Annotated in this window: 250 protein-coding genes, 5 riboswitches and 1 other annotated feature (2 of these 256 only partly in view); of the genes, 178 read left to right on the top strand and 72 right to left on the bottom strand. The window is 35.4% G+C overall.

The features are described from left to right. Nucleotides 1-2,589, bottom strand: partial view of a magnesium-translocating P-type ATPase gene (mgtA, locus tag AC3EMB_RS20310; protein ID WP_488517250.1) — the 5' portion only. 117 nt of this gene lie to the left of the window's left edge; 2,589 of the gene's 2,706 nt are visible here — the first part of the coding sequence; the start codon lies at nucleotides 2,587-2,589; the stop codon falls past the left edge of the window. 331 nt (nucleotides 2,590-2,920) lie between these two features. Further along, a riboswitch (M-box (ykoK) riboswitch) is annotated at nucleotides 2,921-3,088 on the bottom strand. A 168-nt stretch (nucleotides 3,089-3,256) separates the two neighbouring features. Here mgtA and AC3EMB_RS20305 point away from each other — a divergent pair. Continuing rightward, nucleotides 3,257-3,796 (top strand): hypothetical protein, encoded by a 540-nt coding sequence (locus AC3EMB_RS20305; protein WP_340782725.1) that lies wholly within the window; start codon nucleotides 3,257-3,259, stop codon nucleotides 3,794-3,796. A gap of 34 nt (nucleotides 3,797-3,830) precedes the next feature. Here AC3EMB_RS20305 and AC3EMB_RS20300 read toward each other — a convergent pair whose 3' ends face one another. Beyond that, nucleotides 3,831-4,082, bottom strand: coding sequence for a DUF3932 family protein (locus tag AC3EMB_RS20300; RefSeq protein ID WP_000665709.1), 252 nt, complete (start codon nucleotides 4,080-4,082; stop codon nucleotides 3,831-3,833). Nucleotides 4,083-4,271: 189 nt separating this feature from the next. On the opposite strand from AC3EMB_RS20300, the gene rnz reads away from it, so the two are divergent. From rnz to sdaAA, 4 genes are all read left to right on the top strand, one after another. After that, nucleotides 4,272-5,195 carry a ribonuclease Z gene (rnz, locus tag AC3EMB_RS20295; RefSeq protein ID WP_000397454.1) on the top strand — a complete coding sequence of 308 codons (924 nt, stop codon included), beginning with the start codon at nucleotides 4,272-4,274 and terminating at the stop codon, nucleotides 5,193-5,195. A 485-nt stretch (nucleotides 5,196-5,680) separates the two neighbouring features. Then, nucleotides 5,681-5,818: a hypothetical protein gene (locus AC3EMB_RS20290; RefSeq protein WP_000943432.1), complete on the top strand. Its 138-nt coding sequence runs from the start codon at nucleotides 5,681-5,683 to the stop codon at nucleotides 5,816-5,818. A gap of 47 nt (nucleotides 5,819-5,865) precedes the next feature. After that, complete coding sequence (gene sdaAB / locus AC3EMB_RS20285; protein WP_000877449.1) at nucleotides 5,866-6,525, top strand: L-serine ammonia-lyase, iron-sulfur-dependent subunit beta; 660 nt, start codon at nucleotides 5,866-5,868, stop codon at nucleotides 6,523-6,525. Nucleotides 6,526-6,543: 18 nt separating this feature from the next. Next, complete coding sequence (gene sdaAA / locus AC3EMB_RS20280) at nucleotides 6,544-7,422, top strand: L-serine ammonia-lyase, iron-sulfur-dependent, subunit alpha (RefSeq protein WP_000489461.1); 879 nt, start codon at nucleotides 6,544-6,546, stop codon at nucleotides 7,420-7,422. Between the two features lie 46 nt (nucleotides 7,423-7,468). Here sdaAA and proI read toward each other — a convergent pair whose 3' ends face one another. Further along, nucleotides 7,469-8,308 carry a pyrroline-5-carboxylate reductase ProI gene (proI, locus tag AC3EMB_RS20275; protein ID WP_000027242.1) on the bottom strand — a complete coding sequence of 280 codons (840 nt, stop codon included), beginning with the start codon at nucleotides 8,306-8,308 and terminating at the stop codon, nucleotides 7,469-7,471. Between the two features lie 165 nt (nucleotides 8,309-8,473). Between proI and AC3EMB_RS20270 the strand changes: the two genes are divergently transcribed. Then, on the top strand, nucleotides 8,474-9,427 hold the full coding sequence (locus AC3EMB_RS20270) for an MBL fold metallo-hydrolase (protein WP_000125135.1): 954 nt from the start codon (nucleotides 8,474-8,476) through the stop codon (nucleotides 9,425-9,427). A 9-nt stretch (nucleotides 9,428-9,436) separates the two neighbouring features. Beyond that, complete coding sequence (locus tag AC3EMB_RS20265; protein WP_000147789.1) at nucleotides 9,437-10,231, top strand: SDR family NAD(P)-dependent oxidoreductase; 795 nt, start codon at nucleotides 9,437-9,439, stop codon at nucleotides 10,229-10,231. A 29-nt stretch (nucleotides 10,232-10,260) separates the two neighbouring features. Here the strand turns inward: AC3EMB_RS20265 and AC3EMB_RS20260 are convergent, their stop codons facing one another. Then, a complete protein-coding gene (locus AC3EMB_RS20260; RefSeq protein ID WP_001003222.1) occupies nucleotides 10,261-10,449 on the bottom strand; it encodes a YqzH family protein in 189 nt (62 codons plus the stop codon). 224 nt (nucleotides 10,450-10,673) lie between these two features. Between AC3EMB_RS20260 and argC the strand changes: the two genes are divergently transcribed. From argC to AC3EMB_RS20225, 7 genes are all read left to right on the top strand, one after another. Beyond that, entirely contained in the window at nucleotides 10,674-11,711 is a 1,038-nt protein-coding gene (gene argC, locus AC3EMB_RS20255; protein ID WP_071729704.1) for an N-acetyl-gamma-glutamyl-phosphate reductase, read from the top strand. A 10-nt stretch (nucleotides 11,712-11,721) separates the two neighbouring features. Beyond that, on the top strand, nucleotides 11,722-12,945 hold the full coding sequence (argJ, locus tag AC3EMB_RS20250; protein WP_488517249.1) for a bifunctional glutamate N-acetyltransferase/amino-acid acetyltransferase ArgJ: 1,224 nt from the start codon (nucleotides 11,722-11,724) through the stop codon (nucleotides 12,943-12,945). An 11-nt stretch (nucleotides 12,946-12,956) separates the two neighbouring features. Beyond that, a complete protein-coding gene (gene argB / locus AC3EMB_RS20245; protein WP_001286792.1) occupies nucleotides 12,957-13,724 on the top strand; it encodes an acetylglutamate kinase in 768 nt (255 codons plus the stop codon). Continuing rightward, entirely contained in the window at nucleotides 13,721-14,881 is a 1,161-nt protein-coding gene (gene argD / locus AC3EMB_RS20240; RefSeq protein WP_488517248.1) for an acetylornithine transaminase, read from the top strand. The genes argB and argD overlap by 4 nt, the downstream gene beginning before the upstream one ends. A gap of 12 nt (nucleotides 14,882-14,893) precedes the next feature. Further along, a complete protein-coding gene (gene argF, locus AC3EMB_RS20235; RefSeq protein WP_488517247.1) occupies nucleotides 14,894-15,844 on the top strand; it encodes an ornithine carbamoyltransferase in 951 nt (316 codons plus the stop codon). Nucleotides 15,845-15,982: 138 nt separating this feature from the next. Then, a complete protein-coding gene (locus AC3EMB_RS20230; protein WP_002005691.1) occupies nucleotides 15,983-16,543 on the top strand; it encodes a DUF2062 domain-containing protein in 561 nt (186 codons plus the stop codon). Between the two features lie 57 nt (nucleotides 16,544-16,600). Then, entirely contained in the window at nucleotides 16,601-16,816 is a 216-nt protein-coding gene (locus tag AC3EMB_RS20225; protein ID WP_000291956.1) for a hypothetical protein, read from the top strand. Between the two features lie 24 nt (nucleotides 16,817-16,840). Here the strand turns inward: AC3EMB_RS20225 and AC3EMB_RS20220 are convergent, their stop codons facing one another. Further along, a complete protein-coding gene (locus tag AC3EMB_RS20220) occupies nucleotides 16,841-17,287 on the bottom strand; it encodes a MarR family winged helix-turn-helix transcriptional regulator (RefSeq protein ID WP_000445819.1) in 447 nt (148 codons plus the stop codon). A gap of 72 nt (nucleotides 17,288-17,359) precedes the next feature. Then, entirely contained in the window at nucleotides 17,360-18,139 is a 780-nt protein-coding gene (locus tag AC3EMB_RS20215) for a GDSL-type esterase/lipase family protein (protein ID WP_488517246.1), read from the bottom strand. Nucleotides 18,140-18,504: 365 nt separating this feature from the next. Here AC3EMB_RS20215 and cpdB point away from each other — a divergent pair, with 365 nt between their 5' ends. Then, nucleotides 18,505-20,847, top strand: a complete 2,343-nt coding sequence (gene cpdB, locus AC3EMB_RS20210; RefSeq protein WP_488517245.1) for a bifunctional 2',3'-cyclic-nucleotide 2'-phosphodiesterase/3'-nucleotidase — start codon at nucleotides 18,505-18,507, stop codon at nucleotides 20,845-20,847. Nucleotides 20,848-20,894: 47 nt separating this feature from the next. Here cpdB and nhaC read toward each other — a convergent pair whose 3' ends face one another. Further along, on the bottom strand, nucleotides 20,895-22,268 hold the full coding sequence (gene nhaC / locus AC3EMB_RS20205) for a Na+/H+ antiporter NhaC (RefSeq protein WP_488517244.1): 1,374 nt from the start codon (nucleotides 22,266-22,268) through the stop codon (nucleotides 20,895-20,897). A 278-nt stretch (nucleotides 22,269-22,546) separates the two neighbouring features. Then, nucleotides 22,547-22,767, bottom strand: a binding site (T-box leader). A 142-nt stretch (nucleotides 22,768-22,909) separates the two neighbouring features. On the opposite strand from nhaC, the gene AC3EMB_RS20200 reads away from it, so the two are divergent. From AC3EMB_RS20200 to AC3EMB_RS20165, 8 genes are all read left to right on the top strand, one after another. Further along, nucleotides 22,910-23,266: a hypothetical protein gene (locus tag AC3EMB_RS20200; protein WP_000726902.1), complete on the top strand. Its 357-nt coding sequence runs from the start codon at nucleotides 22,910-22,912 to the stop codon at nucleotides 23,264-23,266. Between the two features lie 77 nt (nucleotides 23,267-23,343). Continuing rightward, nucleotides 23,344-24,777, top strand: coding sequence for an adenosylmethionine--8-amino-7-oxononanoate transaminase (gene bioA / locus AC3EMB_RS20195; protein WP_140155617.1), 1,434 nt, complete (start codon nucleotides 23,344-23,346; stop codon nucleotides 24,775-24,777). Further along, nucleotides 24,777-25,505, top strand: a complete 729-nt coding sequence (bioD, locus tag AC3EMB_RS20190) for a dethiobiotin synthase (protein ID WP_488517243.1) — start codon at nucleotides 24,777-24,779, stop codon at nucleotides 25,503-25,505. The genes bioA and bioD overlap by 1 nt, the downstream gene beginning before the upstream one ends. Further along, on the top strand, nucleotides 25,471-26,658 hold the full coding sequence (bioF, locus tag AC3EMB_RS20185) for an 8-amino-7-oxononanoate synthase (RefSeq protein WP_098127026.1): 1,188 nt from the start codon (nucleotides 25,471-25,473) through the stop codon (nucleotides 26,656-26,658). Before bioD ends, bioF begins: the two co-directional genes overlap by 35 nt. Continuing rightward, on the top strand, nucleotides 26,655-27,395 hold the full coding sequence (locus AC3EMB_RS20180) for an alpha/beta fold hydrolase (protein WP_263039216.1): 741 nt from the start codon (nucleotides 26,655-26,657) through the stop codon (nucleotides 27,393-27,395). The genes bioF and AC3EMB_RS20180 overlap by 4 nt, the downstream gene beginning before the upstream one ends. After that, the gene (gene bioC / locus AC3EMB_RS20175; RefSeq protein ID WP_000608911.1) at nucleotides 27,361-28,170 is read left to right on the top strand and encodes a malonyl-ACP O-methyltransferase BioC; all 810 of its coding nucleotides are present in this window, start codon (nucleotides 27,361-27,363) and stop codon (nucleotides 28,168-28,170) included. Before AC3EMB_RS20180 ends, bioC begins: the two co-directional genes overlap by 35 nt. A gap of 1 nt (nucleotide 28,171) precedes the next feature. Further along, nucleotides 28,172-29,170 (top strand): biotin synthase, encoded by a 999-nt coding sequence (bioB, locus tag AC3EMB_RS20170; protein WP_000815858.1) that lies wholly within the window; start codon nucleotides 28,172-28,174, stop codon nucleotides 29,168-29,170. A 182-nt stretch (nucleotides 29,171-29,352) separates the two neighbouring features. Beyond that, on the top strand, nucleotides 29,353-29,673 hold the full coding sequence (locus AC3EMB_RS20165; RefSeq protein WP_000280032.1) for a hypothetical protein: 321 nt from the start codon (nucleotides 29,353-29,355) through the stop codon (nucleotides 29,671-29,673). A gap of 22 nt (nucleotides 29,674-29,695) precedes the next feature. On the opposite strand, the gene ribH is transcribed toward AC3EMB_RS20165, so the two are convergent. The 5 genes from ribH to AC3EMB_RS20140 all read right to left on the bottom strand — a co-directional run bounded on the left by ribH (nucleotide 29,696) and on the right by AC3EMB_RS20140 (nucleotide 33,966). Further along, a complete protein-coding gene (ribH, locus tag AC3EMB_RS20160) occupies nucleotides 29,696-30,157 on the bottom strand; it encodes a 6,7-dimethyl-8-ribityllumazine synthase (protein ID WP_000230895.1) in 462 nt (153 codons plus the stop codon). An 18-nt stretch (nucleotides 30,158-30,175) separates the two neighbouring features. Beyond that, the gene (gene ribBA / locus AC3EMB_RS20155) at nucleotides 30,176-31,369 is read right to left on the bottom strand and encodes a bifunctional 3,4-dihydroxy-2-butanone 4-phosphate synthase/GTP cyclohydrolase II (RefSeq protein WP_098640422.1); all 1,194 of its coding nucleotides are present in this window, start codon (nucleotides 31,367-31,369) and stop codon (nucleotides 30,176-30,178) included. Nucleotides 31,370-31,381: 12 nt separating this feature from the next. Beyond that, nucleotides 31,382-32,026, bottom strand: coding sequence for a riboflavin synthase subunit alpha (gene ribE, locus AC3EMB_RS20150; RefSeq protein ID WP_000493908.1), 645 nt, complete (start codon nucleotides 32,024-32,026; stop codon nucleotides 31,382-31,384). Beyond that, nucleotides 32,008-33,120, bottom strand: a complete 1,113-nt coding sequence (gene ribD / locus AC3EMB_RS20145; RefSeq protein WP_488517242.1) for a bifunctional diaminohydroxyphosphoribosylaminopyrimidine deaminase/5-amino-6-(5-phosphoribosylamino)uracil reductase RibD — start codon at nucleotides 33,118-33,120, stop codon at nucleotides 32,008-32,010. The genes ribE and ribD overlap by 19 nt, the downstream gene beginning before the upstream one ends. Before the next feature lie 305 nt (nucleotides 33,121-33,425). After that, nucleotides 33,426-33,569: riboswitch (FMN riboswitch) on the bottom strand. A gap of 190 nt (nucleotides 33,570-33,759) precedes the next feature. After that, the gene (locus AC3EMB_RS20140; protein WP_001151582.1) at nucleotides 33,760-33,966 is read right to left on the bottom strand and encodes a CDGSH iron-sulfur domain-containing protein; all 207 of its coding nucleotides are present in this window, start codon (nucleotides 33,964-33,966) and stop codon (nucleotides 33,760-33,762) included. A gap of 288 nt (nucleotides 33,967-34,254) precedes the next feature. Between AC3EMB_RS20140 and AC3EMB_RS20135 the strand changes: the two genes are divergently transcribed. Continuing rightward, entirely contained in the window at nucleotides 34,255-34,500 is a 246-nt protein-coding gene (locus AC3EMB_RS20135) for a DUF2552 family protein (RefSeq protein WP_000360796.1), read from the top strand. Nucleotides 34,501-34,510: 10 nt separating this feature from the next. Here the strand turns inward: AC3EMB_RS20135 and AC3EMB_RS20130 are convergent, their stop codons facing one another. Then, nucleotides 34,511-35,434 (bottom strand): alpha/beta hydrolase, encoded by a 924-nt coding sequence (locus AC3EMB_RS20130; RefSeq protein WP_000819230.1) that lies wholly within the window; start codon nucleotides 35,432-35,434, stop codon nucleotides 34,511-34,513. Nucleotides 35,435-35,515: 81 nt separating this feature from the next. On the opposite strand from AC3EMB_RS20130, the gene AC3EMB_RS20125 reads away from it, so the two are divergent. Continuing rightward, entirely contained in the window at nucleotides 35,516-35,998 is a 483-nt protein-coding gene (locus AC3EMB_RS20125) for a GNAT family N-acetyltransferase (protein ID WP_000902437.1), read from the top strand. Between the two features lie 99 nt (nucleotides 35,999-36,097). After that, a complete protein-coding gene (locus AC3EMB_RS20120) occupies nucleotides 36,098-36,961 on the top strand; it encodes a LacI family DNA-binding transcriptional regulator (protein ID WP_000201347.1) in 864 nt (287 codons plus the stop codon). Between the two features lie 24 nt (nucleotides 36,962-36,985). Here the strand turns inward: AC3EMB_RS20120 and AC3EMB_RS20115 are convergent, their stop codons facing one another. Beyond that, the gene (locus tag AC3EMB_RS20115) at nucleotides 36,986-38,305 is read right to left on the bottom strand and encodes a Na+/H+ antiporter family protein (protein WP_000994810.1); all 1,320 of its coding nucleotides are present in this window, start codon (nucleotides 38,303-38,305) and stop codon (nucleotides 36,986-36,988) included. A 131-nt stretch (nucleotides 38,306-38,436) separates the two neighbouring features. Continuing rightward, nucleotides 38,437-39,435, bottom strand: coding sequence for an alpha/beta fold hydrolase (locus AC3EMB_RS20110; RefSeq protein WP_053563703.1), 999 nt, complete (start codon nucleotides 39,433-39,435; stop codon nucleotides 38,437-38,439). Nucleotides 39,436-39,556: 121 nt separating this feature from the next. Here AC3EMB_RS20110 and AC3EMB_RS20105 point away from each other — a divergent pair, with 121 nt between their 5' ends. Beyond that, nucleotides 39,557-40,033, top strand: coding sequence for a ribbon-helix-helix domain-containing protein (locus AC3EMB_RS20105; RefSeq protein ID WP_000151933.1), 477 nt, complete (start codon nucleotides 39,557-39,559; stop codon nucleotides 40,031-40,033). A 125-nt stretch (nucleotides 40,034-40,158) separates the two neighbouring features. On the opposite strand, the gene AC3EMB_RS20100 is transcribed toward AC3EMB_RS20105, so the two are convergent. Further along, nucleotides 40,159-41,748 carry a bifunctional metallophosphatase/5'-nucleotidase gene (locus AC3EMB_RS20100; RefSeq protein WP_000265555.1) on the bottom strand — a complete coding sequence of 530 codons (1,590 nt, stop codon included), beginning with the start codon at nucleotides 41,746-41,748 and terminating at the stop codon, nucleotides 40,159-40,161. Between the two features lie 201 nt (nucleotides 41,749-41,949). Between AC3EMB_RS20100 and AC3EMB_RS20095 the strand changes: the two genes are divergently transcribed. The 3 genes from AC3EMB_RS20095 (at nucleotide 41,950) to AC3EMB_RS20085 (ending at nucleotide 43,760) form a co-directional block, all read left to right on the top strand. After that, on the top strand, nucleotides 41,950-42,213 hold the full coding sequence (locus tag AC3EMB_RS20095) for a YqkE family protein (protein WP_000727561.1): 264 nt from the start codon (nucleotides 41,950-41,952) through the stop codon (nucleotides 42,211-42,213). A gap of 67 nt (nucleotides 42,214-42,280) precedes the next feature. Further along, nucleotides 42,281-42,805 (top strand): GrpB family protein, encoded by a 525-nt coding sequence (locus tag AC3EMB_RS20090; protein WP_001227176.1) that lies wholly within the window; start codon nucleotides 42,281-42,283, stop codon nucleotides 42,803-42,805. Between the two features lie 127 nt (nucleotides 42,806-42,932). Continuing rightward, on the top strand, nucleotides 42,933-43,760 hold the full coding sequence (locus tag AC3EMB_RS20085; protein WP_488517241.1) for an aldo/keto reductase: 828 nt from the start codon (nucleotides 42,933-42,935) through the stop codon (nucleotides 43,758-43,760). Nucleotides 43,761-43,817: 57 nt separating this feature from the next. On the opposite strand, the gene AC3EMB_RS20080 is transcribed toward AC3EMB_RS20085, so the two are convergent. After that, a complete protein-coding gene (locus AC3EMB_RS20080; protein ID WP_488517240.1) occupies nucleotides 43,818-44,732 on the bottom strand; it encodes an aldo/keto reductase in 915 nt (304 codons plus the stop codon). A gap of 92 nt (nucleotides 44,733-44,824) precedes the next feature. After that, complete coding sequence (mciZ, locus tag AC3EMB_RS20075; protein ID WP_000870292.1) at nucleotides 44,825-44,959, bottom strand: Z-ring formation inhibitor MciZ; 135 nt, start codon at nucleotides 44,957-44,959, stop codon at nucleotides 44,825-44,827. Between the two features lie 74 nt (nucleotides 44,960-45,033). Between mciZ and AC3EMB_RS20070 the strand changes: the two genes are divergently transcribed. Further along, nucleotides 45,034-45,573: an NUDIX domain-containing protein gene (locus AC3EMB_RS20070; RefSeq protein WP_016080378.1), complete on the top strand. Its 540-nt coding sequence runs from the start codon at nucleotides 45,034-45,036 to the stop codon at nucleotides 45,571-45,573. A 24-nt stretch (nucleotides 45,574-45,597) separates the two neighbouring features. Here AC3EMB_RS20070 and AC3EMB_RS20065 read toward each other — a convergent pair whose 3' ends face one another. After that, nucleotides 45,598-46,149, bottom strand: coding sequence for a GNAT family N-acetyltransferase (locus AC3EMB_RS20065; protein WP_000803479.1), 552 nt, complete (start codon nucleotides 46,147-46,149; stop codon nucleotides 45,598-45,600). A gap of 155 nt (nucleotides 46,150-46,304) precedes the next feature. Here AC3EMB_RS20065 and spoIIM point away from each other — a divergent pair, with 155 nt between their 5' ends. The 9 genes from spoIIM (at nucleotide 46,305) to corA (ending at nucleotide 54,313) form a co-directional block, all read left to right on the top strand. After that, nucleotides 46,305-46,922, top strand: a complete 618-nt coding sequence (gene spoIIM, locus AC3EMB_RS20060) for a stage II sporulation protein M (protein ID WP_013142149.1) — start codon at nucleotides 46,305-46,307, stop codon at nucleotides 46,920-46,922. A 107-nt stretch (nucleotides 46,923-47,029) separates the two neighbouring features. Beyond that, nucleotides 47,030-47,485 (top strand): ferric iron uptake transcriptional regulator, encoded by a 456-nt coding sequence (gene fur, locus AC3EMB_RS20055; protein WP_000392657.1) that lies wholly within the window; start codon nucleotides 47,030-47,032, stop codon nucleotides 47,483-47,485. A 103-nt stretch (nucleotides 47,486-47,588) separates the two neighbouring features. Next, entirely contained in the window at nucleotides 47,589-47,819 is a 231-nt protein-coding gene (locus AC3EMB_RS20050) for a YqzK family protein (protein WP_001250432.1), read from the top strand. A 6-nt stretch (nucleotides 47,820-47,825) separates the two neighbouring features. Next, nucleotides 47,826-48,716, top strand: coding sequence for a site-specific tyrosine recombinase XerD (xerD, locus tag AC3EMB_RS20045; RefSeq protein WP_000390088.1), 891 nt, complete (start codon nucleotides 47,826-47,828; stop codon nucleotides 48,714-48,716). A 144-nt stretch (nucleotides 48,717-48,860) separates the two neighbouring features. Then, a complete protein-coding gene (locus AC3EMB_RS20040) occupies nucleotides 48,861-49,604 on the top strand; it encodes a FixH family protein (protein ID WP_140155618.1) in 744 nt (247 codons plus the stop codon). Between the two features lie 354 nt (nucleotides 49,605-49,958). Next, nucleotides 49,959-51,143 (top strand): phosphopentomutase, encoded by a 1,185-nt coding sequence (gene deoB, locus AC3EMB_RS20035; protein ID WP_016080381.1) that lies wholly within the window; start codon nucleotides 49,959-49,961, stop codon nucleotides 51,141-51,143. Between the two features lie 12 nt (nucleotides 51,144-51,155). Next, entirely contained in the window at nucleotides 51,156-51,977 is an 822-nt protein-coding gene (locus tag AC3EMB_RS20030; RefSeq protein ID WP_001078446.1) for a purine-nucleoside phosphorylase, read from the top strand. Between the two features lie 7 nt (nucleotides 51,978-51,984). Continuing rightward, entirely contained in the window at nucleotides 51,985-53,289 is a 1,305-nt protein-coding gene (locus AC3EMB_RS20025; RefSeq protein ID WP_001243080.1) for a pyrimidine-nucleoside phosphorylase, read from the top strand. A 61-nt stretch (nucleotides 53,290-53,350) separates the two neighbouring features. Then, a complete protein-coding gene (gene corA, locus AC3EMB_RS20020; protein ID WP_002026281.1) occupies nucleotides 53,351-54,313 on the top strand; it encodes a magnesium/cobalt transporter CorA in 963 nt (320 codons plus the stop codon). Nucleotides 54,314-54,344: 31 nt separating this feature from the next. Here corA and AC3EMB_RS20015 read toward each other — a convergent pair whose 3' ends face one another. Both AC3EMB_RS20015 and AC3EMB_RS20010 read right to left on the bottom strand, forming a co-directional pair. Next, nucleotides 54,345-55,634, bottom strand: coding sequence for an NCS2 family permease (locus tag AC3EMB_RS20015; protein WP_000676248.1), 1,290 nt, complete (start codon nucleotides 55,632-55,634; stop codon nucleotides 54,345-54,347). Nucleotides 55,635-55,768: 134 nt separating this feature from the next. Next, on the bottom strand, nucleotides 55,769-56,440 hold the full coding sequence (locus AC3EMB_RS20010; RefSeq protein WP_001161449.1) for an SIMPL domain-containing protein: 672 nt from the start codon (nucleotides 56,438-56,440) through the stop codon (nucleotides 55,769-55,771). A 159-nt stretch (nucleotides 56,441-56,599) separates the two neighbouring features. On the opposite strand from AC3EMB_RS20010, the gene AC3EMB_RS20005 reads away from it, so the two are divergent. Continuing rightward, a complete protein-coding gene (locus AC3EMB_RS20005) occupies nucleotides 56,600-57,019 on the top strand; it encodes a MarR family winged helix-turn-helix transcriptional regulator (RefSeq protein ID WP_001003307.1) in 420 nt (139 codons plus the stop codon). 99 nt (nucleotides 57,020-57,118) lie between these two features. After that, nucleotides 57,119-57,664 carry a hypothetical protein gene (locus AC3EMB_RS20000; RefSeq protein ID WP_000873787.1) on the top strand — a complete coding sequence of 182 codons (546 nt, stop codon included), beginning with the start codon at nucleotides 57,119-57,121 and terminating at the stop codon, nucleotides 57,662-57,664. Between the two features lie 17 nt (nucleotides 57,665-57,681). On the opposite strand, the gene AC3EMB_RS19995 is transcribed toward AC3EMB_RS20000, so the two are convergent. Genes AC3EMB_RS19995 through AC3EMB_RS19980 form a run of 4 tightly spaced genes read right to left on the bottom strand, consistent with a single transcriptional unit; the run spans nucleotide 57,682 to nucleotide 61,103 of the window. Further along, a complete protein-coding gene (locus AC3EMB_RS19995) occupies nucleotides 57,682-58,767 on the bottom strand; it encodes an ABC-2 transporter permease (RefSeq protein ID WP_488517239.1) in 1,086 nt (361 codons plus the stop codon). Between the two features lie 12 nt (nucleotides 58,768-58,779). Then, complete coding sequence (locus AC3EMB_RS19990) at nucleotides 58,780-59,847, bottom strand: ABC transporter permease (RefSeq protein WP_488517238.1); 1,068 nt, start codon at nucleotides 59,845-59,847, stop codon at nucleotides 58,780-58,782. Further along, nucleotides 59,837-60,718: an ABC transporter ATP-binding protein gene (locus AC3EMB_RS19985; RefSeq protein ID WP_069604576.1), complete on the bottom strand. Its 882-nt coding sequence runs from the start codon at nucleotides 60,716-60,718 to the stop codon at nucleotides 59,837-59,839. The genes AC3EMB_RS19990 and AC3EMB_RS19985 overlap by 11 nt, the downstream gene beginning before the upstream one ends. Beyond that, complete coding sequence (locus AC3EMB_RS19980) at nucleotides 60,684-61,103, bottom strand: GntR family transcriptional regulator (RefSeq protein WP_000548027.1); 420 nt, start codon at nucleotides 61,101-61,103, stop codon at nucleotides 60,684-60,686. Before AC3EMB_RS19980 ends, AC3EMB_RS19985 begins: the two co-directional genes overlap by 35 nt. Before the next feature lie 166 nt (nucleotides 61,104-61,269). On the opposite strand from AC3EMB_RS19980, the gene dacF reads away from it, so the two are divergent. The 14 genes from dacF to AC3EMB_RS19910 all read left to right on the top strand — a co-directional run bounded on the left by dacF (nucleotide 61,270) and on the right by AC3EMB_RS19910 (nucleotide 71,889). Further along, nucleotides 61,270-62,460: a serine-type D-Ala-D-Ala carboxypeptidase DacF gene (dacF, locus tag AC3EMB_RS19975; RefSeq protein WP_000831997.1), complete on the top strand. Its 1,191-nt coding sequence runs from the start codon at nucleotides 61,270-61,272 to the stop codon at nucleotides 62,458-62,460. 169 nt (nucleotides 62,461-62,629) lie between these two features. Then, nucleotides 62,630-62,980: an anti-sigma F factor antagonist gene (gene spoIIAA, locus AC3EMB_RS19970; RefSeq protein ID WP_000059135.1), complete on the top strand. Its 351-nt coding sequence runs from the start codon at nucleotides 62,630-62,632 to the stop codon at nucleotides 62,978-62,980. Further along, nucleotides 62,981-63,421, top strand: coding sequence for an anti-sigma F factor (gene spoIIAB, locus AC3EMB_RS19965; RefSeq protein WP_001243398.1), 441 nt, complete (start codon nucleotides 62,981-62,983; stop codon nucleotides 63,419-63,421). A gap of 12 nt (nucleotides 63,422-63,433) precedes the next feature. Then, nucleotides 63,434-64,192 (top strand): RNA polymerase sporulation sigma factor SigF, encoded by a 759-nt coding sequence (sigF, locus tag AC3EMB_RS19960; protein ID WP_000350729.1) that lies wholly within the window; start codon nucleotides 63,434-63,436, stop codon nucleotides 64,190-64,192. Between the two features lie 135 nt (nucleotides 64,193-64,327). Beyond that, nucleotides 64,328-65,854: a sodium-dependent transporter gene (locus AC3EMB_RS19955; RefSeq protein WP_029443184.1), complete on the top strand. Its 1,527-nt coding sequence runs from the start codon at nucleotides 64,328-64,330 to the stop codon at nucleotides 65,852-65,854. Continuing rightward, nucleotides 65,854-65,952: a methionine/alanine import family NSS transporter small subunit gene (locus tag AC3EMB_RS19950; RefSeq protein WP_000016826.1), complete on the top strand. Its 99-nt coding sequence runs from the start codon at nucleotides 65,854-65,856 to the stop codon at nucleotides 65,950-65,952. Before AC3EMB_RS19955 ends, AC3EMB_RS19950 begins: the two co-directional genes overlap by 1 nt. A 115-nt stretch (nucleotides 65,953-66,067) precedes the next feature. After that, on the top strand, nucleotides 66,068-66,688 hold the full coding sequence (locus tag AC3EMB_RS19945) for a stage V sporulation protein AA (protein WP_053563708.1): 621 nt from the start codon (nucleotides 66,068-66,070) through the stop codon (nucleotides 66,686-66,688). Beyond that, nucleotides 66,681-67,097 carry a stage V sporulation protein SpoVAB gene (gene spoVAB / locus AC3EMB_RS19940; RefSeq protein ID WP_000572941.1) on the top strand — a complete coding sequence of 139 codons (417 nt, stop codon included), beginning with the start codon at nucleotides 66,681-66,683 and terminating at the stop codon, nucleotides 67,095-67,097. Before AC3EMB_RS19945 ends, spoVAB begins: the two co-directional genes overlap by 8 nt. Nucleotides 67,098-67,111: 14 nt before the next feature. Next, on the top strand, nucleotides 67,112-67,570 hold the full coding sequence (gene spoVAC / locus AC3EMB_RS19935; RefSeq protein WP_000203808.1) for a stage V sporulation protein AC: 459 nt from the start codon (nucleotides 67,112-67,114) through the stop codon (nucleotides 67,568-67,570). Nucleotides 67,571-67,583: 13 nt separating this feature from the next. Next, a complete protein-coding gene (gene spoVAD / locus AC3EMB_RS19930) occupies nucleotides 67,584-68,600 on the top strand; it encodes a stage V sporulation protein AD (RefSeq protein WP_098852206.1) in 1,017 nt (338 codons plus the stop codon). Between the two features lie 3 nt (nucleotides 68,601-68,603). Continuing rightward, on the top strand, nucleotides 68,604-68,954 hold the full coding sequence (gene spoVAE, locus AC3EMB_RS19925; protein WP_488517237.1) for a stage V sporulation protein AE: 351 nt from the start codon (nucleotides 68,604-68,606) through the stop codon (nucleotides 68,952-68,954). 5 nt (nucleotides 68,955-68,959) lie between these two features. After that, entirely contained in the window at nucleotides 68,960-69,529 is a 570-nt protein-coding gene (spoVAEA, locus tag AC3EMB_RS19920) for a stage V sporulation protein SpoVABEA (protein WP_001254416.1), read from the top strand. Beyond that, nucleotides 69,516-70,988: a spore germination protein SpoVAF gene (spoVAF, locus tag AC3EMB_RS19915; RefSeq protein WP_000165595.1), complete on the top strand. Its 1,473-nt coding sequence runs from the start codon at nucleotides 69,516-69,518 to the stop codon at nucleotides 70,986-70,988. The genes spoVAEA and spoVAF overlap by 14 nt, the downstream gene beginning before the upstream one ends. 97 nt (nucleotides 70,989-71,085) lie before the next feature. Beyond that, the gene (locus tag AC3EMB_RS19910) at nucleotides 71,086-71,889 is read left to right on the top strand and encodes a Cof-type HAD-IIB family hydrolase (RefSeq protein ID WP_003271593.1); all 804 of its coding nucleotides are present in this window, start codon (nucleotides 71,086-71,088) and stop codon (nucleotides 71,887-71,889) included. A gap of 31 nt (nucleotides 71,890-71,920) precedes the next feature. On the opposite strand, the gene AC3EMB_RS19905 is transcribed toward AC3EMB_RS19910, so the two are convergent. Further along, a complete protein-coding gene (locus tag AC3EMB_RS19905; protein WP_000850513.1) occupies nucleotides 71,921-72,787 on the bottom strand; it encodes a DUF1002 domain-containing protein in 867 nt (288 codons plus the stop codon). Nucleotides 72,788-72,974: 187 nt separating this feature from the next. On the opposite strand from AC3EMB_RS19905, the gene AC3EMB_RS19900 reads away from it, so the two are divergent. Further along, nucleotides 72,975-73,412 carry a peptidylprolyl isomerase gene (locus AC3EMB_RS19900; RefSeq protein ID WP_000853790.1) on the top strand — a complete coding sequence of 146 codons (438 nt, stop codon included), beginning with the start codon at nucleotides 72,975-72,977 and terminating at the stop codon, nucleotides 73,410-73,412. Between the two features lie 458 nt (nucleotides 73,413-73,870). After that, nucleotides 73,871-74,239 (top strand): GNAT family N-acetyltransferase RibT, encoded by a 369-nt coding sequence (ribT, locus tag AC3EMB_RS19895; RefSeq protein WP_025118450.1) that lies wholly within the window; start codon nucleotides 73,871-73,873, stop codon nucleotides 74,237-74,239. 20 nt (nucleotides 74,240-74,259) lie between these two features. Here ribT and AC3EMB_RS19890 read toward each other — a convergent pair whose 3' ends face one another. Both AC3EMB_RS19890 and AC3EMB_RS19885 read right to left on the bottom strand, forming a co-directional pair. Beyond that, entirely contained in the window at nucleotides 74,260-74,778 is a 519-nt protein-coding gene (locus AC3EMB_RS19890) for a DUF309 domain-containing protein (RefSeq protein WP_098250775.1), read from the bottom strand. A 99-nt stretch (nucleotides 74,779-74,877) separates the two neighbouring features. Beyond that, a complete protein-coding gene (locus AC3EMB_RS19885; protein WP_000510194.1) occupies nucleotides 74,878-74,973 on the bottom strand; it encodes a YjcZ family sporulation protein in 96 nt (31 codons plus the stop codon). A gap of 169 nt (nucleotides 74,974-75,142) precedes the next feature. On the opposite strand from AC3EMB_RS19885, the gene AC3EMB_RS19880 reads away from it, so the two are divergent. The 6 genes from AC3EMB_RS19880 to AC3EMB_RS19855 all read left to right on the top strand — a co-directional run bounded on the left by AC3EMB_RS19880 (nucleotide 75,143) and on the right by AC3EMB_RS19855 (nucleotide 80,407). Then, on the top strand, nucleotides 75,143-75,886 hold the full coding sequence (locus AC3EMB_RS19880; RefSeq protein ID WP_001199751.1) for a segregation/condensation protein A: 744 nt from the start codon (nucleotides 75,143-75,145) through the stop codon (nucleotides 75,884-75,886). A 158-nt stretch (nucleotides 75,887-76,044) separates the two neighbouring features. After that, a complete protein-coding gene (gene scpB / locus AC3EMB_RS19875; RefSeq protein ID WP_000375171.1) occupies nucleotides 76,045-76,617 on the top strand; it encodes a segregation/condensation protein ScpB in 573 nt (190 codons plus the stop codon). Nucleotides 76,618-76,696: 79 nt separating this feature from the next. Then, complete coding sequence (locus tag AC3EMB_RS19870; protein ID WP_168410241.1) at nucleotides 76,697-77,599, top strand: ComEC/Rec2 family competence protein; 903 nt, start codon at nucleotides 76,697-76,699, stop codon at nucleotides 77,597-77,599. 211 nt (nucleotides 77,600-77,810) lie between these two features. Then, a complete protein-coding gene (nagA, locus tag AC3EMB_RS19865; RefSeq protein WP_001987227.1) occupies nucleotides 77,811-78,953 on the top strand; it encodes an N-acetylglucosamine-6-phosphate deacetylase in 1,143 nt (380 codons plus the stop codon). Between the two features lie 4 nt (nucleotides 78,954-78,957). Next, entirely contained in the window at nucleotides 78,958-79,746 is a 789-nt protein-coding gene (nagB, locus tag AC3EMB_RS19860) for a glucosamine-6-phosphate deaminase (protein ID WP_001024208.1), read from the top strand. After that, complete coding sequence (locus AC3EMB_RS19855) at nucleotides 79,676-80,407, top strand: GntR family transcriptional regulator (RefSeq protein WP_014894892.1); 732 nt, start codon at nucleotides 79,676-79,678, stop codon at nucleotides 80,405-80,407. The genes nagB and AC3EMB_RS19855 overlap by 71 nt, the downstream gene beginning before the upstream one ends. Nucleotides 80,408-80,480: 73 nt before the next feature. On the opposite strand, the gene AC3EMB_RS19850 is transcribed toward AC3EMB_RS19855, so the two are convergent. After that, nucleotides 80,481-81,287, bottom strand: a complete 807-nt coding sequence (locus AC3EMB_RS19850; protein ID WP_000594249.1) for a Cof-type HAD-IIB family hydrolase — start codon at nucleotides 81,285-81,287, stop codon at nucleotides 80,481-80,483. Between the two features lie 165 nt (nucleotides 81,288-81,452). Between AC3EMB_RS19850 and glcT the strand changes: the two genes are divergently transcribed. From glcT to ptsP, 4 genes are all read left to right on the top strand, one after another. Then, nucleotides 81,453-82,301 (top strand): glucose PTS transporter transcription antiterminator GlcT, encoded by an 849-nt coding sequence (glcT, locus tag AC3EMB_RS19845; RefSeq protein ID WP_001067322.1) that lies wholly within the window; start codon nucleotides 81,453-81,455, stop codon nucleotides 82,299-82,301. Nucleotides 82,302-82,640: 339 nt separating this feature from the next. Continuing rightward, nucleotides 82,641-84,704 (top strand): PTS glucose transporter subunit IIABC, encoded by a 2,064-nt coding sequence (gene ptsG / locus AC3EMB_RS19840; RefSeq protein WP_061659903.1) that lies wholly within the window; start codon nucleotides 82,641-82,643, stop codon nucleotides 84,702-84,704. A gap of 135 nt (nucleotides 84,705-84,839) precedes the next feature. Continuing rightward, nucleotides 84,840-85,103: a phosphocarrier protein HPr gene (ptsH, locus tag AC3EMB_RS19835; RefSeq protein WP_000411080.1), complete on the top strand. Its 264-nt coding sequence runs from the start codon at nucleotides 84,840-84,842 to the stop codon at nucleotides 85,101-85,103. Then, nucleotides 85,103-86,815 (top strand): phosphoenolpyruvate--protein phosphotransferase, encoded by a 1,713-nt coding sequence (gene ptsP / locus AC3EMB_RS19830; RefSeq protein ID WP_000174216.1) that lies wholly within the window; start codon nucleotides 85,103-85,105, stop codon nucleotides 86,813-86,815. Before ptsH ends, ptsP begins: the two co-directional genes overlap by 1 nt. 96 nt (nucleotides 86,816-86,911) lie before the next feature. Here ptsP and AC3EMB_RS19825 read toward each other — a convergent pair whose 3' ends face one another. The 3 genes from AC3EMB_RS19825 to AC3EMB_RS19815 all read right to left on the bottom strand — a co-directional run bounded on the left by AC3EMB_RS19825 (nucleotide 86,912) and on the right by AC3EMB_RS19815 (nucleotide 88,542). Further along, nucleotides 86,912-87,277, bottom strand: a complete 366-nt coding sequence (locus AC3EMB_RS19825) for a DUF3915 domain-containing protein (RefSeq protein ID WP_023522951.1) — start codon at nucleotides 87,275-87,277, stop codon at nucleotides 86,912-86,914. Nucleotides 87,278-87,472: 195 nt separating this feature from the next. Further along, nucleotides 87,473-87,691, bottom strand: coding sequence for a hypothetical protein (locus AC3EMB_RS19820; protein WP_000100485.1), 219 nt, complete (start codon nucleotides 87,689-87,691; stop codon nucleotides 87,473-87,475). A gap of 233 nt (nucleotides 87,692-87,924) precedes the next feature. Then, nucleotides 87,925-88,542 carry a nitroreductase family protein gene (locus AC3EMB_RS19815; RefSeq protein ID WP_000180387.1) on the bottom strand — a complete coding sequence of 206 codons (618 nt, stop codon included), beginning with the start codon at nucleotides 88,540-88,542 and terminating at the stop codon, nucleotides 87,925-87,927. 327 nt (nucleotides 88,543-88,869) lie between these two features. Here AC3EMB_RS19815 and AC3EMB_RS19810 point away from each other — a divergent pair, with 327 nt between their 5' ends. The 4 genes from AC3EMB_RS19810 to AC3EMB_RS19795 all read left to right on the top strand — a co-directional run bounded on the left by AC3EMB_RS19810 (nucleotide 88,870) and on the right by AC3EMB_RS19795 (nucleotide 92,610). After that, on the top strand, nucleotides 88,870-90,162 hold the full coding sequence (locus tag AC3EMB_RS19810) for a GGDEF domain-containing protein (protein WP_001023187.1): 1,293 nt from the start codon (nucleotides 88,870-88,872) through the stop codon (nucleotides 90,160-90,162). 90 nt (nucleotides 90,163-90,252) lie between these two features. After that, complete coding sequence (locus tag AC3EMB_RS19805; protein ID WP_000592904.1) at nucleotides 90,253-91,389, top strand: serine hydrolase; 1,137 nt, start codon at nucleotides 90,253-90,255, stop codon at nucleotides 91,387-91,389. 4 nt (nucleotides 91,390-91,393) lie between these two features. After that, the gene (locus AC3EMB_RS19800; protein ID WP_488517236.1) at nucleotides 91,394-92,272 is read left to right on the top strand and encodes an NAD(P)-dependent oxidoreductase; all 879 of its coding nucleotides are present in this window, start codon (nucleotides 91,394-91,396) and stop codon (nucleotides 92,270-92,272) included. 5 nt (nucleotides 92,273-92,277) lie between these two features. Then, nucleotides 92,278-92,610: a DUF3909 family protein gene (locus tag AC3EMB_RS19795; RefSeq protein ID WP_488517235.1), complete on the top strand. Its 333-nt coding sequence runs from the start codon at nucleotides 92,278-92,280 to the stop codon at nucleotides 92,608-92,610. Between the two features lie 35 nt (nucleotides 92,611-92,645). Here the strand turns inward: AC3EMB_RS19795 and AC3EMB_RS19790 are convergent, their stop codons facing one another. From AC3EMB_RS19790 to AC3EMB_RS19765, 6 genes are all read right to left on the bottom strand, one after another. Further along, complete coding sequence (locus AC3EMB_RS19790) at nucleotides 92,646-92,921, bottom strand: hypothetical protein (protein WP_000054659.1); 276 nt, start codon at nucleotides 92,919-92,921, stop codon at nucleotides 92,646-92,648. A 288-nt stretch (nucleotides 92,922-93,209) separates the two neighbouring features. Beyond that, on the bottom strand, nucleotides 93,210-93,722 hold the full coding sequence (locus tag AC3EMB_RS19785; protein WP_000057317.1) for a 1,2-dihydroxy-3-keto-5-methylthiopentene dioxygenase: 513 nt from the start codon (nucleotides 93,720-93,722) through the stop codon (nucleotides 93,210-93,212). Further along, nucleotides 93,700-94,338, bottom strand: a complete 639-nt coding sequence (locus AC3EMB_RS19780) for a methylthioribulose 1-phosphate dehydratase (protein ID WP_000811341.1) — start codon at nucleotides 94,336-94,338, stop codon at nucleotides 93,700-93,702. Before AC3EMB_RS19780 ends, AC3EMB_RS19785 begins: the two co-directional genes overlap by 23 nt. Beyond that, the gene (gene mtnX, locus AC3EMB_RS19775; protein ID WP_000027488.1) at nucleotides 94,335-94,994 is read right to left on the bottom strand and encodes a 2-hydroxy-3-keto-5-methylthiopentenyl-1-phosphate phosphatase; all 660 of its coding nucleotides are present in this window, start codon (nucleotides 94,992-94,994) and stop codon (nucleotides 94,335-94,337) included. Before mtnX ends, AC3EMB_RS19780 begins: the two co-directional genes overlap by 4 nt. Next, nucleotides 94,991-96,235, bottom strand: a complete 1,245-nt coding sequence (gene mtnW, locus AC3EMB_RS19770) for a 2,3-diketo-5-methylthiopentyl-1-phosphate enolase (RefSeq protein ID WP_000014203.1) — start codon at nucleotides 96,233-96,235, stop codon at nucleotides 94,991-94,993. The genes mtnX and mtnW overlap by 4 nt, the downstream gene beginning before the upstream one ends. 64 nt (nucleotides 96,236-96,299) lie before the next feature. After that, a riboswitch (SAM riboswitch) is annotated at nucleotides 96,300-96,405 on the bottom strand. Between the two features lie 64 nt (nucleotides 96,406-96,469). Next, the gene (locus AC3EMB_RS19765) at nucleotides 96,470-97,648 is read right to left on the bottom strand and encodes an aminotransferase class I/II-fold pyridoxal phosphate-dependent enzyme (RefSeq protein WP_488517234.1); all 1,179 of its coding nucleotides are present in this window, start codon (nucleotides 97,646-97,648) and stop codon (nucleotides 96,470-96,472) included. A gap of 14 nt (nucleotides 97,649-97,662) precedes the next feature. On the opposite strand from AC3EMB_RS19765, the gene AC3EMB_RS19760 reads away from it, so the two are divergent. The 4 genes from AC3EMB_RS19760 to AC3EMB_RS19745 all read left to right on the top strand — a co-directional run bounded on the left by AC3EMB_RS19760 (nucleotide 97,663) and on the right by AC3EMB_RS19745 (nucleotide 101,298). Further along, complete coding sequence (locus AC3EMB_RS19760; RefSeq protein ID WP_488517783.1) at nucleotides 97,663-98,526, top strand: carbon-nitrogen family hydrolase; 864 nt, start codon at nucleotides 97,663-97,665, stop codon at nucleotides 98,524-98,526. Between the two features lie 71 nt (nucleotides 98,527-98,597). After that, nucleotides 98,598-98,739, top strand: a riboswitch (SAM riboswitch). A gap of 90 nt (nucleotides 98,740-98,829) precedes the next feature. Next, the gene (gene mtnK, locus AC3EMB_RS19755; protein ID WP_000542674.1) at nucleotides 98,830-100,011 is read left to right on the top strand and encodes an S-methyl-5-thioribose kinase; all 1,182 of its coding nucleotides are present in this window, start codon (nucleotides 98,830-98,832) and stop codon (nucleotides 100,009-100,011) included. Then, on the top strand, nucleotides 100,008-101,069 hold the full coding sequence (gene mtnA, locus AC3EMB_RS19750; protein WP_161520090.1) for an S-methyl-5-thioribose-1-phosphate isomerase: 1,062 nt from the start codon (nucleotides 100,008-100,010) through the stop codon (nucleotides 101,067-101,069). Before mtnK ends, mtnA begins: the two co-directional genes overlap by 4 nt. A 67-nt stretch (nucleotides 101,070-101,136) precedes the next feature. After that, entirely contained in the window at nucleotides 101,137-101,298 is a 162-nt protein-coding gene (locus tag AC3EMB_RS19745) for a YvrJ family protein (protein ID WP_000393338.1), read from the top strand. 30 nt (nucleotides 101,299-101,328) lie between these two features. Here AC3EMB_RS19745 and AC3EMB_RS19740 read toward each other — a convergent pair whose 3' ends face one another. After that, nucleotides 101,329-102,105, bottom strand: a complete 777-nt coding sequence (locus AC3EMB_RS19740) for a 3-hydroxybutyrate dehydrogenase (RefSeq protein ID WP_488517233.1) — start codon at nucleotides 102,103-102,105, stop codon at nucleotides 101,329-101,331. A gap of 196 nt (nucleotides 102,106-102,301) precedes the next feature. On the opposite strand from AC3EMB_RS19740, the gene AC3EMB_RS19735 reads away from it, so the two are divergent. From AC3EMB_RS19735 to AC3EMB_RS19720, 4 genes are read left to right on the top strand one after another with little or no spacing between them, the layout of a single operon-like run. Next, nucleotides 102,302-102,634, top strand: a complete 333-nt coding sequence (locus tag AC3EMB_RS19735) for a PadR family transcriptional regulator (protein WP_000107977.1) — start codon at nucleotides 102,302-102,304, stop codon at nucleotides 102,632-102,634. After that, a complete protein-coding gene (locus AC3EMB_RS19730) occupies nucleotides 102,634-103,401 on the top strand; it encodes a DUF1129 domain-containing protein (RefSeq protein ID WP_168410254.1) in 768 nt (255 codons plus the stop codon). Before AC3EMB_RS19735 ends, AC3EMB_RS19730 begins: the two co-directional genes overlap by 1 nt. A 13-nt stretch (nucleotides 103,402-103,414) precedes the next feature. Further along, complete coding sequence (locus AC3EMB_RS19725; protein WP_197242708.1) at nucleotides 103,415-104,176, top strand: DUF1129 domain-containing protein; 762 nt, start codon at nucleotides 103,415-103,417, stop codon at nucleotides 104,174-104,176. 56 nt (nucleotides 104,177-104,232) lie between these two features. Beyond that, a complete protein-coding gene (locus tag AC3EMB_RS19720) occupies nucleotides 104,233-104,532 on the top strand; it encodes a DNA-binding protein (protein WP_144465503.1) in 300 nt (99 codons plus the stop codon). A 15-nt stretch (nucleotides 104,533-104,547) separates the two neighbouring features. Here AC3EMB_RS19720 and AC3EMB_RS19715 read toward each other — a convergent pair whose 3' ends face one another. Next, nucleotides 104,548-105,165 (bottom strand): ImmA/IrrE family metallo-endopeptidase, encoded by a 618-nt coding sequence (locus AC3EMB_RS19715; RefSeq protein ID WP_000371605.1) that lies wholly within the window; start codon nucleotides 105,163-105,165, stop codon nucleotides 104,548-104,550. 175 nt (nucleotides 105,166-105,340) lie between these two features. On the opposite strand from AC3EMB_RS19715, the gene AC3EMB_RS19710 reads away from it, so the two are divergent. From AC3EMB_RS19710 to AC3EMB_RS19700, 3 genes are all read left to right on the top strand, one after another. Further along, complete coding sequence (locus AC3EMB_RS19710) at nucleotides 105,341-105,634, top strand: DUF3928 family protein (RefSeq protein ID WP_000288330.1); 294 nt, start codon at nucleotides 105,341-105,343, stop codon at nucleotides 105,632-105,634. A 108-nt stretch (nucleotides 105,635-105,742) separates the two neighbouring features. Further along, nucleotides 105,743-106,192, top strand: a complete 450-nt coding sequence (locus AC3EMB_RS19705) for an NUDIX hydrolase (RefSeq protein ID WP_002005651.1) — start codon at nucleotides 105,743-105,745, stop codon at nucleotides 106,190-106,192. Nucleotides 106,193-106,331: 139 nt separating this feature from the next. Next, the gene (locus AC3EMB_RS19700; protein WP_000552075.1) at nucleotides 106,332-107,507 is read left to right on the top strand and encodes an acetyl-CoA C-acetyltransferase; all 1,176 of its coding nucleotides are present in this window, start codon (nucleotides 106,332-106,334) and stop codon (nucleotides 107,505-107,507) included. A gap of 29 nt (nucleotides 107,508-107,536) precedes the next feature. On the opposite strand, the gene AC3EMB_RS19695 is transcribed toward AC3EMB_RS19700, so the two are convergent. Further along, nucleotides 107,537-108,262, bottom strand: coding sequence for an AAA family ATPase (locus AC3EMB_RS19695; RefSeq protein ID WP_000568001.1), 726 nt, complete (start codon nucleotides 108,260-108,262; stop codon nucleotides 107,537-107,539). A 216-nt stretch (nucleotides 108,263-108,478) separates the two neighbouring features. On the opposite strand from AC3EMB_RS19695, the gene AC3EMB_RS19690 reads away from it, so the two are divergent. Together AC3EMB_RS19690 and AC3EMB_RS19685 are read left to right on the top strand one after the other, a co-directional pair. After that, nucleotides 108,479-109,207: a DUF4184 family protein gene (locus AC3EMB_RS19690; RefSeq protein ID WP_001116896.1), complete on the top strand. Its 729-nt coding sequence runs from the start codon at nucleotides 108,479-108,481 to the stop codon at nucleotides 109,205-109,207. Nucleotides 109,208-109,244: 37 nt separating this feature from the next. Next, nucleotides 109,245-110,009, top strand: a complete 765-nt coding sequence (locus AC3EMB_RS19685) for a hypothetical protein (protein ID WP_000973900.1) — start codon at nucleotides 109,245-109,247, stop codon at nucleotides 110,007-110,009. Nucleotides 110,010-110,053: 44 nt separating this feature from the next. Here the strand turns inward: AC3EMB_RS19685 and AC3EMB_RS19680 are convergent, their stop codons facing one another. After that, nucleotides 110,054-110,485, bottom strand: a complete 432-nt coding sequence (locus AC3EMB_RS19680) for a DUF3997 domain-containing protein (RefSeq protein WP_000758789.1) — start codon at nucleotides 110,483-110,485, stop codon at nucleotides 110,054-110,056. 131 nt (nucleotides 110,486-110,616) lie between these two features. Here AC3EMB_RS19680 and AC3EMB_RS19675 point away from each other — a divergent pair, with 131 nt between their 5' ends. From AC3EMB_RS19675 to AC3EMB_RS19665, 3 genes are all read left to right on the top strand, one after another. Then, nucleotides 110,617-111,072, top strand: coding sequence for an RDD family protein (locus tag AC3EMB_RS19675; protein WP_000769080.1), 456 nt, complete (start codon nucleotides 110,617-110,619; stop codon nucleotides 111,070-111,072). 215 nt (nucleotides 111,073-111,287) lie between these two features. Next, entirely contained in the window at nucleotides 111,288-111,377 is a 90-nt protein-coding gene (locus AC3EMB_RS19670) for a hypothetical protein (protein ID WP_000145638.1), read from the top strand. A 71-nt stretch (nucleotides 111,378-111,448) separates the two neighbouring features. Next, nucleotides 111,449-111,958 carry an SDR family NAD(P)-dependent oxidoreductase gene (locus AC3EMB_RS19665; RefSeq protein ID WP_000218413.1) on the top strand — a complete coding sequence of 170 codons (510 nt, stop codon included), beginning with the start codon at nucleotides 111,449-111,451 and terminating at the stop codon, nucleotides 111,956-111,958. Nucleotides 111,959-112,022: 64 nt separating this feature from the next. On the opposite strand, the gene AC3EMB_RS19660 is transcribed toward AC3EMB_RS19665, so the two are convergent. Next, on the bottom strand, nucleotides 112,023-113,123 hold the full coding sequence (locus AC3EMB_RS19660) for an ABC transporter ATP-binding protein (RefSeq protein WP_000818934.1): 1,101 nt from the start codon (nucleotides 113,121-113,123) through the stop codon (nucleotides 112,023-112,025). Nucleotides 113,124-113,384: 261 nt separating this feature from the next. On the opposite strand from AC3EMB_RS19660, the gene malL reads away from it, so the two are divergent. After that, complete coding sequence (gene malL / locus AC3EMB_RS19655; protein WP_050844464.1) at nucleotides 113,385-115,061, top strand: oligo-1,6-glucosidase; 1,677 nt, start codon at nucleotides 113,385-113,387, stop codon at nucleotides 115,059-115,061. Between the two features lie 40 nt (nucleotides 115,062-115,101). On the opposite strand, the gene AC3EMB_RS19650 is transcribed toward malL, so the two are convergent. Further along, a complete protein-coding gene (locus AC3EMB_RS19650; protein ID WP_000471774.1) occupies nucleotides 115,102-116,862 on the bottom strand; it encodes an alpha-glycosidase in 1,761 nt (586 codons plus the stop codon). 324 nt (nucleotides 116,863-117,186) lie between these two features. On the opposite strand from AC3EMB_RS19650, the gene AC3EMB_RS19645 reads away from it, so the two are divergent. The 4 genes from AC3EMB_RS19645 (at nucleotide 117,187) to malR (ending at nucleotide 121,959) form a co-directional block, all read left to right on the top strand. Further along, nucleotides 117,187-118,446, top strand: coding sequence for an extracellular solute-binding protein (locus tag AC3EMB_RS19645; protein ID WP_000709931.1), 1,260 nt, complete (start codon nucleotides 117,187-117,189; stop codon nucleotides 118,444-118,446). Between the two features lie 76 nt (nucleotides 118,447-118,522). Next, nucleotides 118,523-119,824, top strand: a complete 1,302-nt coding sequence (malC, locus tag AC3EMB_RS19640) for a maltosaccharide ABC transporter permease MalC (protein WP_001194982.1) — start codon at nucleotides 118,523-118,525, stop codon at nucleotides 119,822-119,824. Next, nucleotides 119,825-120,667, top strand: a complete 843-nt coding sequence (gene malD / locus AC3EMB_RS19635; protein ID WP_001022603.1) for a maltosaccharide ABC transporter permease MalD — start codon at nucleotides 119,825-119,827, stop codon at nucleotides 120,665-120,667. A gap of 269 nt (nucleotides 120,668-120,936) precedes the next feature. Further along, on the top strand, nucleotides 120,937-121,959 hold the full coding sequence (malR, locus tag AC3EMB_RS19630; protein ID WP_000219053.1) for a maltose operon transcriptional repressor MalR: 1,023 nt from the start codon (nucleotides 120,937-120,939) through the stop codon (nucleotides 121,957-121,959). A 13-nt stretch (nucleotides 121,960-121,972) separates the two neighbouring features. Here malR and AC3EMB_RS19625 read toward each other — a convergent pair whose 3' ends face one another. Both AC3EMB_RS19625 and AC3EMB_RS19620 read right to left on the bottom strand, forming a co-directional pair. Then, a complete protein-coding gene (locus AC3EMB_RS19625; RefSeq protein ID WP_053563723.1) occupies nucleotides 121,973-123,136 on the bottom strand; it encodes an aminotransferase A in 1,164 nt (387 codons plus the stop codon). Between the two features lie 122 nt (nucleotides 123,137-123,258). Next, on the bottom strand, nucleotides 123,259-123,459 hold the full coding sequence (locus AC3EMB_RS19620; RefSeq protein ID WP_000929276.1) for a hypothetical protein: 201 nt from the start codon (nucleotides 123,457-123,459) through the stop codon (nucleotides 123,259-123,261). A gap of 310 nt (nucleotides 123,460-123,769) precedes the next feature. Between AC3EMB_RS19620 and kinB the strand changes: the two genes are divergently transcribed. Further along, complete coding sequence (kinB, locus tag AC3EMB_RS19615) at nucleotides 123,770-125,044, top strand: sporulation sensor histidine kinase KinB (protein WP_000420372.1); 1,275 nt, start codon at nucleotides 123,770-123,772, stop codon at nucleotides 125,042-125,044. A gap of 38 nt (nucleotides 125,045-125,082) precedes the next feature. On the opposite strand, the gene AC3EMB_RS19610 is transcribed toward kinB, so the two are convergent. After that, nucleotides 125,083-125,832 carry a DUF3967 domain-containing protein gene (locus tag AC3EMB_RS19610; protein ID WP_000388467.1) on the bottom strand — a complete coding sequence of 250 codons (750 nt, stop codon included), beginning with the start codon at nucleotides 125,830-125,832 and terminating at the stop codon, nucleotides 125,083-125,085. Between the two features lie 226 nt (nucleotides 125,833-126,058). Here AC3EMB_RS19610 and nucA point away from each other — a divergent pair, with 226 nt between their 5' ends. After that, nucleotides 126,059-126,493 carry a DNA-entry nuclease gene (nucA, locus tag AC3EMB_RS19605; protein WP_000811494.1) on the top strand — a complete coding sequence of 145 codons (435 nt, stop codon included), beginning with the start codon at nucleotides 126,059-126,061 and terminating at the stop codon, nucleotides 126,491-126,493. A 36-nt stretch (nucleotides 126,494-126,529) separates the two neighbouring features. Then, entirely contained in the window at nucleotides 126,530-126,919 is a 390-nt protein-coding gene (locus AC3EMB_RS19600; RefSeq protein ID WP_000424024.1) for a competence protein ComJ, read from the top strand. Nucleotides 126,920-126,957: 38 nt separating this feature from the next. On the opposite strand, the gene metE is transcribed toward AC3EMB_RS19600, so the two are convergent. From metE to AC3EMB_RS19585, 3 genes are all read right to left on the bottom strand, one after another. Then, nucleotides 126,958-129,246 (bottom strand): 5-methyltetrahydropteroyltriglutamate--homocysteine S-methyltransferase, encoded by a 2,289-nt coding sequence (gene metE, locus AC3EMB_RS19595; RefSeq protein ID WP_406653338.1) that lies wholly within the window; start codon nucleotides 129,244-129,246, stop codon nucleotides 126,958-126,960. A 128-nt stretch (nucleotides 129,247-129,374) separates the two neighbouring features. Next, a riboswitch (cobalamin riboswitch) is annotated at nucleotides 129,375-129,562 on the bottom strand. A gap of 195 nt (nucleotides 129,563-129,757) precedes the next feature. Then, a complete protein-coding gene (locus tag AC3EMB_RS19590) occupies nucleotides 129,758-130,315 on the bottom strand; it encodes a PadR family transcriptional regulator (RefSeq protein WP_000062063.1) in 558 nt (185 codons plus the stop codon). An 89-nt stretch (nucleotides 130,316-130,404) separates the two neighbouring features. Then, complete coding sequence (locus tag AC3EMB_RS19585) at nucleotides 130,405-131,946, bottom strand: MDR family MFS transporter (protein ID WP_053563725.1); 1,542 nt, start codon at nucleotides 131,944-131,946, stop codon at nucleotides 130,405-130,407. Between the two features lie 411 nt (nucleotides 131,947-132,357). Between AC3EMB_RS19585 and AC3EMB_RS19580 the strand changes: the two genes are divergently transcribed. Next, nucleotides 132,358-132,858 (top strand): hypothetical protein, encoded by a 501-nt coding sequence (locus AC3EMB_RS19580; protein WP_488517232.1) that lies wholly within the window; start codon nucleotides 132,358-132,360, stop codon nucleotides 132,856-132,858. A 31-nt stretch (nucleotides 132,859-132,889) separates the two neighbouring features. On the opposite strand, the gene AC3EMB_RS19575 is transcribed toward AC3EMB_RS19580, so the two are convergent. Then, the gene (locus AC3EMB_RS19575) at nucleotides 132,890-133,123 is read right to left on the bottom strand and encodes an SPP1 phage holin family protein (protein ID WP_000939446.1); all 234 of its coding nucleotides are present in this window, start codon (nucleotides 133,121-133,123) and stop codon (nucleotides 132,890-132,892) included. Between the two features lie 163 nt (nucleotides 133,124-133,286). Between AC3EMB_RS19575 and AC3EMB_RS19570 the strand changes: the two genes are divergently transcribed. Together AC3EMB_RS19570 and AC3EMB_RS19565 are read left to right on the top strand one after the other, a co-directional pair. Further along, nucleotides 133,287-133,940, top strand: a complete 654-nt coding sequence (locus tag AC3EMB_RS19570) for a diguanylate cyclase domain-containing protein (protein WP_090977159.1) — start codon at nucleotides 133,287-133,289, stop codon at nucleotides 133,938-133,940. Between the two features lie 613 nt (nucleotides 133,941-134,553). Continuing rightward, a complete protein-coding gene (locus AC3EMB_RS19565) occupies nucleotides 134,554-135,216 on the top strand; it encodes a YkyA family protein (RefSeq protein ID WP_000922469.1) in 663 nt (220 codons plus the stop codon). Between the two features lie 31 nt (nucleotides 135,217-135,247). On the opposite strand, the gene AC3EMB_RS19560 is transcribed toward AC3EMB_RS19565, so the two are convergent. Then, nucleotides 135,248-135,706, bottom strand: a complete 459-nt coding sequence (locus tag AC3EMB_RS19560; RefSeq protein ID WP_000804864.1) for a YkyB family protein — start codon at nucleotides 135,704-135,706, stop codon at nucleotides 135,248-135,250. Between the two features lie 140 nt (nucleotides 135,707-135,846). Here AC3EMB_RS19560 and ppx point away from each other — a divergent pair, with 140 nt between their 5' ends. Further along, nucleotides 135,847-137,421 (top strand): exopolyphosphatase, encoded by a 1,575-nt coding sequence (ppx, locus tag AC3EMB_RS19555; protein WP_140155653.1) that lies wholly within the window; start codon nucleotides 135,847-135,849, stop codon nucleotides 137,419-137,421. 108 nt (nucleotides 137,422-137,529) lie between these two features. Continuing rightward, entirely contained in the window at nucleotides 137,530-139,638 is a 2,109-nt protein-coding gene (locus AC3EMB_RS19550; RefSeq protein ID WP_168410522.1) for a polyphosphate kinase, read from the top strand. Nucleotides 139,639-139,798: 160 nt separating this feature from the next. On the opposite strand, the gene AC3EMB_RS19545 is transcribed toward AC3EMB_RS19550, so the two are convergent. Continuing rightward, on the bottom strand, nucleotides 139,799-140,035 hold the full coding sequence (locus AC3EMB_RS19545; RefSeq protein WP_000283738.1) for a hypothetical protein: 237 nt from the start codon (nucleotides 140,033-140,035) through the stop codon (nucleotides 139,799-139,801). Between the two features lie 97 nt (nucleotides 140,036-140,132). Then, on the bottom strand, nucleotides 140,133-140,990 hold the full coding sequence (locus tag AC3EMB_RS19540; protein ID WP_488517231.1) for a metallophosphoesterase: 858 nt from the start codon (nucleotides 140,988-140,990) through the stop codon (nucleotides 140,133-140,135). A 231-nt stretch (nucleotides 140,991-141,221) separates the two neighbouring features. Here AC3EMB_RS19540 and fadH point away from each other — a divergent pair, with 231 nt between their 5' ends. From fadH to AC3EMB_RS19525, 3 genes are all read left to right on the top strand, one after another. After that, the gene (gene fadH / locus AC3EMB_RS19535; RefSeq protein WP_000660913.1) at nucleotides 141,222-141,986 is read left to right on the top strand and encodes a 2,4-dienoyl-CoA reductase; all 765 of its coding nucleotides are present in this window, start codon (nucleotides 141,222-141,224) and stop codon (nucleotides 141,984-141,986) included. A 253-nt stretch (nucleotides 141,987-142,239) separates the two neighbouring features. Continuing rightward, nucleotides 142,240-143,457 carry an EAL domain-containing protein gene (locus AC3EMB_RS19530; protein WP_098678449.1) on the top strand — a complete coding sequence of 406 codons (1,218 nt, stop codon included), beginning with the start codon at nucleotides 142,240-142,242 and terminating at the stop codon, nucleotides 143,455-143,457. 182 nt (nucleotides 143,458-143,639) lie between these two features. Beyond that, the gene (locus AC3EMB_RS19525; RefSeq protein WP_488517230.1) at nucleotides 143,640-144,122 is read left to right on the top strand and encodes a DUF3993 domain-containing protein; all 483 of its coding nucleotides are present in this window, start codon (nucleotides 143,640-143,642) and stop codon (nucleotides 144,120-144,122) included. Between the two features lie 77 nt (nucleotides 144,123-144,199). Here AC3EMB_RS19525 and AC3EMB_RS19520 read toward each other — a convergent pair whose 3' ends face one another. After that, on the bottom strand, nucleotides 144,200-144,436 hold the full coding sequence (locus AC3EMB_RS19520; protein WP_000717873.1) for a glutaredoxin family protein: 237 nt from the start codon (nucleotides 144,434-144,436) through the stop codon (nucleotides 144,200-144,202). A 232-nt stretch (nucleotides 144,437-144,668) separates the two neighbouring features. On the opposite strand from AC3EMB_RS19520, the gene AC3EMB_RS19515 reads away from it, so the two are divergent. The 10 genes from AC3EMB_RS19515 (at nucleotide 144,669) to AC3EMB_RS19470 (ending at nucleotide 151,704) form a co-directional block, all read left to right on the top strand. Next, complete coding sequence (locus tag AC3EMB_RS19515) at nucleotides 144,669-144,905, top strand: YkuJ family protein (protein WP_000055151.1); 237 nt, start codon at nucleotides 144,669-144,671, stop codon at nucleotides 144,903-144,905. Nucleotides 144,906-145,146: 241 nt separating this feature from the next. Further along, nucleotides 145,147-145,296 carry a hypothetical protein gene (locus AC3EMB_RS19510; RefSeq protein ID WP_000440540.1) on the top strand — a complete coding sequence of 50 codons (150 nt, stop codon included), beginning with the start codon at nucleotides 145,147-145,149 and terminating at the stop codon, nucleotides 145,294-145,296. 74 nt (nucleotides 145,297-145,370) lie between these two features. After that, complete coding sequence (locus AC3EMB_RS19505; protein WP_000348490.1) at nucleotides 145,371-145,889, top strand: ribonuclease H-like YkuK family protein; 519 nt, start codon at nucleotides 145,371-145,373, stop codon at nucleotides 145,887-145,889. A 123-nt stretch (nucleotides 145,890-146,012) separates the two neighbouring features. Next, entirely contained in the window at nucleotides 146,013-146,204 is a 192-nt protein-coding gene (gene abbA / locus AC3EMB_RS19500) for an antirepressor AbbA (protein WP_001188692.1), read from the top strand. 168 nt (nucleotides 146,205-146,372) lie between these two features. Beyond that, nucleotides 146,373-146,816, top strand: coding sequence for a cyclic-di-AMP-binding protein CbpB (cbpB, locus tag AC3EMB_RS19495; RefSeq protein ID WP_000623573.1), 444 nt, complete (start codon nucleotides 146,373-146,375; stop codon nucleotides 146,814-146,816). A 153-nt stretch (nucleotides 146,817-146,969) separates the two neighbouring features. Next, on the top strand, nucleotides 146,970-147,854 hold the full coding sequence (gene ccpC, locus AC3EMB_RS19490; protein ID WP_002094125.1) for a transcriptional regulator CcpC: 885 nt from the start codon (nucleotides 146,970-146,972) through the stop codon (nucleotides 147,852-147,854). 71 nt (nucleotides 147,855-147,925) lie between these two features. Continuing rightward, nucleotides 147,926-148,648, top strand: coding sequence for a 2,3,4,5-tetrahydropyridine-2,6-dicarboxylate N-acetyltransferase (gene dapD / locus AC3EMB_RS19485; protein ID WP_000783241.1), 723 nt, complete (start codon nucleotides 147,926-147,928; stop codon nucleotides 148,646-148,648). 63 nt (nucleotides 148,649-148,711) lie between these two features. After that, nucleotides 148,712-149,842 (top strand): N-acetyldiaminopimelate deacetylase, encoded by a 1,131-nt coding sequence (locus tag AC3EMB_RS19480; RefSeq protein ID WP_000218677.1) that lies wholly within the window; start codon nucleotides 148,712-148,714, stop codon nucleotides 149,840-149,842. A gap of 247 nt (nucleotides 149,843-150,089) precedes the next feature. After that, nucleotides 150,090-150,956, top strand: a complete 867-nt coding sequence (locus AC3EMB_RS19475) for a cytochrome C oxidase assembly protein (RefSeq protein ID WP_088020440.1) — start codon at nucleotides 150,090-150,092, stop codon at nucleotides 150,954-150,956. Nucleotides 150,957-151,038: 82 nt separating this feature from the next. After that, nucleotides 151,039-151,704 (top strand): potassium channel family protein, encoded by a 666-nt coding sequence (locus tag AC3EMB_RS19470; protein ID WP_000504032.1) that lies wholly within the window; start codon nucleotides 151,039-151,041, stop codon nucleotides 151,702-151,704. A gap of 43 nt (nucleotides 151,705-151,747) precedes the next feature. On the opposite strand, the gene rnjA is transcribed toward AC3EMB_RS19470, so the two are convergent. Continuing rightward, nucleotides 151,748-153,415 (bottom strand): ribonuclease J1, encoded by a 1,668-nt coding sequence (gene rnjA, locus AC3EMB_RS19465; RefSeq protein WP_000670375.1) that lies wholly within the window; start codon nucleotides 153,413-153,415, stop codon nucleotides 151,748-151,750. 4 nt (nucleotides 153,416-153,419) lie between these two features. Next, nucleotides 153,420-153,632 (bottom strand): DNA-dependent RNA polymerase subunit epsilon, encoded by a 213-nt coding sequence (locus tag AC3EMB_RS19460; protein ID WP_000576435.1) that lies wholly within the window; start codon nucleotides 153,630-153,632, stop codon nucleotides 153,420-153,422. A gap of 547 nt (nucleotides 153,633-154,179) precedes the next feature. Here AC3EMB_RS19460 and AC3EMB_RS19455 point away from each other — a divergent pair. Continuing rightward, nucleotides 154,180-154,953 carry a Cof-type HAD-IIB family hydrolase gene (locus tag AC3EMB_RS19455; protein WP_078400474.1) on the top strand — a complete coding sequence of 258 codons (774 nt, stop codon included), beginning with the start codon at nucleotides 154,180-154,182 and terminating at the stop codon, nucleotides 154,951-154,953. A 60-nt stretch (nucleotides 154,954-155,013) separates the two neighbouring features. Here AC3EMB_RS19455 and def read toward each other — a convergent pair whose 3' ends face one another. Next, complete coding sequence (gene def, locus AC3EMB_RS19450; protein WP_078400473.1) at nucleotides 155,014-155,568, bottom strand: peptide deformylase; 555 nt, start codon at nucleotides 155,566-155,568, stop codon at nucleotides 155,014-155,016. A 168-nt stretch (nucleotides 155,569-155,736) separates the two neighbouring features. Beyond that, nucleotides 155,737-155,883 carry a YjcZ family sporulation protein gene (locus AC3EMB_RS19445; RefSeq protein WP_000274562.1) on the bottom strand — a complete coding sequence of 49 codons (147 nt, stop codon included), beginning with the start codon at nucleotides 155,881-155,883 and terminating at the stop codon, nucleotides 155,737-155,739. Between the two features lie 514 nt (nucleotides 155,884-156,397). Here AC3EMB_RS19445 and pdhA point away from each other — a divergent pair. The 5 genes from pdhA to AC3EMB_RS19420 all read left to right on the top strand — a co-directional run bounded on the left by pdhA (nucleotide 156,398) and on the right by AC3EMB_RS19420 (nucleotide 161,755). Beyond that, nucleotides 156,398-157,513: a pyruvate dehydrogenase E1 component subunit alpha gene (pdhA, locus tag AC3EMB_RS19440; protein ID WP_000536895.1), complete on the top strand. Its 1,116-nt coding sequence runs from the start codon at nucleotides 156,398-156,400 to the stop codon at nucleotides 157,511-157,513. A 3-nt stretch (nucleotides 157,514-157,516) separates the two neighbouring features. Then, on the top strand, nucleotides 157,517-158,494 hold the full coding sequence (pdhB, locus tag AC3EMB_RS19435) for a pyruvate dehydrogenase complex E1 component subunit beta (RefSeq protein WP_000068163.1): 978 nt from the start codon (nucleotides 157,517-157,519) through the stop codon (nucleotides 158,492-158,494). Between the two features lie 93 nt (nucleotides 158,495-158,587). Continuing rightward, nucleotides 158,588-159,877, top strand: a complete 1,290-nt coding sequence (gene pdhC, locus AC3EMB_RS19430; protein ID WP_000863420.1) for a pyruvate dehydrogenase complex dihydrolipoyllysine-residue acetyltransferase — start codon at nucleotides 158,588-158,590, stop codon at nucleotides 159,875-159,877. Between the two features lie 5 nt (nucleotides 159,878-159,882). Then, a complete protein-coding gene (gene lpdA / locus AC3EMB_RS19425) occupies nucleotides 159,883-161,295 on the top strand; it encodes a dihydrolipoyl dehydrogenase (RefSeq protein ID WP_000260104.1) in 1,413 nt (470 codons plus the stop codon). A 232-nt stretch (nucleotides 161,296-161,527) separates the two neighbouring features. After that, nucleotides 161,528-161,755, top strand: a complete 228-nt coding sequence (locus AC3EMB_RS19420; RefSeq protein ID WP_000697470.1) for a hypothetical protein — start codon at nucleotides 161,528-161,530, stop codon at nucleotides 161,753-161,755. 1 nt (nucleotide 161,756) lies between these two features. On the opposite strand, the gene AC3EMB_RS19415 is transcribed toward AC3EMB_RS19420, so the two are convergent. Continuing rightward, nucleotides 161,757-162,149 (bottom strand): DUF1885 family protein, encoded by a 393-nt coding sequence (locus AC3EMB_RS19415; RefSeq protein WP_001163297.1) that lies wholly within the window; start codon nucleotides 162,147-162,149, stop codon nucleotides 161,757-161,759. Between the two features lie 130 nt (nucleotides 162,150-162,279). Here AC3EMB_RS19415 and AC3EMB_RS19410 point away from each other — a divergent pair, with 130 nt between their 5' ends. The 4 genes from AC3EMB_RS19410 (at nucleotide 162,280) to AC3EMB_RS19395 (ending at nucleotide 163,261) form a co-directional block, all read left to right on the top strand. After that, complete coding sequence (locus AC3EMB_RS19410) at nucleotides 162,280-162,576, top strand: DUF3055 domain-containing protein (protein ID WP_000462038.1); 297 nt, start codon at nucleotides 162,280-162,282, stop codon at nucleotides 162,574-162,576. A 195-nt stretch (nucleotides 162,577-162,771) separates the two neighbouring features. Continuing rightward, nucleotides 162,772-162,900, top strand: coding sequence for a GapA-binding peptide SR1P (locus AC3EMB_RS19405; RefSeq protein ID WP_000536778.1), 129 nt, complete (start codon nucleotides 162,772-162,774; stop codon nucleotides 162,898-162,900). Nucleotides 162,901-162,959: 59 nt separating this feature from the next. Then, nucleotides 162,960-163,088 carry a GapA-binding peptide SR1P gene (locus AC3EMB_RS19400; protein ID WP_000536803.1) on the top strand — a complete coding sequence of 43 codons (129 nt, stop codon included), beginning with the start codon at nucleotides 162,960-162,962 and terminating at the stop codon, nucleotides 163,086-163,088. A gap of 44 nt (nucleotides 163,089-163,132) precedes the next feature. Beyond that, entirely contained in the window at nucleotides 163,133-163,261 is a 129-nt protein-coding gene (locus AC3EMB_RS19395) for a GapA-binding peptide SR1P (protein ID WP_000536796.1), read from the top strand. A gap of 36 nt (nucleotides 163,262-163,297) precedes the next feature. On the opposite strand, the gene AC3EMB_RS19390 is transcribed toward AC3EMB_RS19395, so the two are convergent. Beyond that, the gene (locus AC3EMB_RS19390; protein ID WP_000635337.1) at nucleotides 163,298-164,128 is read right to left on the bottom strand and encodes a protein-glutamine gamma-glutamyltransferase; all 831 of its coding nucleotides are present in this window, start codon (nucleotides 164,126-164,128) and stop codon (nucleotides 163,298-163,300) included. Nucleotides 164,129-164,203: 75 nt separating this feature from the next. Further along, nucleotides 164,204-165,676, bottom strand: a complete 1,473-nt coding sequence (gene speA / locus AC3EMB_RS19385; protein ID WP_423117136.1) for an arginine decarboxylase — start codon at nucleotides 165,674-165,676, stop codon at nucleotides 164,204-164,206. Nucleotides 165,677-166,040: 364 nt separating this feature from the next. Between speA and AC3EMB_RS19380 the strand changes: the two genes are divergently transcribed. Then, nucleotides 166,041-166,310, top strand: a complete 270-nt coding sequence (locus tag AC3EMB_RS19380; protein ID WP_000456546.1) for a UPF0223 family protein — start codon at nucleotides 166,041-166,043, stop codon at nucleotides 166,308-166,310. A gap of 81 nt (nucleotides 166,311-166,391) precedes the next feature. Here the strand turns inward: AC3EMB_RS19380 and AC3EMB_RS19375 are convergent, their stop codons facing one another. Further along, nucleotides 166,392-167,018, bottom strand: coding sequence for a YktB family protein (locus tag AC3EMB_RS19375; protein WP_000155318.1), 627 nt, complete (start codon nucleotides 167,016-167,018; stop codon nucleotides 166,392-166,394). Nucleotides 167,019-167,224: 206 nt separating this feature from the next. Here AC3EMB_RS19375 and AC3EMB_RS19370 point away from each other — a divergent pair, with 206 nt between their 5' ends. Continuing rightward, nucleotides 167,225-167,413 (top strand): hypothetical protein, encoded by a 189-nt coding sequence (locus AC3EMB_RS19370; RefSeq protein WP_001250164.1) that lies wholly within the window; start codon nucleotides 167,225-167,227, stop codon nucleotides 167,411-167,413. An 88-nt stretch (nucleotides 167,414-167,501) separates the two neighbouring features. Next, a complete protein-coding gene (locus AC3EMB_RS19365; RefSeq protein ID WP_053563733.1) occupies nucleotides 167,502-168,305 on the top strand; it encodes an inositol monophosphatase family protein in 804 nt (267 codons plus the stop codon). Between the two features lie 32 nt (nucleotides 168,306-168,337). Here AC3EMB_RS19365 and AC3EMB_RS19360 read toward each other — a convergent pair whose 3' ends face one another. Beyond that, entirely contained in the window at nucleotides 168,338-168,517 is a 180-nt protein-coding gene (locus AC3EMB_RS19360) for a DUF5325 family protein (protein WP_000400123.1), read from the bottom strand. Between the two features lie 140 nt (nucleotides 168,518-168,657). On the opposite strand from AC3EMB_RS19360, the gene typA reads away from it, so the two are divergent. From typA to AC3EMB_RS19345, 3 genes are all read left to right on the top strand, one after another. Further along, entirely contained in the window at nucleotides 168,658-170,502 is a 1,845-nt protein-coding gene (gene typA, locus AC3EMB_RS19355; RefSeq protein WP_000914752.1) for a translational GTPase TypA, read from the top strand. A 156-nt stretch (nucleotides 170,503-170,658) separates the two neighbouring features. Next, a complete protein-coding gene (locus AC3EMB_RS19350; protein ID WP_000893662.1) occupies nucleotides 170,659-170,961 on the top strand; it encodes a YlaH-like family protein in 303 nt (100 codons plus the stop codon). A 14-nt stretch (nucleotides 170,962-170,975) separates the two neighbouring features. Further along, nucleotides 170,976-171,251 (top strand): hypothetical protein, encoded by a 276-nt coding sequence (locus AC3EMB_RS19345; protein WP_053563734.1) that lies wholly within the window; start codon nucleotides 170,976-170,978, stop codon nucleotides 171,249-171,251. A gap of 35 nt (nucleotides 171,252-171,286) precedes the next feature. On the opposite strand, the gene AC3EMB_RS19340 is transcribed toward AC3EMB_RS19345, so the two are convergent. Further along, nucleotides 171,287-171,487, bottom strand: coding sequence for a YlaI family protein (locus AC3EMB_RS19340; RefSeq protein WP_001995040.1), 201 nt, complete (start codon nucleotides 171,485-171,487; stop codon nucleotides 171,287-171,289). Nucleotides 171,488-171,632: 145 nt separating this feature from the next. Between AC3EMB_RS19340 and AC3EMB_RS19335 the strand changes: the two genes are divergently transcribed. Together AC3EMB_RS19335 and AC3EMB_RS19330 are read left to right on the top strand one after the other, a co-directional pair. Next, a complete protein-coding gene (locus AC3EMB_RS19335; RefSeq protein ID WP_000024600.1) occupies nucleotides 171,633-172,088 on the top strand; it encodes a pyridoxamine 5'-phosphate oxidase family protein in 456 nt (151 codons plus the stop codon). A 246-nt stretch (nucleotides 172,089-172,334) separates the two neighbouring features. Further along, nucleotides 172,335-173,663, top strand: coding sequence for a PhoH family protein (locus tag AC3EMB_RS19330; RefSeq protein ID WP_000358083.1), 1,329 nt, complete (start codon nucleotides 172,335-172,337; stop codon nucleotides 173,661-173,663). 31 nt (nucleotides 173,664-173,694) lie between these two features. Here the strand turns inward: AC3EMB_RS19330 and AC3EMB_RS19325 are convergent, their stop codons facing one another. Beyond that, nucleotides 173,695-174,192 carry a molybdopterin-binding protein gene (locus AC3EMB_RS19325; protein ID WP_454484129.1) on the bottom strand — a complete coding sequence of 166 codons (498 nt, stop codon included), beginning with the start codon at nucleotides 174,190-174,192 and terminating at the stop codon, nucleotides 173,695-173,697. A gap of 155 nt (nucleotides 174,193-174,347) precedes the next feature. Between AC3EMB_RS19325 and AC3EMB_RS19320 the strand changes: the two genes are divergently transcribed. The 3 genes from AC3EMB_RS19320 (at nucleotide 174,348) to pyc (ending at nucleotide 179,719) form a co-directional block, all read left to right on the top strand. Next, nucleotides 174,348-174,635 (top strand): Fpa/YlaN family protein, encoded by a 288-nt coding sequence (locus AC3EMB_RS19320; protein ID WP_000135694.1) that lies wholly within the window; start codon nucleotides 174,348-174,350, stop codon nucleotides 174,633-174,635. A 125-nt stretch (nucleotides 174,636-174,760) separates the two neighbouring features. Beyond that, nucleotides 174,761-175,939 (top strand): FtsW/RodA/SpoVE family cell cycle protein, encoded by a 1,179-nt coding sequence (locus AC3EMB_RS19315; RefSeq protein WP_053563736.1) that lies wholly within the window; start codon nucleotides 174,761-174,763, stop codon nucleotides 175,937-175,939. A 333-nt stretch (nucleotides 175,940-176,272) separates the two neighbouring features. After that, entirely contained in the window at nucleotides 176,273-179,719 is a 3,447-nt protein-coding gene (gene pyc, locus AC3EMB_RS19310; RefSeq protein ID WP_000164055.1) for a pyruvate carboxylase, read from the top strand. An 85-nt stretch (nucleotides 179,720-179,804) separates the two neighbouring features. Here pyc and ctaA read toward each other — a convergent pair whose 3' ends face one another. Beyond that, complete coding sequence (gene ctaA, locus AC3EMB_RS19305) at nucleotides 179,805-180,740, bottom strand: heme A synthase (RefSeq protein WP_001188740.1); 936 nt, start codon at nucleotides 180,738-180,740, stop codon at nucleotides 179,805-179,807. Nucleotides 180,741-181,237: 497 nt separating this feature from the next. Here ctaA and ctaB point away from each other — a divergent pair, with 497 nt between their 5' ends. From ctaB to AC3EMB_RS19270, 7 genes are all read left to right on the top strand, one after another. Beyond that, entirely contained in the window at nucleotides 181,238-182,161 is a 924-nt protein-coding gene (ctaB, locus tag AC3EMB_RS19300) for a protoheme IX farnesyltransferase (RefSeq protein ID WP_001015053.1), read from the top strand. A 93-nt stretch (nucleotides 182,162-182,254) separates the two neighbouring features. Beyond that, nucleotides 182,255-183,304, top strand: a complete 1,050-nt coding sequence (coxB, locus tag AC3EMB_RS19295; protein WP_000745273.1) for a cytochrome c oxidase subunit II — start codon at nucleotides 182,255-182,257, stop codon at nucleotides 183,302-183,304. Between the two features lie 60 nt (nucleotides 183,305-183,364). Next, on the top strand, nucleotides 183,365-185,200 hold the full coding sequence (gene ctaD / locus AC3EMB_RS19290; protein WP_170924972.1) for a cytochrome c oxidase subunit I: 1,836 nt from the start codon (nucleotides 183,365-183,367) through the stop codon (nucleotides 185,198-185,200). Then, on the top strand, nucleotides 185,200-185,823 hold the full coding sequence (ctaE, locus tag AC3EMB_RS19285) for a cytochrome c oxidase subunit III (RefSeq protein ID WP_000557861.1): 624 nt from the start codon (nucleotides 185,200-185,202) through the stop codon (nucleotides 185,821-185,823). The genes ctaD and ctaE overlap by 1 nt, the downstream gene beginning before the upstream one ends. A gap of 3 nt (nucleotides 185,824-185,826) precedes the next feature. After that, the gene (gene ctaF, locus AC3EMB_RS19280) at nucleotides 185,827-186,159 is read left to right on the top strand and encodes a cytochrome c oxidase subunit IVB (RefSeq protein WP_000985703.1); all 333 of its coding nucleotides are present in this window, start codon (nucleotides 185,827-185,829) and stop codon (nucleotides 186,157-186,159) included. An 80-nt stretch (nucleotides 186,160-186,239) separates the two neighbouring features. Beyond that, on the top strand, nucleotides 186,240-187,145 hold the full coding sequence (ctaG, locus tag AC3EMB_RS19275; RefSeq protein WP_016080459.1) for a cytochrome c oxidase assembly factor CtaG: 906 nt from the start codon (nucleotides 186,240-186,242) through the stop codon (nucleotides 187,143-187,145). 234 nt (nucleotides 187,146-187,379) lie between these two features. Continuing rightward, on the top strand, nucleotides 187,380-188,378 hold the full coding sequence (locus AC3EMB_RS19270; protein ID WP_065229293.1) for a formamidase: 999 nt from the start codon (nucleotides 187,380-187,382) through the stop codon (nucleotides 188,376-188,378). A gap of 46 nt (nucleotides 188,379-188,424) precedes the next feature. On the opposite strand, the gene AC3EMB_RS19265 is transcribed toward AC3EMB_RS19270, so the two are convergent. Continuing rightward, nucleotides 188,425-188,790: a YugN family protein gene (locus tag AC3EMB_RS19265; protein ID WP_001160948.1), complete on the bottom strand. Its 366-nt coding sequence runs from the start codon at nucleotides 188,788-188,790 to the stop codon at nucleotides 188,425-188,427. 204 nt (nucleotides 188,791-188,994) lie between these two features. On the opposite strand from AC3EMB_RS19265, the gene AC3EMB_RS19260 reads away from it, so the two are divergent. The 6 genes from AC3EMB_RS19260 (at nucleotide 188,995) to AC3EMB_RS19235 (ending at nucleotide 192,520) form a co-directional block, all read left to right on the top strand. Further along, nucleotides 188,995-190,029: a CAP domain-containing protein gene (locus AC3EMB_RS19260; RefSeq protein ID WP_000735387.1), complete on the top strand. Its 1,035-nt coding sequence runs from the start codon at nucleotides 188,995-188,997 to the stop codon at nucleotides 190,027-190,029. A 186-nt stretch (nucleotides 190,030-190,215) separates the two neighbouring features. Beyond that, nucleotides 190,216-190,653, top strand: coding sequence for a YlbD family protein (locus tag AC3EMB_RS19255; protein ID WP_488517229.1), 438 nt, complete (start codon nucleotides 190,216-190,218; stop codon nucleotides 190,651-190,653). Between the two features lie 12 nt (nucleotides 190,654-190,665). Next, complete coding sequence (locus AC3EMB_RS19250) at nucleotides 190,666-190,911, top strand: YlbE-like family protein (protein ID WP_001200990.1); 246 nt, start codon at nucleotides 190,666-190,668, stop codon at nucleotides 190,909-190,911. A gap of 76 nt (nucleotides 190,912-190,987) precedes the next feature. Beyond that, nucleotides 190,988-191,560: a histidine phosphatase family protein gene (locus AC3EMB_RS19245; protein ID WP_053563739.1), complete on the top strand. Its 573-nt coding sequence runs from the start codon at nucleotides 190,988-190,990 to the stop codon at nucleotides 191,558-191,560. A gap of 114 nt (nucleotides 191,561-191,674) precedes the next feature. Further along, on the top strand, nucleotides 191,675-192,127 hold the full coding sequence (locus AC3EMB_RS19240; protein ID WP_000634366.1) for a YlbF/YmcA family competence regulator: 453 nt from the start codon (nucleotides 191,675-191,677) through the stop codon (nucleotides 192,125-192,127). A 126-nt stretch (nucleotides 192,128-192,253) separates the two neighbouring features. Continuing rightward, the gene (locus tag AC3EMB_RS19235; RefSeq protein ID WP_002082261.1) at nucleotides 192,254-192,520 is read left to right on the top strand and encodes a YlbG family protein; all 267 of its coding nucleotides are present in this window, start codon (nucleotides 192,254-192,256) and stop codon (nucleotides 192,518-192,520) included. Between the two features lie 54 nt (nucleotides 192,521-192,574). Here the strand turns inward: AC3EMB_RS19235 and AC3EMB_RS19230 are convergent, their stop codons facing one another. Beyond that, on the bottom strand, nucleotides 192,575-192,964 hold the full coding sequence (locus AC3EMB_RS19230) for a DUF7147 family protein (protein ID WP_000616017.1): 390 nt from the start codon (nucleotides 192,962-192,964) through the stop codon (nucleotides 192,575-192,577). Between the two features lie 498 nt (nucleotides 192,965-193,462). Here AC3EMB_RS19230 and rsmD point away from each other — a divergent pair, with 498 nt between their 5' ends. Both rsmD and coaD read left to right on the top strand, forming a co-directional pair. Beyond that, nucleotides 193,463-194,029 carry a 16S rRNA (guanine(966)-N(2))-methyltransferase RsmD gene (gene rsmD / locus AC3EMB_RS19225; protein ID WP_001266976.1) on the top strand — a complete coding sequence of 189 codons (567 nt, stop codon included), beginning with the start codon at nucleotides 193,463-193,465 and terminating at the stop codon, nucleotides 194,027-194,029. Further along, nucleotides 194,026-194,517 carry a pantetheine-phosphate adenylyltransferase gene (coaD, locus tag AC3EMB_RS19220; RefSeq protein ID WP_000200601.1) on the top strand — a complete coding sequence of 164 codons (492 nt, stop codon included), beginning with the start codon at nucleotides 194,026-194,028 and terminating at the stop codon, nucleotides 194,515-194,517. Before rsmD ends, coaD begins: the two co-directional genes overlap by 4 nt. On the opposite strand, the gene ylbJ is transcribed toward coaD, so the two are convergent. Next, a complete protein-coding gene (gene ylbJ, locus AC3EMB_RS19215; protein WP_000273089.1) occupies nucleotides 194,509-195,738 on the bottom strand; it encodes a sporulation integral membrane protein YlbJ in 1,230 nt (409 codons plus the stop codon). The genes coaD and ylbJ overlap by 9 nt on opposite strands. A gap of 113 nt (nucleotides 195,739-195,851) precedes the next feature. On the opposite strand from ylbJ, the gene AC3EMB_RS19210 reads away from it, so the two are divergent. Continuing rightward, nucleotides 195,852-196,643 (top strand): patatin-like phospholipase family protein, encoded by a 792-nt coding sequence (locus AC3EMB_RS19210; protein ID WP_000662590.1) that lies wholly within the window; start codon nucleotides 195,852-195,854, stop codon nucleotides 196,641-196,643. Next, a complete protein-coding gene (locus tag AC3EMB_RS19205; protein ID WP_053563741.1) occupies nucleotides 196,636-197,673 on the top strand; it encodes a SepM family pheromone-processing serine protease in 1,038 nt (345 codons plus the stop codon). Before AC3EMB_RS19210 ends, AC3EMB_RS19205 begins: the two co-directional genes overlap by 8 nt. Nucleotides 197,674-197,683: 10 nt before the next feature. Here AC3EMB_RS19205 and AC3EMB_RS19200 read toward each other — a convergent pair whose 3' ends face one another. Beyond that, on the bottom strand, nucleotides 197,684-198,865 hold the full coding sequence (locus tag AC3EMB_RS19200) for a nucleotidyltransferase (protein ID WP_069356137.1): 1,182 nt from the start codon (nucleotides 198,863-198,865) through the stop codon (nucleotides 197,684-197,686). 213 nt (nucleotides 198,866-199,078) lie between these two features. Here AC3EMB_RS19200 and AC3EMB_RS19195 point away from each other — a divergent pair, with 213 nt between their 5' ends. The 3 genes from AC3EMB_RS19195 to AC3EMB_RS19185 all read left to right on the top strand — a co-directional run bounded on the left by AC3EMB_RS19195 (nucleotide 199,079) and on the right by AC3EMB_RS19185 (nucleotide 200,449). Further along, on the top strand, nucleotides 199,079-199,579 hold the full coding sequence (locus AC3EMB_RS19195) for a YceD family protein (protein ID WP_000872146.1): 501 nt from the start codon (nucleotides 199,079-199,081) through the stop codon (nucleotides 199,577-199,579). 61 nt (nucleotides 199,580-199,640) lie between these two features. Then, nucleotides 199,641-199,814 carry a 50S ribosomal protein L32 gene (gene rpmF, locus AC3EMB_RS19190; RefSeq protein WP_001984764.1) on the top strand — a complete coding sequence of 58 codons (174 nt, stop codon included), beginning with the start codon at nucleotides 199,641-199,643 and terminating at the stop codon, nucleotides 199,812-199,814. A 128-nt stretch (nucleotides 199,815-199,942) separates the two neighbouring features. Continuing rightward, nucleotides 199,943-200,449, top strand: a complete 507-nt coding sequence (locus AC3EMB_RS19185; protein WP_000246469.1) for an RsfA family transcriptional regulator — start codon at nucleotides 199,943-199,945, stop codon at nucleotides 200,447-200,449. Nucleotides 200,450-200,484: 35 nt separating this feature from the next. On the opposite strand, the gene AC3EMB_RS19180 is transcribed toward AC3EMB_RS19185, so the two are convergent. After that, on the bottom strand, nucleotides 200,485-200,958 hold the full coding sequence (locus tag AC3EMB_RS19180; protein WP_000506690.1) for an N-acetyltransferase: 474 nt from the start codon (nucleotides 200,956-200,958) through the stop codon (nucleotides 200,485-200,487). Nucleotides 200,959-201,253: 295 nt separating this feature from the next. On the opposite strand from AC3EMB_RS19180, the gene panE reads away from it, so the two are divergent. The 23 genes from panE to AC3EMB_RS19065 all read left to right on the top strand — a co-directional run. After that, nucleotides 201,254-202,138 (top strand): 2-dehydropantoate 2-reductase, encoded by an 885-nt coding sequence (panE, locus tag AC3EMB_RS19175; protein WP_488517782.1) that lies wholly within the window; start codon nucleotides 201,254-201,256, stop codon nucleotides 202,136-202,138. A 79-nt stretch (nucleotides 202,139-202,217) separates the two neighbouring features. Then, nucleotides 202,218-203,834: a bacillithiol biosynthesis cysteine-adding enzyme BshC gene (bshC, locus tag AC3EMB_RS19170; RefSeq protein WP_377901214.1), complete on the top strand. Its 1,617-nt coding sequence runs from the start codon at nucleotides 202,218-202,220 to the stop codon at nucleotides 203,832-203,834. Between the two features lie 368 nt (nucleotides 203,835-204,202). Next, the gene (rsmH, locus tag AC3EMB_RS19165; protein WP_000472508.1) at nucleotides 204,203-205,135 is read left to right on the top strand and encodes a 16S rRNA (cytosine(1402)-N(4))-methyltransferase RsmH; all 933 of its coding nucleotides are present in this window, start codon (nucleotides 204,203-204,205) and stop codon (nucleotides 205,133-205,135) included. Between the two features lie 15 nt (nucleotides 205,136-205,150). Further along, the gene (ftsL, locus tag AC3EMB_RS19160; protein ID WP_000182804.1) at nucleotides 205,151-205,513 is read left to right on the top strand and encodes a cell division protein FtsL; all 363 of its coding nucleotides are present in this window, start codon (nucleotides 205,151-205,153) and stop codon (nucleotides 205,511-205,513) included. A 21-nt stretch (nucleotides 205,514-205,534) separates the two neighbouring features. Next, nucleotides 205,535-207,682, top strand: coding sequence for a penicillin-binding protein (locus AC3EMB_RS19155; RefSeq protein ID WP_488517228.1), 2,148 nt, complete (start codon nucleotides 205,535-205,537; stop codon nucleotides 207,680-207,682). Between the two features lie 81 nt (nucleotides 207,683-207,763). Beyond that, the gene (locus AC3EMB_RS19150; protein ID WP_001266235.1) at nucleotides 207,764-209,680 is read left to right on the top strand and encodes a stage V sporulation protein D; all 1,917 of its coding nucleotides are present in this window, start codon (nucleotides 207,764-207,766) and stop codon (nucleotides 209,678-209,680) included. A 185-nt stretch (nucleotides 209,681-209,865) separates the two neighbouring features. Next, complete coding sequence (gene murE / locus AC3EMB_RS19145) at nucleotides 209,866-211,341, top strand: UDP-N-acetylmuramoyl-L-alanyl-D-glutamate--2,6-diaminopimelate ligase (protein ID WP_000766289.1); 1,476 nt, start codon at nucleotides 209,866-209,868, stop codon at nucleotides 211,339-211,341. Between the two features lie 22 nt (nucleotides 211,342-211,363). Next, nucleotides 211,364-212,338, top strand: a complete 975-nt coding sequence (mraY, locus tag AC3EMB_RS19140) for a phospho-N-acetylmuramoyl-pentapeptide-transferase (protein WP_000893060.1) — start codon at nucleotides 211,364-211,366, stop codon at nucleotides 212,336-212,338. Next, nucleotides 212,339-213,691: a UDP-N-acetylmuramoyl-L-alanine--D-glutamate ligase gene (gene murD / locus AC3EMB_RS19135; protein ID WP_000860103.1), complete on the top strand. Its 1,353-nt coding sequence runs from the start codon at nucleotides 212,339-212,341 to the stop codon at nucleotides 213,689-213,691. Nucleotides 213,692-213,781: 90 nt separating this feature from the next. Next, nucleotides 213,782-214,873: a stage V sporulation protein E gene (spoVE, locus tag AC3EMB_RS19130; RefSeq protein ID WP_000753524.1), complete on the top strand. Its 1,092-nt coding sequence runs from the start codon at nucleotides 213,782-213,784 to the stop codon at nucleotides 214,871-214,873. Between the two features lie 103 nt (nucleotides 214,874-214,976). Next, nucleotides 214,977-216,071 (top strand): undecaprenyldiphospho-muramoylpentapeptide beta-N-acetylglucosaminyltransferase, encoded by a 1,095-nt coding sequence (murG, locus tag AC3EMB_RS19125; RefSeq protein WP_024927913.1) that lies wholly within the window; start codon nucleotides 214,977-214,979, stop codon nucleotides 216,069-216,071. A 213-nt stretch (nucleotides 216,072-216,284) separates the two neighbouring features. Then, nucleotides 216,285-217,190, top strand: coding sequence for a UDP-N-acetylmuramate dehydrogenase (murB, locus tag AC3EMB_RS19120; RefSeq protein ID WP_000437027.1), 906 nt, complete (start codon nucleotides 216,285-216,287; stop codon nucleotides 217,188-217,190). A 98-nt stretch (nucleotides 217,191-217,288) separates the two neighbouring features. Further along, on the top strand, nucleotides 217,289-218,059 hold the full coding sequence (gene divIB, locus AC3EMB_RS19115) for a cell division protein DivIB (protein WP_001065789.1): 771 nt from the start codon (nucleotides 217,289-217,291) through the stop codon (nucleotides 218,057-218,059). A gap of 399 nt (nucleotides 218,060-218,458) precedes the next feature. Next, entirely contained in the window at nucleotides 218,459-219,766 is a 1,308-nt protein-coding gene (ftsA, locus tag AC3EMB_RS19110; protein ID WP_001087557.1) for a cell division protein FtsA, read from the top strand. Nucleotides 219,767-219,805: 39 nt separating this feature from the next. Then, nucleotides 219,806-220,960, top strand: coding sequence for a cell division protein FtsZ (ftsZ, locus tag AC3EMB_RS19105; RefSeq protein ID WP_000888984.1), 1,155 nt, complete (start codon nucleotides 219,806-219,808; stop codon nucleotides 220,958-220,960). A 260-nt stretch (nucleotides 220,961-221,220) separates the two neighbouring features. Next, entirely contained in the window at nucleotides 221,221-222,138 is a 918-nt protein-coding gene (gene spoIIGA / locus AC3EMB_RS19100) for a sigma-E processing peptidase SpoIIGA (protein WP_000261975.1), read from the top strand. A 19-nt stretch (nucleotides 222,139-222,157) separates the two neighbouring features. Next, entirely contained in the window at nucleotides 222,158-222,877 is a 720-nt protein-coding gene (gene sigE / locus AC3EMB_RS19095) for an RNA polymerase sporulation sigma factor SigE (RefSeq protein WP_488517227.1), read from the top strand. Nucleotides 222,878-223,034: 157 nt separating this feature from the next. Further along, nucleotides 223,035-223,814, top strand: coding sequence for an RNA polymerase sporulation sigma factor SigG (gene sigG, locus AC3EMB_RS19090; protein WP_000197755.1), 780 nt, complete (start codon nucleotides 223,035-223,037; stop codon nucleotides 223,812-223,814). 183 nt (nucleotides 223,815-223,997) lie between these two features. After that, on the top strand, nucleotides 223,998-224,279 hold the full coding sequence (locus AC3EMB_RS19085; RefSeq protein WP_000236749.1) for a YlmC/YmxH family sporulation protein: 282 nt from the start codon (nucleotides 223,998-224,000) through the stop codon (nucleotides 224,277-224,279). A 120-nt stretch (nucleotides 224,280-224,399) separates the two neighbouring features. Next, nucleotides 224,400-225,218, top strand: coding sequence for a peptidoglycan editing factor PgeF (pgeF, locus tag AC3EMB_RS19080; protein WP_001209012.1), 819 nt, complete (start codon nucleotides 224,400-224,402; stop codon nucleotides 225,216-225,218). Continuing rightward, complete coding sequence (locus AC3EMB_RS19075; RefSeq protein WP_000218011.1) at nucleotides 225,215-225,889, top strand: YggS family pyridoxal phosphate-dependent enzyme; 675 nt, start codon at nucleotides 225,215-225,217, stop codon at nucleotides 225,887-225,889. Before pgeF ends, AC3EMB_RS19075 begins: the two co-directional genes overlap by 4 nt. Nucleotides 225,890-225,908: 19 nt before the next feature. Then, complete coding sequence (locus tag AC3EMB_RS19070; RefSeq protein WP_000119129.1) at nucleotides 225,909-226,379, top strand: cell division protein SepF; 471 nt, start codon at nucleotides 225,909-225,911, stop codon at nucleotides 226,377-226,379. A 6-nt stretch (nucleotides 226,380-226,385) separates the two neighbouring features. Continuing rightward, nucleotides 226,386-226,443 carry the 5' portion of a YggT family protein gene (locus AC3EMB_RS19065; RefSeq protein WP_000214324.1) on the top strand. It continues 206 nt past the right edge of the window, so only the first 58 of its 264 coding nucleotides appear in the window; the start codon lies at nucleotides 226,386-226,388; its stop codon lies off the right edge, out of view.

Raw genomic sequence — 226,443 nt, 5'->3', positions numbered from 1 at the left:
ACCAACGGCTGCACCAAGTGGTGAGAATGGAATATAAATCCCGATTGCCATAATAAGAGCGGTTAATAAAACGACTGGTGTTGATGCAGCGCTTTGAATAAATGGAATCTTCTGTGTTCGTATCATGTGAACAATTAAAGTTTGTGTTAACAATCCAACCACAAACCAACCGGACTGGAATAATGATTGCTCGCTCGGTGTATTTGCGCCAAATACATTCCACATGACTACGTATGTGATAATATCAAATATGGAACTAATTGGGCCGATACAAATAATGAAGTTTCGTAAGTTTGCAGTATCCCATTTTCGTGGTTTTTCTAGAAACTCTTTATCCATTTTGTCCCATGGAATAGAAAGTTGTGAAATATCATAAAGTAAGTTTTGAATTAAAAGATGAATGGCAAGCATCGGTAAAAAAGGAATGAAAGCACTTGCTACTAACACGCTAAACACATTACCGAAGTTAGAGCTAGCTGTCATCTTAATATATTTTAAAATATTTCCGAATGTAGTACGTCCTTCTAAAATTCCGGCTTCTAATATAGTTAAACTTTTTTCGAGTAGAATAATATCAGAAGCTTCTTTCGCAATATCAGTAGCAGTATCAACAGATATTCCGACATCAGCTTCACGTAATGCTACAGCATCGTTAATGCCATCTCCCATGTAACCTACAGTGTGTCCGTTTCCTTGTAATGCGTGTATAATGCGAGATTTTTGCATTGGATTAAGCTTCGCAAATACAGTCGTTTCTTCAGCAAGTTTTGCTAATGCTTTATCTGGTAAAGAATCAATCTCGTAACCGAGGATTGGTTCGCCGATATCTAATCCAACTTCTTTACAAACTTTTCGTGTAACAATTTCGTTATCGCCAGTTAAAATTTTTACTTGTACACCATGCTTTTGTAATGCTTGAATTGCAGCTGCTGCAGATGGTTTCGGTGGATCTAAAAAGCCGATATATCCAGCGAGAATCATATCAGTTTCGTCTTTTACTGCGTACTCTTTATCATTTATGTTTCTATCTTTTTTATAAGCCACAGCAATAACCCGCATACCTTCACTATTCAATGTCTCGCTTAGTTTTTTGACATTTGAGCGTATTTCCTCAGTGAGTGTAACGATTTTTTTATCCACTTCAGTGTAGTTGCAAATTGATAAAATTTCTTCTACGGCACCTTTACAAACCATTGTATGTTTACCTGAAATATCTTTTACGATGACTGACATACGCCGGCGGGCGAAATCAAATGGAATTTCATCTAGCTTTTGAAAAGCTGATGGGTCAAATGTATTGTTTTCCTCTGTATGCTTAATAACAGCTTTATCTATTAAGTTTTTCAATCCAGTTTGATAGAAACTATTTAAATAGGCAAATTGCAAGACGCGATTGCATTTATTTCCATTAGGATCTAAGTGACGAACAAGGATAACGTTATCTTCTGTTAAAGTTCCGGTTTTATCTGTACAAAGAATATTCATAGCACCTAAGTTTTGAATAGAATTTAGTTGCTTCACAATTACTTTTTGTTTAGACATGTTAACGGCACCTTTAGCTAAATTAGCAGTTACAATCATTGGCAACATTTCAGGTGTAAGGCCAACAGCCACGGCAATAGCGAAGAAGAAAGCTTCTTGCCAATCTCCTTTTGTGAATCCGTTAATGAGAAGGACAATAGGCGCCATAATAAGCATGAATGTAATTAAGAGCCAGCTTACTTTGTTTACACCTTTATCAAAGCTTGTTTCTACCCGCTTTCCGATTACCTTATTTGCTAAAGAGCCGAAATACGTATCAGTACTTGTTGAGATGACAACAGCTTTTGCGCTACCACTTACAATATTTGTTCCCATGAAGCAAAGGTTTTCCATATCGAGTGGATTGTAATTTTTTTTCATGTTTTTCGGTAAGATATGCTTATTTTCTGTATGGTAGCAGTTTTCGTATTTTTCTACAGGAAGTGCTTCCCCTGTTAAAGAAGATTGATTAACAAATAAATCTTTAGCGGATACAATACGCACATCGGCTGGAACGATATCACCTGCTGAAAGGGAAATAATATCGCCAGGTACAAGTTCCTCAATTGGAATTTCTGTTGTGTAATTTCGATTTAAATTCGTTACATTTTTTATTTCATGTACAAATCCATTTATTCTAAATACGCTCGCAGTTGTTCGAACCATAGCTTTTAATTTATCGGCAGCTTTTTGAGAACGAAATTCTTGGGAAAACCGAATCGTTGCACTAAGTAGGACCATTACAGATACGACAATTGTTCCTTGCATATCATCCGTGAAAAAGGAGAGTGCTCCAAGAGCTAATAAAACGAAAATAAATGGATTTTTAAATGCTAACAGAAGCTGAATGTACCACGGTGCCATTTTATTATGAGCTATTTCGTTCGGGCCATATAAAGAAAGTCTACGAGACGCTTCTTGTTTAGATAATCCATCTTGAGATGTTTCTAAAAGTTTTAACGCAGAGCTTATATCTTGTGTTGCAACCTCCACTAATAATTCGTTATTTGTTTTCATGCTATCTTGCTCATAAGCATGCTTTGTTTCTTGTCTTTGTAAATTAAACATCGGTAGTTCCTCCTCTGTCATGAAGGAGGAAACAATCTGTTACCTAACTATTTGAAATGGTGAGGAACAGTTTCTTTCCTACCTACATGATGAAATATGAATGTAAAACGTATGGGTATCTGGGCCGAATCATCAATTGCCAACTGTTCCTCACCTCCGTACAATTTAGTAGTTTCTGAATATGCTATGTTTGTTTCATAGTAAGGTGCATATAGACGTAAAAAGACCTTTACTCAAAACGAGTAAAGGTCTGAATTCGCAGTTAAAAGAGTCCACAACAAAGACTGCTAGTAGACATAAATAAAAACAGTTTTTGTGTATGACAAAATACATGCACCTCTCCCTCGTTGAGTTTTAGCACTGTATAGCATAGGTACTGAAACCAGCTACGTTAAAAAAGGCCTTCATTCCGACCTTTCCTGTTGACCCATTGGCGTCTCTCGACATTTTTGGGCAGCAGCGTTTCTCTATACAGGAGCCTCACCTAACAGAGACCATATTCAATTACATGTTGAATGTTAGCACTGTAAAATCGTAGTGTCAATATCTTTTTTATCTGTGTTTTTAAAATATTAAATGGATTTATAATAGATATATGGGATGAAATGCATGATATTAATTATAAATAATGTGGAAAATAAATATTTTTATAAAAGGGGAATTTGTAATGGTACCACAAAATTTTATTATAAATATTGAGAATCAAAAGTGGTTGTTTAATGAGCAGGAAGATTTATGTTCTCACGGGGAATTTTATTTAAATGTGGATGGAACGATTATTACACAAACAGGTATGGATGAGGAATGGGGAATAAGTGAATCAGCTTTAGCTCTGTTACGAACTTTAGATAAAGAATATATTTGTGATATTGAAAATGAAGAGGGGCTTATTTTGCACGGATGTGGCACTATGCTCATGTTAGGATGCCCAATTTTAATTCATTGGACTATAAACCATATAGGTGAAAATGTGGTTTTAAAGGATTTTGTCAAAGTTATTTCTACTGATCAAAAGGCTATATACTATGAAGGGCTTCATATAGAAGTAAATGAAAATGAATATAGAAAACAAATTGTTTCTTTTGCGCTACAAGCAAAAGAATTATTCAATAAATCAAGTGAAAAGATAATTTTAGATGAGTTTGATCAAAGTATGTATACAGACTTTTGGACGGAATATAATCATTTGCTAAATAAGTATAAATAAAAAAGCACTGTAACCAGTGCTTTTTTATTATAGATTACGAGATGGTAGGGTTTTCAAAAATAACAATCTCTGAACTGTTTGTAGTTGAAACGCGTTGGGCGTAATATGTTAAAGCTGAAGAAATATATGCTGGTAACGTATCATTTGTATGTGATGTTGTATATTCATGGATTAATTCCTTTAAAGTTGTCCATTCTAATTGTGCTGGGTGATCAGACACGAAAGAACTTACCCAGCGATCAAATGAAGATGAAAAATCAGTTTGTAAACGAAATACTTCTTTCATAATAAAACGCTCCCTTAAAATGTAGTATAATCATTTTAACACAAAACACGAACGATTGCTAAATTTTTTAAGTATAATGTTCGTGTTATATAGTTGTCTAGATGATTGGTTATGTAAATTCAATTTGCCATTTGAAATAACATTCCGTAAGATGAGAGATAGAGTATATTTAGAGCTGGAGGAAAGAAAGTGGAATTTGTATTTTTAGGAACTGGTGCAGGTGTTCCTTCAAAAGGAAGGAACGTTTCAGCAATTGCTTTACAATTGTTAGAAGAACGAGGACAAACTTGGTTATTTGATTGTGGCGAGGCCACGCAACATCAAATATTACATACATCTGTACGTCCGCGCCGCATTGAAAAAATATTTATTACGCATTTACATGGCGATCATATTTTTGGATTGCCTGGTTTATTAGGTAGCCGTTCATTTCAAGGAGGAACTACGCCTTTAACGGTGTATGGACCGAAAGGAATTAAACAATTTATTGAAGTGGCATTATCGGTAAGTACGACACATGTGAAATATCCACTTGAAGTTGTGGAGATAACAGAAGAAGGTACCGTATTTGAAGATAATGAATTTTATGTAGAAACGAAAAGATTGTCACACGGTATAGAATGTTTTGGATATCGTATTGTAGAGAAAGATATACAAGGTGCTCTTTTAGTTGATAAGTTGCTTGAGATGGGTGTGAAACCAGGTCCAATCTTTAAACGTTTAAAGGATGGAGAAGTAGTTGAATTAGAGGATGGCACGATATTAAATGGAAATGAGTTTATCGGCCCACCTCAAAAAGGAAGAATTATTACTATCTTAGGTGATACGCGATATTGCGAAGCAAGTAGGGAGCTTGCGCAAGATGCAGATGTACTTGTCCATGAAGCGACTTTCGCAGCAGAAGATGAGCAACAAGCGCATGATTATTTTCATTCCACATCTAAGCAAGCTGCGAGCATTGCACTTCAGGCAAATGCGAAGCGATTAATCTTAACTCACATTAGTTCTCGCTATCAAGGAGATACATATAAGGAATTATTGAAAGAGGCAAGAGAGTTGTTTTCTAATACAGAAATAGCGACAGATTTGAAATCATTCCCAGTAGAAAAATAATAATTTTGTAAAAAATGGTAACGGTGGGTTGCCATTTTTTTATGTCTAAAAAAATTTAAAAATAAAACTGTTATTATTTTATACTTATACTTGGATGATACAGAAAATTAGAATGGTTTGAATATATACGATAAAAATACGAAATAATGATTATTTAGAAAAACTGTTATATAAGTCAGATGACATACAAGTGATACAAATAGCAGGAATGGACTTTTATTCAGAACTTTTAAAATTCAACAAAAGTAAGCGTTTTATAAAAAACAAGCTATAATGAGGGCAGATTATAATTTATGATAAGTCACATGCTTTTTAGTTATTATCGTAACAAGTGAAGTTGACTAAACCATGAGAGAGTAACATGAGAATTATAATAGGAAAGATATCGCTTGTTTATGCTATCCTTGCAATGGCTTCTGTGTTAAACTTTGGATTGCTACCAGACTTTATTGTGGATTATCTTATATCATTTTTTAATGAAAATAATGCTAAGATTCTTATGTATTATTATAACTGGTATTATTTCAGGTTATATTGGATTACTTTTATTTAAAAATTATCCAATTCATACAGCAGAACAAATTCGTGGTACAACTGGAAAAGCGACAGATGTAGCAGGTTAATAGAATAGTAGAATAAATTTTTGCATAGAGGTTTAGGGGGAGTTATGATGAAGTATCGCTCAGTATTTGATATTATCGGTCCAGTTATGATTGGACCATCAAGTTCACATACAGCAGGCGCGGCAAGAATGGGGCAAGTTGCTCGCCAGCTGTTTCGTCATGAACCAGAAAGAGTAAGCATTTCGTTATATGGATCATTTGCAAAGACGTATCGAGGGCATGGTACGGATGTAGCACTAATCGGTGGAATATTAGGATTTGAAACAGATGACTTACGTATTCCAGAGGCGCTAGAAATAGCAAAAGAGCGCGGAATTGAAGTGGAATTCATTGAAGAAGATGCCAATGCACCTCACCCAAATACAGCGAAAATTCGTTTGTATAAAGGTGAAGAAGAAATTGAAGTTGTTGCTTGCTCAATTGGTGGCGGTAAAATTGAAGTTGTAGAATTAAACGGATTCGATCTTCAATTATCAGGCACAAGTCCAGCACTACTTATTGTAAATAACGATCGCTTTGGTGCTATTGCAGCAGTAGCTTCAATCCTTGCTACAAACGAGATTAACATTAGTACAATGAGTGTTTCTCGTAAAGAAAAAGGAAGAAGAGCGCTTATGGTTATTGAAACAGATGAATTATTAGCAGATGAAGTGATTGAAGAAATAAAAGCGCAACAAAATATTTGTCAAGTAACTATTATGGATTAATTGCAGGGGGGACACACCATGTTTCGGAACGCAGCGGAACTAGTGGCGCAAGCTAAAGAACAAAATGTAAAAATCGCAGAAATTATGATTCAATGTGAAATGGAAACAAGAAGTATTTCACGTGAAGAAGTAATTGCTGGTATGGAAAAGAACTTAGTCGTGATGGAACAAGCAGTAGAACGTGGTATTCGCGGCGTGAAATCACCAACTGGTTTAACTGGTGGAGATGCTGTAAAAGTTCAAGCGTATATGAAGAGTGGAAAAGGCTTATCTGGAGATACGATTTTGGATGCAGTAAGCAAAGCTGTTGCAACAAATGAAGTAAACGCAGCGATGGGAATTATTTGTGCAACACCAACAGCAGGGTCTGCTGGAACAGTGCCAGGTGTACTATTTGCGCTAAGAGAAAAATTGCAGCCTACACGTGAAGAAATGATTGAATTCTTATTTACAGCAGGAGCTTTCGGTATGGTTGTTGCGAATAACGCTTGTATTTCTGGTGCTGCAGGAGGATGCCAAGCTGAAGTTGGTTCAGCAAGTGGAATGGCGGCTGCAGCTGCAGTTGAGATGGCTGGTGGAACACAAGATCAAGCAGCTACAGCGATGGCAATTTCATTAAAGAACATGCTTGGTTTAGTGTGTGATCCTGTTGCAGGACTTGTAGAAGTACCTTGTGTAAAACGTAATGCAGCAGGAGCTGCAAATGCGATGATTTCAGCAGATTTAGCATTAGCTGGTGTAACGAGTACAATTCCATGTGATGAAGTAATTGAGGCAATGTTTAGAATCGGACAAACGATGCCAGTAGCACTTCGTGAAACAGCGGAAGGTGGACTTGCAGCAACGCCGACTGGTCGTCGCCTGCAAGAAGAGATTTTTGGGAAGAACAATAACTAAGTGTAATTATAGAAAAAGGAGCTCAAATAAACTTGAGCTCCTTTTTTTATTTTTCTTTTGTTAGTTGTTCTAATGTTTTTCCAAGATTATGTGATCGTTCCGTTGCCTGTGTAATACAAGAAATAAGTGCTTGTTGAAATTTATGTTCTTGTAATACTTCAATACCTGCTTCGGTAGTTCCGCCAGGAGAAGTAATTTCCTTTCGCAAAATAGAAGGGTGTTTGTCACTTGCTTTTAGCATTTCAGCAGCACCAATCATCGTTTGAAGAATAAGTGATTTTGCAACATCTTCTTTTAAACCAATTTTTTTTGCAGCTTCTTCCATAGCTTCCACTACGTAATAAATATAAGCAGGTCCACTTCCGGATAATGCAGTGACAGCATGCATATCTTCTTCCTCTACAACAGAGACGAGACCAATCGTTTCAAATAAAGATGTTGCAGTGCGAATATGTTCCGCTGTTGCATGTTTCGAAGGGGAGATAGCGGTAGCTGATTTTAAAATGGCTGCGGATGTATTTGGCATTGCACGAATAATTGGAACGTCTTTTTGAAGTAGTTTTCTAATTGAGTGAGTAGAAACACCTGCTAGTAATGAAATAATAAGCACGTTATTATTTATGTATTCTTTAAAAGGGATAAGCGCCTCTGCAACATCCTTTGGTTTCATTGCTAGAAAAAGAATATTTGCATCAGTAAGTAATTCTTTTTTATTATGAGTACCTTTGACACCGTATTTTTTATGTAGCTCTTGTAATCTTGTCTCGTTAGAACGATTACTTACAGTAATTTGTTCACATTTAACAACATTTGCATGTAACAAGCCACCAATAATAGCTTCAGCAATAGAGCCTGCACCTAGAAAGGAAATGTTTTGAATAGACATGATGTTCCTCCTTTAATTTTGGTTAGAAATTCTTATAAATGTACATACATTCGTTTTTTTATAGGAAACACCTCTTTTTATCTGAAAATAATGACAAATATATATAGAAGTTGTAAACTGAAGAAGTATTCATTTTTGAACCGGAAAGAGACAGGGGGGCTAAGCATGACGGCGATTCACCGAATGGAGATTCCTGTACCATTTGCAGTGGAAACTGTGAATGTGTTTTTAGTTGAGGGGGAGACATTAACATTAATTGATACAGGGACGAATACAGAAGAGGCAAGAAATGCGTTAGAAAGTCAATTAGGTACATTAGGACATACGATAGAAGATATTGAAACAGTAGTCATTACGCATCATCATGCAGATCATTGTGGACTTTTAAATATATTTTCTGAGAAGACGAATATTATTGGACATCCTTGGAATGAGCCTTGGATCACACAAAATCCAGAGTTTTTAAAGCGGTATCATGAATTTTTTAGAGAGACGGCCTTACAGTTTGGTGTGCCAGTAGCATTTTTGAAAGACGAGTCGTTATTGACGACGAGGACACTTAAATATTCTTGTAATAGATCGTTAACGCATACTGTGAGAGAAGGAGATCGTATTAATTCTTTGCCTGGATTTACAGTGCTTGAAACACCAGGTCATGCTTCTACTCATATTTCTTTATATAGAGAATCTGATGGAATATTAATTGGTGGAGATGCTCTCATTAGTCATATTTCTTCGAATCCAATACTAGAACCACCATATGAAGGGCAAACAGAACGGGCACGCCCATTACTACAATATAATCAAACATTACAGCGTTTAAGCGAAATGAATATTTCACGCATTTTATCAGGGCATGGGGAAGATGTTCTAAATGTGAAACAACTTATTGAAACGAGATTACAAAAGCAAGAAACACGTGCTTTTAAAGTACTTGAGTTATTAAAGGAAAAACCAATGACAGCATTTGAAGTATGTGTAAAACTATTTCCGGTATTATATAAAGAACAATTACCACTTACTATTTCAGAAACGGTTGGACAATTGGACTATTTAGCATATAATCAACAAGTGATGATTGATGAGTCATCGCAACAATTGATTTATTATGCAAAGTAGGTGACAGCAATGACAGGACGTTTACAAAATAAAGTAATCGTCATTACAGGTGCTTCTAGTGGGATTGGTGAGCAAGTTGCAATGCAAGTTGCAGCACAGGGAGCGACTCCAGTATTAATGGCTCGAACAGAAGAGAAACTACAAGCGTTAGTAGACAAAATTAAAGAAACTTATAATACGCCTTGCTATTATTATGTATTAGATGTAAGTGATGAGATGGAAGTACAGTCTGTTTTTTCAAAGGTATTACAAGAAGTGGGACGTATTGATATATTAGTAAACAATGCGGGATTTGGTATTTTTAAAACGTTTGAAGATGCGTCAATGGGTGAAGTAAAAGATATGTTCCAAGTAAATGTATTTGGATTAGTAGCATGTACGAAAGCGGTACTACCTTATATGGTAAACAAGAATGAAGGACATATTATTAATATTGCTTCACTTGCTGGAAAAATTGCGACTCCGAAATCGAGTGCTTATGCAGCAACGAAACATGCCGTATTAGGATTTACGAATAGTTTACGCATGGAATTAGCCAATACAGATATTTATGTTACAGCAATTAATCCAGGTCCGATAGATACAAACTTTTTTGAAATAGCGGATCAATCTGGTACATATGTAAAGAATATGGGACGTTACATGTTAAAACCAACATACGTAGCAGAACAAATCGTAAAGTCGATGCACACGAAAAAACGTGAAGTAAACTTACCGAAGTGGATGGGAATTGGCCCGAAACTTTATGCTTTATTCCCAGGTTTATTTGAACGTGTAGCAGGTAAATCATTAAGTAAAAAATAGGAGATTTCCATATGGAAATCTCCTATTTTTTATTGTTTTCCAGTTACATAATCATAAACAATATCCTCAATTTCCTCGTATAAATCAATTTCAATATTTGAATGAGTCACCGTTTGAATATGTTTCACTAGCATTTCCTGATCTTCTTTTGATATTGGACTGCATTGATATTGTTGAAAACTTTTTATAATCATTTTCTCAATTAATTTTTCGTTCATATTTTTCCCCGCCTGTATGTACGTATGTATTGTTTTATTGTACTTGAAGTGAAATAAAAAAACTACTATGCACTATTTTTGTATAAAAATTCGGTTGAGTATATTATTTTTCTAATAAAATTAAGTTTTTTTAGATTTAAAAATTTATAAATATTTAATTGACTCTATAAATATACAATATTATAATCATACTTAATTTAAAGAATCGATATGAGGAGGAACTTATGAAAGTCGCAATTATTGGAGCCACTGGATATGGGGGCATTGAGTTAATTCGTTTATTAGAACAACATCCATATTTTTCGATAGCATCTCTCCATTCTTTTTCACAAGTTGGTGAGTGTATAACAAATGTATATCCGCATCTTCGAAATGTCCTTTTTCATACGTTACAAGAAATTGATGTGGAGACGATAGGAAAAGAAGCAGAAATCGTATTTCTAGCAACCCCAGCAGGAGTATCGGCGGAGTTAACGCCCAAGTTATTAGCAGAAGGTTTAAAAGTAATTGACCTATCTGGAGACTTTCGTATGATAGATCCTTCGTCATATGAACTGTGGTATAAAAGGCCAGCAGCGAAAGAAGAAATTCTTAGAAAAGCAGTGTATGGGTTAAGTGAATGGAAAAGGACTGGGATTCAAAAGGCAAATTTAATTGCAAACCCAGGATGTTTTGCTACAGCCACATTGCTAGCGATAGCGCCGTTAGTACGTAGCGGCATGATTGAAGAAGATTCGATTATTATTGATGCGAAATCAGGGGTATCAGGAGCAGGTAAAACACCAACAACAATGACTCATTTTCCTGAGCTATATGATAACTTGCACATTTATAAAGTGAATGAGCATCAGCACGTTCCAGAGATTGAGCAAATGCTTACAGAATGGAATAGTGAATCACAGCCAATTACATTTAGCACACATTTAATACCGATATCACGAGGAATCATGATTACACTTTATGCAAAAGTAAAACAAAAGATGGAAATAAAGCAAATTCAAAAATTGTATGAAGAAACGTATGAACAATCGCCTTTCATCCGAATTTGTACGCAAGGGAAATTTCCAAGTCCAAAAGAAGTGAGAGGCTCAAATTATTGTGATATTGGCATAGCTTACGATGAAAGAGCTGAAAGAGTTACGGTCGTTTCTGTTATAGACAATATGATGAAAGGCGCGGCTGGGCAAGCGATTCAAAATGCAAACATAATAGCGGGACTAGAAGAGACAACAGGTTTACAACATATGCCGCTTTATCTATAAGGGGGACATGATGATTAAAGTAGCGTCTATTACAAAATTAGAAAATGGTTCAATTGTAACGCCGAAAGGCTTTTCTGCAATTGGTACTGCAAATGGTTTAAAAAAGGAGAAAAAGGATTTAGGTGCCATCGTTTGTGATGTACCTGCATCATGTGCCGCTGTGTATACAACGAATCAAATACAAGCAGCTCCTTTGCAAGTAACGAAGGATAGTATAACGGCAGAAGGGAAGTTACAAGCAATTATCGTTAATAGTGGAAATGCAAATGCTTGTACTGGAATGAAAGGATTACAAGACGCATACGAGATGCGCGCATTAGGGGCGGAACATTTTGGGATGAAAGAAAATTACGTTGCAGTAGCTTCAACAGGTGTAATTGGTGTTCCACTGCCGATGGATATAATCCGAAAGGGAGTTGCAACTCTTATACCAACGAAGGAAGAAAGTGAAGCATATTGTTTTTCTGAAGCAATTTTAACGACGGATCTTATAACGAAAGAAACTTGCTATGAAATGATTATTGATGGGAAGAAAGTGGCGATTGCGGGTGTTGCAAAAGGTTCAGGGATGATTCATCCGAATATGGCAACGATGCTTAGTTTTATTACGACAGATGCTCATATAGAGCATGACGTATTGCAAACAGTGTTATCCCAAATTACGAATCATACATTTAATCAAATTACGGTAGATGGAGATACTTCTACGAATGATATGGTCATCGTTATGGCAAGTGGATTATCAGAAACAAGACCGATAAATATGGAACATACAGATTGGGAAACTTTCGTATGTGCTTTACAGAAGGTATGTGAAGATTTAGCGAAAAAAATTGCGCAAGATGGTGAAGGAGCTAAGAAGTTAATAGAAGTAAATGTGCTAGGAGCTCAAACGAATGGAGAGGCAAAAAAAATTGCAAAGCAAATAGTCGGTTCGAGTCTTGTGAAAACAGCAATACATGGTGAAGACCCAAACTGGGGGCGAATTATTAGCAGTATTGGACAAAGTGAAGTAGCTATTAATCCGAACACAATTGACATTACTCTTCAATCTATATCGGTATTAAAAAATAGTGAGCCTCAAATATTTTCTGAAGAAGAAATGAAAGAGAGATTACAAGAAGATGAAATAGTCATTAATGTGTACTTACACTTAGGTGAAGAGACAGGATCAGCTTGGGGCTGTGACTTAAGCTATGAATATGTGAAAATAAATGCTTGTTATCGTACATAAGGAGAGAGAAAATGAGCGATTATATTGTAGTGAAATGCGGCGGTAGTATGTTGAATCAATTAAATGCTGTGTTTTTTGATTGTATAAAGAAATTGCAACAGAAGTATAAAGTAGTGATTGTTCATGGTGGTGGGCCAGAAATTGATGCCAAATTAAAAGATTGTAACATCAACGTAGAAAAAAGAGATGGATTACGCGTAACACCAAAAGAAGTTATGGATGTTGTTCAAATGGTGCTATGTGGAAGTACGAATAAAAAACTCGTAATGAATTTACAAAAGCATAATTTACTTGCTGTAGGTTGTTCGGGGTGTGACGGTAATTTACTTCAAGTTCAACCTGTCAGCGAGGAGATAGGATATGTGGGAGAAGTAAGTTATGTAGAAACAGCCTTATTAAAAGGATTAATAAATATGGGGTATATTCCTGTTATTGCTCCAATCGGGGTAAATGGTAATGAAATTTATAACATAAATGCGGACAATGCTGCAGCTGGGATTGCGGCCGCGTTAGGGGCAAAAGAGCTTATTTTTATTACGGATGTAGATGGAATATTACATGAAGGGAATTTGGTAAAGGAAACGGATGAATCTGAAATTGCAACTTTTATAGAAACAGGTGTTATTACAGGTGGGATGATTCCGAAAGTACAGGCGGCACTAGCATCATTAAAAATGGGAGTGCAAAAGATAAGTATTGTGAATGGTACAAAAGATTTTACTGAGGTTACGGGAGAGTGTATTGGAACGACGGTAACGAAAGGTGTGAGTATTGCATGACGAGTCATCTTTTTCAAACGTATGGCAGAAGAACTATTGAGTTTGTAAAGGGAACTGGAACGAAAGTTATTGATAATAAAGGTAAGCAATATTTAGATTTTACATCAGGAATTGGCGTATGTAATTTAGGACATTGTCACCCTACTGTTCTCAAAGGTGTACAAGAGCAACTTGATGATATATGGCATATATCTAACCTGTTTACAAACAGCTTACAAGAAGAAGTTGCGTCATTATTAACAGAAAATAGAGCATTAGATTATGTGTTTTTCTGTAATAGTGGGGCAGAGGCAAATGAAGCGGCTTTAAAGTTAGCACGTAAGCATACTGGAAAATCTCTCGTCGTAACATGCCAGCAGTCTTTTCACGGTAGAACATTTGGAACGATGAGTGCAACGGGCCAAGATAAGGTGAAAGAAGGATTTGGTCCATTACTTCCATCTTTTTTACATATCCCTTTTAACGATATTAAAGCATTAGATGAAGTAATGAATGAAGAAGTTGCGGCGGTAATGGTAGAAGTTGTTCAAGGAGAGGGAGGAGTAATACCTGCTGATCTATCTTTTTTGAAAGAGATTGAAACATTATGTAATAAGTTCGGTTCCTTATTTATTATAGACGAAGTACAAACGGGGATAGGAAGAACTGGAACACTATTCGCTTATGAACAAGTGGGAATAGAGCCTGATATCGTTACCGTTGCAAAGGCACTTGGGAATGGGATTCCTGTCGGAGCGATGATTGGCGGGAAAGAGCTCGGAACGTCGTTTACTGCAGGATCACACGGTTCAACTTTTGGCGGGAATTACATCGCGATGGTTGCAGCGAAAGAAGTATTGCAAGTGAGTAAAAAACCATCGTTTTTAAAAGAAGTACAAGAAAAAGGCGAGTACGTATTAGAGAAGTTGCAAGAGGAATTACAGCATGTCGAATGTATTCAAAATATACGTGGTAAGGGGCTTATGATTGGGATTGAGTGTAAGCATGAAGTTGCAAGTTTTATAGAACAACTAGAAAACGAAGGACTTCTCGTATTACAAGCAGGCCCTAATGTTATAAGACTATTACCGCCACTCATTGTCACGAATGAAGAGTTAGAACAGGCAGTATATATAATAAAAAAAGTAGTTTGTACAAAAAACGTATCAATCATATAAGGGGGAAGTTTCATGTCAACTGTACAAGTACCGAAATTAAATACGAAAGATCTTTTAACACTAGAAGAATTAAAGAAAGAAGAAATTATTTCTTTAATTGAGTTCGCTATATATTTAAAAAAGAATAAGCAAGAGCCTTTATTACAAGGCAAAATATTAGGGCTTATTTTTGATAAGCATTCAACTCGTACTCGTGTATCTTTTGAAGCGGGAATGGTACAACTCGGGGGACATGGTATGTTTTTAAGTGGGAAAGAGATGCAAATGGGAAGAGGAGAAACCGTTTCAGATACTGCGAAAGTATTATCGCAGTATATTGACGGGATCATGATACGTACATTCTCACACGCGGATGTAGAAGAGCTTGCAAAAGAATCGAGTATTCCTGTTATTAACGGTTTAACGGATGATCATCATCCTTGTCAAGCATTGGCAGACCTCATGACGATATATGAAGAAACAAATACATTTAAAGGAATAAAATTAGCTTACGTAGGTGACGGAAATAATGTATGTCATTCATTGTTGCTAGCGAGTGCAAAAGTCGGAATGCATATGACTGTTGCAACGCCTGTAGGATATGAACCGAATGAAGAGATTGTAAAAAAAGCGTTAGCGATTGCCAAGGAAACAGGAGCTGAAATTGAAGTTTTGCATGATCCTGAATTAGCGGTGAATGAAGCAGATTTCATTTATACTGACGTTTGGATGAGCATGGGGCAAGAGGGCGAAGAAGAGAAATATTCTTTATTTCAACCTTACCAAATCAATAACGAACTTGTTAAGCATGCGAAACAAACATATCGTTTCTTACACTGTTTACCTGCCCATCGTGAAGAAGAAGTAACAGGCGAAATTATAGATGGACCACAGTCTATCGTATTTGAGCAAGCTGGTAATCGATTGCATGCTCAAAAAGCGTTATTAGTGAGTTTATTTAAAAATGTAGAAGAGCCTTCCTAAAAGGGAGGTTTTTTTATATTAAAATGTCGGATGTATATTTGGTTAACCATTTCGATATCATTTATAATAAAAGAGAAAACTAAATTTGTTTTTCAGAGTGTGTAAGGACATACTACATATAAAAATATAGTTAAAGAGATGATGAGGGTGAAAACAACTAAGAAAACATATTCGTTTTTTCAGCGGATGTGGAGAATATTAAAGTTTCAATATTATAAGTTGCTTCGATCGCCAGAAGGCGCAAAGAAAGTATCGTTAGGGTTTGCTATAGGATTCGGCTTAGAAATGTTAGTCATTTATACGGCATCGCTCGTATATGTAATATTTTATCCAATCGTCAGGTTAGCAAAGGGATCTTTTCCTGCGGCAGTTATTGGCAATATTATTGGGAAAATATCGTTTCTCCCAGTATTTTTATTTCCGCTTGCGTATGCGCTAGGAAAAATGATTTATCCATTTCATGTACAGAAAATTCATCATGAACCATTTACGATATCGGACTTGTTTTCAAGTCACATTTTTACGATATTAAAGAGCTTATTACAAAGTGAAGTGTATGTATTAATTGGAATGACGATTTTAGGAGTTGTGTTTGGTCTCATTTCATATTTCGTTGTGCATTATTTATACGAAAAGAACCGTAAGTTACGCTTGAAGAAAAGGAAGAAACGAGTGAGAGAACCACTTGTACAATTATAAACAATGTCACATTCATTTTCTCCTTTGAATATGTTTAAGAAAAAGGAGGAGAGGATAATGTATTATTATTACGTACCTCAAGTATATCCATATGTAAATTATTATCCGGTTTATGATACGAGTAGACAATACGAATTATATCGGCAACAACAATTACAGCAATTATCACAAATACCACAATTACCACAACAACAGCCTACACAGGAAAAAAAACCATATTTAACAACATGGCCATATTCCAATGTGTACTATGGTAATTATTACGAATCATAAAGCTGCTTCTATTTAGAAGCAGCTTTATACGTTTGTTTTCAAAATTAAATTTTGAATGGTTTGAAGAGAATGAATGAGCTTTTCGCGCTCTTCCTCAGATAATGTTTGGAAATTTTCTTTTAGTTTGTCTAAAATGAATTGCTGATACTGATTTACTAATAATTTCCCTTCAGCTGTTAGAGAAATTAAAATGACCCGTCGATCTTTTTCGCTATAATGACGCTCTATTAGTTCTTCTTGAATAAGTTTGTTTAATAGAGGTGTCATGTTAGGCCGTGAAATCGCTAGCCGCTTGCCGATTTCGGAAACTGCTAATGTGCCGTTTTCATGCAAAAGCAGTAATACTTGTGTATGTGATGGCGGCATATGTCTTTGAGAAGAAAATTCTCCAGGAAGCATAAATTTGCGATAAAAAAGAGGCACTAGCGAAAGAAGATGATCAACAATACGTTCCCACTCGCGTGATTCCATATAAAGGCCCCCTTCCACTATCATTGTAACAAAAAAGACATGTTATAAAAATAGAATTGTTTCATGGTCGCTTTAATATTTGTAGGATAACACTTGCTTTGTAAATGTATTGGCAATAATTGCATAGCCGTTATCATTTGGGTGTACTTGGTCAAATAATAACTCTTTTTTATCATTCGATATTAATTTGCGAATTGGTAAAACGATAGATGGTTGATTTGCTTTGGAAATGGAATAAACAGATTCATTCCAGCCATCTAAAAACATATCTGCATAACTTGCGATGGAGTCATCGAGTTGTAACGGGTTATAGAGTTCTGAGAGAATGAGTAAAGCATCCGGATTTTGATCTCGAACTGTCTTTACAATACTTTTTATATCCGCTTCAAAATGGGCTTTTTCTTTATTTAACATTTTTATACCATCTATAACACCGACATCACGATTTAAACGAAATAAATTATTTCCTCCAATATTAATTGTAATTATATTTGCTGCTCTAATTTTTTGCTTTACATCTTCTGATTGAACTTTTTTAGCGAGACGATCTGTTGTAAGACCGTTTATCCCAAGGTTTTCTACAGTAATTGGTTTATGAATTTGTGCTTCTATTTGTTTAGAGGCTAATTCAGCAAATCCACCTTGTGTTGATCCATATCCTTTAGCGAGCGAATCACCTAGTACGAGATGATAAAAGGAATCGTTTGTTTGCTTATCAATCCAACTTGGAGTAGATGTTTTTTCTGTTTTTTCTTCGGGTTCATTTTGTTTTGTCTCGTCGTTCTTTTCAAAATAAGAATAAGAAATGATCAGAAGGAGGAGACAAACAATTGTTAAGATGACTTTTTTCATAAATTCATCCTCCTTGTAATTGGTAATTGTATCATATTCAGCAGTATTAGCAATGTAAGGGCATATTATATGTTTATGAAAAGTTTATAATAACTTTACAGAAAATTTGTTGAAGTTTGTCAAAAAATATTGACGATAGGAAAGAACTTTATATATGATAATGTCAGATAAGGTGAAATTTTAATTAGTGGGAGCTTTATTTCCTATTAATTGTTAGTCTTCATCAATCGAGCGTTTAAGGGGACTACTCGTTAGCGCAGGGTGAAATGAAAATTGTGTCTCTAATAGAAGAAAAAAGGTATGTGGTTAGAGACAGATAGGGATTCATTTCATTATTTCTGGTAATTGTATAAGGGGGATTTTTTGTGAAAAAGTCAAAAAAAATGCTAGCTGGAGCAACTCTTGCGATTGGTGTTATAGCACCGCAAGTAATGCCAGCAACAGCTCATGCAGATGAGAACACTGGGGAGAGTACAGTTAACTTACGAATTCTGGAAACATCAGATATTCACGTTAACTTAATGAATTACGATTATTATCAAACGAAAACAGATAATAAAGTAGGTCTCGTACAAACGGCAACACTCGTTAATAAAGCACGTGAAGAAGTGAAGAACTCTGTCCTATTTGATGATGGGGATGCATTACAAGGGACACCACTTGGAGATTATGTAGCAAATAAAATAAAAGATCCGAAGAATCCTGTGGATCCTAGTTATACACATCCATTATATCGTGTAATGAATTTAATGAAGTATGACGTCATCTCTCTTGGGAATCATGAATTTAACTACGGTTTAGAGTATTTAAAAAAAGTGATTAAAAAAACGGATTTCCCGGTTATTAACTCGAATGTCTATATAGATGACCATGATGGTAATGATGAGAATGACAAGCATTACTTTGATAAACCATATCATATTTTAGAGAAAGAAGTAGTGGATGAAGCAGGCCAAAAACAAATAGTGAAAATTGGTGTAATGGGATTTGTTCCACCACAAATTATGAATTGGGATAAAGCGAATTTAGAAGGACAAGTTAAAGCGAAAGATATAGTTGAAACAGCGAAGAAAATGGTACCAAAAATGAAAGCAGAAGGTGCAGATGTTATCGTTGCACTAGCTCATTCCGGTGTTGATAAAAGTGGATACAACGTTGGTATGGAAAACGCGTCGTATTATTTAACAGAGGTTCCTGACGTAGATGCAGTATTAATGGGACATTCACATACTGAAGTGCAGGATATATTTAATGGTGTTCCAGTTGTAATGCCTGGCGTTTTTGGCAGTAACTTAGGTATTATTGATATGCAATTGAAAAAGGTAAACGGAAAATGGGAAGTACAAAAAAAGGATCAACCTAAGCCAGCACTTCGTAAGATTGCTGATAGTAAAGGTAATCCGTTAGTACAGTCGGATCAAAAATTAGTTAATGAAATTAAAGATGAACATGAAAAGACAATCGAATATGTAAATACACCTGTAGGTACAACGAAAGCACCAATTAATAGTTATTTTTCATTAGTACAAGATGATCCTTCTGTACAAATTGTGACAAATGCGCAAAAATGGTATGTAGAACAAGAACTTAAAAAACCAGAATACGAAAAGATTAAAGATATTCCGGTTTTATCTGCAGGTGCACCATTTAAAGCAGGTGGCCGAAACGGTGCAACATATTATACGGATATTCCAGCTGGAACGTTAGCGATTAAAAACGTTGCAGATTTATACGTATATCCAAATACGTTATATGCTGTAAAAGTAAATGGGGCACAAGTGAAAGAATGGCTTGAAATGTCTGCAGGTCAGTTTAATAAAATTGATCCAAAGAAAACAGAAGAACAGCCGTTAGTAAATATAGGCTATCCTACATATAACTTTGATATTATAGATGGTTTAAAATATGAAATTGATGTAACACAACCGGCGAAATACGATAAAGATGGAAAAGTTGTAAATGCAAATACGAATCGTATTGTAAATATGACATATGAAGGTAAGCCAGTAGCTGATGATCAAGAGTTTATCGTCGCTACAAATAACTATCGTGGAAGTAGTCAAACGTTCCCGGGTGTAAGTAAAGGGGAAGTTGTATACCAATCACAAGATGAAACACGTCAAATCATTGTGAAGTATATGCAAAAAATAAAAGATATTGATCCAGTAGCTGATCAAAATTGGACGTTTAAACCGATTGTTGCAGATAAATTAAATACAACATTTGATTCTTCACCAAATGCACAAAAGTATATAAAGAAAGATGGGAACATATCATATGTTGGACCATCTGAAAATGAATTTGCTAAATATGCAATTGATATAACGAAGAAGAACGATGGTGGAGGAAACCCAACAATACCACCAAAAGGTGATGGAGAAAACCCAACGACACCACCGAAAGGTGATGGAGAGAACCCAACAACACCGCCAACAGGTAATGGAGAAAACCCAACACCACCAACAGAAGAAGGTAATAATGGTAATGAACCAAAACAAGATGGAAACAATACTGGATCTGGACAAACTACAACAGATGATCAAAATACAAAAGAAACAACAACTGTAAGTGAAAATAAAGAAGCGGAAAAAGATGAACGTGATTTACCGAAAACAGGTGCAAGTATTGCTTCTACAATTGGAGCTGGTCTTGCGTTTGTTGGAGCGGGATTACTTCTGTTATTTAGAAGAAAGAAAGCGAATAGATAGTCGAGAAATATAAAAAGGATTACCGATTTGGTAATCCTTTTTATATATTATGAAACTGGTACTGCTTTTTCTTTTTTCCATGAAAGACCGAATCCAGTAAAGCCGACGATAATGGTTACGACTGGACATGCTAAACAGAAGATTGCGTATGGCAGGTAATCGAATGTTGGAACGCTAAGAACGTTTGTTAAGAATACGCCACTTACACCCCATGGTACGAGTGGATTAATTACTGTACCAGCATCTTCTAATACTCGTGATAAATTACGACGTTCTAAACCGACTTCATCGTATTTATTAGCAAATGCTTGTCCTGTTAAAACGATGGATAAGTACTGCTCACCAAGTAAGAAGTTTACACCAATTGCAGTTGAAGCAGTAGAAATAATTAAGCGTGTACTAGTTTTTACGAAGCTAGAGATGATATTCATTAGCTGCGTGATAATACCCATTCCTTGTAATAATCCTCCCATACAAAGAGCTAGGAAAATAAGAGCAATTGACATCATCATACTTTGCAGGCCACCGCGAGATAATAAGCTATCAATATCTTTGATACCAGTTTTAGAAACGTAACCGTCTTGCATAATTTTAATTAAATCAGCTAAAGAAGTGCTAGGTTTAAAAATAAAGAGAATAATAATTCCTACCACAATTCCTGCAAGTAATGTTGGAACTGCGGGTACCTTTTTAAATGCGAATAGGAACAGTAATAAAATAGGAATCAGTGTAACGATAGAAATCGTTGCATTTTTTTCTAGTGTGTTAATAAATGCTGAGAAATCAACGTTTCCACCAGATCCGCTTCCTAAAATGAAAAATGCGATAAAAGCAATAATGAAAGCTGGAACTGTTGTCCAAAGCATGTTACGAATATGTTCAAATAAATCTACACCCGTTACAGCAGGCGCTAAGTTTGTTGTATCAGATAAAGGAGACATTTTATCTCCGAAGAATGCACCAGAAATAATTGCACCAGCAATAAGAGCTGGATCGTATCCAAGGGCAGTACCCATTCCCATAAAAGCAAGTCCTACAGTTGCAGCAGTTGTAAAAGCACTACCGATACTCGTTCCAACAATTGCACAAACAACAAAAACAGTTGGAACGAAAATTTTTGGAGATACAAGTTGGAAGCCGTATACCATTAAAGTTGGAATAGTTCCAGCTGCGATCCAAACGCTAATTAATACGCCTACAAGTAAGAAAATAAATATAGATGGAATACCAGCTGAAATACTACTGATCATCCCTTTCTCCATAGTAGACCAAGAGATTTTCTTCAGGAATCCAAATGCTAATAAAAGAACGATACCAAATAAAATTGGGATGTGTGGTGAAACTTCCAATTGAATAACACTAAAACCAATACAGAAAAAGATAAAAATTGTTAAAAGAACAGACTCAATTTTTGAAACCATTGTTTTCCCCTCCTAAGTAATGTAAAATAGCTCTTTTTTATATAAAATTCGCCAATATTGTATATTTCCTTCTAAAATTTAGAATTTCGTGACAAATTACCGGTAATTGTTGGTCCTTCTATATGATACGGAAATGATTGGATAAAAAAACGTCCCTGCATATAATTATGCAGGGACGAAGAAATCGCGGTACCACCCTAGCTTGTGAAATGAATGTATCACAAAATAAAGGGTCATATGATATGCGCTTATAAAATAAAAAACGCCCCTGCAATATATGCAGGGACGAAAAATTCGCGGTACCACCCTAAATTGTGAAACAGTGTCGTTTCACCACTCTTTAGACATAACGGTCTATAACCGTCTTTCACTACTCCTCACGTTTCGTAAAAGAAGCTCCAGGGGGTAATTCATAATTCGCTCTGTACTGGTTCGCACCGACCACCAGCTCTCTGAAATCAGAAATCGAAATACTACTAAATCCTATCAACGCCGATTCATATGATGTTAGTTAAATTTTTATCATATTTTCATCTTACATGTCAATAAAAATATTAAATATTTTTTAGGGAAATAAAGGAGAATTGTTTTTAACGCTGTAAAAATGTACGTTATAATGAATTTGAAAGGGGGAGGAAAGAGTGAAGAAAAAAATAATTCTTTTTACCACTTTATTAGTTATTGGAGGAAGTGCTGGAATTTACACAGCTTTTGCGGCTGAATCAGAGCAGTTGAAACAAAAGCAAATACAACAGTCAGAAGTGAAGAAAGTAAAAGAAATAGAAGAGAAGAAATCAATGGAAAAAGCAGCAGAAAAACTAGGAGTTTCTACTGAGGGGAAAACAAAAGAAGAGGTTACGAAAGAAGTAAATACCGCTAGGTTTGAGAAGCGTCATGATTTATTAATTGAGCACGCTAAGCAACTTGGAATTGATACAGAGGGGAAAAAAGATGAAGAAATTATTTTAGAAATTGGAAAGATACAGCATGGAAAGTAGAACAACTTATCGTATGATAAGTTGTTCTTTTTTAAGAACTATTTGATTTTAAAATAATTGACAGTCATTCGGATTTAATGTTAACTATATTTATAAACAAGTTAACATTAGGGGTGACAGTTGTGACAATAAATAGTAGAACAATTGAAAAATCATCTTATACATATGAAGAATTAGCAGAGAAAAATAAAGCTTACGTATGGCACCCATTTACACAAATGAAAGATTATTTAGAAGAAGATCCTGTCATTATTGAACGTGGAGAGGGAAGAAAACTATACGATGTAAATGGTAATGAATATTGGGATGGTGTTTCATCTATATGGTTAAATGTTCACGGACATCAAGTACCGGAATTAGATGCAGCAATTCGTGAGCAATTAAATAAAATTGCTCATTCTACTATGTTAGGACTTGCTAACGTTCCATCTATTTTATTAGCAGAAAAAATTATTGAGGTTGTACCAGATGGATTGAAGAAGGTATTCTATTCTGATTCAGGTTCTACCGCTGTTGAAATTGCAATTAAGATGGCTTTCCAATATTGGCAGCATAAAGGGAAACCAAAGAAACAAAGATTTGTTACATTAAAAGAAGCATATCACGGTGATACAATTGGAGCTGTTTCAGTAGGGGCAATAGACTTGTTTCACCAAGTGTATAGTTCGCTCTTATTTGATGCGATTAAAATGCCGTATCCATATACATATCGTTCTCCTTACGGAAATAATAAGGAGGAAATTGTAAAAAGCCATTTAGAAGAAATGGAAGAATTGTTGAAAGAAAAGCATGAAGAAGTAGCTGCCATCATTGTAGAGCCATTAATGCAAGGTGCTGGCGGAATGATTACAATGCCAAAAGGATATTTAAAAGGACTGCGCGATTTATGTACAAAGTACAATGTATTATTTATTACAGATGAGGTAGCGACTGGATTTGGGCGTACAGGGAAAATGTTTGCGTGTGAACATGAAAATGTGACGCCAGACATTTTAACTGCTGGGAAAGGTTTAACAGGTGGATATTTACCAATTGCAGTTACGGTAACGACAGATGAAATATATAATGCCTTCTTAGGAGAATATGAAGAACAAAAAACATTTTTCCATGGACATAGCTACACAGGTAATCCGTTAGGGTGTGCCGTAGCAATCGCGAATCTAGAACTATATGAAAAAACAAATTTAATAGAAGAAGTGGCACGTAAAACGGATTATGTGACAGCGCAATTAGAAAAGCTCTTTGCCTATAAACATGTAGGTGATATTCGTCAGTGCGGATTAATGGTTGGTATTGAGCTTGTGAAGAATAAGGAAACGAAAGAAGCGTTTGACTGGACAGAAAGAGTCGGTGTTCAAGTATGTAAACGCTCAAGAGAGCTGGGTATGATTTTACGACCGCTAGGTAACACGATTGTATTTATGCCACCACTTGCTTCTACTTTTGAAGAGATTGATGATATGTTACGCATTTTATATAAGGCAATCTCAGATGTTACGGAGGGAGAATAATGAGTGGTTTTTTCATAACAGCAACTGATACTGAAGTTGGAAAAACAGTAGTTGCAGGTGCTATAGCAGGTGTATTTAGAGAATTAGGATATAACGTAGGGGTATATAAACCGTTACAAAGTGGGCATGTTGCATCAAACCCTGAGGGAGATGCGGCAAGGTTAAAAGTACTATCAGGTGTACCGACACAAGAAAATGAAATTTGCCCTTATTCTATTGAAGAACCACTTGCTCCGAGACTTGCCATGAAAAGAGTTGGAAGAGTAGTAAAGTTAAAAGAAATTACTGATTACTATAATGAACTATTAAAAGAGTTTAATAGCTTATTTGTAGAAGGAGCAGGTGGGCTTGCTGTCCCATATACAGAAGATGCTTTAGTAATAGATTTTGCAACAGAATTACAGTTGCCTCTTATTGTAGTAGCTCGTCCTACATTAGGAACAGTAAATCATACAGTGTTAACGATTGCTTACGCAAAGGCGCATGGCTTAACCGTAGCGGGTGTCATTTTATCAGGTTGCAAAGAATGTGAAATGGAAAGAGTGCAAGAAAATAAAGAGATGATTGAAGAGCTGAGCGGGGTACCAGTTTTAGGATTATTACCATTCTTTGAAGGTGAGTTTACGAAAGAAGAAGTATTAGAATCTGCAAAAGAACATATTATGATTTCAAAATTAGAGGAGTTTATCCAAAATGAATCAAACGTGGCGGGCGCACCTTCAATCTAAATTACAACAATTACATGAGCAAGGGCAGTATCGAAATTTATATGTAACAGAGAAGGCAGAAGAGACTTGGCTTATTCGAGATAAAAAAAGGATGTTAAATTTAGCGTCAAATAATTATTTAGGGTTAGCTGGAGATGAAAGGTTAAAAGAAGCTGCTATTGCCTGTACAAAAAGATGTGGAACTGGAGCGACTGCCTCTCGTCTCGTTGTAGGAAATCATCCATTATATGAAGAGGTTGAGAGAAGCATATGTGACTGGAAAGGTACTGAAAGAGCTTTAATTGTAAATAGTGGGTATACGGCAAATATAGGTGCCATATCTTCTTTAGCCTCTCGGCACGATATTGTTTTTAGTGATAAGTTAAATCACGCAAGTATTGTTGATGGAATCATATTAAGCGGGGCAGAGCATAAAAGGTATCGTCATAATGATTTGGATCATTTAGAGAAGCTGTTGAAAACAGCGTCACCTGAAAAGCGGAAATTAATCGTAACTGATACCATTTTTAGTATGGATGGTGATACTGCTTATTTGAGAGATTTAGTACAGCTGAAAGAGAAATACGGGGCAATCATTATAGTCGATGAAGCACATGCGAGTGGAATATATGGAATCGGCGGAGCTGGGTTATCTCATATAGAAAAAAATCTTGCTCAAAAAATTGATATACATATGGGGACGTTTAGCAAGGCTTTAGGGTGTTATGGTGCGTATTTGACAGGTGATGAAATTTATATAGAATATTTACAAAATATGATGAGAAGCTTTATTTTTACTACAGCTTTACCACCAAGTACGTTAGGAGCAGTGCAAAAAGCAATTGAAATTGTAAAAGAAGATAACGAAAGAAGAGAGAACCTTATAGCAAACGGAGAATACTTCAGAACTAAATTAAGGGATGCTGGTTTTGATATTGGGAATAGTTCAACTCATATTGTACCGATTGTAGTCAGTTCAAATGAACATGCTTTACGATTTAGTAAAAGGTTGCAAGAGGCAGGGATTGCGGCTATTGCAATTCGTCCGCCAACTGTGCCGGTTCATAGTTCTCGAATTCGCTTTGCAGTTACATCGCAACATACAATAGCTGATTTAAAATGGGCTATTGACCGAATTATTCACATTGCGAAAGAAGAGGAGATTTTCGTATGAACGAGCTAAAGATTATTTTTATCCCCGGATGGGGAATGGAAGAGAATATTTGGGATTTAGTAATTCCGTATTTTAAAGGATATCCTGTTCAATGCATAGATTGGCGTAATGTGAACGAACGAAGTGAATTTGTGGACCGAATTATAGATGTAGCGCATAACGACAACGTAATTTTAGTTGGTTGGTCACTAGGAGCGTTAGCAGCAGTTGAAGCTTATAAAAAGATTAAGGCAAAAGGCATCGTATTAATTGGTGGTACTGCTAAATTTACAAATACGAGCGATTACAGTAACGGATGGAATGCTTTGCATGTAGAACGGCTGAAAAGGAATTTGGCGAGAAGGAAAGAAGATACGCTCAAACGGTTTTATGAAAATATGTTTACGAAAGATGAGTTAAAAGAGAATAAAAACTTTGAAGACATTGTAGACCGTTTTAAAGGTGATTCTATTCAGTCTTTACAACTAGGTTTGGATTATTTAATAGAAACAGATATGAGAGAAGAACTAAAAGAAATTAAAGTACCTATACTACTTATTCACGGAGAACAGGATGTAATATGCCCATTGTCTGCGGCACGTAGTATGACGGAGAATAGCAGCAGCGAGCTGAAAGTAGTAAGTGATGCAGGGCATGCGTTATGTGTAACGAATTTTGAATATTGCGCAAATGAGATAATTCAATTTGTAGAGGGGATACGACATGATCAACAAAACGTTACTACAAAAACGGTTTAATGGGGCAGCCGTATCTTACGATCGATATGCAAATGTACAAAAAAAGATGGCACATTCATTACTTTCAATCTTAAAGGAACGATATAGTGAAACGGCATCAATACGTATTTTAGAACTGGGGTGCGGGACGGGGTATGTAACAGAGCAATTATCAAAGTTATTTCCGAAAGCACATATTACAGCAGTTGATTTTGCTGAAAGTATGATTGCAATTGCGCAAACTAGACAAAATGTAAAAAATGTAACGTTTCACTGTGAAGATATTGAGCGATTACGATTAGAAGAATCATATGATGTCATTATTTCAAATGCTACATTTCAATGGTTAAATAATTTACAACAAGTGTTAAGAAATTTATTTCAACATTTGTCTATAGATGGGATATTACTCTTTTCAACGTTTGGACATGAAACATTTCAAGAATTGCATGCTTCGTTCCAACGTGCGAAAGAAGAAAGAAATATAAAAAATGAAACATCGATTGGTCAACGTTTTTATTCGAAAGATCAGTTGCTTCATATATGCAAGATAGAAACAGGGGATGTGCATGTTTCTGAAACATGTTACATAGAGAGTTTTACAGAAGTTAAGGAATTTCTACATTCTATTCGAAAAGTAGGAGCGACTAATAGCAATGAAGGATCATATTGTCAAAGTCCCTCACTCTTTCGTGCGATGCTACGCATATACGAAAGAGACTTCACGGGAAATGAAGGGATAATGGCAACGTATCATGCTTTATTTATACATATAACAAAAGAGGGGAAGAGATGAAATGAAACAAGTACAAACAAAAAGGGATTGGAAAAAACTTGCATACGACGTAGTGGAAGAGAAGATGATTACGAAAGAAGATGCAATAGCGATATTAGAAGCTGATGATACAGAAGTTTTAGAAATTATGAATGCGGCTTACATTATTCGCCATCATCACTTTGGTAAGAAAGTAAAATTGAATATGATTATTAATACGAAATCTGGATTATGTCCTGAAGATTGTGGATATTGCTCACAGTCTATTATTTCAGAAGCACCGATTGATAAATATGCATGGTTAACGCAGGAGAAGATTGTAGAAGGGGCACATGAAGCAATACGCCGTAAAGCAGGTACATATTGTATTGTAGCGTCTGGTCGTCGTCCGACGGATAAAGAGGTAAATCACGTAATTGGTGCAGTTAAGGAAATTCGTGAAACGACAGACTTGAAGATTTGTTGTTGTTTAGGTTTCTTAAATGAAGATCAAGCAGGACGTTTAGCGGAAGCGGGCGTGCATCGTTATAACCACAACTTAAATACACATGAAAATAATTACGATAGTATTTGTTCAACTCATACGTATGATGATCGTGTTGATACAGTTCAAAAAGCGAAACAAGCGGGCATTTCCCCATGCTCTGGAGCGATTTTTGGCATGGGAGAAACAATTGAAGAGCGTGCTGAAATTGCATTTGAATTACAACGTATAGATGCAGATTCTATCCCTTGTAATTTCCTTGTTGCTGTAAAGGGAACACCTCTTGAAGGGCAAAAAGAGTTAACGCCAGTAGAATGTTTAAAAGTACTGGCAATGATGCGTTTTGTAAACCCGACAAAAGAAATTCGTATTTCAGGAGGACGTGAAATCAATTTACGTTCTGTACAGCCAATCGGTTTATTTGCAGCAAATTCTATTTTTGTCGGGGACTACTTAACGACAGCTGGACAAGAGCCGACTGCAGACTGGGGTATGATTGCAGATTTAGGATTTGAGATTGAAGAGTGTGCATTATAAGATAGATGAAAAAGCAAACTTGTAAAAGGGTTTGCTTTTTTTGTAAATAAAATGTAATAAATAGTTGTGAACGCCTGTTACTATTGGTTTTTGAACGAAAAAAAGAATTTTTGTGGACGAATTTTCCAAGCCCTAGTTGTACATAGTAAATATGTAATTTATATTGGGTTGGAGGATTTTACATGTACAAATACATATTAGCGATTATGACTTGTTTAATTTTAATAAAAGCAATAAGTTCTGATCCAGTTAAGGCTGCTGAAAATCCTGAACAAAAAGAGATGCAACAAAGAATCGAACAACACTTTCGAACGAAAGCTGAACATTTTGGATTGAAAACGGAAGGAAAAGATTTAAAGGAAGTTAGAAAAGAAATTACTATTATAGAAGAAGCGAAAAAAAGAGAGAATGTATGGAGAACAGCACAAGCTCTTCATATAAAAACAGAAGGAAAAACGATGAATGAATTAATAAAAGATGTACAAAAAAAGGTGAAAAAATAAAAAGAGGCCGAAGCCTCTTTTTTTATGCCCATTGTTTTGATAAGTGAGCCATTTCAATTGCAGCAACAGCTGATTCATATCCTTTATTACCAGCTTTCGTACCTGCGCGTTCAATCGCTTGTTCAATTGTTTCTGTCGTTAATACGCCGAAAATAACTGGGATGTCCATTTGTAGTGATAAAGACGCAACGCCTTTTGCTACTTCATTACAAACGTAATCGTAGTGAGTTGTAGCACCTCGGATTACAGTACCTAATGTAATAACAGCATCATACTTTCCGCTACTAGCCATCTTTTTAGCGATTAAAGGAATTTCAAATGCACCAGGAACCCAAGCAACATCAATATCATTTTCTTCTACACCGTGACGCTTTAATCCGTCTAAAGCGCCGCCAAGTAACTTACTTGTAATAAATTCGTTAAAACGTCCAACAACAACTCCAACTTTTAATCCTGTACCAACTAAATGACCTTCGAATACCATAATAAATCTCTCCTTTAATTATAAGTTTAGTAAGTGTCCTAATTTGTTTACTTTCGTTTGTAAATACGATTTATTCTCTTCTTTTGCTGGCATTTGCAACGGTACACGCTCGACTACTTCTAAATCGTAACCTTGTAAGCCAGCAATTTTTCTTGGGTTATTCGTTAATAATCGTAAACTTTGTAAACCTAAATCTTTTAATATTTGTGCTCCGATACCGTAATCACGAAGATCAGCAGGGAAGCCGAGTTTTTCATTTGCTTCTACAGTATCGAATCCTTCTTCTTGCAATTTATAAGCACGAAGCTTATTAAGAAGCCCAATGCCTCTTCCTTCTTGTCTCATATAAAGAAGAACACCTTTTCCTTCACGCTCAATTTGAGCAAGTGCTGCATGGAGTTGTGGTCCGCAATCGCAGCGATGTGAACCGAATACATCTCCTGTTAAGCATTCAGAATGAACACGCACAAGTACCGGTTCACCTATTGAAATATCACCTTTTACAAGTGCGATATGTTCTTTCGTATCTAATGAGTTAGAATAGCCAATTGCGTGGAAAGTACCGAAATCTGTAGGTAATGTAATTTCCACCTCTCTCGTCACAAGTGTTTCATGATGGCGGCGGTAAGCAATTAAATCTTCTATTGTAATCATTTTTATATCAAATTGTTTTGCGCATTCTATTAAATCAGGTACACGTGCCATCGTGCCGTCCTCATTTATAATCTCGCAAATAACTCCAGCTGGTTCGGCACCGCATAGCTTCGCTAAATCAACAGCAGCTTCTGTATGACCTGCACGACGCAGGACACCGCCTTCTTTCGCAATTAATGGAAAGATATGTCCAGGTCGATTGAAATCAGCACCTTTTGATGCGGGGTTTAACAATTCTTGTATCGTAGTTGCACGTTCGTGAGCGCTAATCCCTGTTGTTGTAGAGACATGGTCAATGCTCACTGTAAACGCAGTATGATGTGAATCTGTATTATGAGATACCATTGGTTCTAATTGTAGACGTTCTGCGTACCCTGCTGTAATCGGTACACAAACGAGACCACGGCCATGTGTAATCATAAAATTAATTGTTTCTGGTGTAATGTACTCTGCTAAAGCAATAAAATCGCCTTCATTTTCTCGGTTTTCATCATCACATACGATAACGACTTTACCTTTTTTTAAATCTTCTAGAGCTTCTTCAATACGATGAAACATTATGCTTCCCCCTTATAGAAATCCGTTTTCTTGTAAAAAGCTTTCGGTCATTGAACCTACTCGTTTTGTAGGTTTAGTAATAAAGCGTTCAATATATTTACCAATCATGTCACACTCAATGTTTACGATATCTCCGGCATTTTTTGCTCCAATGACAGATTCGCTTACTGTGTGCGGGATGAGTGAAATCGTTATGGAAGATTCGTCTATATCAAATATCGTTAAACTCGTTCCATCAACAGCAATGGACCCTTTCTGCAAACAATAGCGCAGTAGTTCATCAGAAATTGCTATTTTGTAATAGACGGCATTGTAATGTTGTTTTTTATTTAAAATCGTTCCGATTCCATCAATATGTCCTGAAACGAAATGTCCACCGAATCGTCCGTTTGCAGCCATTGCTCGCTCTAAATTTACTTTAGAGTGCGGTTTAAGCATGCGAAGTGATGTCGACTGCATCGTTTCAGGCATTGCATCAACTGTAAATGAAGTAGTTGTAAAGCTTGTTACAGTTAAGCAAATACCGTTAACCGCGATACTATCACCTAAGTGAACATCTGATAAAATTTTCTTTGCATGAATCGTTAATTTCATCGCTTCTCCGCTTTGTTGCATGTTTGCTATCGTTCCTAATTCTTCTACAATTCCTGTAAACATTTCGTCACCTCGTTTCGGGCATTCGCAACGATTTTTATATCATCACCAATTTGTTTCATCTCTTGAATTTTCAAGGAAAGCGCATTTTGTAATTTTGAAAAACCATTTCCTCCAAATAAAGTAGGAGCATCTTTCCCACCAATTAATTTCGGGCTTATATAGGTTACAATTTCATTAAAATTGTTTGTTTTTAAGAAACTTGCATGAATCGATTGGCCACCTTCAACGAATAGAGAAAGAATTTGTTTCTCTCCAAGAAAGGAAAGAAGGTCCTCGATTTCTATATGTTTCGTTTCCATTTGGAATATAGCTATATTTTTAGATTCATAAGAAGATATCTTCTCTTCCTTTACATCCTTACCGACAATAATCCATGTCGGTGCTAAACCATCTGTTATAACATGAGAAGATGGTGGCGTTCGTAAATGGGTATCTAAAACAACGCGAATAGGATGTTTCCCACCATTTGGAATTCTTGTTGTTAAATGAGGATTATCAGCTATAACTGTATTCACTCCAACAAGAATTGCATCATGTGTATGGCGATATTGGTGAACATCAGCACGTGCTTCTTCACCTGTAATCCACTTACTTTCACCAGTTACAGTTGCTGTTTTTCCATCTAAGCTCATCGCTGTTTTGATTGTTACAAAAGGGCGCTTCGTTTTCATGTAGTGAAAAAAGTAGCGATTTAATAAAACTGCTTCTGCTTCAAGAACACCGGTCGTTACTCCAATTCTAGCTTCCTCTAATCTTCTTTTTCCGTTACCAGAAACGAGCGGATTACAATCGAGAGTAGCAATTACAACACGCTTAACTCCTTTTTCGATGAGCAATTCACAACAAGGTGGTGTTTTTCCAAAGTGGCTACACGGTTCCAGTGTTACATAAACGGTAGCGTCTTTGGCGTTCTGACCAGCCATTTGAAGGGCATGAACTTCAGCGTGTTCTTCACCAGCCCGTAAATGAGCCCCCATACCAACGATGTTTCCATCTTTTACAACAACAGCACCAACCATAGGATTTGGACTTGTTTGTCCTGATGTTCCTTCTGCTAACTGCAGGGCAATCCTCATATATTCTTGATCTGTCATTTTCTTCACCTCTCCTAAAAAAATCAAAAAACCCCAAGGATTTAATATCCTTGGGGTTTGGGAGACGTGATTTCTAGAAATATAGTTTGAATACGAAAGCATAGGAAAGAAACCTAACGATAATTGATATTTCTGCATAAGGAAAAAACCTAGCAAAATATCGAATTTTTAAACGCTAGTTGTCTCTTTTTATTTCAGTATAAAAAATAAGTATAGAAAATTAAACATATATAAAGAATCAAAATGAATCTTTAAAAATATGCATACTGAAATAAAAGTGTATTCACTATATAAAAAACTAGAAACATATCCTTCTCCCATCCAGACTATACTGTCGGCCCTAGAGTTTCACTAGATCCACCGTTTTCGAGTTGAAAACGGGTCACGGACTTAGAAGTTTTCACTTCATCACCGCCGGTTGGGAATTTCACCCGACCCCGAAGGATGCTGTTTGCTCAAATTATAGCACAAAAAAAATAAAAGGCTAGTAAAAAATATTCGAATGTGAAGAATTGTGTGAAAATATATGCAGGCTGGAATGGAAATAAAAGTATTAGAAATGTTGTAAGGAGAAGGGATATAACGGAGTTGCTAAAAAGAAAAAACATGCACAAAAAAATGTGCATGTCACATGTAAAATTATTCTGCCTCTGGTGCTCTAACAACAGACTCGAATTTACCTTTATGCGAAGCGTCGCAATAAGGCATATTTTTTGATAAACCACAACGGCATAAAGAAAATGCCGGTTTTGCTGGGAATACATTCCCTTGTGAGTCGACTAATTCCACGTCCCCTGTAACGCGAAAAGAGCCATTATCATTTACTTTAATTTGTACTTTTGCCAACGTTATCCCTCCTTCCCAAACGCTTAATTTCATCATATAATCAAGGGAAGTGCTTGGCAATATAAAGTGAAACTTTAATTAGTGGGGGAGGCATCCACCACTAATTATTATTTGAACCAATCGGGCTTTTAGGGGCAGTTAATCTCCCGCCTAACTTCTTTGTTTCAGCCGAATTTTGAGGTGGGAGTTTTACTGCCCGCAAATAGCGGGGAAAAAAGAGCACTTTGTTTGAGAAAGAAGAGAGTGTTATAATAGTTTTCATAACTGACTAGAGTAAGGTGACGAGAGATGGATAAACAATTACATACATTACGAAACATTGCAAATGAGCGCACGTGGGCATCATTTTTGAATGATAATCATCCATATAGTTTGTTACATTGGTCCATTGCAGGTGTAGGGCAAGAGGTAAAGGATGTTTGGTTACTTCAAGATGAAGTAACATTTCAAACGACAGAATTTCCAACGTTAGATGATGCAATGCAATGGATTTCTGAAAATATGGAACAAGTTACAGACGTTTTAGCGCAATAAAAAAACAGGCTTATGCAAGCCTGTTTTTTGTTTCTTTCACATATGTGTTTAAAAATTGATCGATGGCTGCTTCGTACTCTTCTTTATTTTCGTTATAAGAGCAAGCGTGTGCACCGTGTTCTGCAATATAAAGTTGCTTATTATTTTCTTTCGCTTCATATAACGCTTTTGTCATATCAGCTAAAATATAGTCGTCATCTTTACTATGAATAAAGAGAACGGGATTGTTAATGTTTTTTATACAGTCGATTGGTGAAACTTCACGAATTGTATAACCGTCACGAACTTTTAAAAATGCGTTTGCTAAAGGTAATAAAGGCCATTTTGGTAAATGGAATTCAACCTTTAAACGGTGCTGTAATTGTCCGTGAAAATCAGAGAAAGGACAATCTGCAATATAGAAATCAGCGCCATCTTCTACAAGTCCTGCGTATTGAAGAATTGTTGCGGCTCCCATAGATTCACCATGAATACCAAGTGTAATATTGGTTCCAAAACGGGTTTTTAGCCAGTCAACTACGGATTTCAAATCATGCTTTTCATAGTATCCATAGCTTGTTGTTTTTCCGCCAGTTTTACCATGACGACGATGATCGTAAATGAGGACATTATATCCCCTTTTTAAGAATAAGTTTGCATATTTTACAGAGTTTATTTTATTTACAGTTACACCGTGGCAAAAAACCATAAACTTATTGGAATGACCAGCAGGAATGTAATATCCGTGAAGGTCGTATCCGAATTGTGAAGGGATATGAATTTCTTCTTTATGAAGAGCATCAAAATCCTCTATACGAAAATGTTTTTTCGTTTCTCTTTCGAGTACTTCTTCCTCTGTTTTTTTCTTTAAGTACATCACTTTATTTGTAAAGAAAATCCCAAGGGCAGTTATTGCACCTAGTATAGTAAACAATGCTGCAAAAAAACGTTTCATACTTTACCTCATCCTCCAAATACCGTTACATGTGATACACTTATATTGTATCACAATGATATAAAAGGGGAGAAATAGGAAATGCTGCATATACAAAAAATTACGCCAGCGATGAAAGAAACAATCCGAATGTTCATGTGTGAGAACTGGGGAAGTTCATTGATGGTTTCACGTGGTAAGGGACATCAGTTAGAAGAGTTGCCAGGATTTGTTGCGCTCTCAGATGACAGAATAATCGGAATTATAACGTATGAAGTGACCGGAAATATGTGCGAAATTGTATCGCTAGATAGCTTTGAAGAAAGAAAAGGAATAGGGACGAAACTTGTGGATTGTGTATTACAAGTTGCAGAAGAAGAACGGTGCAGACAGGTTTGGCTTATTACAACAAATGATAATATGAATGCGTTACGATTTTACCAAAAACGTAATTTTGTAATGACTAATTTATATGTGAATGCGGTAGAGGAGGCGCGAAAAATAAAGAAAGAAATTCCACGTATTGGATATGATAATATCCCAATTTTACATGAAATTCAGTTGGAGTATCGTTTAGTGAAATGATGTAACAATTTTCAGAAATATGAGTTATTAATCTTGACGGATAGTGTAATTTAGGTTACCGTAAAATTGTAATCTATTACCATATTAAGGGGTGACGATGTGGCAACTATACGTGATGTTGCAAAATTGGCAGGTGTTTCAGTCGCAACCGTTTCACGAGTTATTAATGAAAAAGGATACGTTCATGAGGACACAGTAAAACAAGTAAAGGAAGCAATTGAAGAATTACGTTATAGGCCAAACAGTGCAGCGAAGCCACTATTTAAAGAGAATTCAACGATAATTGCATTACTTGTAGATAATTTATGTAACCAATCAAACATCACTTTGCTACATTGTATTGAGGAAATAGCATATAAAGAAGGCTATCAAATCATTATTTGTAATATAGAGAATAAAGATAGATACATACATATGCTGAAGCAAAATAACATTGCAGGTGTTATTTTGACGAGAGCAGTTTTTAAAAGTGTAGGAGAAATTCCATTTCCGTTTGTTGTGATCGATGAGCAACAATCACATGGAAATTATTATGAAAGTGGACAGAGAGCTGTTTCTTTATTAAAAGAGAAAGGGTGTCACTTTCTTGCATATTTCGGTGAGGGAGAAGAAAGTGAAGAAATGGAAGATTATATAGCAGGGTTTTTAGACGCTGTTTGGGATGAAGGAATCTCTTATCGAGAAGAATGTGTACAAGGGTATACAAATAAACAATTTATTACATTATTGCAAAACAATCCGTATATAGATGGAATTGTAACCTCAAGTGATCAGATTGCTATTGAGTTAATTCGGTCAGCGAGATTTCTAAATATACATATACCAGATAAATTAAAAATTGTTGGACCTAATGGGAGCATAGAGTGTGAATGGATAGGTTCATCACTACCGGCAATTGAAAGCTATGTCAAAGATAATGGAAAATTAGCTTTTCAACAATTAAAAGGAAAAATAAAAAAGTAAAAGGTGCGTTTTATACGCACCTTTTTATAATGTAATTGCGGCAATAAAACCAAATATAAGTAACGGTATATTGTAATGTAGAAAAGTGGGTACACATGTATCCCATATATGATGGTGCTGACCATCAGCATTTAAACCGGATGTTGGTCCAAGGGTACTATCCGATGCTGGAGATCCTGCGTCACCTAGTGCTCCGGCTGTACCGATAATTGCAATTGTGGCCATTGGACTAAATCCAAGCTGAATGCAAAGAGGTACAAAAATGGTTGTTAAGATAGGGATGGTTGAAAAGGATGAACCAATTCCCATTGTAACGAGAAGTCCAATAACGAGCATAAGAAATGCAGCGAGTGGTTTATTATTTCCGATTATATGTGCACTCGTTTGCACCAGAGATTCAACATGTCCTGTTTTTCGAAGAACAGCGCCGAATCCAGCGGCAGCAATCATAACAAAGCCAATAAAGGACATCATACGCATTCCGCTTGTTAATATCGCATCTGCTTCTTTAAGTGGTAGACTGCCACTAACCGATAAGACGATAATACCTGCTAAAGCACCGAAAATCATTGATTCTGTTGTTAATTGAACAGTTAATGTAGCAATGATAGATAATAACCCGAAAGTAATGCTACGTTTTGTATAGGGAACGATTTCATTTTCGGTAGTATGAATTTGTTCTGTTTCATACGTACGAGGTTTTCGGTACGTAATGAATACCGCTACACATAATCCAATAATCATACCAATTGCTGGAATAGTCATTGCTTTTGGAATAAGTGTGACATCAAATGTAAGGCCGCTTTGCGCAGCGTTGGTTTGTAATACGTCATGATAAATTTTTCCGAATCCTGCAGGGATCCACATATAAGGAGTAATCAATCCAAATGTAATAATACATGTGACAAGTCTGCGATCCACTTTCAGCTCATTTAATACTTTTAAAAGTGCTGGAATTAAGATGGGGATGAAAGCAATGTGAACAGGAATCACATTTTGTGAGAAACAAGCCATCGTTAAAATAATGAATAAAATAAGTATTTTAGAATAAACTTGTTTTTTCGTGTCTTGTTCATTGCCAATCCATTTTAATGCAGTTTGAATCATAGCATCTGGAAGTCCTGTTTTGGAAAGGGAAATAGCGAAACCACCAAGCATTGCATAACTTAAAGCGATTGGAGCACTGTTTCCAAGACCAGTTGTAAAAGTGTTAATCGTTTCTGAAATACCGAGTCCGCCGATAATTCCGCCTGTTAAAGCTCCAACAATGATGGCGACAATGACCTGGACACGTAACAAACTAAGCAATAGCATAATTGCTACTGCGACGAGTACAGCGTTCATAATAAATGTAATCTCCCTAAATTTTTATTCTGTTAAGACAAGTAAATATGAAACATTTTGCGATGTTTATACATACTTGCGACATATTATTATAAAATGTTTTCTATGAAATGTAAAAGAGCCTTTTGTTACTAATGCTGAAAAGCTAGCTCTTGTTTAATTGATTGCAAAGAATTAGCGAATAATTCTGGTTCTTCTAAATCAGGAGAATGTGCTGAATTTGGGAACCAAATCATCTTTTTTATAGGCGCTTCAATAAGATCGCAATATTCCTGAACGAGTGCATAAGGAGTTTGATAATCATAGCGACCAGAACAAAAATAAACTGGAATAGATAAACTTGAGATAGAAGAAAAGAAATCGATTGTCAGCATTTCTTCCCATAAAACGCCAGATTTTAAATTTCCTGCGAGAAACTTGAACCAATCTAATAGCGTATACTCAGGAGAAAAGAAACCTTTTCGTATGAAAGAAAAGGAAGATCCGTTTTGGATTGCGCCTCCAAATGTGCCAAGCCACTTTCTTTGAATAATGAGACGTCTCGTATCTAAAAATGGTGGTTTGCCTAATTTTAAAAGGGAAGCTAATGCTTTTTTATGATCATGTTTTTTTGCAGAATGAATTAAATGTTGATATAGCAATTCTTCATTTTGTTTCATATGTACAATTTGCCCAATACCGATGTAAGCCTCGATATACTTTGGATATTGATGTGCTATGTTAAGCCCAATAATACTTCCCCAAGAATGACCAGCGAGAAATAGTTTTTGTTTGTTGAACCTTTTAAGTACATATTGAATCACTTCTTTTGCATCGGAAACGAATTGTTCAATTGTGAAATTTGCTCCGAAATCTTTCATTGAAAAGGATTTACCAGCCCCGCGCTGATCCCAATTAATAACAATAAATTGCTTCTCTAATTCTTTTTGAAAATGGCGAATAAATCCGATTTGTGCCATCCCAGGTCCGCCGTGACAGCATAATAAAATAGGTTGCTCTACGTTTTGTCCACGCATAAGGAGAGTTTGTTTTCGATTATTTATCATAACGCTTTCTATCGTAGCGATACTATTAGGAATGAGTTGTTTGTTTTCGTTATAGAACTGAGGGGTGTAGCTACGAAAAAGCATATTGAAAACCTCCTTTTGTGAAATCGTATGAATCGCACAGGCTATTCATTTTGCATATACTGTTAGAAAATCATTGTAACATACCATACTAGTGTCATTTCAACACGGGAGGAGGGAAATTGTGACGATTGGAGAAATTATAGATGGTTTAAACAGACGTGAATCCATCGCTATTATAGCAAAACGTCTTGAAATAAGCCCGTATACATTATCGAAGAAATTAAGATTGATTGGATACGAATATGATGGAGAGCAGAAGAAACGTATTTTTGTAGGAGATGGAGAAGAACCACGTCACTTACAACTCCAAGAAGCGACCGCCCTTCAATATGAGAAAACAGATTATCAATTATTAATTTACGAGCAATTACAAAGCATTTATGAGTTACTAAGAAAAAGAGGCGAAGTAATTGCACCAATTATGAGTAAGAGTACAGAGAAAAAGAGACGAACCTTTTCTATTAATACAGAAATATTAGCAAGATTGGACCTTATATCAGAATCGAAAGGAATTCAAAAGTCTAAACTTGTAGAAGAGGCGTTGCAACAATTTTTACAGCAATATGAAGTTGACAAAACATCACATTTTGATAACTAAAGAAAAGGATACTATGTTCATTGGAAGAACGAGTATCCTTTTTATGATGTATATTACGTATAAAATAGAGGATCAGTACAAATCCTTTATGGCGTGAAAAATAAAATTTATTATTAGAGAAACGCTTAATTTACTTTTTGAATTCTTCCATCAATAACTGGCTGAATTGGTTCTTTTAATTGTTTTACGTAATCGACTAACGCTTCAAAGTCGTTTGGACCAGTTTCTGCATTTTTACCATTTTTAAATGATACGAATCCGTCACCGCCAGAAGCTAAGAAGGCATTTGCAACTACGCTATACGTTTTAGATGGAGATAATTCTTCTCCGTTTGTTAAACGTATATTTGTAACTTTTTCACCGTTTGGTTTATTTGCATCCCACGTATATTGAATACCTGAAATTTGAAGCATTCTTGTTGTTCCTTTTTGCCATTGCTGATTTAAAATATCGCGAATGTCTTGACCTGTTAAATCTACTTTAATCAATTGATTTCCAAAAGGTTGAATGCCATATAACTCACCCCACGTAATATCACCAGCATCTAAGTCATTACGAATGCCACCAGGATTCATGAGGGCGATTTGAGTTTGCATCGTTTGACGCTGAGCATCGGCAACTAAATTTCCAAGAGTGGACTCACCAGCATCATTTTGTTTACGGTCGATAGGTGCTGTAGATTTTCCGACCACTTCATTTACAAGTGGTGCGATTTTTTCTTTATATTGATCTAGTTTTTTCTTTACTTGTTTATCAGGTTCTACACCTTCATGATACGTTGTAACAACTTCAGCTTTTTTCTTTACAATATCCTTTGTTTTACGATCAATTGTTACATCCACGTCTGAGAAAGCCGTTCCGTATGAATTTGCTTGGACAATTAGTTTATTATTTACTGTACCATTTACATACGTATGACTATGTCCACCGAAAATAACATCAACTTCTGGGTCTGTTTCATTTGCAATTCGAGTAAGATCGCCATTTGTTACCCCAGACTCATCGGTTGTTCCACCGACATGAGCAAGAACGACGATCGATTTAACGCCGAGGCGTTTTAATTGTTGTGTTGATTTATTAATTGCTTCTACTTCATCAGTAATTTGTACATTTTTAAGCATCGTAGGCATAACAACATTTGGTGTATCAGTTGTAACAACACCAATGAATCCAACAGGAACACCATCTACCATTTTTACAGTAAATGGTGGTAAAAATAAGCGGCCAGTTGATTTGTTATAGAAGTTAGCAGCTACATAGGGGAAGTTAGCCCCTTTGAAATTCCCTGTTTTTTCATGATATCCACCGTAAATGAGGCGTTTCATTTCATCAATGCCTTCATCAAATTCATGGTTCCCGATTGTACCAACATCAAATTTTAAATCATTTAAAAATTCAATCGTCGGTTCATCTTGTAATAATGCTGAAACTGGTGGACTAGCTCCGACGATATCACCAGCATGTACGAGAAGTGTATTAGGGTTTTGTTTTTTACGTTCTTTTAAATAAGTAGCTAAGTAATCAGCGCCACCAGCTTCTTTATTATTGATTTTTTTAACAGTATCTAGTTGTCCATGGAGATCATTAATACCAAGCATTTGTACGTCTATGTAGCGGTTTTGTTCAGCTGGATTCTGAGATGGGGGAGCGGCAAATACGCTTGAAAAAGTAATAGTGCTTAAAACAGCAACGGCAGGAATAATTTTTTTCCACATAATATAATTCTCCTCTTTTTATAATCTGACATCATACGACATAATTTTAATAGATTCATAGGATTATAGTTACATAAAAATTTAGTCTTTTCGAAAAATTAACATATTTACAAAAAGTGAATAATAGAGTAAAGACCCTTTTTTATTGTCGATTTCATCGTGTATCTACTATAATGGAGAAAAAAGTAAAAGGTGAGTAGCATGAAGAAAAAGAAACAAAGACAAATGCAAAGACAATCGCAAGTGAATCAACCAAAGAAAGAAACACTTACATTAGGCGATCAATTAAATGATTCACTCATGCAACAATTAAAGAGTAAGAAGAAAGAGTTGCAAGTGAGAGAAGAGGAAAAAGAGGCAGCTGAACTGGAAAGAAAGCGCCAAGAACAAAAAGAACGTGAAAAGAATAAATCATTTGAAGAACTGCTAAGTGAAAGTAACCTTACTTGGAAAGACTTTAAATAATAAAAAAATGATCAGTGAAATACCACTGATCATTTTTTGACGAGCTTGTAAGAAAAGGGGAGTTAGAATGAGAAAAATTGTCGTTGTTCCGCATGAAAACCATTGGATTGAAAAATTTCAAATGGAGGCTGAAAGATTAAAATCAGCGATGCCAGAAACGGTGAAAATGCATCATATTGGAAGTACGTCAGTGCCCGGACTGGCAGCTAAACCTATTATTGATATGATCATGGAAGTAGAAAATATCGAAAGAGTAGATGGGTGGAATGAACGATTTATAGAGCTTGGTTACATCGTAAAAGGGGAAAATGGTATTTCAAGACGCCGATATTTTATTCATGGAACTGAGGAAAAACGTTCGTATCATTTACACGTGTTTGAAAAAGGAAATCCAGAGATAGTAAGGCATTTAGCGTTTCGTGATTATATGATGGCTCATTGTGAAGAAGCAGAGGCATATGCAACCTTAAAGAAAGAATTAGCCGAAAAGTATACATATGATGGCACGTTATATACGGAAGGGAAAAATGAGTTTGTGCGCAATGTGGATAAAAAAGCGAAAGAATGGAGAGAAAATAACGTGAATGAATGAGTTCACGTTATTTTTTAGCTATATAAAAGTGTTATGTAAACTGTACGTATGTTTTGACTTTTTGGATGAATATTGTTGAAATAAAGTTGTGGCTTATAAATAATGTAACAATGAAAGGGAGACGACTGTGCATATTCCAACAACTACACTTCATAATGGCGTGAAAATGCCGATGATTGGTCTAGGCGTATATAAAGCGAAAGAAGGAGACGAAGTAAAACAAGCAGTAAAAACAGCGTTAGAGGTTGGATACCGTTCGATTGATACAGCGACTGTATATGAAAATGAAAGCGGTGTCGGAGAGGCGATACGTGAATCAGGAATTCCAAGAGAAGACCTATTTATTACAACAAAAGTATGGAACGACGATCAAGGATATGAGGAGACACTCGAGGCGTTTGAAAAGAGTTTAAAAAAATTACAAATGGACTATGTAGATTTATATTTAATACATTGGCCGGTAAGAGGGAAGTATGTTGATACGTACCGAGCTTTAGAGAAATTGTATGAAGAAGGTAAAGTGCGTGCGATTGGTGTTTCTAATTTTCATAAACATCATTTAGAACTATTATTACCAAATTGCAAAGTGAAGCCGATGGTAAACCAAGTGGAACTTCATCCGATGTTGACGCAATTTGAGTTGTGCAATTATTGTCAAGATGAGCAAATTCAAATGGAAGCATGGAGTCCGTTAATGAGGGGCGGAGAAGTATTCCAGCATCCAATCATTCAGGCTATTGCTAACAAATATGAAAAAGCACCTGCACAAGTTATATTAAGGTGGGATATTCAAAGCGGGATTGTTACAATTCCTAAATCTGTTACACCATCTCGTATTAAAGAAAACTTTACTATTTTTGATTTTGCACTAACTGAAGAAGAAATACGTCAAATTAACACGTTGAATCGTGATTTACATGTAGGAACGAATCCTGATAAATATGATACGTTATAAAAAAGACTGTCTCCTAATAAAGGAGGCAGTCTTCTGTTTATCGGTAATTCGATATTTTTAACGATGCAAAGCATATGTGTCATATTTAATAATTTTTTGAAGTTGTACATATTCTTCTTTCGTTAAAGGTAACTGTTGGCTAGCTCGTATATTTTCCTGCAATTGTTGAAGCGAGCTTGCACCAGGTATAACAGCTGCAACAGTCTTATTATGTAAGCAATATTGAATAGCTGTTCCTGTTAAAGAGCTTTCTCCAATCGTTTCTTTTACACTCGCTAGAGTTGTATGTAATTCATCGTAAGAATAAGAGAGATAATCCTTTTCCTTTACTCTTTCTATTTTTCTTGCATTGTTGTCAGTTAAAATTCCTTTTGCAAGTGGCCCGCGGGCAATGACGCTAACTTGGTGTTCATTTAGAAGGGGGAACCATTCTTCTGGACGCCGATTTAAAAGGCTATATTCCATTAGTACACTAACGATGTTTGAGCGTTTTGCATATTCACGAACGACATTTGGGCGTATAGAAGAAATACCGTAATGGCGAATAATACCTTCTTTTTTCAATTCTTCAAAAGCTTCAATTGTTTCATCGATTGGGTCTTCAATCGTTCCGCCATGAAGTTGGTAAAGATCAATATAATCAGTTTGAAGTCTACGTAAACTTTCCTTTACTTCAGTTTTTATGTAAGCTTTAGAAGGATCCCAAGACCAGCCATTTTTTTCTTCTGTCCAACGATTTCCAACCTTCGTTGAAAGAACAATTTGGTCTCTTTTCCCCTTCAAGGCTTTTCCAACAAATTCTTCATTTAATCCGTAATCATATAAATCTGCTGTATCAAAAAAATTAATTCCTAAATCGATCGCTTCATCGATAATACGCATAGCTTCTGTTTCAGATGTACCGAGAGACATACAGCCAAGGCCCATTTCTGTAACAAACAAATCTGAGTTTCCTAATTGACGTTTTTTCATAGGTCAACCTCCTTACCTTTATTGTACGAGAGGGAAAAGAGGTTGACAAACGTTTCCTTTTCGCTTCGCATTAACTGCCCGTAAAAGCATGATTAATGTTTCACTTTATTTGCTGTAATCCACTCTTGTACAGTTGTATACTCTTTGCTATATTGCTTTAGCTTATGGCGAATTTGCCATGCTTTTCCGACTAACGTGATGCGATTTGGTAAAATATAAACTTTCATTTCTATCACGCTCCTTTCAATGTGGTAAAATGTATGAAGAAAGAATAGGAAATAGAACAGGGAGATGAAGTAGTATGAGTAATCTTACAGAGAGAACAGTAAAAACTGAGCCGATTTTTGATGGTAGAGTTATAAAAGTTCGTGTTGATGATGTAGTATTACCAAATGGAGAAATGAGTAAACGTGAAATTGTAAATCACCCTGGTGCAGTTGCGATTATTGCTATTACGGATGAGGGGAAAATTGTGCTTGTTGAGCAGTATCGTAAAGCGCTTGAAAAGGCAATTATAGAAATTCCAGCCGGCAAGTTAGAACCCGGTGAAAAACCAGAGGTGACAGCAGTTCGTGAATTAGAAGAGGAAACAGGATATGTATGTGAAAATATGGAGCTCATTACTTCTTTCTATACATCTCCAGGATTCGCAGATGAAATTTTATATGTATATAAAGCGACAGGTTTGACAAAAAAAGAAAATAAAGCTGAGTTAGATGAAGATGAGTTTGTGGAATTGATGGAAGTATCATTAGAAGAAGCGATTACTCTTATGAAAGATCTTCGTATTCATGATGCGAAGACGATGTTTGCAGTACAATATTTACAATTACAAAAATAAACACTCGCCAAAGGCGAGTGTTTTTTAATTGATTTTTGCATATACACGTGCATCACGTAAGCTACCATCTGGTGCTAGGAAATCATTTTCCATTGTACCTTCTAGAATGAATTCTAGACGTTCTGCTAAGCTACATGCATTTATATTTGTTGCATCAGTACGAATTTCAATCCTTCTAGCGCCTAGTTTATCAAAGGCGAACTGAATTGCACCTTTAACAGCTTCGGTCATATAGCCTTGTTTTGTATAGGCACTATGTAGCCAGAAGTGAAGTGAAAACTTTGGAATATCCCAGTTTTCAGGCTTTAGTGTAATTGCTCCGATGAATGTACCAGATACTTTATCGTATAAGTGAAAATCAAGTGTTTCCCGAAGTAAAAACTGTCCGTGAGCTTCGCGAACAATTTCTTCAGCACTCTCTTCTGTTTCAGCGTTAATTGGTATCCACGGTACTAAGTCTTCTAGAGAAGCTTGGATTGCTTCATATACTTCTGCACCATCACCTGGAAATGGTTTACGAACTTGCAAGCGTTCAGTTTGAAATAATGTTGGAAAATCTAATAATAATGGTTTCAAGAGAAATCCCTCCTATTCTCTACTTTTTAGTTTAGCAAAGTAGAGCGGAATTTCAATGTTAATTCGTCATACTTTTTTCTTTCTTTCATACATTTTTAATAAGAGTGTGAACGGAGGGAAGAAAAATGTGGCGAAAAAATTGGCAAGACCGTGTAATGTCTCACATACAGGAAAACTCTTCATTATATATATTTAACGCTGTTTTATTATTGATGGGAGTAATATTCGGAGCCATTCTGGTGAATAGTTTACAAATCAATCAAAAACAAGATTTATCATTTTATTTACAACGTTTTTTTGGACAAGTCTCTAAAGGAGAATTTGCCATTGCGGGCGAAATGTTTCGAGAAAGTTACTTTTCGCAATTAAAATACATCGGATTTATTTGGATTTTAGGGATTTCAATTATTGGATTACCACTTATTTTTATTTTATTATTTGTAAAAGGAGTTGTCGTTGGATTTACAGTTGGTTTTTTAGTAAGTCAGCATGGATGGAATGGACTATTATTAGCATTTGTATCTGTTTTGCCACAAAATTTAATTATCATTCCAGTCTTTCTCGTTATGACAACTATTGCTGCAAGTTTTTCTTTACGGATGATTAGGCATCAATTTATTAGAAAAATAACCGAGCCACTATTACCATTATTAATCCGTTATACATGCTTCTTTCTCGTAATTGGAGTGGTGTTAGCACTTGCTTCTAGTGTGGAGGCTTACGCATCACCAGTTTTAATGAAAGAAGTCGTTGAGGCTATTAATAAAAAATAAATACTTTTTGAGAATAATTATCAATTTGTTTTTATTGTTTTTTCTTTTGACAGAAGCCCTTCTTCTGATATAATGGTGTAAGAGTGGCGAGGAGGGAGTAGTACCGAATGGAAGAAAGAATTGAACGAATTAAGAAGCAATTACATGCAGCGAGCTACAAATTAACACCGCAACGTGAAGCAACAGTTCGTGTGCTGCTAGAAAATGAAGAAGATCATTTAAGCGCAGAAGATGTTTACCTCCTTGTAAAAGAAAAGTCGCCAGAGATCGGATTAGCAACCGTCTATCGAACTTTAGAACTATTATCTGAGTTAAAAGTTGTCGATAAGATTAACTTCGGAGACGGTGTTTCACGCTATGACTTACGCCAAGAAGGTGCGCAGCGTTTCCACCATCATTTGATTTGTACACAATGTGGTGCTGTACAAGAAATACAAGAAGATTTACTTGGTGAAGTGGAAAGGAAAGTAGAACGAGACTGGAGCTTTAAGGTGAAAGATCATCGTTTAACATTCCATGGGATTTGTAAAAATTGTCAAGAAAATGAAACGGATGAAAAATAACCTTTTCCTATTTATCTAGGAAGAGGTTTTTTATTTGAATAAGGTATAAATTGGTGAAAGCTTGGCATATGTTGTAATAACTTATATTTTGGAGGAATTTACAATGCGCCGAGCTTTAAAATTAACTTTTGATGGAATAAAAGTATTTTTATTATTTACAAGTTGTACGATTTTGTTTTATTTCGCTATACTATGGATAAATGAAGAATATGAAAGCTATCATCGTTATGAAAAACCTAAAGAAGAGACTGTAGAAAAAGTATCAGGGAATGAAGAACCGGCAAAGGATGCTTTCGTAAATAGAATGATGTTTTTCTATGAAAATGGGGAGTAGTGTAGAGTGGAAGATCAATTAAAAGATTTTATTCATTATATGGTTGTCGAAAAAGGATTAGCAAAGAATACAGTAGTATCTTATGAACGGGATTTAAAAAGCTACGTAAAGTATTTGCAAAATGTGGAACAGACGAAAACTTTTCATGAAGTGACCCGTTTACACATTGTTAACTTTTTGCAGTATTTAAAAGAGAACGGAAAATCTTCGAAAACATTGGCGCGTCATATCGCATCAATTCGTTCGTTCCACCAATTTTTACTTCGTGAACGAGCGGTAGAACACGACCCATCCGTACATATTGAAACGCCACAAGGGGAACGGAAATTACCAAAAGTATTATCAGTTGATGAAGTAGAGGCGTTACTTCAAACACCAAAAATGACAAGTGCTTTTGGGATTCGTGATAAGGCGATGCTAGAGTTACTGTATGCGACAGGACTTCGTGTTTCAGAATTGATTGCACTCAATTTAGAAGATGTACATTTAACGATGGGATTTGTTCGTTGCATAGGGAAAGGGAATAAAGAAAGAATTATTCCACTAGGAAGTTTAGCAACGGAAGCGATTCAAAAGTATATTGAAAAAGGAAGAAGAGAATTAATGGGGAAAAAAGTAGTAGATGCACTCTTTTTAAACCATCATGGTAATCGATTATCAAGACAAGGATTTTGGAAAATATTAAAACGATTAGCGAAAGAAGCAAATATTGAAAAAGAGCTTACACCTCATACGTTGCGTCACTCGTTTGCTACGCACTTATTAGAAAATGGAGCAGATTTACGTGCTGTACAAGAAATGCTTGGACATGCAGATATTTCAACGACGCAAATTTATACGCACGTTTCAAAAACTAGATTAAAAGATGTATATAAACAGTTTCATCCGAGAGCATAGTTACTATGCTCTTTTTTTCATAGATTAAGAGGGGGAGACCGTTTCACAGAAACTTCACAAACATTTCGTATATTGTTTTCAGCAGAAGACTGGAATATTACAATGTATTTCCTCTATACTAAATAAAGTATAAAGGAGGAAATGATGATGAAAAAACTGATTATAACTTTATTTATCGCGATGCTAGCGTTGGCTGGCTGTAATACAAACAAAGAAGAACCGAAAAAAGAACAGAAACTTGAAGCTATAAAAGTAGCAGTCCAAACAAATCCGAAAGAAATTAAACCAGGTGAAAAAACAGAAGTACAAGCACTTGTTACACAAGGAAAAGAAAGAGTAACGGATGCTGATGACGTAAAGTTTGAAATTTGGAAAGATGGCGACGAGAAACACGAGATGTTAGATGGTAAGCATAAAGGAAAAGGTGTTTATGCAGTCGAGAAAACATTTGAAACTGATGGAGTATATCATATTATTCCTCATACAAATGCACGCGATATGCACGTTATGCCAGAAGAAAAAGTTGCTGTAGGGAATGCGAAAGTAGAAGATGCAAAAAAAGGAAATAGCAATCACAGTGCAGGACATGGAGATCATAAAAGTGACACAATGATCCATCTTATGGCTGGAGACATAAAGGCAAATGCTGAATCTACAATGAAAGTTCATTTAAAGCAAAAAGAAGAAGCATTAACTGGTGCTGAAGTACAACTAGAGATTTGGAAAGATGGTGTTGCAAAACACGAATTTATTCCAGCGAAAGAAGGAAATAAAGGAGAGTATGAAACGAAACATACTTTCAAAGAGAACGGCTCTTACAAAGTGAAAGTGCATGTAAGAAAAGGCGAATTGCATGAACATAAAGAAGAAACAATAGAAGTAAAATAAAAAGTAGCTCTTTAGAGCTACTTTTTATTTTTGTTATGAAGAAATAAATCATAAAAAAATTAGCACTTCGTTGCAGAATGGATTACAATAGAAGTGTGAAGAAAATGAGAAATTCTACGAAAATGTATTAAAAAGAAAGCGTAAACATGTTATGATATCAATATCAGATGTCTGACATCTGACTTAGAAAAAACTAGAAATGTTTTTGAATCGTTTCAAGTAAACGAAATAGGTTAGAAAATGATTTAAAGAAGTACTGTTTGACGATGAGAATTCTTATGGATAACAGTTTCACTTTATAGCGTTTTGAACATACTACAAGAAGTAGAACTGAACTTATAGGAGGTCGCAGTTATGAATAAATATAAACGTATATTCCTAGTCGTAATGGACTCTGTGGGAATCGGTGAAGCACCAGATGCTGAGCAATTTGGTGATTTAGGGTCTGACACAATTGGTCACATTGCTGAACATATGAATGGTTTACAAATGCCTAACATGGTGAAATTAGGTCTTGGTAACATTCGTGAAATGAAAGGTATCTCTAAAGTAGAGAAACCACTTGGATATTACACAAAAATGCAAGAGAAATCTACTGGTAAAGATACAATGACAGGTCACTGGGAAATCATGGGCCTTTACATTGATACACCATTCCAAGTGTTCCCGGAAGGATTCCCGAAAGAATTACTTGATGAATTAGAAGAAAAAACAGGCCGTAAAATTATCGGTAATAAGCCAGCTTCTGGAACTGAGATTCTTGATGAACTTGGTCAAGAGCAAATGGAAACAGGCTCTTTAATCGTTTATACTTCTGCTGATAGCGTATTGCAAATTGCAGCACACGAAGAAGTAGTGCCACTTGATGAGTTATATAAAATCTGTAAAATTGCACGTGAATTAACATTAGATGAGAAGTACATGGTAGGGCGTGTTATTGCTCGTCCATTCGTTGGTAAACCTGGAAACTTTACACGTACACCAAACCGTCATGACTATGCATTAAAACCATTCGGTCGTACAGTAATGAATGAATTAAAAGATAGTGACTACGATGTAATTGCTATCGGTAAAATCTCTGATATTTATGATGGTGAAGGGGTAACTGAATCACTTCGTACGAAGTCTAACATGGATGGAATGGATAAGCTTGTAGATACATTAAATATGGACTTTACAGGTCTTAGCTTCTTAAACTTAGTTGACTTTGATGCATTATTCGGCCACCGCCGTGATCCACAAGGATACGGAGAAGCTCTGCAAGAATATGATGCACGTCTTCCAGAAGTATTCGCAAAACTAAAAGAAGATGATCTATTATTAATTACAGCAGACCACGGTAATGATCCAATTCACCCTGGTACTGACCATACACGTGAATATGTACCATTATTAGCATATAGCCCAAGCATGAAAGAAGGCGGACAAGAGTTACCACTTCGTCAAACATTTGCTGATATTGGTGCAACAGTAGCAGAAAACTTCGGTGTGAAAATGCCAGAATACGGAACAAGCTTCTTAAACGAGCTAAAGAAATAGGGGGATAAACAAATGAATCGTGAACTTATTACAAAATCAGCTTCATACTTAAAAGAGAAATTTCAAGAGACACCACAAGTAGGACTAATCCTTGGATCAGGACTAGGTGTATTAGCAGACGAAATTGAGAACGCAGTAACAGTACCTTACAGTGAAATCCCTGAATTCCCAGTATCAACTGTAGAAGGCCATGCAGGTCAACTAGTATTTGGTACACTTCAAGGTGTAACAGTAGTAGCAATGCAAGGACGTTTCCACTTCTATGAAGGATACGACATGCAAAAAGTAACATTCCCAGTTCGTGTTATGAAAGAACTAGGTGTAGAAACAGTAGTTGTAACAAACGCAGCTGGTGGTGTAAATACATCATTTGAGCCAGGCGATCTTATGTTAATTTCAGACCACATTAACTTCATGGGTACGAATCCATTAATCGGACCGAATGATTCTGAAATGGGCGTACGTTTCCCTGATATGTCTACATCATATACAGTAGAACTTCGCGAAATGGCGAAACAAGTTGCAGCAGACTTAAATATTAAAGTACAAGAAGGTGTATACGTAGGAATGACAGGTCCTGTATATGAAACACCTGCTGAAATTCGTATGCTTCGTACACTTGGCGGAGATGCAGTTGGTATGTCAACAGTACCTGAAGTAATTGTAGCGCGTCATGCTGGTATGAAAGTATTAGGTATTTCTTGTATTTCAAATATGGCAGCTGGTATTTTAGATCAGCCACTTCACCACGATGAAGTAATTGAAACGACAGAACGTGTTAAAGCTAACTTCTTAGCATTAGTAAAAGCAATCGTAAAACAAATGAAGGGGTGACTTCACAATGAGAATGGTGGACCTAATTGCAAAAAAACGTGACGGACATGCATTAACGACAGAAGAAATTAACTTTATTGTTGAAGGATATACAAATGGTGATATTCCTGATTATCAAGTAAGTTCACTTGCAATGGCAATTTTCTTCCAAGATATGAACGATCAAGAGCGTGCTGATTTAACGATGGCAATGGTAAATAGCGGTGATACAATCGACTTATCAGCTATTGAAGGTGTAAAAGTAGATAAGCATTCGACAGGTGGTGTTGGTGATACAACGACACTTGTATTAGGTCCATTAGTAGCTGCTTTAGGTGTACCAGTAGCGAAAATGTCTGGACGCGGTTTAGGACATACTGGTGGTACAATTGATAAATTAGAAGCAGTTCCAGGATTCCATGTGGAAATTGAAAACGATGAATTCATGCGTCTTGTAAATGAAAACAAAATCGCTGTTATCGGCCAAAGTGGTAACTTAACACCTGCTGATAAAAAGTTATATGCACTTCGTGATGTAACAGCAACAGTAAACTCAATTCCGCTTATTGCAAGTTCGATTATGAGTAAAAAAATTGCTGCTGGTGCAGATGCAATTGTTCTTGATGTAAAAACTGGAGCAGGTGCATTTATGAAAACGGATGAAGATGCAAAACGTTTAGCAGAAGCAATGGTACGCATCGGTAATAACGTTGGTCGTAATACGATGGCAGTTATTTCTGATATGAGTCAACCACTCGGTGAAGCTATCGGTAACGCATTAGAAGTACAAGAAGCAATTGATACATTACAAGGTAAAGGGCCGAAAGATTTAGAAGAGCTATGTTTAACACTTGGAAGTCAAATGGTGTACCTTGCTGGACAAGCTTCATCTTTAGAAGATGCACGTGAAAAGCTAATTGAAGTAATGAACAACGGAAAAGCGCTAGAATCATTTAAAACGTTCTTATCAGCGCAAGGCGGTGACGCATCTGTTGTTGATGACCCTTCTAAATTGCCACAAGCACAATTTAAAATTGAAGTGGAAGCGAAAGAAGACGGATATGTATCAGAAATCGTTGCAGACGAAATCGGAACAGCAGCAATGCTTTTAGGAGCAGGACGTGCAACGAAAGAGTCTGAAATTGATTTAGCAGTTGGTCTAATGCTGCGCAAAAAAGTAGGCGATAGCGTGAAGCAAGGTGAATCCCTTGTTACAATTTACGCAAACCGCGAAAATGTTGAAGATGTAAAAGCGAAAATTTATGAGAACATGAAGATCTCTAAAGAACACGTAGATGCACCAACTTTAGTACACGGTATCGTAACGAAGTAATAAAAAAAAGCTGAGGAGATTTCTCCTTGGCTTTTTTTACTATTTTTTGTTTATAATAATAATGGGTGAAATTATGATTAGAATTTGTGCAGTAACAAAAACAGATGAAGTATTATATGATGTTTCTCTAGAAGAAACAAAGAAAGACCATATTGTATGGTATTGGCTAGATTTATATAAGCCAACGAAAGAAGAGTATACATATATTCTGCAAGACCATTTTAAGTTCCATCCCCTTGCAATTGAAGACTGTCTAGAATATGTACAGAGGCCAAAAGTTGATTTTTATGATGGATATAACTTTTTAGTTCTTCACGCGTTTGGAGAAGATGGGCTAGAACCACATGAAATTGATTTGTTTGTTAGTGATCGCTATATTGTTTCTTTCCATTTTTCTCATAATAATGCAATTGAAAGAGTATGGAAAACACTTGGTGAGAAGAGGCGGATTAAGAAAGGGCCTTTACATGTAGCACATACGATCACTGATCAAATTGTAGATGATTATTTCGCACCTGTATATTACATTGAAGATCATTTAAATGCGATTGATGATAATTTAACAGGTGAGACAGCAGGAGCCGTGCTAGAAGAAGTATTTGATATTAGGGCAGATTTATCTAAGTTAAGACGTACAATTATTCCAATGCGTGATTTATTGTATCGTATTTTGAATTCCACTCGTTTTTACGGTATAAGTGATCATGAGATTTATTTTAAAGATATACATGATCATTTACTTAAACTTACGGAAATGATTGAGGCAAGTCGAGAGTTAACGGCGGATATTCGGGATAGTTATTTTTCATTAAACTCACATCATATGAATAACATTATGAAAACATTAACTGTATTCTCGACTATTTTCATGCCATTAACATTTATTGCGGGAGTATATGGAATGAACTTTACGCATATGCCAGAGCTTGGTGGACAATATAGTTATTTTATTTGTCTTCTTCTAATGGCATTAATTGGCGGCGGAATGATGGCCTGGTTTTATAAAAAAGGATGGTTTAAGTAAAAAACACCGAGGATTTCCCCGGTGTTTTTTCTTAACCAATAGCATGTAATACAAACATAGCTAAGAATAAGCATGTAATGATATACATAGATGGTGCGACTTCTTTACGCTTTCCAAGAGCAACTTTTAAGATAGGGTAAGCAATAAATCCGAACGCAATGCCATCAGCGATACTATATGTGAGCGGGATCATGACGATAATTAAGAACGCTGGAAATCCTTCTGAAAAATCGTTCAGAGGAATTTGCTGAATGCTTGTAATCATCAGGCCGCCAATAATAATTAAGATTGGTGCAATGGCACTATCAGGAATTAGTTTGACAAACGGAAGTGCAAACAATGATGCAAAGAATAACAACCCCGTAACGATAGACGTCAGACCTGTCTTTCCGCCTGCAGTAATACCTGCGGCACTCTCTACTGTTGATACGGTAGGGCTTGTGCCAAATAGACCACATGTCATTGCTGAAATTGCATTGGCTTGGTAAGCACGTGGGAATTTACGGTCATCTTCTAATAAACCGTGCAGAAGTCCCATGTTCTCAAAAATAAGCACCATGCTTAAGGAGAATGTTGCAATCCAAAACGGTAAGGAAGAAAGTTTGCCAAATGACATAGCTCCAAACACATCGCCGTAATTAGCGAATGAGAATGAACTATTTCCGATTTGACTTGTATCAACAAGGCCAAATAGCCATGCAATACCAGTTCCTATTGCAATCGTCCATAAAAAGTTTCCACGTACGTTACGAATAAATAGTACAAGTGCAACGATAAGAGTAAGCACGGTCGCAAGAACGACAGGGTTACTTAATTTACCCATTGCAACAGCAGTATTTGGGTTCGAAACGACTAAACCACCTTTTTGCAATCCGATAAACGCTAAAAATAATCCGATGCCGACAGTAATTGCTTCTTTTAATGACTTTGGAATTGATACTGATAGCACGCGAGCGATTGGTGTAAAAGCGGCAATTGCAAAAATAATACCAGAGATAAAGACAGCAGCTAATGCTTCTTGCCAAGTTAGTCCAAGCGTATGCACAGCTGTGTACGTGAAGAATGCATTTACACCCATACCAGGGACAAGAATAGCAGGCGCATTTGCCCAAAATGCCATGAGTAGACATCCGACAAATGAACTGAAAACAGTTGCTAAAATTCCAGCTTCAAGAGGAATGCCAGCATCGGATAAAATTGACGCATTTACAATCATAATATATACGATCGTGAAAAATGACGTAACTCCAGCTAAAACTTCTTGTTTTGGTGATGTTTCGTGTAAACCTAATTTAAATGTTCTTTCAAGTATTCCTTTCATGTTAAACCTTCTTTTTCATATCCCTCTCCCACCCGTGATATCTCTTTCGTAAGAGCTCACCGTCCTTTATTATATCAGAACATCATGTTTTTACAACAAGGAAAATGATAACGTTTACTTATAAATGAAATTATTTATAAATACGTAAAAATTGCCCGTATTGTTGAAATAATTTCTAATTCTCCCGATTGAATGGGTGGAGCTGCTTGCGCATGTAAAGTAGCATAAGACGTAACCTCCCTTGGTAATTGGGCAGATTCTTCAACGAATGAGAGGGGAACAGGATTAATATTTAAATTATATGTACTCGCAATAGCACGAGCTTTTTCTACTGCCTGGTGCAGAGCTTGAATGAGAGCTTGCTCATAATATTTATTTGGATGAGATACTCGGAAACGTAAACCTTTTGCTACATTTGCGCCATTTGAAACGGCTATATCATATACTTCCCCAGCTTTTTGTACATTTAAAACGGTAATTTCATACAAATGCTCTACACGGTATCCTTGTAGCAATGCTTTATCATTTACATATTCGTATTGAGGAGTAATTGTATAAGAAATCGTCTCTATATCTTTATCGGCAATACCAAGCTGTTTAAGTGCATCCAGCAATTGTTTGGATTGCACTGCATTTTCTTCTTGAGCCTGTTTTACATTTTTATCATCTGTTCGAATGCCGAGTGTTAATATAACAACATTCGGTTTTGCTTTTACAACACCTTCTCCTTGTACAGTAATAGTAGCTTCTTTACCAGTATTAGCAGTGCGTACGTTGTGTAAATAAGGATTCATTCCACCCTGCATTTTCCATCACCATCCTTTTTATATGTATATGTGTGAACAAAAAAGAAATTTATATGAAAAAAGTTACATAAATGAGAATGTTGAGGAAAGAAAGCATATACAACATAGGTATTTATAGATTATAATATGTGTAAATATGATAAAAAAGGGACGAGGCTATTGAACGAAAAAAGAGAAACGCTGATTTTAGATTTATCTGCATCATTTCGAAAAATGATACGTTTATTACAAAATGATATTAATACACGTTTTGCAGAACATATGCCATATAATGAATTTTCTGTATTACGTGCGTTATTTTTAAACAGTCCACAGATGGCTTCGCAAATTGCGAGTGAAGTAAACGTAACCTCCAGTCATATTACAGCTGTTACAGATCGTCTCGTACGAAAAGGATTAGTAGAAAGAAAACGTTCTAATTCAGATCGTCGAATCGTGTACTTAGAAATTACAGAGCACGGAAGAGAAGTAACTGAAAAACTTGAAGCTGTGCGTAAAGAATATTATAAAGAGAGATTTAAAGGTTGGAGCGACCAAGAAATAGAAATGGTCTTAGAACTATTTGGCCGCGTATTATAATAAATGAGGATAGGAAGCGAAAGCACTCCTATCCTTTTTCTTTTGAATAAAAATATTTTGAAACTCCGATACTTTAATTAAAAGATCGGAGGAAAGATTATGAAATATATTGCTGCACTTACCATTTTATTTGGTAGTTTTTTCTGTTTTCAAACATTCACGTACGCAGATACGCCTATCCAAGTGGTGCGAAAAGAAGTGAAGTACATCGAAAACGATAATACAGTCTTATATTCAAAATTATGGGTTCGTTCTATGCAAAACGCAGTATTATTCCACCATAGCGATAATATTCGTAATCGGGACACATTACGTAATGTAACAAGTTCATCGCTTGTTAAAGCGAAGCAACTATCTTTTCAGAAAGCAGCACTTTATATACCGAGACTATCGCAATACGTATCAAAAATAGGGAAAGAAAACATTCAAGTGTACTACATTGCGATTCACTATAATGTGAAAAAAGAAAATGCATATCAATTAGATGGCATGAACTATTTTCTACAAGTATTCGTAAAAGAGCGTGGGGAATGGAAAATTGCCGAAAGTGTAGTTGCACCGACAGAGCAAATTGTGCAAAATGGTGATGGATTTGGGATGAAAGAAGAGATGGTGTATGGGGATAGGAGAGAGAATGTGAAATAACCTCCTTTTAAAGGAGGTTATTTCACACGCCAAGAAAATTTAAATTTTAATAAGCGAGATAATAGTAGGTAGACTATCGTACTGGTCCCTATAAAACCAATATAATAATTTAAGATAGAACGACTTCCGCCCGCTGCCATTCCTCCAAACATTCCAATAAAGATTACACAACATATCATACATAGTGTTTTAAGCTTCGGATATAAGAGAAAGTTTCCGTTTTGTTCATTAGGTGATCTTGTATATAAGTACATTCCTAAAGGGAATAGAATAAGTATATTTGCAATTGGACCGGTAAGTTTTGTTGCTGAAGGAATATACGTAAAATTAGGTTCATCATGACGTACGCCTTGTTGATCAGTATAAGCACGTTGAGGATCGTAATTAAAATTAATATTGAATCCACGAACGGGCGCTAAAATACTCATTTTTTCTATTGCTGAACCGTAACGATCTACATTTTCCTCCGTATAGACGGTATGATTGGAGGTAAGTCCAACCGTATGAATAGAAATAGCTCCGGCAATTAGAGTCGGCAAAATAAAAGGGAATCCAAGTATAGCAACACTGAAGAATCCTTGTGAAATCATATTACCAGCAATTGTTCCTATGCATAATGCAAGTGTATAGATAGCAATTAAGATGATAACCATGTACAAGAAGTAAGTATGAAATGGTGAAAATATTTGATACTTATTATGAAAGGTTGTCTTTTTCATAATAGCAAAAAGTCCCCAATTTAGTATAACGATAGCTACAATATTACACACACCAAAAAGCCATTTCGTTATGAAGAGATGTTTTCGTTTAAATGGCATAGACCATAAAATGTCACTTGATTCATTTTGACGTTCCCATCCAATAAGAATGCAGGCTAATATAATAAGGAGTCCTCCTTGAACCATGATAGCATCGGGAAGTGAAAGTTGATAATAGTATCGGTATATATATTTCCATTCATTATGTTCATGAAAATATTTTAATTGCTCGGCAGCTGCTAAATAGTATTTATATGATAGTACATAAAAACTTACTAACCAAAATAGCCAAACAATATATTTACTTTGTTTGTAGGTATGCACCCATAATGCTTTTTGAAACATAGGATCTCTCCTTTAAAAAACTTTATAGTTTGTAAGACGTGATAATATAAAATAAGTGACGATTCCAAATAACAAGAATCCAACATAGTAACTAAATAATAAATCAAAACTTTTTAACATTTGCCCACCTATTAATGCAAAATAAAAGGTAGTACACCACATCCAGAGTGAGTTGTATTTTGGAAAAAGGAAAATTTTCTTATTATGTTCATTAGGTGACCTTGCATAGAGAAACATCCCAATAAGCAAACTGAAAATTGTATAGAAGATAGGAACAAGTATTATTTTTGCAGAGTAATAACTATGAAAAGTAGGTCCCCTTTGTATTACTTTTCCATGATCTTCATCTGATTGGGCAGTAGGGTGGTAATTATAACTAATTGAAAAGTCTAATATAGCGCTTGAAATGTTGGTTTTTTTATTGAATTTATAAGCGTTTTCGAAACTTGTATAACTTTTATTTTCGTGTATTGCTTCAGCATGAGCTGTAAAGAAAAGGAGTAAGAGTGAAAAGATTCCCATTCCCATTATGCAAAAAGTAATGCTGAAGATGCTTTGTGAAATAATACTGCCAGTAAATGTACCTATACATAAAGAGACAGTATAGATAGCGATATATGTGAAAATTGCATACAAGAAATATCGATGAAACGGTTCGAAAGATTGATATTCAAAGTGAATCGTAGATTTATAAATAAAATACATAAGACCCCAATTGATTAGAAATGATAGTACAATGAAAAATCCACCGAAAACCCACTTCGATAAGAACATATCACGTCTTTTAAATGGAAATGTCATAAGTGAATCTCCATTTTGATTACTTCGCTCCCAGCCAATTAATATACAGGATAGGATAATTGTAATAATACTTAACCAAAAGCTATTAGAAGAATGAAAAGAATAATGATAGTAGAACTTTTCTTCACCTATTTTTTCTGGATGGAGAAAGAGAGACTGTTGAGTTTCTGCTGCTTGATAGTATTCGAAAGATAAAAAATAAAGTGAACTGAAGAGAAAAAGTAACACAGCATATTTCCCGCGCTTCCAATTCCACATCCACAACGCCTTATGAAACATACCCATCCTCCTCCAGTGTCGTGACGAAGACATCTTCAAGTGACATTGTTAATTCTTCAATGAGTATAGGTTGCTCTTTATAAAACTTCTCAAGCGTTACAGCTACATTTCCTTCAATTAAAATCGTATATACTTTTCCCGTTTGATTTAATATTTTAATATTGCTTAAGTTTTCTAGTTTTTGAGGTAATGATCGTTCATAAGCAACTTGAATTTTAGCAAATTGTGATTTTGCATCGTCTAGTGATGTAATAGAAGATACGGTATGTCCTTTTAATATGATGATTGTATCTGCAATTTGTTCAACTTCATCTAAATGATGGGTAGATATGAAAATGGTAATCTCTTTTTCTGCAACTTCTCCAACGAGAAACTGTAAAATCTGTCTTTTAACGATAGGATCAAGTCCGTTTGTTGGTTCATCTAAAATAATATATTCTGCCTGTGCAGCAACAGCTAAAATGATGGCAAGCAGTGCCTTCATTCCTTTTGAATAACTACGAATTCGTTTGTTTGGTAAGTTGAAACGTTCTAGTAGTTCGTAGAAATATGGTTCATCAAATGCGGTATAAACTGCTTTATAAAACTTCACGATTTCTTTTACTGTATAACCGTTCAGTATGTTAGTAGAATCCGGAACATATACGATTTTTTGTTTCGTTTCAGGATTTTTATGGATGTCGATATCCTCATATGTAACAGTTCCCTCGTCTGGGTCTAAAATGCCGACCATCGTTCGTAATAAAGTTGTTTTTCCCGCGCCGTTTCTTCCAAGTAATCCGACGATACTACCTTTTTGTAATGTGAAAGAAACATCGTCTAAAATTGTTTGATTATCAATTGTTTTCTTCAAGCTTGTCACTTTCAACATCCGTATTCCCTCCAATCTCTTTATAGTATGAATCTATCCAATCATGAATTTTATCTTTCGTAATACCAAGATAAGAGGCTTCTAATAGTAATTGATGAAATTGCTTTTCAACCATAGCGATTTTCCTTTCGTCTAATGTTGGGGTAATCGATTGGGATACAAATGTTCCTTTTCCTCGTAACGTTTCAATAATTCCTTGTCGCTCTAACTCTTGATACGCTTTACTCACTGTATTTGGATTTATAACGAGTAAAGAAGCGAGTTCGCGTACAGAAGGAAGTTTATCACTTGGAGCCAACATGTTTTTCAATACGAGTTCTTTTATATTTTGAACAATTTGTTCCCATATCGGAGTGTTGCTTCTTGGGTCAAGTTGAATATGCAAGAGCAATGTCTCCTTCCTCATATGTATTAAGTGTACTACTATGTGTAATACACTTAATACAATATAGGGGGCGAATGTATTTGTCAACTGAAAATAATAGAAAAAATTGGTATTAAAAAAAGGAGAATTGGAAAAAATAGGTCTGATATAGAATGGAGGGTTAGTCATGAAGCGAGTTTTTGGAATACTTGTTTGTTTCATGTTATTGCTTTCTGGAACTTCAGTGAGTTTTGCGCAATCTGAAAAAACGAAGCAGGAGAAAACAGAAGAAACAACGCCGAAGTTAGCGGAACAAGCGTCGTCAGCAATCGTAATTGAGCAAGATACAGGTAAAGTTTTATTTGATAAAAACCCAAATGAAAAATTACCACCTGCTAGTATGACAAAGATTATGACAATGCTTTTAATTATGGAACAAGTTGAAAAAGGAAAACTAAAACTGACCGATAAAGTTAGAGCAAGCGAACATGCAGCTTCAATGGGTGGATCGCAAATCTTTTTAGAACCTGGGGAAGAGATGACTGTAAATGAGATGTTAAAGGGTATTGCAATTGCATCTGGAAATGACGCATCTGTTGCAGTAGCCGAGCACATCGCAGGTTCAGAAGAAGGATTTGTAAATATGATGAACAAAAAGGCGAAAGATTTAGGGCTGAAAAATACACATTTTCAAAACCCAACAGGTCTTCCGGCCAAAGACCATTATTCGACAGCAAATGATATGGCTATAATGGCGAGAGAATTGATGAAGTATCCACTTATTCGTAAATACACAGGTAAGTACGAAGATTATTTACGTGAAGATACGGATAAAAAGTTTTGGCTCGTTAATACGAATAAACTAGTACGTTTTTATCCTGGCGTAGATGGAGTAAAAACAGGTTTTACGACAGAAGCGAAATATTGTTTAACAGCATCGGCTGAAAAAAATGGTATGCGTGTCATTTCAGTTGTCATGGGAGCACCAACATCAAAAGAACGGAACAACCAAGTGACAAAGCTTCTTGACTATGCATTTGGACAATATATGACAAAGAAATTGTATACGCGCGGCGAAAAAATTAAGACAGTTCAAGTAGGAAAAGGGAAAAAAGAAAAAGTAGATTTAGTTGCGTCAGATAATGTTTCTCTTCTTATGAAGAAGGGCGAGAATATGGACAAGGTAAAACAAGAAGTAATTGCTGAAAAGAAAGTAAAAGCACCGATTAAAAAAGGTGACGCGCTTGGCACCCTTGTTATAAAAAAAGATAAAGATGTTTTATTAAAACAAACAATTATAGCAAAAGAAGATGTTGCTGCAGCGAGCTGGTGGGAGTTATTTAAAAGAAGTTTTGGGATGTTTTCAACATCAAAATAGCGGCAAATATTTTGCCGCTTTTCTATTCGTATGTAAGTGAATAATGCTGAAAGGTTTCACTTTATGACGAAATAGTTCTTCTTTTGTCAGCAGGAAGGATTCTTATTTTATATCACGAAAATCTTTATGTATGTGAATAAGTAAAGTTTGAGCATAAGGAGGAAATCGTGTGAGTCTTTCCATGCAATTAGAAGTAAAACGTGACGTCCTATGTGTGAGACTAGAGGGTGAATTAGATCATCATACGGCTGAAGAGTTGCGAACGAAAGTAACAGATATGATTGAGACACATGGTGTTCATCATATTGTTTTGAGCCTAGAGAACTTATCGTTTATGGATAGTTCTGGTCTAGGTGTTATATTAGGCCGATATAAACACGTAAAGGGATTAGGTGGAGAAATGGTTGTTTGTGCAATTTCACCGCCTGTTAAGCGTTTATTTGAAATGTCGGGCTTATTCAAAATCGTTCGCTTAGAAGAAAGTGAAGCGCACGCGCTCGCGACGTTGGGGGTGGCATAGATGAGAAATGAAATGAACCTTCAATTTTCAGCATTAAGTCAAAATGAATCATTCGCTCGCGTTACAGTGGCGGCTTTCATTGCACAACTAGATCCAACGATGGAAGAATTAACGGAGATTAAAACAGTTGTGTCAGAAGCGGTTACAAATGCAATTATTCATGGATACGAAGGAAATGCAGAAGGTATTGTTTATATTTCTGTAATTTTGGAAGAAGCAATGGTGAAACTCACGATTCGAGATGAAGGGATTGGAATCTTTAACTTAGATGAAGCGAGACAACCCCTTTTTACAACTAAACCTGAATTAGAGCGTTCCGGAATGGGATTTACTATCATGGAAAATTTTATGGATGAAGTAGAAGTTATTTCAAACGAATCTTTCGGGACAACAATCCATTTGACAAAATACTTATCAAATAGTAACGCTCTATGCAATTAAGGAGAATAGCCTATGGACATAGAGGTCAAAAATGAGAAGAAGAAACCTCAGTTAAAGGACCACGAGCTAAAAGCGTTAATTCAAAAAAGTCAAGATGGAGATCAACAAGCGAGAGATACAATCGTTCAAAGTAATATGCGCCTCGTTTGGTCGGTTGTACAGCGGTTTCTTAATCGAGGATACGAACCAGACGACCTATTTCAAATTGGATGTATTGGGCTCTTGAAATCGGTAGATAAATTTGATTTATCTTTCGACGTGAAATTTTCAACATATGCAGTTCCAATGATTATTGGTGAAATACAACGTTTCTTACGCGATGATGGATCAGTGAAAGTTAGTAGGTCTTTAAAAGAAACAGGAAACAAAATTCGAAAGATGAGAGATGAGCTTTCGAAAGAATTCGGAAGGGCTCCAACGATTAATGAAGTGGCAGAGGCACTAGAACTAACGCCAGAGGAAGTTGTTCTAGCACAAGAAGCGAGCCGGGCCCCTTCATCTATACATGAAACTGTATATGAAAACGATGGAGATCCAATCACTATTTTAGATCAAATTGCAGATCAATCTGAAACGAAATGGTTCGATAAAATTGCTTTAAAAGAAGCGATTAGAGAACTAGATGAACGAGAGCGCTTAATTGTATACTTGCGTTACTATAAAGATCAAACACAGTCAGAAGTAGCCGAGCGCATAGGCATTTCGCAAGTACAAGTTTCAAGACTTGAAAAGAAAATATTAAAACAGATGAAAGATCGAATAGACGAATAATTGTCTATTCGATTTTTTTGTGCCGTTAATAGGAGAGAAATGTTAATTTTCGCAAAAATTAACAGAATTTATTGATAATTTAGTCAATTTAAAATATAATCCAAGTATGAACTTGTCATAAAGGGGGAAGGAAATATGGAAACGAGGCAACAATGGGGAACGAGAGCTGGATTTATTTTCGCAGCGGTCGGATCTGCCGTTGGATTAGGAAACATATGGCGTTTTCCTTATACAGCGTATGAAAATGGAGGAGGAGCATTCTTTTTACCGTACTTATTTGCATTATTAACGACTGGTATTTCATTGTTAGCGTTTGAGTTTGCCCTTGGTCATCGTCATCGTGGTTCAGCACCACTTACATTTTTCCGTATTAACCCGCGTGCCGAATTTATTGGATGGTGGCAAATGTGCGTAACATTTATCGTTTCAACATATTATGCAGTAATTATTGCTTGGTCTATATCCTATACATACTTTGCAATTACTGGAGCGTGGGGAAAAGACACGCAATCATTTTTATTTAAAGAGTACTTACATGTTGCAGATAAGCCAGGACAATTTGGAGGACTTGTACCGGAAGTATTAATTCCGTTAGCTCTCGTTTGGATTATTGTGCTTGGCGTTGCATTTAAAGGAGTTAAAAAAGGAATCGAAGTTGTTAACCGTATATTTATTCCTTTATTAGTTGTTATGTTCCTTATTATCGTCGTTCGTGCAGTGACGATGGAAGGTGCTATGCAAGGACTAGATGCATTCTTTAAACCAGATTGGAGTCGTATTTTTGATGGGAAAGTATGGCTTGCAGCTTATGGTCAAATATTCTTTAGTTTATCTTTAGCATTTGGAATTATGATTACGTATTCTAGTTATTTACCGAAAAACTCGGATACAACAAATAATGCCTTTATTACTGGATTTGCAAATTCAGGATTTGAATTATTAGCAGGTATTGGGGTCTTTGCAGCTCTTGGATTTATGGCAAATAATATGGGAGTACCGGTTGATAAAGTAGCAAGTGCTGGCGTTGGGCTTGCGTTCGTAGTATTTCCCCAAATTATTAATGAATTGCCGATGTCACCGTTGTTTGGTGTTTTATTTTTCTTATCGTTAACGGTTGCTGGAATTACATCACTTATTTCACTCGCGGAAGTATGCTTTGCCGCTGTATCTGAAAAATTCAGTTTAAGTCGGGAAAAAACTATTGGAATTATGGGAACCCTTCTCGTGTTAGTTTCTCTTGTTTTTGCAACACGTGGTGGACTTATGTTCTTAGATGTTGTCGACTATTTCGCTAATAATTTCGGATTAATTACAATTGCACTTGCGGAAGTAGTTACGATAGGGCTCATTTTACGCCGTTTACCAGTTTATCAAAATCATGCAAACTTTGTATCTGATATTAAATTAGGAACGTTTTGGAGAGTGAGTTTACTCGTTATTACTCCGCTTATGTTAGGGTATATGCTAATTGATGGTACAATCCAAAATATTAAAAAGAACTACGGAGATTATCCGACTGAGTTTGTTGTAACGTATGGTTGGTCGATAGCAGCAGCATTCCTCATAGTTGCAATAATCATTGGCCTGAAAAAATGGGATGCACAAATTCATTCGGATTCTGCCAAGCTTGAAAAAGAATGGAAAGATCGAGGTGTTTCATAATGAGTGGATCAGCGATTATGATGATGGTTATTGGAATAGTAGTCATTTGGGGAGGGCTTGCATTAAGTATTGCAAACTTATTTAAGAAAAAGGCATAAGTAAAAAACATCTGTACCGAAATGGTGCAGATGTTTTTTTATGAAAAAATTGTATTAGAAAAAAATTCAATAACCATACTACAACTACGAGGAAGAGTGAAGGGGTGAATGAAAGTTGGAACAAACGATTTATATTAAAATGCGCAATCGTTTAAAAGTTTCTCCTACTTATGAAGTAAAGCTGGGCGATGTTGCTCAACTTGCCGGAGATTCTTCCGTAGTTGAGTTGTTACAAAATGAGATAGTTTACAAAATAACAGCGCATGATAAGACGCATGTTGTAATTGATGTTATGAAAGTAATTGAGATTATTCAACAGAAAGCATCTCACGTACAAATTAATTTACTCGGTTCCGGACAAACTCTTGTTGAAATTATATACGAAAAAAAGAAGGCACACCCAATTTTTTTCGGGCTTGTATGGCTTTTACTTTTCATTGGAGCAGCTCTTGCAATCATTTATTTCCATGAGGATGTAAGTATGCAACAAGTACATCAACGGTTATATTACATGATTACTGGAGAATTTAATGCACAACCACTTTTATTTCAAATTCCTTATTCTGTAGGTCTTGGTTTAGGGATGGTTCTATTCTTTAATCATGTATTTCAAAAGCGAATTAATGAAGAGCCGAGTCCGTTAGAAGTTGAGATGTTTCAATACCAACAGTCACTTGATCAATATGTAATCGTTAATGAAAACAAGGATAATATGAAACAACTTGCCGATGATTGAGTCTGGGTTTGTTATTTTAATTGGTTTAGCTGGAGGGATAGCGGTAGGTAGCGGATATGTCGCATTTTTAGCTGTACTTGGTATAATCCCCCGTTTAGCTCAATTAACGAGAAGTGGAAAGCATATTCAATATTTTGAGTGGGCAGTCATTGCAGGTACTTTAACAGGGGCTTGGTGCAGTTTGAAAAACATTACACTTCAAACGTCGCAATATTGGCTCGTTATATTAGGGCTATTTTGTGGTACGTTCATTGGAATGCTCGCTGCGGCATTAACAGAGGTGTTAAATGTTCTACCTATTTTAGCTAAACGAGTAGGGGTAGAGGGGAAGATTATTGTTTTACTCGTTGCTCTTGTGCTTGGGAAAGTAATAGGATCGTTGTTTCACTGGATTTATTTCGTAAAGTAGGAGGCAGTATATAAATGACAAGTCAGAAATTGAAGGATGATTACATAAATAAAGTGAAGGAGTATCATCCAAAGCCAAACTATTTACTAAATTGTATCAAAGCATTTCTTGTAGGTGGACTCATTTGTACAGTTGGAGAAGTATTGATGAAATTTTATATACATTATTTTCACTTCAGTGAACAAGAGGCAGGAAACCCAACTGTTGCAACTCTTGTTTTATTATCCGCGATTTTAACGGGGTGTGGTGTATATGATAAAATCGGTCAATTTGCTGGAGCAGGATCAGCGGTACCGGTAACAGGATTTGCAAATTCTATGGCAAGCGCTGCTTTAGAACATAAGAGTGAAGGGATTGTTCTAGGGATTGCGACAAATATGTTTAAACTGGCAGGAAGTGTGATTGTATTTGGGGTTGTTGGTGCATATATCATTGGGTTAATAAGGTATACCTTTAAAATTTTTATGTCTTAAAGGAGGGGCTAGTATGAGGTTGACCGGAAAACAAACGTGGGTATTTCAAAACGACATATATGTGAATGCAACGGGTACTGCTGTCGGTCCGAAAGAAGCTGAGGGCCCTCTTGGAAAAGATTTTGATATTTCATATGATGACTTGCATTGTGGAGAGGAAAATTGGGAGCTCGCCGAACGAAGATTAATGTCAGACTCAATTCAACAAGCAGTGCAAAAAGGGAATATAAAAACATCGCAAATTGATTTCTTTTTAGCGGGAGATTTATTAAATCAAACAGTGACAGCAAATTATGTTGCGCGTCAGTGGTGCATTCCTTTTTTAGGAATGTTTAGCGCCTGTGCGACGTCTATGGAGACTTTAGCAGTTGGCTCAGCTTTTATAGATGGTGGATTTGCAAATCGTGTCTTAGCTACAGTAAGTAGTCATAATGCAACGGCTGAAAGACAATTTCGCTATCCAACAGAGTACGGTGGGCAAAAACCAGGGACAGCAAATTCAACTGTGACTGGTGCAGGATCTATATTAATTAGCAATGAAAAAAGTGCAATTAAAATTACGGCGGCTACAATCGGAAAAGTGCAAGATTTAGGAATCACAAATCCTTTGGATATGGGGGCAGCGATGGCTCCAGCAGCAGCTCATACAATTCAACAGCATTTTGAAGATTTAAGAAGAAGTGCCGATGACTATGATTTGATTGTTACGGGTGATTTATCAGCTGTTGGGACACCGATTGCAAAACAACTTTTACTTGAGGAAGGTTACGATCTTGGACATATATACAATGATTGCGGATTAATGATTTATGAATCAAGTCAAGAAGAAGTGTTTGCAGGTGGTAGTGGTTGCGCTTGTTCAGCAGTTGTCACATATGGCCATTTATTACACGAGATGCAAAAAGGGAATTTACAACGAATTTTTGTCGTTGCCACTGGCGCATTATTAAGCCCGATAATGATGCAACAGAAAGAAACGATTCCAACAATTGCACATGGTGTCGTATTTGAGAGAGTTAAAGGAGAGTGAATTGTGGATTTTATATATGCATTTCTTGTAGGTGGAGCTATTTGTGTAATTGGGCAACTATTGTTAGATTTCGCAAAGTTAACACCAGCTCATTTAATGGCAACTTTTGTAGTCATCGGAGCAATTTTAGATGGATTTGGATTGTACGATAAACTAATAAAGTTTGCAGGTGCTGGAGCAACAGTCCCTATTACAAGTTTTGGACATTCACTATTGCACGGAGCAATGCATGCAGCAGAAAAACATGGATATTTAGGAATTGGTATTGGCATGTTTAGTTTAACGTCTGCGGGCATTTCCGCAGCGTTATTGTTTTCGTTTTTTATAGCACTTATATGTAAACCGAAAGGATAAATCAAATGAGACGAAGGGTTGTTTTGGTCACAGATGGAGATGAATATGCAAAGCGGACAATTGAGCTTTTAACGAAGGAATTTGGGGGAAGGTGTATTTCAGCATCACAAAGTAATCCAACCAAATTGACAGGGAAAAAAGTTGTTGAGCTTATTATGCAAACGCCATATGACCCTGTATTTGTCATGTTTGATGACAGTGGATTTATTGGAGAAGGATCTGGTGAAAAGGCTTTAAAATATGTAGCTACCCATAAACAAATTGATGTGCTCGGTATTTTAGCGGTAGCGTCTAATACGCATCATTGGGAATGGGCACGTGTAGATGTAAGTGTAGATCGGAACGGAAATTTAACCGAATACGGTGTTGATAAATTTGGACTTCCAGATGGTGAAATTGGCAGAATTAGCGGAGATACAATTTATTGTTTAGATGACTTGAATGTTCCTGTCATCGTTGGAGTCGGTGACATTGGTAAGATGTGCGGGAATGATGAATGGGAGAGGGGATCACCTATTACTAGAAAAGCGATTCAATTAATTTTGGAAAGGAGTGGTTTTTATGACGAAGCCTAAAAAAGTGGATATCCCTATATCAACTTTCATAAGTGATAATGAAAATTATTTAAAGCAGACAGTTGGACTAGGCGTTACATACGATGTTGGCATTCGTAAATTTCAAATTTTGAATAAAGAAATCGGTGTGTTATTTGTAAACGGACTTTGTGATACAAATTATATTATCCCTATTTTAGAAGAAGCGGTGGATACAAATGAGATAAGGGATGTAGAAGAAGATACAGTGAAGCTTTTAGAGAATCGCTTAATCCATCAACAAGTAAGCAAAGTGAAAACGATGGATGAGGTAATGCTCCAAGTATTATCAGGGCTCATTGTGATATTTGTGGAAGGTGAAACGGAAGCGTTCGCGATTGATGTTCGTAGTTATCCAGGGCGAACACCGACAGAACCAGATACCGAAAAGGTAGTACGCGGTGCGAGGGATGGATTTGTTGAAAATATCGTTGTAAATACAGCGTTAATTCGTAGGAGAATTCGAGATCCACGACTTCGAAATGAAATGGTTCGAGTAGGAGATAGATCACAAACGGATATTTGTATTACATACGTTCAAGATGTTGCAAATCCAGATTTAGTAAAGATTATAAAACAAGAATTAAATAACATCGATGTAGATGGAATTACGATGGCGGATAAAACAGTAGAAGAATTTGTTGTAAAGCAAAGCTATAACCCATTCCCGCTTATTCGATATACAGAAAGGCCAGATGTAGCAGCAAATCATCTACTAGAAGGACATGTGTTAGTACTTGTTGACACATCGCCAAGTGCTATGATTACACCGACAACATATTTTCACCATTTACAGCATGCAGAAGAGTTTAGACAAAATCCAGCTGTCGGTACATTTTTACGCTGGGTGCGCTTTTTAGGTGTTATATTCTCGTTATTTTTATTACCATTTTGGTTAGTGTTTGTATTTGATCCAACTCTTTTACCAGCAAATCTTGCTTTTATTGGACCGACTAAGATGACGCATTTACCAATCCTATTACAGGTGTTAATGGCAGAGGTCGGACTTGAGTTTTTAAGGATGGCTGCTATTCATACTCCAACCCCATTATCGTCTGCAGCAGGGTTGATTTCCGCCATATTAATTGGTCAAATTGCAATTGATGTAGGTTTGTTTGTGCCAGAAGTAATTTTGTATGTAGCGGTTTCGATGATTGGTGCATATGCAACACCGAGTTATGAATTAGGATTAGGGAATAAGGTTGGGAAATTGTTTGTTATTATTTTAACAGGTCTCTTCCATGAGATGGGATTTGTAATTGGTATGACGATATTAATTTTATTTTTAACGTCTATAAAAAGTTTACAAACACCTTATTTATGGCCGTTTTTACCATTTGATTGGGGCGCGTTAACAAAAATTTTACTCCGTCCAACGATGTCTAGTTTAAAAGTACGACCAAGTATTGTAAGACCTCAAAATGTAAAAAGACAAAAATAAACGGGATTATACACCCGTTTATTTTTTTTAGTAAAAATTTATTGTTTTTTAACAAAAATCAAACATTTTTTGTGTACACTTAGAGTAGATATTGTGTATGGAAGGGGAAGAGGACATGATTAAATTATTTGTAAGTGATTTAGATGACACGCTCGTTTACGATGTGAATCATATGCAAAAAGAAGATGAACGTGCGCTGTGTTGGTTAGCTGAGAAAGGGACAAATATTTGTTTTGCCTCTGGCCGCTTTACACACAGAATTGATGAAGTTGTAAAAAGGTTTTCATTCCCATATTACACAACTGGCTTAAATGGAGCGACAATGTTACTTCCAGATGGGAATTTATTTCATGAATCGAGTTTTGAAAATACGGTTGCCCAGGAAATATATCGATATATACATAAAAAAGGACTAGCGGATATTGTTTGTGCAAATGAGCAACGATATACAAAAAGGAAAAATGAACATCACCATAATTTTGAAGCGTATATGGGCGTGCATATCGCTGAAATTGAAGCGTTAGAAGAAGAGTTTGGTAAGACTGTACACCCTGCAAAATTGTTTGTTTTTGGAGAAGAAGAGAAAATTGTGACGTTAGATCAAGAGCTACGAGATATGTTTCAAGGCGAAGCGGAAGTTTTTATATCAGGTAAACGCTATGTTGATATTATGCCAAGAGGCGTGAGTAAGGGGAGTGCTCTAAAGCGACTAATGGACCATTTGCAAATTGAAGCAAATGAAGTTGCTTGTATTGGAGATTCCTTCAATGATATTTCTATGTTTGAAGTAACCCCGCATTCATTTACTCTTCATCATGCCCATCCATATGTAAAGGAGAAAGCAAATCATATAGTGCGTTCGGTTGAAGAGGCTGTTATGAAATTACCGTTACTTGTATAAAAAAGAAGCCCGTCACTGGCGGGCTTCTTTTTTACTTGAATAAAGATTTAACAAAATCAATGATACTTGAGAAGAAATCTTTCACTTTATCTAGAAAACTTTGTCCTTCTTCAGATCCTAAAAAGGCAGAAACGTGTTCTTTTGCTTTGTTTAATTGACTACCAACTTGATTCCAATCGATATTAAGATTCTTCATTTTATCAAATAACGCTACTAGGTTATCTAACTGTTCATCTGTTAATGTAATGCCGAGTTGATCAGCAATTTTTTTAATTAATGAACGTAAATCTTCTGTTGTTTTTGGCTGTTCTTTTGCAATTTCTTCTTTAATTTTTGCAACAAGTTGAACTGCTTTTTCTTCACCAATTTTATCACCAAGCTGGGCTGTTTGTACCATTTCTTCATTCGCTACTTTTTTAACTTCTTCCGGAATTGGTTTATTGGACGCAGTTTCATATGCTTTCATTAATCCAGTTAAAGCTGCAGTTCCTGAAACTTTAAAAGGTGCAGTAATTTGAATTTCTGCATCTTTTACACCTGCTGTAATCAAAGCGTTAGTGTACATTGCATCTGTTACCCAGTTAATGTTCTTTGATCGTACAATAAGACCAGATCCTGGTTTTGTGTATGTAATCATAGAAGAAGAAATTGCTCTCGTACCAATTTGTGCTTTTGGAACAATGCCTTCTAGAAATTTATGTTCTTCCGCATTAGATACAGTGATAATTGTAGCATCTTTCGGTGCTTTCATTTCTTTTAACAGATCTTGTTTTTGTTGTTCGGATAAGTTCTCTCCTAGTGTAACAATTGATTCTCCCTCGATGATGTCTGCAAATGAAGCTGTTGGCATCATAAATACCGTTACAGCTAATAGCAGAGCTAATAATTTCGTTTTCACGAAAAACCGCTCCCTTTCTCTTTCTAAAATTTTCGGGCAACAAAGTTATTATAGTATATATTTCTTATTTGTCACCTAGCTTTTTCCACATTTCAAAAAAGAAGTATCTAGATTGTCGGATTCTTTTTGTTTCTAGTCATGAATGTGGTAATATAGTGCTGAGATAGTTGAAAGGAGACATATACATATGAAAACTTTAGGATACATATTAATGGAAAACGGTGAAAAAATCGAATTGGAATTTTTCCCAGAAGAAGCGCCAAAAACAGTAGAAAACTTTAAAAAATTAGCAGAGCAAGGATTTTATGACGGTGTTACATTCCACCGTGTTATTCCTGGCTTCGTAAGCCAAGGTGGAGACCCAACAGGTACAGGTGCTGGTGGTCCAGGTTACTCTATTCCATGTGAAACTGATGGAAACCCTCATAGACACCTTGTAGGATCACTTTCTATGGCTCACGCTGGCCGTAACACAGGCGGTAGCCAATTCTTTGTTGTTCATGAGCCACAGCCACATTTAGATGGCGTTCATACTGTATTTGGTAAAGTAACAAGCGGTATTGAAACAGTATTAAAAATGCGTCAAGGCGATGTAATGAAAGAAGTTAAAGTTTGGGAAGAATAAGGTAAGGGAAAAGAGAGCTTTTGCTCTCTTTTTTATTTTTAATGAGATTGAGTACTTCTTCTACAGCATCATACAAGTAGTATTGTTGCTAAAATATATTGCTTGTGAGAACAAACCTTTAACAAATTACATAGAATACATTACATTATATGTTTCCACAAATACTTTTTGTTATATTAATTTTGCTAGAATTGTGCTGCTTTAGGGTAACTATGAATGAAGTGATGTTGAATGATATGTTTCTTTTCATTCTATATAAAATTTTCTTTTTTTCACTCTATTTATTAAAGGAATAGTGCTGAAACATAGATTTGACTTTCTTCTTTTCGCTTTGTATGATTATCAAGTTGTTTTAGACTCTTCTCACTCTGTTGAAAATATTGTAAAATGAATGTGATATGAAAAGAGTGATTGAGGGGATTACTAGTTTGTAACTTTTGTGAGAAGGGATAAGGGTTATGTTAATTCGTTTTAAAAAAAGTTATGAAAAAATCGCAATGGGGCTTCTTTCGTTTATGCCAACTGAAAAAGATTTGAAAACATTACAATTGACAATGAAAGAATATGAAGCAAAAGATGATTGGCAATTGTATTTGTGGAAAGAAAATGAAGATTTTGTTGGAATAATGGGGATTGTAAAAAAAGAGAATCAAGTATTAGAAATTCAGCATTTAAGTGTAAATCCGTCTCACCGTCATGTGGGGATTGGAACGAAGATGGTTCAAGAGTTAAAGAGTAAATTTCTTGAGTTTACAATTTGCGGAAATGAGCAAACAGCAAGTTTTTGCGAAAAATGTAAAGGGCTAGAACAAAATATACATTCGTGAAAGCAGGGATAAGTAGTTTATTATCTCTGCTTTCTTTTTTGTAATTGTTCGTTTCGTTCAGTAATGACCTCTGTGCGATCACGCAAAGTGTGCTTGTGTATAATATATTTACTTGGAATAGCATTCAAGTCTTTCCAAGAGAGGTTTTGTTTTTTGCATAACTCTATGCACTGCTTCTCTAACAATGGATCTGATAAGGGTAAAAATAAAGGTACAAAACGTTCTTTTTTATGGATAGATTGCAATCTTTCATTGAGCAAAGAAAGAAGTTGCACTTGATTAATTCCTAAACGTTGTAAAGACACACCGCTTTTTTCTAAAATTGTGATTGCGCTTTTCATCATTTTTGTGGAACCATTCCAGTTAGCACGTCTTTGGTGGTATAAAGAAACTGCAATTTGAATGAGACCAACTAAGTAATGATCACGATTTCCTCTTGGTTTTGTCTTCCAGTACTCTTCTAGTATTTCGTGGCATTCAAAATAGTCGTAATCTCCTTGGAAATGAATTAAAAATTGTATGTATTCGGTAGGATACATGTTTTCTCGCCCCTATCTAACGGTTATACATATAAGTGTATCATAGAAATATGAACAATAAACGACTAGGAGATTTCTCCCTAGCCGTTATTGTTCATATTAGCAGAAGCAAGCTGCTCCTACAATAATTAGCAAAATAAACAGTACAACAAGTAATGCGAACCCACCGCTAAAACCACAATCAACGTGACCCATAGTTTTTTGACCTCCTACATTGTTCTTACTACACTGTTATCATATGAAGTGGTGGGCATGATGACATAGGCATCGGTCTATTTTTAATTAAATTTCTTAAAAAGGTTGGATAGAACATGAGTATGCTCTATACTTATGTTGTTATAGAAAAAATGTGGTGGGATGCTTTGTGCAATATAATTTTAAAGTAGAGGCTTTTGAAGGGCCTTTAGATCTATTGTTACATTTAATACATCGTTATGAAATTGATATATATAATATTCCTGTAGCAGATATTACAGAGCAATATTTATCTTATGTGCATACGATGAAAGAACTGCAATTAGATGTTGCAAGTGAGTATTTAGTAATGGCCGCAACGTTATTACAAATTAAAAGTAAAATGTTGTTGCCGAAACATGAAGAAGATGTACTTGATAACGGTGATGATTTTATAGATGATCCTCGTCAAGAATTGATGGAGAGGTTAATTGAATATAAGAAATATAAGCAAGTTGCTACTGAGTTAAAAGAAAGAGAACAAGAAAGAGCACAGCTATATACACGTCCACCAATTGACTTTACATCGTTGCAACAAGAAGAAGAGACAAGCTTGCCTCTTGATGTTACGTTATATGATATGCTAGCGGCATTTCAAAAATTAATGCGCCGTAAAAAGGCAAAAAAACCTGTAACAACACGTATTACTCGTCAAGAAATACCAATTGAACAGCGAATGACTGATATTTTAAAGCAGTTAAAAATAAAGGGTGGTCGCCAAAGTTTTCATGATTTGTTTGTTGATGATGAACGTGAAATAATGGTTGTAACATTTTTAGCAGTTCTGGAACTTATGAAAAATCAACAAATCATAATTGAGCAAGAACATAATTTTGATGAAATTTTCGTATCAAGCTCTAATAAATCTGCATAGAGCAAGTATATGAAATTGGGATAGAAACACTTTATCTCATGCTATGTTTTAATGTATCGTTTGGAACAAGAGAAGAAATATTGAACCGAACGCATTGATTGTGATTCGGTTTTTTGATGTGTATTTTTATGGGAAAATAGAAGGAAGGAGCTCGTGAAATGGATAGGAAAGAACAAAAGTCAATTATTGAAGGCCTTTTATTTGTTTCTGGTGATGAAGGGATTTATCCAGAACAAATAGCGAAAGTTCTTGAAATTGAAATGAATGAAGTAATTAATATTTTAGAAGAAATGCAACAAGAATGTGAAGGTGCAAACCGTGGTTTGCAAATTGTACAGTATGCAAAAGTATATCGTTTTGCTACAAAGAAAGAACATGCTTCATATTATCAAAAATTAATAGATACACCAACAGCTGCTTCACTCTCACAAGCTGCCCTTGAAACGTTAGCGATTGTTGCATATCGTCAACCAATCACAAGGACTGAAATGGAAGAGATTAGAGGAGTTAAAACCGATAAGGCGTTACAAACGTTGGTTTCACATTTACTTATAAAAGAAATGGGAAGAGCAGAAGGACCAGGGCGTCCTATTTTATACGGAACAACAAAAGAATTTTTGGACACATTTGGATTGAAAACATTAGATGATTTACCGCCGCTTTCTGAAGAGAATGAACAAATGAATGAAGCGGATTTATTCTTCGGTTCCCTACAAGAGATATCGAAATAAAAGCTTAGCATTTTGCTAAGCTTTTTTTTGTATATCAATTATTTACAGTGCCATACTAAATGAAAAAAGGAGACGAGTTATGAGAGGTATGCGGATTATTCTATTATTAGTTTCTGTTTTATTATGTTTTTCTTTAAATAGCGCATCAGCTAAAAGGTATATGATGTCTATTCATACTACGTCTCCTTTACATATGCATCGGCAACATCTTAGTAAAATGAAAGTGAGCTTTTTAAAAGTGGGGCAAGGTGATGCAACACTTATCATAATGCCAAACGGACAAACAATGTTAATTGATGGAGGACCTTATGAAGCAGGAGAGGTTATTATTCAGAAATTAATTGAGAAAGGGATTAATCATTTAGATGTAATTGTCAGTACCCATCCTGATATGGATCATATAGGGGGGCTAATTCCAATTGTAGAGCAAATGCCGGTATCGCTTATATTAGATAGCGGAAAAACATATAGTTCTCTTACTTATCATACATATCGCAATAATATTAAAAAAAGAGGGATACCTTTCGTTTCAGTAAAGGAAGGACAATATATACCGCTGGATCCACATGTTTCTATACAAGTATTAAACAATGGGAAATCAAAAGATGAAAATAATGAATCCTCAATTGTTTTAAAGGTGCGATATGGAAAAGCGGATTTTTTATTAATGGGTGACGCGGATGTACGGACAGAACATGAAATATTAAAACAATTTGATGTACATGCAGATATTTTAAAAGTGGGGCATCACGGCTCGTATACTTCAACAAGTGAAACGTTTATAAAAAAAGTGGAACCGCAGTTTGCTATTCTGTCTTACGGGAGTAGTAATCCGTATGGACATCCTCATCAAAGTGTAGTAAAACGCTTAAAAAGGCACGGTATAATGGTATATAGAACGAATAAACGTACAGTAGAAATAGAAACAGATGGTGAACATGTTATGTTAGAGTCTAGCGGGTTAATGCCATTGTTGAAGTGATTTCTATATTAGGGGTGGATACTGTCCCTTTTTGGAAAAATGAATAATATATATTATAATTATAAGGGACGTAAGAAATTTCCTTTTTTGTTGAATAAAAAGGAAATTTCATTAGAATGTATAGACAACTACTCGTGCATATATTAAGATGGAACTAGGCGAATAAGGTAATAATAACAAGTAGGTATTTCATGGGAAAGGATCGATGAAAATGAAAACGCAAATTGTCATCAATGCCAAAATTTACACAGGTCAAGAAATAGTGGAAAACGGATTTATCCGTTACGCAGAAACCATTAAAGAAATTGGTTTGATGGCTCAATATGTACCACAAGAAAATGAAACTGTTTTTGATGCTACAGGGAAGATTGTAATTCCAGGTATGATCGATGTTCATATTCATGGTGGATACGATATTGATGCGATGGATGCAAATAGCGATGGGTTAGTAACTCTAGGTAAAGAAATGTTAAAAGAAGGGGTTACAACTTACTTCCCGACAACAATGACACAAGCTCCAGAGGCAATTGAAGCAGCGCTAACTGCTGCGAAAGAAGCAAAAGAAAAAGGAGCGCATTTCGAATATATTCACTTAGAAGGACCTTATGTTTCAAAGAAACGTGCAGGTGCACAACCACTTGAACATATCGTTCCTGCAAATATTGAGCAATTTAAACAATGGCAAGAAGCAAGTGGGAATTTAATTAAATTAGTAACATATGCACCAGAAGAAGAGGGAGCATTAGAGTTTGAACAATATCTTGCTGAAACTGGTGTAGTGGGCACAATGGGGCATACAGATGCAATTGATGCGCAACTAAAAAATAGAAAGATTACACATGCGACACATTTATACAATCAAATGCGTGGATTACATCACCGTGAACCAGGAGTTGTTGGTCATGTGTTATTAAATCCAGATGTAATGGTTGAAGTAATTACAGATGGTATTCATATTCACCCTGATATGGTGAAATTAGCATATAAGTTAAAAGGACCGAAAAAAGTAAGTGTTATTACTGACGCAATGCGCGCAAAAGGTCTTGAAGATGGATTATATGAGCTTGGCGGACAGCCGGTACATGTAAAAGATGGTAGTGCTCGATTAGAAGATGGAACGTTAGCTGGTAGTATTCTAAAAATGGATCAAGCTTTCCGAAATGTAATTGAATTTACAGGTTGTTCAATCGAAGATGCAGTACTGATGACATCAGTTAACCAAGCAGAAGAGTTTGGATTAAATAATAAAGGTGCATTAGCAGTAGGAAAAGATGCAGACTTTGTTGTGATGAATGAAGATTTACATGTATATGATACGGTTCGTTTAGGAATTCATATGAAGGAAGGGAAGTAATTAAATGAATATTCTTGTTGTAAAAACTCCAGAAGAACTAGCAGAAGCAGGTTATAAATTAATTGAAGAAGTTGTAAAAACAAAAGAAAATCCAACATTAGGAATGGCTACAGGAAGCTCTCCATTAGGTATTTATGCAGAAATGCGAAAAAATAAACTTGATACAAGCCGTGTAACCACTGTAAACTTAGATGAGTACGTAAATTTACCACATGAAGATAAAAACAGCTATCACTATTTCATGCAAGAACAGTTGTTTGATCATCTTCCATTTAAACAAACTTATGTACCAAACGGGATGGCAAGTGATTTAGAGGAAGAGTGCAAACGTTACGAGGGCATTCTAACTGCTAACCCAGTTGACCTACAGATTCTTGGAATCGGTGAAAACGGTCACATCGGATTTAATGAGCCAGGAACACCGTTTAATTCTCCAACGAACATTGTTGAATTAACAGAATCTACACGCCAAGCAAACCTTCGCTTCTTCGAAAAAGAAGAAGATGTGCCAACTCATGCGATTACAATGGGAATTGGAAGCATTATGAAAGCGAAACAAGTTCTACTTGTTGCTATGGGTTCTAAAAAGGCAGAAGCTGTTAAAGAATTATTGCAAGGTGAATATAGTGAAGAGTGTCCGGCTACAGTTTTACAACGTCATCCGAATGTAACCGTAATCGCAGATCAAGAAGCTCTATCTTTATGCAGTGAGGCGATTGCTGATGAACATCGACAAGTATTCACCATTTCCGATCTATTATCAGATTCAAGAGTGGGTGAAACAGCTAATTGAGGACGGCGAATGGAAGCCGGGAGATAAAATCCCATCTGAGAATGAACTTTGTGATAAGTTCGAAGTGAGTCGTATGACAATCAGACAGGCGATTAATAATTTAGTGGAACAAGGCTATTTATATCGGAAGCGTGGAATTGGAACATTTGTCCAACTTCCGAAAGTGGAACAAAAATTGCAAGGAATGACGGGATTCACAGAAGATATGATTTCTCGTGGAATGAACCCAAGTAGTCAATTACTTAGTTTCCGCCTAGTTCCAGCTACTGCTAAAATAGCAGACCGGTTGAGAATACAGGAGGGGGAATCGGTTTATGAAGTGAGGCGTATTCGCTTAGCTGATGATGAACCGATTGCTTTTGAGACGACATATTTGTCGCCAGCTCTTGTAAAAGATATTAACGAAGAGATATTGCAACAATCTTTATATGAACATTTAGAGAAAAAACTGGGCTTTAAACTTGTTAGCGCTACTCAGTCAATTGAAGCTTCTGTTGCGACGGAAAATGAAGCTGAACATCTGCATATTCCTAAAAAGGCGCCTGTACTTGTAATGCGTCAATGGTCATATTCAGAAGGTGAGATACCGCTAGAGTACGTGAAATGTATTTATCGTGGAGATCGTTATAAATTTATTACGAATATCGCACGTAACAAATAGTATATTTCAGTTTGTGAAGTACAGTCGAAATGAAAATGGATAACATGTAAAGAAATAAAAATACGACTCATCCTTATAAGGAATGAGTCGTATTTTTATTATGAGCAATTACGTGGTTAACAGCATCTTTGACGTGATTTACTACATAGTGAGCGTGTTTTTTTACTGCATCATCTGCTTGCGACATAGCAAAACTGTGAGGAGTTAAAGAAAACATAGGAATATCATTGTAAGAATCCCCTATACAAGCAATTTCCTCAGGTTTTATTTCAAACTCATTTAATAAAACAGAAATGGCAGAGCCTTTACTAACATTCGGTGGCATTACATCTAAACATTGTTCTGCTGAGATGAAAGTACTAACTTTCCCGTGGAATTTTTCATCAATTTTTTTTTGAAGGAGTTGTAAGCTCTCCTTTGTTCCACCGACAGAAATTTTATTTGGGAAAATTGTATCATCAATCTTCTGTAGTAAGTTTGGTTCTTCAACAGAAGTCATTGTTACTTGTTGTTCAAGTTCTTGAATAAAAGGTGTTTTCTCTTCAATGTAATAATTATGCTCATCACTTACATAACGGAAATAAGGATTTTCATTCGTCATAGCTAACAAATCGGGAAGTATGCTGGAATCAAAAGTTGCAGATAATAGTTGTTTATTTTCATGTGTATATACAAAAACACCGTTTACACTAATACGATGAAAATTTGTATTTACAGCTTTCATTAAGTCTGCAATTTCATTATCAAGTCTTCCGGAAGCGAAGCAAAGAATAACATTTTGCTCGGCGAGGCTGCGTAGTGCCGCAACATCTTGTTCATCAATAAGACCTCCGTGTTGCATCATTGTACCATCGATATCACTTACAAACATTTTAATCATGCTGTTATCTCCTTTCTATGTACAGTTGCTCTTACATTATACGCATCATATATAAACATGTCTAAAAAATGAATTTTTATTAAATGGCAGATGTTTTACATTGACGACAAAGAAGAATATTCTGTAACATAAAAGTAGGCTATTTAAGTACGAGGGTGGTGTTATATGAATAATTATCTAGAAATTAAAAAAGTTTTAAATAATAATGTCATCATTGCTAGCCATCCTGAACACGAGGAAGTAGTAGTGATTGGTAAAGGAATTGGATTTGGGAAAAAAGCGAAAGATGTATTGGAGCAAGAACAAATCGAAAAAATGTTTGTCTTAAAAAATGAACGTGATCGTGAACAATATAAATTATTAGTGCCGCATGTTAGTGAAAAATTAATTGAATTGATGAACGATATTATGCTGTACATTCAAGAAAAAGCGAAATCTCCACTAAATGAACATATTCATATTGCGTTAACAGATCATATTTCATTTGCAATTAAAAGGTTAAAACAAGGACTTACAATTGATAATCCTTTTTTAGTTGAAACAAAAATGCTCTATCCAGAGGAGTATGAAATTGCGGAAGGTGTTGTAGAACTTTTAAATTCTCGTTTGCAAATTACATTGCCAGAAGGAGAAATTGGTTTTATTGCACTTCACATTTACAGTTCGCTTACAAATTCTGATTTATCTTCAGTTAATCAAAACTCCCGTCTCATTGCACAACTTGTATCTTTAATTGAGACAAACTTAGAAATTACATTAGATCAAGAGAGCATTCATTATTTACGCCTTATTCGTCATCTTCAATATGCTATTGAGAGGGTGAAAAAAGGAGAAAAAGTAGAAGAATCGCAAAGTTTTGCTGATTTATTAAAGGCGGAGTATCCAGTTTGCTATAACGTAGCTTGGAAGCTAGTTAAGGTCATGCAAAAAGAGTTGCAACTACCTGTATATGAAGCTGAAAGTATTTATTTAACGATGCACTTGCAACGCTTAGTCAAGGCAGAGCATGTGTAATAAGTCATATATTTTTGTCTAAAATGAAAACGTTAAAAAAAATGATTGAATCGCTTACAATAGTTATGTATAATAACTATTGCAAAGTTATACAAATTTCGACAAACACATTAAGGTGAGTAACGAAAACGTTTGCCTTAATTATAGTGAACTTATACGTAAACCTATTTTTGACACGTGTTACTGATTCGATCAGGCATGAGTGGAGAAAAGTAAGGAATGTAAGCTAGAGAAAGGGATATACTACCCTTTGTATAGCTATCGTTCTATCTTTTTTTCCTCATGTCTTTTTGGCGTTTGTCGGAAGGTATCAATATAGATAAGAGAGGAAGGGTTTCCATGTTTAAGAAGATCTTTGGTGTTCTTCAAAAAGTCGGAAAAGCGTTAATGCTTCCAGTAGCGATTTTACCGGCAGCAGGTATTTTACTTGGATTTGGTAATGCATTTCAAAATCCACAGTTAACAAATGTTATTCCTGCTTTAAAAGCAGATTGGTTCGTAATGGTTGCAAAAATTATGGAACAATCTGGTGATATTATTTTCGCTAACCTTGCATTATTATTCGCAGTTGGGGTAGCAATTGGTTTAGCTGGTGGAGACGGAGTAGCTGGTTTAGCAGCATTCGTCGGATACTTAATTATGAACAAAACGATGAGTGTGTTCTTAGAAGTAGATAAGCTAGTGAAAGTAACAAGTTCTGGAGCAGACCCAGTAAAAATTGGATTTGCAGATCCAGCGTATGCAAACGTATTAGGTATTCCAACGCTACAAACAGGGGTATTTGGTGGTATTATCGTCGGTATAGTAGCGGCATATTGCTATAATAAATACTTCAACATTGAATTACCATCATACTTAGGTTTCTTTGCAGGTAAGCGTTTCGTACCGATCGCAACTGCAACATTCTCTTTAATAGTAGGTATTATCATGTGCTTCGTTTGGCCATACATTCAAGGTGGCTTAAACACGTTCTCACATCAAATGATTGATGCAAATAGAACAATCGCAGCATTTATATTCGGTTTAATTGAACGTTCATTAATTCCATTTGGACTACATCACATTTTCTATTCACCGTTCTGGTTCGAATTCGGACAGTATACAAATGCAGCTGGCGAATTAATCCGTGGTGACCAAAAAATCTTTATGGCACAGTTAAAAGACGGTGTAGAATTAACAGCAGGTACATTTACAACTGGTAAGTATCCGTTCATGATGTTCGGTCTTCCAGCAGCAGCTTTAGCAATGTACCATGAAGCACGTCCAGAAAATAAAAAATTAGCAGCAGGTATTTTAGGTTCTGCAGCATTAACATCTTTCTTAACAGGTATTACAGAGCCACTTGAATTTTCATTCTTATTCGTAGCGCCAGTATTGTTCGGAATTCATGCTGTATTTGCTGGTCTATCATTTATGACAATGCAAATTTTAGGTGTTAAAATTGGTATGACATTCTCTGGTGGTTTAATTGACTTCCTATTATTCGGTGTACTACCAGGCCGTACAGCATGGTGGTGGGTAATTATTGTTGGTCTTGTACTAGCAGTTATTTACTACTTCGGATTCCGCTTTGCAATCCGTAAATGGAATCTAAAAACACCTGGTCGTGAAGAGGCAAATGCGAATGACGGTGCAGGAAAAACAGAAGCAGGCGAACTTCCTCGTGAAGTATTAGTAGCACTTGGTGGTAAAGAAAACATTGCTTCTTTAGATGCTTGTATTACTCGTTTACGTGTTCAAGTTAACGAACAAAAGAATGTAAACAAAGACCGCTTAAAAGAACTTGGAGCAGCTGGTGTACTTGAAGTTGGAAATAACATTCAAGCTATTTTCGGACCGAAATCTGACACGTTAAAATCACAAATTCATGATATAATGTCAGGTCGTACACCTCATGTTGAAAAAGAAGAACCTGTAAAAGTGGAAGAAACTCCTCAAAAAGTTGATGAAAATGAAACAATTGTATCACCAATCGAAGGAAAAATCTTACCAATTACAGAAGTGCCTGACCAAGTATTCTCAGGAAAAATGATGGGAGACGGATTTGCAATTGAGCCAACTGAAGGAACAGTAGTTTCTCCAGTTAACGGTGAAATTGTCAATGTATTCCCTACAAAACATGCGATTGGTATTCAATCTGAAGGCGGAAAAGAAATTTTAATCCACTTTGGTATTGATACTGTAAAATTAAATGGTGAAGGATTCGAGGCACTTGTAGCACAAGGTGATAAAGTGAAGCAAGGCCAACCATTATTAAAAGTAGATCTTGCATTTGTAAAAGAAAATGCACCATCTATCATTACACCAATTGTATTTACAAACTTACAACAAGGGCAACAAGTCGAATTGAAAAAAGATGGAAATGTTAAGAAGGGCGAAACCGCTATTATTGACATTCAGTAGGAATTTGACGCAAAATGTTTATAATTATAATAGGCGATGTGGTTGACCGAACATCGCCTATTATATACAATAGATGATGTAGTACTCACGTCTATACAACTAAAAAAAACTGTAATTTAAAGGAGATAAATAATCATGGAAAAAATCTTTAAAGTAACTAGCGACTCAGGAATTCATGCTCGTCCAGCAACTCTACTTGTAAACACTGCAAGCAAATTCGGTTCTGACATTAACTTAGAGTATAACGGAAAGAACGTTAACTTAAAATCAATCATGGGCGTTATGTCTTTAGGCATTCAACAAAACGCAGAAATTAAAATCACTGCCAATGGTGATGATGCAGCTCAAGCACTAGCAGCTATCGAAGAAACTATGAAAAACGAAGGATTAGGAGAATAATGACTCTTAACATTCAAGGGATCGCTGCATCAAGTGGGATTGCTATTGCAAAGGCTTTCAGACTTGAAAATCCTGAATTTAACATCGAAAAGAAATCAATTACAAACGAAGCTGCAGAAATTGCACGCTTAGACGCTGCGCTTGAGAAAGCAAAAACTGAATTAGAAGCTATTAAGGACCACGCATTTGCTGAGCTAGGTGCTGACAAAGCTGCGATCTTTGAAGCACATTTATTAGTGTTAAATGATCCAGAACTAGTAAACCCAGTAAAAGATAAAGTAAATAGTGAAAAAGTAAATGCTGAATTTGCAATGGATGAAGTTGCATCAATGTTTATTTCTATGTTTGAAAACATGGATAATGAATATATGAAAGAACGTGCTGCGGACATTCGTGACGTAACAAAACGCGTTCTTGCACATTTACTAGGAATTAACTTCTCAAATCCTGGTACAATTTCTGAAGAGGTAATCATTATTGCTGAAGATTTAACACCATCTGATACAGCTCAGTTAAACCGTAAGTATGCAAAAGGTTTCACTACTGATATCGGTGGACGTACATCTCACTCTGCAATTATGGCTCGTTCTATGGAAATTCCAGCTGTTGTTGGTACGAAAGTTGTTATGGAGAAAATCCAAAACGGCGATATCGTTATCATTGACGGTTTAGATGGAGAAGTAATTGTAAACCCATCAGAAGAAACTCTTCGTTCGTTTGAAGAAAAGAAAGCGAAATTTGAAGAGCAAAAAACTGAATGGGCAAAATTAAAAGACCAAGCTACTGTAACAAGTGATGGACATCACGTTGAGCTTGTTGCAAATATCGGAACACCAAATGATGTACAAGGTATTATCGATAATGGCGGAGAAGGCGTTGGCTTATACCGTACAGAATTCTTATACATGGGTCGTGACAATCTTCCAACAGAAGAAGAGCAGTTCGAAGCGTATAAAGCAGTTCTTGAAGGTGTAAAAGAAGGTCAACCAGTCGTTGTTCGTACACTTGACATCGGTGGAGATAAAGAGCTTCCATACTTACATTTACCAAAAGAAATGAACCCATTCTTAGGATACCGTGCAATTCGCTTATGTCTTGATGAGCAAGATGTGTTCCGTACACAACTTCGTGCATTACTTCGTGCTAGCGTATACGGTAACTTAAAAATTATGTTCCCAATGATTGCAACTCTTGATGAGTTCCGTCAAGCAAAAGCAATTTTATTAGAAGAGAAAGCGAAACTTGTAGAAGCGGGTACAACTGTTTCTGATTCTATTGAAGTTGGTATGATGGTTGAAATCCCAGCTTCAGCAGTATTAGCAGATCAATTCGCGAAAGAAGTTGACTTCTTCTCTATCGGAACAAATGATTTAATCCAATACACAATGGCTGCAGACCGTATGAACGAACAAGTATCATACTTATACCAACCATATAACCCATCTATTTTACGTCTTGTAAAAATGGTTATCGATGCTGCTCATAAAGAAGGCAAATGGGCTGGTATGTGCGGTGAGATGGCAGGAGATTCACTTGCTATCCCGTTACTATTAGGATTAGGTTTAGATGAGTTCAGTATGAGTGCAACATCTATTCTTCCTGCAAGAACACAACTAAGCAAGTTGTCAAAAGCAGAAATGGAGACATTAGCAGAAAAAGCATTAATGATGTCAACTGCTGAAGAAGTTGTTGAACTAGTTAAAAGCATATAATCAATAAAAAACCTGAGCCGATTTGAAATCGGTCTCAGGTTTTTTCTATGAGAAAAGTAAATCTTATTTTCTTACTATAGAGGATAAGGAACAGAATTAGATAGCGATTGCAACGATATCAGTTGGGCATACACGTAAAATACCAGTAAAAGTATTTCGGTTTTGATTGTTCTTATCGTCTTTATTGTTATCTTTGTTGTCTTTGTTATTACGAGCCAAAGCAGAGAAAAGAGCAACACCGTTAGCGAAACCTTCAAAAATTACATTGTTGAAAGTGCCATTACCTCTAATGCTTAAAAGAGAAAGTTCTGTTCCAACTGAAATGCTAGCAAGTACGTTACATACAGCTGGTTGTTGTGGTCTAACTACTTCTCTCTCTTTCTCTTTCTCATGATGTCTGCACTCTCTTTCATGATGATGACAGTCTCTAAAGTTATCACAGCATCCAAATGATCCAAACATAATCCTCATCACCCCCTTCACACTTATAATCTATGTAAGTTCGGTAGTGAGTGACTGGACAGAGAGTGGAATTTTTTCTAGGGGATTTTCTCATTTTAAATGACTAGCTGGGTGTTTAGTATGGAATGATGTTTAAAATAGGGGGAATATAACAAAAAATGTAAAAACCACCGAAATAAATGAAATAGGTAGCCTTTACACTTTTTTACTTTTATATAAAACGATGATATATACAGGAAGAGCTAGGAGTAGTGGTACAATGGATCGTGCAGTATGTTTTTCTGATTCTAATTGGAATGCTTCTTCTTTTGGGAATTGTAAAATGGAGATGTTTGCGGCATCACCAATAAAATATAGAAGCAGTACAGTTACTATGTAACATAAAAGTGCGATAAAGCTTCCGTATGAACTCAATGAAAATCCCTCTCTTGTTATCTATTTGTTATCATTGTATCATAATTGTAACAAAAATACACGGGTATATTTCAACACCTAAACAAAATTCGACACAAAACGTCAAGTTTATTTATGATAAGGGAATAGAATATACTTTTCCATAAGTATAAATGTCGAATGATTTGTAGTAATATTACAAAAGTATGACAGGAAATAAAAAACGAAGGCAATGTAGTTACCTTCGTTTTTTATTATTTTGCCCACTCACTCACTTGCTCTACGCTCATACGAGGTGCAGGGTGGCCTTTTAAAGTTGATTCACCAATTGTAATAAGCATAATTGGAACGTAACGAGATGAAACGTTAAATTCGTCTGTCAGTGCTTGTGGATTGAAGCCACCAATAGCACAAGTATCCCAACCAGTTGCTTTAGCTGCAAGCATAAGTTGCATTGCTGCTAAAGATGCATTTGAAAAGGCAGCATCTCTTGGGAATTGTTCACGAGCATATGCAGATTCAATATTTTTAGCTAAGCGTTCTTTTGCTTCTTCTTTCATAAATCCTTGTTCTACAATTGGACCATATACTGGCTCAACATTTTTATAAGCTTCTAAATCACCTAAAATAGCGACTACTGCAGAAGCATCAAGAATTTGTTGTTGGTTATAAGCTATTGGGTGTAATCGTTTTTGTACATCTTCACCTTGAAAAACGAGGAATTTCCAGTGTTGCAAGTTCCAAGCGGAAGGTGCTTGTGCTGCGGCTTTTAAAATCTCATGTAATTCTGTAGATGAGATTTCTTTATTTGGGTTGAATGCACGTGTAGATGTGCGTTCATATAGAACGTTAAAAAAGTTGTCGTTTGTCATTGTATATCCTCCAAATTGTATATCGAATTATTTTCAAAAAAATAATATACACTACTTACATTTTGTAAGTTATCGAATTTAAGAATATAATATCTTTATTTTAATTGTCAAGTTTTAAAAATAAGCTAGGGCATTCATACAAACGATACAATTCCTACAATCATACACTAAAAAAGGAATTTATAGAGTGAAAAGCGAAGATAACATTCTCAATTAGCTTGTTAATATGTATCTCTCACAAATTAAAGTTTATTGGAGAACAGTCTTTTAAAAAAGTTTGTGAGGAATTCAGTAGAACAAGATATATGAAGTGAGTGAAGACTAGTGATGAACATACTACATTTTTTATTAGAGAATACGGTTTTCCAAAATGTGTTACAAGATCTGCAGTTAAATGTCCTTTATATAGAAAATGGATGTAAGCATCAACAAACGGTAGAAAATATCCATCCAAAATGTATGTTTATAGCAAATAGTTTTGAAGAGGGCGAACTATTATTTCAAAGAACGAAACCACACATTATCATTACGTATGTAACAGATTATTCTCAAATAAAATATATAAAGAATATGTATACTCCGCACAGTACATTCATTGTCATTTGGGATCAACAAATAACAAAAGAATTCACAGATGTACTTGCATTAGGAATACGTAATATTGTAATAGCTCCTGTAACTCCGCAAGCAGTGTTAGAGGAAGTGAATAAGAGTTTGTATCAACTTTCTTTAGTAAGGCAAGTCGGTTTGCAGCAGGAATTGCTTCAAACGATGTTTGATTTTCAAAATGATCTATTATTTATAGTAGAAGATGATGAGATTGTTGATTGTAATACAAATTTTTTAGCTTTTTTTGGATATGAAAATCTGTTTGCCTATCGTGAGCAACATTTAGTATTTGCTGAACATTTTATTAGAGAAAGTGGATACTATTCGACGACGCATGATATCACATGGTTAGACGATACTTTATCAAGTGGTAGAAGAATTAAGATGCTAAATTATGAAGGGGTAGTATCCACTTTTTTATTACGTGCGACACCATTGCCAGAAGATTTATCAAGATTTATTGTAAAGTGCACGGAAATTACAGAATTAGATGAAATCTATCAAGAGCAAGAAAGACTTGCTATGGTAGATTCATTGACAGAGATTTATAATCGTTTAAAGTTTCAACAAATACTAGAGGTAGAGTGGGAAAAGGTAATACGTAGTGATGAGAAAATAGCTATCATTTTATTTGATATAGATAATTTTAAAACGGTTAATGACACATATGGTCATGATTTTGGTGATTTGGCATTAATACAACTTGCAGAGCTTATGAAATCTAAAGTGGAGCAACAACATGTATTTGCAAGATGGGGAGGAGAAGAATTCATTATATTAGTGACAAATACAGTAGAAAAGGAAGCATTTCAAGTTGCGGAGTCATTACGATTCTTCATTGAAACAAAGCAATTCACTGGAATTTCGAAGCTAACAGCTAGCTTTGGAGTTGCGTTATATGAACAAGGAACTACAAGAGAAGAATTAATGCAACGAGCGGACATTGCATTATATGAAGCGAAAAAAAATGGGAAGAATCAAGTATGTGTGTATAGAAAAGAAAAAATGTAATTTTTCGCAACAAATTGTTGCGATTTTTTTTTATTGTTTGATAATAGAATAGGGGGACAATTTTTAGCGAAGGAATTATGGAGGATCAATATGATAAAAAAAGTAATGGTGATGGCTTCACTGTCTGCTATAGTTGGCGGCGGAGTATACTATTTTCTTGTTAGCCCCAATATAAAGGAAAACACTGTATTAACAACTAAAGTGAATCCTACTATTGAATCAGAAGTACAAGGGAATATAGAAGAAAAAGAAGAGCAACAAATTGATTATGCTAGCATATCTCAAAAATTAGATCAATATTTAGTCGGAAAGCAATTTAATGGAACAGTTTTGGTAACAGATAAAGAGCGTGTTATATTGAATAAAGGATATGGGTATGCTGATGTTCAAAATAAAATAGAAAATACGCCTCAAACAAAATATCGTATTGGTTCTATTACGAAAACAGTTGTTGCCACATCTATTTTACAGTTGCAAGAACAAGGTAAATTGAATATTCAAGATAATGTAAATAAATATATTCCTTCATTTCCGGAGAATAAAAATATTACACTATATCATTTGTTAACCCATACCTCTGGTTTACCTGAACATGCGAAAGGAAATGTGAATGCTGCTTCCCGTTTACAGTTAGTTAATTGGATTGGACGTCAAAATTTAGAATTTCCTGCAGGAACAGGTTGGAGATATACAGATTATAATTATATGGTTCTTGCTTATATAATAGAACATATCTCGAAAAAACCTTTAGGAGATTACATAAAAGAAAACATATTTGTAAAAGCAGATATGCATGAATCCGGTATGGGAAATATGGTACCTGGAGATAAAAATTTTACAAAGGGTTATGTGAAAAAAAATCAAGAGCTTGTACCAGCGCAGAAGTTAGGCATGGATTGGCTATATGGTTGTGGTGAGATGTATACGACAGTTGGAGATATGAAGAAGTTAGACGAAGCAATTATAAATGGAAAACTTCTTTCTGAACAAAGTATACAAGCAATGTTTTCGCCTTCAGCAGAACGGAAATATGCATTTAGTTTTTATATATATCCAGATTATTTTCATAATCATGGTGTATTATCTGGTTGGAACACTTTCAATAATTTTAATAAAGAAAAAGGAATTTTTGTTATGTTATTTTCAAATGTAAAAAATAGTATGGATGATGACTTTAATAAAGAGTTCCGAAAGATGGTAAATGATTTATTAGAACAAAGGGGATGAGAAAATGGAACATAAAACTTTATCAATAGGTTTCATTGGTATTGGCGTAATGGGAAAAAGTATGGTTTATCACTTAATGCAAGATGGTCATAAAGTATATGTATATAATAGAACGAAAGCAAAAACAGATTCTTTAGTGCAAGATGGTGCACAATGGTGTGATACGCCAAAAGAGTTAGTGAAGCAAGTTGATATTGTAATGACAATGGTTGGATATCCACATGATGTAGAAGAAGTGTATTTTGGTATAGAAGGAATTATAGAACATGCAAAAGAAGGTACGATAGCAATTGACTTTACGACATCTACACCTACTTTAGCAAAACGTATTAATGAAGTTGCAAAAAGCAAAAATATATATACGTTAGATGCACCTGTCTCAGGAGGAGATGTTGGTGCGAAAGAAGCAAAACTCGCAATTATGGTAGGTGGAGAGAAAGAAATATATGATAGATGCTTACCTTTACTTGAAAAGTTAGGAACAAACATTCAATTACAAGGACTAGCTGGGAGTGGACAACATACAAAAATGTGCAATCAAATTGCGATTGCTTCCAATATGATTGGAGTATGTGAGGCTGTTGCTTACGCGAAGAAGGCTGGATTGAATCCAGATAAAGTGTTAGAGAGTATTTCAACAGGGGCAGCAGGTAGTTGGTCATTAAGTAATTTAGCTCCTCGAATGTTAAAAGGAGACTTTGAGCCGGGATTTTATGTAAAGCATTTTATGAAAGATATGAAAATTGCTTTAGAGGAAGCAGAAAAATTACAATTACCAGTCCCAGGCTTAAGTTTGGCGAAAGAATTGTATGAAGAGTTAATTAAGGATGGCGAAGAAAATAGTGGAACACAAGTATTATATAAAAAATATATAAGGGGGTAAACGAGGTGGACCTTCAAAAGTTTGATGAGATGATTGATACTGTACAGCGAGCTACTTGTATGCAAATTAATGAAAAACAAAAAGAAGCTTTTAAACAAAAATATGATTTTGAACCAGACTTTGAATATGGAAGAGATGAGAAGGGGCATTATGTAATTCGAACCTCTAAAAAGATGTTAGAAGAAATGGAGTTTTATTTGGCATTGAAATATGATCGTGATGGATTGGATCTTTATATGCAAGCTGAGATTGACGGTATATTTCATGTATCTGTTAGCTATGGTGAAGATGCCCTACATCTACAAGAATTGTTTCAATTTCTAGAAGAAAATAAATAAAAGTCCTCATTTGAGGACTTTTATTTATTTAGTCATTATAAGTTAGAAGCGCGGCGACATCGTTCAACTGGGAATGGGATAATTTGTGCGATGTGATTAGGACCAAATTGTTTTGTACGAGCATGGCGTATTATATAAAAAGCACACAGAATTGAAACAGGAATAGCGCCGAATAAACCAAATAATAAAGCGCTTACACAAGATGCGACAAATCCTAAAACACCAATTTCTAACTCTTCCATAATAGCTCCTAAAATAACAGGAAATGCCCCACATGTAACTCCAAGTATAAGTGCGATAAGTAAGCTCATGATTATCCCCCTCTGTTTGCGATATTATTTTCCTTCTTAGTTAATTGTAGTATATCACATACAAAACAGAATTTTCAGAAAAATTTCAATAAATGTTCAATAAATGTTCAAAAAATACACTTGAAAAATCAAGGCGTTAAATTTGTGATGAAATGGTACTTTTGAGTAAATAAAAAATCAGGCTTATTTCAAAAGTGAAATAAGCCTGTTCCATAGGAGGATGTATATATGTAGAGTGAATAAAAGTTTGGAAAAGGGGATCCAAGTCCTTTTATTCAACTAACTACCTTAATAGATTGGAACCCAGCCTTCAGTTGTCACAAAAATACGAATAGCTACAACTTGACGATCATCTTGCAAGGTAAAATAATGTCTTGCATTTTCTGGAACAGATATTAGATCGCCTGGCTCAAGTTCAACATCAAAGAATTTCCCATCTTTGCCTTCAATAGCGAAAATGCCATGACCACTGACGATAAAGCGGACTTCGTCGTCTGTATGATGATGTTCTTTTTGGAAATTAATTAATAATTCGTCAAGGTTAGGTGTGCTATTTGAAAGTGAAATTACATCATGTGCTTTATAACCTCGACGTGCTGAAACATCAGCGATTTCTTTTGAAAAAACAGCTAATATTTCAGCTTTGTTTTCATCTGTTAAAGAATAATTTTCATTTAAATGAGTAGGAAGTTTAGAAATATTCCATTTCTCATATAAAACGCCTTCCTCTTGTAGAAATTTAGATACTTCCACTTCATTTTCAATACGAGTATTTACTTCATGAATACGAATTTGCGCCATTAGAAACGCCTCCTTGAATTGATAGTAGTTTTATATGAAATTGGAATAAAAACTCATAAGCTTCTAATCTCTTCTTTGCATCAAAGCTATCTCGGCCCCATACGGTAATACCGTGGTTACGGATTAATACCGCTCCCGAATCACCTTGTATATGCTTTCGAAAGTTTTCTCCAAGCGTTGGGATATGGGCATGGTTTTCGATAATAGGAATGTGAATTGTTGCACCTTCTTCCCAAATATCGAGAGCTTTAATAATTTCTTGATTTTGAAGGGTAACTGCATCACTATATAAATTTGTGATGACATTATTATCAGTTGTATGAACATGAAGTACGCACCCGGCATTCGTATTGTTATAAATATGTGTATGCAATATTGTTTCTGCTGAAGGGCGTAATTCAGTCTCTAAAACAGGAACTCCTACATGATCTACTAATAGAAAATCATCTGGAGTGGTTTTTGTTTTATCTTTACCGCTTGCTGTAATGAGAAAAGTAAGTGGCTCATGACTAACTTTTATAGAAATATTACCACTTGTTGCTGGGAACCAATTTCGAGTTGTTAATTCTTTTTTTATCTCGCTTAAGTCATACCATTGACGAAAAAGTTGTTTCATGATTTCACCTCCAACAAATGTTTTAATTCATTTTGAATATCATGGAATGTTTCAAACGGTGTATAAGCAATATAATTCTCTGCACACTTTGTAATAAGGAAGTCACGAGCAAATACTTTATCTGCTTGTTTCGCAGCTTGTAAATCAGTAATTGAATCTCCAATCACAATATGGAAGTCATTCGTATCACTCAATTTACGGATGAGAGATGATTTACATAATCCGCAATGATTTTGACAATGATGATCACAAGGATGAGGCCAATTCACCGTAATGTATTCATTTGAAAAATCTGTTTCATTACAGTAAATTTGCTCTTTTGGAATGAGTCCTTGTAAGAGTGGATAGACGAAGAAATCCATTCCACCTGATATAACGTAAAAAGAAATGTTATTTTCATTTACAAATTGTATAAATTCATGAAAACCATTACGAAGTTCAGCAGTTTCTATTAAAAATTGAATAATTTCATCGTGCAGATGAGTAGGTATTAATCGAAATAATTGAGAAACACCTTCTTGAATAGATAGCTCTTGTGATAAAATTCTATTCTTTACTTCTTCAGCTTCTGGTGGTGCGAATTTTTCCATAATGGACATAATGTTATCATTATTTGTAATCGTGCCATCGAAATCACAAAATACTTGAATACTCATAATTTCACCTCATGAGAGGGATTTCCCCATATTTGTAGTGCACTATGCAAATTTATGTCATCTACTTCATGGAGTGGTTTATTTTGCAAAGTAGCATCAATTGCAGTACGGAATGCTTTACCACCGCCTTGCGCTCCATTTGGATGTCCATGTATCCCGCCGCCAGCATTAATAACAACATCTTTACCGAAATCTCGTACAATAAAGGGAACGAAACCAGGGTGAATACCAGCAGATGGAACAGAAAAGCTCTTCTTGAAAAATGCATCGTCTTCAGTTAAATATTTTGAGATAGCAAGAGCTTCCTCTTTTTCTAGCGCAACACTTCCGTATGGAGATGGGAATAATGAAAAGTCAGCCCCAGCATAGCGTAGTAGCTTTCCGAGTAATAATGGAGATGAAATTCCATATAACTTAGATGCTGAATAAGCACCACTTACAGCAGGGTGTGCCATAATAGGAACTGGGATTTCATCATCTTCTGCAAGTGATTGCAGTACATCTAGTCCGTAAGCAAATACGTTAAATAATAGAATATCAGCGCCAGCTTGCACTGCACGTTTCGCATTTTCTTTTAAATCAAAAGTTCGTCCTGTTAAATTTACGGCATATAACGTTTTATGTCCGTATGTTTCATATACGGATTGTAAAACTTCTTTTCCAGATACAATGCGTTTCGTAAGTGGTGTTAATGCATTTTCAAATAATATTTCATCATCTTTTACTATATCTACACCACCACTTGCTTGATCACGTAATTGCGTTTTTAAATACCCAATATTTCGTCCAATCATTCCTTTAAAAATACTCATTAAAAGGGGACGATCATGCACTTGTAAAAGGTTTCGAATACCATCTATCCCGAATTTTGGACCAGGAAAATGTTCTTTCAATTCTTCTGAAAAAGTTAAGTCAATTAATTTTACTTCGCCATCAAGGGATAGCTTTCCAAATGTAGTCGTTAAAATTGCTGGTAAATCTGGACTGAAGTTTAATAACGGATATTCGATTTTAATAATTCCGCGTTTTACTTTTTTACGTAAATACGAATTCGTATGTTCATGTTCAGCTAATTCCTCAATATGAATGACGTTGCCTTTATGTTGCTTTAATTGTTCTTGCAATAATTGTGGCAAATGAGTCCAAGAGCCAATTGTTAAACCAAGTGCAATTTGCTCAGCCTTTTTTTCTAAGTTATGTGAATCATCATGGATTAAATACGTCGCTATAATTCCGCTCATTGTTATAACCTCCTAGTTAAATAAAAAAACCTCTCAGCTAAGGAGAGGTTTTTTTACAACCAGCTCCTTATCTGTCAGCATAATGCTGCGAGAATTAGCACCGTGTCTACGATTGTAGATCGGTTGCCGGGTTTCGTCGGGCTCGTCCCTCCACCTGCTCTTGATAAGAAGTATTTAGAAATGTTTAAATTTTTAAGATAACTGAATTTTGTCAGATATTTTTCATGTTGTCAATTACTTTTTGAAAAAATTTAATTTATCAATTCGATTAATGGCTTCTCGTAATCTATCTTCTGTATGCAAGAGACCAACACGGACATACCCTTCGCCATGTTCACCAAATCCAACACCAGGAGCAACTGCAACGTGTGCTTTTTCTAGTAAAATATCAGAAAATTGCTCGGATGTATAACCTTCTGGTACAGGAAGCCATGCAAAGAATGATCCGGTTGGAATGTCTACATTCCAACCAATTGAGTGACAAGCTGAAATAAGAGCGTTTCTCCGAGTTTCGTAACTATTTACAAGATCTACTACACAAGACTGTGAACTTAATAGTGCTTCGCGAGCAGCATCTTGAATTGCACCAAAAATACTAACATACATATGATCTTGCAATAGGTTAATGGTTTCGATGACACTTTCATTTCCAACTGCAAAAGCAATACGCCAGCCAGCCATATTGAAAGTTTTTGATAACGTGTAAATTTCAATTCCTATATCTTTCGCACCATCTGCTTGCAAGAAACTAACAGGTTTTTGACCATCAAATCCGATAGCACCGTAAGCGAAATCGTGAACAACTAATATATTATGTTTATTAGCAAAATGAATGGTTGTATCAAAAAAATCCTTTGATGCAGTAGCACCTGTAGGGTTATTTGGATAGTTTAAAAACATTAACTTTGCCCGTTCAGCGATAGAGTCGTCAATTTTTTTATAATCCGGTAAAAAATGATTTTCTGCAATAAGCGGCATGGTTTCAAAGTGTGCCTTTGCTAAGGCAACCCCAGATAAATAATCTGGATAGCCTGGATCCGGAACGAGAATTGTATCACCAGGATTTGTAAAACAAATTGGTAATTCTACTAGTCCAGCCTTCCCACCAAACAAAATAGCAACTTCAGTTTTTGGGTTTAATTCGACGCCGTATTCACGTTTATAGAATGTAGTCACGGCTTCCTTTAAGCTTTCATGTCCGCGAAATGGCGGATATTTATGATGAATGGTCTTTTCGGCAGCATCTTGTAAAGCTTTTACGATATGCTGCGGTGTTGGTTGATCTGGATTACCTTGACCTAGATTAATAACATCGTGACCAGCTGCAACGACTTTGTTAACTTTTGCAACAAGTGAAGCGAAAAATTGTGTTGGCAATGATGTTACTATCTCAGAAGGTTGAAATAATTTCATACTTTCCACCTCTTTTGAAAGTTGTTACAATTCTAGTGACAAATGATATAATCTTTCCAGTATTTTGTAAAGAAAAAAATAAGAATGGGGCTGAAAAAATGAAAGTCGCATGTATTCAAATGGATATTGTTTTTGGAGATGTAGAAAAAAATATTGAGAATGCTAAAAATAAAATAAGCGAAGCTATGAAGGAAAGGCCAGATGTTATCGTCTTACCAGAACTATGGACAACAGGATATGATTTAACGAGACTTTCTGAAATTGCAGATAGGGATGGAGTGGAAACGAAAGAAAAGTTAATAGGATGGGCGAAGCAATATGATGTACATATTGTTGGTGGTTCTATAGCAAAGCAAACAGAGCAAGGCGTTACAAATACGATGTATGTTGTAAATAATGAAGGACAGCTAGTCAACGAATATAGTAAAGTACATTTATTTCAGCTTATGGATGAACATAAATATTTAATAGCCGGTAATGGTACGGGCGAATTTAAGCTGGATGATGTTGAATGCGCTGGAACAATTTGTTATGATATTCGTTTTCCAGAGTGGATGCGTGTCCATACTGCTAAAGGGGCAAAAGTATTATTTGTTGTAGCTGAATGGCCATTAGTTCGTTTAGCACATTGGCGTTTGCTATTGCAAGCAAGAGCAGTTGAAAATCAGTGTTATGTTGTTGCATGTAATAGAGCAGGAAAGGATCCAAATAATGTATTTGCGGGTCATTCTTTAATTGTGGACCCTTGGGGTGAAGTTGTAGTAGAGGCGAATGAAGAGGAATCAATTTTATTTGGAGAGCTTGAATTCGAGAAAATTAAAGAAGTACGTAAAGGAATTCCAGTTTTTGCGGATCGCCGTCCAGAATTATACAAATAAAATGTTGACAAGTGATTTTTATTCTTGGTATAGTCTTCAACATAAAGTTAAAAATTCAAAAAATTATACAACTCTTATCAAGAGCAGGTGGAGGGATTTGGCCCGATGAAGCCCAGCAACCGACCGTAATACCATTGTGAAATGGGGCGTTTATTACGCCAAAAGGCACGGTGCTAATTCCAGCAGAAAGTAAAACTTTCTGGCAGATAAGAGGGGAGAAGATAAACTTCAAACCTCTTTCTTAGTGGAAAGAGGTTTTTCTATGTTAGAAAAACCTCTGAATTTAAAAAGGGGGAGAAGACGATGGGATATTATTCATTAACAGAAATAACAGCTGTACAATATGCGAAAGATCATGGCTATTTTGAAGCGAAGGCAAATGTCGTTTGTCATGAAATTGGAGACGGAAACTTAAATTACGTGTTCAAATTAGATGATGGAGAGAAATCAATTATAATAAAACAAGCACTGCCTTATGCGAAAGTAGTTGGTGAAAGCTGGCCATTGTCTATAAAAAGAGCAACGATTGAAAGCAAGGCATTACAAATTTTTGCGCAGTATGTACCGGATTATGTTCCAGTAGTGTACAGTCATGATGAAGAGTTAGCGATAACGGTAATAGAAGACTTATCAAGACTAACAATTACAAGAAAAGGATTAATAGACGGAGAAGAATATCCGCTTTTATCCCAGCATATCGGCCGTTTTCTAGCACATGTTTTATTTTACACTTCAGATTTTGGTTTACAGTCAGAAGAGAAGAGGGTACTAGAAGGTACCTTTGTAAATCCGGACCTTTGTAAAATTACAGAGGATTTAGTGTTTACAGATCCGTTTGGACATTATGATACAAATGATTATGAGCCAGATTTACAGCTCGTGGTTGATGAACTTTGGAGTGATAAAACTTTAAAACTAAAAGTAGCACAATATAAATATAAGTTCTTAACAAGAAAAGAAACTCTTATTCATGGTGATTTACATACTGGTAGTATTTTTTCGTCACCTTCTGAAACGAAAGTGATTGATCCAGAATTTGCGACATATGGCCCATTTGGATTTGACATAGGTCAATTTATTGCAAATCTATTATTAAATGCTTTATCTAGAGAAGAAGAGAAAAGAAGTGTACTATTTTTCCATATAGAAAAGACGTGGAGTTATTTTGTAGAAACTTTTACAAAGTTATGGATTGGAGAAGGTGTAGAAGCATATACGAAAGAAAAACAATGGTTACCAATTATTTTGCAAAATATCTTTACTGATGCAGTTGGATTTGCCGGATGTGAACTGATTCGTAGAACAATTGGTTTAGCTCATGTAGCAGATTTAGATGAAATAGAAAATAAAGAAACAAGAATTCAAGCTAAGAAACAAGCGCTATCCTTAGGTAAAGAACTAATAAAATATGAATCTAAAAGTGCTGATATTCAACTGTTTCGAACATTATTTCAACAGACAGTTTCAGGGGGCGTAAAAGCGTGAGTACAATTGTTACTGTTCCGAGATCTGTAAGCTGGAAAGGTGATGCAATTGCGGTATTAAATCAAACGAAATTGCCGCATAGCACAGAATACAAAACATTGACGACTATTGAAGAGGTTTGGAAAAGCATCGTAATGTTAGAAGTACGAGGAGCGCCTGCAATTGGAATTGTAGCTGCATTTGGCTTGGCGCTTGCATCAAAAAAATATAAAACTGTACATATTGAAGAATTTCAAAAGAAGTTTAATAGAGATTGTAATTATTTAGGAACGTCACGCCCGACAGCAGTAAATTTATTTTGGGCAATTGATCGTATGAGAGAATCTATTCGAGAGATTACTACAATAAAAGAAGCACAAAAAACATTAGAAGAAGAAGCGCTTCGCATTCAGCAGGAAGATGAAGAGGTGTGCCGAAATATTGGGGAATATGCGTTAACATGTTTTAAAGATGGCGATAATATTTTAACAATCTGTAACGCTGGAAGTATCGCAACTGCCAGATATGGAACTGCATTAGCTCCCTTTTATATTGGAAAAGAGAAAGGTGTGCGTTTACATGCATATGCGTGTGAAACGAGACCAGTTTTACAAGGTGGTCGCTTAACGACCTGGGAATTGAAGCAAGCAAATATTGATGTGACCCTTATTACAGATAATACTGCAGCTCATGCTATTCAAACGAAAGAAATAAATGCAATTATTGTAGGGGCGGATCGAATTGTCGCAAATGGAGATACGGCAAATAAAATAGGGACAATGAATTTAGCTATTTTAGCAAAGCACTTTGATATCCCATTTTATGTTGCTGCACCACTGTCAACATTTGATGTTAGGAAAGAAACTGGAGCCGAAATAATTATTGAAGAAAGAGATGAAACAGAAGTTACGAAAATCTTTGGAAAACAAGTAGCACCAATTGGAACGAATGTTTATAACCCTGCATTTGACGTAACACCGAACGAATTAATTACAGGAATTATTACTGAGAAAGGTATTATAAGCGGGGATTATAAACGAGAAATTGCATCATTATTTGAAAAACAGGCTAATACATAATAGCTTGTTTTTTTATGCCTAAATGCATTGTTTTCTCTTACTTATATAATGAAAGGAGGAGAAGAGGATGGAAGAGTGGATCAAGATGATAGGTAATGTAGGGTTTCCAATTGTTGTAACATTATATTTACTCCACCGTATTGAAAGTAAATTAGAGGGGGTAATTGTTGCAATTGAGAAGCTCCCGCGGCAATTACTAAAGTACGAAGATCCTCGCAATAAAAAATAAAGTTTGCTCTTCTTGAGCAAACTTTATTTTTTATTGAGCAGTATAGCCACCATCGATAACGACAGCTTGACCAGTAATACCTTTAGCTTTTTCACTCGCTAAAAACATAGCATAATCAGCGATTTCTTGTACTTGTAATAAGCGCTTTTGTGGGACAAGTGGATAAATAACATCTTCTAAAACATTTTCAAGTGGTACATTTCGTGTAGTAGCTAAGTCTTGTAGTTGATTACGTACAAGAGGGGTATCGACATAACCAGGGCAAAGGGCATTAACAGTAATACCATGCGTAGCACCTTCTAAAGCGGCAACTTTTGTTAATCCAATTACGCCATGTTTTGCACTATTGTAGGCAGCTTTTCCAGCAAACCCGACAAGGCCGTTAATAGAAGCGACATTAATAATACGACCATATTTTTGTTGTTTCATAATCGGAAAGGCATGCTTAATTGCGATAAACGGAGCAATTTGCATAATTTGAATTAGTAGCTCAAACTTTTCCGTTGGAAAGTCTTCAATGGGTGAAACGTGTTGCATTCCTGCGTTGTTAATTAATATATCTAATGAACCGAAATGACTAACTGTTTGAGAAATTGATGCTGTAATTTCCTCTTCAGATGTAACGTCACATTTTAAACCGATAGCTTGAAAACCTTCACTTTGTAATTGCTCAGCAGCTTCTTTCGCACGTTCTTCAAGACGATCAGTAATCACAACTTTTGCACCTTCTTTTGTAAAAGCACTTCCCAGTTCATATCCAATACCACTCGCAGCACCTGTTAAAAAGACAACTCGATTTGTAACCATGATGAAAAACATCCCTTCATAATAAAGTTTTCATAGTGCTCTATTTAGAGAGGTTATAATGAAAATCCTGCAAACATTTGGAAAAAATATCGGTAGCTATCTTGTTTTGCAAAATAGTCTTTGCTATACTATTTTGTAAAGCAAGATACTTACGCTTATCTATCTTGTAAAACAAGATAGTAGGAGGGTTTGAATTATGTCGACAAGTCAAATGCTGAAAGGGATCTTAGAAGGATGCTTACTTGCTATTATTTCTGAAGGCGAAATATACGGTTATGAAATGAGTGAGAAGCTAGCAAAGTATGGTTTTACAATGGCGAGTGAGGGAAGTATTTATCCGTTATTAATACGAATGCAAAAAGAAGGATTAATAACAAGCGTAATGAAGGAATCTCCATCTGGTCCAAAGAGAAAATATTACACATTAACAGAAAAAGGCGAGGAAGCACTTGATGAATTTATGGATCGCTGGGAAGCGATGCAAAGTAGTGTAGAACGTCTACTTGAAGGGAAGGGAAGGAGAAAATAATGTTATCAAGTGAAGCACGAAAGTTTTTGTTAGATATGAGATTATTTTTGACGGCAAAGAGTGTGAAAGAAAGTGATATTGAAAACTTTTTAGAAGACGCAGAACTTCATTTAATAGAAGGTGAGAGTGAGGGGAAGAGTGTAGAAGATATTTTCGGAAGCTCACCGAAAGAATATGCAAATGAACTTGTAAAAGTGATGGAAAGAGATAGACAGGAAACGTGGAAGCAAATTGGTTTTACAGTAATGAATATCGTATCTTTTTGGATTATTGCTTCTATCTTAATAGTGAGTAATGGAATGTTACAGATTTCACTTATTCAGTGTATTGGTTACAGTTTTTCATTGATTTTAGTTGTTATGGGTCCTAATTTTCTACTTCGCAAAATGACCTTCGTCACAAGCTTTACAAAAACATGGTTTTCCATGTGGTCTTTAGTTATGATTGCTCCATTGTTTTTATTAGGAGCTGTTACGATATTAGATGTGATATATCCTACAAAAATGCTCACATTCACCGAAGTCCAAAGTTATATAGTAGCTGGTGGGATTTTTATCATCACAGTAGCGATAAATATATATTTTGAAGGATGGTTTAAAAACTTATATTTAATCATTCCACTTTCTATTATGTTACTGTTTAAAACATTTACATCTGAAGATCTCATGCCAATGTTATTTCAAATTATATGTTTATACGGAAGTTTGTTTATTTTAATTTTCTTTGAAATTATGATGAAGACGAATAGAAGAGAAATGGTTAAATAAGGGAGGGGTTATAATGAATGTTTCTAAAGAAGGAGAAAAGTTTTTAATCGATACGAAAGTATATTTAATAACAAAAGGGATTAAAGAAGAAGAGGTGGACGCCTTTCTAGAAGATGCAGAGCTTCATTTAATAGAAGGTGAAAAAAAGGGGAAGACGGTAAGGGACATATTTGGTGACTCACCAAAAGAGTATGCGGAAGAATTAGCGAAAGAGATGGAGAAGGATAAAAGTGGGAGTATAAAGACTATTTTAGGAATGATAATTGGAATAGGAGGATATTGGTTACTTACAAATATTTTATTTGAAAGTTCTAATCATGAATTTGTATTAACGAATGTGCAGTTGATTGGATATCCAATTATATTAATGGTTACTGTTGCAGGCGTTATATTTGCTTTTAAAATGTCATCATTTAAGAGCAAAATAAAAGAATTTAGCATTATTTATGTAGCAGCTTTGCTACCAATTTTATTACTAGTACTATTAATGTTTATGAATAAATGGTACGGGACACCTGTATTGCAATTAACTACAATGCAAAGTTATATACTAGCTGGAATAATCTTATTAGTACTGCTAATTGGTGAAGCGTACATACTGGGATGGATTGGAATATTAGCTGTTATCATACCGTTATTAATTATGTTTGTATTTAAAGAATTAGGGAAGCAAAACCCATATTGGGGAATGTTAGAGCCTTTACTTCTGTACGGAAGTTTATATGTATTAATGAGATGGTCTTTTAAAAATGAAGAGGAAAAAACTGTAAGCTAGTTTTATACTAATAGTGAAGTGAACGAACTGAATTTTTTATCAAGGGGGGAACGAATATGCAAAGTATATTTCTAGGTATATTGTCTATTGTGTTTTTAGGTTTAACGATTTTTGGGCTCTATACTACCTTTTCGAAAAAGGTACATGATGACTATTTCGATACTTTATTAGATGACACATCGGGTTATATTCTGTTCTTCGGTTTAATTGGAAAAGGGCTGCTTTGGATATGCAAAAAATTATTTCCAAAGAAATATTATATAGGGATTTTTAGAGGGATTACATTTACATTTAGTTGTCTATTTTTATTTCTAGCAGCCGGGATTTGGTTTGTTGATTGGAACAAGTTGTTTTAAACAGTAACATGAGGGTTACTGTTTTTTTCTTTGTAATAAAGAGCTTTGTAAAGAGAGCGCTTTTTGTTCTGCTGTTAATAAGGAATGAATATGAACGTTTTCTGGACGAGGGACTATTGGATACATAAGATTTGTTGGAGAAGGGTGGTGCTCCGAACCGGTTGGAGAATGAGGATCTGCATGAGTAAGTTTTCCATGAATACGTCTTGTAAATAAAATATGACCGATTTCGTGAGCGAGCGTATATATATTTTTCATAGGGGCAGCCGAATTTGTTAAAACGATATAGCCAGTAAGTTGCTGTTGTTTTGCTAAAGAATAAGCGCAGGCAATTACTGCTGTTTCTTTGAAATAATCACTGCCAATATAACAAATATAAAGGTCGCATTCAGGAGCTTCATTTACACATGTTTGGAAAAAGGATGCCAACTTTTCTTGACTTTGAATGGAATTTTTATAACTGATTTCACGGTCAAAAAAACGGAAAAGTTCATTTAATACAATTACTTCTTGAATTTGAAATGTAATGGGGTGCCAAATTGATTCTGCAACAGCTAAATCTTTTGCGATGCGGTCATCAGAAATATCGGCGCCGGGAGTAATGCAAATACATATATTGACGTATGGATCCATAAGGAACACCTCAAATGAAAAAAAGTTCTTCCTATAATATATGTGGGAAAAAGATGTCATGTATGGATAAACGCCTTCTTTATTGAATATATAGATGACAAGTCGAAAAAATTTCATAGTTCTATAACATGGTATGGTCGTCTTTTTGATATAGTAAAGGAAAGGGGGAGAATATATGTATACATTAAAAATCGTTTCAGACAGAGAAGCACTTTATCAATTTGCGAGTTATGTAAGAGTTGTACAAGGGGTTGAAGATGTATATGTAGAGGTGGGAGAACCTTTATATGAACATCCTTTAATGAAGTTTTATGTACATATTAAGCTGAAAGAAACATATGAGCAGCATAAAGCGTTACAGGAAATAGCAAGATTAGTAGAATTGGGTCGTTTTACATATGTCCATTATCGTAATGATGAAATTGAGGAAGCTTTTGAAGCTGTAAAATATGAAAGTTTTAAGAAATAAAGATGAAAAAACGGAGGCGAAAGCTTCCTTTTTTTCTTTAAAATTACATGAACAAAAAGAGAGAAATTTTGTTATGATAAGGGAGGTTAGGGAAAGGGGAATTTACATATGGGGTATATTGAAGAGTTACGAAAAGTCGTTGGTACAAGACCGCTTATTCTCGTAGGATCAGCAATCATTATATTAAATGATAAACAAGAAGTATTGCTTCAATATCGTTCAGATACATATGATTGGGGTGTACCTGGCGGGGCGATGGAACTGGGTGAAACGACAGAAGAAACGGCACGTAGAGAGTTATTTGAGGAAACGGGGTTAACTGCAAAAATAATGCAATTTCTTGGTGTTCTATCAGGAAAAGAAGTATATTTCCGTTATCCGAATGGCGATGAAATTTTCAATGTCATTCATCTGTATCAGGCACATCATGTGAGCGGGGAATTAAAGCTCGATCATGAAGGGTTGAAACTTCAATATTTTCCAGTAGATAAGTTGCCAAAATTGAATGAAACGACAGAGAAAATTTTGCAAAAGTTTTTATATGCACTGACAGAATAGAAGGTTAATTCCTTCTATTTTTATTATATGAAATATTTTGATTTTTTAGTATGTTTATAGTATGATAGTTATAGATATACATCTTATGGAATTTCACCTAAAAACTTACTAGGGTACATAAGAGAGGGGCAAGTACAAAATGCATAATGTTGTTATTACAGCTGCAGTTCGTTCGCCAATTGGAACTTTTGGAGGAGCGCTAAAAAATGTAACGCCAGTAGAATTAGCTGTTCCTGTACTTCAGGAAGCTGTAAAACGAGGCGGGGTAGAACCACATGAAGTTGATGAAGTAATTTTAGGCCATTGTATTCAAAGAACTGATGAAGCAAATACGGCGAGAACAGCTGCATTAGCGGCAGGATTTCCTGACACAGTTACGGGATATACAATCCAACGTCAATGTTCTTCAGGTATGCAAGCAATTATGTCAGCTGCAATGCAAATCCAATTAGGTGTAAGTGATGTTGTTGTTGCAGGTGGAGTAGAAGCGATGAGTTCGAGCCCTTATGCATTGAAACAGCACCGCTGGGGACAACGTCTACAGCACGGAGAAATTCGTGATACGGTGTGGGAAGTGTTAGAAGATCCGATTCACCATATTATGATGGGTGAAACAGCGGAAAATTTAGTTGAACAATATGAAATTACAAGAGAGGAACAAGATGAAGTTGCTCTTCGCAGTCATACATTGGCACTGAAGGCAATCGAGTCTGGACACTTTGACGATCAAATTGTTCCTATTACAATAAAAGAACGTAGAAAAGAAGTAGTATTTTCGAAGGATGAGCATCCACGTGCAGATATTACAGCGGAAAAATTAGCAGGGTTAAAACCAGCATTCCGTAAAGATGGGTCTGTAACTGCAGGTAATGCATCTGGCCTGAATGACGGAAGTGCAGTTCTAGTATTAATGAGCGAAGAAAAAGCAAAAGAAAAAGGCTTACAACCGTTAGCTAGAATTGTTGGATATTCAGTAGCTGGAGTAGACCCGAAAATTATGGGTATTGGACCAGCACCAGCAATTCGTAAAGGTTTAGAAAAAGTGGATTGGTCATTAGAAGATGCAGATTTACTTGAAATTAATGAAGCTTTCGCGGCTCAATATTTAGCTGTAGAGAAAGAGTTAGGCTTAGACCGTGAAAAAGTGAACGTAAACGGTAGTGGCGTAGGACTTGGGCATCCAATTGGTTGTACAGGGGCTCGTATTACGGTAAGTTTAATTCACGAATTAAAAAGACGTGGGTTAGAAAAAGGAATTGCCTCTTTATGCGTCGGTGGCGGTATCGGGGTTGCCTTATTTATAGAAGCACTATAAAAAAGAAGCAGCTATTGCTGCTTCTTTTTTTATGACTCAAATAGATGATGAAATAATCGATCACGATTTTCAAAGAAAAGTTTCGTCGTTTGATAATGCTCGGTTTCTTCTAATGTGGATTCGTGAATCCCCTCTTGTGTTAAAGAGTATATAGTAGATTCAGGGTAAGCCATTAAAATAGGAGAATGCGTCGCAATAACAAATTGTGAACCTTGTTCCGCTAGTTCATGCATTCGAATGAGCATGGAAAGTTGTCTCATAGGTGATAGAGCGGCCTCAGGCTCATCTAAAATGTATAAACCTTGTCCTGAAAAACGGTTCATAAATAAGGAAAAGAATGATTCACCATGTGATTGCTCGTGAAGTGAAACGCCGCCATAAGATTTTATAGCATCTATTTCATCAATATAAGAAGCAACGTTATAAAAAGATTCAGCGCGAAGAAAGAAACCGTCGTTTGGTGTATTGAAACTTTTTGAAATTCGAAGGTATTCATGTAAAGATGAATGTGAATCGTTTGTGCTAAAGCGGAAATTTTTCGTTCCACCTTCTGCATTAAAACCTAACGCAATTGCAATTCCTTCAAGTAATGTTGATTTACCCGTTCCGTTTTCCCCAATAATGAATGTTACATTTGGATGGAAAGCTAGTGATTGTAATGTTCGGATAGCGGGTAAGCAGTAAGGATATGCGGAAAAACTAGGGATATTTTCTTTTTTTAATGTGACATTTTGTAAAAAGGGTACGTCAATCAATATATAAACCTCAATTCATAACGGATTTTGAATCTAAAAAGGCAGCAAATACAAGTGTTAATGACACCTGAATCCCTTCCTTATTTTCTGAATATTTTATGTGGATTATATCATTTAAACTATCATATTCCAATGTGAAAATAAATATTGCATGAAGATCTATTCTCTCGTTATGATAGATGGTATTCTATTGAAAATGTGAGAAGGAGTTAAAACATGCCGTTTACATTTGCACATCCAGCAGCGGTTCTTCCTTTGGCTAAAAAGCATTCTAAACATATTTCCGTAACGGCTCTTATATTAGGTAGTATGGCGCCTGACTTTGAATATTTTTTACACTTTAGACCGTATGGTGTTATTGGGCATACGTGGCTTGGGTTCTTATATTTAAATTTACCACTTGTCTTCTTGTTAGCATGTATATATCATTACGTTTTAAAAAAGCCTTTTATAACACATTTACCTAAACCATTTGCTGGCTACTATACATATGCAATAGACAAGAGATGGGGGCTTCATACATGGGAGGATCTTTTTGTATTTTGTTATTCAGCATTATTCGGTATGTTAACGCATGTTGTTTGGGATGCATTCACTCATAAGACAGGCTATTTTGTTATGAAAATACCATTATTGCAAAGAGAATGGTACGGTATCCCTGTTTATAAATATATGCAACATGGAAGTACATGTATTGGTTTTCTATTATTAGTATACGTTTTATGGAAGTATAGAAATGGAATGGGTAAAGATCTTATTTTAGCTTCGGAAAAAAGAAAGTATTGGATTTCAGTAATTGTTGTGGCAACTATTATATTTATCGTGCATGCGTTCCTAGATCCCTATTTTCATATTTTCCAAATTGGAGGTATAATAGTATCTGGACTGACAAGTTCATTTTGTGGACTTTTCATTGTTTCTATAGTTTACAAGGCAAGGGACTAATTTTATATTCATGAATGATAGTGTTAGGAGAAATGAAATGATGAAAGCATGGAAAAGTATTTTTGTTTTATGTAGTTTTCTTCTTATGTTAAGTGGTTGCTTCCATCAAGAAGAAAAGAAAGCTGAACCGAAGAAGAAAGAATCTATTCCTGAAACGAAAGAATATGGTGGGCGTGAGCTGAAAAAAGTAGGACAAAAAGTGAAAGAAACAGGATGGGGTACTTTCAAGTTAGAGCAGATGCACTCTGTGAATCAAACATTTGAAGTAGCGCCAATGAAAATTCACGTACAAGATGTGAAAGTAATCTCTTTATCACAGATGAGTGAAAAAGCAAAAAATACATTGAAAGTATACACGGCACTAACTCCTGAAGAAGTAAAACGTAGATTAGGGGATAAAGTAAGCCAAGAAGATGCAGAATTATATGCATCGCTAAGTGGAACAGAGATTAGTAATACAATTCGTTACGTTGAGATTACATATAAAGTGGAGAATAGCGGGAATAAAAATATGCAATTTTTCTCTATGAATGATGTTATGATTAATGGTAAGCAACATTTTAAAGTAGCGACTCAAAACTTTTTATATGATGAAGATACGTTAGTTGGTACAAAAAATGTGTCAAGAGAAGACTATAAGCCTGGTGAAACAAGAGATGGTATTATTGGTTTAATACTTGACGATGGAAAAGACAAAGTAAAGGATATTCAGTTTACAACTGATGATTTACTTGCAGGAGATTCTGAAACACAAGATGTTGTAAAAGAGTCACAAACGTTTAATATCTCACTTTCGGAGTAAGGTGTTTTTAAAATAATGTAAGAAAAACAGTCAGCACTCAAATATTATGCTGACTGTTTTTTTATTTCTTTTATGTATGAATCTACATTTTGAAAAGGCACCTTAATTTTAAACGCATCCTTTTGTTCATTAAATTGCTTTTCATTGTAGGGACCGAAACGTTTATTGTGCTTTACGTCAATAATCCAATAATGTTCACTTTTTTTATTTGCAATTGCTGCGTCAGGGTTATTTGGATCTGATTTTTCCTCAGTTTGTTTTGCAATAATGTATTTATCATCCCAAGCAATGTCTGTAATTTTTGCAGGGATGTATTGTGTGGCATATACAGCATCTTGCGAGGGGAAAAGTTCAAATGCATTTCCAGAAGTACGTATGAGTTCGTATTCATCGTTAACCGTATAAGTTAAGTGACTTGTGTTTCCTGCACAACCAGTTAATAGGAAGGCGACGAATAGGATTATCCATTTTTTCAATATGGGAACCTCCTTTATAATGCTATTGTAACAAATTGTACAAGAAAAGTAAGAGAAACGCTAGTTTACAATGTTTTTTAGAAGTGGTACGATGAGACGGGTAAAGAAGGATATGAAGGAGTCGACATAAAATGAAGTTAAAGATGCATCGTCCAGCGCTTGTAATGAATCGCATAGGTGCTTCCCTAATTGACATGTTTTTAATCTCGGTTATGTATGGTGCAGTAGTAGCTATTATGACCGGAAACTATAGTGCTATGTTTAAGCGCTTTAATATAAGCTTAGGTGATTTTAGATATGATTTCGCAGTAGTTTTCATATTAATGGCGATATATTTTATTGTATTACCCTTTATTTGGAACGGTGTTACACTTGGCAAAAAGGTAACGAGAATAAAATTAATTTCATTGAAGAGTGAAAAGCTAACGTTGCAAACATTAATTATAAGATTTTTTGTAGTGTTATTACCGAACGTATTGCTATTAGGAATTCCATTAATATGTAACGTATATATGATGTTGTTCCGCAAAGACAATTGCGGTTTTCAGGACTTAATTACAAAGACGAAAATAATAAGTCTTGTATAATAAAATAAAAAAAGACCCTTTTATATATAAAAGGGTCTTTTTTTATTTTATAAGTATATTGTGAATATTTACAGTAAGGAAAAGCTAAAATGTGTCATTTCTATTTATAATAGATTGAAAATTAAGATAATGGTATAATAATTAAAAATAATATCTTTATCTCACCATTTGGGGCTGATTAAAGTTTTACTTTATATAATAAGGGGGAAGTTGAGATGACAGGAGGTAGCATAATTTTTTGGGGCATTCTCATTTTTATCGGTCTAGTTCTTGATCAGCGTAAGAGTAAGAAAAAAGAAGGATAAAAAGTAAACGTTTACAAATTGAATAGCAATTTTTCTTGCTTGCAGAATAATCTCATAAAGGAGTATACTGAATGACGGTAAGACTTATAGAAGGGGTAATGAAAATGAAGCTTGCAGGAAAAGTTGCTATCGTAACTGGCGGTGGCATCGGTATTGGACGTAATACAGCTCTTTTGTTGGCTAAACAAGGCGCAAAAGTAATTGTGACGGACATTGATCAAGAAAGTGGACAAGCAACAGTGGAGGAAATTACGAATCTAGGCGGAGAAGCCCTTTTTGTATTCTATGATATGGAAAAGCAAGGAGATTGGCAACGCGTTATTAGCATTACTTTGAATGCATTCAGTCGCATTGACATGCTTTTTCAAAATGCTGGTTTATATAAAATAGATTCTATTTTTTCTCGCCAACAAGAGAACGATTCCAATGTACTTTGTATTAATGACGTTTGGATAGAGATAAAACAATTAACGTCATCTTTTATGAAACAGCAAGAAGAAGTGGTGCTTAGTGATTTACCGATTTTCGGTATTATTGGCACGAAAGGACAATCATTTCATACAGTAGAAGCCCTAGTATAATAATGAAAACCGCCCTCAATATATGTGGACGGTTTTTTTGTATGTTATATAGAAGGAAATTTTTTTAGCGAATACGTTGTTCTGTTTGGCTGTCAAAGAAATGCGCTTTATTTAAATCAAATGCCAATTTAATTTGGTCACCAGGTGAGAATATATGTCTTGCATCAACACGTGCTGCAAAATCTTGATTTCCAAGTTTCATATATAAAATAGATTCAGCACCTAACAATTCAGCAACTTCAATTTTTGTTGTGAAAGTAGTAGATTGTGAAGCTTCTAAAAATAGTAGTTCATCATGAATGTCCTCCGGGCGAATACCTAAAACAATTTCTTTATTTACATAGCCTTGTTCACGTAGCATCTTCATTTTTCCTTCAGATACTTTGATTTTTATAGTATTGTCTATAACGAAATCGGTTTCAGTCAATTTACCACGGAAGAAGTTCATCGCTGGTGACCCGATAAATCCACCCACGAAAATGTTTTCTGGTGTTTCATATACTTCTTTTGGTGTTCCAATTTGTTGAATCTTTCCATCCTTCATAACGACAAGACGCGAAGCCATAGTCATTGCTTCTGTTTGGTCATGTGTTACATAAATTGTTGTTGTTCCAAGGCGATGATGTAGCTTAGAAATTTCTGAGCGCATTGCAACACGGAGTTTAGCATCTAAGTTTGATAATGGCTCGTCCATTAAGAAAACTTTTGCATCTCGAACGATTGCTCTACCTAACGCAACACGTTGGCGCTGTCCACCTGATAATGCTTTCGGTTTTCTATCTAAATATTGTTCAAGTCCTAAAATTTTTGCTGCATCTTTTACACGACGATCGATTTCATCTTTTGGTATTTTTCGAAGTTTTAATCCAAATGCCATATTATCATATACACTCATATGTGGATAAAGAGCGTAGTTTTGGAATACCATTGCGATATCTCGATCTTTTGGAGGAACATCATTCATTAGTTTACCATCAATTGAAAACTCGCCTTTTGAAATATCTTCGAGTCCAGCTACCATTCGTAACGTTGTAGATTTTCCGCATCCAGAAGGACCGACAAATACGATAAATTCTTTATCTTGAATGTGTAAATTAAAATCAGTTACAGCTGTTACGTTATTATCATATATCTTATAAATGTTTTCTAATTTAAGTTCTGCCATGGTATTTCCCCCTAGAAATAATTATGCAAACGTTTTCTTTGAGTTCATTATAAACGAATAGATTCAAAAAATAAATAAAAAAATAAAACGTTTTCATATATTGGAGAGTTATTAGTGATTTTCGCATGTTTTCTTAGAAAAAGAACAATAAAAATTGTAAGCGCTATTTTAAATTGAGATAGAATCTGTTATCATTCATTAATGAAAACGTTTGCGCCTTAAAAAAAGAAAAATGAATTATGAATGAAATGGGGTAGCATAATGGAAAAACAATGGTGGAAAGAAAGCGTAGTATATCAAATTTATCCTCGTAGCTTTATGGATAGTAACAGTGATGGTATAGGAGATCTTCAAGGGATTATTTCAAAGCTAGATTACTTAAAAGAGTTAGGGATTGATGTGATTTGGTTATCACCTGTCTATGAATCTCCAAATGATGATAATGGTTACGATATAAGTGATTATTGTAAAATTATGAACGAGTTCGGAACAATGGAAGATTGGGATGAACTATTACATGAAATGCATGAACGTAATATGAAATTGATGATGGATTTAGTTGTTAATCATACATCTGATGAACATAATTGGTTTATTGAATCACGTAAATCAAAAGATAATAAATATAGAGATTACTATATATGGCGTCCTGGAAAAGAAGGGAAAGAACCGAACAACTGGGGAGCTGCTTTTAGTGGATCTGCATGGAAGTATGATGAAATGACGGATGAATATTATTTACATCTGTTTTCTAAAAAACAACCAGATTTAAACTGGGATAATGAAAAGGTAAGACAAGATGTTTATGAGATGATGAAGTTTTGGTTAGAAAAAGGAATTGATGGATTTCGCATGGATGTTATCAATTTTATTTCTAAAGAAGAAGGGTTACCAACTGTTGAAACAGATGAAGATGGATATGTTTCAGGTCATAAACATTTTATGAACGGTCCAAACATTCATAAATATTTGCATGAAATGAATGAGGAAGTATTATCGCATTATGATATTATGACGGTTGGTGAGATGCCAGGTGTAACGACAGAAGAAGCCAAATTGTATACTGGAGAAGAACGAAAAGAGTTGCAAATGGTATTCCAATTTGAACATATGGATTTAGATTCAGGAGAAGGTGGAAAGTGGGATGTAAAACCATGCTCACTTCTTACTTTAAAAGAGAATTTAACAAAGTGGCAAAAAGCATTAGAGCATACCGGATGGAATAGCCTTTATTGGAATAACCATGATCAGCCTCGCGTTGTATCTCGTTTTGGTAACGATGGAATGTATCGCATTGAATCTGCAAAAATGTTAGCGACAGTTCTTCATATGATGAAGGGAACGCCATATATTTATCAAGGTGAAGAAATCGGAATGACGAACGTTCGATTCCAATCAATTGATGAATATCGAGATATTGAAACGTTAAATATGTATAAAGAAAAAGTGATAGACCATGGTGAAGATATAGAAAAAGTAATGGAATCTATTTATATAAAGGGTCGTGATAATGCTAGAACTCCGATGCAGTGGGATGATCAGAATCACGCTGGATTTACAACGGGTGAGCCTTGGATTACTGTAAATCCTAACTATAAAGAGATTAATGTGAAACAAGCAATCCAAGATGAAGGTTCAATTTTTTATTACTATAAGAAATTAATTGAGCTACGCAAAAATAATGAAATAGTTGTATATGGATCATATGATTTAATATTAGAGAATAATCCTTCTATTTTTGCTTATGTAAGAACATATGGAGACGAAAAACTACTTGTTATTGCAAACTTTACTGCGGATGAAAGTGTATTTGAAATGCCTGAGGATATTAGTTATAGTGAATCAGAATTATTCATACACAATTACGATGTAGAAATCGGATTGATAGATAACATTACATTACGTCCGTATGAAGCGATGGTATTCAAATTGAAATAAGAAAAATCCTTATGCCACCTTGGCATAAGGATTTTTTTGGTTACCATTTTAATATGGAGAATCCATATGGAGGAAGTGTAACTTGTAATACACTTGCTTCTGCTGAAAATTCTTCATTTGTATAAATGTTAATTATTTTCTTACCAGTAACATGAAGAGGGAGTGAAACTGTAACTTCACTATTAGTAGGGTTTAAAACGAAAAAGATAGTTTCATCCTCATATGTTTTCGTATAAGAAATATAATTATGTTCATCATTTGCTTCGATGAATTGAAAAGTACCATGTCCTCCAAAAGCTGCATGTTGTTTTCGTAATGAAATCAATGTTTGTATATGTGTAAATAATGCATGATCTTGTTCTTTAGTATCCCAAATCATACATTTACGGCAATCGGGGTCCATACCACCATCCATGCCGATTTCATCTCCGTAATAAATACATGGAGAGCCGATGAAAGAAAGATGGAATACATAGAGCAATTTCAACTTATTTTTATCTCCATTGCATGTTGTTAAAATTCTTGGAGTATCATGGCTATCTAATAAATGAAAGGCTGCTTCATTTACATTCATAGAGTAGGAATGTAGAGATTCTGTAATTTGCTTCATAAATTCACTTGCTTTAATGGAATCGTTAGCAAAGTAAGAAAGTAGAGCGTTTGTAACAGGGTAGCTCATGACAGCATCAAATTGATCGCCTTGTAGCCACGGAAGGGCATCGTGCCAAATTTCTCCCAAAATATATACTTCAGGATTTAATGTCTTTATTTCAGTTCGGAATTCTCTCCAAAAGTTGTGATCGACTTCATTTGCGACATCAAGGCGCCAGCCATCTATATTGAATTCTCGTACCCAATAACGTCCTACTTCAAGTAAGTATTCTTTTACATCTGGATGAGCCGTATTTAATTTAGGCATATACGGTGTAAAGGCGAAAGTATCATAATTGGGAAGTGGATCGGTTATAATTGGAAATTCATGAATGTGGAACCACTCTTTATATGCAGACTTCTCACCGTTCTCTAGAACGTCTTGAAATTTCTCGAAAAAGTATCCACTATGATTAAACACAGCATCGAGCATTACTTTTATACCGTGTTTATGACATTCTTCAATGAGCTCTTTAAAAGTTTCTTTCGTCCCAAATTGTGGATCAATTTCCATATAGTCAATTGTGTCATATTTATGGTTTGAATGAGCTTTGAAAATAGGTGTGAAATATATTCCGGAAATGCCAAGCTTAACAAGGTAATCAAGGTTTTGAATAACACCAGCAAAATCCCCGCCGAAAAAATTAGTTGGAGTTGGATTCGTACTTCCCCAAGGAAGGGTGTTTTCTGGATTCAGCGTACTATCGCCATTAGCGAATCGTTCAGGGAAAATCTGATACCAAATGGTGTCTTTAATCCACGATGGTGCTTTGAATACATCATCTGCATGAATAAATGGAAAACAAAAAAAGTTACCAACATCATCATTTGGAATGTTAGAAAAGAATCCTCGCTCTGTATAAATAAGAGTGTCTGTTTCAGATTTTAATTCAAACCCATAACGTAAGCGCTTAAATTTTGGTTCGATTGCAATGGACCAATAATCAAATAATGCAGTAGAACCCGTTTTTTTCATTGGTGTACTTGCTGATATCCATTTCCCGTCTTTCCATTCGTAAGGATCACCGTAAATAAGATCGGCGCTTTGAACATCATCTCTCTTAGTACGTATTCGGATGTGAATTGTTTGTTCATCGTAAGCGTATGCATAATTATCTTTCGGCCTATGATAAATGGCTTCTTTAAACATATAGAAAATCCCCCTTCAATATCTCTATACATAGTATTCCCTTAAGTGTAATAATAAAGCCTGTATTGCAAACGATTGCCTTTCTTATAGCTTTAATATTGCTTATAAGAGTAGTATTCATTTCATATAAAGTCAATGTATAAAGAGTATAATGACATAATTTTTAAATTAATATTTGCAAAATGAATAAAAGAATGTATAATGATAGACAAATAGCGCAAACGTTTTCATAGACTTGAGATATTGTTTGCGCTTCAATTAAACTATTAAATGCAAACGTTTTCAGTTACTGAGGTACATAGACAATTTAGGGAGGTTTTTGGGATGAAGAAAGCATTATCATTATTAACGGTTTCAGCATTATCTATTGGTATGTTATCTGCATGTGGACCGAAAGATTCAGGGAAAAAAGAGGAAAGTAAAGCGAAAAAAGACTATGATCTTCTTGTTTGGGAAGATGAGAAAAAAGGTGTGGGTCTAGAGCCAGCGGTGAAAAGTTTTGAAAAGAAATATAATGTGAAAGTAAAAGTTGAAGAGGTTCAGATGACGAAACAAATAGAAAAACTTCGTCTCGACGGTCCAGCTGGCACAGGGCCAGATGTTGTAACATTGCCACATGATCATATTGGTAATGCGGTAACAGAAGGGCTACTTTCAGAAGTGAAAGTAGATGATACAGTAAAAAGTAAATTTACAGATTTATCAATAGAAGCACAAACATATAACGGAAAAATATATGGTTTACCAAAAGCGATTGAAACACCAATCTTTATTTATAATAAAAAAATGATGCAAAAAGCGCCGGAAACGATGGATGAACTGTTTAACTTCTCAAAAGACTTTACGAAAGATGGAAAATACGGATTTTTAGCACTAGGAGATAACTTCTACTTTGCTAATGCATTTATGGCAGGTATGGGTGGTTATGTATTTGGTGAAAAAGATGGAAAGCCAAATGCAAATGATATTGGATTAAATAATAGCGGTGCGGTACAAGGTGCTGAATATATTCAAAAATGGTATAAAGAAAAGTTATTCCCGAAAGGTATTATCGGTGAATCTGGTGGTTCAGCTGCAGATGGATTATTTAATGAAGGAAAAGCAGCATCTATTATGAATGGTCCATGGGCATTCCAAGCGATGGAAAAGGCTGGAATAGACTATGGTGTTGCTCCAATGCCGAAATTACCAAATGGTCAACCGATGAAAACGTTCGTTGGCGTAAAAGGATGGCATGTAACAAGCTTCTCTAAACAAAATGATTTAGCTACAAAATTTACTGAGTGGGTTACAAATGAAGAAAATGCTAAAATTCGCTTTGAGAAAACGAAAGAAATTCCACCAGTAAAATCAGTAATGGAAGATCCAATCATTAAAGAAAATGAGGCTGCAAAAGCGGTTGCGACACAATCTGAAAATGGAATTCCAATGCCAAATATTCCAGAAATGCAAGAAGTTTGGAAACCAGCTGGAGATGCGCTTCAATTAGTTGTATCAGATAAAGAAGCACCAAAATCCGCACTTGATAGTGCAGTGAAACAAATTAAAGGTAATATTGAGGCAAATCATAGTAAGAAAAAATAAGGTGAAATTCGTGCCTCTAATATGAGGGGCACGAATTCTCTCCCTTCCATGTAGGAAGAAAAAAGGGGGAAGGAACATGCAAACATCTATGGAACCTGCAAAGGGGTTAAATGATTCAAAGCATAGGAAAGTGGCAACCATGTTATCAATCATTCCAGGCGTGGGCCAAATGTATAATAAACAATTTGTAAAAGGTCTTATTTTTCTAGTATTAACAGGTTCATTTATTGTAGCCTTTGCTGATTTATTAAATATGGGATTATGGGGCATTGTAACGCTCGGTACAGAAGTTCCACGTGACCATTCCGTCTTTCTATTAGTAGAAGGGATCTTGGCACTTATCGTTATCGCTTTTGGGCTTGGCATATATGCATTTAACTTATATGATGCATATCAAAATGGGAAGAAACGTGATATTGGAACACCGTTAAATTCTGTAAAAGAGCAATACCGTAATTTGTTAGATCAAGGCTTTCCTTATTTAATGGTTTCACCAGGTTTTCTACTACTTATCTTTGTTGTCGTATTTCCAATCATCTTCGTAATTTTAATTGGATTTACAAACTATGATTTATATCATTCTCCTCCAGCTAAATTAGTAGATTGGGTGGGCTTTAAAAACTTTATTGATATTTTCACATTACCGATGTGGAGAGATACATTTTTAAGTGTATTTTCTTGGACTGTCATTTGGACATTCGTTGCAACAACATTACAAGTTGCACTTGGTATTTTTTTAGCGATTATCGTAAATCAGCCTGGTATTAAAGGTAAGGCAATTATTCGAACAATCTTTATTTTACCGTGGGCTGTTCCAGCGTTCGTATCTATTCTTGTATTTGCTGGTATGTTTAATGAAACATTTGGAGCAATTAATAACCAAGTATTAGCTTTATTCGGGATTGAAAAGATTGCTTGGATGACAGACCCGTTTTGGTCAAAGATTGCTTTAATTATGATTCAAACGTGGCTTGGTTTCCCGTTCGTCTTTGCGATGACAACAGGTATACTGCAATCGATTCCAGGAGAATTATATGAAGCGGCTACAGTAGACGGAGCAACTGCTTGGCAACAGTTCCGCAAAATTACATTGCCACTTGTGTTATATGCAACAGCGCCAATATTAATTACGCAATATACGTTTAACTTTAATAATTTTAGTATTATTTATCTATTTAATAACGGGGGACCTGCTGTGTCTGGACAAAATGCAGGTGGAACGGATATTTTAATTTCATGGATCTATAAGTTAACGATGACTTCGGCTCAATACGGCAAAGCAGCAGCTCTTACAATGATTTTATCGTTAATCGTTATTACAGTTGCGTTATGGCAATTTAAGAGAACAAAATCATTCCAAGAAGAGGATATGATGTAAATGAATATTAAACGACAAAAGATGCTACGTCTTTCATTAAGTTATTTAGTTATCTTCATAATGTGTGCGATTGTTTTCTATCCATTACTATGGATAATTGGCTCATCGTTTAATCCAGGTGATAGTTTATCTGGGTCAAGTATTATTCCAAAAAACGCCACATTAGATCATTATCGCAAGCTACTTGATCTCGATTCAAGTAATTACTTACTTTGGTATAAAAATACTTTGAAAGTTAGCGTAATGACGATGATTTTCTCTGTACTAGCCATTAGTTTTACTGCTTATGCATTTTCGAGATATCGTTTTGTTGGAAGAAAGAATGGTTTATTAACATTTTTAATTCTGCAAATGATCCCGAATTTTGCAGCGTTAATCGCACTATATATATTAGCTCAGTTAACAGGATTACTTGATACACACCTTGCATTAATTTTAATTTATGTGGGCGGAGCAATTCCGATGAATACATGGCTTATGAAAGGGTATTTTGATACGATTCCGAAAGAACTGGATGAATCAGCTCGAATGGATGGAGCAGGGCATTTCCGTATTTTCTGGCAAATCATTATGCCACTTGCAAAGCCAATCGTAGCGGTTGTAGCATTATTTACTTTCATTGGTCCATTTACAGATTTCATTTTAGCGAGTATTATTTTGCGAACACCAGAAAATTATACTTTAGCAGTTGGATTATATGAAATGGTTGCGAAAAAATTCGGTAATGAATTTACAACGTTTGCAGCGGGTTCAGTGTTAATTGCGATCCCGATTTCAATTTTATTCCTATCACTACAAAAATATTTTGTTTCCGGTTTAACAGCTGGAGGTACAAAAGGATGAAAAATGGGACATTACGTCCCATTTTTCTTTTCATCTCCCTATAAATAAGTTTATAGGGAGATGAAAAGAGATTTGACATCACATGTGAAAAGAAGTGAAATAAATAGTATATTATAGTATAGGAAAAAATAGCTATATCCCTTACAATACATGAAGAGGGAGAATAGGATTAGTTTTGCAAGATATAAGAAATGAAAGTTTATGACTTGCAATGAGTGCGAGATAAAATATATGAAAAATGGCAGAGAAATGAGAGGAGGGGGATTTTTATGACAGTTACAATTAAAGATGTGGCGAAGCAAGCGAATGTGGCACCATCAACAGTTTCTCGTGTAATTGCTGATAATCCAAGTATAAGTGAAAAGACAAAGCGCCGTGTTAGGAAAGTGATGAGTGAATTAGGGTATCATCCCAATTTAAATGCGAGAAATCTTGCGAACCAAACGACGAAAACACTTGGTCTTGTTATGCCAAGTTCTGCAAGTAAAGCTTTTCAAAATCCATTTTTCCCAGAAGTTATAAGAGGGATTAGTTCATTTGCACACGTAGAAGGTTATGCGCTTTACATGTCGACAGGTGAAACGGAAGAAGAAATTTTTAATGGTGTCGTAAAGATGGTACAGGGACGTCAAATTGGTGGTATTATTCTTTTATATTCAAGGGAGAATGATCGGATTATTCAATATTTACATGAACAAAATTTCCCGTTTGTTTTAATAGGAAAACCATATGATCGAAAAGATGAAATTACATATGTAGATAATGACAATTATACAGCTGCAAGAGAAGTGGCAGAATATTTAATTTCATTAGGGCATAAGCAAATCGCGTTCATTGGTGGTGGATCAGATTTACTTGTAACGAGAGATCGTTTAGCTGGTATGAGTGATGCCTTGAAATTAGCAGACATTGTATTACCAAAAGAATATATTTTACATTTTGATTTTTCGAGAGAAAGTGGTCAACAAGCCGTTGAGGAATTAATGGGACTGCAGCAACCGCCAACGGCAATTATGGCAACGGATGACTTAATTGGACTTGGTGTGTTAAGTGCTCTTTCTAAAAAAGGATTCGTTGTACCGAAGGATGTTTCTATTGTAAGCTTTAATAATGCTTTATTATCAGAAATTGCGAGCCCTCCACTTTCGACAGTTGATGTGAATATTTATCAGCTAGGATATGAGGCAGCAAAAGCTTTAGTTGATAAAGTAGAGAATGCAGAATCCACTGCAAAGTGTATCATTATTCCTCATAAATTACTAAAACGTCAAACTTGTGATCATTATGCATAAAAAAGCTAAGAGTTTAACTCTTAGCTTTTTTTATTAGAAAGGCTTCTAATCGGTCGCAGCCTTCTTTTAAAGTTTCGATACTATACGCATAGGACAAGCGAAGGTAGCCTTCACCGTATTCAGAGAATGCTGTTCCAGGAACTACAGCTAGTCCAGCTTCTTTGACAAGATCAAGTGCAAAATCAAATGATGAAGATGTCAAATGACCGACATATGGGAATAAGTAAAATGCACCTGTTGGCTTTTCAACTGCTAATCCCATTTGAGTGAGTCTATTATATACGTAATCACGGCGTTTTTTATATTGGTGGCGCATCATTTTGGGTGCGTCTTTAGCAGCTGTTAATGCTTCAATCGCAGCGTATTGAGCGATTGAAGTAGCACACGTTACATTGTATTGATGAACTTTTAATATGTGTCCTGCTAAATAGCTTGGTGCGAATAAAAGTCCAACACGCCAGCCAGTCATAGAATGTGATTTAGATAAACCGTTAATGACAATTGTCTTTTCACGCATTTCTGGGAAATGAGCGATAGATGTATGCTTTTGTTCATACACAAGCTCGCTATAAATTTCATCTGAAAGGACGAAAATATTTTTATCTTTTAAAACATCTACAATATCTTTTAATTCTTCTATGGATAAAGTTACACCAGTTGGGTTAGAAGGATATGGTAGTACGATACATCTTGTTTTTTCTGTAATAGCATTTTTTAGCGCGTCAGCTGTTAAACGGAATCCAGTTTCACGAACATCTACAAAAATGGGCGTTGCACCGCATAATCGAATAATAGGTTCGTAACCTGGATAAATAGGAGCAGGTAAAATTACTTCTGTTCCTGGCTCTAAAATCGTTCGGAATGCAACATCAATTGCTTCGCTAGCACCAATTGTAACGATGGTTTCGTTTTCAGGTGAGTAATGTAAATCGTAGTTATCTTTTACGAAGTTACAAGCTGCCTTACGTAATTCTAGTAAACCAGCGTTATGTGTATAGCTTGTATAGTTTTCTGTAATAGCCCGTTTTGCCGCTTCTTTTACGAGAGAAGGTGTAGGGAAATCGGGTTGTCCAATTGTTAAAGAAATCAAATTATCATAGTTTTGAATCATGTTAGAGAATTGACGGATTCCAGAAATTTGGATATCCTTCACTCTAGGGTTAATGAATTGTTCCATTGTATCTCCCTTTCTTCCGTTTGAAAATTAAGTTCATTTTATCATATTTTCTATGATTGCGCTTTGTATATGTAATTTAGAAAGAGAGAGAAAAGAAAAAAAAAGCCGCTATAAGCGACTTTTTAATATCCGTATTCCCAATCTATTTCATCTTCATTCCAGAGTACAGAGGATACCTTGCCAAGGTGAACAACTGATTCGTTCACAGCACATGTGCAATCTTCATCTCCTGCTTTATGCTGTAACTCTTCATATACTGATTTTTCAACATTTTCTAGAACAACCAAATTTTCTTCTTTTAAAACAAGCGTAGTACCCGCCATATTTATCTTCCTCCTACTAAAGTAATGATCACTTATTTGTAAACATAGATAGTATGGATTATATGCTGTATTTTGCTATAGTTGTCCGTCTAAAAAAGTATTTTTACATTTTCTTTGTAATCCGTATTCATTGTATACTGCACGAAGGAAATTTGGTACAGGGTTTACAATCATTTCGAAAATCTGTAACAATTATTATGAGTTGTTAACAAAGAATTAACAAATATGTTAAGAAAAATCAAAATTTTAAAACAAATAAACCTATAAAATGATATAATCATATCAAAATACATATAGGGGATGAGAGGTTATGGAGCTTATCCGTGATTTGTTGATTCAAATTGCCATCATAATTTTACCACTATTTTTATATGAAGCGATTCGTTTAAATCGCTATCAAGAAATGCCTCCGAAGCCAAATCGTTACTTTATTATGTTTTTATCTAGCGTTACGCTCGTTCTCTCCATGACATACTCTATTTGTTTTGGCAATGTGTGTGGGTATAACTTTCACCCAATTCCAATTGTCAGTGGTTTTTTATATGGTGGGATTGTTGGTTTAATCCCAGCGGTTATTTTTGTTGCATATGAATGGTTACTAAAGGGAATGAGCTTTCTTCCAGTTTTAGAAGTAACATTTCTATTGATAGTTCCGCTATTTTTATCAAAGAAATGGTCTCTTTTTTCAAGAGATAAGAAATTAATTTTAGCATTTATGATTTCATCATTTTATGTGCTTGTTTCTTTAGTATTAGGCATGATTAATGTTCTTTTGGAAACAGGATTTACACCGTATATTTCGCAAATATATAGCGGATTTATATTTGCCTCGCTTATCATGGTCATGACAATGGTATTTCAGGTGTATTTAACTGAATATTTAAATGAAAATGCATTGCTACGTACAGAGATGCAAAAATCAGAAAAGCTTAATATTGTAAGTGAGTTAGCAGCAAGTGTGGCACATGAAGTTCGAAATCCACTTACTGTTGTTCGTGGATTTATCCAATTGCTAGAAAGTACGGAAGATGTGAAGAATAAGGATTATATGCGTCTCGTATTAGCTGAATTGGATCGGGCGGAACAAATTATTTCAGATTACTTGAATTTAGCAAGGCCGCAAATTGAGAAAAAAGAACACATTTGTTTATCAGCCCAATTAATAGAAATGACCACTCTTATGTCGTCATTTGCAGCAATGCAAGGTGTATATTTACAAGTTGAAATTTCAGAAAGTCTTTATACGATTGGTGATAAGACAAAATTGAAGCAAGCTATTATGAATGTTGTTAAAAATGGTATTGAAGCAATTCAAGGAAATAAAGGATATTTAAAAGTAACAGCTATTCAAAAAGACGAAACAATCATAATAAGAGTTAAAGATAGTGGTGTTGGTATGACGAAAGAACAGTTAGCAAGGCTGGGGCAACCATATTATTCTTTAAAAGAAAAAGGGACAGGATTAGGGCTTATGGTAACATTTAGTATTTTACAAGCGCATAATGGTACATTGGAATATAAGAGTGAAAGTGGAAAAGGCACTGAAGCAATTATTATATTACCAGCTGTACAAAATAAGGAATAAAAGTTACCGATGGAAGGTAACTTTTTATTTTATATTGTTTATTCATTTGTTTTTTCTTGTTTTGCTCGGCTAAATAAACTTTTAAATGATTGAAAGAAGCTTTGCTCTTTTGAGGCAGCGACCATTCTTTTTGTTTCTTGAATTTCTCGAATAACTTGCATAAGCTGTGCATCACGATTACTGTCCTTGTTATAAATTTGACTAACAAGTTTATTCATTTTTTCTTCTTGTTTGGATTCTCGTTTATACATATGATTCATTAATAAGTCCATTTTTTCTTTTTGCAATGCATCTGTTTGAGCGGCGTGCTCGACTAACTCTTGAAGCATTTTTTCTTGAGAGCCTTCTTTTACATACACTTGTTGCATCAATTCATCTAGTTTCTCATCCTTTAAACGATTTTGTGTAATTAGAGTAGAATTTTGATGAATAATTGCTTCATTTAATTGAGCTAGCATTTCAAGTTTCAACATGAACTCCTCAAAGTTACGCCCATCTTCTTTTTCTTTCGGTTGTATCTCTTGCTTATCTTGTATAACTGGTACAGGTGGGGCCTCTTTTTCTTTTAAAATAATCGGTATCGTTTCTGAAATATCTTCTTGTAATGTGGCAGCTCTTTCATGTATAGATTTCAATAGTTTTAAATCATCAAGTTTATAAATACGAGCATCAGCTGTTTTAGAAATCATATAACCATGTTCCTCTAACAGTTGACTATATTTGCGGACTATATGTTTTGGGATGCCTGTTTTATTCGTGACATCTTTCGTTTTATAGGTAGCTTCCATGATATTTCCTCCCCAAAAAGTATCGTATATATCATTTCAATCTTTTATGAGGACTTCCTTTGAAAAAGAATGTCGGAAGGCTATTAGTTTTCTACAGCATTAGTGAAAAAATGAAATTTTTTGGCGGAATGGCAAGGAATAACTAAAATAATGTCTGAAAACATATACAGGAGAAGTTTGTTATAATAACTGAGGAAAAGAAACTGGTAGAAACATGGAGGTATACATGAAGCAATTAAAAGGTATTATCATTTCAATTATTGCAATTCTGTCTATTTTAGTAGCAGTTTATGAAGTGCTTGTGCCAGAGGAAACAAGTGTAAAGAAAACGAATACGTATGATCAAGTGTTAGAATTTCCGAAAGAACGTTATCCAGAGACAGGAAAACATATTACGGATGCTATAAAAGAAGGGCATTCAGAAGTTTGTACAATCGATCGTGGTGGTGCTGCAGATAGAAGGAAATTGTCGTTAGCACCGTATCCATCAAAAAAAGGGTATGATCGTGATGAATGGCCAATGGCGATGTGCAAGGAAGGCGGAAAAGGAGCACATATTGAATATATAAGTCCGGCGGATAACCGGGGAGCAGGCTCTTGGGTAGGGAATAAGTTAGATAAATATCCAGATGGTACGCGTGTGAAATTTGAAGTGAAGTAGTATTTGTACATTTCATAATGAAGGAGAAGGGGAACTATGGAGTTAACAATTTCTTATTCGCAATTAATGTTGATGAACTATGACGGTGAGCAGCCTTATGTAGACTGGACGGATGAAGATTTTGAAAGAGGTTATGCTGAGGCAGAGGGAACTGTTATTTTTGAAGCACTTTCTGATTATACTTGTGAAGTGAAAGTGACCCCAGGGAAACATATTGAAAAAGAAGAAGTGGTTAGAACGATTACGGTTCCTTTTACGGTTGAAAATGAAAGTATCGTTATAACGAGCATTCTTTCAAACAAATTTCAAATATCTATTCCAAATGGTGAGTATACAGTTGTCTTACAAGCAATTCCTCTTGAAGAGCCAACGGATGATGAATTATATAAAATACAATACGAATTCTTCTTTGAAAGTAAAGAATAAAAAATGGGTTATCCTGAGAAAAGGATAACCCATTTTTGTTATGCGTTTGTTTTTAAAAGGGAACGAGCATCTTTCGCTGCTTGAACCATATGTTCTAAAGCTGGAATAACTTCTTCTGTTCTTCTCGTTTTTAAACCACAATCAGGATTAATCCAGAAATATTTAGGATCGCATACTTCTAAAGATTGTTCTACGATTTTATACATTTCATCTTTACTCGGTACACGTGGGCTATGAATATCATATACACCTAGACCGATGCCTTTTTCATATGTTGTATGTTTTAACGTATCAATAAATTCTCCGTGACTTCTTGATGTTTCGATAGAAATTACATCTGCATCTAATGCGCGAATCGCGTCAACAATATCTTCGAAGTTACTGTAACACATATGAGTATGAATTTGTGTTTCATTTGCTACAGAAGAAGTTGCTAAAAGGAAGGATTGTACTGCCCATGTAATATAAGCATCCCAATCTTTTTCTTTTAGTGGCATTCCTTCACGAAGTGCTGGCTCATCGACTTGGATTACTCTAATTCCGGAAGATTCAAGTAGTTCAATTTCGTGACGAAGAGCTAGTGCAATTTGATACGAAACTTCTTTTCTTGGAATGTCATTTCGAACGAAGGACCAATTTAAAATCGTAACAGGTCCAGTTAACATTCCTTTTACAACTTTCTCCGTTAAGCTTTGTGCATAAACTGTTTCCTTAATAGTCATGCCGTTAATAAAGGCTACATCACCATAAATAACAGGTGGTTTTACGCAGCGGGAACCGTATGATTGTACCCAACCGTTTTTAGTGAATGAGAAACCAGCAAGGCGCTCACCAAAATATTCGACCATGTCAGTTCTTTCAAATTCACCATGTACAAGGACATCAAGCCCAATTTCTTCTTGGTAACGAATCCATTTTTCTGTCTCTTTTTCAATAAATTGTTCATATTGTTCATTTGAAATAACACCGTTACGCCATTCTTTTCGCGTTTGACGAACTTCAGTTGTTTGCGGGAAGCTACCAATGGTCGTTGTTGGTAATAGCGGTAACTCCAGGGCAACTTGTTGTAATTCGTATCGTTTTTCAAATGGAAGAGGGCGTGAAAAATCTTCTTCTTTTAGTGCTGTTCGTGCTGCTTTGACATCTTCTCGGTTACGTGCAGCAGATGAGCGAATTGTATGATGTACGTTTCGATATGTTTCCAGCTCATTACTAATGCTTTCTGTACCTTGAGTGAGAGCGGAATGAATAAGAACTAACTCTTCTAATTTTTGATTTGCAAATGCTAATGCATCAAATAGCTCAGTCGATAAGTGAGTTTCTTCTGTTTTATCGATCGGTGTATGCAATAAGCTACAAGAAGGCTGAACGATGAAATCTTTCGTTTGGACTTGTTTTTGTAACGTTGTAAATAACTCAAGAACTTCATCAAGGTCAGCTCTCCAAATGTTACGGCCATCTATACAACCGACAGCTAAAGTTTTATCAGCTGGGAATCCATATTTTGAAATAGCATTTAAATTACCTTCTTTACCATGAATGAAATCTAATCCAATACCGGATACCGGGAATGTAATAATTTCTTCATAGTTTTCTTCCACGCTATCAAAATACGTTTGTAAAAGAAGAGTCGCATTTGGAACTTCTTTACGAATAGCTTCATAAATTTCTTTTGCTTGTTGAACTTCTTCTTTCGTTAAAGAAGCGAAAATTGGTTCATCAACTTGAATGGCTTGTGCACCAGCTGCATGTAGTTCTGAAAGCAGTTGTACGTAAGGTGCAACTAACTGTTTTAAAATGGAAGGGAATTGTTCTTTTGTATAGCCTTTAGCTAATTTTAAGAAAGTATATGGACCTAAAATAACAGGCTTTCCATCTACTCCTAATTCTTGTTTTGCCTCTTCGTATAAGCGAAGTGGACGATTATCTTTTAAAGAGATTTGTAATCCCTCTTCATATTCAGGAACGATATAGTGATAGTTTGTGTTAAACCATTTTGTCATTTCGGAAGCTACGTGATTTTTAGAGCCACGCGCCATTGCGAAATATACATCAAGGTAAGATGTAAACTCAGAAAAACGTGATGGGATAAATCCTAGCATATAGGCAGTATCCAAAACGTGATCATAATATGTAAAGTCGCCAATTGGAATGAGTTCAATCCCTTTTTCTTGCTGTACTTTTACGTGTTGAAGGCGAATTTCTTTCATTGTTGTTAAAAATTGTTCTTCATCAATTGTATTGGACCAAAAAGCTTCCAATGTTTTTTTCCACTCTCGTTGTAGTCCGATACGTGGATAACCTAAGTTACTTGTTTGAATTGCCATTTTAAATTCCTCCCTAATTGAAAGTAAGCATTTCCGTTTACTAGGAAATACTTATAACAAAAAGTGCAAAGACATAGAAAATAAGCCTTCCTTTTTGTTTTAACACCTCATCATCATCCGTGAATCTATCAGTGTTGTTAAAACAGGCAGGTCTCCTGACTTATGCTTCATATAATTTCTTTCACCTTCCCGTTTTCACAGTGGCACCAAAAAGAAATCTCAGCATTTACAGTGGCGGGACCGTGTTGGAGTTTCACCAAGCTTCCCTTTTAAACACGAAACGAAATGTTCGTGTACCTATTTTCCTTTTGAAAGGAATTTAACAAGCGATATGATATTGAAACAAATTCTAACACAATTTTTGGAATTTTGTCTACTGTTTTAAAATAAGAAAATTCCAAAGTTTTTATTTCTTATTATTCTGACTTTTTATTCTGAAGTAACTAATAATATTACAGTATAAAAAGAGAAATTGAGCTATGAAAGAAGTAGGGATGTCTTCTTTCATAGCTCAATTTTCATCTATAGCAACTTCTGAAAGTCGGCCTGCTATAGCATCTTTAAGGAGGGTGTTTAGCCATTGTAATTCAACTGTAATATGCTCAATTACACTTTGCAAGATATATAGTTGTGCACGTGGAACCTTTCCTTTATTACAATCATATATCGTTTGCATAGTATGTAAATATTGAAGAGTATCATTTTTCTTTTTTTCTAAAATAGGAACTAATTCATGATCATTGCTAAAGTGAGCAAAAGATAGGGCTGAATAAATAGGTTTATATATTTGGTTTTTTGCTTCGAATTGTTTTAATAGTAAAGTGTGGAATAGTTTTTTGCCTTCTTCTGTTATATGAAAAATCGTTTTGTCAGGTCGGTTTGTGTCTCTAATTACATTTGTAATGTGAATTGCGCCTTGCTTTTCTAATTGCTCGAAAGCGTAATAAAGTGATCCTTTAGCATATTTAATATAACAATCCATTTGTCGTTCTTTCATAATATGCTGCACTTCATATGGATGTTTATCTCCTTCGAGTAGCAAGCCGAGAATGACTAATTTCATGCTCATGCTGTCTCAACTCCTGTATATAAAAACTTTATACATATTATAAACGGCATATCCTTTTTCATAAAGGGATATGCCGCTTCTTTTTTATATTAACTGACTTGCTTTTGTTTTTCTTTCTTTTTAGGGCCTGTAAAGAGGCGTTCATTTCCCATTAGTAAAATACAAATAACACTTAGTACAGCCGGGATGAGTGCCCAGAAGAATGTGTTCGCAATAGATGTAGCGAGAGCTTCTTTAATACCCGCTAATATTTCAGCAGGAATTTTTGCGGTAGCGCCTGGTGATAATAAGAAACTTGTGTCTCCGCCTTTTGGAGCTAATTTTGCTAGTTCAGGGGGGAACACAGAGTTTAGTTTATCTGTAAAAATATGATTTTGAATTGTACCGAAAATCGTTACACCAAGAGTCATACCGAGTGATCGGAAGAATGAGTTTGTTGATGTCGCCGAACCGCGGTCTCGCATTTCTAACTTGTGAATAGAAGACATACTTAATACTGAGAATGAGAAGCCAACACCAAGCCCAGCGAGAATCATAAATAGTGTTACGAGTAAACGAGGTGTGTCCATTGTTAAAGTACTTAATGAATAAATACCAAGAACGAAGAAGACACCAGATACCATCATAATGTTACGATAGCTTGTTCGAGAAGCTAATTGTCCTCCTGTTTGACTTCCAATTACAGAACCAACCATCATTGGTGTTAAAATTAATCCAGCATTAGAGGCCGAACCTCCAAGAACGCCTTGAATGAAGATTGGAATATAAACTGTACAGATAATAAAAGCAGCACCATAGAAAAAGGCAACTCCTTGACTAGCTGCGAATAAAGGTTTTTTAAATAGATGGAACGAAATAATAGGCTCGGTTGCTTTTCTTTCTACAAAGAAGAAAATAATAAGCGCAATAACTACTGTTGTAAATAAGCCAATAATTACAGTGGAATTCCAGGCATATTCCTTACCACCAAGTTCTAATGCGAACATTAAGCAAACGATACTTATGACAAGTGTAATAGCACCAGCCCAATCAATTTTTTGTTTTCTAAATTCTAGAGACTCACTGTAGTATTTAGTAATGAAGAAAAAGGAGATAAGTCCTAATGGAATATTGATATAGAAGACCCAATGCCAACTTATATAGTCTGTAATATAAGCACCTAATAAAGGACCGAATACACTAGATGTCCCGAAAACAGCACCGAATAGCCCTGTCATCTTCCCGCGTTTTTCTGGTGGGAAGATATCATACATAATTGTAAAGGCGATAGGCATAAGGGCACCACCACCGATACCTTGAATAGCTCTATAAATACTTAATTGCTCAATACTTGAAGCTGTTCCGCAAAGCGCAGAACCGAATAAGAAAAGAATGAGGCCCCCAATATAAAAACGTTTCCGCCCGTACATATCAGAAAGTTTCCCAAAGATAGGCATCCCGGCCATTGTTGCTACCATATAAGCTGATGTGACCCAAACAAACTTATCAAAGCCTCCTAGGTCTCCAACGATTGTTGCCATTGCGGTTGCAACGATTGTATTATCCATTGCGGCCATTAATATACCAAGTAGCAAACCAGCAACAACAAATTTTGTCTTGTTGGTGTCTTTTTTTAATGGTTGAGTTTCCAAATATAACCCTCCTTTAGAAATAAGTAAACTATATTAAGTTTTGAGTGCAGTGGATAAAAAATTTAAATGTATAGTTGATTTTAATTTCTTTTCCATAAGTGCACTAATATGCCATAAAGAATATTATAGTCAAATTTGACTATAAGGCAAATTTTTTCTTCCGTCAAAATATTCTTTCATATGAGTAGAGAACGAGTGAGCGATACGAATATTGCTATAAAGGAAATGAAGTAAATTGTAAAAAAATTTCATAAAGAACACCTTCTGTTAATAGATGAAAAATGGTTTTTTCTTCATATTGTCGAATAGGATAAAAGGAAGAGAAATATTAAACATTACTTGTAGCAAGCTTTAGTAAGTTGGGGAATTCATTGTGTGTATGGTACATCTGAAATGAGGTGAATATATATTATGAAAATATGGGGACGAATTTCGGATACAGGAAAGTATTCAATACCGCTACAACCAGTATTGTGGATTGACGGATCGAAAAAGGAAAATGAATTTCCTCAAGTAGCCGTTACATTGCAAATTGGTAGTATGTATACAGAACAATTTTCGTATGAATTGACCTACGATGTAAACGACATACTTATTATGCGAATTGAAGTGGAAAATAAAGGGATAGAAATGATTTCGAGAGTTGTTGTAAGTCATATGATTCGAGATTACTTTGCTTATATTCCTAATTCTTTAAAAGTTGATAAGGGGATAAGTGAGTTTTTATTCCAGCTTGTAAGGTGGCGAATTGATGATTTGTTACCAAATGAAAAGGTGGAACTACGTTGCAAAATAAAAGCTAATAAAGATAAAGCTCTTAAACAAGCATTCTTTCAGGCTACATATACATTTCAAGATAAAGAGATATCATATGGTCCACTGCAAACAAATGAAGTTGTTGTGCGGCAATGATAAAAAGGAACCTGTACAAAAGGTTCCTTTTTTAGTGAAGGTTGTGTTTTTTGAGTATTTTCTTTTGCTCTATTCCTTTTTTTCCTACATAGTTATTTTTGTAGCCAAAGTATAGAATAAATAAAAATGAAACAACATTTACAATTGCGTCGATTTGATCGTTTGTAATAAAGTGTATGCCGAAAGAGGTAAATAATAATTTTAATGATAATAGAAAACCAGCTAGTAAACGCATAGCATCTGATAGATTCTCTTTTTGTAGCATATAGATTACTCCTTTCTATAAAAGTTATATATTATATATATGAAATAGAGTAGGAAAGGTATACAAGCTTAAGCAGAAATGTACATTGCATATGTACATTTTTTATTTTGTAGAAAAACATTATTGATATAGAAACATATATTGGTATAAAAGGGGGAGAAGTATGAAACATAAAGGGAAAATTAGTGGATTATTACTTGGAAATACAGTGGCAGTTACAGAATGGATTGCACTTCAGGATGTAATTGCAAAACTGGATTCACGATCATTTTATACCGTCTTTATTATTTATATACTGCAAATGATACTAAGTTATTATTTTGGACATTGGTACGATAAAAGAGCGAACAAGCATATGAATGTGGAAGTAGGAGGAATGGCAAGCAACGATTTTGTTGTTGATTTTTTTGGGAAAGTAGCCGCTTTATCTGAAAGAGATTCCCGTAATATTACAGTTTACATTCTTTCTGTAAAAGAATGGGAAGGATTAAAAGACACGTTGCAAGAAAAAAAATTGGGAGTGTTAGTACAAAAATTAGAGAGTACCATTGTAAAGACAATTCGGAAGGGAGATGTTGTTACAAAGTGGGATGAAAATAAGTATGTTATTGTAGCAATTGATAATGGTCATGAAACATCAACAATAACAAACAGATTAATGAAAAATATTGAAAGTGAAATAGAAGGTGATTTACTCAGTGTCACTCTTTTATTTGGAGCAGCTAGCTATCCAGTAGAAGGAAAAACGTTTGAAGAACTGTTGAGAAAGTCGCAAAATCAATTGTATCAGTATAGAAATTTGCAAGAAAATGAGTGAAGCTTCGATTTGAAGATATATGATAGGAAGAAGTTTTATTTGTAACATTTTTTTGACTTTTATTACAAAAAACGTTGCGTTTGTAATAAAAGTCTTTAAAAATATATGAAATAAGCATATAATTATGATGGTAGTGCCAATGCAATTTGCACAATGTGTTTTATTTTAAAAGTGTAGAGGAAAGCAAGCTCTACACTTTTCCTTTTTAGGAAATGAAAAGAATATTTGTAAGTTGTTGCGAGATATCGATTGTACTGTGTAAAATGAACAAAGAGATTATTTGATAGAAAGCTGGAAAGGGAATGATAGACGTGAGAGCGGAACGATCACCTTTTATCAGGTGAACTATTATAGTCTTATTAAGACTGAGGTGAAATTCTGTGGCCATTAAGGTAATACATAGTGTGAACAGGTTTTAAAAAACACGAAGAACTATACTTAAAGATGGATATGGAACTGCTAAATACTTCAAAAAGAATAATGTAATATTAAGTAATAATTCGTACAAACAATATTAATGATCTTCGTAAAAAAGATGCGAGTGTATAGAACAATTACATATTTTATAACTTTTTTATATTACACGATGGTCGTTTATAAATAGGAGGAAGAGATGTTGAAATATAGTAAATTAGCAATTATAACTGCATTATCAATGACTTTATTAGCCGGTTGTTTTGGACCGAAACCAGAAGAAGAATTATATGTAGCGTTTGAAAACGCTGCTAAACAAGAAAAAACAATGTTTGAAGATGCAAAAAAACTTGAGGCTTTAGAGAAAGAAGGACAAGAATTATATAACCAGATTGTGCAAGAAGGAAAAGATAATAATCAAACTGTTAAAGAAAAATTGAATCAAGCAGCAAAGAATACAACTGAACGAGAAAAAGTACTTACAAAAGAAAAAGAGGCTTTAAATAAAGCGCAAGAAGAAGTGAAGTCAGCTGATAAGTATGTGAAGAAAATTGAAGATAATAAGTTGAAAAATCAAGCTGATAAAGTGAAAAGCACCTATGAGAAACGACACGATTCATTTAATAAAATGTATGACAGCTATAATAAATCTTTAAAACAAGAAAAAGAGTTATACACAATGTTACAAGATAAAGGTACTAAATTAAAAGATATTAGTGAAAAAGTAAAAGTAGTAAATCAATCTTATAAGGATATTGAGTCAGAAAAAGATAAATTTAATGAATTCACAAAGTCTTATAATACAGAAAAAGTAGCTTTTTATAAACAAGCAAATATTAAAATTAAAGAAGAGAAAAAATAAAACAGTTTGGCCTACACTTGGCCAAACTGTTTTATTTTTTTGTATAAGTACGACTATACCATGGAACAGGTTCACTTAATTTTTTTTCTTGTTTCAATGCTTCAGGACCAATATAATCTTGAAGTGTTTTTTTTGCTACTGTTAAAGATAAGGTTGTTTTCGGATTTCGATAGGAGGATTCAAGATGACCAAGATGCGGTAGAATTCGAAAATCTTCTTTCGTAGGAGGGATGTGGAAAAAATAATCGCCTAAACGTATAAGGACATCAGATTGTTGTTGGCTAAAACGTGGGTTTCTAGAAAAATGTAATCCTTCTTTAATTGCTTTTTTTTCAGCAATCAAACGTTCTAAAGCTGTCTTTTTTAACCAGTATAAATATTTAGGATTAGTAGCTGCTTTAGCATGACGATTCACAACGAAAATAGATTGAGCTAGTCGATTAATAGAATGTTGGTTTTGTAATTGAGATTGTGGTTGTGAAGGTTTCATATTGAATCTCCTTTCAATTTTTCATTATTATACCATAAATAAAGAGGTTTTTATTATATGCAAAAAGTGATTGTATATATTTTCAATATTAAAGCAATATTGTTACAAAAAACAACTATTTTGTATAATAGTAATAGAATATGCTTTTGAAATTTGATAATGAAAGAGTGAGAAGTTTGAAAGAAATATTAAAACAACAGTATGCCATTATAGATATTGGATCTAATACAATGCGTTTAGTTATTTATGAAAAGCAAAATGGAGGTTTTTATAAAGAGATTGAAAATACGAAAGTGGTTGCTAGGTTAAGAAATTACTTAATTGATGGTGTGTTGAATGAAGAGGGAATAGAAGTATTATTACAGACATTATTTCAATTTCAAGAAAGTACAAGGTTCCATCAGTTGCATCATGTACTTTGTGTTGCAACAGCAACAATTAGACAGTCTGAGAATCAAGAGGAAATTAAAAAGCTTATTGAAGGACAAACGGACTTTACTCTTAGAGTATTATCAGAGTATGAGGAAGCGCGTTACGGATACTTGGCGGTTATGAATTCTACATCGTTTTCAGAAGGAATAACGGTAGATATTGGTGGGGGAAGTACGGAAGTTACATACTTTAGAAATAGAGAGATTTTAGAGTACCATAGTTTTCCTTTTGGGGCACTTTCTTTAAAGCAACAATTTATTAAAGGTGATATTCCTACTAAAGATGAGTTAGAAGGAATGCAACGGTATTTAGAGTTTCAATTTCGAACGTTACCATGGTTAAGCAATAAGAAATTGCCTCTTATTGCAATTGGTGGTAGTGCGAGGAACTTAGTAAAAATCCATCAAAATTTAATATGTTATCCTATAGCAGGATTACATTTATACAAGATGAAAGAAGAAGATATTGAAAATGTAAAAGATGAATTAGAAAAATTGTCGTTCATAGAACTTCAGAAATTGGAAGGATTGGCAAAAGATCGAGCGGATACGATTATTCCAGCGGTTGAAGTATTTCATACACTTGTTCATGTTATAGAGGCACCGGCATTTGTATTAAGTAGAAAAGGGTTAAGAGAAGGTGTTTTCTATGAAGAGTTGACAAAAGATTTGGGGATTTCATATTATCCGAACGTAGTTGAAGAAAGTTTGCATTTACTATCACATGAATACGAAATGGATATGGAATTTGTTATTCAACTTATTAAACATGGAAGACTAATTTGCAAACAACTTGAGGAAATAGGGCTTATTTCTATGTCAGTAAAAGACTGGGAAGTGTTCCATCAAGCAGCGAAAGTATTTAATATAGGCAAATATATAGACGAAGAAGCGAGCCGTTTACATACGTTTTATTTATTAGCGAATAAGACAATTGATGGCATGATGCATAAAGATCGAGTAAGGCTAGCACTTATTGCATCGTATAAATCAAAAATGTTATTTAAACAACATTTATCACCATTTGAAGGTTGGTTTGATAAAAGCGAACAAAAAAAAATCCGCCTGTTAGGAGCTGTTTTACAATTTTCAGCTACTTTAAATGTAAGGCAACGATCGCTTGTTGATACCATATCTATAACAGAAAACGAAGAAGGGTTAACGTTTAAAGTTTTATGCGAACAATCAGCATTAGCGGAAAAAGTGCAAGCTGAAAAACAAAAAAAACAGTTAGAAAGAGTATTAAAAACGAATATTAACTTGTTATTTGAACTAAAACATTAGGTTGTACGGATGTCTTTACAAAAAATTTACACTTTATAATATTGTAATTTGCTAAAATAAAAGTAACTAAATTATAGTAAAAAAGTTTCAAGGGGAAGTGTGAAGAGAATGGAATTATTGAAGGGGAATGCAGTAAATTTAAATGATACAGCTTATTACAATAATCGAGAGTTAAGTTGGTTAGCATTTAATGAACGTGTCTTACAAGAAGCGCAAGATGCAAATAATCCACTTTTGGAAAGATTGAAATTTATTAGTATTTTTAGTTCGAATTTAGATGAATTTTTTATGGTGCGTGTAGCGGGATTAAAGGATCAAGTGAGTGCTGGATTTAATCAACCAGAAAATAAAGCTGGCTTAACACCAAAAAAGCAATTAAATAAAATTGCGATAAAAGCCCATGCACTAATGACAGTACAATATGATACATTTAAAAATTATGTATTACCAGCGCTTGAGTTAGAGGGAATTGAACGTTTAACATTCAATGATTTGACGAAAGAGCAGCGAGAATTTATAGAAGAGTATTTTGATGAGCAAATTTTTCCGGTGTTAACTCCTGTAGCTATTGATGCATATCGCCCATTTCCAATGTTATTAAACAAAAGTTTGAATTTGGCTACTCTTTTATATGATGAGAAGCAAGCGGAAGAAGAAAACAGGACGAAATTAGGAATTGTGCAAGTTCCTTCATTACTTGAGCGCTTCATAATTTTACCGAGCGAAGGGCAAAAGCATAAATTTATTTTATTAGAAGACGTAATTAGTAGCTTTACTCATAAATTATTTACGGGATATACAGTATCATCTGTTACTCGTTTCCGTATTACACGCAATGCAGATTTAACGATTCATGAAGAAGGTGCGAGAGATTTATTAAAGGTAATTGAAAAAGAATTAAAAAAGCGTAAGTGGGGGGCTGCTGTTCGTTTAGAGGTTGGGAAAGAACACATTGATGAAAGAGTATTAGCGTTATTATATGAGGTTCTAGAAGTAAAAGATGAAGATGTATATATAATGGATGGTCCATTAGATTTAACATGTTTGTTTTCTTTATATAAAAAACTAGCTCCTTTATATGAACATCTTGTATATCCAGCTCTTATTCCGCAACCGCCTCAAGATTTAGGTGATGAAGAAGATGTATTTGAAAAAGCAATTGAGCATGATATTTTATTACATCATCCTTTTGAATCCTTTCAGCCGGTAGTTGATTTTGTTCGTGATGCGGCAGACGATCCGAATGTACTTGCGATTAAACAAACGTTATATCGTGTAAGTGGTGATTCACCGATTATTCAGGCGTTAAAGATAGCGGCTGAAAAGGGAAAACAAGTGACGGTATTAGTTGAATTAAAAGCAAGGTTTGATGAAGAAAACAATGTTCATTGGGCTAAAGAATTGGAACAGGCAGGCTGTCATGTTATTTACGGTGTAAGTCACTTGAAAACACATAGTAAAATTACGTTAGTTGTAAGAAGAAAAAACGGAAAAATTGAAAGGTTCGTACATCTTGGAACTGGAAACTATAATGATGCAACAGCGAAGTTATATACTGATTTTGGATATATTACATCAAGAAAAGACTTTGGGGTTGATGCAACCAATTTCTTTAATTATTTAAGTGGTTATACAACAAAGCCACATTTTCATCATTTATCGGTTGCTCCATTTGATATAAGAGAGCAATTTATGGATTTAATAGATGAAGAAATCCGTTATCATAGGCAATATGGAAATGGATATATTATCGCTAAGATGAATTCATTAACAGATAAACCATTAATTAAAAAAATGTACGAAGCATCACAAGCTGGAGTAAAGGTAGAGCTCATTGTTCGAGGAACATGCTGCCTACGACCTGGTATTCCAAATGTAAGTGAAAATATTCGTGTAGTTAGTGTTGTTGGAAGATATTTAGAACATAGCCGTATTTATTATTTCCATCATAATGGGGAGGAGAAAATATATTTATCTTCAGCTGATTGGATGACGCGAAATATGGAGAAGCGAGTGGAAATATCTTTCCCGATATTAGATATTGAAATGAAGGCACGAATTAAGGCGATTTTACAGCTTACATTAGCTGATAATGTGAAAACACGTGAACAAAATAAAGATGGTGAGTACTATTATGTTATTAATGGTAGTACAGAAGAAATTGATAGCCAAGTGAAGTTGTTTAAGATGGCATATCAAAATACAGACGCTGAATAATGAAAAAAGTAAAAACCTCTTATGTCCATAAGAGGTTTTTACTTTTTTCTACTCATATGCTCCCAAAATGGAAGGATGAGTAGAAACAATAGTTTTATTATAAGCGTGTAATAAGGTGGTTCGTTGAGAGAATAACATTTGAAAGAATCGTTATTTTAACTTAGTAATAGTATGGTTGCTGACATGGTCCACCGTAACAAGGATAAGGTGCTGGCGGCGGGAAAGGTGGTGGATAAGGTGGATAAAACGGTCGAGGGCCGAAAGCTAATGCTCCGCCGAGCAATCCACCAGCAATTCCAGCTAGAAAGGGAACGCCAAAAAACGGAAAGAAGCGTGAGTCGCCTACTGGACCAATAGGTGCTGAACGGACTGGGATTGGTTGATAATATGGATACATGAACATACCTCCTTTATTGGACTCACTTTCATCATATGGTAAATGAAACATGGATGAGCGCGTACAAGAAAGGATATGCAAGAAAATAGGCGAATTATTACGAATGTTGAAGTATAAAAAGTGTAATTTCAGGTTTTGACATAAAACGAAATGGGACACGTGTTCTTCCGAGGCCTCGATTGACATAGAGAGTTAAATCCTGAATTGTATAGAAGCCTTCAATATAGTCTTGGGCGAGTGCTGGTGTAATAATAGGTCCTAAAAAAGGAATTTGTACTTGTCCGCCGTGACTATGACCAGAAAGTTGCAAGTTGATTGGATATTTAGAAACTTTGGGCGCGATATCTGGTTCGTGAACAAGAACAATGTTATAAGTACTTTGCCGTGCATGCTCTAATGTTTTCTCTATTTTTGGTCTGCCTAGTAGTATATCATCGAGACCGAAAATAGAAATTTCACTATTATCCATTAAACGAATTCTTTTTTCACTATTTAGCAATAGTTCAAATCCAGATTCATGCATGATGTGCTCATAGTATTCAGTTCCATATCCACCGTGATCATGGTTACCATAAATAGCGAATTTACCGAAGGGGGCTTGTATATTTTTTAAAATGGATGCAACGAAAGGAGTGTCAGTATACGTTTGATAATTATCAATGAGATCTCCGGTAAAAAGGACAATATCTGGATTTACAGCATTAATTTTAGAAACAACTTTAGATAAATGTTGAAGCGAGAAATAGTATCCGAGATGTAAATCGCTGAATTGAAGAATTTTTATACCATGAAAACTTTTTGGGATGAGTTGTGATTTTAATGTGTGCTGTGTAAAAGAAATGAAATGGGGCTCTATATATTTAGCATAGTAGTATCCGATGCTACTGGTTATAAATGAATAGAGACAAGTACGCATACCAATTTTTAAAAAATTTCTTCTTGTAATGTGCTTCATAAAAATATGAGTATACCTCAATGTTTTTATTCCATTTATAGGCTACTCAAATCTCCTTTCAGTTTATTTAAAATATACTTTACATAATAAAAAAGTAGTATAGATTACGAAAAAAAATGAATAAAAAGAAAGTTCTTTACGTTAAAATATCAGAAAAGTTTAAAAATATAAAGATTTCTATTAAATAAAGTGATAAAATGAATGTGTATTCATTTTTTGGAGGGGATGTATGTGAAAGAAAAGGTAGTTATTATAACAGGTGGATCGAGTGGAATGGGAAAAGGAATGGCGACTCGTTTTGCAAAAGAAGGGGCACGAGTTGTTATTACCGGACGTACAAAGGAAAAACTAGAGGAAACAAAGTTGGAAATTGAACAATTTCCAGGGCAAGTATTACCTGTACAAATGGATGTAAGAAATACGGATGACATTCAGAAAATGATTGAACAGATTGATGAGAAGTTTGGTAGAATTGATGTTTTAATAAATAATGCAGCTGGAAACTTTATTTGTCCAGCAGAAGATTTATCTGTGAATGGCTGGAATTCAGTCATTAATATTGTGTTAAACGGTACGTTTTACTGTAGTCATGCTGTCGGAAAATATTGGATTGAAAAAGGTATAAAAGGGAATATCATTAACATGGTAGCAACGTATGCATGGGATGCAGGTCCAGGAGTGATTCATTCGGCTGCAGCGAAGGCAGGGGTATTAGCGATGACGAAGACGCTCGCTGTTGAGTGGGGGCGTAAATATGGAATACGAGTTAACGCTATCGCGCCAGGACCAATTGAACGTACGGGCGGTGCTGATAAATTATGGATTTCAGAAGAAATGGCTAAGCGTACGATACAAAGTGTTCCGCTTGGAAGGCTGGGTACGCCAGAAGAAATCGCTGGTCTAGCTTATTATTTATGCTCAGATGAAGCGGCGTACATAAATGGAACTTGCATGACAATGGATGGAGGACAACATTTACATCAATATCCATTTTAAAAGGGATAAAAAATGAATGTTTGATTCATTTTTTATGGTTAAATGTGACGGAATTGTGACATATGAAAGAAAAGTGTTTACAAGAGGTCATATATACGTTATATTTAAGACCTCTTTTTTCTTCATAGTAGAATTGCTAATTCCCCTTAGCATTTTACCCCTCTAATCCCTTCAGGAAAACTGAAGGGATTTTTTATTATTTTTCCGTAAATATCATGTTATAATTTTTGAAAAGTAAAGGGAGGGAAGCACGTTGATAGATGCATTAGATGTAATGAGTAACTTGGATAAAGTCCTTCCTTATTATCAAGCTATTTTTAGTGCTGATGAGCATACTGTAATTGGATATGAAGTAGTAGGACGTATTCAAACAGAAGAGGGCATACAAAGTTTAGCTTCTTTCTTTCACGATGATTCGATTCCAAGTGAATTTCAACTGGAAGCGGATAATATTATAGTAGAAAAAGCTTTAAATCGTTATTTAGAAAGCGATCAAAAATTATTATTATTTATACATCGGAATGCTAATGTATTAATGAATGATGATGAAGAAAGCTTGCTTCAACTTTTATTGAGGTATGAAGAACAAGGTTTAAATTTAAAACAAATTGTTTTAGAGATTACAGAGCATGAATGTAAAGAAGATATAGAGCAATTTAATCATTTGCTTATGTATTATCGTACATATGGTATTCAAATTTCGATTAATAAGGTCGGAACGGGCACAAGTAATTTAGAGCGTATTAGCGTGTTAGCACCTGATATTTTAAAAGTAGATTTAACGAACTTAAGGCAAACAGCACTTTTACAATCTTATCAAGATATTTTATATTCTTTATCATTACTTGCTAGAAGAATTGGTGCAACTTTGTTATATGAAGAAATAGATGCTTTTTATCAACTGCAATATGCTTGGAAGAACGGCGGAAGATATTATCAAGGTAATTATTTGAAAGAATGTTTACCTGATTTTATTGAAACGAATGTTTTGAAAGAGCGACTTGGTAATGAATGTCATCAGTTTATTCAACATGAAAAGAAGAAGTTACAAAAAATTTATAATTTAACAGAGATGTTACGCGATCGCATTGGCGATGTTTTATCAAAACAAAAAAAGAATGAAGATATCAATGATTGGTTATTACAATTTAGTCAAAGTGTATCACAGTATAGTTTTCGCATATTTATTTGTAATGAAGATGGTTTCCAACAATCAGGAAATGTTATGAAAAAAGATGGAGAATGGATTGTGATGCCGGATTATTATATGAAGAACTGGAGTTGGCGCCCGTATTTTCTCGAGAATATCATGAAAATGCGTTTTGAGAATAAGGCAAGGCTTTCAGATTTATATGCAGATATCGAAACGGGCGAAATGGTACGAACATTTTCTTTCCCAATAGATGATGACAACTTTTTATTTATAGATTTATCATATGAATATTTATATGAAGAAGATGTTTTATTTTAATGCACGAAGAGATTCGTGCATTTTTTGTTTGTTTTTATCATAAATTGGTAATAGTGAAAATGGTGATGAAAATGCTGTCTATCGTTGTAAAGATTTTACGAACGAAATCTGTCCTTTCTTTGCATAATCATTGTTACAATGAATACTACAAAGACAAGTTCTTTTAAAAGGAAGGTGAAAAAATGAGGAAATATGGAATATGGCTTGTTCTATTTGTATGTGTTGCCTTTCTAGTTGGTTATAGTGTTACGACTGTTTTAGGGAAAGAGGAAGTGGATCGGAAAGAAGTATTTACAACGATACAAAAAGGCTATGAAACCCAGTTTTCAATTCGTGGGAAGCATTTGCCGATGAATAAGATGATAGAGACGTTATCACCGTATTTTACAGATAATTTCCTTCAAGTATTTACAGATGAAAATAGCAGAAGTGATAAACAAAGTGGTGAATATTTACTTCCGGCAAAAGAAGCGCCGTTTTCTTTTAATTCAGAAACGAAAATGTCGTATGATCAAGAGCATAAAAATTTATATGTATATGAGCGGACAAAAAGTGGACAATATCAAATTGTAACATTGAAAAGGGATCAAGATAAATGGAAGTTAGCAGGATATCATGAAAGTCAGGAACTTTTAACTGAAATAAAAAGGTTGCAACAATTATAAAGTGAAACTTTTAATTAGTGGGAGTTTTACTACCTACAAACAGCGGGATAAGAATAGGAATAGGTATTTACCTATTCCTATTCTATATTGAGTAGTTGTTGTAACTTTTCAATTTGAAAACCTGCAACTACTTCGCCATCAATTACGACTGTTGGAGTTGAATAGGAATCATAGTCGTTTAAAAGACGGTTGCGAGCAGCAGCGTCTTTTTTTACGTCAAATTCTTCATATGCAACGTTATTATGCTTCAAAAATTCTTTCACAATAACACATGGCGGACAATCAGGTTGTGTATAAACCTCAATTTTTTTCATTGTAATTCCTCCCTTTTTCTGTTTTTTATTATATTCTTCCAGTATAAAAACCGCAATAAAGAAGGGGAAATATGTTCTTTCTGTTTTTTCCTTCGCATTTCGACAAATTTTAGTTGAGTTTCTGGCTAATAACCTTTATCCTAGAGTGTGGAACATTTTTTCTGTTATGACGGATAGAATGAGTATAGCTGTAAAACCTATTGGTAGGAAGATCAGAGAAAGGAGAGATTTCATGTCTCTACTCCAAGGAATTTTAACTCGACTTGTTAGTCTACAAGAACAAGCTGAAAGCGGTGAAGTAGCACAACGCTATTTTGAAGTGAACGGTGAGCGCAAATGTAGCGTGAAATTTTTCGATAAAAGTGAAATGTATGAGTTAGAAGTGTATCAACAAGGTGAAAAACCTCAAGTGTACCAATTCGATAATATCGACATGGTTGCAATTGAGATTTACGATATCATTTCTTGATACATATAAAAAAGGTACTGCCATATGGCAGTACCTTTTTTAGTTCTATTACTTTCCAGCGCAATGTATAGAAGTTTTTTATTTTTCCTACAATGGTATTAAAATGAAAATTTAATCCGTGCAAGTTTGCTTATCCATGTGGATAAGTAGTCCCGTCAACCCGGTGAATATGTGAAGCTAAACTTCTCACAATTGCTGGGTTCTGCAAATAGCGGGAGAAATATAACTAGGAGGTTATCGTATGGAACGTTTACCAGTTGTGATTTGTCCTAATTGTCAAAGTTCTGCTGAGATTATTCATGTATTAACGGCTCAATCTAATCAAAATGTAATTTATACGTGTCAAGTTTGTCACTTTGTAATTCGAAATATTGAAACGAATAAAGGATAGGAAGTTATAATTTTAGTTTTTGTCCCATACAATGAGAATACGAAAAGTCTGTCTAATTGAAAGGACGTGACTCTGTGGACGGTGCACATAAATTTTACAATGTTTCAGAGAGACATTTAAATTTTGATATGGTCTTTAACCGTATTTGTAGTTTCATTGAAAAGGATCCGCGAAATTTGTATCGATTATCCATTGGGACAGACTCGCAAGCGCATCAAAAGGATACGAGGTTTATTACAGCAATCCATATTCATCGTGTTGGAAAAGGTGCCTGGGGTTGTTTACACCATAGATCAGTAAAAGATAAGCCAGCGACCTTACGTGAGAAAATATATTTAGAAACGCAGTTTAGTCAAGAAATCGCATGTCTATTTACGCCTACTCATATACAAACAATATGGGAGTTATTGCATCCTTATGCTCAAGATGGGGCTGGATTCATAATGGAAATTCATTTAGACATTGGGAATGATGGTTTAACAAGAGAATTTATTTTAGATATGACAGAAAAAATTCGAGCGATGGGATTAACTGCAAAAATTAAGCCGGATGCTTATGCGGCGTTTAGTTATGCAAATCGATATACGAAATGATTTTTTGTATGTTTATAATTGCTACATATCTTTTGGTAAAAACTGAATATTACATCTATTAAATAGGTTAAATTTTTTATATAATAAGAGTGAGTAACGATGCGAGTGTAAGGAGAGGGGTATATGCAAAGGGAAGTTGTTTTAACGAAGGAAGAAGAAAGTTTACTACTAGATATTTTATTTCAGCAAAATTATGCAAGTGAAATTTTAGCTGTGGAACTTACGGACATTGAGAATGGTTTGAAACAGACAGATGTGATGCAATATAAAAAAATCACAAGGTTATTTTACAGATTAAAAAATAAAGGGTATTAAGCGCTACCGGAATGGTAGTCTTTTTTTTGTGCTGTATGCTAAAATAGCTGTGTGATTGTATTTTTATTGAAATAAATTTAGGACAAAATAATAATATGAAAACGCTGTCATAAAATGTGAATAGAGTTATGAACATAAGCAGGAAAAAGGGAAAATGGGGGATGTAATATGATTAGTATTCCGAAAGACGAATTTCAACAAATTCTTGTGAAGGATTTAATGATTTCATCGGAAAAAGTAGCTCATGTCCAAATTGGAAATGGTTTAGAACATGCTTTACTCGTTCTTGTGAAATCTGGATATTCGGCGATACCTGTCTTAGATCCAATGTATAAATTACATGGTTTGATTAGTACGGCCATGATATTAGATGGTATGTTAGGATTAGAGCGTATTGAGTTTGAAAGACTTGATGATATGAAAGTAGAGCAGGTGATGAAGGAAGATATACCTTTTCTTAAATTAGAAGATTCATTTGCAAAAGCTTTAGAAATGACAATTGATCATCCTTTTATTTGCGCTGTTAATGAAGAAGGCTATTTTGAGGGGATTTTAACACGTCGGGCTATTTTAAAATTGTTGAATAAGAAAGTAAGGCAACATAATCGATAACGTGAGAAAAGTGACTTCATAGAAACGAGGAAGTCACTTTTTTTTCGTGCATATCACTTGTGTATGTATTATATTAAAAAAGACATAAAACATAAGGGAAGTTTGCGCTGGAAAATTGTATTTTCTGAATGAAAGCTTAATGGAATAAGGTGTATGGAAGCTAAGGAAAGAGGGAGAAAGTTGCAAATTGATGATTTTCAAATGATGGTTGTGTTAGCTCAGGAATCAAATATGAGAAAAGCGGCGGAACGTTTATTTGTTTCACAACCTGCGCTGAGTCAACGATTACAATCTATGGAGAAACAATGGGGAATGAAGTTTTTTATTCGCTCACAAAAAGGATTGACAATTACACCTGAAGGGGAAAAAGTTGCAAATTATGCCAAAGAAATGTTGCAAAAGGAAGAGGATATAAAAAGTGAGCTAGCTGTTTTTAGAACGGAAACTCATGGAACTTTAAAAATAGCTGTTGCATCAGTTATTGGTCAATATTGGCTCCCTCCTGTTTTGAAAAAGTTTGTGCATAAATATCCTTCTGTAAAGATATCGCTGTTTACTGGATGGAGTAGTGAAGTGCAAAAGCAGTTTTATGAAGGAGACGTTCATGTTGCTATACTGAGGGGAACACAAGAATATAAAGGTCAAAAGCAACAATTATTTGAAGATGAACTGTATTTAGTTGATAAAGAAATAAAAGATATTTCGATGCTAAAAGAAACAAATAGACCGTTCATTCAATTTAAAAGTGACTCAACTTATTATGGACAAATACAAAATTGGTGGTATGGTTTATTTTCTAATCCGCCTAAGCGAACGATTGTAGTTGACCAAATTGAAACATGCAAACAACTTGTTTTAAATGGTATAGGTTACGCCCTTTTACCTTCTACTGTTTTAAAGGAAGTACAGGAAAATATGTATAAAACACCTGTTCAACTGACGAGAGAAACATGGTTGTTAACAAGTGACTCGGCAAGGCAGTTGAAGCAAGTACAAGCATTTTTAGAAATTATAGAAGAAATTCAAAGGGAAAAATAAGATTATTATCTTGCTACTCGCTCTTTCGTTTGGTAGAGTAACATTATAAATGGATTTAGGAGGCAACAAGAATGAAAATGATGGACGCTAACGAAATTATTTCGTTTATTCAAAAAAGTGAAAAGAAAACTCCTGTAAAGGTATACATAAAAGGGGATTTAAAAGAAGTAACATTCCCTGAAACAGTACAAGCATTTGTGAATAAAAAATCAGGTGTATTATTCGGAGAATGGTCTGAAATTAAGACAATTCTTGATGAGAATAATAAGCACATCGTTGACTACGTTGTAGAAAACGATCGTCGTAATTCTGCAATTCCAATGCTTGATTTAAAAGGTATTAAAGCTCGCATCGAGCCAGGTGCTATTATTCGTGACCATGTTGAAATTGGTGACAACGCTGTAATTATGATGAATGCAACAATTAACATTGGTGCTGTAATTGGTGAAGGTTCTATGATCGACATGAACGCAGTACTTGGTGGACGTGCAACAGTCGGTAAAAACTGTCACGTAGGTGCAGGTGCTGTACTTGCAGGTGTTATTGAGCCACCTTCTGCAAAACCAGTTATCGTTGAAGATGATGTAGTAATCGGTGCAAACGTAGTTGTTTTAGAGGGTGTTACAGTTGGTAAAGGTGCAGTTGTAGCAGCAGGAGCTGTTGTAACAGAAGATGTGCCTCCATACACAGTTGTTGCAGGTACTCCAGCACGTGTAATTAAAGAAATTGATGAGAAGACAAAAGCAAAAACAGAAATTAAACAAGAGCTTCGTCAATTAAACCCAGAGAAATAAAAAGTAAAAAAAGCGTAAGAGCGTAAATGGGCTCTTACGCTTTTTATAGATAGAGGTGCAAAAATGACAGTAAGCAAATTTGTCCAAATTCGTAGAGATCTACATAGGATTCCAGAAATTGGATTTAAGGAATGGAAAACACAACAGTATATTTTAGATTATATAGGAACACTTTCTCTTGAATTTGTGGAAGTGAAGACATGGAAAACGGGTGTAATCGTTAAAGTAAATGGAAAAAATCCAGAAAAAATAATAGGTTATCGTGCAGATATAGATGGTCTGCCAATTACAGAGGAAACTGGATATGAGTTTGCTTCTATTCATGAAGGAATGATGCATGCATGTGGCCACGATGTGCATACAACAATCGGTTTAGGCCTTCTAACGAAAGCTGTGAGCGAAAGAATAGATGATGACCTTGTATTTCTATTCCAGCCAGCAGAAGAAGGACCAGGCGGTGCTCTTCCTATGTTAGAAAGTGAAGAGTTAAAAGAATGGAAACCAAATATAATTCTTGGTCTTCATATTGCACCAGAATACGCTGTAGGGACAATTGCAACGAAAGAAGGACTGTTATTTGCTAATACTTCAGAATTATATATTGATTTAAAAGGGAAAGGTGGCCATGCTGCCTATCCGCATACTGCAAATGATATGATTGTTGCAGCGAGTCATCTTGTTACACAGCTTCAATCCGTTATTAGTCGCAATGTAAATCCTCTTGATAGTGCAGTAATTACAATCGGGAAAATTACAGGTGGTACGGTTCAAAATATTATTGCAGAAAAATCTCGTTTAGAAGGAACGATTCGAACATTATCAGTGGAATCAATGAAGCGTGTGAAAAGCAGAATTGAGGCAATTGTTGCAGGTATCGAAGCTTCTTTCCAGTGTGAGGCGATTATAGATTACGGAGCAATGTATCATCAAGTATATAACCATGAAGAGTTAACAAGAGAGTTTATGCAATTTGTACATAAACAAACAGATATGAATGTTATTACATGTACTGAGGCAATGACAGGTGAAGATTTTGGTTATATGCTTCGAGAAATCCCTGGATTTATGTTTTGGCTTGGAGTAAATTCAGAATATGGTTTACATCATGCAAAATTAAAACCAGACGAAGAAGTGATTGAAAAGGCAATTACATTTTTAAGCCAATATGTAAAGTGGAAAGGGAATAGAAAATAAAACTTCCGCTTTATTGAAGGTTCCAAAAAACTTTTTGTTATGAGGTGTAAGTAACGCTCGTATAGAGTGATTTTAGACATTTACATACAAATGAAAGAATAAAGTTAATTGGACTGTTTTAATAATGAGCAGGGGGTTTTTAGCCACTGCTCATTATTAATTATTTGACTAACTTATATATGTTTACTTTTAGTATGAAAAGTGTGTAAAATCAATGTGAAACATAGAAAAAAGGGTGGGGAATTACGTGCAAATTAGCAGTGCGATTTTATGTTTCGTCTTATATGCGTATGTTATTATTGCGGCGGTTTATTTTGGGATAAGTTTTTATGCCTATCGTTTAGTAGATAATAATGAATATGACGAAACATACAAATGGGTGAAGAGATATTTATCACCTGTACTAGAAATTATGAATGGGTTTGTGCTCTTTTTATTTATTGGATTAATTGCTTTCTCAACGAGTTTAGTAGGGAATAAAACTACGTTATTTGTATTGGGTATCATTATTTTTATGTTGTTAGGAATAAGGATTGGTAATACGGTCTTTTGGAATGAAAGAAAAGTAGATGGTTGGACGGGAATGTTAATTCCATGCATGTTAGCTGCAATCGTGACAAATATAGAACATGAATATTATCAATTACATTTTTGGCTTATTATCGTTTTAACAATTCTTTCTGTTTTGTATATAAGCACAGTAGTACTAACATATATTGCACATGAAAAAGGTGATGTTAAAGGCACTCGTTTCTTTAGAGGACGGGCATTATTTTGGAGTGTGCCGACGATGGCAGTTATCGCGCTTATTGCGATATTAGTAAATGGATATCAATTTTCTAGTTGGCAACTATTTTTAGAAAATTGGTGGATCTTTATCTTTTCGTTTATTGCTTTTTTAGGTGCAACGCATTATTTATTCCATCAACATCATTACATATGGGTGTTGTTATTTGCATTCATACAGCTTCTATTTGCCTTTTTTGGTCAAGAAACATTATTATTCGTTTTTGAAACATTTAGTTCGTTTGGAAATATATTTGTATTTGCTATGTTACTTGTTGGTATCGCTTTTTACTTGCAACAATATTTTTATATACAAAAACAAAAATAAGAGCTAATTACAGTTTTTGTGACGCATATAAAGTGTGTTACACTGAAAATAAATAGTACTTGAAGTTATTGGAGGAATTCCTGTGGGTGAGAAAGAAAAAGAATTTGCTGTCATTGGACTTGGTCGCTTTGGTGGAAGTATTTGCCGAGAACTAGCTCAATTAGGTATGGAAGTAATGGCAATCGACTCAGATGAGGATAAAATTAATGAATTTGCAAATATAGCTTCGCATGCTGTAATTGCAGATTCAACAGATGAGATGGTATTAAAAAGCCTTGGTATTCGAAATTTTGATCACGTAGTCGTTGCTATTGGAGATAATTTAAATTCAAGTATTCTAACTACTTTGATTTTGAAAGAATTGGGTGTAAAAAATATTACTGTAAAAGCTCAAAATGATTATCATGAAAAAGTGTTAAGTAAAATAGGTGCAGATCATATTGTGCATCCAGAACGTGATATGGGAAAAAGGATTGCTAATAATATTGCATCAAGCAATGTGTTAGACTACCTTGAGCTTTCAGATGAGCATAGTATTGTAGAGATTATTGCGAATAAAAAAATTGATGGGCACTCTTTAATTGAATTAGATATTCGTGCGAAGTTTGGATTGAATATTGTAGCAATTAAACGAGGTAAAGAAGTTATCGTATCCCCTCGGGCTACGGAGAATATTCAAGCAGGAGATATATTAATTGTCATTGGTCATGACGATGAAGTGGATCGATTTAAACACTTTTTAAGATAAGAGAAAAGAAAAGGACAATGCCTTCATAGCATTGTCCTTTTTCTTATATTTCCATAATGATTGGTAAAATCATTGGACGGCGTTTCGTTTTCTCATATAGGAATGGAGCTAATGTGTCTGTAATTTCATTTTTAATTTCAGACCATTGTGTTGTTTTACGCTCCATTACTTTTTCTAAATGAGTTGTAATTAATGTTTGTGCATCATTGATTAAATCGCTGCTTTCACGCATGTAAACGAAACCGCGTGAGATGATATCAGGTCCTGCTGCAACTTTAAATTCTTTCATATCAATGCTTACAACTACAATTACAAGTCCTTCTTCAGAAAGGATACGACGATCTCGTAATACGATATTGCCGATATCTCCAATACCGTTTCCATCAATGTAGACCGAACCAGATGGGATTTTTCCAGCTACGCTAGCTTCATCCGAACGTAAAGCAAGAACATCGCCATTATCCATAATGAAGCAATTTTCTTCAGGGATACCACAATCATTTGCTATGTTCATGTGCATACGCTGCATACGATATTCACCATGAATTGGCATGAAGTACTTCGGTTTAATTAGACGTAACATTAACTTTTGTTCTTCTTGTCCACCGTGTCCACTTGTATGGATATTTGAAAGTTTCCCGTGAATTACATCAGCGCCAGCGCGGTACAACATGTTAATTGTACGACTTACGCTAATTGTATTTCCTGGAATTGGTGAAGAAGAGAAAACAACTGTATCTCCAGGAATAATTTGAATTTGGCGGTGTGTACCGTTTGCAATACGTGAAAGTGCTGCCATCGGTTCACCTTGACTACCTGTACATAAAATAACAACTTTATTAGCTGGTAAACGGTTTAGTTGAGATGCATCTATGAATGTATCTTTCGGGCAACGAATATAACCAAGGTTTTGTCCGATTTCAATCGCTGCTTCCATACTTCGACCAAACACAGCTACTTTACGGTTGTTTTCAACAGCAGCTTCAATAACTTGTTGTAAGCGGTGAATATTTGATGCAAAGGTTGCGAATATAATCCGTCCGTCTACTTTACGGAAAATGTCTTGAATGCTATCACCAACGCGACGCTCAGACATAGTAAAGTTTGGAACTTCACTGTTCGTACTATCAGATAATAGACATAGCACGCCATCTTTACCGATTTCAGCCATTTTTGTTAAATCAGCTGGTTCACCAACTGGCGTGAAATCAAATTTGAAATCACCTGTATGAACAACTTGACCTTGAGGTGTTTTCACAACAACGCCGTACGAATCTGGAATACTGTGAGTTGTACGGAAGAAGGATACAGACGTTTTTTTGAATTTAATAACGTCATCTTCTTGAATTTCGTAAAGTTTTGCTTTACGAAGTAAGCCGTGTTCTTCTAATTTGTTTTTGATGAGTGCAATTGCTAATTTTCCGCCGTAAATCGGGATGTTCACTTGACGTAATAGGTAAGGGATTCCGCCGATATGATCTTCGTGACCATGTGTAATGAATAACCCTTTAATTTTATCTTCGTTTCGCACAAAATAAGTGTAGTCTGGTATTACATAATCGATTCCGAGAAGTTCGTCCTCTGGAAATTTAATTCCAGCATCAATTATAATAATTTCATCTTGAAATTGAACAGCGTATGTATTTTTACCGATTTCACCAAGCCCACCGAGAGCAAATACAGCAACTTGGTCGTTTTTTAGAAATTTCATATCGCTATACGATTTCCGCTAATGTTAAATCAGCGTTTTCTTTTTCATATTCAAGATGAGCGCCAGTAACAGACTGAACAAACTCGATATTATATGCGAACTTATTTAATTTTGTACGAACATCCTTTTCAGACGTAGCCTCTAAATATAAAACTTTTGTATTTTCACGTACTGGAACCTCAGTTAATTTTTCTTGATAAAATACTTTAAAAATCATTTGGAAAACCTCTCCTTGTCTATGTTTTGCATTATCTGTTACTTATTATAAAGCAAACAGTCACGATTTTCATGTTTTTTCGAATGAGAATGAAGAAAAAGCCCGAAATGGGCACAATTTAAGCGATTGTCTTTTTACGGACTAGACCGTTTAAATAACGCTTGAGCTTTTTCTTCAGCTTCTTCAGCATGATTACTCCTTCCTTTCCTTATTTTAAACATGCATATTACTAGTGAAAATTCTATCTCTGATATAAGAGATAGGACAAAAGTGAATGGTGAGTCTTGTCCTTTCCCATACAGTGAAAGTTATTCTATAGTAACGATTAGTAGCCGTTAGTTATAGGTATAGTATGAGGAAGAATGGAAAAGAAAATTCATCCGAACAAGTATCCACATGTTTTACTAATATATATATGCAAAGTTTACAAATAAGGTCAGAAAGGGAACGCTTTCTTCACAGATGTTTAATATGTTATACTTTTTTTTAGAATTTGAAAAGTGATATTCAAAATAGGAATATAGAGTGCCAGAAAGGATTTTGACAAATGAATGATAAAATTGTCTTTTTTGATATTGATGGAACATTATTAGATCATGATAAAAAAATTCCACAATCTACACGAGATGCAGTAAAACAGTTACAAGAAAAAGGTGTACATGTAGCAATTGCGACAGGGCGCGCGCCATTTATGTTCGAAGATATTCGTAAGGAACTTGATATACATAATTATGTTAGTTTTAATGGACAATACGTTGTCTTTGAAGATGATGTAATATTTAATAATCCGTTACATCCAGATGCTTTACATAAGTTTACTCAGTTTGCAAAACAAGAAGGATATCCACTTGTATATCTTGACCATCAAGATATGAGAGCATCAGTGGAATATCATGATTATGTGAAAGAAGGCTTTGGAAGCTTAAACTTTGAGCATCCACCATATGAGCCTAATTTTTATGAGGAACGTAATATTTATCAAACACTACTTTTTTGTGAAGTAAATGAAGAGAAAAAGTTTATTAATCATTATCCAGATTTTCATTTTATTCGTTGGCATGCATATTCAATGGATATCATTCCGAATGGTGGTTCTAAGGCAAAAGGAATTGAGAAATACATTGAAAAGTTAGGTTTTAATCGTGATCAAGTGTATGCATTTGGAGATGGTTTAAATGATTTAGAAATGATCGAAGCCGTTGGCACAGGTATTGTGATGGGAAATGGCCATGAAGACTTGAAAAAACTTGCAAATCATGTGACAAAGGATGTTAGTGAAGACGGTATATATCATGGACTAAAGTGGGCTGGATTGCTATAAGTGAATATGGAACCCATTTCATAATAAAGAGGCGGAAGATTAACTTCCGCCTCTTTATTATTATCGCTCTAGAGGTTTGGAATCATCAGGAGCGGCAAAAGGATTTTCTTTATTGATATGGTCATAGAACATAACGCCATTTAAATGGTCAATCTCGTGTTGGAATACGATTGCTGGTAAACCTTTTAAACGCAATTTTACTTCTTCGCCGCTAATAGAAGTTGCTTTTACTGTAATTCTTGTATAACGAGGAACATAACCAGGTACTTCGCGGTCTACAGATAGACAGCCTTCACCACCCTGTAAATATGTACGTTCAACAGAATGGCTAATGATTTTTGGATTGAATAATGCATGGCTATATAATGTACCATCCGCATCGGTTACATGAACTGCAATCATTTTTTTTGAAACACCGATTTGCGGAGCCGCTAATCCGATTCCAGGGCGTAAACTATATTTTTCAGCCATTTCAGGATCTTGGCTATTTATTACGAATTCAATCATTTCTTTTAAGGTAGTTGTATCTTCTTCGCTTGCCGGTAATGACACCTCTTCTGCAACGTTGCGCAAAATAGGATCTCCTTCGCGAATAACATCTTTCATTGTAAGCATATGTAATCTCTCCTTTCCTCTTTAGTCTACCAAAGGAGATGGAAAAAGTCATCGGCAAGAAAGGGTAGGCATTTTGGAAATCGTTCTATTATAGAGTAGTTATGTATGTGATAAACAGAAAAAGACGGCAAAGCCGTCTTTTTCTTTCCATAGTTGTTTCGTTTTACATTAGCGAATGCAAGCAGCACCAACGATAATTAAAAGAATAAACAACACAACGATTAAGGCGAAGCCGCGTCCAGACCCGCCACAAGAACCGCCATAACCGTAGGAAGGATATGAACAAGTTGGATAGCAATATGAGTATCCGTACATGAGATGACCTCCTTTATCATTTCCCGCTAATACTGCGGTTACTATAATGTATGGAAGAGAGGGGGGAAATGTATAGGTATTTACCTAAAAAAGGAAGAGTAGTTTGTATATTTTTGTTACGAAGAGAGAAAAACTAAAGAGAATTAAATCGTTTACATATTATTCTAAGAGAAAAAATAAGTGAAAAAGGGAATAATATAACAGTAGGTCAATGCTTACTAATACAGATGTAAAAAATAAAAACACGTTTGTGTAGTAGAAACCTGCATATTATTTATAAAAAAACGTATTCAAAGTAATTGACATCGTAATTAGAATAGTTGTAAACTAAAAAACGTGATCAAGATTGTATTAATATGTTTCTGAAAAAACATTAGTACAGATTGTTAGGTACACAAAATTATTCTCAACCGACAGACAAACATGTTGGTTTACATCGTTGCGCTTTTTAAACTGGAAAATAGCCAGTGAAAGCGTTTCAGAATATGGTTCAAGAGAGGAAGAGGTGAACGGAATGGGTACTAAAACAAAAAAGACCCTATTTAATGTTGATGAGCAAATGAAAGCTATCGCAGCTCAATTTGAAACATTACAAATTTTAAATGAAAACGGTGAAGTTGTGAATGAAGCAGCTATGCCTGAATTATCTGATGATCAATTAAAAGAATTAATGCGTCGTATGGTGTATACACGCGTATTAGATCAACGTTCTATTTCTTTAAACCGTCAAGGACGTTTAGGTTTCTACGCACCTACAGCTGGACAAGAAGCTTCTCAATTAGCGAGTCATTTCGCACTTGAAGCAGAAGACTTCATCTTACCAGGATACCGTGATGTACCACAATTAGTATGGCACGGATTACCATTATACCAAGCATTCTTATTCTCTCGTGGACACTTCATGGGTAACCAAATGCCTGAGAATGTAAATGCATTAGCTCCACAAATCATTATCGGTGCGCAAATCATCCAAACTGCTGGTGTTGCGTTAGGTATGAAACTACGTGGTAAAAAATCTGTTGCAATTACTTACACTGGTGACGGTGGTGCTTCACAAGGTGACTTCTACGAAGGTATGAACTTTGCAGGTGCATTCAAAGCTCCAGCAATCTTCGTTGTTCAAAACAACCGTTATGCAATTTCTACTCCAGTAGAAAAGCAATCTGCAGCTAAAACTGTAGCACAAAAAGCAGTAGCAGCAGGTATTTACGGAATTCAAGTAGACGGTATGGATCCATTAGCTGTATACGCAGCAACTGCTTTCGCTCGTGAGCGCGCAGTAAATGGCGAAGGCCCTACTTTAATCGAGACTTTAACATTCCGTTACGGTCCACATACAATGGCTGGTGATGACCCAACTCGTTACCGTACAAAAGATATCGAAAACGAATGGGAACAAAAAGACCCAATCGTACGCTTCCGTAAGTTCTTAGAAGCTAAAGGCCTATGGTCTCAAGAAGTTGAAGAGACAGTAATCGAAGAAGCAAAAGAAGATATCAAACAAGCAATTGCTAAGGCTGACCAAGCTCCAAAACAAAAAGTAACTGATTTAATGGAAATCATGTACGAAAAAATGCCTTACAACTTAGCTGAACAATATGAAATTTACAAAGAAAAGGAGTCGAAGTAAGCCATGGCTCAAATGACAATGATTCAAGCAATCACTGATGCTTTACGCGTTGAAATGAAAAATGATCCTAACGTACTTGTATTTGGTGAAGACGTTGGTGTAAACGGTGGTGTATTCCGTGCTACTGAAGGTTTACAAGCTGAATTTGGTGAAGATCGTGTAATGGATACTCCACTTGCAGAGTCTGGTATTGGTGGACTTGCAGTTGGTCTTGCACTTGAAGGATTCCGTCCAGTTCCAGAAATCCAATTCTTCGGTTTCGTTTTTGAAGTAATGGATTCAATTTCTGGTCAATTGGCTCGTATGCGTTACCGTTCTGGTGGACGTTGGACTGCTCCAGTAACAGTTCGTTCTCCATTCGGTGGTGGTGTTCATACTCCTGAACTACATGCTGATAGCTTAGAAGGATTAGTGGCTCAACAACCTGGTCTAAAAGTTGTTATTCCATCTACTCCATACGATGCTAAAGGTCTTTTAATCTCTGCGATTCGTGACAACGATCCAGTTATCTACTTAGAGCATATGAAATTGTACCGTTCATTCCGTCAAGATGTACCAGAAGGCGAATACACAATTGATTTAGGTAAAGCTGATATCAAACGTGAAGGTACAGATGTATCTGTTATCGCTTACGGTGCTATGGTTCACGCTGCATTAAAAGCTGCTGAAGAACTTGAAAAAGAAGGTATCTCTTTAGAGGTTGTTGACTTACGTACAGTTCAACCATTAGATATCGAAACAATCATCGCTTCTGTTGAAAAAACAGGTCGCGTAGTTGTAGTTCAAGAAGCTCAAAAACAAGCTGGTATTGCAGCTAACGTTGTAGCGGAAATTAACGACCGTGCAATCTTAAACTTAGAAGCTCCAGTTGTACGTGTTGCAGCTGCTGATACAGTATTCCCATTCTCTCAAGCAGAGAGCGTATGGTTACCAAACCACAAGGATATTGTTGAAGCTGTAAACAAAGTAATGAACTTCTAATTTTTAGTTTTTCATGTGCAAAAGAAATCAGCACATGCTGGTTTCTTTTGTACATATTCCATAATAATGAAATGAATCAGGGGGCTGAATTCCGTGGCATTTGAATTTAAACTACCAGATATCGGTGAAGGTATCCACGAAGGTGAAATCGTAAAATGGTTTATTAAACCAGGCGATGAAGTAAATGAAGACGATGTACTTCTTGAAGTGCAAAATGATAAAGCAGTAGTAGAAATCCCTTCTCCTGTTAAAGGTAAAGTACTTGAAGTACTTGTAGAAGAAGGAACAGTTGCAATCGTAGGAGATACATTAATTAAATTTGATGCTCCTGGATACGAAAACCTTAAATTTAAAGGTGACGATCATGATGAAGCTCCAAAAGCTGAAGAAGCAGCAGTAGAAGCTCCAGCAGCGGAAGCTACTCCAGCAGCAACTGCAGAAGTAGTAAATGAGCGCGTAATCGCTATGCCATCTGTTCGTAAATACGCTCGTGAAAAAGGTGTAGACATTCATAAAGTAGCTGGTACTGGTAAGAACGGCCGTATCGTAAAAGCTGACATCGATGCATTTGCAAATGGTGGACAAACTGTAGCAGCAACTGAGGCTCCAGCAGCAGTAGAAGCTACTCCAGCAGCAGCGAAAGAAGAAGCACCAAAAGCACAACCAATTCCAGCTGGTGAATATCCAGAAACTCGTGAGAAAATGAGTGGTATCCGTAAAGCGATTGCGAAAGCAATGGTTAACTCTAAGCATACAGCTCCTCACGTAACATTAATGGATGAAGTTGATGTAACTGAGCTTGTTGCTCACCGTAAGAAGTTCAAAGCAGTAGCAGCTGACAAAGGTATTAAATTAACTTACCTTCCATACGTTGTTAAAGCTTTAACATCTGCATTACGTGAATACCCAATGTTAAACACTTCTTTAGACGATGCATCTCAAGAAGTAGTTCATAAACATTACTTCAACATCGGTATCGCAGCTGATACAGACAAAGGTCTATTAGTACCAGTTGTTAAAGATACAGACCGTAAGTCTATCTTCACTATTTCTAACGAGATCAATGATCTTGCTGGTAAAGCACGTGAAGGTCGTCTAGCTCCAACTGAAATGAAAGGTGCTTCTTGCACAATTACAAACATTGGTTCTGCAGGTGGACAATGGTTCACTCCAGTTATCAATCACCCAGAAGTAGCAATCCTTGGTATCGGCCGTATCGCTGAAAAACCAGTTGTGAAAAATGGTGAGATCGTTGCAGCTCCAGTATTAGCATTATCTCTAAGCTTTGACCATCGTTTAATTGACGGCGCAACTGCTCAAAAAGCGTTAAACCAAATTAAACGTCTATTGAATGACCCACAATTATTAGTAATGGAGGCGTAATAACAATGGTAGTAGGAGATTTCCCAATTGAATTAGATACAGTCGTTGTTGGTGCAGGTCCTGGTGGATACGTTGCGGCAATTCGTGCAGCACAATTAGGTCAAAAGGTAGCAATCATTGAAAAAGCTAACCTTGGTGGCGTATGCTTAAACGTTGGATGTATTCCTTCAAAAGCGTTAATCAATGCAGGTCATCGTTATGAGAATGCAATGCATTCTGATGACATGGGTATCACTGCAGAGAACGTAAAAGTTGACTTTACAAAAGTTCAAGAATGGAAAAACGGCGTAGTTAAGAAATTAACTGGCGGTGTTGAAGGCCTTCTTAAAGGTAACAAAGTTGAAATCATTCGCGGTGAAGCTTACTTCGTAGATGCTAATACATTACGCGTTATGACTGAAGATGCAGCTCAAACTTATACGTTTAAAAATGCTGTTCTTGCAACTGGTTCTACACCAATCGAAATTCCAGGATTCAAATACTCTAAACGTGTTATCAACTCTACAGGTGCTTTAAGCTTACCTGAAATTCCTAAAAAACTTGTTGTAATCGGCGGCGGTTACATCGGTATGGAATTAGGTACTGCATATGCTAACTTCGGTACAGAAGTTACTGTAGTAGAAGCTGGCGACGAAATCTTAGCTGGTTTCGAAAAAGCTATGAGCTCTGTTGTTAAACGTGCTCTACAGAAAAAAGGTAACGTAAATATCCATACAAAAGCTATGGCTAAAGGCGTTGAAGAAACAGAAACTGGCGTAAAAGTTAGCTTTGAAGTTAAAGGTGAAATCCAAACTGTAGAAGCAGATTACGTATTAGTAACTGTAGGTCGTCGTCCAAACACTCAAGAAATCGGTCTTGAGCAAGTTGGAGTTAAAATGACTGACCGCGGCATCATCGAAATCGATGAGCAATGTCGTACAAATGTACCAAACATCTATGCAATCGGTGATATCGTTCCTGGACCACCATTAGCTCACAAAGCTTCTTACGAAGGTAAAGTAGCTGTAGAAGCAATTAGTGGCCATGCATCAGCTATCGATTACATCGGAATTCCTGCAGTATGCTTCACTGATCCAGAATTAGCATCTGTTGGTTACACTAAAAAACAAGCTGAAGAAGCTGGAATGACTGTAACTGTATCTAAGTTCCCATTCGCTGCTAACGGTCGTGCATTATCATTAAACAGCACTGACGGTTTCCTACAACTTGTAACACGTAAAGAAGATGGTCTTCTTGTAGGTGCTCAAGTTGCAGGTGCAGGTGCTTCTGATATTATCTCTGAGATTGGTTTAGCTATCGAAGCTGGAATGACAGCTGAAGATATCGCTCAAACAATCCATGCTCACCCAACATTAGGTGAAATCACAATGGAAGCAGCTGAAGTTGCTCTTGGAATGCCAATTCACATTGTAAAATAATTTAAGTAATGTAAATAGCCCCTCTCTTATTGTAAGAGAGGGGCTATTTTTATTTTCATCAAATGACTTGCAAGGTCTTTAAACGTACTTGTCGAATGAATATATAATACTTTAACAAATGATTTAGGCGTAACTTACTTCAAAGGTAATATATATCATCCTATAATATGTAATTGATTCAAACTTAACCCCATATATTAATAAAATAGAGCATGTCAAAGGAGAAGGTTCCATGAAAATATTACATGTTATATTTTATCATTTACTACTATGGAGTGGCTTTTCCACTGTATTAACATTATCGAATGGTGATAAGTTTCATTATAAAGTTATTCTTTTTTTCGTATTCCTGTATTTAGCCTATGTAATAGCGTATTTTGTATTACACGTAAGAAAGCAAGCGTTATTTCTTACATGTTCGAATTGTATACTATTTTTAATCGTATTATTTATTTTTTAAATTAACGTTTATAAAAATACATTGTTCTTCCATTAAATAATTGTAACTCTCCTTCTAATTTCTTCGCTAAAAACCGGCAAAATTCATTTGCTTTCCCTTTGTCACCATATGTTGCATTAGGTGGTAAAGAAACTTGGATGAAAAATTGTTCATTTTCTATACCAACACCAATATAAATTGAGTCATACCGGTCGTGATTGGATTGAAGTTTTAATGTTGTTGTAGATGTATCTAAAATTTCATAAGGAAAAGCGGTATTTGTATACGTGTAATTAATTTGGGCACCAGTTTTAGAAGTAACTGTTTTATAATAATGAAAAAGTTGTTTTATATCATCTATTGAAACAGATTGTTGGTTGGATTTTGGTACAAGCGTAATAAAGGCGTGTTGCATATAAGTTCCCCCTAACTTAGTAGAATACTATCATTCTACATCCTACTGAATTTTTTGACAATTAAAAGGAGTATTACATGTTTTGTTTAATATACTATTAATGAAACGTGATGTAGAAAGGTGGAAACCAATGTTTGAAAAATTGTATGATGAGCATGAAAGTGTGAAGGTACGATTTTTAGGGTTTATGACACATGATACACGTTATGATTTTGGTGTTATTTATACAAATATGTTTTTTGGAAAACCGCTCATTGTTTGTATGCAAACAGGAAGGTCTACTTTACTCGGAAGAGATGATGTAGAGAATGTTCAATATATACAGGAGATTTTTAAATTAGGATCAGAAGAGGAAGCGAAGGAGTTAGCTCAGTTTTTCAAATTTCTAGTTCCGTCAACTTCTTTACATGCGGAATATGAAGAATAATTAATGTGAAACAGTCGTACTTATAAATATGGCTGTTTTTTATTTGAATATCGCATACTAATTAAAATTTAAAATATTTAATGTGTTATACTAAAAACCTATTGACGTAAAAAGTATAACATATTAAAATAAAGACAGAAAGTTAAGCGGTTACAAAAAAGTTTTTGGGATTATAAACTTAGGGGGAAATGAAAAATGGGAACAATCGTATGTCAAGATTGTGAAGGTACAATTGCACACTTCGAAGATGAGAAAGTAACGGTACTTTACGGGAAATGTGGATCTTGCGGATGTGATCACACAGAGCATACAAAAGCCCAATAATTGATAGGAAATGGACAGCTAAAAGTTTTTAGGACCATAAACTTAGGGGGAAATGAAAAATGGGAACAATCGTATGCCAAGTATGTGAAGGAACAATCGGACATTTTGAAGATGAGAAAACGACAGTACTTTACGGAAAATGTGGAACAAATTGTGACTGTGCTAGAAAAGATAATGCGAAAGCTTAATGATAGATAAATAGATTACTATTAAAACTCAGGGGGAAATGAAAATGGGAACAATCGTATGCCAAGTATGTGAAGGAACAATTGGACATTTTGAAGATGAAAAATCAACAGTACTATACGGGAAATGTGGATCTCATTGCGAATGTGACCATAAAGAACATACAAAAGCTTAATAATAAGAAAAAGCGCCTACATGTGTAGGCGCTTTTTTAATAAATTGTAGTTGTATGGCCAACTGTTGCAACGATTGCATCATCTCTAATTGGAATAAAGCTTATGGATGTCTGTGGTGTACTAGAAGAAGCGTATTGGCTCATTATACGGCTATCTATACGGGTAATAGTATCGGTCAAGAAAGCTGAAATAAAAGCGTAAGGGACTCGTCGTTCATTTAATGAATAAATAATTTCTTCTTTTGTTTTTACACCTACGCCATGTCCGTAAAAAAAGAAATTTCCTAAATAGATTGTGTTTTCTCCTTGCCACTCAATCGTAGCTGGATTCACTTGTGGATTTTTAAAGTAAACGAGGTCACCTGGAACAAGATCGCCACCGTTTTTTGTTATGAGTCTTAGATCTTGATCGTAGTCCCATGTATAAAGTAAAAGGTTTGCAAATAGACGATTGAAAGTTTCTTCCTCATACAATGATAATAAAGCTTTATAAAAAATAATGATCATAGCGGTTGCGCATTCAGTTCCATATAGTTTTCCGTTTTTGAAAATATCTTGTATGGCAATAGAAGGTGGTATGTTTGGAAGAAGCTCGAATCCTCCAAGGGATGTTCTTTTCCAATACTGGGGGTTGCAAAAGGATTGTTGAAATGTGCGAAACTGAAATCCACTTTGAAAAAGTTCTAGTGCAGAGATAATAATATTAACTCGTAAATTGAGATCAAAGCTGAGTTCATCAGCTGTTCGGAAGGAATAAACTTCTTGATTTCCTGCCATTATTGATAAAATTTGTTGTTTCTCTGCTGCAAATGGCTCATATTCATTTGTAATATAAGGATGTACAATAGAACGGCCTATTACAATCATAATAGTATCCCCACCTATACGTTACATTCTTTAGTATCGTATGAAGAAAAGGAAAAAAGGTGAAAAAAAAGCCTATCAACTGATAGGCTTGTACTCTTTAATAACACGTAATGTTTGTAATGTCATATCTTCAGGACCTTGTACAGGTAAACCTGCTTCTAAGTTTTTACGAATATACTCTAAGTTTTCTTGTGTAATAATTTCCCCCGGAGTAAAGATTGGAATCCCTGGCGGATAAACCATAACAAAATCAGCTATAATACGACCCGCTGCATTTTCAAATGGAATGACTTCTGTTTCCGAATAAAAAGCATCTCGAGGAGAAAGTGCTAGCACTGGAATTTCTGGAATCTCTACTTGTACTTGAACACCTTTATCTGCCCTATTTCTAAATGTTGCTGCTAAATCTTTTAATGCTGCAATAAGTGTATTTGTATCACTTTCTGTGTCTCCTAAAGTGATAAGACATAGTATGTTGTATAGATCTGAGAGTTCTACTTCAATGTTATATTGCTCTCTAAGCCATACTTCAGCTTGGTGGCCGGTAATACCTAAATCTTTTACAGATACAATTATCTTTGTAGGATCATAGTTAAAGGTAGCATCTGTACCTAACATTTCTTTTCCAGGACAGTAAAGATGCTCAATAGAATTTATAGCATCACGAACATGTTCAGCTAATTGTATTGTTTGTTCTATGAGTGCTGTTCCTTCTGTAGCAAGACGTTTTCTCGCAACATCAAGTGATGCTAACAAGATGTAAGAAGTTGATGTAGTTGTAAGCATGCTAATAATAGATTGGACATGTTTTACATTCACCAAGCCTTCTTTCACATTAAGAATAGAACTTTGAGTTAAAGAGCCTCCTAATTTGTGAACACTTGTTGCTGCCATGTCTGCACCAGCTTGCATCGCTGACATCGGCAATTCATCGTGAAAATGAATATGAACACCATGAGCCTCGTCGACTAGTACAGGGATGTCATAAGAATGTGCTAATTGTACAATCTGTTCTAAGTCTGCAGCAAATCCAAAGTACGTTGGATTAATAACAAGTAAGCCCTTTGCATCTGAGTGCTCTTCAAGTGCTTTTTTGACAGATTGAATTGTGATTCCATGAGAAATACCGAGTTTCGGATCGATTTCAGGATGCATGAAAATCGGTTTTGCACCTGAGAAAATAATAGCTGACATTACTGATTTATGCACGTTTCGTGGTACTAGGATTTTGTCACCAGGACCGCAAACGCTCATCACCATTGTCATAATAGCGCCACTTGTACCTTGAATAGAAAAGAAAGTATGATCTGCACCGAATGCAGCGGCTGCTAAATCCTGTGCTTCTTTAATCATACCTTTTGGATGATGTAAATCATCGAGTGGCGCAATATTAATTAAATCAATTGCTAATGCATTATGCCCAATAAATTCGCGAAATGTAGGATCCATGCCTTGTCCTTTTTTATGACCAGGAATATGGAATTGAATTGGATTTCGCTTACTGTGCTCAACTAAAGCGGTAAACAATGGTGTTTCGTATTGGGACAATCTATACACCCCTTCTTCTTCATAATATTTAATTTGTTTTATATAATCCTGCTCTAAAAAAGGTAAGTCCTTTTTTTAGAATGAGGCTTGTTTTTCTGCCATTCAAAAAATCGGTTTTGAGATGGTAGCTTCACTTTATTTTCTATAAAACAAAAGCATTATATCACCAATAATTATAGATGTATAGAAAAAAATATTTTTAAGGTGAGTATGTTTAATAGTTAGCCTCAACTAATGAATGGAGGAAGACAATTCCATTAAAATGAATAAATAGTGTATAATGCAGAGTGGCTATAATGAAGAATAAAACATTCTCTTTAAGATAGCATAATGAAACAAGAAGAAATGATAAATGAGGTGCGAAATGGAATATCAATATCCGTTAGATTATGATTGGTCAAATGAGGAAATGGTTATAATTGTGAAGTTTTATGAAGCAATTGAGAAAGCTTATGAAAAAGGAATTATAAGAGAAGAATTAATGGGTTTATATCGTCGTTTTAAAGAGATTGTTCCATCGAAAGCAGAAGAAAAGAAAATTGATAAAGAGTTTCAAGAAGTAAGTGGATACTCTATATATCGTGCTATTCAAAGAGCAAAGGAAGTCGAAGAACAAAAGCTCGTAAAAATGTAAAAAATATTTTGAAAAATAAAAACTGAAGTGATATAATGTGATAACAACTAAAAACGGACAATATAAATTGTCCGTTTTCTACTATCGATTACAAAGTGCATATAAAGGAAGGAGTGATTGCATCGTAGATTCAATCTTAGCAAGGAATTGTTCGTTGGTCATTGCTGAAAACTCCTCTGGTGATATATGAATACCAACTAATAATTCTGCTTTTTTTACAGTAGCTAGTCGTTCAATCATCTTTTGTAAGTCTTCGGTTTCAAGTGTTTTATGTAATTTCACACTTGGTTTAGTATGGTCAATGGACCAAACGAAGTCATTTGGAATATTTGTTTTTAAATCATTTAAATGTTCTAAGAAGGCATGAGCCGTCTCAACTTTTTGTGGACACTCATAGATTAAACCAAAGTATATGAAGGCATGAGTACCCCATAAGCCGATTTGGAAATGCGGTAGCATTTTATATCCTCGTTTATTTGTTGAAAAAGCAACCCAAGTATCGTTTGGTGGATTGACTTTGCGACGTGCGTGTTTTGCAACATGATAAAAAAAGTTCTCATCAGTGTGTTGGGATAAGTATTCTGCAAATTGTTCCCCTAAAGCTTCTAGCTTAGGATGAATGTTCGTTTTAATTGCACTCATTCGTTCTTCGAGACCATCAACTGTAAAGACATCAAAATCAGTTGACTTGAATGTTTGTATTGTCATGATTGTTCCTCCAACTCCTATTTTGCTTTTATTTTAGCATAGCTTGTACTATTCATAAAAAAAACAGCACAAAAAAATTTAAATAAAAAAATATAATTTTGTTGCATAGATGATTTATCCAACATAGTATAGTATAAAACAAAAAATCAGAAAATTGAATTAATTCTAGTCCGAGGGCAGACGAATATTGGGAGGAGGCAAATAATATGAGACAGGTGATTAATGCGTTAAAGAGAACAGATGCCGAAAAGAGAATACCGGTGCTACGTTTGGAGCTAGATTATGAATTAGCAACTTTATATGATGCGATGATGGAAGATGATAAACAGAAAAAAGAAGAGTGTGTACAAAAGTTAGAAGTGTTAAGACTTGAAATGATTCGTTTAGAAGCGTAATAATAGTATATGTATAAAAAATTAGTTGGTGCGAACCTTATAAAGGGTTCGTTTTTTCTGTGAACAGTAAAGATCGGAGTGTTTAAACATGCAAGAAGTATGGAAAGACATCGATGCACACGCCAAACGGTGGATTCGGGATGCAGGAGAGCATTTAATGGCATCCATGAAAAAAGCACTTATTATAGAAACAAAATCCAATGCAGCTGACTTAGTTACAAATATGGACCGAGAGATAGAACAGTTTTTAATTGGGAAAATTAAAGAAACATTCCCGAATCATAATATTTTAGGAGAAGAAGGTTATGGAGACGAGATAACGTCTTCTGACGGGGTTGTTTGGTTAATTGATCCAATTGACGGCACGATGAACTTTGTTCATCAAAAAAGAAATTTTGCAATTTCAATTGGGATTTATGAGAACGGTATCGGAAAGATTGGACTTATTTATGATCCAGTACATGATGAACTATATCATGCAGTCAAGGGATCTGGAGCTTTTTGTAATGATATATCAATTCCTCCATTGGAAAAAGGAACTGTAGAGCAAGGTATTGTAGCTTTAAATGCGATATGGCTTACAGATAATCCATTGCTTAATATGGAAAGTATGATGGCACTTGTTAAGAAAGCAAGGGGCACGAGATCGTATGGCTGTGCAGCGTTAGAGATGGTGTACGTTGCAACAGGAAGAATAGATGCATATGTAACGCCGAGATTATCACCATGGGATTTTGGCGGAGGACAGATAATTGTAGAAGAAGTTGGAGGGAAGGTAACGACATTCTCTGGAGCGCCACTTTCTATCATAGAGAAGAGCAGTGTGCTAGTTGCAAAACCAGGAGTGTATGAAGAAGTGTTATCTTTTATATCAGAGCCACAAAAAAAGTAAGAGGCTATGTATAAGCTTCTTACTTTTTAGCGTTATTGTGATTTGCGCATTTTTCTTTTTGTTACAAAACCGTATCCAACTGCAACAAATGTACCGATAATGCAAATAATAATACCGATTGGACTATTTTCAGCAATCATAATGCCGATACCGATTAAGAAAATAACACCGATAATTGCGGTTAATAAAAAGCGATATTGAATGTGTTCCATTTCTTCACCCTCCAATCTCATTTTACTTTCACAAAAGTGAGAATACAACTATATTTTCATTCTTGCTTTTATTTTAATTGCTATTGTATCCCCTTCGCTCTTATAATAGAGAAGGATTAAAAAGACATTAGGAGTTGGACATGTTGAAAAAACGACAAGATTTACGTAATATAGCAATTATTGCCCACGTTGACCATGGTAAAACAACACTTGTTGACCAGTTATTACGTCAAGCGGGGACATTCCGTGCGAATGAACATATTGAAGAACGCGCAATGGATTCAAATGATCTAGAAAGAGAACGCGGTATTACAATTTTAGCGAAGAATACAGCGATTCACTATGAAGATAAAAGAATTAACATTTTAGATACACCAGGTCACGCTGACTTCGGTGGAGAAGTAGAACGTATCATGAAAATGGTTGATGGTGTTCTACTTGTTGTTGATGCATATGAAGGTTGTATGCCACAAACACGATTTGTTTTAAAGAAAGCTCTTGAGCAAAACTTAACTCCAATCGTTGTTGTAAACAAAATTGACCGTGACTTCGCTCGCCCTGATGAAGTAGTTGATGAAGTAGTTGACTTATTCATCGAACTTGGTGCAAACGAAGATCAATTAGAGTTCCCAGTTGTATTTGCATCAGCAATGAACGGAACAGCAAGTTTGGATTCAAATCCGGCAAATCAAGAAGAGAATATGAAATCATTATTCGATACAATTATCGAACATATTCCAGCACCAGTTGATAACAGCGAAGAGCCACTTCAATTCCAAGTAGCACTTCTTGATTACAACGACTACGTTGGACGTATTGGAGTTGGACGCGTATTCCGCGGTACAATGAAGGTTGGACAACAAGTTGCTTTAATGAAAGTTGACGGAAGTGTAAAACAATTCCGCGTAACGAAATTATTCGGTTACATTGGATTAAAACGTCAAGAAATTGAAGAAGCAAAAGCTGGAGATTTAGTAGCTGTTTCAGGTATGGAAGACATCAACGTAGGTGAAACGGTATGTCCGGTTGAGCATGAAGAGGCTTTACCATTATTACGTATTGATGAGCCAACGCTACAAATGACATTCCTTGTAAATAACAGCCCATTTGCAGGTCGTGAAGGTAAATTTATTACATCTCGTAAAATTGAAGAGCGTCTTCGTTCACAATTAGAAACAGATGTAAGTTTACGTGTAGATAATACAGATTCTCCTGATGCATGGATCGTATCTGGACGCGGGGAATTGCATTTATCTATCTTAATTGAAAACATGCGTCGTGAAGGTTATGAACTACAAGTATCTAAGCCTGAAGTAATTATTAAAGATATCGATGGCGTAAGATGTGAACCTGTAGAGCGCGTACAAATCGATGTTCCTGAAGAATACACTGGTTCTATTATGGAATCAATGGGTGCACGTAAAGGTGAAATGTTAGATATGGTGAATAACGGAAACGGTCAAGTTCGCCTTACTTTCATGGTTCCGGCACGTGGTTTAATTGGTTACACAACAGAATTCCTAACATTAACTCGTGGTTACGGTATTTTAAACCATACATTCGATTGCTACCAACCAGTACATGCTGGACAAGTGGGTGGACGTCGCCAAGGTGTTCTAGTTTCACTTGAAACAGGAAAAGCATCACAATACGGTATTATGCAAGTTGAAGACCGTGGTGTAATCTTCGTTGAACCAGGTACAGAAGTATATGCTGGTATGATCGTAGGAGAACATACTCGTGAGAACGACTTAACAGTTAACGTTGTGAAAATGAAACAACAAACTAACATTCGTTCTGCAACGAAAGATCAAACTTCAACAATGAAAAAACCACGCTTAATGACTCTAGAAGAGTCATTAGAGTACTTAAATGATGACGAGTTCTGTGAAGTAACTCCAGAATCAATTCGTTTACGTAAAAAGATTCTTGATAAGAGCGAACGTGAAAGAGCTGCTAAGAAAAAGAAATCTGTAGAAGCATAAAAAAATAAAACAGCTACCTTTAAGGTAGCTGTTTTATTTTTTATGTTTATTTTTTAGAATATTTACTCTTTTTAGTGGACAGTATTTTTTTCGCAGGTTACTCTTGTATTAAGTACATAAAGAAATTTTGTTTTTTATGAGAAGGGGGGATAAATAGTGTTAGAAAGAATGTCTTTTTTTGCGAAATTATGTAAAGTTGATGAAAATCCAGAGTTAGGAATGTGGTTACTTTATGGGACGATTATTATATTAAGTGCTCTCGTCTATAATTTAGGATTTGCTAGAAAGTTGTCTGTATTAAAAAATATAGTAATATACATATCATTAGCAATTGGATGTACAGTATTAACCTTTTTTGCTGTATTTTTACCTGTTGGAGAAGGACTTGTTGTAGCGGCAATTGTACTTGGAATTTATAGATTGCGTTTGCGTCAAGCGAAACAACAAAAAGCAGGGTGAAGGGGCGAAGTTTTATGCGTTCAGTACAAGATGCACTATATAATTGGTTAACAATTAAAACAGTTGCGGAAGCACGTCCGGATGATAGTGCTGCAAAAGAAACGTATTTGTTATTTCAAAATATGATATATGAAGAACATAAATTGAAAAATGTGGAAGTTAAAAAGAACGAGGAAATGTATTTAATTACATATGAAATGAATGGGGAAAGGAAATCTGCAAGGTTTCCATTAGAAGCTATTGATTGTTTCTTGGATCAAATGAATCTTGAGCCTGAAAAATATAAATAAGTCCTTATCTATATGAGTAAGGACTTATTTACATTTTACCAATCGTCTTCGACTTTTTTATCACGATATAATCGGAAATTACCACTTGCATGACGTTCCATTGTACGCTCTGCAATTCGTTCCGAACATTCCATGCACATATATGTATGAATAGGGCGATTACGCAGTTTTTTTGCCATAGGATTTTCATCATCTAACATATCTTTTTTATCACAAATCATACATTTGACTCTCATTTCGTCACCTCAATACGAATTCTATCAGTATAAGTATATCATGGAAGTATAATGTTTTTGAATAATAGTGGGAAAAAATAATATTTTCGCAATTCGAAAAATAAGTTATGATAAGGATATACCAAGTATGTTTGGAGGTGAAAATATGGCGAATGTAGTAGAGCCTACTTTAACAGAGGGTTTAGTACAAACGTTGCGTAAAGAGTGTATTGTGATGATAGCAACGACAGATTTCGAAAAACAAGTTCCTAACGTAAGTGCTATTTCTTGGGTGTATGCAGTGAGCAAAACTAGTATTCGATTTGCAGTAGATCAACGTTCACGTATTGTGGAAAATATAAGGCATAATACAGGTGTAGTATTGACTATAATGGCGAATGAATCCGTATTTTCCATAAGTGGTGCAGGTGAAATTTTGACAGATAGAATGGAAGGTATTTCTTTGAAATTAACTGTAATAGAAGTGAATGTGCAAGAAGTACGTGATGTTATGTTTTATGGAGCGAAACTTGCAATTGAACCAACATATGAAAAAACATACGATCTTCGGGCGGCCAAAAAGCTGGATAACGAAGTGCTAGTAGGAATAAGAGAATTATAAATGTGCTAAATAAGAAATTCGTTTATTCACTTTTGTAATCGGTTATTGTGATTTAACGTTAATAATTATAATAAAAAGTAATATATTGAATAGAAATGAATAAAGAATAAATAAAAGGTTTAATGACTATGATTTTCGATTCTACCTCGTTTACACGGTACATATAATTATAACAATGGTTCGTCCATATTTTATGGATGAAACCCTTGTTCTACAAATTTAAAAGTGGAGTCAGGGGGTAACAGGTTGGATAAAATTTATGTGTTAGATACGAATGTACTTTTGCAGGATCCTTTATCTATTTTTTCATTTGAAACCAATGAAGTAGTGATTCCAGCAGTTGTATTAGAAGAGGTTGATTCGAAAAAACGTTATATGGATGAAGTAGGACGAAATGCTCGTTATGTATCTAAGTTAATAGATAAATTTCGTGAAATAGGAAAGCTGCATGAAAGTATCCCGCTAGAAAATGGCGGAACATTTCGTATTGAATTAAACCATCGTTCATTTGTGCAACTACAAGATATTTTTGTAGAAAAAACAAATGATAATCGAATTTTAGCTGTAGCAAAAAATCTATCTTTAGAAGAACAGGAAAAAGAGGACGGGAAGTCTGTTATTTTAGTAAGTAAAGATGTACTCGTAAGGGTAAAAGCTGATGCAATTGGTTTGAAGGCTGAAGATTATTTAAGTGATCGCGTAATTGAAGTAGAAAATATATATTCTGGCTTTTTAGAAGGATATATATCAAAAGAACAATTGGATTATTTTTATGAGAAAGGTGAATTGCCTCTATCTGAAATTGCGAATCACCCTTTTTACCCAAATCAATTTGTAGTAATGAAAGATGCATTAGGGGGCTCTAGTTCTGCGCTTGGCATTGTGGATCACTTAGGTAAGAAGGTAAAGAAACTTATTTTTCACAATGAACAAGTGTGGGGGATACGACCACGAAACGTGCAGCAAATTATGGGATTAGAATTGTTGCTTCGTGAAGATATTCCGCTTGTAACATTAACGGGGAAAGCCGGCACAGGAAAAACGTTACTTGCGTTAGCTTCGGGACTTATGCAAACAGAAGACTTAGGGTTATATAAAAAATTACTCGTTGCAAGACCAATTGTCCCAGTCGGAAAAGATATCGGTTATTTACCAGGAGAAAAAGAAGAAAAGTTAAGACCATGGATGCAACCAATTTTTGATAACCTAGAGTATTTATTTAATACGAAAAAGCCAGGAGAGTTAGATGCTATTTTAGCTGGAATGGGTTCGATTGAAGTAGAAGCCCTTACTTATATACGCGGGAGAAGTATTCCAGATCAGTTCATTATCATTGACGAAGCACAAAATTTAACAAAGCATGAAGTGAAAACGATACTAACTAGGGTAGGGGAAAAGAGTAAGATTGTATTGATGGGAGATCCTCAGCAAATTGATCACCCATATTTAGATGAATATAATAATGGCTTAACGTATGTTGTAGAGAAGTTTAAAGAACAGCGCATTAGTGGTCATGTGAAGTTTGTTAAAGGGGAGCGATCTAATTTAGCTCAACTAGCAGCAGATTTATTGTAAAAAGGAGTGAGCTTAAGCTCACTCCTTTTCTTTAAATAATTGTAAATTTACGGATGTTCCGGATTGGATTTTGTCGATTAGATCCATCATTGAAATAGAGATGAACAGGTCCGTCTTCTTTTAATGGCTTTCCTTCTTTTGAAAAACCTAGTATAGCATTTTTGACAGTTTCTAATGGAAGTGTCATTGTATGATCTACAGTTTCAATTTCAACTTGCGTAGCGTCGTCTAAAATTTCAGCGTTAGCAAGGAATGGATGAAATGATATACCAAATGTTCCAGTAATTAGCTGTTCTTTTTTATATTTCTTTACACTTTGTTGTATCGGCGGGAAGGCAGCACCATCACGAATTTCGCGATCCCAATGTTCTGAAGTGTTTTTTAAATAAGTTTCTAGTTCAGACGTGTTTTCTCTAGTTTCATCAAAGTAAGTTGTCAAATCTACTTTTCGATCATCAAAGATCCAAACAGTTGGATCAATAGTGATTGGAAAACGTACTTTTCCGTTAATAAATAAAATTTCGCTCATTGTTGTTCCCCCATTTGTGTTATACTCCCACTTTTCAGTATAATAGCATTAGACACTGTTGTCACAAAAAATGTTTCTATTGCAATTTATTAAAACTATCGCTAATATTAATAGATAGGATAGAGGAGAGTAGGACGGAAACGGAGGGAATCAATTTGGCGTCTGAGACAGTAGCAAATCATCAGGAAAAGGCACTAGCCCTTCTACAAGCGGATGCAGAGAAGATTTTAAGACTTATTAAGGTGCAAATGGACCATCTTACAATGCCGCAATGTCCATTATATGAAGAAGTGTTAGACACACAAATGTTTGGACTATCCCGCGAGGTCGATTTTGCAGTTCGCCTTGGTCTTATTGCAGAAGAACAAGGGAAAGCAATGTTAGGTGAGCTCGAACGTGAGTTATCTGCACTTCATGAAGCGTTTACAAACAAACAACAATAACGGGTTCAAATAAGGGGGCTCAAACTAAATTAGTTTGGGCTTTTTATTTGTATAATAAAGCAGGAAGAATCAATGTACATATGGAATACAACAATAATTAAATTGAAACAGAAAGAGGAAATGAAATGAAAAAAGTATGGAAATCAATGGATTATTCATTGTTACTTCCTCTTGTTATCTTATGTGTGCTGGGAGTAATAATGGTATATAGTTCTAGTTCCATTGTTGCGATTTCGAGGCATAACTGGCCGGCAAATTACTTTTTTAAAAAACAATTAATAACTTTAGCTATTGGAACGGTATTGTTAGTAATTGTAGCCTCGTTACCTTATAAGTTTTGGAGGAAACGAATAATTTTATCGGCGATGGGGCTAGGGAGTATTGCTTTACTAGCAGCAGCCTTGATTTTTGGTAAGGAAATAAATGGTGCAAAAGGTTGGATATTAGGTATACAGCCCGCTGAATTTGTTAAACTATCGATTATTATAATATTAGCTCGCTTTTTTGCAAGAAGACAAGAGACAAATACACCTGTTTTTAAAGGGTCGGGACTTACACTTGCTTTTGTTGGAATGGCAATGTTTTTAATTTTAAAGCAAAATGATTTAGGTACCGATTTGTTAATTGCAGGAACAGTAGGAATTATGTTTCTTTGTTCAGGAGTACGGATTAATTTATGGATTAAACGAATTGTTTTAACTTCTATAGTTTGGATTCCAGCGCTATATTTTCTGGCTAATTATAAATTAAGTGGGTACCAAAAGGCCCGTTTTTCAGTTTTTCTTGATCCATTCAATGATCCTCAGAATGATGGATTCCAATTGGTAAATTCTTTTATTGGAATTGCTTCAGGAGGGCTAAACGGTCGAGGATTAGGAAATAGTGTGCAAAAATATGGATATTTACCAGAACCGCAAACAGATTTTATTATGGCTATTATATCTGAAGAGTTAGGTTTTATTGGTGTAGCTATTATTTTAATTTGCTTGCTACTTATTATTATTCGTTCATTCAGGATTGCTCAAAAATGTAAAGATCCGTTTGGAAGTTTAATTGCAATCGGAATTGCAAGTTTAATGGGAGTACAAACTTTTGTTAATGTTGGTGGTATGTCTGGATTAATACCGCTTACGGGAGTACCTTTACCGTTTATTAGTTATGGCGGGAGTTCCTTAATAGCTAATCTACTTGCGATGGGAATACTACTTAATATTGCTAGTCATGTAAAACGAGAAGAGAAACAGCAGAATGAGGTAATAAAAGAAAGAGAACAAAATGGACCACATCTTGTAGTTGTAAAATAAAAAACACATCGTGCTTTAGAGCATGATGTGTTTTTTATTTTCAAGTAGTTTTAAATATGATGTATTAATTTCTCTTTCAGTTAAAAGATATATCACATTTGTTTAAATGTGATATACAATTAAGTTGTTAGAAAAGGAAGAGGTATGCTATACTATTTTTGTGAAACAAATTGCACAGAAAACTTATCATTTGTTAAAAAATAAGGTATGATGGATAAAAATAAAGTGAAGCTTTCTAAGTATAATATAATGTGGAAAGTGAAGAACTTCACGCTTTTTAAGGTGTGTATATATTTTATCTCTAGAGTGGTAGGAAAGTAGAGGGGGAAAATCATGACAAAGCTGCAACGTATTCAAAAAGTATTGGTAGCTAACCGTGGAGAGATTGCAATTCGTGTGTTTCGAGCTTGTTCGGAACTTGGATTAAAAACAGTTGCAATCTATTCGAAAGAGGATAGTGGTTCTTATCATCGCTATAAAGCCGATGAGTCCTATTTAGTTGGGGAAGGAAAAAAACCAATTGATGCTTATCTAGATATTGAAGGCATTATTGAGATTGCAAAAAGTAATCATGTAGATGCAATCCACCCTGGATATGGTTTCTTGTCAGAAAATATTCAATTCGCGAAACGTTGCGAAGAAGAAGGAATTATCTTTATCGGTCCGAAAAGTAAGCATTTAGATATGTTTGGAGATAAAGTGAAAGCAAGAACACAAGCGCAGCTAGCACAAATTCCAGTTATACCTGGTAGTGATGGTCCAGTAGATTCATTAGAAGAAGTCGAAAAATTTGCTGAAAAGTATGATTACCCGATTATTATTAAAGCGTCCCTTGGTGGTGGCGGTCGTGGTATGCGTATTGTGCGTACTAGTGAGGAATTAGGAGAATCATATAATCGAGCAAAATCAGAAGCGAAAGCAGCCTTTGGTAATGATGAAGTTTACGTCGAAAAATTCGTTGAAAAACCTAAACATATAGAAGTACAAATTTTAGCAGATGAAGAAGGCAATGTTGTTCATTTATACGAGCGTGACTGTTCTGTACAACGTCGTCATCAAAAAGTTGTAGAAATAGCACCGAGTGTATCACTTTCAGATGATCTGCGTCAGCGTATTTGTGATGCTGCTGTGAAGTTAACGAAAAATGTAAACTATTTAAATGCAGGGACAGTTGAATTCCTTGTAAAAGATGATGAGTTTTACTTTATTGAAGTAAATCCACGTGTTCAAGTAGAACATACGATTACAGAGATGATCACAGGAGTCGATATCGTTCAATCACAAATTTTAATAGCTGATGGACATGCATTACATAGTAAAATAGTAGGTGTTCCGAAGCAAGAGGAAGTGGTTGTACACGGATTTGCAATCCAATCTCGTGTAACAACTGAAGACCCACTAAATAATTTTATGCCGGATACAGGAAAAATTATGGCGTATCGATCAGGCGGTGGTTTTGGTGTGCGTCTTGATACAGGAAATAGCTTCCAAGGTGCAGTTATTACACCATACTACGATTCTTTACTTGTAAAAGTTACAACTTGGGCACTTACTTTTGAGCAAGCTGCTGCAAAAATGGAACGTAACTTAAAAGAATTCCGTATTCGTGGTATTAAAACAAATATTCCATTCCTAGAGAATGTAGTAAAACATAAAAACTTCTTATCAGGAGAATATGATACTTCGTTTATTGATGTGTCACCTGAACTATTCTTGTTCCCGAAACGTAAAGACCGCGGAACGAAAATGTTAAATTATATTGGTTCAGTAACAGTAAATGGCTTCCCAGGAGTAGGGAAAAAAGAAAAGCCAATATTCCCAGATGCTCGTATTCCATGTTTAAAACATTCAGAGCCAATCCAAAATGGAACGAAACAAATTTTGGACGAGCGTGGAGCAGATGGATTAGTAAAATGGGTACAGGATCAAAACCGTGTACTTTTAACGGATACAACATTCCGTGATGCACATCAGTCATTACTTGCAACTCGTATTCGTACAAAAGATTTACATCAAATTGCAGAGCCAACAGCAAGAATGTTACCAAACCTATTCTCAGCTGAAATGTGGGGCGGTGCAACGTTTGATGTCGCGTATCGTTTCTTAAAAGAAGATCCATGGGAACGATTACTAGATCTTCGTGAAAAAATGCCGAACGTTTTATTCCAAATGTTACTACGTTCGTCAAACGCAGTTGGCTACAAAAACTATCCAGATAATTTAATTCAAAAATTTGTGGAGTGTTCTGCTCAAGCAGGCATTGATGTGTTCCGTATTTTTGATAGTTTAAACTGGGTAGAAGGTATGAGAGTTGCAATTGATGCTGTACGAGATACTGGTAAAATTGCAGAAGCAACAATGTGCTACACAGGAGATATTCATGATCCATTACGTAGTAAATATGATTTGAATTATTATAAAAACTTAGCAAAAGAGTTGGAAGCATCGGGAGCTCACATTTTAGGTATTAAAGATATGGCTGGCTTACTAAAACCAAACGCAGCATATGATTTAGTTTCAGCATTAAAAGAGACGGTATCGATTCCGATTCACCTGCATACGCACGATACGAGTGGAAATGGTATATTAACGTATACGAAGGCAATTGAAGCAGGGGTTGATATTGTCGATGTAGCAGTGAGTTCTATGGCTGGTCAAACGTCACAACCGAGTGCGAACACATTATTCTATGCACTAGGTGGAAATGAAAGACAACCAGATGTTAATATCGATTCTTTAGAAAAGCTATCTCATTATTGGGAAGATGTACGCAAATACTATGCACCGTTTGAAAGTGGTATGAATGCACCTCACACAGAGGTATATATGCATGAAATGCCAGGTGGACAGTATAGTAATCTTCAGCAACAAGCGAAGGCGGTTGGTTTAGGAGATCGCTTTGATGAAGTGAAAGTAATGTACCGTCGTGTGAATGACATGTTTGGAGATATTGTAAAAGTAACACCGTCATCAAAAGTTGTTGGCGATATGGCGTTATTTATGGTTCAAAACCACCTGACAGAACAAGATGTTTTAGAGCGTGGACATGCTTTGGACTTCCCTGGATCTGTTGTTGAAATGTTCTCTGGTGATTTAGGTCAACCGTACGGTGGTTTCCCGAAAGAATTGCAAAAGATTATTTTAAAAGGGAAAGAGCCGTTAACAGTAAGACCAGGTGAACTACTAGAGCCAGTAGATTTCGATGCGTTAAAAGAAGAATTATTCCATAAACTTGGACGCGAAGTAACAATTTTTGATGTAGTTGCATATGCATTATATCCAAAAGTATTTATGGACTATGAAAAAGTTGCTGAGCTTTATGGAAATGTATCTGTACTTGATACACCGACATTCTTCTATGGTATGAGGCTAGGTGAAGAAATTGATGTGGAAATTGAACAAGGTAAGACATTGATGGTTAAACTTGTATCAATTGGAGAACCACAGCCGGATGGAAATCGTGTCCTTTACTTGGAATTTAATGGTCAACCACGTGAAATTGTCGTGAAAGACGAGAGTGTGAAAGCAACAGTTGCACAACGTGTGAAAGGAAACCGTGAAAATCCAAATCACATTAGTGCAACAATGCCAGGAACGGTAATTAAAGTAGTTGTAAAAGAAGGCGATGAAGTGAAAAAAGGCGATTCTATGGCAATTACAGAAGCGATGAAAATGGAAACGACAGTTCAAGCGCCGTTCAATGGTAAAGTGAAAAAAGTATATGTTAACGATGGTGATGCAATTCAAACGGGTGATTTACTTATTGAATTAGATCACTAAAATAAAAAAAGAGCTGTGTAAATACAGCTCTTTTCTTTATTGCAAAAAATCCCTTGCCGAATTGGCAAGGGATTTTAGTTTTAAATTATTTTGTTTGTTTAGAAGTTGATCCGGCTTCTTTTGCATTCACTTTACTTCTTGTTCCTAACATAACTAAATAGCATAGTACGGCAAACAAGCAAGAAATGAATAGAGAATGTAACAATGCCATTGCTAAACTAGCGTTTGTAAATACAACTAAAATTCCTACTACAGCTTGAAGTGTAACGAGGATAAATGAAATGATCCATCCCCAATATACTACAGGTTGCTGTTTGTAATGACGAATAGCGAGAATCATCGCGTAAAGTATCCAAGCGAAAATTAACATTGCTGCAACTCTATGGCCCATTTGAACCCATTCATGTAGTTGAGTTGGCATAGGTCTGTTTTTGCTACATAAAGGAAAGTCTGGACAGGCTAAGCTAGCTCGTTCGTGACGTACTAAAGCACCTGTGTAGACGACGATATAACTGTAAATTGTTACACCATAAATATGAAATTTCATTTTTTTGTCCATAATAAGAGAACGTGCATCAAATTTTTGGTCAATTTCAAAGATAAGACACGTTAATAAAATGACAGAAGCAAATGAAATTAAGGAAATACCGAAATGGATAGCAAGTACAGCTGGCATTTGTCCCCAAACAACTGCTGCTGCTCCCATTAATGCTTGTGCAACTAAAAATACGAAGGATAAAATTGCTAACGTTTTTGTTTCACGCACATGTTTATAATATTTCCAGGACAAAATACAAAGGAGAGTGACAAGAATTCCAGCTGATCCTGATGTTAATCGGTGGCTAAGTTCAATAATAGTTTCCATTGATAAATTAGATGGAACAAATTCACCGTTACAAAGTGGCCATGATTTACCACAACCTTGACCAGAACCTGTTTTTGTAACTAAAGCGCCTCCTAATAAAACTATTAATAAATCAAGGCTTGTAATGACTGCTAACCATTTAATAAAGCGTTGCAATCTCTTTCACCATCTTTCTGCTATGAAGTTATTGCGAAATATTTTCATCCCATTATGTATAGAATAAAACGCGCTAGTTCCTATGATATATAAAAAATAATAAAATAGCAAAGAAATGGAGGGGAAAGGAAAGGGGGAGAAAATAGGTGTAAAAACAGGGTTCCTAAGGAAAAATTTAGGTGAAAAATAGGCTATTTTGAAAAGAAATGGGGAGAATACGTGTTAAATAGGATAAAATAGTTTATTATAGAAGGTAACATCATGTTATGATAAGGACAAGTCAGAATGAAGTTTTTTATATTCGACACAAAAAGTTCATGTTTTCTTCACAAAATGTTCGGGAAATATGATTTAATATATTGGAGTATGGGCGTAGATTAGTAGTAGAATGGGTTAACAATGTTTCTACTGTAATAATATTGCTATATAGAAGCGAATTATTTCATTTGAAATAGGCGCAAAAAGAAAGATGAAAGTTTTAAGAGGGGGTTAGAGTGATGAACCATGCAACAAGTGAGCTGCATGATGAGTCCGCTGTTACAAGTGTACCGGAAACAACTCGGATACAAGATTTAAAAGCACTCGTTAAAATGGGGATTGTAAACTCAAATACACTTACTGTATTTACAGGATTTTGGTTGGCATTACACTTTAATGGATTAAGTGTAATGGACAATCTGGATAAGTTATTCTTTACAATCGTTGGTTCTGGATTAGTTATGGCAGGGGTATGTTGTTTAAACAACTACATTGATCGAGACATCGATCCATTAATGGAAAGAACAAAGACCCGTCCAACGGTTACTGGAAAGTATAAACCAGGATTTGCACTTACATTTGGACTAGTCATATTACTTCTTGGTTTTGTATTTTTATTATTAACAACACCAATGGCAGTCTTAATGGGATTTATTGGTGCTTTCACATATGTTGTTCTATATAGTTTATGGACAAAGAGAAAGTATACGCTAAATACTGTTGTAGGTAGTATATCTGGTGCAGTTCCACCTTTAATTGGATGGGCAGCAATCGATCCATCTTTAGGTCATCCAATTGCTTGGATGTTATTTTTAATTATGTTTATTTGGCAAATCCCACATTTCCTTGCATTAGCGATGAAACGTGTTGATGAATATCGAAATGCAGGAATTCCAATGCTTCCTGTAGTTCATGGATTTGAAATTACGAAACGCCAAATTATGATTTGGACAGTATGTTTATTACCACTACCATTTTATATGAGTGGACTAGGGATAACATTTATGGTAATTGCAACACTGCTTAACATCGGATGGATCGCTTTAGGATTTTATGGATTCCGTAAGAAAGATGACATAAAATGGTCCGTGCAAATGTTTGTTTATTCCCTAAATTATTTAACAATCTTATTTGTATCAATGATTGTAGTTACATTCTTCTAAGACAACGACATAATTGGATTTCTTTACGTTGAGATTTACTTTACTTAACTATAAAGTACAATCTAATTCACAAGGAAAGTGGGGGTTGTTTGTATGAAGAAACAGTGGCGACTGCTTTCGTTCGTTTCACTGCTGGCTTTACTGTTAGGGGGATGCGGTAAAGCCTTTCAATCTACTTTAATTCCGCAAGGAGAAGTAGCAAAAATGCAATATGATTTACTTCTACTGGCAAGTGCAATCATGGTAGGAGTAGTACTAGTAGTTACTATTATTTTCTTGTATGTAATTGTGCGTTTCCGACAAAAGAAAGGTCAGGAAGATTATATTCCAGAGCAAGTTGAAGGAAATCACAAGCTAGAAATTATATGGACAGTTATTCCGATTATTCTTTTACTAATCTTAGCTGTTCCAACGGTTACATATACATTCAAACTTGCTGATGTAAGTGCGATGGAGAAAAAGAATATTGATAAAGATACTATCGTTGTTGATGTAACAGCGAATCTTTATTGGTGGGAATTTTCTTATAAATCAGAAAAGATAGTAACTTCGCAAGATTTAGTCATCCCCACAGGTAAGAAAGTGTATTTAAATTTGAAGGGTGCCGATATTAAACACTCATTTTGGGTTCCATCTTTAGCTGGGAAAATGGATACAAATACAGACAATGTGAACAAAATGTGGTTAAAGGCAGATAAATCGGGCACTTATAATGGTTTTTGTACAGAATTTTGCGGCCCATCACATTCTTTAATGCAATTTAAAGTGAAAGCTTTAGATGAAAGCGAGTACAAAAATTGGCTTGCTGATATGAAGAAGATTGATGGGAAGAAAGAAGTAGCTTCAACAAAGGCGCAAGAGGGCCAAGAAATATTTAATAAAAGCTGTATTGGTTGTCACGCAGTTGGATCTAATGATAGTAGACCACCTTCCGCTCGTATCGCACCAAACTTAGCAAACTTTGCGGATCGCGATATGGTTGCCGGTATTGCCGAAAACAATGAAGAAAACTTAAAAAAATGGCTGAAAGATCCTGAAAATATGAAGCCAGGAAACAAAATGACTGGCAAATATGGCAACTTAACGGATGATCAAATTGATGCATTAAATGCATACTTACAAACGTTAAAAGTTGAAAAGTAAAGAGGGATTATTCGCGAAGGGGAGGTTGAAAACGTGAGTTCTGTAGCAAAAAAACAGGGGATGGGTGCTGTCATATGGGATTATTTAACGACAGTAGACCATAAAAAGATTGCCATTCTCTATTTAATTGCAGGTGGATTGTTTTTTGTAATAGGCGGAATAGAAGCTCTATTTATTCGCCTTCAATTAGCGATTCCTAACAACGCTTTTCTTGTTGGGGATGCTTATAATCAAGTATTGACGATGCACGGTACAACAATGATTTTCCTCGCAGCTATGCCACTCGTGTTTGCATTTATGAACGCCGCTGTACCACTTCAAATTGGTGCACGTGATGTAGCGTTCCCGTTTTTGAATTCACTCGGATTTTGGTTATTTTTCTTTGGTGGAGTATTTTTAAATTTAAGTTGGTTTTTAGGTGGAGCACCTGATGCAGGATGGACATCTTATGCATCTTTAGCTTTAGCCTCTAAAGGTCATGGTGTTGATTTCTATGTACTCGGTTTGCAAATCTCAGGTATTGGTACATTAATTGGAGGGATTAACTTCCTTGTCACCATTATTAATATGCGTGCGCCAGGAATGACGTATATGCGTATGCCGATGTTTACATGGACGACATTTGTAACATCTTCGCTTATATTATTCGCTTTTCCACCGTTAACTGTAGGATTAGGACTTTTAATGTTAGATCGTTTATTTGGAACAAGTTTCTTTAATCCAGCATTGGGTGGGAATACAATTATATGGGAGCATTTATTCTGGATTTTCGGTCATCCAGAAGTATACATTCTTATACTCCCAGCTTTCGGAATATTCTCAGAAATCTTCGCGACATTTTCGAAAAAACGATTGTTTGGTTATTCATCGATGGTGTTTGCGACTGTATTAATTGGATTTTTAGGATTTATGGTATGGGCGCATCATATGTTTACTGTTGGACTTGGTCCAGTTGCTAATGCTATTTTCTCAGTTGCAACAATGGCGATTGCGGTTCCGACTGGTATCAAAATATTCAACTGGCTCTTTACAATGTGGGGCGGAAATATTCGTTTTACGACACCGATGATGTGGGCAGTAGCTTTCATTCCATCATTCGTCATGGGTGGAGTTACAGGGGTTATGCTAGCATCTGCACCAGCTGATTATCAATTTCATGATAATTATTTCGTAGTAGCACATTTTCATTATGTAATCGTTGGCGGTGTTGTATTTGGTTTACTTGCAGGAGCTCATTATTATTGGCCACTGATGTTTAATAAAGTATTAAATGAAACATTAGGAAAGATAACGTTTTGGCTATTCTTTATCGGTTTCCATTTAACGTTCTTTATTCAGCATTTCCTTGGCTTGATTGGTATGCCGCGCCGTTACTACACATATCTTGAAGGGCAAGGGTTGGAAATGGGGAATATGATTAGTTCTATCGGAGCGGTGTTTATGGCTCTTGGGACGATTGTTCTTCTATTCAATGTAATTAAAACGACAGTATCAAAAGAAAAAGCTGGTCGTGATCCGTGGGATGCACGTACATTAGAATGGACGATGCCAGCACCGACACCAGAATATAACTTTAAACAACTACCATTTGTTCGCGGATTAGATCCGTTTTGGATTGAAAAACGTGAAGGTAATAAAGAGATGACAGCAGCGGAACCAATTGGTGATATTCATATGCCAAATCCTTCGTTTTCACCATTTGTCATTTCTTTCGGATTGTTTATAGCGGCATTTGGTGCAATGTATATGCAGGGCGGAAAAGATAAGTTCTGGTTATTAGTAGCAATTATTGGTTTAATCATTACATTTGGCGCAATGTTCTTACGTTCAGTAATCGATGATCATGGATACCATATTCATAAGGAAGATTTAGATGATAAGGGGGGCAAGGCATAATGCATGTAGATGAAAAATTAACGAATGAAACATTTCCAGCAGAGCCTGAAAAAGCAACCCTTGAAGGGAAAAATAAGTTTGTCGGTTTTTGGTTATTTCTTGGAGGCGAAACAGTGTTGTTCGCTTCCTTATTCGGAACATATTTAGCATTAAAGAATTCTACAAATGGTGGACCAACATCTCAAGAAATGTTCCAAATGCCACTCGTTTTCATTATGACGATGCTTTTATTAACGAGTAGCTTAACAAGTGTATATGCGATGTATCACATGAAAAACTTTAACTTTAAGAAAATGCAACTTTGGTTACTAGTAACTGTATTGCTAGGTTTAGGATTTTTAGGGTTTGAGATATATGAGTTTTATCATTATACACATGAATTTAAGCATACTATGAGAAGTAGTGCGTTTGGCTCTGCATTTTATGCTCTTGTTGGTACACATGGACTCCACGTATTGTTTGGGTTGTGTTGGATTTTAACATTAATCTTTAGAAATGCGAAGAGAGGTCTAAATTTATACAATGCACCGAAGTTTTATGTTGCATCAATTTATTGGCACTTTATTGACGTAGTTTGGGTGTTTATTTTCACTGTAGTATATTTAATGGGAATGGTGGGATAAACAATGGCGATAAAGCAAACAAATAATCCTAAAGTTGATCTTGTTTATCGGAAGAGAAAAAGTGCGGAGGAAATGAAGCATCAAGTTATTACGTTTGCATTAATGATTTTTTTAACATTAGTTGCATTTGTAGCAGTGGCGTATCCAAAAACTTTTAGTCCGACTTTCTCTGTGCCATTTATTTTACTATTAGCAGTGGTACAAGTAATTTTTCAATTGTATTATTTTATGCATATGAGCCATAAAGGACATGAAGCAGCAAGTTTCTTTCTTTACTCTGGCCTGCTAATAGGGTTAATTACAATTTTAGCTTTTATGACAATTGTGTGGATTTGAAAAGTGAAAAATAAGGGAGCTTGTGTTGTCACAGCTCCCTCTTCATATTATGGAATAACCTTAAGAAGGTAGGTGTGACAATGAGTAACTTATGGATATTTGGTTTTCAGGCTTTATGGAGTCCAATTTTTTTATTATTTATGCTTTCGATTCTTATTGGGTACTTCTTAATTATTGGGCCTTATAGAATGAGATTTGAAAATGCGACGAAGGTAAGTAAGAAGCAAATTATTTATTTTACGACTGGTATTGTTCTTTTGTATTTTGTAAAGGGAGGGCCTATTGATTTAATTGGCCATATTATATTTAGTGCTCATATGTTTGAAATGGCAGTCATGTATATTGCAGTTCCACCGTTACTGTTGCTTGGTATACCAATTTGGTTATATCGTTACATTACTTCTTTTAAGTTCGTTCAAATTATATTAAAGGTATTTGCTAAACCACTTATTGCATTGTTTGTATTTAACGGCCTGTTTTCTTTTTATCATTTACCAGTTGTTTTTGATACGGTAAAACAAAGTCAAATTGCTCATCCTATTTGTCTCACTATATTGTTTTTTACAGCAATCATGATGTGGTGGCCGATGCTAAATCCGTTACCAGAATATCAAACGTTAAGTGATATAAAGAAACTTGGTTACATGTTTGCTAACGGTATATTATTAACGCCAGCTTGTGCGTTAATAATTTTTGCGACAGCCCCGTTATTTGCAACGTATACGGATCCGGCTGCTTGGATGAAAGCGATGGAACTATGTGTACCAGCGGGCACTTTATCAGATTTAAATATAACGGGACCGGAATTTTTGCACTGGATGCCAGTAGTACAAGACCAGCAAACTGGTGGTATCATAATGAAAATTGTCCAGGAAATAGTGTACGGTACAATTATAGGCTATGTATTCTTTAGATGGGCACGTAGAGAACGTGAAAAGGATAAGGAGCAGTTACAGCAATTGCCGCCGTATTTACAAACTAAGTAAAAAAAGTGTATGGGATTCCATACGCTTTTTCTTTTTTAGTTTTAGCTTTTTATAAAAGATTGAATTTTCTAATTATTTATGTTAAGTTAGTGTAGGCGTGTACTAAAAGTGGATATAAAATTTACTACTAGCTTTCATACGCAATAATTCCATATGTAGTGCAAGTTTTTTAGAGAGTTACAAATATATATTGTTATCTTTAATAAATACGAACTATTTTAAGGGGGAATTTAAATGGGTAGTAGTGGAAGTATGGTAAAGCCGATTAGTGGTTTTTTGACAGCGCTAATTCAATATCCAGTACCAGTAGTAGAGTCGCGTGCAGACATTGATAAACAAATTCAACAAATCATAAAAACAATTCATTCGACCAAATCAGGTTACCCTGGATTAGAATTGATAGTATTTCCTGAATATAGTACACAAGGGCTCAATACAAAAAAATGGACTACAGAAGAATTTTTATGTACAGTGCCTGGGCCAGAAACAGACTTATTTGCTGAGGCATGTAAGGAATCTGAAGTATATGGTGTTTTTTCAATAATGGAAAAAAACCCTGATGGTGGAGAGCCATATAATACAGCAGTTATTATTGATCCACAAGGTGAAATGATTTTGAAGTATCGTAAGCTAAATCCTTGGGTGCCAGTCGAGCCTTGGAAAGCTGGAGATTTAGGCTTACCTGTTTGTGATGGACCTGGAGGAAGTAAATTAGCTGTTTGTATTTGTCATGATGGCATGTTCCCTGAAGTAGCTCGTGAAGCGGCCTATAAAGGTGCAAATGTCTTGATTCGTATTTCTGGGTATAGCACACAAGTTAGTGAACAATGGATGCTAACCAATCGTTCAAATGCATGGCAGAATTTAATGTATACATTGTCGGTAAACTTAGCGGGTTATGATGGTGTATTTTATTACTTTGGTGAAGGACAAGTATGTAATTTTGATGGGACTACTTTAGTACAGGGGCATCGAAATCCTTGGGAGATTGTTACTGCTGAAGTATATCCAGAACTAGCAGATCAGGCTAGATTAGGATGGGGATTAGAAAATAATATATATAATCTAGGTTCAAGAGGATATGTAGCAACTCCTGGTGGGGTGAAAGAAAACCCATATACGTTTGTAAAAGATTTAGCTGAAGGTAAATATAAGGTTCCTTGGGAAGATGAGATTAAAGTAAAAGATGGATCTATTTATGGATATCCAGTAAAAAAAACGATACATTCTTAGGGAAGGGAAATAAAACAAGCGCATCATATTGATGCGCTTGTTTTTGTTAATCAATAATTTGAAGTTCTTTTAACTCTTTTTCGACATTTTGTAGGAGTTGTTCACTTTTTTGAAGTACATTCGTTGGGAAAGTCTCATCATCGCCATATTCAACGCCGTGAGGATAATAATGTTTTCCTAATAAGGGAGGGAGTAGTTTTACTTCAGCGTGTCTACTGCCGATGTCACCTTCAACAGCAACTCCTTGCACTCGCAAATAATAAACATCCTTTAATATTTCAAATTTATAATCGTATGTAACCCGTTCATAATCCCACTGTCCAGCAAGTACGAAGTGGTTGTTTTCCATGATTTCAGTTAAAAGAGTTAATTCAACGACGGCTCCATTAAATTTCGTATTTGTAAATTGCATATAATACCTCCTTTTTTAATGTTACACCATTATTTTTATAATAGTATGAATAATAAGAAAGTGCAATTCATATTGAGAGAAAAGGGATAATCCAGACTTTTTTCAAAAAAATATGATATAGTGAAAAGAGTACGGTACACACAAAAAGAAAGAAAAGGATTTGTGTATATCTCAATTTTATGTTTTGTTCAGGAGGTATATCGTTTGAAGAAATTATTGCGTATCGTAATGATTACAATTTTAATTTTAGCTGTTGATTTATACGGGAAATTACTCGTTTCACAATATATATTAACCCCATCTCAATCAAAGCAAGAAAATAAAATTGTGAAAAAGAAAAAGCAAATTAAGGAAGACTCCTCAGACACTGTTTTAAATATGATTGGTGAAGACTCTGAAAATTTATTAGCGAAGTGGGGAGAACCCTCTCGAATAGAGCCATCTGCATACGGATATGAATGGTGGGTATACAATCAGGATTTAACTCAGTATGTTCAATTCGGAGTTTCTGAACGTAAAGTTATAACGGCGTACGCTGCTGGTGAACAAGTTAAGGTTCCACCTTATTATATAAATGAAAAATATGAAGAAGTATATAAAAAAAGTCCGCTTTCGCATGAAATTTCATTAAAAAGAGGGAAAAATAGTTATCAATTTGAACTATCTGATACCGAAGTCATGGAACAACCGTTAATACCTGTAGAAGATGGATGGGCGCAATTGTATTTTGATCAATTTACACATGAGCTTGTGGGTGTTCGTTATATGGATGATGAAACTTTATTACGCCAAAGACCATATCAGCTCGTTTATTCAGGTGAATTAATAGCAGAACAACCATTGACTCCAGAAAAGATAAAACAAGTAGAAAATGGGAATATGCAACAAATTTTTGATTTAACAAATATCATTCGAAGTCGTCATAAATTACCATTATTAACATGGGATCAGGAAACGGCAGATGTTGCTGTTGGTCACAGTAAAGATATGAAAGACAATAATTATTTTTCTCATGACTCACCTACATTAGGTACGCTAGGAGATCGTTTGCAGCGCGGGAAAGTAGGATTTCAACTTGCTGGTGAGAACATAGCGGCGCAACATAGTGATGGAATTGCGGCAGTGCAAGGTTGGTTAAATAGTGAGGGGCATAGAAAGAATTTATTAAATGAACAATTTACAGGATTAGGTGTTGGTGTATACGATAAATTTTATACACAAAACTTTATTCGAAAATAAAGCGAAACTGTAAGCGGTGGGGTGTTACATCACCTAATTAGTTACTTCGTATTCACTGAATTGTAGGTGGGAATCTGACCGTATGCAAATAGCAGAAAAAAAGGTGCATGAATCGTCTAAAAATAGGCGAACCATGCGCCTTTTTTTTCTTACTATATAGTAGATATACATGGAGAGGTGAGGATTATGCCAACAACAAAAGGGCCGTTACATCCATCGGTTCAACAGTTTAAAGAATTTGTAAACCATCACCCTAAAATGGTTCATGAGGTTAGAAGTGGTCACAAAACTTGGCAACAATTTTATGAAGAATGGTACTTACTTGGTGAAGAAGATCCAATATGGGCAACTTATAGACCGGATGGAGCGCCTGCGTTTTCTTCGGTAAAAGAAAATAAAAAAGAAAAAGATAATCGAACTGAAGAGGAAAAAACTGCTGATGTGATGGGGCAAATGTTTTCTTTTTTTAAAAAGTTGGACGTGGAACAAATGCAGAACCATTTAGCTAATGTGACGAGTGCTATTGGGAGCGTGCAACAAGTTATTCAGCAATTTCAAGGTAACCGTACGCAGCAAGAACAAAGTACTTCAGAAAATAACCCGTTTTTCTTTCAAAAGGATTAGGGGGGAAAGATGATGAGAGCAGAAATTATGGAGTTTATAAAGGCTGATGAGGATTTATCTCGCTATATTAGAGAGCAACCGTACTGGTATAGAAAATTAACACGAAATCCTGAAGAAAAAGAGGCTTTTGAGTTAGCGGCGATGCAACATTTCAAAAAAACAATACCAGATAAAGTGGAAAAATTTCAAAATCAATTGGCTGTTGCTTCGATCATGATTGATATGTTTCAGTATATGAAGCAACAAAATGCAACCTAATTGCAAGTGAAAAATATGTCCGTCATGCAGAACTTTTGTTACAATAGAGATTGATTATTTAAAAAGGAGTTGCAGCATGACGGAAATTTGTTTAGTACGACATGGACAAACTGATTGGAATTTTCAAGAAATTATTCAGGGGCGAGAAGATATTCCGCTTAATGAAGTTGGTAAGAAGCAAGCGAGTCAAAGTGCAGCTGCTTTACAAGAAGAAACGTGGGATATCATTATAAGTAGCCCGTTAATTAGAGCGCAAGAAACGGCTAATGAAATCGCAAAGGCGGCTGGATTACAATCGATTTTATTAGATGATCGATTTGTTGAACGGAATTTTGGAGAAGCTTCAGGGAAGCCAGTTGCGACTGTTAGAGAGTTGATTGCTGAGGGTAAAGTAGAAGGTATGGAGCAAGATGAAGAGATTGTAGCTCGTTGCTTTGCTGCTTTAGAAGATGTTGCAACAACTCATTTTGGCAAACGTATTATTATTGTTGCTCACTCACACGCGATAAAAGCAATTTTACATGCCATTGAACCAGATGAAATTACATTTAAGACACCATTAAAAAATGCGTGTATTAGTTATGTGAAACAAAATAGTGGGAAATGGGATGTTCTTAAATATAATATAGCGGAACATATTACTGTATAAGTGTGTACGGATATAGTGTGAAAATAGTTTCATTATATCTTTCTTTTGAGTAAGTCACTTCAATTAGTAGTTCTAATCTAAATGTGGTATGATGGATACTCGGAGGTGTCTCTCATGATTGTAGCGACGCTAGAAAGCGTATTAATATTAGATAAGGCAGAGCAGCTTGCAAAAGCGATTATCTGTTCAGATATAGCAGAAGATTATCGTAAGTATTATAGAGAATTACATGAAGATATGGAACTTCAGACGTTAATTCAGCAATTTACAGCGATGAAAGAACGGTATGAGGAAGTACAGCGTTTTGGAAAATACCATCCTGACTACACTACCGTATCGATGAAAATGAGAGAATTAAAGCGTTCTGTGGACTTACATGATAAGGTTGCAGCTTTTAAAAGAGCAGAAACTGCTTTGCAGAAGTTATTAGATGAAGTTAGTGTAGCGATCGGTTCGGAAGTGTCTTCTTCCATTAAAGTGCCAACAGGGAATCCATTCTTTGATGCTGGTGGCTGTGGTGGAGGTTGTGGTACTGGCGGAGGTTGTGGTTGTAAAAAAACGGGGTGATGTACCCCGTTTTTTAGAAGTTGGAAGGAAACGTATACAGAGTTTGTCCTGTAATGTTATAAATTTCTGATTGGTTTTCATAGAATATAAAATATATGTTTTTAAAAGGAGAAGATGGAGAAGATTATGTTCGGGCAACGACAAAGTATGATTGTTTATTTACATTCATTGAAACATGCCAAGATTTTAAGGAAATATGGTAACATACATTACATATCAAAACGATTAAAATATGCTGTAGTATATTGTGACATGGAACAAATTGAGCATATGATGCATAAATTGAACAAACTTCCTTTTGTGAAAAAGATAGAACAGTCGTATCGCCCGTATTTAAAAACGGAATTTGAAAATTCCCGTCCTGATCGAGCAAAAGAATACGATTATAGCTAATAGAAAAAATCCCCTGCTAAATTTAGCGGGGGATTTTTTAATTGAAATAAAGTGTTATTTCATCGGAGGAATGAAATTGTTCATTCGTAAAATACCAATTAAATGATTAAAAAATAGTTCTTTTTCTGGGAAAGTTGTAGATGGCTTTACAGTAAAAGTAGCCACTTTTTTTCCGAGTTGCTCTGCCGTTTCTTCAAATAAAATGACACGTTTACTTTTTTTATTTTCAAATACAGGAATGCCTTCACGACATATGTATAATGGTTGGAAATCACCAGTAGTAGTTGGTTTTAATATTACAACAAGCGAACACACTTTTTTATCGTTTTTTATCGTTTCAAATTGTAACATATGTGCTATACGTTCTTGATTTGTTTTGGCAATTTCAAGTAATTCATATAAATCAGAGTAGCCTTCTCCGAGTTCTATAAAGCGTTGAATCATATTTTTTCCTCCTCTTTCTTTTACTGTAACATTTCACTTTTTAAATGAAAAGCACACAAAGAAAAAAAACCCTGCATAGCAGGGCCCTTCTTATACTAGCATGTACTAGTAAGAAGGCAAAGGGAGAGGAGAAACCGGAGGAAGAACTTATGGGGAAACGTAAGTCTTCTCCGCGGTTGGCAACAACATCGAAGGTGATGTTGTTATAATTATTTATGTCCAATCTAAATGAAGATATACATAATGAAATTAAATTTTATGTCAGGCTTTTTATTTTTCTTTTTTTTATTTTGTGATAGGATAAAAAAGATAAAGTGGAACTAATATACATATTGGATTCATATTAGTGAATGATGAGATGAATACATAAAAATAATGAGTGGTTATTTGATGCTGAGTTTTCTAATATTTTGGTGAATGTAATTTGTTAACGGTTACCGAAGTGGGAATGGCTTTCTATAATCGCTCGATAGATTGAAATAAAGGTAGTGACAACAGATGAGAGTAGTTTCAGGAAAATGTAAAGGACACCCACTTAAAGCGGTTCCTGGTAATACAACACGTCCAACGACAGATAAAGTAAAAGAATCTATTTTTAATATGATAGGTCCTTATTTTGATGGTGGTATCGCCCTTGATTTATTTGGTGGTAGTGGTGGCCTTGGAATTGAGGCTTTGAGCAGAGGGATCGATAAAGCGATTTTTGTTGATAGGGATAGTAAAGCGATAAAAGTAATTCATCAAAATTTAGAAAGTTGTAGAATACAGGAACAAGCTGAAGTATATCGAAATGATGCGGAACGTGCAGTAAAGGCGCTTATAAAACGTGAAATGTCATTCGATCTTATATTAATAGACCCACCATATAAAGAGCAAAAAATTGTATCTTTAATTAGTGTAATGGATCAACATGGATTGCTACATAGTGATGGATTAATTATGGCAGAGCATGGTAATGATGTGGTTTTACCTGATTCAATAGGAAAGCTTGTAAAAGTACGAGCTGAGAATTATGGGATTACTGCAATATCGATTTATAAGTATGAAGGTGAGGGGACAGAATGACAAGTATAGCTATTTCTTCAGGAAGTTTTGATCCAATTACCCTTGGGCATCTGGATATTATTAAAAGGGGAGCAAAAGTATTTGATGAGGTGTACGTAGTCGTTTTAAACAATTCATCTAAAAAACCATTCTTTTCAGTTGAAGAGCGATTAGAACTAATTCGAGAAGCGACAAAGGATATCCCGAATGTAAAAGTAGATTCGCATAGTGGGCTGTTAGTAGAGTATGCAAAAATGCGTAATGCAAATGCAATATTACGTGGTTTACGAGCAGTTTCTGATTTTGAATATGAGATGCAAATTACTTCTATGAATCGAAAATTAGATGAAAATATTGAAACATTTTTTATTATGACAAACAACCAATATTCATTTTTAAGCTCGAGTATTGTGAAAGAAGTTGCGAGGTATGGAGGAAGTGTAGTGGATCTTGTGCCTCCTATTGTAGAGCGTGCTTTAAAAGAAAAGTTTCAAACCCCGTTAAAGTGAACGGGGTTTTTCTTTATACGTGCGAAAAAATAATAAAATAACATATAAATATAGACAAAATAATGTAAAAATTGGTCCGTAATGTATAAAAGATGTCCAAATTTCATGTAGTATAGAAGGATGCTTGGATAAAAATACAGGAATATCTTTTTGCATAGGTGAGAAAGAACTTACTTTCTCATAAAATGGTGTCCAAAATATAAATGTAAAAATAGGGGCAAGAATACTTTGAATAATTCGTGCGAAAAAATAGGGTTTAAATCGGATGTCTGTTTCAGCTAATATGCTAGCAACTTGTGCCTGAATAGAAAGACCGCTAAATGCTAAAATGAAGCTTGTTACCATAGCTTGTTGTAAGAGGGGTGTTTCATTTATTTGACTAATCATTTGGCTTCCGAGTGTCATTTCGAAAACACCTGATAATATAGGTATACTAAAATCTGTACTTAGTTGGAAGAATGATAAAATATGTTGCATAATAAAAGAAAGAGCTGCTGTAATGTGGAATACAGTAATCATTTTATTTAACACAGAGAATAAAATAATAAATCCGCCAATCATAAGTAATGTTTGAATAGAAGAAACGATAGCGTCCCCAAGTAATTTACCGATTGGTCTTTTTTCTTGTAAGCGTGTCTCGTGAAGAATTAAAAAAGGGTTTTGAAAGCGGCGTTTTTTTGTAGTGTGTGTATTATTTTTGTAAGCGGTATTATGGCCGTAAAAACGCATAATTAATCCGACAGCAAAGTTACTTAAATAATGGGCAGCCGCTAATATAATCCCTAATTTTGGATTATTAAAAAAACCGATAGACACAGCACCGAAAATAAAAAGTGGATTAGAAGAATTTGTGAAAGAAACGAGGCGCTCCGCTTCAATCTGAGTTAAAAGGTTGCTTTTTCGTAGTCTAGCGCTTAGTTTGGCGCCTGCAGGGAAACCTGAAGCCATTCCCATTGCCCAAACGAATCCACCTATCCCTGGAACGCGAAAAAGTGGGCGCATGAGTGGTTCTAATATAACGCCAATAAATTTTACAACACCGATACTAATTAGAAGTTCCGCAATGATGAAAAACGGTAGTAGTGAAGGGAATACAACTTCCCACCATATATTTAACCCGCGAATAGAAGCTTGTAAAGCGGCTTGGGGGTGGAGTACAAGAGAAAAGGTTAAAAAAAGCGTTGATATGGTAAGGAAAGCGGTTTTCCATTTTTCATACATGTAAGTAAATCCCCCTTTGTCCCAAAAAACGTTCATTTCAGTATACGTGGATACGTAGTGAATTTAGACCATAAGTATGAAAAAGGAATGAAAAAAATTAAAGGGTGAGAAAAATGAAAGAACCAAAGATTGGTTTAGCACTTGGGTCTGGAGGAGCGAAAGGGTTTGCTCATATTGGTGTAATAAAGGTTTTAAGGGAAGCTGGTATCCCTATTCATATGATTGCAGGAAGTAGTATGGGGGCGCTAATAGGTACGTTTTATGCGGCAAGTAGTAACGTTGAAAGATTGTATAAATTGGCATCTGTTTTCAAGCGGAAGTATTATTTAGATTTCACGGTACCGAAAATGGGATTTATTGCTGGAAAACGTGTCAAAGATATGATTAAAATGTTTACATATAATAAAAATTTAGAAGAGTTAGATATCCCGACGGCTGTTGTGGCTACTGACATATTGAAGGGGGAAAAAGTGGTTTTTACAAGTGGACCAGTTGCAGATGCGGTGAGGGCTAGCATATCTGTTCCTGGAGTGTTTGTACCAGAAAAAATAGATGGACGATTATTAGTGGATGGTGGGGTTATTGATCGTATCCCAGTATCGGTTGTGAAAGAATTAGGGGCCGATATTGTTATCGCTGTGGATGTGTCTCCAATTAAGGTGAATGGCGATGTTACGTCCATTTATGACGTAATCATGCAAAGTATAGAAATTATGCAGCATGAGCTTGTAATGAATCGGCAAATTGCATCGGATTTAATGATGCGACCAGCTGTAGAGCAATTTAGTTCACGTGCTTTTACAAACATTGAAGACATTATTCGAGTTGGAGAAGTAGAAGCGGAAAAACATGTTTCAAATATTTATTTATTAATTGAGCAGTGGAAGGAGAAACATAATGTTTAAGCGTTTTCGGTTTATATATGCAATCTTAATAGGGGTTATATTGGCGATGTTACTTGTTTACGTGCGTTTACCGTATTATGTAACAAAACCAGGAATGGCTGCCAAATTAGAGCCTTACGTTCAAGTTGAGGGTGGAACGAAAGAATCTGGTGATTTTATGCTTGTTACGGTTTCAATGGGACCAGCAAATGTGGTGAATTTAATAGCGGCACAGTTTAATAAATATACACATATTTCAAAAGCGGAAGAAATATTGCAAAAAGGTGAGAGTAATGAAGAATATCAATTTCGCCAAAATTATGCGATGAAAGATTCACAAAATGCAGCAATTTATAATGCATATAAACGTGCAAATCGCTCCGTTTCTTTTGAAAATAAAGGTGTATTAGTTGCTGGTGTGGCAAAAGGAATGCCGTCAGAAGGAAAGCTTAAGCTTGGTGATGTTATTATAGCTGTTGATGGAAAAACATTTGAAAAGACGGAGCAATTTATTGAATATATGACTGGGAAAAAAGAAAGCGATGCTGTAAGTATTGAGTACATGAGAAATGGAAAACAATTGAAAGAAAATTTAAATGTAAAGACGATTCCTAATGGGAATGGACGTGTCGGTATAGGTGTTTCTATCGTTACGGAAAGAGAATTAGTGGTCGATCCGAAAGTGAAAATTAATTCTCATGAAATTGGTGGACCATCCGCAGGTTTAATGTTCACATTAGAAATATATAATCAACTTGTGGAAGAAGACTTAACAAAAGGACATGAAATAGCTGGAACAGGTACAATTAATGAAAAAGGAGAAGTTGGCCCGATTGGTGGTATAAATCAAAAAGTGGTGGCTGCTAGCGATGCTGGGGCTGAGGTGTTCTTTGCGCCAAATGAAAAAGGAGCGGAGAAATCGAACTATAAAGATGCACTTGAGACTGCAAAGGACATTAAAACAAAAATGAAAATTGTACCAGTGGATACGCTGGATGATGCGTTAACATATTTAGAAAAGATGGATAAGGAAAAAACCTCTCTGAAATAGAGAGGTTTTTTTATAGGAATTTTGTAGTTGTTTCATCATAGCGAATAGGATGGTGTGTTATATCCTGTTTTAATAGTTGCGTGCGTAACGGTTCGTGCATGATGGAGAAATATACAGAGTTTGCTTTTTTCTCTATATCTAAAGCAGCATGGTCAAATGTTTTTGTATGAGTAAGGATTGGAAGTTCGATTTTTTTCTTGTTTTTTGAAAGATAAGTTTGTCCTTTTTGTGACATGCCTAGCAGGCGGATATATGGTGCATGTTGTTCTATATTTGCGCTACGTATTTCCTCTTTTGTTGTGTTTGTTAAAATGTGTGTACAAGCTCTTTGTAGTCTAGTCCATGTATAACGTTTTGTTTTTAATGCTTCCATGAATGAATAGAAGGAGGAACTGTTTTGTATTTTTGATAAAATACGATGCTCTAAACCTTCTTCTATTTCATATATATGTCGTAAGTCTCCTGAAGACATTGTCATGAGTTTATATTTAAAAAATGAAAAGTATTGTTCCCAATTATGTAATATCCCGTAGTTTTGTTTGTAATTTGCTAAAAGCGAAGTGGTTGCCTGTGGGAGAAAAGGTTCAATTGTTGTAAATGATCCTTCTTCGCTAAAGAGTTGTTTCCGAATGCTTGTCGCGCTTGCAATATGTTGGTCATTAAATGTTTCATCATGATAATGAGAGGCGAATCTTTTTATAGTTTGAGCTTGTATAGAGCTATTTTGTGACAGAATTGCTTTCATATATTGGAAGCCTAAAATATTATTTGGTTGTGACATATCTATGTTTTTTTCGGATGTTAAAATGTGTGAAAAAGCATCCGATGTTGCTTTTGCATAACTATTGCCAGCGTCCATGAATTGTTTTACAAGGCAGTTAAAAGTCTCTTCTTCGTTTTTTTGTACGGAGATGGTATTATAAAAATTTTCGATTTGTCCATCCTCACTACCGAAACAAATTTCAGAAACACGTAGGGCATTTAAAATGGAAATAGCACCATTTGCGAAGGTTTCAGCCTTTTGTGTCGCAAAGACGTATGGAAGCTCTACAACAAGGTCTACGCCGTTTGCTAAGGCCATTTTAGTGCGATACCATTTGGAAATGAGTGCGGGCTCACCACGCTGTAAAAAAGGACCACTCATAACGGCAATTATTATATCGGATTGTGTTAACTTTTTTGTCTCTTGCACATGATAAAGATGACCGTTATGAAAAGGGTTATATTCAACAACAATACCACCAGCTTTTATGGTAATCTCTCCTTTCGATGTAGCATCTTTTTGAAAAACGTGATACTCTATATATTATTTACTATGATGACTTCATTATAGTGTAAAGAAAAAACATTGACAAATATAAAATGGCTAGCTATAATTTTGTTTGTTGCCTTGAGGTGATATGATATGAAATGGTCCATCCATCAATTGAATAAATTGAGAAATAAAGGATTGACATTGGATGAGATGGTAGATGTAAGTGAGCTAAAAGAGGTCGAGAAAGATATTCGTGAAATTAATCCTGTTCATGTAACGGGAAGAGTTGATTTTGGCTCCGGTAAGTTTACGTTTCATCTACATATAACTGGAAGCATGGTTTTACCATGTTCTCGTTCTTTAGTAGATGTGACATTACCATTTGACATTAAAACAACTGAGGTGTTCCAAACTTCACAAGAAGAATTTGAAACTGAAGCTGAAATTCATTGTTTAGAAGGAGAAGTACTTGACTTACTGCCCGTAATCAAGGAAAATATACTTTTGGAGATTCCAATGCAAATTTTCAGTGATGATGTTTCTGGTGGAGCACCGACGCAAGGTCAAGACTGGCAAGTGATTTCGGAAGAAGACAAAGAAAAGACTGTTGATCCAAGATTGGCAGGACTTGCAAAGTTTTTTGACAAATAATCGGAAGACTGGTTCAGGCCTTCATATGAAAATAACTATTTCTTTTAAGGAGGTGGGAAGAATGGCTGTACCTTTTAGAAGAACTTCTAAAACAGTAAAAAGAAAGCGTCGTACGCATTTCAAATTATCAGTACCTGGTATGGTAGAGTGCCCAAGCTGTGGTGAAGCGAAATTAGCTCACCGTGTATGTAAAGCATGCGGTACTTACAAAGGTAAAGAAGTAATCAGCAAGTAATTGCAGGAAAATAAACGCAGAAGATATCTTCTGCGTTTATTTTTTTGTCTTAATCTTTAGTTGTTGTATTCTATCTTTTCTAGTAACTGCATATGCTTAATAAAAAATGCATAGGGAGGACTAGAGAAATGGCGACAACAAGACAAGATGCTTGGACTGATGATGAAGATTTGCTTCTGGCAGAAGTAGTACTCCGGCATATTCGAGAAGGTGGAACACAACTTTCTGCCTTTAAGGAAGTGGGGAAAAATTTATCTCGTACACCAGCAGCATGTGGATTTAGATGGAATTCTTACGTAAGAAAGCAATATAAAGAACGTATTGAGGAAGCGAAGCAACTTCGTAAAGTAGAAAATTATGAAGTGAAAGAGACAAAAGTGTTAGAACCTACGTCAATTACGTTGAATGATGTTATTGATTTCTTGCAAAATTATAAAGATGAAAACTCTTTAACGGTGTTGCAACAACAAGTTGAATCATTACAAACAGAAAGAGAGCGTCTTCTGGAGCGATTATCAGTATATGAGGAAGAGTATAGAACATTGCTTGATTATATCGATCAAAAAAGAAGTGTAATGGTAGCGGAAAGAAACAATGCTCGCTCGACTGAGAAGTTAGAGAAGCTTAAGAAATAAAAAAACAGCTGTTATACAGCTGTTTTTTTTATTTCTTAAGCCGATTCTTCATTTGTAACCGCATTCAAATTTGTTTCTGGATGCCAAATATAAAAATCTCCATCAGTTACTGATACGGGGCTGAAATTTAATTTATCCCAAAAACCAGCTGAATGAATACGCGCTATCGTTTTAATAGGAAATTGCAGTTGTTTCGCATGATTTACAAGCATTTGTCCGAATCCTTGTTTTTGAAAAGTTGGTAATACTTCAAGTTTATAAAGTTCTAGGTAAGGACCTGTAATTTCGAATGGTTCTCCGCCGTTTCTTTTCATATATAGACTCATACGTGCGATTAGTGATCCGCCATAATAAATACCGTAAAATGGAGATTCACTGTCGTTTTCAATAATGTTTGCTTGCAATTCTTCCAGCATAGATAGTTCCTGGGCTCCGCACCCTTTAAATTTTTTGAATTCATCTAACGTTTTATAATTGATGAGCAAGCGCTCAACTTTTGGGAATCCCATTACATCACATCCTTTTCTTATCTCGTTGAATGCAGAAAAGTAAAAATATTTATAATAATAGTATAACTCATTTTTTTATTTTTATGAAGAAGATAGTATATTTCTTTTATTATTTTTTTGAGGATTTGCTAAACTAAGAGTATAAGTGTATTAATAGGCAGTATATACATAGTGAAAAATGAGAGTGTATTTGTTTGGCAGAGGACAACGAAATTATAGGGCGTGCTCATGTACTTTAAAAAGATATGAAAAAGGGGGGAGGCAAGGGCACTTAATGTGAATCCCTTGTGTGAAAATGAAAATTGGAATTGTCGGACCAGGTGCTATTGGTCTATTGTATACATTTTATTTACAAAAAAGTAACCAAGATGTTACGTTGTTTACAAGAACAGCTAAGCAGGCTGAAGAATTAAATGAAACAGGTGTAACTTGTATTAGAGATGGAAGATGGGAAACAGTATATCCGCCTGTTTTATCGATAGAAAGTATGGTAGCGCAAAATTTAGATTATATATTTATTGCTGTGAAGCAATATCATATAGATGACATACTACCGTTTGTGGAAGGTGCATCATCATTAATCTTTTTGCAAAACGGAATGTCGCATCTCCCAAAGATGCTGCAAATAGGGAGTGAAAATATAGCTGTTGGTATTGTAGAACATGGTGCGAAAAAAGAGGGAGGGCACATCGTTCATCATACTGGAGTAGGTGTAACGAGATTTGGAGTGGTTTGTGGCCAATCTATACATTTTAAAAAAATATTTCATTCTTTTCCTGTTGCTTATTTTCCAGTTCAAATAGAAACAGATTGGGAAGAGATTATGCGCAAAAAATTAGTAGTAAATGTATGTATCAATCCGTTGACAGCGTTATTGGGAGTAAAGAATGGTGAATTAATCACGAATCGTTTTTTTTATCAAATGATGGAGCAAGTGTTTCAGGAGGTCGCATTTCTTATTAGAGGAGAAAAAGAAATGGTATGGCAAATGGTACGAAATGTGTGTGAAGGAACGTCTCGTAATACATCCTCTATGTTAGCGGATGTAAGAGCGAATAGACAGACGGAAATTAATGCGATTGTTGGGTATGTATTAGAAGAGGCTAAGAAACAGCAACGACCAGTTCCGACACTTCAATTTTTGTTCGATGCAATAAAGGGGTTAGAAACAAGAGTATAAGTGTTATTCTTTGCTTTTAAGTGAAACATTGACTACAATGTGGATTGGTGAGAGAACTGGATACGAAAGGAAGAATTATATGGAGATAAAAGAAATCTCTGTTCCGCAACAAGGTGTTGTAGCGGACTATATGAACGGTAAAAAAGAGATACAGTCATGTTTTGATTATATGTTAACAGAAGATGCTTTTAAACAACGTTTACATGATTTGCGTGAAAGGGAGTTTTTCCGCCAAGATTTAGTAGCGCATTTATTAGAATATAATACAAAATTACAAGCGGGAGAATCTACACTTCAAAATGTAAAAGCGCTTGGAGATGAAAATACATATGTTGTTATAGCTGGACAACAAGCGGGGTTATTAACTGGACCGCTTTATACAATTCATAAAGTTATTTCAATTTTACAGCTTGCAAAGGAAAAGGAAGAAAGTTTAGGAGTTAAAGTTGTCCCTGTCTTCTGGATTGCGGGTGAAGATCATGATATGGATGAGATTAACCATACTTTTGTAGCGAAAAATAAAAAGATGAAAAAAACTATTTTTTATGATCGTAATCCGAAAAAGGCGAGTGCTTCTGAGTCTGAACTTTCTGTTGAAGATTGTAGAAGTTGGATTGAAGAGATTTTTAAAACATACCCAGAAACAAATTTTACAAAGGATGTATTAAAATTTGTTGATGCTGCTTTGAAAAAATCGAATACGTATGTAGATTTCTTTGCTCATCTTATTACGAAAATCTTTGCTAATTCTGGTTTAATCCTTGTTGATTCACATCATCCTGAATTAAGAAAGTTAGAAATTCCATTTTTTAAGCGAATTATAAGTAAGTATAAAGAGGTGCAAGAGGGGCTTCGTAATCAGCAGGAAGTAATTAAAGAACTAGGATACAAACCGATTATTGAAACGAAGTCTCATGCAGTGCATATATTCATGGAAATAGATAATGAACGAGTATTGCTTGAAGAGCATCAAGGTAAGTTTGTTGGAAAGGATGGGGCGCATTCCTTTTCATATGAAGAGTTGATTGAAGAAATGGAGAGAAATCCGGCACGTTTTAGTAATAATGTTGTAACGCGTCCTCTTATGCAAGAGTATGTATTTCCTACGCTCGCATTTATTGGAGGTCCAGGGGAATTAGCTTATTGGAGTGAATTACAACAAGTATTCCATACTGTCGGTTTTCAAATGCCACCTGTCGTTCCTCGTCTTACAATTACTTATGTGGAGAGAGATATAGCGACAGATTTATTCGATCTGCAATTGAGAGAAAGTGATCCGTTTTTAAATGATGTCGATAAACTGCGTGAAAACTGGTTGTCTAATCGAGTAGAGGAACCGATTGATGATCATTTTGAAAAGGCGAAAAAAGAAATTGCCGATATTCATATATCTTTACAGCAATTTGTAAAGAAAATAGAGCCAGGATTAGGTGCGTTTGCAGGGAAAAACGAATTGAAAATTAATGAACAAATTGAACTGCTGGAAAGAATGTTGAAAAGAAATGTTGAGAAAAAGTATGAGGTTCAGCTAAATAAATTCCGCCGTATACAATTCGCACTTCGTCCATTAGGTGCGCCGCAAGAACGTGTGTGGAATGTATGTTATTATTTAAATCAGTTTGGTTTGGATTTCGTTGATCGTGTAATGGAAAACCCTTTTTCTTGGGACGGAAAACATCATGTTATAAAACTATAAAATCTTGCTCTTTGGAGCAGGATTTTATTTTTATTCCGTTGAATTTACTGTGAAGTGATTTTTTTCTGAATTATCAATCAAAAAGTGTTGGATATGGTAATTGTGTTGGATACTTAAATATATGACAAAATAGCACAAAATGTAAACGTATTATTCGCTTTTTCGACAGTTTTTTATTTAAATTCCCGCAAAAGATGATAAAATTTAGTATATAATAAAAGAAAATAGCGATTTGTATAGTATGTTGCCTTTGTTGGTAAGTTAAATGAGTCGTTCTTTCGTATTATTTCATTCTCTAAGCGTGAAATATGTGCTTAGAGGAAGGGATACATTCAACATAATTAATTGGAAAAAGAGTAGGTGCAACAATGTTTAAACACGTAACAGTGCTTTTAAAGGAAACAGTAGACGGCTTAGATATAAAGCCAGATGGTACATATGTAGATTGTACACTGGGGGGAGGAGGACATAGTTCTTATTTATTATCCCAATTAACTGAAGGTGGAAAATTAATAGCGTTTGATCAAGATGAGATAGCGATTCAAAACGCGAAAGAAAAGTTCTCTTCATACGGTGAACAGTTTATAACAGTAAAGAGTAACTTCCGTTATTTAGCTGAAAAACTGCAAGAAATAGGTATAACAGAAGTAGACGGTATTTTATTTGATTTAGGTGTTTCATCCCCACAATTAGATACACCAGAGCGAGGCTTTAGTTATCATCATGATGCACCGTTAGATATGCGGATGGATCAAGATGCCCCATTAACAGCATATGATGTTGTAAATAGCTGGTCATATGAACAACTTGTAAGGATTTTCTTCCAATACGGTGAAGAGAAATTTTCAAAACAAATTGCAAGAAAAATTGAAGCTTATCGTGAGAATAAAGCTATTGAAACGACAGGAGAATTAGTAGAGCTAATTAAAGAAGGTATTCCGGCTCCTGCTCGTAGAACTGGTGGGCATCCTGCTAAGCGGGTGTTTCAGGCAATTCGTATAGCTGTAAATGATGAATTAAAAGTATTTGAAGAAGCATTGGAATCTGCTATTGAGATGGTTAAGCCAGGTGGAAGGGTTAGTGTTATAACATTCCATTCATTGGAAGATCGTATTTGTAAAACAACGTTTAAGCGAAATAGTACAACGCCACAATTGCCACCAGGATTACCGATTATTCCTGATGAATTTAAGCCGAAATTAAAGCTTATTACAAGAAAACCGATTTTACCTTCTGATATAGAGCTAGAAGAAAATAATCGTGCGCGTTCTGCGAAGTTGAGAATCGCTGAAAAACGATAAAAGGGAGAGAGAGGTATGACTAATTTAGCTGTAAAGTACAAACAACAAGCGCAAGAAGAGGTGCAAATTCAAACGCCCCCACAGCAGATGGCTAAGCCAAAGGTTAAAGCGAAAATTACAAGAATCGAAAAACTGTTGTATGTAGCGTTTATTGGCTTTTTATTGTATGCCTGTGTCGCGTTTATTGGAAATAAAGCAGGCCTTTATCAAGTTAATGTAGAAGCAGCGACGATAGAAGAAAAAATTGTACAGCAGCAAAAAGAAAATCAAGAATTACAAGCTGAAGTAGAGAAGTTAAGTCGCTATGAACGAATCGCTGAAGTGGCAAAAAAACATGGGCTAGAAATTAATGCGAATAATGTGAAAGGCCTCAAATAAGGCAATAGGTGTGAAGGAACGATGAAGAAGAATATGACTAAATTTCATACCAATAAGGGAGCAGGTTATTTTATGATATTTTTCCTCCTGCTCTTTTTGCTGTTATTAGCCCGATTTTTTTACATACAATCAACAGGAACAGTTCATAATCAGGATTTAGATGCACTTGCTAAACAAAAGCATAGTAAAACAGGAGTTCTTGAAGCGAACCGAGGAACCATTTATGATCAAAACGGTCATGTGTTAGCGCAAGACGCAAACTCTTACAAAATGGTAGCTGCACTAAAAGGTGCTAACTCAGTTGAGAATAAAGAAGATACTGCAAAGAAAATTGCAGGAGTACTTGGAAAAGGCGAAGAGGATATTTTAGCCACGTTAAATAAAGATAAAAGTCAAGTGGAATTTGGGAAGATAGGTAAGGGCTTGACGAAAGAAAAGAAAGAACAAATAGAAGCATTGAAATTGCCAGGGGTTTCTTTTATTACCGAAAATGCGAGAGTTTATCCAAATGGTGATTTCGCATCTTATGTTATAGGGCATGCGAAACCGAATGAAGATGGAATTGCAGTAGGTCAATTTGGATTAGAAAAAAGTTTGGATAAATATTTAGGAGCTTCAAATGGAGAGGTAGCTTATACAGGTGATCGTAGGGGGGTATCTCTTGACGGTGGGAAAGTGAATGTGAAGGCACCTAAAAATGGAGATAATGTATATTTGACAATGGATCAACGTATTCAAAGTTATTTAGAAGACGCGATGAAATCGGCGAGTCAACATTATGAGCCGGAAAGTTTAATTGGAATTGTGGCGGATCCAAAAACGGGGAAAATATTAGCAATGTCTAGTAAACCTAGTTATGATCCGAACATAGAGAATAATAAATACTTTTATAATGACGCAATTGCCAATGCATTTGAACCTGGATCAACAATGAAAATTTTCACGTTAGCGGCAGCTATTAATGAAGGTGTGTACAAAGGGCAAGATTATTATCAGTCCGGGACATATCAAGTCGGAAATAGGAAAATAAAAGACCATAACGGCGGTGCTGGTTGGGGCTCTATCACGTTTGATGAAGGGGTAGAGCGTTCTTCAAACGTAGCGTTTGCAATTTTAGGAGATCAAAAACTTGGTCCAGAACGTTTCCGAAAATATATTCATAGTTTTGGATTAGATGAAAAAACGAACATTGATTTATCAGGTGAAGGATCGAATACAATTTTATTTGATCAGCAAATACAACAGGTGACAACAGCTTTTGGACAAGGTTCCACTGTAACACCTATTCAGCTTGTACAAGCTGCAACGGCCATTGCAAATGATGGAAAAATGATGAAACCTTATGCAATTGATAAAATTGTAGATCCGATAACAGACAAAGTAAAATTAGAACATAAGCCAGAAGAAGTAGGAAAACCTGTTACAAAGGAAACAGCAGCGCAAGTAAGACAGTTATTAGAACGTGTTGTTACATCTCCGAAAGGTACAGGGACAGCTTATAAAATTGATGGATATTCAGTTGGTGGTAAAACAGGGACAGCGCAAATTCCGGATGGAAAAGGCGGCTATATGACAGGAAGACAGAATTATATATTCTCATTCTTAGGTATGGCACCAATGGACGACCCACAACTTGTTGTGTATGTAGCTGTTAAACAGCCGAAATTAAAAGATGATGAGAACGGCGCACAACCTTTAGCTGATATTTTTAAATATGTAACAAAAAATAGTTTAGAGTATTTAAAGATTAAGCCAAATGAAGTGAAAAATCCGAAAAAACATCTGAAAGAACAACAAACTACTGTTCCAGATGTAACTGGTAAAACGATGGCTGAAGCGGGGAAAGCGATTGATAAAGCAAAACTTCGTCCAATCGTACTAGGTGAAGGGAAAGTACAGCAACAAGTACCAAAAGCGACTGAACAAACATTAAAAGGCGACCGAGTCTTCTTGGTAGGAGATAAGCCTACAATGCCAAATATACAAGGATGGGCACTGCGTGATGTTATGAATTTAGCGAAGACATTACAGCTTAACTTGAAACCTTCTGGTACAGGATACGTAACAGAACAAAGTGTGGCGGAAGGAACATTATTACAACCTGGTACAGAATTAGGTGTCACACTCGTACCGCCACTCGAACCACAACAAGAAGCAGAAAAGCCGTAATGGTAAAAGAGAAGAAGTTCTAATTAAATAAGTACAAGCATATATTGGAACAAGCTAGGCGTAAGGGAGGCTTGTTCCGATATGCGTGTATCAAATGTAACAGTTAGAAAACGACTTATTTTTATACTTATATCAGGTATACTTATTTTCACTATTATCGATATTCGTCTTGGATATGTGCAATTTTTTCTTGGGAATATGTTAACGGATCGTGCGAAAGATTCATGGAGTCGTAATATTACTTTTGAACCCGAACGTGGGAAAATTTTAGACCGAAATGGTGTGGAACTTGCCACGAATAAAAGTGCTCCAACTGTCTTTGTTGTACCAAGGCAAATTGAAAAACCAGCAGAGACTGCAGAGAAGTTAGCTGCAGTATTAGGTGTGGAAAAAGATGAGATTTATAAAAGAATTACAAAAAAAGAATCGATTGTAAGGTTAGATAAAGGCGGAAGGAAAATATCACATGACAAAGCGAAAGAAGTACGAGGATTAAGTTTGAAGGGCGTGTATATCGCAGAGGATTCTATCCGGTACTATCCATTTGGAAACTTTTTATCACATGTATTAGGTTTTGCTGGTAGCGATAACCAAGGTCTTATGGGACTAGAAAAATATTATGATAAAGAGCTAAATGGAGACAAAGGTCATGTGCGTTTTTTTGCAGATGCGAAAGGGCAAAGGATGCCTAATGTTGGTGATGATTTCAAAAAACCAGAAGCCGGTTTAAATTTAGGATTAACAATCGATGCGCGTATTACAAGGATTATGGAAAGAGAAATGAATATTGCGGAGTCAACTTATAATCCAGACGGTATGATTGCAATTGCAATGAACCCTAAAAATGGTGAAATTTTAGGGATGTCTAGTCGGCCGAGTTTTGATCCAGCGGATTTTCAAAGTGTCTCTCCAGAAGTGTATAACAGAAATCTACCTGTGTGGAGTACGTATGAGCCTGGTTCAACATTTAAGATCATTACATTAGCTGCAGCATTGAATGAAAATTTAGTAGACTTAGAGAAGGATACGTTTTATGATGATGGAGCAGCTGAAGTCGGTGGAGCTAGATTGAAATGCTGGAAAGCAGGAGGTCATGGCAGTCAAACGTTTTTAGAAGTCGTTCAAAACTCATGTAACCCGGGATTTATTGAACTTGGTGATCGCCTTGGTAAAGACCGATTATTTAAATACATTCGTAATTTTGGTTTTGGACAGAAGACTGGGATTGACTTGCAAGGTGAAGGCAGTGGGATTTTATTTAATTTAGATAAAGTTGGTCCAGTAGAGCAAGCGACAACTTCATTCGGCCAAGGGGTTTCTGTTACACCAATTCAACAAGTAGCAGCTGTAGCGGCGGCTGTAAATGGTGGAACATTGTATCAGCCGTATATAGCTAAGGAGTTTATTGATCCGAAAAATAATCAAGTTGTTAGTAAAAAGACACCTGTTGAGAAAAGAAAAGTTATTTCCAAGGAAACTTCAGAAAAAGTTCGTTATGCATTAGAGAATGTTGTAGCGAAAGGTTCTGGTAAAGGTGCTTATATTGATGGATATCGTGTAGGTGGAAAAACGGGTACTGCTCAAAAGGTGAAAGATGGTAAATATTTAGAGAATAATTATATTGTATCTTTTATCGGATTTGCTCCAGCGGATGATCCAGAGATTGTTGTGTATGTTGCTGTTGATAATCCAAAAGGGGTTACACAGTTTGGTGGAGTGGTAGCAGCTCCAATTGTCGGGAATATCCTTCGAGATGCGCTTCCTGTTATGGGAGTGAAACCGAGAAAAGAACAAGTTGAAAAAGAATATAAATGGGGCGATACACCAACTGTGGAAGTTCCGAATTTAATTGGAATGAAAAAGAAAGATTTACAAACACAACTCGTCGATTTGCAGCTTGATATAAGTGGAGATGGAGAGAAAGTAATTAAGCAATCACCAGAAGCGGGAGCTAAAGTAAAAGAAGGCTCAAAAATTAGAATTTACTTCGGGAATTAAAGGTAACATAGTACGTTTTATGGTACAATTGGTGGAAGTGAGTTCTTTATAGAACAGTTACTTAACTTGAGACAATAAGTGTCTCAGTCATAAATAGGCCAGTAGCACTTACCTCCTTATATAGGAGGTAATGTGTTGCTTACTGAAAAAAAGATAAATAAACAATGTAGAGAGGGTTTAGTGAAATGAAGTTGCATACACTTTTATCATGTTTGCATGATTTTCCAGTTGTTCCAAAAGAAAATCCAGAAATCACATCTATAGAAGCTGATTCACGTAAAGTGAAAGAAGGAAGCTTATTTGTATGTATGAAAGGATATACGGTTGATAGCCATGATTTTGCTAAGCAAGCAGCGGCACAAGGAGCGGCTGCTATTGTTGCGGAAAGACCAATTGATGTTGACGTTCCAGTTGTACTTGTGAAAAATACTTTTCGTTCGTTAGCGGTTTTAGCTGATTATTTTTATGGTCAACCGACACACAAGTTACATTTAATCGGAATTACAGGTACAAATGGAAAGACAACAACATCGCATATTATGGATGAGATTATGCGAGCACATGGTCATAAAACAGGGCTAATTGGAACGATTAATATGAAAATCGGTGATGAAACATTTGAGGTGAAAAATACAACACCAGATGCACTAACACTTCAACAGACGTTTTCAAAAATGGTTGAACAAGGTGTGGACAGCACGGTAATGGAAGTTTCGTCACATGCGTTAGATCTTGGTCGTGTACACGGATGTGATTACGATGTAGCGGTGTTTACGAACTTAACACAAGATCATTTAGACTATCATAAAACGATGGAAGAATATAAACATGCAAAAGGGTTACTATTTGCACAGCTTGGCAATAGTTATAATCATAATCGTGAAAAGTACGCTGTGCTGAATAGCGATGATAATGTAACAGAAGAGTATATGAGAAGTACTGCAGCAACTGTTGTAACATATGGTATTGATACAACAAGTGACATTATGGCAAAAAATATCGTTATGACGAGTGGCGGAACTACATTTACCCTTGTCACACCGTATGAAAGTGTAAATGTTACGATGAAATTAATAGGTAAATTTAATGTATATAACGTACTTGCAGCAACAGCAGCAGGACTTGTTTCGGGTGTGAAATTAGAAACAATCATTGCTGTTATAAAGGAACTAGCTGGGGTTCCAGGGCGTTTTGAAGTTGTTGATGGAGGACAAAATTATACAGTTATTGTTGATTACGCACATACGCCGGATAGTTTAGAAAATGTATTAAAAACTGCAAAACAATTTGCAAAAGGTGATGTGTATTGTATCGTTGGTTGTGGTGGCGATAGGGACCGAACGAAGAGACCGATAATGGCAAGTGTTGCAACAAAATATGCAACTCATGCAATTTACACATCAGATAATCCAAGAAGTGAAGATCCAGCGGCTATTTTAGATGATATGGTACATGGTGCAAGTGGAAATAATTATGAAGTGATTATTGATAGAAAAGAAGCGATACACCATGCAATCACTAAAGTAAAAGCAGATGATATCATTATTATTGCTGGTAAGGGTCATGAAACGTATCAAATTATTGGTAAAGAAGTTCATCATTTTGATGATCGAGAAGTTGCGAAAGAAGCAATTACAGGGCGTTTAAACAACGAAGAGTAACAACGTGAGAGGAGGACTACATGTGCTTGAGCAAGGTTTATTAGTAACGGCTGGGGTAGCATTCTTAATTTCTGTTGCCCTTTCGCCATTGTTTATTCCATTTTTAAGAAAATTAAAGTTCGGACAGAGTATTCGTGATGAGGGACCAAAGTCACATCAAAAAAAATCAGGGACACCGACAATGGGTGGTATCGTCATATACGTATCTATGATGGTAACTTCACTTATTATGGCGATTAAGTTTAATTATTTAGGTGCAGAGGTTTCGTTATTACTATTAGTGACGTTTGGTTACGGATTAATCGGATTTTTAGATGACTACATAAAGGTAGTTAAGAAGAGAAATCTTGGTTTAACATCAAAACAAAAATTAGTAGGGCAGCTTGTTATTGCTATTGCATTCTTTTTAATTGGAAAAGGGCAAGCGTTCCACACATACATCATGATTCCGGGAACGGATGTTAAGTTTGAATTAGGTTGGGCGTATTTTGTACTTGTACTATTTATGCTTATTGGTGGATCAAATGCAGTTAACTTAACTGACGGTTTAGATGGTTTATTATCAGGAACAGCTGCTATTGCATTTGGAGCATTTAGTATTATTGCTGTGGCACAAGAGCAATTTGGAGTAGCGATATTCTGTATGGCAGTGGTAGGAGCTGTACTTGGATTTTTAGTATTCAATGCGAATCCAGCAAAAGTGTTTATGGGAGATACAGGTTCATTAGCTTTAGGTGGAGCCATTGCAGCTGTAGCGATTTTATTAAAACAAGAATTGCTACTTGTAATTATTGGCGGAGTATTCGTCATGGAAACTTTATCGGTTATTATTCAGGTCATTTCATTTAAAACAACAGGAAAACGTGTCTTTAAAATGAGTCCATTACACCATCATTATGAATTATGTGGTTGGTCAGAGTGGCGTGTTGTTGTGACGTTTTGGTCTGCAGGATTTTTATTAGCTGTGTTAGGAATTTATATCGGGGTGTGGATGTAATTGAAAACTGTAACTGAATTTCAAAATAAGAATATTCTTGTATTAGGCATTGCAAAAAGTGGTTATGCAGCAGCTACATTGTTACAAAAGTTAGGGGCGAATGTCATTGTAAATGACGGAAAGCCTTTAGCAGACAATGTACTTGCTGCAGAATTACAAGCAAAAGGAATGGACGTTGTATGCGGTGGCCATCCTTTAGAATTATTAGAGAGAAATATTTCTCTTGTCGTTAAAAATCCAGGAATCCCGTATTCTAATCCAATATTAGTTGCTGCGAAAGAAAAGCAAATTCCAATTGTTACGGAAGTTGAATTAGCATATCGTATTTCAAAAGCGCCATTTGTTGGAATTACAGGATCTAATGGTAAAACGACGACAACAATGCTGACATTTGAAATGTTAAAAGAAGGACAAAAGCATCCTGTTATTGCAGGGAATATAGGAACTGTAGCTTGTGAAGTAGCACAGGATGCAAAAGAAAATGAAGTTGTAGTTACAGAACTTTCATCGTTCCAATTGATGGGAGTAGAATCGTTCCAGCCTAAAATTGCAGCGTTCTTAAACTTATTTGAAGCCCACTTAGATTATCATGGGACGAAGAAGGAATATGGTTTAGCAAAAGCAAATGTTTTTAAAAACCAAACAGAAAACGATTATAGTGTAATAAACGCGGATGATGCAGATGTGATGGCTTTATCTGCGGATACTAAAGGTCAAAAAATCTTGTTTTCGACAACGAAAGAAATTGAAGATGGCGCGTGTATAAAAGATAACGCTCTTTATTTCAAAGGTGAAAAAGTTGTTGAAGTAAGCGATATCGTTTTACCTGGTCAACATAATCTAGAAAATATTTTAGCTGCGATGAGTATTGCGAAATTATTAGGTACTTCTAATGAAGCAATTACGGTCGTGTTAAAACGTTTTACGGGTGTAAAACATCGTTTAGAATATGTAACAACGATTAACAACCGTAAGTTTTATAATGACTCAAAAGCAACGAATATGTTAGCGACTGAGAAAGCACTATCTGCGTTTACACAACCGATTGTGTTACTAGCAGGTGGGCTTGACCGCGGAAATGAATTCGATGATTTAATTCCGTATTTCAAAAATGTAAAAGCGATTGTAACATTTGGACAAACAGCTCCCAAACTAGTAAGAGCGGCAGAAAAAGCGGGATTAGATATAATTGAAAGTGTCGATACTTTAGATGAAGCAGTGGTGAAAGCTTATGCTCATTCTAAAGAAGGTGATGTTGTTCTTCTTTCTCCAGCGTGTGCAAGCTGGGATCAATTTAAAACATTTGAAGAAAGAGGAGACATTTTTATACAAGCTGTGCATAAACTTATATAAAGTAAATCAAAACATCAGTAGGCTAACACCTACTGATGTTTTGTTACATAGGGCAAAAGGTTCTGCCTAAAGAGGTGGTGTTTGTGGGTAATGAAGAAAACGCCTGATTTTATGCTCATCATCGTAACACTTTCATTGTTGACAATCGGAATGATTATGGTTTATAGTGCGAGTGCAGTTTGGGCCTCTTATAAAATGGGGGACTCATTCTTTTTTGCAAAAAGACAATTACTGTTTGCGGGTCTTGGTGTAGTAGCTATGTTTTTTATTATGAAAATTGATTATTGGGTGTGGCGTACGTATTCAAAAGTAATTTTGCTAGTTTGTTTCATTCTTCTTATTCTCGTTCTTATTCCTGGAGTAGGTCTTGTTCGAGGAGGAGCACGAAGTTGGATTGGGATCGGAGCATTTTCGATTCAACCATCAGAATTTATGAAGTTTGCGATGATTATTTTCTTGGCAAAGTTTTTAGCGGAACGGCAAAAATTGATCACATCTTTTAAACGTGGTTTATTACCTGCTCTTAGTTTTGTGTTTCTTGCTTTTGGGATGATTATGTTACAGCCAGACCTTGGGACAGGAACGGTAATGGTTGGGACATGTATCATTATGATATTTATTTCGGGAGCGAGGGTCTTTCACTTTGCGATGTTTGGTTTGATTGGTGTAGCGGGATTTGTAGGATTAATTGCATCAGCGCCGTATCGAATGAAACGCATTACATCATATTTAGATCCGTGGTCAGATCCGCTTGGAAGTGGATTTCAAATTATCCAATCATTACTCGCAATTGGACCTGGTGGATTATTTGGGCTTGGACTTGGACAAAGTAGACAAAAATTTCTTTATTTACCTGAACCACAAACTGACTTTATATTTGCGATCTTATCCGAGGAATTAGGTTTTATTGGTGGTTCATTTGTGTTATTATTATTTAGTCTATTATTATGGCGCGGGATTCGTATCGCATTAGGAGCGCCAGATTTATATGGTACGTTTTTAGCAGTAGGTATTGTGGCGATGATTGCGATTCAAGTAATGATTAATGTTGGTGTTGTAACAGGACTGATGCCTGTTACGGGTATTACCTTGCCGTTTTTAAGTTATGGTGGATCAAGTTTGACATTAATGTTAATGGCAGTAGGTGTATTATTAAATATAAGTCGCCATTCTCGCTACTAAACCCTGTTTATAAGACAGGGTTTTTCGTATGTGTGTAAAAATGCAATATGTATATAGAAATAAATATAATGGAAATAAGAAAAGAGAAGCGGAGGAGTTAGTAGTGCGTGTATTAGTTAGTGGTGGGGGTACTGGTGGTCATATTTATCCAGCTCTTGCTTTAATTAGAGAAATAAAAAAGTTAAATCCAGAAGCAAGATTTTTATATATTGGTACGGAAAATGGACTAGAGAGTACAATCGTCCCAAAAGCAGGTATACCATTTCAGTCTATTGTTATAAGTGGATTTAAACGAAAAATATCATTAGATAATGTGAAAACAGTAATGCGTTTTCTAAAAGGTGTACAGGATAGTAAACGATATATTCGTCGTTTTAATCCGGATATAGTAATTGGAACGGGTGGATATGTATGTGGACCAGTTGTATACGCTGCAGCCAAATTAGGTATTCCAACTATTGTACATGAACAAAATAGTGTACCAGGTGTAACGAACAAATTTTTAAGTCGTTATGTTGATAAAGTTGCTGTTTGTTTTGAAGCAGCTACAGAGCATTTTCCAGAGTCAAAAGTGGTAATGACAGGTAATCCGCGAGCATCAGAGGTAATGGATCAAAATGGAATGAAAGGGAAACGTTCAGTTGGGCTTTCTCTTCCTAAAAAGTCTGTACTTATATTTGGTGGAAGTCGTGGAGCTAGACCGATTAACGATGCCTTCGTTGAAGCAATTGAACAGTTTGGGAACAAAAGCTACGAAATACTATATGTAACAGGTGAAGTACATTATGACAAAGTGATGGAAGCCGTGAAGCAAAAAGGGAACCCGAACAATGTTATTATTAAGCCGTTCATTCATAATATGCCAGAGGTACTAACTGGTGTAGACCTTGTTGTTTCAAGGGCTGGGGCAACAACACTTGCAGAATTAACAGCGTTAGGAAAACCAAGTGTGTTAATACCGAGTCCGTACGTAACAAATAATCATCAGGAAAAGAATGCACGTTCAGTTGTTGATAAAGGAGCGGCAAAAATGTTACTTGAAAAAGATTTAACAGCTGAAACGCTTATTCGTGATATTGATGAGATTTTATTGGATGCACAAACATTACAAAATATGAAGCTAGCTGCTAAGCAACTAGGTATTCCAGATGCAGCAAATAAGCTGTATGAAGTAATGAATAAGCTTGTAAAAAAATAAAGTGAGGCTTTAATCGGTGGGGAGTGATTCTTTCTCGTTGATTATTACCTTTCACTAATCGGATGTTTACTGGCATCCCGATTCTCGCCTAACTTCTTTGTTACCGCCGAATTTTGATTTGGGAGCTGTACTGCCCGTAAATAGAGGGATAACGTTAGGTGAAGGCCCTGCATATTATTGTCATAAGGAGACTTAATATGGGGGAGATTGTCTATGGAACAATTAGTAAATGAGCTTATAGAAGCAGACGTTGGTCGTGTTTTAGTTAACGAGTCGTTAGCACGTTATACAACTATGAAAATAGGTGGACCAGCGGATATTTTAATTGTGCCAAAGCATGTAGCCGGTATTGAAAAAACATTACAGTTAGTAAAGCAATACAAAACGAAGTGGACTGTAATTGGGCGCGGTTCAAACCTTCTTGTATCTGATCAAGGCATAGAAGGTGTTGTTATTCGTTTAGGAGAAGGATTAGATCACTTAGAGGTCGAAAAACATAAGGTAAGAGTTGGTAGTGGATATCCTCTTATTAAATTGTCAACTTTACTTAGTCGTCAAGGGTTAGCTGGATTGGAGTTTGCAAGCGGTATTCCAGGAAGTGTCGGTGGTGCAGTATATATGAATGCAGGTGCACATAAATCGGATATATCGAGTGTATTATCGAAGGCTCTCATTCTGTTTGAAGACGGTACAATTGACTGGTTAATGAATAAAGAACTGGAGTTTTCTTATCGGGCATCTGTATTGCAAACGAAACGTCCTGGTATTGTTTTAGAGGCGGAGTTTCAATTACAGGCGGGAAAACGTGAAGAAATTGTACGTAGCATGCAAAATAATAAAGATTACCGCCGTGAAACGCAACCATGGAATCACCCGTGTGCAGGAAGTGTATTTCGGAATCCAATCCCACATTTTGCAGGAGATTTAGTAGAAAAAGCAGGGCTTCGTGGTTATAGGATTGGTGGAGCTCAAATTTCTGAAATGCATGGCAATTTTATTGTTAATACCGGGGGAGCTTCAGCGCAAGATGTATTGTCCTTAATTGAATTAATAAAACATACAATTAAGGATAAATTTGATGTAGATATGCATACAGAAGTAGAAATCATTGGAAGATAACGGTTATTCGTTCCGCTCATTATCATTTATGTTATAATAAGAAGATAAGAACGGCATGAGGAACATGCCGTTCTTTATGTTACATAGGGGGATCGTACATGAATAATAGTAAAGTGATTAAACTACAAGATCGTGTACCAAAATTGAAAAATCAAAAGAAAAAAAACAAAAAAAATGTTAATCATCGATTGATTTTATACATATCAATTTTATTTTTATTAGTGCTCTTTTTAATTTATTTTCGGTCTCCGCTTAGTAATATAAAAAAGATTAGTGTGTTTGGAAATCACTATATGACGGATGAGCAAGTAATGAAGGATTCAGGCGTGACATATGATACAAGTTATTTCCGAGTGACAGCACATAAAGCTGAAGAAAACTTAACGAAGCGAAAAGAAATTAAAGCAGTAAATGTAAAAAAACGTTTTCCAAACAAGATTGATATTCATATCGAAGAATATTTAACGATTGGCTATATAAATAAAGAGGGAAAATTACAACCGTTATTAGAAAATGGAAAAACGCTTGATGTACTACCTAATGGAAAACTTCCTGTTGCAGCACCGATTTTCGAACCTTTTAAAGAAGAGAAAATGAAGGAGTTAATCGCTGAACTAGAAAAATTAACACCAGCTATTTTAAAATCTATTTCGGAGATTCGCTATTCACCAACGAATGCGAATGAAGATCATCTTACTTTATATATGAATGAAGGTTATGAAGTGAGCACTACGATTCAAAATTTTGCAAAACGTATGGAAGCCTATCCGCTTATTTTAAAAACAATTGAGCCAGGTAAGAAGGTATTAATTGACTTAGAAGTAGGTGCATATACGAAAGAATTAGGTGCGGAAGAAAAAAAAGAATAGAATGGTAGTTTTCGTTGATTATAGCAGAAAAAACGAAACGAATGTTCTATTATATGTATACGAATTTAGAAGAATGGTTCATTTGATGAAAAATATGTAAAAATTCTTAGATTCATACTAGTATTGGTACAAGTTTCACTTTTCTATGAGTACATCTTAGTGTAGACTTATACTTGGCGGTAAACTTTACACTCGAAATAGAATTATTTCAAGATAAGCAGTTATTCATAGTTTACTGCGATATTCTTAATTGAATGCTAAATAAAAATAAGAAAAATATAGGGTTAAAAAAGGGAAACGTATAAAGACGTTGAATATTTTTCTTATAAATAGTAAAGTTACGATTGTTGTTCCATATATTGAGTTGTATGGTATAAATAAAGAAGGAGGTGCCAAAGAATGAACAGCAATGAAATATATGTTAGTCTTGACATCGGTACATCCAATGTTAAAGTCATCATTGGTGAAATGGTTAATGACAGCTTAAACATTATTGGTGTTGGAAATGTAAAATCAAATGGTTTAAAGAAGGGATCGATAGTTGATATAGACGAGACTGTTCGATCAATTAAAAAAGCAATTGAACAAGCTGAGCGCATGGTGGGAATCCACATTGAGCAAGTTGTAGTAGGTGTCAATGCAAACCAGGTACAGCTACTTCCTTGTCACGGAGTAGTCGCTGTTTCAAATGAAGATCGTGAAATCGGGAATGAAGATGTCTTACGCGTTCTAGATGCAGCACAAGTTGTGTCAATTGCTCCAGAACGTGAGTTTATTGATGTGGTACCTCGACAGTTCATCGTAGACGGTCTTGACGAGATTAACGATCCACGCGGGATGATCGGTGTAAGATTAGAAATGGAAGGTACACTTATTACAGGCTCGAGAACTTTACTACATAACCTACTTCGTTGTGTAGAAAAAGCAGGTCTTGAAATTGTTGATATTTGTCTTCAACCTTTAGCGGCTGCAACAGTTGCTATATCTTCAGATGAAAAAAATAGAGGAGTAGCCCTTGTTGATATGGGGGGAGGATCTACAACTTTATCTATTTTTAAAGATGGAGAGTTACAAGCGACGAGCGTATTACCATTAGGTGGAGACCATATAACGAAGGATATTGCGATTGGGTTGAAAACTTCAACAGAAAATGCAGATCAAATTAAGTTGAAATATGGACATGCTTTTTATGATACAGCATCTGAAGAAGAGATGTTTACGGTTCCTATTATGGGAAGTGATCAAACAGAACAATATTCTCAGTTGGAATTATCGGATATAATAGAGGCTCGTGTAGAGGAAATTTTAATGTTTGTTCAAGATGAAGTGCGTAAGTTAGGAGTAAAGCAAGTGGCTTCTGGTTATGTACTAACTGGTGGAATTGCTTCTATGCCAGGTGTTCTTGACCTTGCATATGATATTTTACATGAAAATGTTCGTGTAGCAACTCCTGATTATATTGGTGTGCGTGAGCCCCAATATACAAGTGGAGTTGGATTAATTAAACATTCTTATCAAAAAGCTAAATTACGTGGGAAAAATGTGCAGGAAAAGCAAGAGCATTTTGAACCAGTACCAGCACCAGCACCAACGCCGGTACAACAGCAACCTGCAAAACAAAAAACTCGTAATCAAAACAATAATAATCAAAATGATGACCGCATGATGTCAAAAGTAAAACGTGTATTCCGTTATTTATGGGATTAAAATTGGACACGAAAAATGAGGTTCTAGGGGGATTTCGACATGTTAGAGTTTGATACTACTCAAGATCAATTAGCGAATATAAAAGTTATCGGTGTCGGCGGTGGCGGAAACAATGCTGTAAACCGTATGATTGAACACGGTGTACAAGGTGTAGACTTTATCGCTGTGAACACTGATGCACAAGCATTAAATCTATCAAAAGCTGAAACGAAAATGCAAATTGGTGGAAAATTAACGCGTGGACTTGGTGCAGGCGCAAACCCTGAAGTAGGGAAAAAAGCTGCAGAAGAAAGTAAAGAACAGATCCAAGAAGCACTTCGTGGTGCGGATATGGTCTTCGTAACTGCCGGTATGGGCGGTGGAACTGGAACTGGTGCAGCTCCAGTTGTTGCTCAAGTTGCAAAAGAATTAGGTGCTTTAACAGTTGGTGTTGTAACACGTCCATTTACTTTTGAAGGACGTAAGCGTGCGACGCAAGCAGCATCTGGTATTGCAGCATTTAAAGAAAATGTAGATACTCTTATTGTAATTCCAAACGATCGCTTATTAGAGATTGTTGATAAAAATACGCCAATGTTAGAAGCATTCCGTGAAGCTGATAACGTATTACGTCAAGGTGTTCAAGGTATTTCGGATTTAATTGCAACGCCAGGTTTAATTAACTTAGACTTTGCAGACGTAAAGACAATTATGTCTAATAGAGGTTCTGCTTTAATGGGTATTGGTTCTGGTAACGGGGAAAATCGTGCTGCAGAAGCTGCGAAAAAAGCGATTTCTAGTCCATTACTAGAAACATCTATTGATGGAGCTCAAGGTGTTATCATGAACATTACGGGTGGCGCTAACTTAAGCTTATATGAAGTACAAGAAGCGGCAGATATCGTAGCTTCAGCTTCAGATCCAGAAGTAAATATGATCTTCGGTTCTGTTATTAACGAAGGATTAAAAGATGATATCGTTGTAACTGTAATTGCAACTGGTTTTGATGATAGCATTGCAACTCAGCCACCAAAACCAATTATTCGTCCGAATGCGAACCACACGCAACAACAGCAACAACCAGTAGCTCAACCTTCAAAACAACGTGAAGTAAAGCGTGAAATGAAGCGTGAAGAGCCAGTTGTACATGAGCGTCATTCAGATTCAGATGATATCGATATTCCAGCATTTTTACGTAACCGTCGTAGACGATAAAAAAAGGAGCTTTCATGCTCCTTTTTTGTTTTTTAAATGGAAAAGACCTGCTAAGCAGGTCTTTTTTTATTTCGTATATTTCAATATATTTTGTTGGTGAAAATAAGAGTATATCATTCTATGAATTTGTACTTTTATTTTTTACCGACAGATTATGTCTAGAAATCACAAAATAACAAAAAAACACCTCCGCAAATTGACACACTTTCCTATTGGATATGCATTATACTAGTCTCAACTTGAAAAAAGAGGTGAATTGTTTGGTTGTTTACGCCGACGTTGTTTGGTTGTTAAACGCCTGCATTGATTTTCTTTTGCTTTTATTAACAGCTACCGTGTTAAAAAAGAAGATCAAAAGATGGAGGCTTGTGTTAGGGGCATTTATAGGTTCAACTATTGTTATTTTTGCCTTTACTCCTTTTGCTTCTATGATGACACATCCAATTATGAAACTACTGTACTCGTTACTTATTGTGTATACAGCATTTGGGTTTACAACATTTAGAAATTATGCACAAACTGTTTTTACTTTTTACTTTGTAACCTTTATGGTTGGCGGAGGATTAATTGGAACTCATTTCTTTTTGCAAACGAATGAAATGGTAAATGGATTGGTTCAATCTCAGTCAATTTCTTACGGCGATCCAATTAGTTGGTTATTTGTTATTTTTGGTTTTCCGGTAATTTATTATTTTTCTAAAAAGCGTATTGAAAGCGTAGAGGTCACGAAAATACACTATGACCAAATTGTGAAAGTAAAAATTCAATTAGCGGAAGAAGAACTAGAACTGGCAGGTCTTATTGACAGTGGGAACCAACTTTACGACCCATTAACAAAAACACCCGTTATGATTATGCATGTTTCATCATTAGAACATTGCTTACCATCTTGGTTAACAGAACAAATTTATTCCAAAACAGAAATTCCTCAAATACCAGAAAATGATTCTGGTTGGGCGACAAAATTACGTTTAATTCCTTTCCGTGCAGTAGGAGTAGAAAGTCAATTTTTGTGGGCAATTAAGCCTGACAGTGTGCAAGTTGATCATGAAGGTAGTTCTATTGTTGTAAACAAAGTATTAATTGGATTAAATACACAACAACTGTCTACTAATGGGGAGTATCAATGTATTGTGCATCCAAAAATGTTGATTTCACAAAAAATGGTGATCGCTTAATAATGAGAGGCGGGATAATATGATGAAATTAAAATTTTATTTAGTATACCTTTGGTATAAAGTATTGCTGAAATTAGGAATTAAGACCGATGAAATTTATTATATTGGTGGAAGTGAAGCGTTGCCACCACCGTTAACGAAAGAAGAAGAGGAAGTTCTTTTGAATAAATTGCCAAAAGGAGATCAGGCAGCAAGGTCATTACTTATTGAACGCAACTTAAGGCTCGTTGTATATATAGCAAGAAAGTTTGAAAATACAGGGATAAATATTGAAGATTTAATTAGTATAGGAACAATCGGCCTTATTAAAGCGGTAAATACATTTAATCCAGAAAAGAAAATAAAATTAGCAACATATGCATCGCGTTGTATAGAAAATGAAATTTTAATGCATTTACGTCGGAATAACAAAAATCGTTCGGAAGTTTCTTTTGATGAACCGCTAAACATTGATTGGGATGGGAATGAACTATTGTTGTCTGACGTGTTAGGTACAGATGATGATATTATTACAAAAGATTTAGAAGCTACTGTAGATCGTCACCTTTTAATGAAAGCATTACACCAATTAAGTGATCGTGAAAAACAAATTATGGAACTTCGGTTTGGGCTTGCTGGAGGAGAGGAAAAGACGCAAAAAGATGTGGCGGATATGCTTGGGATTTCACAGTCATACATTTCGCGTTTAGAAAAAAGAATTATAAAAAGATTACGAAAAGAATTTAATAAAATGGTGTGAAGAATAAGACCAGCCGTTATGTAGGCTGGTCTTATTCTATTTAGTTGTATTAGGAAATATAATTTAAATGAAAAATCGTGAAAAAACCATATGCATAAAATCCCCTTCAAAGGAAATACTTTACACTGTACAGCAACTCCCGATAGGAGGGAACACTTTGACGAGAAACAAAGTAGAAATTTGCGGTGTTGATACAGCTAAACTTCCAGTATTAAAAAATGAAGAGATGCGTAAATTATTTCGTGAAATGCAAAGTGGAGAGATAAGCGCAAGAGAAAAATTAGTGAATGGAAACTTACGTCTTGTACTGAGCGTCATCCAAAGATTTAATAACAGAGGAGAATATGTTGACGATTTATTCCAAGTTGGTTGCATCGGACTTATGAAATCAATTGATAATTTTGATTTAGGCCAAAATGTAAAATTTTCAACGTATGCTGTGCCGATGATTATTGGGGAAATACGCAGATATTTGCGTGATAATAATCCGATTCGCGTATCGCGCTCATTGCGAGATATTGCGTATAAAGCTTTGCAAGTAAGAGAGAAGTTAATTGCAGAAAATTCAAAAGAACCAACAGCAATGGATATTGCAAAAGTGCTAGAAGTAACTCATGAAGAGATAGTATTTGCTTTAGATGCAATTCAAGATCCAGTTTCATTATTTGAACCGATTTATAATGATGGAGGAGATCCTATCTTTGTTATGGATCAGTTAAGTGATGAAAAACAAAAGGACGAGCAGTGGGTTGAAGAACTAGCATTGAAAGAAGGAATGAAGCGTTTAAATGATCGAGAGAAAATGATTATTAGAAAACGTTTCTTCCAAGGAAAGACACAGATGGAAGTTGCAGAAGAAATTGGGATTTCCCAAGCTCAAGTATCACGTTTAGAGAAGTCAGCCATTAAACAAATGAATAAAACGATTCAAGGATAAGGTCTCACCAATTATGGTGAGACCTTTTTATATGTAATATGGTTTGTGCTCATAGTAGGGGATTAGTGTTCATAGTAGGGGATTAGTGTTCATATAATGAAACTAGCATGGTGTTTCGTATAGGTGGCTTCCTGTAAATATGAGAAACAGCTTCCAATTCGTCATATAAGGGAGAGGGTAAAAATGGTGATACGAATTTCAGAGTTACAGATGAAGGATGTTATAAATATTTCAGATGGAAAAAGGATTGGGAATATTGGAGATATTGAAATTGATATGAACACAGGGCAAGTTTGTTCTGTTATTATTTCCAAACAGACACGTATGCTAGGTATTTTTGGAAAAGATGTTGAGATTGTAATTCCTTGGAAGGAAATTGTGAAAATTGGGGAGGATGTCATACTTGTAAGAGTAGATCCTGTTAATACTGTAACAGAATCAATACAAACACCGACAATTTCATAAAGAATATTACAAATTCCTCTTTTTTTTCTGTTAGGATTATGAAAAAATAAAAGTATGGTAAAATAGACAGGAAGTACCATGCTTTTTTCTGTTATTTTAATTAAAAGGAGCCGCTTTATTATGAGAGAACCATTTAAATATGTGGACGGTATACTGTATTTACAAGCGTGGAAAGAACTTGGAAACATTACTGCTGGATTTACGACAAAAGATGGTGGGATAAGTACGGGCTCCTTTCATGCGATGAATTTAGGATTACATGTGAATGATATCGTGGAGAACGTTCATGAAAACAGACGCATTTTAGCAAATAAGTTACAAAAACCATTAGAAAACTGGATTTGCTCTGAACAAGTTCATGATCATCATGTTGAAAAAGTAGGGCAACAGGAAAAAGGAAGTGGCGTTTATTCATATGAGGACGGCATTTCAAAAACAGATGGCATTTATACGAGTAATGAAGATGTTCTGTTAACGTCTTGTTACGCGGATTGTGTTCCGCTCTATTTTTATGCACCATCACATGGTATGATAGGACTTGCGCATGCTGGATGGAAAGGCACTGTACAAGAGATTGCAAAGGAAATGATTCAAAAGTGGAATGCAGAAGGTATTTCAAGTGATGAAATTCATGTTGCAATTGGACCGTCGATTGGATCTTGTTGTTATGTTGTGGATGATCGTGTATTAACAGCAGCACAGAAAGTAATTAACGGTGCTGTTCCTCATCAAAAAATTTCTGACGGGCAGTACGCAATTAATTTAAAAGAAATTAATCGTATATTATGTGTACAAGCAGGCATAAAAGAAGAGCATATTGTAATGTCATCTCTTTGTACAAGCTGTGAAGAACAACTATTTTTCTCTCATCGTCGTGATCAAGGTAAGACAGGAAGAATGTTGAGTTTCATAGGTTTTAAGGAGGAAGGAAGCAAGTGACAGTACAAGAAAATTTAGTAATTGTAAACGAAGCTATTAAAGAATCTTGCGTTCGAGCTGGACGTTCGTTGCAAGATATTAAACTTGTTGCAGTGACAAAAACTGTAGGGATTGAAAAAACAAACGAAGTAATTGAAACTGGAATTATCGATTTAGGTGAAAATAGAAATGAAGGTTTCTTACAGAAATATGAGCATTTCGGTTCAAAAGTTAATTGGCACTTTATTGGCTCATTACAAACGAGAAAAGTAAAAGAAATCATTAATGAAATTGATTATTTACATTCGTTAGATCGTCTTTCCCTGGCGAAAGAAATTCAGAAACGTGCTGATAAGAAAGTGAAATGCTTTATTCAAGTGAAAACCTCATCTGAAGAATCGAAGCAAGGATTAGCAATAGAAGAGGTTGTTTCTTTTATTCAAAGTTTGCAAGAATTCGATAAAATTGAAGTGGTTGGACTAATGACGATGGCTCCATTTACAGAAGAAGAGGAAGAAATCAGACGCTGTTTTAAGGAATTACGTATGTTGCAAACAAAGGTGCAGGAGCTAGAGTTATTACATGCGCCATGTAAAGAATTATCAATGGGAATGTCCAACGATTACACGATTGCAATTGAAGAAGGGGCTACATATATTCGTTTGGGAACGATTTTAGTAGGAAAAGCGTAAAAGGAAGGAGAATCTTATTATGAGTTGGTCAAAAGTAAAATACTTCTTTTTTGATACACCGGAAGAAAAAGAAGCAGCTCAATATGGTTATGAAAAGGAGCAAACAGACATGAAAAAGCAGCAAGATCCACCAGAACAACAAGATGTTACGTTTCCAAAAGCGCAACCGAAGCAAAATGTTGTGAGTATTGAAACAGCAAAACAATCTTCAAAAGTTGTTTTATTAGAACCGCGCACATATTCGGAAGCACAAGGGATTGCGGACCACTTAAAAGGTAGACGAGCTGTTGTAATTAATTTGCAGAGAATGTCTACTGATCAAGCGGTACGTATCGTTGACTTTTTAAGTGGTACTGTATACGCTATAGGCGGGGACATTCAAAAAATAGGACCGAAAACATTTATGTGTACACCTGAAAATGTTGATATTGTTGGTGCAATTTCAGAGTTATTCGGTGAAGAAGAAGAAACAAATATAAAGAGGTGGTAATACGCCATGACAACAGTTTTAATGGTGTTAAGTTCTGCTATCGAGATTTACTCGTGGGCACTGA

It is taken from the genome of Bacillus sp. LQ16 (assembly GCF_057784645.1).
This window is presented reverse-complemented; position numbering and strand designations above follow the sequence as displayed.

What these genes read in the sequence shown, in the direction of transcription:
- AC3EMB_RS20305 (WP_340782725.1), top strand. Translation starts at nt 3,257, where the DNA reads ATGGTACCACAAAATTTTATTATAAATATTGAGAATCAAAAGTGGTTG.
- AC3EMB_RS20300 (WP_000665709.1), bottom strand. Translation starts at nt 4,082, where the DNA reads ATGAAAGAAGTATTTCGTTTACAAACTGATTTTTCATCTTCATTTGAT.
- AC3EMB_RS20290 (WP_000943432.1), top strand. Translation starts at nt 5,681, where the DNA reads ATGCTAAGATTCTTATGTATTATTATAACTGGTATTATTTCAGGTTAT.
- sdaAB (WP_000877449.1), top strand. Translation starts at nt 5,866, where the DNA reads ATGAAGTATCGCTCAGTATTTGATATTATCGGTCCAGTTATGATTGGA.
- sdaAA (WP_000489461.1), top strand. Translation starts at nt 6,544, where the DNA reads ATGTTTCGGAACGCAGCGGAACTAGTGGCGCAAGCTAAAGAACAAAAT.
- proI (WP_000027242.1), bottom strand. Translation starts at nt 8,308, where the DNA reads ATGTCTATTCAAAACATTTCCTTTCTAGGTGCAGGCTCTATTGCTGAA.
- AC3EMB_RS20270 (WP_000125135.1), top strand. Translation starts at nt 8,474, where the DNA reads ATGACGGCGATTCACCGAATGGAGATTCCTGTACCATTTGCAGTGGAA.
- AC3EMB_RS20265 (WP_000147789.1), top strand. Translation starts at nt 9,437, where the DNA reads ATGACAGGACGTTTACAAAATAAAGTAATCGTCATTACAGGTGCTTCT.
- AC3EMB_RS20260 (WP_001003222.1), bottom strand. Translation starts at nt 10,449, where the DNA reads ATGAACGAAAAATTAATTGAGAAAATGATTATAAAAAGTTTTCAACAA.
- argC (WP_071729704.1), top strand. Translation starts at nt 10,674, where the DNA reads ATGAAAGTCGCAATTATTGGAGCCACTGGATATGGGGGCATTGAGTTA.
- argJ (WP_488517249.1), top strand. Translation starts at nt 11,722, where the DNA reads ATGATTAAAGTAGCGTCTATTACAAAATTAGAAAATGGTTCAATTGTA.
- argB (WP_001286792.1), top strand. Translation starts at nt 12,957, where the DNA reads ATGAGCGATTATATTGTAGTGAAATGCGGCGGTAGTATGTTGAATCAA.
- argD (WP_488517248.1), top strand. Translation starts at nt 13,721, where the DNA reads ATGACGAGTCATCTTTTTCAAACGTATGGCAGAAGAACTATTGAGTTT.
- argF (WP_488517247.1), top strand. Translation starts at nt 14,894, where the DNA reads ATGTCAACTGTACAAGTACCGAAATTAAATACGAAAGATCTTTTAACA.
- AC3EMB_RS20230 (WP_002005691.1), top strand. Translation starts at nt 15,983, where the DNA reads ATGATGAGGGTGAAAACAACTAAGAAAACATATTCGTTTTTTCAGCGG.
- AC3EMB_RS20225 (WP_000291956.1), top strand. Translation starts at nt 16,601, where the DNA reads ATGTATTATTATTACGTACCTCAAGTATATCCATATGTAAATTATTAT.
- AC3EMB_RS20220 (WP_000445819.1), bottom strand. Translation starts at nt 17,287, where the DNA reads ATGGAATCACGCGAGTGGGAACGTATTGTTGATCATCTTCTTTCGCTA.
- AC3EMB_RS20215 (WP_488517246.1), bottom strand. Translation starts at nt 18,139, where the DNA reads ATGAAAAAAGTCATCTTAACAATTGTTTGTCTCCTCCTTCTGATCATT.
- nhaC (WP_488517244.1), bottom strand. Translation starts at nt 22,268, where the DNA reads ATGGTTTCAAAAATTGAGTCTGTTCTTTTAACAATTTTTATCTTTTTC.
- bioA (WP_140155617.1), top strand. Translation starts at nt 23,344, where the DNA reads ATGTTAACTATATTTATAAACAAGTTAACATTAGGGGTGACAGTTGTG.
- bioD (WP_488517243.1), top strand. Translation starts at nt 24,777, where the DNA reads ATGAGTGGTTTTTTCATAACAGCAACTGATACTGAAGTTGGAAAAACA.
- bioF (WP_098127026.1), top strand. Translation starts at nt 25,471, where the DNA reads ATGAATCAAACGTGGCGGGCGCACCTTCAATCTAAATTACAACAATTA.
- AC3EMB_RS20180 (WP_263039216.1), top strand. Translation starts at nt 26,655, where the DNA reads ATGAACGAGCTAAAGATTATTTTTATCCCCGGATGGGGAATGGAAGAG.
- bioC (WP_000608911.1), top strand. Translation starts at nt 27,361, where the DNA reads ATGATCAACAAAACGTTACTACAAAAACGGTTTAATGGGGCAGCCGTA.
- bioB (WP_000815858.1), top strand. Translation starts at nt 28,172, where the DNA reads ATGAAACAAGTACAAACAAAAAGGGATTGGAAAAAACTTGCATACGAC.
- AC3EMB_RS20165 (WP_000280032.1), top strand. Translation starts at nt 29,353, where the DNA reads ATGTACAAATACATATTAGCGATTATGACTTGTTTAATTTTAATAAAA.
- ribH (WP_000230895.1), bottom strand. Translation starts at nt 30,157, where the DNA reads ATGGTATTCGAAGGTCATTTAGTTGGTACAGGATTAAAAGTTGGAGTT.
- ribBA (WP_098640422.1), bottom strand. Translation starts at nt 31,369, where the DNA reads ATGTTTCATCGTATTGAAGAAGCTCTAGAAGATTTAAAAAAAGGTAAA.
- ribE (WP_000493908.1), bottom strand. Translation starts at nt 32,026, where the DNA reads ATGTTTACAGGAATTGTAGAAGAATTAGGAACGATAGCAAACATGCAA.
- ribD (WP_488517242.1), bottom strand. Translation starts at nt 33,120, where the DNA reads ATGACAGATCAAGAATATATGAGGATTGCCCTGCAGTTAGCAGAAGGA.
- AC3EMB_RS20135 (WP_000360796.1), top strand. Translation starts at nt 34,255, where the DNA reads ATGGATAAACAATTACATACATTACGAAACATTGCAAATGAGCGCACG.
- AC3EMB_RS20130 (WP_000819230.1), bottom strand. Translation starts at nt 35,434, where the DNA reads ATGAAACGTTTTTTTGCAGCATTGTTTACTATACTAGGTGCAATAACT.
- AC3EMB_RS20125 (WP_000902437.1), top strand. Translation starts at nt 35,516, where the DNA reads ATGCTGCATATACAAAAAATTACGCCAGCGATGAAAGAAACAATCCGA.
- AC3EMB_RS20115 (WP_000994810.1), bottom strand. Translation starts at nt 38,305, where the DNA reads ATGAACGCTGTACTCGTCGCAGTAGCAATTATGCTATTGCTTAGTTTG.
- AC3EMB_RS20110 (WP_053563703.1), bottom strand. Translation starts at nt 39,435, where the DNA reads ATGCTTTTTCGTAGCTACACCCCTCAGTTCTATAACGAAAACAAACAA.
- AC3EMB_RS20100 (WP_000265555.1), bottom strand. Translation starts at nt 41,748, where the DNA reads ATGTGGAAAAAAATTATTCCTGCCGTTGCTGTTTTAAGCACTATTACT.
- AC3EMB_RS20095 (WP_000727561.1), top strand. Translation starts at nt 41,950, where the DNA reads ATGAAGAAAAAGAAACAAAGACAAATGCAAAGACAATCGCAAGTGAAT.
- AC3EMB_RS20090 (WP_001227176.1), top strand. Translation starts at nt 42,281, where the DNA reads ATGAGAAAAATTGTCGTTGTTCCGCATGAAAACCATTGGATTGAAAAA.
- AC3EMB_RS20080 (WP_488517240.1), bottom strand. Translation starts at nt 44,732, where the DNA reads ATGAAAAAACGTCAATTAGGAAACTCAGATTTGTTTGTTACAGAAATG.
- mciZ (WP_000870292.1), bottom strand. Translation starts at nt 44,959, where the DNA reads ATGAAAGTTTATATTTTACCAAATCGCATCACGTTAGTCGGAAAAGCA.
- AC3EMB_RS20070 (WP_016080378.1), top strand. Translation starts at nt 45,034, where the DNA reads ATGAGTAATCTTACAGAGAGAACAGTAAAAACTGAGCCGATTTTTGAT.
- spoIIM (WP_013142149.1), top strand. Translation starts at nt 46,305, where the DNA reads ATGTCTCACATACAGGAAAACTCTTCATTATATATATTTAACGCTGTT.
- fur (WP_000392657.1), top strand. Translation starts at nt 47,030, where the DNA reads ATGGAAGAAAGAATTGAACGAATTAAGAAGCAATTACATGCAGCGAGC.
- AC3EMB_RS20050 (WP_001250432.1), top strand. Translation starts at nt 47,589, where the DNA reads ATGCGCCGAGCTTTAAAATTAACTTTTGATGGAATAAAAGTATTTTTA.
- AC3EMB_RS20040 (WP_140155618.1), top strand. Translation starts at nt 48,861, where the DNA reads ATGATGAAAAAACTGATTATAACTTTATTTATCGCGATGCTAGCGTTG.
- deoB (WP_016080381.1), top strand. Translation starts at nt 49,959, where the DNA reads ATGAATAAATATAAACGTATATTCCTAGTCGTAATGGACTCTGTGGGA.
- AC3EMB_RS20030 (WP_001078446.1), top strand. Translation starts at nt 51,156, where the DNA reads ATGAATCGTGAACTTATTACAAAATCAGCTTCATACTTAAAAGAGAAA.
- AC3EMB_RS20025 (WP_001243080.1), top strand. Translation starts at nt 51,985, where the DNA reads ATGAGAATGGTGGACCTAATTGCAAAAAAACGTGACGGACATGCATTA.
- corA (WP_002026281.1), top strand. Translation starts at nt 53,351, where the DNA reads ATGGGTGAAATTATGATTAGAATTTGTGCAGTAACAAAAACAGATGAA.
- AC3EMB_RS20015 (WP_000676248.1), bottom strand. Translation starts at nt 55,634, where the DNA reads ATGAAAGGAATACTTGAAAGAACATTTAAATTAGGTTTACACGAAACA.
- AC3EMB_RS20010 (WP_001161449.1), bottom strand. Translation starts at nt 56,440, where the DNA reads ATGCAGGGTGGAATGAATCCTTATTTACACAACGTACGCACTGCTAAT.
- AC3EMB_RS20000 (WP_000873787.1), top strand. Translation starts at nt 57,119, where the DNA reads ATGAAATATATTGCTGCACTTACCATTTTATTTGGTAGTTTTTTCTGT.
- AC3EMB_RS19995 (WP_488517239.1), bottom strand. Translation starts at nt 58,767, where the DNA reads ATGTTTCAAAAAGCATTATGGGTGCATACCTACAAACAAAGTAAATAT.
- AC3EMB_RS19990 (WP_488517238.1), bottom strand. Translation starts at nt 59,847, where the DNA reads ATGTTTCATAAGGCGTTGTGGATGTGGAATTGGAAGCGCGGGAAATAT.
- AC3EMB_RS19985 (WP_069604576.1), bottom strand. Translation starts at nt 60,718, where the DNA reads ATGTTGAAAGTGACAAGCTTGAAGAAAACAATTGATAATCAAACAATT.
- dacF (WP_000831997.1), top strand. Translation starts at nt 61,270, where the DNA reads ATGAAGCGAGTTTTTGGAATACTTGTTTGTTTCATGTTATTGCTTTCT.
- spoIIAB (WP_001243398.1), top strand. Translation starts at nt 62,981, where the DNA reads ATGAGAAATGAAATGAACCTTCAATTTTCAGCATTAAGTCAAAATGAA.
- sigF (WP_000350729.1), top strand. Translation starts at nt 63,434, where the DNA reads ATGGACATAGAGGTCAAAAATGAGAAGAAGAAACCTCAGTTAAAGGAC.
- AC3EMB_RS19955 (WP_029443184.1), top strand. Translation starts at nt 64,328, where the DNA reads ATGGAAACGAGGCAACAATGGGGAACGAGAGCTGGATTTATTTTCGCA.
- AC3EMB_RS19950 (WP_000016826.1), top strand. Translation starts at nt 65,854, where the DNA reads ATGAGTGGATCAGCGATTATGATGATGGTTATTGGAATAGTAGTCATT.
- spoVAB (WP_000572941.1), top strand. Translation starts at nt 66,681, where the DNA reads ATGATTGAGTCTGGGTTTGTTATTTTAATTGGTTTAGCTGGAGGGATA.
- spoVAC (WP_000203808.1), top strand. Translation starts at nt 67,112, where the DNA reads ATGACAAGTCAGAAATTGAAGGATGATTACATAAATAAAGTGAAGGAG.
- spoVAD (WP_098852206.1), top strand. Translation starts at nt 67,584, where the DNA reads ATGAGGTTGACCGGAAAACAAACGTGGGTATTTCAAAACGACATATAT.
- spoVAEA (WP_001254416.1), top strand. Translation starts at nt 68,960, where the DNA reads ATGAGACGAAGGGTTGTTTTGGTCACAGATGGAGATGAATATGCAAAG.
- spoVAF (WP_000165595.1), top strand. Translation starts at nt 69,516, where the DNA reads ATGACGAAGCCTAAAAAAGTGGATATCCCTATATCAACTTTCATAAGT.
- AC3EMB_RS19910 (WP_003271593.1), top strand. Translation starts at nt 71,086, where the DNA reads ATGGAAGGGGAAGAGGACATGATTAAATTATTTGTAAGTGATTTAGAT.
- AC3EMB_RS19900 (WP_000853790.1), top strand. Translation starts at nt 72,975, where the DNA reads ATGAAAACTTTAGGATACATATTAATGGAAAACGGTGAAAAAATCGAA.
- ribT (WP_025118450.1), top strand. Translation starts at nt 73,871, where the DNA reads ATGTTAATTCGTTTTAAAAAAAGTTATGAAAAAATCGCAATGGGGCTT.
- AC3EMB_RS19890 (WP_098250775.1), bottom strand. Translation starts at nt 74,778, where the DNA reads ATGTATCCTACCGAATACATACAATTTTTAATTCATTTCCAAGGAGAT.
- AC3EMB_RS19885 (WP_000510194.1), bottom strand. Translation starts at nt 74,973, where the DNA reads ATGGGTCACGTTGATTGTGGTTTTAGCGGTGGGTTCGCATTACTTGTT.
- scpB (WP_000375171.1), top strand. Translation starts at nt 76,045, where the DNA reads ATGGATAGGAAAGAACAAAAGTCAATTATTGAAGGCCTTTTATTTGTT.
- AC3EMB_RS19870 (WP_168410241.1), top strand. Translation starts at nt 76,697, where the DNA reads ATGAGAGGTATGCGGATTATTCTATTATTAGTTTCTGTTTTATTATGT.
- nagA (WP_001987227.1), top strand. Translation starts at nt 77,811, where the DNA reads ATGAAAACGCAAATTGTCATCAATGCCAAAATTTACACAGGTCAAGAA.
- nagB (WP_001024208.1), top strand. Translation starts at nt 78,958, where the DNA reads ATGAATATTCTTGTTGTAAAAACTCCAGAAGAACTAGCAGAAGCAGGT.
- AC3EMB_RS19855 (WP_014894892.1), top strand. Translation starts at nt 79,676, where the DNA reads ATGAACATCGACAAGTATTCACCATTTCCGATCTATTATCAGATTCAA.
- AC3EMB_RS19850 (WP_000594249.1), bottom strand. Translation starts at nt 81,287, where the DNA reads ATGATTAAAATGTTTGTAAGTGATATCGATGGTACAATGATGCAACAC.
- glcT (WP_001067322.1), top strand. Translation starts at nt 81,453, where the DNA reads ATGAATAATTATCTAGAAATTAAAAAAGTTTTAAATAATAATGTCATC.
- ptsG (WP_061659903.1), top strand. Translation starts at nt 82,641, where the DNA reads ATGTTTAAGAAGATCTTTGGTGTTCTTCAAAAAGTCGGAAAAGCGTTA.
- ptsH (WP_000411080.1), top strand. Translation starts at nt 84,840, where the DNA reads ATGGAAAAAATCTTTAAAGTAACTAGCGACTCAGGAATTCATGCTCGT.
- ptsP (WP_000174216.1), top strand. Translation starts at nt 85,103, where the DNA reads ATGACTCTTAACATTCAAGGGATCGCTGCATCAAGTGGGATTGCTATT.
- AC3EMB_RS19825 (WP_023522951.1), bottom strand. Translation starts at nt 87,277, where the DNA reads ATGTTTGGATCATTTGGATGCTGTGATAACTTTAGAGACTGTCATCAT.
- AC3EMB_RS19815 (WP_000180387.1), bottom strand. Translation starts at nt 88,542, where the DNA reads ATGACAAACGACAACTTTTTTAACGTTCTATATGAACGCACATCTACA.
- AC3EMB_RS19810 (WP_001023187.1), top strand. Translation starts at nt 88,870, where the DNA reads ATGAACATACTACATTTTTTATTAGAGAATACGGTTTTCCAAAATGTG.
- AC3EMB_RS19805 (WP_000592904.1), top strand. Translation starts at nt 90,253, where the DNA reads ATGATAAAAAAAGTAATGGTGATGGCTTCACTGTCTGCTATAGTTGGC.
- AC3EMB_RS19800 (WP_488517236.1), top strand. Translation starts at nt 91,394, where the DNA reads ATGGAACATAAAACTTTATCAATAGGTTTCATTGGTATTGGCGTAATG.
- AC3EMB_RS19790 (WP_000054659.1), bottom strand. Translation starts at nt 92,921, where the DNA reads ATGAGCTTACTTATCGCACTTATACTTGGAGTTACATGTGGGGCATTT.
- AC3EMB_RS19785 (WP_000057317.1), bottom strand. Translation starts at nt 93,722, where the DNA reads ATGGCGCAAATTCGTATTCATGAAGTAAATACTCGTATTGAAAATGAA.
- AC3EMB_RS19780 (WP_000811341.1), bottom strand. Translation starts at nt 94,338, where the DNA reads ATGAAACAACTTTTTCGTCAATGGTATGACTTAAGCGAGATAAAAAAA.
- mtnX (WP_000027488.1), bottom strand. Translation starts at nt 94,994, where the DNA reads ATGAGTATTCAAGTATTTTGTGATTTCGATGGCACGATTACAAATAAT.
- mtnW (WP_000014203.1), bottom strand. Translation starts at nt 96,235, where the DNA reads ATGAGCGGAATTATAGCGACGTATTTAATCCATGATGATTCACATAAC.
- AC3EMB_RS19765 (WP_488517234.1), bottom strand. Translation starts at nt 97,648, where the DNA reads ATGAAATTATTTCAACCTTCTGAGATAGTAACATCATTGCCAACACAA.
- mtnK (WP_000542674.1), top strand. Translation starts at nt 98,830, where the DNA reads ATGGGATATTATTCATTAACAGAAATAACAGCTGTACAATATGCGAAA.
- AC3EMB_RS19745 (WP_000393338.1), top strand. Translation starts at nt 101,137, where the DNA reads ATGGAAGAGTGGATCAAGATGATAGGTAATGTAGGGTTTCCAATTGTT.
- AC3EMB_RS19740 (WP_488517233.1), bottom strand. Translation starts at nt 102,105, where the DNA reads ATGGTTACAAATCGAGTTGTCTTTTTAACAGGTGCTGCGAGTGGTATT.
- AC3EMB_RS19735 (WP_000107977.1), top strand. Translation starts at nt 102,302, where the DNA reads ATGTCGACAAGTCAAATGCTGAAAGGGATCTTAGAAGGATGCTTACTT.
- AC3EMB_RS19730 (WP_168410254.1), top strand. Translation starts at nt 102,634, where the DNA reads ATGTTATCAAGTGAAGCACGAAAGTTTTTGTTAGATATGAGATTATTT.
- AC3EMB_RS19725 (WP_197242708.1), top strand. Translation starts at nt 103,415, where the DNA reads ATGAATGTTTCTAAAGAAGGAGAAAAGTTTTTAATCGATACGAAAGTA.
- AC3EMB_RS19720 (WP_144465503.1), top strand. Translation starts at nt 104,233, where the DNA reads ATGCAAAGTATATTTCTAGGTATATTGTCTATTGTGTTTTTAGGTTTA.
- AC3EMB_RS19715 (WP_000371605.1), bottom strand. Translation starts at nt 105,165, where the DNA reads ATGGATCCATACGTCAATATATGTATTTGCATTACTCCCGGCGCCGAT.
- AC3EMB_RS19710 (WP_000288330.1), top strand. Translation starts at nt 105,341, where the DNA reads ATGTATACATTAAAAATCGTTTCAGACAGAGAAGCACTTTATCAATTT.
- AC3EMB_RS19705 (WP_002005651.1), top strand. Translation starts at nt 105,743, where the DNA reads ATGGGGTATATTGAAGAGTTACGAAAAGTCGTTGGTACAAGACCGCTT.
- AC3EMB_RS19700 (WP_000552075.1), top strand. Translation starts at nt 106,332, where the DNA reads ATGCATAATGTTGTTATTACAGCTGCAGTTCGTTCGCCAATTGGAACT.
- AC3EMB_RS19690 (WP_001116896.1), top strand. Translation starts at nt 108,479, where the DNA reads ATGCCGTTTACATTTGCACATCCAGCAGCGGTTCTTCCTTTGGCTAAA.
- AC3EMB_RS19685 (WP_000973900.1), top strand. Translation starts at nt 109,245, where the DNA reads ATGATGAAAGCATGGAAAAGTATTTTTGTTTTATGTAGTTTTCTTCTT.
- AC3EMB_RS19675 (WP_000769080.1), top strand. Translation starts at nt 110,617, where the DNA reads ATGAAGTTAAAGATGCATCGTCCAGCGCTTGTAATGAATCGCATAGGT.
- AC3EMB_RS19670 (WP_000145638.1), top strand. Translation starts at nt 111,288, where the DNA reads ATGACAGGAGGTAGCATAATTTTTTGGGGCATTCTCATTTTTATCGGT.
- AC3EMB_RS19665 (WP_000218413.1), top strand. Translation starts at nt 111,449, where the DNA reads ATGACGGTAAGACTTATAGAAGGGGTAATGAAAATGAAGCTTGCAGGA.
- AC3EMB_RS19660 (WP_000818934.1), bottom strand. Translation starts at nt 113,123, where the DNA reads ATGGCAGAACTTAAATTAGAAAACATTTATAAGATATATGATAATAAC.
- malL (WP_050844464.1), top strand. Translation starts at nt 113,385, where the DNA reads ATGGAAAAACAATGGTGGAAAGAAAGCGTAGTATATCAAATTTATCCT.
- AC3EMB_RS19650 (WP_000471774.1), bottom strand. Translation starts at nt 116,862, where the DNA reads ATGTTTAAAGAAGCCATTTATCATAGGCCGAAAGATAATTATGCATAC.
- AC3EMB_RS19645 (WP_000709931.1), top strand. Translation starts at nt 117,187, where the DNA reads ATGAAGAAAGCATTATCATTATTAACGGTTTCAGCATTATCTATTGGT.
- malC (WP_001194982.1), top strand. Translation starts at nt 118,523, where the DNA reads ATGCAAACATCTATGGAACCTGCAAAGGGGTTAAATGATTCAAAGCAT.
- malD (WP_001022603.1), top strand. Translation starts at nt 119,825, where the DNA reads ATGAATATTAAACGACAAAAGATGCTACGTCTTTCATTAAGTTATTTA.
- malR (WP_000219053.1), top strand. Translation starts at nt 120,937, where the DNA reads ATGACAGTTACAATTAAAGATGTGGCGAAGCAAGCGAATGTGGCACCA.
- AC3EMB_RS19625 (WP_053563723.1), bottom strand. Translation starts at nt 123,136, where the DNA reads ATGGAACAATTCATTAACCCTAGAGTGAAGGATATCCAAATTTCTGGA.
- AC3EMB_RS19620 (WP_000929276.1), bottom strand. Translation starts at nt 123,459, where the DNA reads ATGGCGGGTACTACGCTTGTTTTAAAAGAAGAAAATTTGGTTGTTCTA.
- kinB (WP_000420372.1), top strand. Translation starts at nt 123,770, where the DNA reads ATGGAGCTTATCCGTGATTTGTTGATTCAAATTGCCATCATAATTTTA.
- AC3EMB_RS19610 (WP_000388467.1), bottom strand. Translation starts at nt 125,832, where the DNA reads ATGGAAGCTACCTATAAAACGAAAGATGTCACGAATAAAACAGGCATC.
- nucA (WP_000811494.1), top strand. Translation starts at nt 126,059, where the DNA reads ATGAAGCAATTAAAAGGTATTATCATTTCAATTATTGCAATTCTGTCT.
- AC3EMB_RS19600 (WP_000424024.1), top strand. Translation starts at nt 126,530, where the DNA reads ATGGAGTTAACAATTTCTTATTCGCAATTAATGTTGATGAACTATGAC.
- metE (WP_406653338.1), bottom strand. Translation starts at nt 129,246, where the DNA reads ATGGCAATTCAAACAAGTAACTTAGGTTATCCACGTATCGGACTACAA.
- AC3EMB_RS19590 (WP_000062063.1), bottom strand. Translation starts at nt 130,315, where the DNA reads ATGAGCATGAAATTAGTCATTCTCGGCTTGCTACTCGAAGGAGATAAA.
- AC3EMB_RS19580 (WP_488517232.1), top strand. Translation starts at nt 132,358, where the DNA reads ATGAAAATATGGGGACGAATTTCGGATACAGGAAAGTATTCAATACCG.
- AC3EMB_RS19575 (WP_000939446.1), bottom strand. Translation starts at nt 133,123, where the DNA reads ATGCTACAAAAAGAGAATCTATCAGATGCTATGCGTTTACTAGCTGGT.
- AC3EMB_RS19570 (WP_090977159.1), top strand. Translation starts at nt 133,287, where the DNA reads ATGAAACATAAAGGGAAAATTAGTGGATTATTACTTGGAAATACAGTG.
- AC3EMB_RS19565 (WP_000922469.1), top strand. Translation starts at nt 134,554, where the DNA reads ATGTTGAAATATAGTAAATTAGCAATTATAACTGCATTATCAATGACT.
- AC3EMB_RS19560 (WP_000804864.1), bottom strand. Translation starts at nt 135,706, where the DNA reads ATGAAACCTTCACAACCACAATCTCAATTACAAAACCAACATTCTATT.
- ppx (WP_140155653.1), top strand. Translation starts at nt 135,847, where the DNA reads ATGCTTTTGAAATTTGATAATGAAAGAGTGAGAAGTTTGAAAGAAATA.
- AC3EMB_RS19550 (WP_168410522.1), top strand. Translation starts at nt 137,530, where the DNA reads ATGGAATTATTGAAGGGGAATGCAGTAAATTTAAATGATACAGCTTAT.
- AC3EMB_RS19545 (WP_000283738.1), bottom strand. Translation starts at nt 140,035, where the DNA reads ATGTATCCATATTATCAACCAATCCCAGTCCGTTCAGCACCTATTGGT.
- AC3EMB_RS19540 (WP_488517231.1), bottom strand. Translation starts at nt 140,990, where the DNA reads ATGAAGCACATTACAAGAAGAAATTTTTTAAAAATTGGTATGCGTACT.
- AC3EMB_RS19525 (WP_488517230.1), top strand. Translation starts at nt 143,640, where the DNA reads ATGAGGAAATATGGAATATGGCTTGTTCTATTTGTATGTGTTGCCTTT.
- AC3EMB_RS19520 (WP_000717873.1), bottom strand. Translation starts at nt 144,436, where the DNA reads ATGAAAAAAATTGAGGTTTATACACAACCTGATTGTCCGCCATGTGTT.
- AC3EMB_RS19515 (WP_000055151.1), top strand. Translation starts at nt 144,669, where the DNA reads ATGTCTCTACTCCAAGGAATTTTAACTCGACTTGTTAGTCTACAAGAA.
- AC3EMB_RS19510 (WP_000440540.1), top strand. Translation starts at nt 145,147, where the DNA reads ATGGAACGTTTACCAGTTGTGATTTGTCCTAATTGTCAAAGTTCTGCT.
- abbA (WP_001188692.1), top strand. Translation starts at nt 146,013, where the DNA reads ATGCAAAGGGAAGTTGTTTTAACGAAGGAAGAAGAAAGTTTACTACTA.
- cbpB (WP_000623573.1), top strand. Translation starts at nt 146,373, where the DNA reads ATGATTAGTATTCCGAAAGACGAATTTCAACAAATTCTTGTGAAGGAT.
- ccpC (WP_002094125.1), top strand. Translation starts at nt 146,970, where the DNA reads ATGGAAGCTAAGGAAAGAGGGAGAAAGTTGCAAATTGATGATTTTCAA.
- dapD (WP_000783241.1), top strand. Translation starts at nt 147,926, where the DNA reads ATGAAAATGATGGACGCTAACGAAATTATTTCGTTTATTCAAAAAAGT.
- AC3EMB_RS19480 (WP_000218677.1), top strand. Translation starts at nt 148,712, where the DNA reads ATGACAGTAAGCAAATTTGTCCAAATTCGTAGAGATCTACATAGGATT.
- rnjA (WP_000670375.1), bottom strand. Translation starts at nt 153,415, where the DNA reads ATGAAATTTCTAAAAAACGACCAAGTTGCTGTATTTGCTCTCGGTGGG.
- AC3EMB_RS19460 (WP_000576435.1), bottom strand. Translation starts at nt 153,632, where the DNA reads ATGATTTTTAAAGTATTTTATCAAGAAAAATTAACTGAGGTTCCAGTA.
- AC3EMB_RS19455 (WP_078400474.1), top strand. Translation starts at nt 154,180, where the DNA reads ATGAATGATAAAATTGTCTTTTTTGATATTGATGGAACATTATTAGAT.
- def (WP_078400473.1), bottom strand. Translation starts at nt 155,568, where the DNA reads ATGCTTACAATGAAAGATGTTATTCGCGAAGGAGATCCTATTTTGCGC.
- AC3EMB_RS19445 (WP_000274562.1), bottom strand. Translation starts at nt 155,883, where the DNA reads ATGTACGGATACTCATATTGCTATCCAACTTGTTCATATCCTTCCTAC.
- pdhA (WP_000536895.1), top strand. Translation starts at nt 156,398, where the DNA reads ATGGGTACTAAAACAAAAAAGACCCTATTTAATGTTGATGAGCAAATG.
- pdhB (WP_000068163.1), top strand. Translation starts at nt 157,517, where the DNA reads ATGGCTCAAATGACAATGATTCAAGCAATCACTGATGCTTTACGCGTT.
- lpdA (WP_000260104.1), top strand. Translation starts at nt 159,883, where the DNA reads ATGGTAGTAGGAGATTTCCCAATTGAATTAGATACAGTCGTTGTTGGT.
- AC3EMB_RS19420 (WP_000697470.1), top strand. Translation starts at nt 161,528, where the DNA reads ATGAAAATATTACATGTTATATTTTATCATTTACTACTATGGAGTGGC.
- AC3EMB_RS19415 (WP_001163297.1), bottom strand. Translation starts at nt 162,149, where the DNA reads ATGCAACACGCCTTTATTACGCTTGTACCAAAATCCAACCAACAATCT.
- AC3EMB_RS19410 (WP_000462038.1), top strand. Translation starts at nt 162,280, where the DNA reads ATGTTTGAAAAATTGTATGATGAGCATGAAAGTGTGAAGGTACGATTT.
- AC3EMB_RS19405 (WP_000536778.1), top strand. Translation starts at nt 162,772, where the DNA reads ATGGGAACAATCGTATGTCAAGATTGTGAAGGTACAATTGCACACTTC.
- AC3EMB_RS19400 (WP_000536803.1), top strand. Translation starts at nt 162,960, where the DNA reads ATGGGAACAATCGTATGCCAAGTATGTGAAGGAACAATCGGACATTTT.
- AC3EMB_RS19395 (WP_000536796.1), top strand. Translation starts at nt 163,133, where the DNA reads ATGGGAACAATCGTATGCCAAGTATGTGAAGGAACAATTGGACATTTT.
- AC3EMB_RS19390 (WP_000635337.1), bottom strand. Translation starts at nt 164,128, where the DNA reads ATGATTGTAATAGGCCGTTCTATTGTACATCCTTATATTACAAATGAA.
- AC3EMB_RS19380 (WP_000456546.1), top strand. Translation starts at nt 166,041, where the DNA reads ATGGAATATCAATATCCGTTAGATTATGATTGGTCAAATGAGGAAATG.
- AC3EMB_RS19375 (WP_000155318.1), bottom strand. Translation starts at nt 167,018, where the DNA reads ATGACAATACAAACATTCAAGTCAACTGATTTTGATGTCTTTACAGTT.
- AC3EMB_RS19370 (WP_001250164.1), top strand. Translation starts at nt 167,225, where the DNA reads ATGAGACAGGTGATTAATGCGTTAAAGAGAACAGATGCCGAAAAGAGA.
- AC3EMB_RS19365 (WP_053563733.1), top strand. Translation starts at nt 167,502, where the DNA reads ATGCAAGAAGTATGGAAAGACATCGATGCACACGCCAAACGGTGGATT.
- AC3EMB_RS19360 (WP_000400123.1), bottom strand. Translation starts at nt 168,517, where the DNA reads ATGGAACACATTCAATATCGCTTTTTATTAACCGCAATTATCGGTGTT.
- typA (WP_000914752.1), top strand. Translation starts at nt 168,658, where the DNA reads ATGTTGAAAAAACGACAAGATTTACGTAATATAGCAATTATTGCCCAC.
- AC3EMB_RS19345 (WP_053563734.1), top strand. Translation starts at nt 170,976, where the DNA reads ATGCGTTCAGTACAAGATGCACTATATAATTGGTTAACAATTAAAACA.
- AC3EMB_RS19340 (WP_001995040.1), bottom strand. Translation starts at nt 171,487, where the DNA reads ATGAGAGTCAAATGTATGATTTGTGATAAAAAAGATATGTTAGATGAT.
- AC3EMB_RS19335 (WP_000024600.1), top strand. Translation starts at nt 171,633, where the DNA reads ATGGCGAATGTAGTAGAGCCTACTTTAACAGAGGGTTTAGTACAAACG.
- AC3EMB_RS19325 (WP_454484129.1), bottom strand. Translation starts at nt 174,192, where the DNA reads ATGAGCGAAATTTTATTTATTAACGGAAAAGTACGTTTTCCAATCACT.
- AC3EMB_RS19315 (WP_053563736.1), top strand. Translation starts at nt 174,761, where the DNA reads ATGAAAAAAGTATGGAAATCAATGGATTATTCATTGTTACTTCCTCTT.
- pyc (WP_000164055.1), top strand. Translation starts at nt 176,273, where the DNA reads ATGACAAAGCTGCAACGTATTCAAAAAGTATTGGTAGCTAACCGTGGA.
- ctaB (WP_001015053.1), top strand. Translation starts at nt 181,238, where the DNA reads ATGAACCATGCAACAAGTGAGCTGCATGATGAGTCCGCTGTTACAAGT.
- coxB (WP_000745273.1), top strand. Translation starts at nt 182,255, where the DNA reads ATGAAGAAACAGTGGCGACTGCTTTCGTTCGTTTCACTGCTGGCTTTA.
- ctaD (WP_170924972.1), top strand. Translation starts at nt 183,365, where the DNA reads ATGGGTGCTGTCATATGGGATTATTTAACGACAGTAGACCATAAAAAG.
- ctaE (WP_000557861.1), top strand. Translation starts at nt 185,200, where the DNA reads ATGCATGTAGATGAAAAATTAACGAATGAAACATTTCCAGCAGAGCCT.
- ctaF (WP_000985703.1), top strand. Translation starts at nt 185,827, where the DNA reads ATGGCGATAAAGCAAACAAATAATCCTAAAGTTGATCTTGTTTATCGG.
- ctaG (WP_016080459.1), top strand. Translation starts at nt 186,240, where the DNA reads ATGAGTAACTTATGGATATTTGGTTTTCAGGCTTTATGGAGTCCAATT.
- AC3EMB_RS19270 (WP_065229293.1), top strand. Translation starts at nt 187,380, where the DNA reads ATGGGTAGTAGTGGAAGTATGGTAAAGCCGATTAGTGGTTTTTTGACA.
- AC3EMB_RS19265 (WP_001160948.1), bottom strand. Translation starts at nt 188,790, where the DNA reads ATGCAATTTACAAATACGAAATTTAATGGAGCCGTCGTTGAATTAACT.
- AC3EMB_RS19255 (WP_488517229.1), top strand. Translation starts at nt 190,216, where the DNA reads ATGCCAACAACAAAAGGGCCGTTACATCCATCGGTTCAACAGTTTAAA.
- AC3EMB_RS19250 (WP_001200990.1), top strand. Translation starts at nt 190,666, where the DNA reads ATGAGAGCAGAAATTATGGAGTTTATAAAGGCTGATGAGGATTTATCT.
- AC3EMB_RS19245 (WP_053563739.1), top strand. Translation starts at nt 190,988, where the DNA reads ATGACGGAAATTTGTTTAGTACGACATGGACAAACTGATTGGAATTTT.
- AC3EMB_RS19240 (WP_000634366.1), top strand. Translation starts at nt 191,675, where the DNA reads ATGATTGTAGCGACGCTAGAAAGCGTATTAATATTAGATAAGGCAGAG.
- AC3EMB_RS19235 (WP_002082261.1), top strand. Translation starts at nt 192,254, where the DNA reads ATGTTCGGGCAACGACAAAGTATGATTGTTTATTTACATTCATTGAAA.
- AC3EMB_RS19230 (WP_000616017.1), bottom strand. Translation starts at nt 192,964, where the DNA reads ATGATTCAACGCTTTATAGAACTCGGAGAAGGCTACTCTGATTTATAT.
- rsmD (WP_001266976.1), top strand. Translation starts at nt 193,463, where the DNA reads ATGAGAGTAGTTTCAGGAAAATGTAAAGGACACCCACTTAAAGCGGTT.
- coaD (WP_000200601.1), top strand. Translation starts at nt 194,026, where the DNA reads ATGACAAGTATAGCTATTTCTTCAGGAAGTTTTGATCCAATTACCCTT.
- ylbJ (WP_000273089.1), bottom strand. Translation starts at nt 195,738, where the DNA reads ATGTATGAAAAATGGAAAACCGCTTTCCTTACCATATCAACGCTTTTT.
- AC3EMB_RS19210 (WP_000662590.1), top strand. Translation starts at nt 195,852, where the DNA reads ATGAAAGAACCAAAGATTGGTTTAGCACTTGGGTCTGGAGGAGCGAAA.
- AC3EMB_RS19205 (WP_053563741.1), top strand. Translation starts at nt 196,636, where the DNA reads ATGTTTAAGCGTTTTCGGTTTATATATGCAATCTTAATAGGGGTTATA.
- AC3EMB_RS19195 (WP_000872146.1), top strand. Translation starts at nt 199,079, where the DNA reads ATGAAATGGTCCATCCATCAATTGAATAAATTGAGAAATAAAGGATTG.
- rpmF (WP_001984764.1), top strand. Translation starts at nt 199,641, where the DNA reads ATGGCTGTACCTTTTAGAAGAACTTCTAAAACAGTAAAAAGAAAGCGT.
- AC3EMB_RS19185 (WP_000246469.1), top strand. Translation starts at nt 199,943, where the DNA reads ATGGCGACAACAAGACAAGATGCTTGGACTGATGATGAAGATTTGCTT.
- AC3EMB_RS19180 (WP_000506690.1), bottom strand. Translation starts at nt 200,958, where the DNA reads ATGGGATTCCCAAAAGTTGAGCGCTTGCTCATCAATTATAAAACGTTA.
- panE (WP_488517782.1), top strand. Translation starts at nt 201,254, where the DNA reads ATGAAAATTGGAATTGTCGGACCAGGTGCTATTGGTCTATTGTATACA.
- bshC (WP_377901214.1), top strand. Translation starts at nt 202,218, where the DNA reads ATGGAGATAAAAGAAATCTCTGTTCCGCAACAAGGTGTTGTAGCGGAC.
- rsmH (WP_000472508.1), top strand. Translation starts at nt 204,203, where the DNA reads ATGTTTAAACACGTAACAGTGCTTTTAAAGGAAACAGTAGACGGCTTA.
- ftsL (WP_000182804.1), top strand. Translation starts at nt 205,151, where the DNA reads ATGACTAATTTAGCTGTAAAGTACAAACAACAAGCGCAAGAAGAGGTG.
- AC3EMB_RS19155 (WP_488517228.1), top strand. Translation starts at nt 205,535, where the DNA reads ATGAAGAAGAATATGACTAAATTTCATACCAATAAGGGAGCAGGTTAT.
- AC3EMB_RS19150 (WP_001266235.1), top strand. Translation starts at nt 207,764, where the DNA reads ATGCGTGTATCAAATGTAACAGTTAGAAAACGACTTATTTTTATACTT.
- murE (WP_000766289.1), top strand. Translation starts at nt 209,866, where the DNA reads ATGAAGTTGCATACACTTTTATCATGTTTGCATGATTTTCCAGTTGTT.
- spoVE (WP_000753524.1), top strand. Translation starts at nt 213,782, where the DNA reads ATGAAGAAAACGCCTGATTTTATGCTCATCATCGTAACACTTTCATTG.
- murB (WP_000437027.1), top strand. Translation starts at nt 216,285, where the DNA reads ATGGAACAATTAGTAAATGAGCTTATAGAAGCAGACGTTGGTCGTGTT.
- divIB (WP_001065789.1), top strand. Translation starts at nt 217,289, where the DNA reads ATGAATAATAGTAAAGTGATTAAACTACAAGATCGTGTACCAAAATTG.
- ftsA (WP_001087557.1), top strand. Translation starts at nt 218,459, where the DNA reads ATGAACAGCAATGAAATATATGTTAGTCTTGACATCGGTACATCCAAT.
- ftsZ (WP_000888984.1), top strand. Translation starts at nt 219,806, where the DNA reads ATGTTAGAGTTTGATACTACTCAAGATCAATTAGCGAATATAAAAGTT.
- sigE (WP_488517227.1), top strand. Translation starts at nt 222,158, where the DNA reads ATGATGAAATTAAAATTTTATTTAGTATACCTTTGGTATAAAGTATTG.
- AC3EMB_RS19085 (WP_000236749.1), top strand. Translation starts at nt 223,998, where the DNA reads ATGGTGATACGAATTTCAGAGTTACAGATGAAGGATGTTATAAATATT.
- pgeF (WP_001209012.1), top strand. Translation starts at nt 224,400, where the DNA reads ATGAGAGAACCATTTAAATATGTGGACGGTATACTGTATTTACAAGCG.
- AC3EMB_RS19070 (WP_000119129.1), top strand. Translation starts at nt 225,909, where the DNA reads ATGAGTTGGTCAAAAGTAAAATACTTCTTTTTTGATACACCGGAAGAA.